The organism is Bacillus yunxiaonensis (assembly GCF_037104695.1).
Taxonomy (GTDB): Bacteria; Bacillota; Bacilli; order Bacillales; family Bacillaceae_G; genus Bacillus_A; species Bacillus_A yunxiaonensis.
Genome location: NZ_JBAWSV010000002.1, coordinates 458056 through 645869, shown reverse-complemented (window position 1 = coordinate 645869; position 187814 = coordinate 458056). Strand labels below are relative to the sequence as shown.

At 37.1% G+C, this 187814-nt stretch carries 184 protein-coding genes, 2 tRNA genes, 5 pseudogenes and 5 other annotated features; of the genes and pseudogenes, 135 read left to right on the top strand and 56 right to left on the bottom strand.

From position 1 onward, the window contains the following. Positions 1-128: 128 nt before the first annotated feature. On the bottom strand, positions 129-1244 hold the full coding sequence (locus tag WAX78_RS09395) for an aminopeptidase (RefSeq protein ID WP_098305477.1): 1116 nt from the start codon (positions 1242-1244) through the stop codon (positions 129-131). A 185-nt stretch (positions 1245-1429) separates the two neighbouring features. Between WAX78_RS09395 and WAX78_RS09390 the strand changes: the two genes are divergently transcribed. The 7 genes from WAX78_RS09390 (at position 1430) to WAX78_RS09360 (ending at position 6655) form a co-directional block, all read left to right on the top strand. Next, a complete protein-coding gene (locus tag WAX78_RS09390; RefSeq protein ID WP_336481996.1) occupies positions 1430-1933 on the top strand; it encodes a DUF948 domain-containing protein in 504 nt (167 codons plus the stop codon). 1 nt (position 1934) lies between these two features. After that, entirely contained in the window at positions 1935-2261 is a 327-nt protein-coding gene (ytxJ, locus tag WAX78_RS09385; RefSeq protein WP_336481995.1) for a bacillithiol system redox-active protein YtxJ, read from the top strand. Between the two features lie 225 nt (positions 2262-2486). Further along, positions 2487-3557, top strand: a complete 1071-nt coding sequence (locus WAX78_RS09380; RefSeq protein WP_336481994.1) for a bifunctional 3-deoxy-7-phosphoheptulonate synthase/chorismate mutase — start codon at positions 2487-2489, stop codon at positions 3555-3557. Between the two features lie 397 nt (positions 3558-3954). Continuing rightward, positions 3955-4953: a catabolite control protein A gene (gene ccpA, locus WAX78_RS09375; protein WP_336481993.1), complete on the top strand. Its 999-nt coding sequence runs from the start codon at positions 3955-3957 to the stop codon at positions 4951-4953. 192 nt (positions 4954-5145) lie between these two features. Beyond that, positions 5146-5418, top strand: coding sequence for a DUF3917 domain-containing protein (locus tag WAX78_RS09370; protein WP_336481992.1), 273 nt, complete (start codon positions 5146-5148; stop codon positions 5416-5418). A gap of 522 nt (positions 5419-5940) precedes the next feature. Continuing rightward, complete coding sequence (locus WAX78_RS09365) at positions 5941-6426, top strand: DUF2975 domain-containing protein (RefSeq protein WP_336481991.1); 486 nt, start codon at positions 5941-5943, stop codon at positions 6424-6426. A gap of 10 nt (positions 6427-6436) precedes the next feature. Next, the gene (locus WAX78_RS09360; protein WP_091175162.1) at positions 6437-6655 is read left to right on the top strand and encodes a helix-turn-helix domain-containing protein; all 219 of its coding nucleotides are present in this window, start codon (positions 6437-6439) and stop codon (positions 6653-6655) included. Positions 6656-6858: 203 nt separating this feature from the next. Here the strand turns inward: WAX78_RS09360 and mscL are convergent, their stop codons facing one another. Next, positions 6859-7257 carry a large conductance mechanosensitive channel protein MscL gene (gene mscL, locus WAX78_RS09355; protein ID WP_336481990.1) on the bottom strand — a complete coding sequence of 133 codons (399 nt, stop codon included), beginning with the start codon at positions 7255-7257 and terminating at the stop codon, positions 6859-6861. 852 nt (positions 7258-8109) lie between these two features. After that, positions 8110-8856 (bottom strand): C39 family peptidase, encoded by a 747-nt coding sequence (locus tag WAX78_RS09350; protein WP_336481989.1) that lies wholly within the window; start codon positions 8854-8856, stop codon positions 8110-8112. A 229-nt stretch (positions 8857-9085) separates the two neighbouring features. Between WAX78_RS09350 and WAX78_RS09345 the strand changes: the two genes are divergently transcribed. Further along, on the top strand, positions 9086-9874 hold the full coding sequence (locus WAX78_RS09345; protein WP_336481988.1) for an alpha/beta hydrolase: 789 nt from the start codon (positions 9086-9088) through the stop codon (positions 9872-9874). Between the two features lie 88 nt (positions 9875-9962). Here WAX78_RS09345 and WAX78_RS09340 read toward each other — a convergent pair whose 3' ends face one another. From WAX78_RS09340 to WAX78_RS09315, 6 genes are all read right to left on the bottom strand, one after another. Then, positions 9963-11378: an FMN-binding glutamate synthase family protein gene (locus WAX78_RS09340; RefSeq protein ID WP_336481987.1), complete on the bottom strand. Its 1416-nt coding sequence runs from the start codon at positions 11376-11378 to the stop codon at positions 9963-9965. A 203-nt stretch (positions 11379-11581) separates the two neighbouring features. Continuing rightward, on the bottom strand, positions 11582-12460 hold the full coding sequence (locus tag WAX78_RS09335) for an alpha/beta fold hydrolase (RefSeq protein WP_336481986.1): 879 nt from the start codon (positions 12458-12460) through the stop codon (positions 11582-11584). Between the two features lie 62 nt (positions 12461-12522). Further along, complete coding sequence (locus WAX78_RS09330; RefSeq protein ID WP_336482024.1) at positions 12523-13317, bottom strand: alpha/beta fold hydrolase; 795 nt, start codon at positions 13315-13317, stop codon at positions 12523-12525. A 105-nt stretch (positions 13318-13422) separates the two neighbouring features. Next, positions 13423-14589 (bottom strand): acetoin utilization protein AcuC, encoded by a 1167-nt coding sequence (locus tag WAX78_RS09325; protein ID WP_336481985.1) that lies wholly within the window; start codon positions 14587-14589, stop codon positions 13423-13425. Further along, the gene (locus tag WAX78_RS09320) at positions 14586-15230 is read right to left on the bottom strand and encodes an acetoin utilization AcuB family protein (RefSeq protein WP_336481984.1); all 645 of its coding nucleotides are present in this window, start codon (positions 15228-15230) and stop codon (positions 14586-14588) included. The genes WAX78_RS09325 and WAX78_RS09320 overlap by 4 nt, the downstream gene beginning before the upstream one ends. Positions 15231-15246: 16 nt before the next feature. Next, a complete protein-coding gene (locus tag WAX78_RS09315) occupies positions 15247-15879 on the bottom strand; it encodes a GNAT family N-acetyltransferase (RefSeq protein ID WP_336481983.1) in 633 nt (210 codons plus the stop codon). 185 nt (positions 15880-16064) lie between these two features. Between WAX78_RS09315 and acsA the strand changes: the two genes are divergently transcribed. The 9 genes from acsA to WAX78_RS09270 all read left to right on the top strand — a co-directional run bounded on the left by acsA (position 16065) and on the right by WAX78_RS09270 (position 23390). Continuing rightward, complete coding sequence (gene acsA / locus WAX78_RS09310; protein ID WP_336481982.1) at positions 16065-17783, top strand: acetate--CoA ligase; 1719 nt, start codon at positions 16065-16067, stop codon at positions 17781-17783. 264 nt (positions 17784-18047) lie between these two features. Next, a complete protein-coding gene (locus WAX78_RS09305; RefSeq protein WP_336481981.1) occupies positions 18048-18680 on the top strand; it encodes a LysE family translocator in 633 nt (210 codons plus the stop codon). A 172-nt stretch (positions 18681-18852) separates the two neighbouring features. Continuing rightward, a complete protein-coding gene (locus tag WAX78_RS09300; protein ID WP_336481980.1) occupies positions 18853-19410 on the top strand; it encodes a maltose acetyltransferase domain-containing protein in 558 nt (185 codons plus the stop codon). 212 nt (positions 19411-19622) lie between these two features. Then, the gene (locus WAX78_RS09295) at positions 19623-20081 is read left to right on the top strand and encodes a hypothetical protein (protein ID WP_336481979.1); all 459 of its coding nucleotides are present in this window, start codon (positions 19623-19625) and stop codon (positions 20079-20081) included. Continuing rightward, positions 20062-20607, top strand: coding sequence for an RNA polymerase sigma factor (locus WAX78_RS09290; RefSeq protein WP_336481978.1), 546 nt, complete (start codon positions 20062-20064; stop codon positions 20605-20607). The genes WAX78_RS09295 and WAX78_RS09290 overlap by 20 nt, the downstream gene beginning before the upstream one ends. Then, positions 20588-20833, top strand: a complete 246-nt coding sequence (locus tag WAX78_RS09285; RefSeq protein WP_336481977.1) for a hypothetical protein — start codon at positions 20588-20590, stop codon at positions 20831-20833. The genes WAX78_RS09290 and WAX78_RS09285 overlap by 20 nt, the downstream gene beginning before the upstream one ends. A 78-nt stretch (positions 20834-20911) precedes the next feature. Continuing rightward, positions 20912-21144 (top strand) — a binding site (T-box leader). A 64-nt stretch (positions 21145-21208) separates the two neighbouring features. After that, positions 21209-22465 (top strand): tyrosine--tRNA ligase, encoded by a 1257-nt coding sequence (gene tyrS / locus WAX78_RS09280; protein WP_098305443.1) that lies wholly within the window; start codon positions 21209-21211, stop codon positions 22463-22465. A 61-nt stretch (positions 22466-22526) separates the two neighbouring features. Beyond that, a complete protein-coding gene (locus tag WAX78_RS09275; RefSeq protein WP_336481976.1) occupies positions 22527-23093 on the top strand; it encodes a mechanosensitive ion channel family protein in 567 nt (188 codons plus the stop codon). Positions 23094-23237: 144 nt separating this feature from the next. Then, entirely contained in the window at positions 23238-23390 is a 153-nt protein-coding gene (locus tag WAX78_RS09270; protein WP_336481975.1) for a transporter, read from the top strand. 51 nt (positions 23391-23441) lie between these two features. Here WAX78_RS09270 and rpsD read toward each other — a convergent pair whose 3' ends face one another. After that, on the bottom strand, positions 23442-24044 hold the full coding sequence (gene rpsD, locus WAX78_RS09265) for a 30S ribosomal protein S4 (RefSeq protein ID WP_336481974.1): 603 nt from the start codon (positions 24042-24044) through the stop codon (positions 23442-23444). 350 nt (positions 24045-24394) lie between these two features. On the opposite strand from rpsD, the gene megL reads away from it, so the two are divergent. Then, positions 24395-25570 (top strand): methionine gamma-lyase, encoded by a 1176-nt coding sequence (gene megL / locus WAX78_RS09260; protein WP_336481973.1) that lies wholly within the window; start codon positions 24395-24397, stop codon positions 25568-25570. Between the two features lie 11 nt (positions 25571-25581). Here megL and WAX78_RS09255 read toward each other — a convergent pair whose 3' ends face one another. After that, positions 25582-26061, bottom strand: a complete 480-nt coding sequence (locus tag WAX78_RS09255; RefSeq protein WP_336481972.1) for a GAF domain-containing protein — start codon at positions 26059-26061, stop codon at positions 25582-25584. A gap of 232 nt (positions 26062-26293) precedes the next feature. Here WAX78_RS09255 and refZ point away from each other — a divergent pair, with 232 nt between their 5' ends. The 7 genes from refZ to WAX78_RS09220 all read left to right on the top strand — a co-directional run bounded on the left by refZ (position 26294) and on the right by WAX78_RS09220 (position 35637). Further along, the gene (gene refZ, locus WAX78_RS09250; RefSeq protein ID WP_336481971.1) at positions 26294-26932 is read left to right on the top strand and encodes a forespore capture DNA-binding protein RefZ; all 639 of its coding nucleotides are present in this window, start codon (positions 26294-26296) and stop codon (positions 26930-26932) included. A 389-nt stretch (positions 26933-27321) separates the two neighbouring features. Beyond that, complete coding sequence (gene ezrA / locus WAX78_RS09245; RefSeq protein ID WP_336481970.1) at positions 27322-29031, top strand: septation ring formation regulator EzrA; 1710 nt, start codon at positions 27322-27324, stop codon at positions 29029-29031. Between the two features lie 332 nt (positions 29032-29363). Then, entirely contained in the window at positions 29364-30506 is a 1143-nt protein-coding gene (locus tag WAX78_RS09240) for a cysteine desulfurase family protein (RefSeq protein ID WP_336481969.1), read from the top strand. A gap of 6 nt (positions 30507-30512) precedes the next feature. Beyond that, the gene (thiI, locus tag WAX78_RS09235) at positions 30513-31724 is read left to right on the top strand and encodes a tRNA uracil 4-sulfurtransferase ThiI (RefSeq protein ID WP_336481968.1); all 1212 of its coding nucleotides are present in this window, start codon (positions 30513-30515) and stop codon (positions 31722-31724) included. A gap of 79 nt (positions 31725-31803) precedes the next feature. Beyond that, positions 31804-31998 carry an alpha/beta-type small acid-soluble spore protein gene (locus WAX78_RS09230; RefSeq protein ID WP_336481967.1) on the top strand — a complete coding sequence of 65 codons (195 nt, stop codon included), beginning with the start codon at positions 31804-31806 and terminating at the stop codon, positions 31996-31998. Positions 31999-32253: 255 nt separating this feature from the next. Continuing rightward, positions 32254-33840, top strand: a complete 1587-nt coding sequence (mbcS, locus tag WAX78_RS09225) for an acyl-CoA synthetase MbcS (protein ID WP_336482023.1) — start codon at positions 32254-32256, stop codon at positions 33838-33840. 234 nt (positions 33841-34074) lie between these two features. Beyond that, positions 34075-35637, top strand: a complete 1563-nt coding sequence (locus WAX78_RS09220; protein ID WP_336481966.1) for an amidohydrolase — start codon at positions 34075-34077, stop codon at positions 35635-35637. Positions 35638-35662: 25 nt separating this feature from the next. On the opposite strand, the gene WAX78_RS09215 is transcribed toward WAX78_RS09220, so the two are convergent. Continuing rightward, entirely contained in the window at positions 35663-36466 is an 804-nt protein-coding gene (locus tag WAX78_RS09215) for an NAD kinase (RefSeq protein WP_336481965.1), read from the bottom strand. 156 nt (positions 36467-36622) lie between these two features. Between WAX78_RS09215 and WAX78_RS09210 the strand changes: the two genes are divergently transcribed. The 5 genes from WAX78_RS09210 (at position 36623) to WAX78_RS09190 (ending at position 40888) form a co-directional block, all read left to right on the top strand. Next, the gene (locus WAX78_RS09210) at positions 36623-37252 is read left to right on the top strand and encodes a DUF2953 domain-containing protein (RefSeq protein ID WP_336481964.1); all 630 of its coding nucleotides are present in this window, start codon (positions 36623-36625) and stop codon (positions 37250-37252) included. A 16-nt stretch (positions 37253-37268) separates the two neighbouring features. Next, positions 37269-37664, top strand: a complete 396-nt coding sequence (ytfJ, locus tag WAX78_RS09205) for a GerW family sporulation protein (RefSeq protein ID WP_336481963.1) — start codon at positions 37269-37271, stop codon at positions 37662-37664. A gap of 127 nt (positions 37665-37791) precedes the next feature. Next, positions 37792-38292: a thiol peroxidase gene (gene tpx / locus WAX78_RS09200; protein WP_336481962.1), complete on the top strand. Its 501-nt coding sequence runs from the start codon at positions 37792-37794 to the stop codon at positions 38290-38292. Positions 38293-38405: 113 nt separating this feature from the next. After that, a complete protein-coding gene (locus tag WAX78_RS09195) occupies positions 38406-39392 on the top strand; it encodes a class I SAM-dependent methyltransferase (RefSeq protein WP_336481961.1) in 987 nt (328 codons plus the stop codon). 302 nt (positions 39393-39694) lie between these two features. Next, entirely contained in the window at positions 39695-40888 is a 1194-nt protein-coding gene (locus tag WAX78_RS09190; protein ID WP_336481960.1) for an acetate kinase, read from the top strand. A gap of 41 nt (positions 40889-40929) precedes the next feature. Here the strand turns inward: WAX78_RS09190 and WAX78_RS09185 are convergent, their stop codons facing one another. Beyond that, positions 40930-41361 (bottom strand): NUDIX hydrolase, encoded by a 432-nt coding sequence (locus WAX78_RS09185; RefSeq protein ID WP_336481959.1) that lies wholly within the window; start codon positions 41359-41361, stop codon positions 40930-40932. Between the two features lie 125 nt (positions 41362-41486). On the opposite strand from WAX78_RS09185, the gene WAX78_RS09180 reads away from it, so the two are divergent. Beyond that, the gene (locus WAX78_RS09180; protein ID WP_336481958.1) at positions 41487-42317 is read left to right on the top strand and encodes an EcsC family protein; all 831 of its coding nucleotides are present in this window, start codon (positions 41487-41489) and stop codon (positions 42315-42317) included. 28 nt (positions 42318-42345) lie between these two features. Here the strand turns inward: WAX78_RS09180 and WAX78_RS09175 are convergent, their stop codons facing one another. Continuing rightward, entirely contained in the window at positions 42346-42996 is a 651-nt protein-coding gene (locus tag WAX78_RS09175; RefSeq protein WP_336481957.1) for a YitT family protein, read from the bottom strand. Positions 42997-43744: 748 nt separating this feature from the next. Between WAX78_RS09175 and WAX78_RS09170 the strand changes: the two genes are divergently transcribed. Next, on the top strand, positions 43745-43906 hold the full coding sequence (locus WAX78_RS09170; RefSeq protein WP_336481956.1) for an aspartyl-phosphate phosphatase Spo0E family protein: 162 nt from the start codon (positions 43745-43747) through the stop codon (positions 43904-43906). A gap of 519 nt (positions 43907-44425) precedes the next feature. Here the strand turns inward: WAX78_RS09170 and WAX78_RS09165 are convergent. Next, positions 44426-44743 carry a radical SAM protein gene (locus WAX78_RS09165; protein ID WP_336481955.1) on the bottom strand — a complete coding sequence of 106 codons (318 nt, stop codon included), beginning with the start codon at positions 44741-44743 and terminating at the stop codon, positions 44426-44428. A gap of 168 nt (positions 44744-44911) precedes the next feature. Here WAX78_RS09165 and WAX78_RS09160 point away from each other — a divergent pair, with 168 nt between their 5' ends. Together WAX78_RS09160 and argH are read left to right on the top strand one after the other, a co-directional pair. After that, on the top strand, positions 44912-46117 hold the full coding sequence (locus tag WAX78_RS09160; RefSeq protein WP_336481954.1) for an argininosuccinate synthase: 1206 nt from the start codon (positions 44912-44914) through the stop codon (positions 46115-46117). Beyond that, positions 46114-47502, top strand: a complete 1389-nt coding sequence (argH, locus tag WAX78_RS09155; RefSeq protein ID WP_336481953.1) for an argininosuccinate lyase — start codon at positions 46114-46116, stop codon at positions 47500-47502. Before WAX78_RS09160 ends, argH begins: the two co-directional genes overlap by 4 nt. Positions 47503-47527: 25 nt before the next feature. On the opposite strand, the gene WAX78_RS09150 is transcribed toward argH, so the two are convergent. From WAX78_RS09150 to WAX78_RS09140, 3 genes are all read right to left on the bottom strand, one after another. Further along, positions 47528-48154, bottom strand: a complete 627-nt coding sequence (locus WAX78_RS09150) for a hypothetical protein (RefSeq protein ID WP_336481952.1) — start codon at positions 48152-48154, stop codon at positions 47528-47530. A 59-nt stretch (positions 48155-48213) separates the two neighbouring features. Continuing rightward, a complete protein-coding gene (locus WAX78_RS09145; protein WP_336481951.1) occupies positions 48214-48405 on the bottom strand; it encodes a ProA domain protein in 192 nt (63 codons plus the stop codon). A gap of 188 nt (positions 48406-48593) precedes the next feature. Further along, positions 48594-49052 carry a universal stress protein gene (locus WAX78_RS09140; RefSeq protein ID WP_336481950.1) on the bottom strand — a complete coding sequence of 153 codons (459 nt, stop codon included), beginning with the start codon at positions 49050-49052 and terminating at the stop codon, positions 48594-48596. Between the two features lie 185 nt (positions 49053-49237). Here WAX78_RS09140 and WAX78_RS09135 point away from each other — a divergent pair, with 185 nt between their 5' ends. Then, positions 49238-50002: an SDR family oxidoreductase gene (locus WAX78_RS09135; protein ID WP_336481949.1), complete on the top strand. Its 765-nt coding sequence runs from the start codon at positions 49238-49240 to the stop codon at positions 50000-50002. Positions 50003-50147: 145 nt separating this feature from the next. After that, complete coding sequence (ald, locus tag WAX78_RS09130; RefSeq protein WP_336481948.1) at positions 50148-51281, top strand: alanine dehydrogenase; 1134 nt, start codon at positions 50148-50150, stop codon at positions 51279-51281. Positions 51282-51322: 41 nt separating this feature from the next. Here the strand turns inward: ald and WAX78_RS09125 are convergent, their stop codons facing one another. Together WAX78_RS09125 and WAX78_RS09120 are read right to left on the bottom strand one after the other, a co-directional pair. Further along, a complete protein-coding gene (locus WAX78_RS09125; RefSeq protein WP_336481947.1) occupies positions 51323-51793 on the bottom strand; it encodes a DUF4188 domain-containing protein in 471 nt (156 codons plus the stop codon). 17 nt (positions 51794-51810) lie between these two features. Continuing rightward, positions 51811-52443: a TetR/AcrR family transcriptional regulator gene (locus WAX78_RS09120; protein WP_336481946.1), complete on the bottom strand. Its 633-nt coding sequence runs from the start codon at positions 52441-52443 to the stop codon at positions 51811-51813. 232 nt (positions 52444-52675) lie between these two features. Between WAX78_RS09120 and WAX78_RS09115 the strand changes: the two genes are divergently transcribed. Beyond that, complete coding sequence (locus WAX78_RS09115) at positions 52676-52984, top strand: cupin domain-containing protein (protein WP_336482022.1); 309 nt, start codon at positions 52676-52678, stop codon at positions 52982-52984. 259 nt (positions 52985-53243) lie between these two features. Continuing rightward, positions 53244-55673 carry a bifunctional diguanylate cyclase/phosphodiesterase gene (locus WAX78_RS09110; protein ID WP_336481945.1) on the top strand — a complete coding sequence of 810 codons (2430 nt, stop codon included), beginning with the start codon at positions 53244-53246 and terminating at the stop codon, positions 55671-55673. Between the two features lie 245 nt (positions 55674-55918). Here the strand turns inward: WAX78_RS09110 and WAX78_RS09105 are convergent, their stop codons facing one another. Continuing rightward, complete coding sequence (locus WAX78_RS09105; RefSeq protein WP_336481944.1) at positions 55919-56359, bottom strand: Lrp/AsnC family transcriptional regulator; 441 nt, start codon at positions 56357-56359, stop codon at positions 55919-55921. A gap of 121 nt (positions 56360-56480) precedes the next feature. Between WAX78_RS09105 and WAX78_RS09100 the strand changes: the two genes are divergently transcribed. After that, a complete protein-coding gene (locus WAX78_RS09100; RefSeq protein ID WP_336481943.1) occupies positions 56481-56900 on the top strand; it encodes a carboxymuconolactone decarboxylase family protein in 420 nt (139 codons plus the stop codon). 68 nt (positions 56901-56968) lie between these two features. On the opposite strand, the gene pepQ is transcribed toward WAX78_RS09100, so the two are convergent. Continuing rightward, positions 56969-58066: a Xaa-Pro dipeptidase gene (pepQ, locus tag WAX78_RS09095; RefSeq protein WP_336481942.1), complete on the bottom strand. Its 1098-nt coding sequence runs from the start codon at positions 58064-58066 to the stop codon at positions 56969-56971. A gap of 149 nt (positions 58067-58215) precedes the next feature. Between pepQ and WAX78_RS09090 the strand changes: the two genes are divergently transcribed. Next, entirely contained in the window at positions 58216-58899 is a 684-nt protein-coding gene (locus WAX78_RS09090) for a metal-dependent hydrolase (protein ID WP_336481941.1), read from the top strand. Between the two features lie 40 nt (positions 58900-58939). Here the strand turns inward: WAX78_RS09090 and WAX78_RS09085 are convergent, their stop codons facing one another. Beyond that, the gene (locus tag WAX78_RS09085) at positions 58940-59104 is read right to left on the bottom strand and encodes a hypothetical protein (protein WP_336482026.1); all 165 of its coding nucleotides are present in this window, start codon (positions 59102-59104) and stop codon (positions 58940-58942) included. 232 nt (positions 59105-59336) lie between these two features. On the opposite strand from WAX78_RS09085, the gene WAX78_RS09080 reads away from it, so the two are divergent. Both WAX78_RS09080 and WAX78_RS09075 read left to right on the top strand, forming a co-directional pair. Further along, entirely contained in the window at positions 59337-60650 is a 1314-nt protein-coding gene (locus WAX78_RS09080) for a CBS domain-containing protein (RefSeq protein ID WP_336481940.1), read from the top strand. Positions 60651-60729: 79 nt separating this feature from the next. Next, positions 60730-60996, top strand: coding sequence for a DUF3949 domain-containing protein (locus WAX78_RS09075; protein WP_413789177.1), 267 nt, complete (start codon positions 60730-60732; stop codon positions 60994-60996). A gap of 273 nt (positions 60997-61269) precedes the next feature. Here WAX78_RS09075 and murI read toward each other — a convergent pair whose 3' ends face one another. The 3 genes from murI to WAX78_RS09060 all read right to left on the bottom strand — a co-directional run bounded on the left by murI (position 61270) and on the right by WAX78_RS09060 (position 63490). Continuing rightward, positions 61270-62061 carry a glutamate racemase gene (gene murI, locus WAX78_RS09070; RefSeq protein WP_336482020.1) on the bottom strand — a complete coding sequence of 264 codons (792 nt, stop codon included), beginning with the start codon at positions 62059-62061 and terminating at the stop codon, positions 61270-61272. 350 nt (positions 62062-62411) lie between these two features. Beyond that, positions 62412-63170, bottom strand: coding sequence for an arylamine N-acetyltransferase family protein (locus tag WAX78_RS09065; protein ID WP_336481939.1), 759 nt, complete (start codon positions 63168-63170; stop codon positions 62412-62414). 11 nt (positions 63171-63181) lie between these two features. Continuing rightward, the gene (locus tag WAX78_RS09060; RefSeq protein WP_336481938.1) at positions 63182-63490 is read right to left on the bottom strand and encodes a YtpI family protein; all 309 of its coding nucleotides are present in this window, start codon (positions 63488-63490) and stop codon (positions 63182-63184) included. 118 nt (positions 63491-63608) lie between these two features. Here WAX78_RS09060 and WAX78_RS09055 point away from each other — a divergent pair, with 118 nt between their 5' ends. Next, positions 63609-64541, top strand: coding sequence for a DHH family phosphoesterase (locus WAX78_RS09055; protein ID WP_336481937.1), 933 nt, complete (start codon positions 63609-63611; stop codon positions 64539-64541). A 20-nt stretch (positions 64542-64561) separates the two neighbouring features. Here the strand turns inward: WAX78_RS09055 and ytrI are convergent, their stop codons facing one another. Together ytrI and ytrH are read right to left on the bottom strand one after the other, a co-directional pair. Next, entirely contained in the window at positions 64562-65062 is a 501-nt protein-coding gene (gene ytrI, locus WAX78_RS09050; protein WP_336481936.1) for a sporulation membrane protein YtrI, read from the bottom strand. Further along, the gene (gene ytrH / locus WAX78_RS09045) at positions 65059-65400 is read right to left on the bottom strand and encodes a sporulation membrane protein YtrH (RefSeq protein WP_098305354.1); all 342 of its coding nucleotides are present in this window, start codon (positions 65398-65400) and stop codon (positions 65059-65061) included. Before ytrH ends, ytrI begins: the two co-directional genes overlap by 4 nt. Before the next feature lie 99 nt (positions 65401-65499). On the opposite strand from ytrH, the gene dnaE reads away from it, so the two are divergent. From dnaE to WAX78_RS09005, 8 genes are all read left to right on the top strand, one after another. Next, positions 65500-68829: a DNA polymerase III subunit alpha gene (gene dnaE / locus WAX78_RS09040; protein WP_336481935.1), complete on the top strand. Its 3330-nt coding sequence runs from the start codon at positions 65500-65502 to the stop codon at positions 68827-68829. 91 nt (positions 68830-68920) lie between these two features. After that, positions 68921-70177 carry an NADP-dependent malic enzyme gene (gene ystJ, locus WAX78_RS09035; protein WP_336481934.1) on the top strand — a complete coding sequence of 419 codons (1257 nt, stop codon included), beginning with the start codon at positions 68921-68923 and terminating at the stop codon, positions 70175-70177. A gap of 14 nt (positions 70178-70191) precedes the next feature. Then, positions 70192-70827, top strand: coding sequence for a FadR/GntR family transcriptional regulator (locus WAX78_RS09030; RefSeq protein ID WP_336481933.1), 636 nt, complete (start codon positions 70192-70194; stop codon positions 70825-70827). Positions 70828-71024: 197 nt separating this feature from the next. Next, a complete protein-coding gene (gene accD / locus WAX78_RS09025) occupies positions 71025-71894 on the top strand; it encodes an acetyl-CoA carboxylase, carboxyltransferase subunit beta (protein ID WP_336481932.1) in 870 nt (289 codons plus the stop codon). Then, positions 71882-72856 (top strand): acetyl-CoA carboxylase carboxyl transferase subunit alpha, encoded by a 975-nt coding sequence (gene accA / locus WAX78_RS09020; RefSeq protein WP_336481931.1) that lies wholly within the window; start codon positions 71882-71884, stop codon positions 72854-72856. The genes accD and accA overlap by 13 nt, the downstream gene beginning before the upstream one ends. Before the next feature lie 129 nt (positions 72857-72985). After that, entirely contained in the window at positions 72986-73945 is a 960-nt protein-coding gene (gene pfkA / locus WAX78_RS09015; protein ID WP_336481930.1) for a 6-phosphofructokinase, read from the top strand. Between the two features lie 54 nt (positions 73946-73999). Beyond that, positions 74000-75757 (top strand): pyruvate kinase, encoded by a 1758-nt coding sequence (gene pyk, locus WAX78_RS09010; RefSeq protein ID WP_336481929.1) that lies wholly within the window; start codon positions 74000-74002, stop codon positions 75755-75757. A gap of 72 nt (positions 75758-75829) precedes the next feature. Further along, positions 75830-76219, top strand: coding sequence for an FxsA family protein (locus tag WAX78_RS09005; protein WP_336481928.1), 390 nt, complete (start codon positions 75830-75832; stop codon positions 76217-76219). Positions 76220-76535: 316 nt separating this feature from the next. Here the strand turns inward: WAX78_RS09005 and ytvI are convergent, their stop codons facing one another. After that, on the bottom strand, positions 76536-77642 hold the full coding sequence (ytvI, locus tag WAX78_RS09000; protein ID WP_336481927.1) for a sporulation integral membrane protein YtvI: 1107 nt from the start codon (positions 77640-77642) through the stop codon (positions 76536-76538). A gap of 341 nt (positions 77643-77983) precedes the next feature. Here ytvI and WAX78_RS08995 point away from each other — a divergent pair, with 341 nt between their 5' ends. The 5 genes from WAX78_RS08995 to WAX78_RS08975 all read left to right on the top strand — a co-directional run bounded on the left by WAX78_RS08995 (position 77984) and on the right by WAX78_RS08975 (position 83055). After that, a complete protein-coding gene (locus WAX78_RS08995) occupies positions 77984-78445 on the top strand; it encodes a DUF441 domain-containing protein (RefSeq protein ID WP_336481926.1) in 462 nt (153 codons plus the stop codon). Between the two features lie 425 nt (positions 78446-78870). After that, positions 78871-79989 carry a citrate synthase gene (gene citZ, locus WAX78_RS08990; RefSeq protein ID WP_336481925.1) on the top strand — a complete coding sequence of 373 codons (1119 nt, stop codon included), beginning with the start codon at positions 78871-78873 and terminating at the stop codon, positions 79987-79989. Positions 79990-80122: 133 nt separating this feature from the next. Beyond that, entirely contained in the window at positions 80123-81415 is a 1293-nt protein-coding gene (gene icd, locus WAX78_RS08985; protein WP_336481924.1) for an NADP-dependent isocitrate dehydrogenase, read from the top strand. A gap of 20 nt (positions 81416-81435) precedes the next feature. Then, the gene (gene mdh / locus WAX78_RS08980) at positions 81436-82374 is read left to right on the top strand and encodes a malate dehydrogenase (protein ID WP_336481923.1); all 939 of its coding nucleotides are present in this window, start codon (positions 81436-81438) and stop codon (positions 82372-82374) included. Positions 82375-82581: 207 nt separating this feature from the next. Further along, the gene (locus WAX78_RS08975) at positions 82582-83055 is read left to right on the top strand and encodes a MaoC/PaaZ C-terminal domain-containing protein (protein ID WP_336481922.1); all 474 of its coding nucleotides are present in this window, start codon (positions 82582-82584) and stop codon (positions 83053-83055) included. 79 nt (positions 83056-83134) lie between these two features. Here WAX78_RS08975 and WAX78_RS08970 read toward each other — a convergent pair whose 3' ends face one another. Further along, complete coding sequence (locus WAX78_RS08970; protein WP_336481921.1) at positions 83135-83458, bottom strand: YnfA family protein; 324 nt, start codon at positions 83456-83458, stop codon at positions 83135-83137. A gap of 257 nt (positions 83459-83715) precedes the next feature. Here WAX78_RS08970 and WAX78_RS08965 point away from each other — a divergent pair, with 257 nt between their 5' ends. The 11 genes from WAX78_RS08965 (at position 83716) to dnaI (ending at position 97198) form a co-directional block, all read left to right on the top strand. Beyond that, on the top strand, positions 83716-84432 hold the full coding sequence (locus WAX78_RS08965) for a response regulator transcription factor (RefSeq protein ID WP_336481920.1): 717 nt from the start codon (positions 83716-83718) through the stop codon (positions 84430-84432). Then, entirely contained in the window at positions 84425-86185 is a 1761-nt protein-coding gene (gene pnpS / locus WAX78_RS08960) for a two-component system histidine kinase PnpS (RefSeq protein ID WP_336481919.1), read from the top strand. The genes WAX78_RS08965 and pnpS overlap by 8 nt, the downstream gene beginning before the upstream one ends. Before the next feature lie 372 nt (positions 86186-86557). Further along, entirely contained in the window at positions 86558-89191 is a 2634-nt protein-coding gene (polA, locus tag WAX78_RS08955; protein ID WP_336481918.1) for a DNA polymerase I, read from the top strand. 12 nt (positions 89192-89203) lie between these two features. Next, a complete protein-coding gene (mutM, locus tag WAX78_RS08950; RefSeq protein ID WP_336481917.1) occupies positions 89204-90034 on the top strand; it encodes a DNA-formamidopyrimidine glycosylase in 831 nt (276 codons plus the stop codon). A gap of 217 nt (positions 90035-90251) precedes the next feature. After that, complete coding sequence (gene ytaF, locus WAX78_RS08945; RefSeq protein ID WP_336481916.1) at positions 90252-90884, top strand: sporulation membrane protein YtaF; 633 nt, start codon at positions 90252-90254, stop codon at positions 90882-90884. Between the two features lie 344 nt (positions 90885-91228). Next, positions 91229-91831, top strand: coding sequence for a dephospho-CoA kinase (gene coaE, locus WAX78_RS08940; protein ID WP_336481915.1), 603 nt, complete (start codon positions 91229-91231; stop codon positions 91829-91831). A gap of 109 nt (positions 91832-91940) precedes the next feature. After that, the gene (locus tag WAX78_RS08935; protein ID WP_336481914.1) at positions 91941-92969 is read left to right on the top strand and encodes a glyceraldehyde-3-phosphate dehydrogenase; all 1029 of its coding nucleotides are present in this window, start codon (positions 91941-91943) and stop codon (positions 92967-92969) included. Positions 92970-93345: 376 nt separating this feature from the next. Continuing rightward, on the top strand, positions 93346-93729 hold the full coding sequence (gene speD / locus WAX78_RS08930) for an adenosylmethionine decarboxylase (protein ID WP_195933853.1): 384 nt from the start codon (positions 93346-93348) through the stop codon (positions 93727-93729). A gap of 257 nt (positions 93730-93986) precedes the next feature. Next, the gene (gene nrdR / locus WAX78_RS08925) at positions 93987-94448 is read left to right on the top strand and encodes a transcriptional regulator NrdR (RefSeq protein WP_336481913.1); all 462 of its coding nucleotides are present in this window, start codon (positions 93987-93989) and stop codon (positions 94446-94448) included. A 371-nt stretch (positions 94449-94819) separates the two neighbouring features. Then, the gene (locus WAX78_RS08920; RefSeq protein ID WP_336481912.1) at positions 94820-96226 is read left to right on the top strand and encodes a replication initiation and membrane attachment family protein; all 1407 of its coding nucleotides are present in this window, start codon (positions 94820-94822) and stop codon (positions 96224-96226) included. A gap of 33 nt (positions 96227-96259) precedes the next feature. After that, on the top strand, positions 96260-97198 hold the full coding sequence (gene dnaI / locus WAX78_RS08915) for a primosomal protein DnaI (protein WP_336481911.1): 939 nt from the start codon (positions 96260-96262) through the stop codon (positions 97196-97198). Between the two features lie 29 nt (positions 97199-97227). On the opposite strand, the gene WAX78_RS08910 is transcribed toward dnaI, so the two are convergent. After that, entirely contained in the window at positions 97228-97425 is a 198-nt protein-coding gene (locus WAX78_RS08910; RefSeq protein ID WP_336481910.1) for a DUF4177 domain-containing protein, read from the bottom strand. 149 nt (positions 97426-97574) lie between these two features. On the opposite strand from WAX78_RS08910, the gene ytxC reads away from it, so the two are divergent. The 8 genes from ytxC (at position 97575) to WAX78_RS08870 (ending at position 105454) form a co-directional block, all read left to right on the top strand. Further along, positions 97575-98456, top strand: coding sequence for a putative sporulation protein YtxC (ytxC, locus tag WAX78_RS08905; RefSeq protein WP_336481909.1), 882 nt, complete (start codon positions 97575-97577; stop codon positions 98454-98456). A 32-nt stretch (positions 98457-98488) separates the two neighbouring features. After that, positions 98489-98715, top strand: a binding site (T-box leader). A 50-nt stretch (positions 98716-98765) separates the two neighbouring features. Then, positions 98766-100697 (top strand): threonine--tRNA ligase, encoded by a 1932-nt coding sequence (gene thrS / locus WAX78_RS08900; protein ID WP_336481908.1) that lies wholly within the window; start codon positions 98766-98768, stop codon positions 100695-100697. Positions 100698-100896: 199 nt separating this feature from the next. Beyond that, positions 100897-101017: a sequence feature (ribosomal protein L20 leader region), on the top strand. 62 nt (positions 101018-101079) lie between these two features. Further along, positions 101080-101583 carry a translation initiation factor IF-3 gene (infC, locus tag WAX78_RS08895; protein ID WP_020060081.1) on the top strand — a complete coding sequence of 168 codons (504 nt, stop codon included), beginning with the start codon at positions 101080-101082 and terminating at the stop codon, positions 101581-101583. A gap of 21 nt (positions 101584-101604) precedes the next feature. After that, entirely contained in the window at positions 101605-101802 is a 198-nt protein-coding gene (rpmI, locus tag WAX78_RS08890; RefSeq protein WP_020060080.1) for a 50S ribosomal protein L35, read from the top strand. 40 nt (positions 101803-101842) lie between these two features. After that, positions 101843-102202, top strand: coding sequence for a 50S ribosomal protein L20 (rplT, locus tag WAX78_RS08885; protein WP_230573755.1), 360 nt, complete (start codon positions 101843-101845; stop codon positions 102200-102202). A 183-nt stretch (positions 102203-102385) separates the two neighbouring features. Further along, complete coding sequence (gene adhP / locus WAX78_RS08880) at positions 102386-103402, top strand: alcohol dehydrogenase AdhP (protein WP_336481907.1); 1017 nt, start codon at positions 102386-102388, stop codon at positions 103400-103402. A 403-nt stretch (positions 103403-103805) separates the two neighbouring features. Further along, positions 103806-104297 carry a dUTP diphosphatase gene (locus WAX78_RS08875; RefSeq protein ID WP_336481906.1) on the top strand — a complete coding sequence of 164 codons (492 nt, stop codon included), beginning with the start codon at positions 103806-103808 and terminating at the stop codon, positions 104295-104297. A 71-nt stretch (positions 104298-104368) separates the two neighbouring features. Then, positions 104369-105454 carry a M42 family metallopeptidase gene (locus WAX78_RS08870; RefSeq protein WP_336481905.1) on the top strand — a complete coding sequence of 362 codons (1086 nt, stop codon included), beginning with the start codon at positions 104369-104371 and terminating at the stop codon, positions 105452-105454. A gap of 38 nt (positions 105455-105492) precedes the next feature. Here WAX78_RS08870 and WAX78_RS08865 read toward each other — a convergent pair whose 3' ends face one another. After that, positions 105493-106113, bottom strand: a complete 621-nt coding sequence (locus tag WAX78_RS08865) for a TetR/AcrR family transcriptional regulator (RefSeq protein WP_336481904.1) — start codon at positions 106111-106113, stop codon at positions 105493-105495. Positions 106114-106398: 285 nt separating this feature from the next. On the opposite strand from WAX78_RS08865, the gene WAX78_RS08860 reads away from it, so the two are divergent. Beyond that, positions 106399-107052 carry an HlyD family secretion protein gene (locus WAX78_RS08860; RefSeq protein WP_336481903.1) on the top strand — a complete coding sequence of 218 codons (654 nt, stop codon included), beginning with the start codon at positions 106399-106401 and terminating at the stop codon, positions 107050-107052. 13 nt (positions 107053-107065) lie between these two features. Further along, positions 107066-108913 (top strand): DHA2 family efflux MFS transporter permease subunit, encoded by a 1848-nt coding sequence (locus WAX78_RS08855; RefSeq protein WP_336481902.1) that lies wholly within the window; start codon positions 107066-107068, stop codon positions 108911-108913. A gap of 144 nt (positions 108914-109057) precedes the next feature. Here the strand turns inward: WAX78_RS08855 and WAX78_RS08850 are convergent, their stop codons facing one another. The 3 genes from WAX78_RS08850 to WAX78_RS08840 all read right to left on the bottom strand — a co-directional run bounded on the left by WAX78_RS08850 (position 109058) and on the right by WAX78_RS08840 (position 110571). After that, complete coding sequence (locus WAX78_RS08850) at positions 109058-109639, bottom strand: HD domain-containing protein (protein WP_336481901.1); 582 nt, start codon at positions 109637-109639, stop codon at positions 109058-109060. Between the two features lie 129 nt (positions 109640-109768). After that, the gene (locus tag WAX78_RS08845; protein WP_336481900.1) at positions 109769-110182 is read right to left on the bottom strand and encodes a hypothetical protein; all 414 of its coding nucleotides are present in this window, start codon (positions 110180-110182) and stop codon (positions 109769-109771) included. A gap of 35 nt (positions 110183-110217) precedes the next feature. Then, entirely contained in the window at positions 110218-110571 is a 354-nt protein-coding gene (locus WAX78_RS08840) for an ammonia permease (RefSeq protein ID WP_336481899.1), read from the bottom strand. Between the two features lie 95 nt (positions 110572-110666). On the opposite strand from WAX78_RS08840, the pseudogene WAX78_RS08835 reads away from it, so the two are divergent. Then, positions 110667-111119 (top strand): annotated as a pseudogene (locus WAX78_RS08835) (DUF5643 domain-containing protein); the annotation flags it as partial. 124 nt (positions 111120-111243) lie between these two features. On the opposite strand, the gene WAX78_RS08830 reads toward WAX78_RS08835, so the two are convergent. Then, a complete protein-coding gene (locus tag WAX78_RS08830) occupies positions 111244-111960 on the bottom strand; it encodes a CPBP family intramembrane glutamic endopeptidase (protein ID WP_336481898.1) in 717 nt (238 codons plus the stop codon). 569 nt (positions 111961-112529) lie between these two features. Here WAX78_RS08830 and WAX78_RS08825 point away from each other — a divergent pair. Then, positions 112530-112868: a hypothetical protein gene (locus WAX78_RS08825; RefSeq protein ID WP_336481897.1), complete on the top strand. Its 339-nt coding sequence runs from the start codon at positions 112530-112532 to the stop codon at positions 112866-112868. A gap of 507 nt (positions 112869-113375) precedes the next feature. On the opposite strand, the gene sspI is transcribed toward WAX78_RS08825, so the two are convergent. Next, on the bottom strand, positions 113376-113585 hold the full coding sequence (gene sspI, locus WAX78_RS08820; RefSeq protein ID WP_336481896.1) for a small acid-soluble spore protein SspI: 210 nt from the start codon (positions 113583-113585) through the stop codon (positions 113376-113378). Positions 113586-113667: 82 nt separating this feature from the next. Between sspI and WAX78_RS08815 the strand changes: the two genes are divergently transcribed. The 3 genes from WAX78_RS08815 to pheT all read left to right on the top strand — a co-directional run bounded on the left by WAX78_RS08815 (position 113668) and on the right by pheT (position 118244). Next, complete coding sequence (locus WAX78_RS08815; RefSeq protein ID WP_336481895.1) at positions 113668-114465, top strand: TrmH family RNA methyltransferase; 798 nt, start codon at positions 113668-113670, stop codon at positions 114463-114465. Between the two features lie 32 nt (positions 114466-114497). Next, positions 114498-114726 (top strand) — a binding site (T-box leader). Between the two features lie 44 nt (positions 114727-114770). After that, on the top strand, positions 114771-115805 hold the full coding sequence (gene pheS, locus WAX78_RS08810; protein ID WP_336481894.1) for a phenylalanine--tRNA ligase subunit alpha: 1035 nt from the start codon (positions 114771-114773) through the stop codon (positions 115803-115805). An 18-nt stretch (positions 115806-115823) separates the two neighbouring features. Further along, on the top strand, positions 115824-118244 hold the full coding sequence (gene pheT / locus WAX78_RS08805) for a phenylalanine--tRNA ligase subunit beta (RefSeq protein ID WP_336481893.1): 2421 nt from the start codon (positions 115824-115826) through the stop codon (positions 118242-118244). Positions 118245-118395: 151 nt separating this feature from the next. Here the strand turns inward: pheT and WAX78_RS08800 are convergent, their stop codons facing one another. Continuing rightward, positions 118396-119109: a hypothetical protein gene (locus WAX78_RS08800; protein ID WP_336481892.1), complete on the bottom strand. Its 714-nt coding sequence runs from the start codon at positions 119107-119109 to the stop codon at positions 118396-118398. Between the two features lie 256 nt (positions 119110-119365). Continuing rightward, on the bottom strand, positions 119366-119935 hold the full coding sequence (locus WAX78_RS08795) for a hypothetical protein (protein WP_336481891.1): 570 nt from the start codon (positions 119933-119935) through the stop codon (positions 119366-119368). 253 nt (positions 119936-120188) lie between these two features. Then, positions 120189-120442, top strand: a binding site (T-box leader). Positions 120443-120492: 50 nt separating this feature from the next. On the opposite strand from WAX78_RS08795, the gene asnS reads away from it, so the two are divergent. After that, positions 120493-121884, top strand: a complete 1392-nt coding sequence (asnS, locus tag WAX78_RS08790; protein ID WP_336481890.1) for an asparagine--tRNA ligase — start codon at positions 120493-120495, stop codon at positions 121882-121884. A gap of 122 nt (positions 121885-122006) precedes the next feature. After that, positions 122007-122480: a hypothetical protein gene (locus tag WAX78_RS08785; RefSeq protein WP_336481889.1), complete on the top strand. Its 474-nt coding sequence runs from the start codon at positions 122007-122009 to the stop codon at positions 122478-122480. Positions 122481-122698: 218 nt separating this feature from the next. Here WAX78_RS08785 and rnhC read toward each other — a convergent pair whose 3' ends face one another. Further along, complete coding sequence (gene rnhC, locus WAX78_RS08780) at positions 122699-123637, bottom strand: ribonuclease HIII (protein ID WP_336482018.1); 939 nt, start codon at positions 123635-123637, stop codon at positions 122699-122701. A gap of 124 nt (positions 123638-123761) precedes the next feature. Between rnhC and zapA the strand changes: the two genes are divergently transcribed. The 6 genes from zapA to WAX78_RS08750 all read left to right on the top strand — a co-directional run bounded on the left by zapA (position 123762) and on the right by WAX78_RS08750 (position 131460). Continuing rightward, a complete protein-coding gene (gene zapA, locus WAX78_RS08775) occupies positions 123762-124031 on the top strand; it encodes a cell division protein ZapA (RefSeq protein ID WP_154709943.1) in 270 nt (89 codons plus the stop codon). Position 124032: 1 nt separating this feature from the next. Beyond that, positions 124033-124572 carry a CvpA family protein gene (locus WAX78_RS08770; RefSeq protein ID WP_336481888.1) on the top strand — a complete coding sequence of 180 codons (540 nt, stop codon included), beginning with the start codon at positions 124033-124035 and terminating at the stop codon, positions 124570-124572. Positions 124573-124625: 53 nt separating this feature from the next. Continuing rightward, complete coding sequence (gene polX, locus WAX78_RS08765; protein ID WP_336481887.1) at positions 124626-126344, top strand: DNA polymerase/3'-5' exonuclease PolX; 1719 nt, start codon at positions 124626-124628, stop codon at positions 126342-126344. 20 nt (positions 126345-126364) lie between these two features. Further along, on the top strand, positions 126365-128725 hold the full coding sequence (locus WAX78_RS08760) for an endonuclease MutS2 (protein ID WP_336481886.1): 2361 nt from the start codon (positions 126365-126367) through the stop codon (positions 128723-128725). A 243-nt stretch (positions 128726-128968) separates the two neighbouring features. Continuing rightward, positions 128969-130045, top strand: a complete 1077-nt coding sequence (locus WAX78_RS08755; protein WP_336481885.1) for a nitric oxide synthase oxygenase — start codon at positions 128969-128971, stop codon at positions 130043-130045. Positions 130046-130260: 215 nt separating this feature from the next. Then, entirely contained in the window at positions 130261-131460 is a 1200-nt protein-coding gene (locus WAX78_RS08750; protein WP_336481884.1) for a class I SAM-dependent rRNA methyltransferase, read from the top strand. 45 nt (positions 131461-131505) lie between these two features. On the opposite strand, the gene WAX78_RS08745 is transcribed toward WAX78_RS08750, so the two are convergent. The 3 genes from WAX78_RS08745 to WAX78_RS08735 form a co-directional block, all read right to left on the bottom strand. Beyond that, positions 131506-131700 (bottom strand): YwbE family protein, encoded by a 195-nt coding sequence (locus WAX78_RS08745; protein WP_230573779.1) that lies wholly within the window; start codon positions 131698-131700, stop codon positions 131506-131508. After that, the gene (locus tag WAX78_RS08740; protein ID WP_336481883.1) at positions 131701-131874 is read right to left on the bottom strand and encodes a hypothetical protein; all 174 of its coding nucleotides are present in this window, start codon (positions 131872-131874) and stop codon (positions 131701-131703) included. It lies immediately after the preceding gene. 277 nt (positions 131875-132151) lie between these two features. Then, positions 132152-132604, bottom strand: coding sequence for a hypothetical protein (locus WAX78_RS08735; protein WP_336481882.1), 453 nt, complete (start codon positions 132602-132604; stop codon positions 132152-132154). 689 nt (positions 132605-133293) lie between these two features. Here WAX78_RS08735 and WAX78_RS08730 point away from each other — a divergent pair. From WAX78_RS08730 to WAX78_RS08695, 8 genes and pseudogenes are all read left to right on the top strand, one after another. Beyond that, entirely contained in the window at positions 133294-134745 is a 1452-nt protein-coding gene (locus tag WAX78_RS08730; protein WP_336481881.1) for an RNA-guided endonuclease InsQ/TnpB family protein, read from the top strand. Between the two features lie 149 nt (positions 134746-134894). Continuing rightward, on the top strand, positions 134895-135590 hold the full coding sequence (locus WAX78_RS08725; protein ID WP_336481880.1) for a response regulator transcription factor: 696 nt from the start codon (positions 134895-134897) through the stop codon (positions 135588-135590). A 1-nt stretch (position 135591) separates the two neighbouring features. Further along, on the top strand, positions 135592-136527 hold the full coding sequence (locus tag WAX78_RS08720; RefSeq protein ID WP_336481879.1) for a HAMP domain-containing histidine kinase: 936 nt from the start codon (positions 135592-135594) through the stop codon (positions 136525-136527). Positions 136528-136651: 124 nt separating this feature from the next. Further along, positions 136652-137575, top strand: a complete 924-nt coding sequence (locus tag WAX78_RS08715; RefSeq protein WP_336481878.1) for an ABC transporter ATP-binding protein — start codon at positions 136652-136654, stop codon at positions 137573-137575. Next, entirely contained in the window at positions 137568-138236 is a 669-nt protein-coding gene (locus tag WAX78_RS08710; protein ID WP_336481877.1) for an ABC transporter permease, read from the top strand. Before WAX78_RS08715 ends, WAX78_RS08710 begins: the two co-directional genes overlap by 8 nt. 15 nt (positions 138237-138251) lie before the next feature. After that, positions 138252-138374 (top strand): annotated as a pseudogene (locus WAX78_RS08705) (ABC transporter ATP-binding protein); the annotation flags it as partial. Continuing rightward, a complete protein-coding gene (locus WAX78_RS08700) occupies positions 138367-139053 on the top strand; it encodes an ABC transporter permease (protein WP_336481876.1) in 687 nt (228 codons plus the stop codon). The pseudogene WAX78_RS08705 and the gene WAX78_RS08700, both read left to right, overlap by 8 nt. Before the next feature lie 28 nt (positions 139054-139081). After that, positions 139082-139774, top strand: a complete 693-nt coding sequence (locus tag WAX78_RS08695) for an ABC transporter permease (RefSeq protein ID WP_336481875.1) — start codon at positions 139082-139084, stop codon at positions 139772-139774. 105 nt (positions 139775-139879) lie between these two features. On the opposite strand, the gene WAX78_RS08690 is transcribed toward WAX78_RS08695, so the two are convergent. Together WAX78_RS08690 and WAX78_RS08685 are read right to left on the bottom strand one after the other, a co-directional pair. After that, positions 139880-140338, bottom strand: coding sequence for an NUDIX hydrolase (locus WAX78_RS08690; protein ID WP_336481874.1), 459 nt, complete (start codon positions 140336-140338; stop codon positions 139880-139882). 144 nt (positions 140339-140482) lie between these two features. Further along, positions 140483-140986, bottom strand: a complete 504-nt coding sequence (locus WAX78_RS08685; protein WP_336481873.1) for a DinB family protein — start codon at positions 140984-140986, stop codon at positions 140483-140485. Between the two features lie 107 nt (positions 140987-141093). Between WAX78_RS08685 and WAX78_RS08680 the strand changes: the two genes are divergently transcribed. The 8 genes from WAX78_RS08680 (at position 141094) to uvrC (ending at position 149305) form a co-directional block, all read left to right on the top strand. After that, on the top strand, positions 141094-141327 hold the full coding sequence (locus WAX78_RS08680) for an AzlD domain-containing protein (RefSeq protein ID WP_336481872.1): 234 nt from the start codon (positions 141094-141096) through the stop codon (positions 141325-141327). 177 nt (positions 141328-141504) lie between these two features. Next, positions 141505-143190, top strand: a complete 1686-nt coding sequence (locus WAX78_RS08675) for a long-chain-fatty-acid--CoA ligase (RefSeq protein WP_336481871.1) — start codon at positions 141505-141507, stop codon at positions 143188-143190. 109 nt (positions 143191-143299) lie between these two features. Beyond that, positions 143300-143887, top strand: coding sequence for a TetR/AcrR family transcriptional regulator (locus WAX78_RS08670; protein ID WP_429706457.1), 588 nt, complete (start codon positions 143300-143302; stop codon positions 143885-143887). A gap of 16 nt (positions 143888-143903) precedes the next feature. After that, positions 143904-144677 (top strand): enoyl-CoA hydratase, encoded by a 774-nt coding sequence (locus WAX78_RS08665; protein WP_336481870.1) that lies wholly within the window; start codon positions 143904-143906, stop codon positions 144675-144677. Positions 144678-144756: 79 nt separating this feature from the next. Continuing rightward, complete coding sequence (gene etfB / locus WAX78_RS08660) at positions 144757-145530, top strand: electron transfer flavoprotein subunit beta (RefSeq protein WP_336481869.1); 774 nt, start codon at positions 144757-144759, stop codon at positions 145528-145530. 31 nt (positions 145531-145561) lie between these two features. Then, the gene (locus WAX78_RS08655) at positions 145562-146539 is read left to right on the top strand and encodes an electron transfer flavoprotein subunit alpha/FixB family protein (RefSeq protein WP_336481868.1); all 978 of its coding nucleotides are present in this window, start codon (positions 145562-145564) and stop codon (positions 146537-146539) included. Between the two features lie 222 nt (positions 146540-146761). Continuing rightward, the gene (gene trxA / locus WAX78_RS08650) at positions 146762-147076 is read left to right on the top strand and encodes a thioredoxin (protein ID WP_336481867.1); all 315 of its coding nucleotides are present in this window, start codon (positions 146762-146764) and stop codon (positions 147074-147076) included. Between the two features lie 447 nt (positions 147077-147523). Then, positions 147524-149305 carry an excinuclease ABC subunit UvrC gene (gene uvrC / locus WAX78_RS08645; RefSeq protein WP_336481866.1) on the top strand — a complete coding sequence of 594 codons (1782 nt, stop codon included), beginning with the start codon at positions 147524-147526 and terminating at the stop codon, positions 149303-149305. Between the two features lie 109 nt (positions 149306-149414). On the opposite strand, the gene WAX78_RS08640 is transcribed toward uvrC, so the two are convergent. Next, on the bottom strand, positions 149415-149819 hold the full coding sequence (locus tag WAX78_RS08640; RefSeq protein WP_413789180.1) for a YslB family protein: 405 nt from the start codon (positions 149817-149819) through the stop codon (positions 149415-149417). 348 nt (positions 149820-150167) lie between these two features. Here WAX78_RS08640 and WAX78_RS08635 point away from each other — a divergent pair, with 348 nt between their 5' ends. The 4 genes from WAX78_RS08635 to WAX78_RS08620 all read left to right on the top strand — a co-directional run bounded on the left by WAX78_RS08635 (position 150168) and on the right by WAX78_RS08620 (position 153983). After that, positions 150168-150794: a succinate dehydrogenase cytochrome b558 subunit gene (locus WAX78_RS08635; RefSeq protein WP_336481864.1), complete on the top strand. Its 627-nt coding sequence runs from the start codon at positions 150168-150170 to the stop codon at positions 150792-150794. Positions 150795-150807: 13 nt separating this feature from the next. Further along, positions 150808-152601, top strand: coding sequence for a succinate dehydrogenase flavoprotein subunit (gene sdhA / locus WAX78_RS08630; protein ID WP_336481863.1), 1794 nt, complete (start codon positions 150808-150810; stop codon positions 152599-152601). Continuing rightward, positions 152594-153355 (top strand): succinate dehydrogenase iron-sulfur subunit, encoded by a 762-nt coding sequence (sdhB, locus tag WAX78_RS08625; RefSeq protein WP_336481862.1) that lies wholly within the window; start codon positions 152594-152596, stop codon positions 153353-153355. The genes sdhA and sdhB overlap by 8 nt, the downstream gene beginning before the upstream one ends. Before the next feature lie 181 nt (positions 153356-153536). After that, positions 153537-153983, top strand: coding sequence for an acyl-CoA thioesterase (locus tag WAX78_RS08620; protein WP_336481861.1), 447 nt, complete (start codon positions 153537-153539; stop codon positions 153981-153983). Positions 153984-154006: 23 nt separating this feature from the next. Here the strand turns inward: WAX78_RS08620 and WAX78_RS08615 are convergent, their stop codons facing one another. Next, on the bottom strand, positions 154007-154789 hold the full coding sequence (locus WAX78_RS08615; RefSeq protein ID WP_336482017.1) for a M15 family metallopeptidase: 783 nt from the start codon (positions 154787-154789) through the stop codon (positions 154007-154009). Positions 154790-155085: 296 nt separating this feature from the next. Here WAX78_RS08615 and motA point away from each other — a divergent pair, with 296 nt between their 5' ends. Both motA and motB read left to right on the top strand, forming a co-directional pair. Beyond that, the gene (motA, locus tag WAX78_RS08610; RefSeq protein ID WP_336481860.1) at positions 155086-155877 is read left to right on the top strand and encodes a flagellar motor stator protein MotA; all 792 of its coding nucleotides are present in this window, start codon (positions 155086-155088) and stop codon (positions 155875-155877) included. Beyond that, positions 155870-156631: a flagellar motor protein MotB gene (motB, locus tag WAX78_RS08605; RefSeq protein ID WP_336481859.1), complete on the top strand. Its 762-nt coding sequence runs from the start codon at positions 155870-155872 to the stop codon at positions 156629-156631. The genes motA and motB overlap by 8 nt, the downstream gene beginning before the upstream one ends. A 21-nt stretch (positions 156632-156652) precedes the next feature. Here the strand turns inward: motB and WAX78_RS08600 are convergent, their stop codons facing one another. Beyond that, a complete protein-coding gene (locus WAX78_RS08600; RefSeq protein WP_336481858.1) occupies positions 156653-157486 on the bottom strand; it encodes a 5'-nucleotidase, lipoprotein e(P4) family in 834 nt (277 codons plus the stop codon). A 193-nt stretch (positions 157487-157679) separates the two neighbouring features. On the opposite strand from WAX78_RS08600, the gene WAX78_RS08595 reads away from it, so the two are divergent. From WAX78_RS08595 to WAX78_RS08585, 3 genes are all read left to right on the top strand, one after another. Then, positions 157680-158564, top strand: a complete 885-nt coding sequence (locus WAX78_RS08595; protein ID WP_336481857.1) for an ABC transporter ATP-binding protein — start codon at positions 157680-157682, stop codon at positions 158562-158564. A 2-nt stretch (positions 158565-158566) separates the two neighbouring features. Continuing rightward, positions 158567-159793, top strand: a complete 1227-nt coding sequence (locus tag WAX78_RS08590; RefSeq protein ID WP_336481856.1) for an ABC transporter permease — start codon at positions 158567-158569, stop codon at positions 159791-159793. 324 nt (positions 159794-160117) lie between these two features. Beyond that, the gene (locus tag WAX78_RS08585) at positions 160118-160549 is read left to right on the top strand and encodes an Rrf2 family transcriptional regulator (RefSeq protein ID WP_336481855.1); all 432 of its coding nucleotides are present in this window, start codon (positions 160118-160120) and stop codon (positions 160547-160549) included. Between the two features lie 122 nt (positions 160550-160671). Here the strand turns inward: WAX78_RS08585 and WAX78_RS08580 are convergent, their stop codons facing one another. Next, the gene (locus tag WAX78_RS08580; protein WP_336481854.1) at positions 160672-161307 is read right to left on the bottom strand and encodes an NAD(P)-dependent oxidoreductase; all 636 of its coding nucleotides are present in this window, start codon (positions 161305-161307) and stop codon (positions 160672-160674) included. Positions 161308-161483: 176 nt separating this feature from the next. Then, positions 161484-162449, bottom strand: coding sequence for a DMT family transporter (locus tag WAX78_RS08575; protein WP_336481853.1), 966 nt, complete (start codon positions 162447-162449; stop codon positions 161484-161486). Between the two features lie 93 nt (positions 162450-162542). Here WAX78_RS08575 and WAX78_RS08570 point away from each other — a divergent pair, with 93 nt between their 5' ends. Further along, a complete protein-coding gene (locus tag WAX78_RS08570; protein ID WP_336481852.1) occupies positions 162543-163118 on the top strand; it encodes a helix-turn-helix domain-containing protein in 576 nt (191 codons plus the stop codon). 33 nt (positions 163119-163151) lie between these two features. On the opposite strand, the gene WAX78_RS08565 is transcribed toward WAX78_RS08570, so the two are convergent. Together WAX78_RS08565 and WAX78_RS08560 are read right to left on the bottom strand one after the other, a co-directional pair. Then, a complete protein-coding gene (locus WAX78_RS08565) occupies positions 163152-163340 on the bottom strand; it encodes a PspC domain-containing protein (protein WP_336481851.1) in 189 nt (62 codons plus the stop codon). Positions 163341-163669: 329 nt separating this feature from the next. Then, a complete protein-coding gene (locus WAX78_RS08560) occupies positions 163670-165493 on the bottom strand; it encodes an APC family permease (RefSeq protein WP_336481850.1) in 1824 nt (607 codons plus the stop codon). A 297-nt stretch (positions 165494-165790) separates the two neighbouring features. Between WAX78_RS08560 and gerE the strand changes: the two genes are divergently transcribed. Beyond that, the gene (gene gerE, locus WAX78_RS08555) at positions 165791-166015 is read left to right on the top strand and encodes a spore germination transcription factor GerE (protein WP_020060005.1); all 225 of its coding nucleotides are present in this window, start codon (positions 165791-165793) and stop codon (positions 166013-166015) included. 135 nt (positions 166016-166150) lie between these two features. Continuing rightward, positions 166151-167008: a glutamate racemase gene (gene racE / locus WAX78_RS08550; protein ID WP_413789176.1), complete on the top strand. Its 858-nt coding sequence runs from the start codon at positions 166151-166153 to the stop codon at positions 167006-167008. A 398-nt stretch (positions 167009-167406) separates the two neighbouring features. On the opposite strand, the pseudogene WAX78_RS08545 reads toward racE, so the two are convergent. Further along, positions 167407-167685, bottom strand: a pseudogene (locus WAX78_RS08545) (NAD(P)-dependent oxidoreductase); the annotation flags it as partial. Positions 167686-168159: 474 nt separating this feature from the next. On the opposite strand from WAX78_RS08545, the gene WAX78_RS08540 reads away from it, so the two are divergent. From WAX78_RS08540 to WAX78_RS08495, 10 genes and pseudogenes are all read left to right on the top strand, one after another. Beyond that, a complete protein-coding gene (locus WAX78_RS08540; protein ID WP_336481849.1) occupies positions 168160-169200 on the top strand; it encodes a GerMN domain-containing protein in 1041 nt (346 codons plus the stop codon). Between the two features lie 222 nt (positions 169201-169422). Next, the gene (locus tag WAX78_RS08535; RefSeq protein WP_336481848.1) at positions 169423-170547 is read left to right on the top strand and encodes an RNA-guided endonuclease InsQ/TnpB family protein; all 1125 of its coding nucleotides are present in this window, start codon (positions 169423-169425) and stop codon (positions 170545-170547) included. Positions 170548-170830: 283 nt separating this feature from the next. Next, a complete protein-coding gene (gene rph / locus WAX78_RS08530; RefSeq protein WP_336481847.1) occupies positions 170831-171568 on the top strand; it encodes a ribonuclease PH in 738 nt (245 codons plus the stop codon). Between the two features lie 11 nt (positions 171569-171579). Beyond that, entirely contained in the window at positions 171580-172194 is a 615-nt protein-coding gene (locus WAX78_RS08525) for an XTP/dITP diphosphatase (protein ID WP_336481846.1), read from the top strand. Between the two features lie 13 nt (positions 172195-172207). Then, positions 172208-172714 carry a metallophosphoesterase gene (locus WAX78_RS08520; protein ID WP_336481845.1) on the top strand — a complete coding sequence of 169 codons (507 nt, stop codon included), beginning with the start codon at positions 172208-172210 and terminating at the stop codon, positions 172712-172714. Positions 172715-172815: 101 nt separating this feature from the next. Then, a tRNA-Gly gene (locus tag WAX78_RS08515) sits at positions 172816-172889 on the top strand. A gap of 1 nt (position 172890) precedes the next feature. Then, positions 172891-172964 (top strand) — tRNA-Arg (locus WAX78_RS08510). Positions 172965-173088: 124 nt separating this feature from the next. After that, positions 173089-173658, top strand: a complete 570-nt coding sequence (locus WAX78_RS08505; protein ID WP_336481844.1) for a hypothetical protein — start codon at positions 173089-173091, stop codon at positions 173656-173658. Positions 173659-173974: 316 nt separating this feature from the next. Continuing rightward, a pseudogene (locus tag WAX78_RS25160) lies at positions 173975-174769 on the top strand (COG4705 family protein); the annotation flags it as partial. Positions 174770-175317: 548 nt separating this feature from the next. Then, positions 175318-175476 (top strand): annotated as a pseudogene (locus tag WAX78_RS08495) (hypothetical protein); the annotation flags it as partial. Positions 175477-175728: 252 nt separating this feature from the next. On the opposite strand, the gene WAX78_RS08490 reads toward WAX78_RS08495, so the two are convergent. Next, positions 175729-176343, bottom strand: a complete 615-nt coding sequence (locus WAX78_RS08490; protein ID WP_336481842.1) for a PH domain-containing protein — start codon at positions 176341-176343, stop codon at positions 175729-175731. Between the two features lie 302 nt (positions 176344-176645). Here WAX78_RS08490 and WAX78_RS08485 point away from each other — a divergent pair, with 302 nt between their 5' ends. The 7 genes from WAX78_RS08485 to ysxC all read left to right on the top strand — a co-directional run bounded on the left by WAX78_RS08485 (position 176646) and on the right by ysxC (position 186379). Beyond that, positions 176646-176894: a hypothetical protein gene (locus tag WAX78_RS08485; protein ID WP_336481841.1), complete on the top strand. Its 249-nt coding sequence runs from the start codon at positions 176646-176648 to the stop codon at positions 176892-176894. Between the two features lie 230 nt (positions 176895-177124). Further along, positions 177125-178129 (top strand): hypothetical protein, encoded by a 1005-nt coding sequence (locus tag WAX78_RS08480; protein ID WP_336481840.1) that lies wholly within the window; start codon positions 177125-177127, stop codon positions 178127-178129. Positions 178130-178457: 328 nt separating this feature from the next. Then, on the top strand, positions 178458-179741 hold the full coding sequence (gene tig, locus WAX78_RS08475) for a trigger factor (RefSeq protein WP_336481839.1): 1284 nt from the start codon (positions 178458-178460) through the stop codon (positions 179739-179741). A gap of 272 nt (positions 179742-180013) precedes the next feature. Continuing rightward, positions 180014-181279 carry an ATP-dependent protease ATP-binding subunit ClpX gene (gene clpX, locus WAX78_RS08470; RefSeq protein WP_230573826.1) on the top strand — a complete coding sequence of 422 codons (1266 nt, stop codon included), beginning with the start codon at positions 180014-180016 and terminating at the stop codon, positions 181277-181279. 247 nt (positions 181280-181526) lie between these two features. Then, a complete protein-coding gene (gene lonB / locus WAX78_RS08465; protein WP_336481838.1) occupies positions 181527-183197 on the top strand; it encodes an ATP-dependent protease LonB in 1671 nt (556 codons plus the stop codon). Positions 183198-183455: 258 nt separating this feature from the next. Further along, positions 183456-185786, top strand: coding sequence for an endopeptidase La (gene lon, locus WAX78_RS08460; protein ID WP_336481837.1), 2331 nt, complete (start codon positions 183456-183458; stop codon positions 185784-185786). Continuing rightward, positions 185783-186379, top strand: coding sequence for a ribosome biogenesis GTP-binding protein YsxC (gene ysxC / locus WAX78_RS08455; protein ID WP_336481836.1), 597 nt, complete (start codon positions 185783-185785; stop codon positions 186377-186379). The genes lon and ysxC overlap by 4 nt, the downstream gene beginning before the upstream one ends. Before the next feature lie 22 nt (positions 186380-186401). Here ysxC and WAX78_RS08450 read toward each other — a convergent pair whose 3' ends face one another. Both WAX78_RS08450 and WAX78_RS08445 read right to left on the bottom strand, forming a co-directional pair. Further along, positions 186402-186818 carry an organic hydroperoxide resistance protein gene (locus tag WAX78_RS08450; RefSeq protein ID WP_336481835.1) on the bottom strand — a complete coding sequence of 139 codons (417 nt, stop codon included), beginning with the start codon at positions 186816-186818 and terminating at the stop codon, positions 186402-186404. A gap of 2 nt (positions 186819-186820) precedes the next feature. Further along, positions 186821-187273, bottom strand: coding sequence for a MarR family winged helix-turn-helix transcriptional regulator (locus WAX78_RS08445; RefSeq protein WP_336481834.1), 453 nt, complete (start codon positions 187271-187273; stop codon positions 186821-186823). Between the last annotated feature and the right edge of the window lie 541 nt (positions 187274-187814).

Sequence of the window (187814 nt, the reverse complement as noted above, 5' to 3'; positions counted from 1 at the left end):
AAACGGGATAGAGGGGTTAGGCGTGAAACAGCTCGCTAGTGTGTTAACTCCACTGACGTTAATCGTCCGTTAGGTCGAAACGTTAGAAACCCCCACTTCAAGCTTTGCTAAGTGGGGGAGTATTCATCTTATTTTAAGTTCTCTGGATTTAACGCTTCTAGTTCAGGTACAACGAAGCGGCCGTCTTTACGGATTAATACATCATCGAAATAAATTTCTCCGCCGCCGTATTCAGGGCGTTGGATGCATACTAAATCCCAGTGGATGTTAGAGTTGTTGCCATTCCATGCATCTTCGTATGCTTGTCCTGGTGTGAAGTGGAAGCTGCCATCGATTTTCTCATCGAATAGAATATCGCCCATTGGATGTAAAATGTATGGGTTTACGCCAATTGCGAATTCACCAACGTAGCGTGCGCCTTCATCTGTATCGAAAATTTTGTTAATGCGTTCTGTATCGTTTGCAGTTGCTTCAACGATTTGACCGTCTTTAAATGTAAGTTTTACATTTTCGAACATGTAACCGTTGTACGGAGATGGTGTGTTGTAAGAAACTGTACCGTTAACAGAATCGCGAACAGGCGCAGAGTATACTTCGCCGTCTGGAATATTTAAGTGACCAGCACATTTAATTGCTGGAATGTCTTTAATTGAGAATGTTAAGTCAGTTCCAGGTCCAACAAGACGTACTTTGTCTGTTTTGTTCATTAATTCAACAAGATTGTCCATCGCTTTATCCATTTTAGCGTAGTCTAAGTTACATACGTCAAAGTAGAAGTCTTCAAAGCCTTCTGTGCTCATTTTTGCAAGCTGTGCCATAGAAGCGTTTGGATAACGAAGTACAACCCATCTTGTTTTTGGAACACGAATGTCTCTATGTACTTTTTTACCTACTGTGTTTCCATAAATTTTCATACGCTCACTTGGAACGTCAGCTTGTTCATTTACGTTATCACCAGAGCGAAGGCCGATATAAGCATCCATATCTTTCATTACGCTTGCTTCATACGCAGCGATTTGCTCAAAGTGTTCTTCAGTTGCGCCCATCATTAAAGAGCGGTCTACTTGATGATCTTTTAATAGTACGAATGGATAACCACCAGCTTCATATGCAGCTTTTACAAGTGCTGTTACAAGCTCTTTTTGTAAGCCGAAGTTTTCGATTAATACTTTCTCGCCTTTTTGTAAACGAATAGAGTAATTAATTAAATTTTTTGCTAATGTTTCAATACGTGGGTCTTTCATATGTAAAGCCTCCCTTATATATGTATCCTTCCTTATTGTAACCTACTTATCCGAATTTGTTTAATAATTTATGTTGTATTTGCCAAACAAATATGAAAATTAACACGAAATATGGAACAATTAGAATGAAACGGAAAATGATTGTATAATAGGAGTAAGCATAAAAAGATAAAGGAGTGATTCGTATGCAAATTCTTTTATACGTCAGTGTAGCCATTATCGCAATTGCGTTTGCCGTATTAGTTGTGTATGTATGTAGAACATTAGTATCTGTACAAAAAACGTTAGAAAATGTAGCAAGTACGATGGAAGGTCTTGAAAAACAAATGCAGGGGATTACAGTGGAGACAGAGCAGCTTCTTCATAAAACAAATGCATTAGCAGAAGATATTCAAAAGAAATCACAGTCGTTAAATACAGTTGTAGAAGGTGTAGAGGGAATTGGTACAACGATTCATTCTTTAAACACAAGATTACGCGGCGTTTCTGATTCTGTTGCACATCAAGTAGAAAATAATGCAGATAAAGTAGCACAAGTGGTGCAATGGAGTAATGCAGTTATTGATGTGTACAATCGCTTTCGTGCCAAAAAGAAAGAGGATGCAGTAGAGCAGCTTGAAAAGCCAGAGCAAAAAACGAAGAAGGAAAAGAAATTACCGCGACTTCCGGTTCGAATGAGAGGCGAATGAAATGAGCATGACGAAGATTGAAACAATGGAGCAATTTGAAGAATTAACAGCAAGTAAAGAGCCATATATCTTGTTTAAACATAGTACAACATGTCCAATTAGCCACGGTGCTTTCACGGCATTTCAAGAATACCGCAGTAAGGAACAAGCTGTACCGGCATATTATTTATATGTGCAAGAGGCACGTCCTGTTTCCAATAAGATTGCTGAGCATTTTGAAATTAGACATGAATCACCGCAAGTATTATACATAAAATATGGTAAAGTGCTATGGCATGCATCACATTGGAACATTACAGAGCAGGCTTTACAAGAGAATATTAAATAAGGAAAAGCAAGCGAATATGCTTGCTTTTTTAATTTTTTGAAAATTTTATTGACGCGCTGTGCGTTTTACGATTAAATTAAGAAAAAATAACGATTCCATACGCAGTCTAATGCAAAGTGTATGAAGTGACATCTGCATATGTATCATATATAATAAATTATCTTATTAACAATAATTATACTTTTGATTAGTATACATATAAATTTTGAAAGAGGTGGCGTGACTATGGCATCACAGGAGTTAGATCGTTTACGTTCTCAAATTGATGAAAAGAACTTACAAATTTTAAAATTGTTAAATGAGCGCGGTCGTCTTGTACAAGAAGTTGGCAAATTAAAAGAAGTACAAGGTGTGAAACGTTTTGATCCAGTACGGGAGCGCAAAATGCTTGATTTAATTTCAGAAAACAATGATGGGCCATTTGAAACATCAACGCTTCAACATTTGTTTAAACAAATTTTTAAAACAGGTTTAGAACTGCAAGAAGATGATCATCGTAAAGCGCTTCTCGTATCACGTAAGAAAAAGTCGGATGATACAATTGTCGATATTAAGGGTGAAAAAATCGGTGATGGCAATGCTCATTTTATTATGGGACCATGTGCAGTTGAGAGCTATGAGCAAGTTCGTCAAGTAGCGGAAGCCATGAAAGAACAAGGATTAAAACTAATGCGCGGCGGAGCGTTTAAACCGCGTACATCACCATATGATTTCCAAGGTCTTGGTGTTGAAGGGCTGAAAATCTTACGCCAAGTAGCAGATGAGTATGATTTAGCTGTAATTAGTGAAATTTTAAATCCAAATGATATTGAAATGGCGCTTGATTACGTAGATGTAATTCAAATTGGCGCGCGCAATATGCAAAACTTTGAGCTGTTAAAAGCAGCTGGCTCTGTCAACAAGCCGGTATTATTAAAACGGGGATTATCCGCAACGATTGAAGAGTTTATGTATGCGGCAGAATATATTATTGCACAAGGGAACGGCGATATTATTTTATGTGAGCGAGGCATTCGTACGTACGAGAAAGCAACGCGCAATACATTAGATATTTCTGCTGTACCAATTTTAAAGAAAGAAACGCACTTGCCGGTTGTTGTTGATGTAACACATTCAACAGGACGCCGCGATTTATTATTGCCAACTGCAAAAGCAGCGATGGCAATTGGCGCAGATGCGATTATGGCAGAAGTGCATCCGGACCCAGCTGTAGCACTTTCAGATTCAGCACAACAAATGGATATTCCAGAATTTAATGCATTTATGAACGAATTGAAAGCATTTCGTATGAGATAAAGTGAAACTTCCTTTTGGAGTGCTCTTCTCCAAAAGGTTAGTTGAACCAATCGGGCTTTTATGGGCAGTTATCCTCCACCTATCTTTTTCGCTTTTGGGGGTCTTACTGCCCGTTAATGCGGGATAAGAATGGCTTCAAAATCTATGCAGCTGAATGCTGCATAGATTTTTTTCTGGAAAATAAGTATTTTTCTATCTAAAATATGAAAATATAAGAAAAGGAATGATTTTTTTCGAAACTTTTTCGGGAAAATATTGTCTCAATCCTTATTTGTATCGTATCATTAGTAAAAGGGCTCGGGAGTGACATCTTCAAGTAGAGTTGATGTCTTTTTTTTCATTCAAGTTAACTTGTACATATTATATAGATGAATTTTATAAAGGAGTGTGTGAAAAGATGAACGTAACAATATATGATGTAGCACGCGAAGCAAATGTCTCGATGGCAACAGTATCACGTGTTGTGAACGGCAATCCAAATGTAAAACCGACAACAAGAAAGAAAGTACTAGAAGCAATTGAGCGTCTTGGCTACCGTCCAAATGCAGTAGCACGCGGATTAGCAAGTAAGAAAACAACAACAGTAGGGGTTATTATTCCAGATATCTCTAACACGTTTTATGCAGAACTTGCACGCGGTATTGAAGATATCGCAACAATGTACAAATATAATATTATTTTAAGTAACTCTGACCAAAACAAAGAGAAAGAGTTCCATTTATTGAATACAATGCTTGGGAAGCAAGTAGACGGCATCGTATTTATGGGAGAAGATATTACAGACACTCATGTAGAAGAATTTAAAAAATCTCCTGTTCCAATCGTACTTGCAGCATCGTTTGATGAGCAAAATATAACACCATCTGTAAATATTGATTACACACAAGCAGCGTATGATGCAATGAAGCATTTCTTAGGGCAAGGTCATACACGCATTGGTTTTGTATCTGGTCCTTATGTTGATAAAGCAGGCAGTGCAAAAAAATTACAAGGATATAAACAAGCATTAGAAGAAGCAGGTATTGCTTACGACGAAGAGCTTGTTGTAGACGGCGATTACACATACGATTCAGGTATGGAAGCATTAGATAAGCTATGGGAACTTGCTGAAAAGCCAACAGCAGTATTCGTATCCTCTGATGAAATGGCATTAGGCGTAATTCATGCAGCTCAAGATAAAGGTCTAAATGTACCAAATGATTTAGAAGTACTTGGTTTTGACAATACACGTCTTGCACTTATGGTACGTCCGCAGCTTTCAACAGTTGTACAGCCGATGTATGACATTGGAGCAGTTGCAATGCGTTTATTAACAAAATATATGAACAAAGAAACAGTGGAAGATCATACTGTAATCTTACCGCACCGTATTCAGTTTAGAGACTCAACAAAGTAATAAGAAGAAAACTCGTGGAAGTATAACCACGAGTTTTTTATTTTGGAAAGAGTACAATAGTCATTGTAACATTTGTTTTTAGAGGGAAATTTCGCTTTACCACTATTTCTAATGTATAATGAGTATAAAGTAAAACTTCCATCAGTGGGAGACCATGCTGTTCGTTAATAAACTATGTGAGGGGGAGATGAAATGATAGTTCTTTGGGGGATTACGCTTTGTATGACGGCTATATTCGCTTATATGACGTTAAAGCAGAGTGGTATGAGACGCTTTATTCCCGGTAGTGTTTTGGCAGGGATAGCCCTAATCACATACGTTACTTCGATTTTTTTAGAAAGCGCTGGACAACAAATACATGAGAGCTTTGTGTTTTTTTCCATTACATTATTTGTAGGTGCTATTATTATTTTACTTGTCGCAGTTATTATTTTGTTTATTCATACAAATTCAGAAACTCTATAAAAAAGAGAGCAGGTATTATGCTAACGGGTTCTCTTTTGGGGTGCAAAAATCAATTTCAAAATACATTTTTAACGTGAATTCACACATGAATTCACGTTTTTTAGTTCCTTGATATTACTACACTCCTTGATGTTTTTATTAAAATTCAAGCAGGATTTGGCATTCCAATTCTCGAATATGGAAATAATTATTGTACAGTGTGAATTTAACTGTGAATTATCATGTGATTTTTACTGCGAATTATGAAAGAGGAACAGATATGGAGTTTTTTAAACCCAAGAAAACCTAAAGTAGTGGAAATCCGCAGAAGGAATTATTTGGAAATTTTGTAGAACAAGTTGTAAATTTAACATTTTAAAGTAAGAGCATTTCTTTGTAATGAGAAATGCTTTTTATTTTTGTCAAAATTAAAAAGATATTTCAATAACAATAATAATATAATAAAAAACAATACAAATTTATTGTGAAACGATAAATAATATACTAAAATTATGTTGTCATTAAATAAGTGAGGTGTTTTAAATGAATGTTAAACGAGGTTCAACCACTTTCTTAAAGGTAATTATTTTTCTGGCTGGAATTGCAGTGCTTGCTTTATGTATATTTTTAGTGCCCCATATGGCGAATTTCGCAGCAAAATTGTATCCAAATATTGCCCCAATGAAATATCTCGTTTTCATCGTGATGTATGGAGCAGCTGTGTCTTTTTACTTTGCTCTCTATCAGGCTTTCAAGCTTTTACGGTACATTGACGAGAACACAGCGTTCTCGGAATTATCTGTAAAGGCGTTAAAGAACATAAAGTGCTGTGCGATTATAATCAGTGGTTTGTATGTATTAGGTTTGCCACTCTTTCATTTTATAGCGAGGAAAGTTGACCCTCCTATTGGATTAATGGGACTCATCATCATTTTTGCTTCGTTGGTTATAGCCGTTTTTGCCGCTATCCTCCAACGGCTTCTACAAGAAGCGATTAACATAAAATCAGAAAATGATTTGACGGTCTGAGGTGGAGGATATGACAATTATTATTAATATTGATGTGATGTTAGCAAAACGAAAAATGAGCGTAACGGAGCTTTCGGAGAGGGTTGGAATTACTATGGCGAATCTTTCTATTCTGAAAAATGGGAAAGCAAAAGCGGTTCGTTTTTCAACATTAGAAGCGATATGTAAGACTTTGGATTGTCAGCCAGGTGATATTTTGGAGTACAAAAGCGACGAAGACACTCAATAAAAACAGACAACAAATTTATTTAACGGGAGTCGATAGAGAATTTAAGGGATAGCCATTAAGCTATCCCTTCTTTGCGTTTATTGATGTTATTTACTCAGAGAATTCATTGATATTAGTGACAAAAAATATGATGTGATTTGCAATGTTTACACCTCAAAAGGGAACCCGTTAGTATTATGTCCGCTCTCTTTTTGTCTATTTTATTATGCATTGTCTCTTGATGCGTTTTGCTGTTTCAATAAATCACGAATTTCTGTAAGAAGCACTTCTTCTTTTGTTGGTGCTGGTACTTCCTCTTTCTTCTCTTCTTCTTTTTTGAATGATAGTTTATTGAATAATTTAATGAATAAGAAGATAGAGAATGAAACGATTAAGAAGTCAAAGACTGTTTGGATGAATTTTCCGTACTCTAAAGAAGCCTTACCAACTTTAAGGCTTAGTCCTGTAAAGTCAACGCCTCCAATTAGTATTCCAAGTAAAGGTGTCATGATGTTCTTTACTAAAGAATCAACGATTTTTCCAAACGCAGCACCGATAATTACACCGACAGCTAAATCAATTACATTCCCTTTTAAAGCAAACTTTTTAAATTCGTTTAACATGTAATTAGTTCATTCCTTTCTATGATTATATATAAAATTATGAGTTCTATCCCATACATTGTATATAGATTTAAGGTAGAAATAAAGAGTAAAAGGGAATGAAAGTAAATTCAGGAAACTGAATGCGTTTTCCTTTTTTGTGAGCTTCTGGAAAGATAACAAATACAAAAAAGAATGTGTTTTTAAAGATAAGTGGTTCCGATAACGTGGAGAAAAAGACAAATAACAGGGTAAATGGCGTATGTTTTAGCGACATAATTAACAGGTTAAACAACAATATAATTAGCAAAGTCAAAACCACTTGGAATAATCCAAGTGGTTTTGACTTTGATGTGTAAACTTGTTTAACTAAAGCCCCGTTAAACAAGGATTATTTCTTTTTAGAACCAAAAATAATAAGAATAATAGCAATAAATACTGCGAACCATATATACCAATCCATATGATATCCTCCTTAACTGACGAAACATCAAAATGATAATTCGTTAAATAGCAGCAAGGTTGCGGAACACAGCCATATACTAAGAGTTATGCTCTTTACACCAGAATATTCCTTATTCTTTTAGTTTACATAAAATTGCAATTTTCATTATGTTTTTTAAAATGAAACTTAGAAATAACATAGCAATTAACAATAGAATTAACACCATATTTCACAGAATGACAATAGTTATTGTCACATTGTTAATTCCTATGCTTATTTACACATACTTTTACTAAAAGTGTTGTTATATCAACGAAAGAGCAAACCAATTGTTATGTTAATTGGTTTGCTAATTTGTATGCTATTTATAATGTTTCTCCATGAAAATGGAACTACTTATTTTAAAGAGCACATCCTTTTTGTATTTGTTAACGATACGACAAAGCCTGCTTCTCTAATGCATCCCAAGATTGAATAAACGTTTCTTTGTTTACCTTCAGTGCTTTTTTCTCAGTTAAAGGATCATTAATATAAACGTATCCATTTTCAAAACCTACGAGTACAACAGCGTGTAGATCTAGAGGAGCTGTAATGTTTTCGTTTCCATGTTTCCAAGACGCCCATTTGTCAGGTAGTTTGTAATCCCCTGTTGTCCAAACTACGACAGGTTTACCCGTGCTGACTTGAGTTAGCACATCATCAAAAGATTTTCCTGTTAAATTTACTGTGCGATTTGGAAGGTAATGTTCCATTAATTGTTGCAATGGTTCAACGTAAACAGCATATCCAATAGTTTTCCCTGTTATATCTCCAACGAATCCTTCTTTAGGGTCTCCCCATTGAAGAATGTCCCCATCTTTGCTGATAGACAACGAATCATTGTCTTTTTTAATATTGTTTGCTAATTGCATTTTATCGACTTTTACGCCAGCGTGTTGCAGTACCATCGCTAAGCTCGTCACTTCACAGCCGAATTTTAGCTCGGGTTTTTGAGGTATGAGCGGTACATCTAAAATAACCTTTTCTTGTTTTGGAGGCGGTGAATATTTCACATTTTTCGTTAATTCAGCTTCTTCATGTTTGGAATGAGATGCATGCTTTTCGGTGGAAGTTTGTTTAGTAGAATAGCCTGTTATAAATGAAAATAGGGCATACAAAATTAGAAATCTTTTCATAGCGTTCACCTTCTTTATGTAGTGCCATACATGGTGTAATGATAGCGTTTTTATTAAGTTCTTTCATTTCTCATGAAAATATTCAAAAGATAAAGGATTCGGTTGAAGGATACAAAAAGAGACTTTTTCATCAGTGGAAGGGTGAAGAATCTTTCCAATGATAGAAATGAATGAAAATGATGATAAATTGTATGTAAGAAAATAAATAAAGTGAAAGGAAGGGATCATTGTGCTAGAAATATTTCCTGTATATATAAACTCATTTAAACAAGAAAGACTCATTAGAGTATACTTACCGAAAAATTATAATGAGGGAGACAGAGGTTATCCCGTATTATATATGCACGATGGACAAAATGTCTTTCGAGATGCAGATGCCATTGGTGGTATATCTTTAGGACTTGAAGACTTCTTGGATGAAAATAAATTAGAAGTTATTGTTGTCGGAATCGACCAAAATAGTGAAGAGCGAATAAATGAATATTGTCCTTGGATAAACGGAGAATACAGCAAGAAAATATTAGGTCAGGCGAGTTCATCTGGTGGAAAAGGGAAACAGTATGTAGACTTCATTGTAAATGAATTGAAACCGTACATAGACAATACATACCGCACACTAAAAGATTGTACAGCTATGGTGGGGATTTCATTAGGAGGACTCATTTCCACTTACGCTGCTTGCTGTTATCCACAAGTTTTCCGAAACGTGGCCATTTTATCTTCTGCTTTTTACCGGAACCAGGAAGAAATAGAAAAATTATTACAAGATTCCGATTTGTCATTGATTGAAAGCTTTTACTTAGACTGCGGAAATAAGGAAGCTGGAGATGAAGATATAATAAGTAAGGAATTTTTAGCCTCAAATAAAGCACTTTATGAAATCTTAAGGAAGAAAGTACCCAATACAAAATTTGAAGTTATTAACGATGCGGAACATCACTATATGTTTTTTAGAAAAAGAGTTCCTGATATATTTTCTTTTTTCTTATCAGTAAGCATTGAATCGGATGTGTGCTAATTAACATAAGAAAAAGAGGTGCTACATGCACCTCTTTTTCCCTCTCATTTGGGGTGTTCTGGGTGTGTTTTATAATTGATTATCGTACTTAGTTTTGCATTTGCTTGTCTTCCAAAGGTTCAAATGAAAACGGAATTCCAACCATTTTCGCAGTCAACTCATCGTATGATACTAAATCTTTTTTTGACAATTCTTTTAATGAGCGTTTTCCCATAGCTCTTAATGCCATTTTCATTTCTTCTACACTTGCAGTTAAGAACTTTTCAGCAGATTTTACTCCATCTTCGACATTAAATTGATCCTTAAATTTCCCGTTATACCAAATAGCTTGTGTCGGCGGCTCGAAAGGAAGTGCATTAAAGGATTGAGTATGTGAGAGAGAAAATAACATTGCCGAGCCAAGATACACGGCATCAGCGCCGAGTGCGAGCACCTTTAAAAAGTGTCCAGGGACTAAAAGTCCTCCGGAGACAATTAAACTTATTTCCCCTTTTTTATTTCTTTTTTCTAAATGATTCACAGCACGAACGACCGCATGTAATGTTGGAATACCAAAATCATCACATAAAATAGGCGGAGCCTCTTTCATCGCTGCTTGTCCTCCGTCAATTGTGATAAAATCAACACCTTGGTCAATTAAATAATCAATATCTTCTTCAATTTTTCCACCCGCACCGATTTTCGCGCCAATGGGGACACCACCAGATAAACTTCTTAGTTCCTCAACTAGTTCTTTTATGTCCTTTAATGTTTGATTTTCAAAAAAATGTTCAAAAATTACGGCATCCTCATTTTCCTTAAGTCCCATCACCTCGCGAGCACGACCTGTTAAATCTTTAGGCTCAATTTTCTTGCCCATCCCGGCTAGTGCCCCTTGACCAAGTTTAATTTCGATCATGTCGGCACGCTTAATCACTTCTTTTTCCTTTGCCCATGCTGTTTTCGAAAACTGTAAAATATACTTTCCAGCTGTGTTTAGCTCTTCAGGTAAGATTCCGCCTTCACCAGAATTAATCGCTGTTCCTGCATTTTTAGCTGCTTCCGCTAATGAAAGCCTTGCTTGTTCACTAAGACCTATTCCATAGCCCATACCACTGATCATTAGGGGGATTTGAATTTCTAGTGGTTTTTTTGCTTTTGGTCCAATCGTTATTTTTACATCGACTTCTTCTTCACCATCAACTGGAAATGGTGTCGTTTGTGCAGGAATAAAAGTTATCGGATCCAAATGCGGCCACTTTTTTGAAGAACCAGCAAGTGGTCGCTGAAGGACGCTGCCTGTTTCTGCACGTAAGCTATTTTCTATCATATTTTGGATGCCCATATGCCTTAGACCTGGCATCAATTCTATAATATTTTCTTGATAACTATCGGTTAAAATGATTTTTCCGTACTTTTTCACCATTCGTTTTATGATCCAACGCCAACCAATAAGTAGGAATAATGATAGAACAAATATAATGGATAGCATTGCAAACGCTGCATAAATAAAAATGTTTGGCATATTCACTTCTCCGCTATAAATAAAATAGTTGTTATTACTATTATTCCTCAAAGAGAGATAATTATCATTTGAGATGAAATCACTCTTAGCTACATCAGAGAAAGGGGTATCTGGTAAGAAGAGAAATGGCAGGGATTTTCATAAAGTGAAAATTCCATCAGTGAGGGGCTTCATCTCCTACTGATGGTTAGTGCGGGATACATCTATAGAAGAAACTCTTTAATGGTCATCGCATAAATTTCTCTTTCTTCAATATCTGGAAAATGAGCGCTATGTTCAAAGAGTGCAAGGGCAGCATTTGGCATATTACCAGCAAGCTCTTTCGTCATTTCCATTCCTGTATTACGATCGTGTTTTCCAACGAGGAAGAGGGATGGAGCGGCGATTTGAGACGTACGCTCTTTCAATGGAATTGAAGGAGAAGACTGAAATAAAGCTTTCGCCATCAATCCTGTGTTGGTTAATCCACTTTCTTCCCAAAGTGAACGATTGTGTTTTGCGTATTTCTCATCATGAAAAAGTAAACGATCTACTGTTTCTACATCAACAATCTGCCATACCATATCGTACTTTTCTTTTAAGGATATCGGAAGCTGCTGAACGTGCTGAATCTGTTGTTTTATTTCTTTAGGAGCAACTTTTTCAAATCCAGCAAGTTGAATATGATACGTGTGTTCATAGTCACCGGAAGAAGGAGCTTGCAGAAGTAAAGTGTCTACTCGGTTTGGATAAGCTAACGTATATTCCAAACTAAGTTGTCCGCCAAAGGAATAGCCAAGTAGATGGAATTTCGGAATCTGCAGAGCTTCCCTTAGTTTTTCAAGATCATCGACTAGAATAGCGATAGAGTAATCTTCTTCATTTTTGGGAGCATCAGAACGCCCGCACCCGCGTTGTTCATAATAAATAATAGTTGCAAATGCTTCTAGTTTTGGTCCAATTGTTCGCTCAAATACGTAATGATTTCCTCCTGGTCCACCATGAACAACAACAATTGGTGTTGTCCTATGTTCTGCACCAGCAACTTGGCACCAATGGCGAACGTTGTTAATTGTTATATAAGTAATTCCATTTTGAAGCATTATAGATGTTCACTGCCTTCCTCCAAAGAATGATAGAACGCTGTAATAACAGATGAAAATTTCTATTTCTCTTCTAAAAAGGGATAATGATTGCTGTGTTCAAAAGGAATAAAAGAAGAGTTTCGACTACCTTGATGTATTTGTAGGGACGATGCAATAGGACATTGAACATCGTGTTTTCCACAAATGATTAACGTTTTTGTTGTTACGCTAGCAAGTTGTTTTCTTAAATCAAAGCTACGAAATTCTTTTGAAAAATAGTTCATACGGCTTGCGGCCATCGTCTTATGAATCGGTTTTGAAAAGTATGTTTCATATTGTTCTGGATGGTATAAAGATAATTTCGTACGTTTGATTGATAAAGTACGTCTTTCTTTTTTCGTAAGATGCGGCAGTTTTAAATCTTCAATGAGTTGCTGCATATATGCAAACTGAGGATGATGTGGATGGTAAATGCAATCTTTCGTTTTTGTGTAATCACTAGCAGCAGCGCCAACTACTACTAAAGATTGTAATGATTGCGGATAGTTTATAGCGTACATTAGCCCAAGCATGCCGCCGGTAGAGTGCCCTGCAAAATGCCATGATGAAATGTTCAGTGCTTCTCGAATTGCTTCTAGGTCTTCAGCTGTTTCTTCCATGCTTAATTCTTCTTCTTTACAAGCAGTTACTGAATTGCCTGCTTCTTTTAAGTTAATTAATATAACTTTATGTAAGGATGTGAAGCTATCAGCAAAATAATCACCTGTTTCATTAAACTGTGAGTAAAGGTGTGTCACGCAAAGAGGCTCTCCGTGTCCTTTCGTAAATAGTTCAAATGTTCCCCGCTCTGTATATATAAGTTGTTGCTTCCACATGAAAGCATCTTCTTTGTCTGCTAATTGAATCGTTACTTCCATGATCTACACTCCTTGAGATTGTTACTAAATTTAGAATGGGAAGAATTCCTCCCATTCTAAAATTTAATACAATACCTTTTTCATATTATTCCGAATTATTTCTAGACATTTTGCTACAGTTAATTCGTTTTTTTCTTCAATCTCTTGTTTGCGTGGAATTGGTTTATACATGTTGTCTGGGTCTTCCCAGGTGAGCGGGAGAGTTGTTTGAGCTTGTCCTTTCCAAGCTTCAATCCATTCTGGAGGGAGATAACCTGAGATGTTTTGGATGTTATTCATTTCGAGCCAAATGAGTGCCCAAGCTCTTGGAACGACACGCCACATATCATAGCCGCCGCCACCGACTGCAATCCAGCGACCGTTGCAATATTCATGAGCAATTTCATGAGCAAGTCTTGGGATTTCGCGGTAAATTTGTATCGTTGAACAAAGATGTGTTAGAGGGTCATAATAATGAGCATCAGCTCCGTTTTGCGTTAAGATAATATCTGGTTTGAAATAATCAGCGACTTCACGAATAACAGTGCGATATGCATGTATAAATGATTCATCTTCTGTAAAAGCATCAAGGGGAACGTTAAAAGAATAGCTGTATCCATTCCCTTGACCACGTTCGTTTACAGCACCTGTTCCTGGAAATAAGTAACGCCCTGTTTCATGCAAGGAAATTGTGCATACGTTAGGATCATCATAAAAGGACCACTGCACACCATCACCATGATGAGCGTCTGTATCAATGTATAAAACACGAAGACCGTATTTTTGCTGCATATATTTAATGGCAATTGAGCTGTCATTATAAATACAAAAGCCAGATGCTTTGCCGCGAAAGCCGTGATGTAAGCCGCCTCCTAAATTTAGAGCATGTTCTGCTTTTCCTTCAAGGATTGCATCGACCGCAGTTAATGTCCCTCCAACAAGAAGGGCGCTTGCTTCATGCATATTTGCAAACATTGGCGTATCTTCTGTTCCAAGGCCGTAGGACATTGCGATTGATTTTTCCAGCGTTCCTTCTCCAGCACGTTTTACCGCATTTATGTACTCCTCTGTATGAATTAAAGCAATTTCTTCATCTGTTGCGATTCGAGGTGGAATGACTTGTGAAGGCTGTATGAATCCTCCTTTTTGGAGCAAATCATACGTCAGCTTTACGCGAAGCTGATTAAAAGGGTGATCAGGACTAAAGGAATAGCCCTGATAATCTTCGGAGTAAATGAATACATTTTTCATGTTCCCATCCCCGCGATATTCGGCCATAACACATGGTAGCCTTTTTGTTCTAGCTCTTCAATTGCTTTAAGAGGATTCATTGTTTGAATGCGGAAAACAAGAACTTTGTCGCTCTCTTCTTTTGCTGGATAGACGAGAACGCTCACAATGTTAATCTTCAGTTCACTAAAAACAGCAACAACTTTTCCAAGAATACCAGGTTCATTTTTTATTTGAATTTCAACTTGTGAACTTGGTTGATGAGCACCTGTTAATTTAACAAGCGTATGCAGTACGGTCGATTCTGAAATAATACCGACAAGCTTACCGCTTTTTGTAACAGGAAGGCAGCCAATTTTATTTTCAAAAAATAAAGTGGCAATTTCTTCAACGAAGTCAAGAGGGTGACATGTCATAACGGGATGCTTCATAATACGTTCAATCGGCTCTTTAAGAGCATCCTTTGAAACGTGTTCATCAAGAATAGATGGACTTGCATCTCGAACGTCACGGTCAGAAATAATCCCAACGACTTCATATTTTTCATTTACAACTGGAATGTGACGGATACTTTTTGCTGCCAATGTTCTTAGAGCTGTTTCAATCGTGTCAGTTGGGCGCAGCGCTGTTACATTTTGATTCATAATTTCTTCAACAATCATGATGTAATCCTCCCTTTTAGTACATGAAACGATTCTGGAAGCGTAAGCGATCAAACTTTTGAATGGATTGTGGATCAATGCGTTTTCCGATGCGAACCATTAAGCAGTTTGCCGGATGCGAACAAATTTCAGGATCATCTGTTGCCATCCATTCAAGCCCGCCAGCATTCATCATTTTTTCCATTACTTTTCGATATTCCCAAACATTTAAGCCGGTTTGTTTTAAATCCCAGTGCCAATAATACTCAGTTGTTAAAATAATATAATCTTCCATATGATCATCCATCATAGAAACTTCTAATAAGTTCTTTCCAACAGCACATCCGCGAAAATCTGATGCGACTTCAATGGCACCAAGTTCGATTAAATCGTCCATTTTCCCTTCAGACCATCTCTCAAGCGGATCAGGATATAAATAGGTTACATAGCCAATAATTATTTGTTCATGACGAGCGATAATGATGCGAGCTTCAGGTAACTTGGAAATTTCGACAATTGCTTTATATTGCTGATCGGCAGGTCGAAAGGCAACTAAATCAGGATGAAACTCATACATTTCTAAATTATGCGTTTTGACAGGACCTTCAATAATTAAAGTTCCTTTCGGCGTTTTCAAGTTTCTTACGTTGTATACTTTACTATGAATCAATTTTAGGCTCACCACCTTCAGAGCTTTGTGAATCTACTATCTATTTTCATACTACTGTACTCAGTATGCGATGTGAATCGAAATTTGTCAGTAAAAATTTGTGCGAAATTTGTAAAAAATACTGAAAATTATAAAAAATGTATTTATAATAAATACATAGAGTACATAGAAGGGGGATGTAAAGAATGAAAGTAGAAACGCTTCCAGTAATTAAAGGTGAAAATAATTTGTTAAATTATGATGAAGCATATCAAAATTTTAATTGGGAAGAAGTAAATCAAAACTTTTCTTGGCATGAAACTGGGCGAGTAAATATGGCTTACGAAGCAATTGATCGACATGCTAAATCCCACCGGAAAAATAAAGTAGCATTGTATTATCAAGATGGCGAGAGAAAAGAGAAGTATACATTTAAAGAAATGATGGAGTTGTCGAATAAAGCAGGAAATGTCTTAAAGAATTATGGTGATGTCGAAAAAGGCGATCGCGTCTTTATTTTTATGCCTCGTTCACCGGAATTATATTTCACTTTACTTGGTGCAGTAAAACTTGGAGCAATCGTAGGACCGCTATTTGAAGCTTTCATGGAAGCGGCTGTATGCGACCGTTTAGTGGATAGTGAAGCAAAGGTGCTTGTAACAACGCCAGAATTGTTAGAGCGTATACCTTTTAATGATTTACCAGCATTAAAAACGGTATTTGTCGTTGGTGAAAATGTAGAAGAAGGCGGTAAAATTACAGCGTTTAATCCACTTTTTGAACAAGCTTCGAATAAATTAAATATTGAATGGCTTGGAAGAGAAGATGGACTTATTTTACATTATACGTCTGGTTCAACAGGGAAACCAAAAGGTGTGCTGCACGTTCAAAATGCAATGGTGCAGCAGCATCAAACAGCAAAATGGGTACTAGACTTAAAAGAAGATGATGTGTATTGGTGCACAGCGGATCCAGGCTGGGTAACAGGAACAGCATACGGTATTTTTGCGCCTTGGCTAGTTGGGGCTTCTAACGTAGTTTTAGGTGGACGCTTTAGCCCGGATGCTTGGTACGAAACGCTTCAAAATTATGGTGTAACCGTTTGGTATAGCGCTCCGACAGCATTCCGTATGTTAATGGGTGCTGGTGACGATACGCTTAAAAAATATGATCTATCAGCACTTCGTCATATTTTGAGTGTTGGTGAGCCGTTAAATCCAGAAGTTATTCGCTGGGCGATGAAAGTGTTCCATCTTCGCATTCATGATACATGGTGGATGACAGAAACAGGAGGACAAGTTATCTGTAACTATCCTTGTATGGAAATTCGTCCAGGATCAATGGGAAAACCAATTCCGGGCGTGAAGGCAGCAATCGTTGATAATGAAGGAAATGAAGTGCCGCCATATACAATGGGGAACTTAGCAATTGGAAAAGGCTGGCCATCGATGATGCGTGCTGTTTGGAATAACCCGCAAAAATATGAGTCTTATTTTATGCCAGGAGACTGGTATGTGTCAGGTGACTCTGCGTATATGGATGAAGATGGATACTTCTGGTTCCAAGGGCGTATTGATGATGTTATTATGACGTCAGGCGAGCGCGTTGGTCCATTTGAAGTGGAAAGTAAATTAATCGAGCACGCAGCAGTTGCGGAAGCTGGTGTTATCGGAATCCCAGACCCAGTGCGCGGCGAGATTATTAAAGCATTTATTGCACTGCGCACAGGTTATGAACCATCTGAAGAGTTAAAAGAAGATATTCGCCAATTTGTGAAAAAAGGATTGGCTGCTCATGCGGCACCTCGTCAAATTGAGTTCCGTGATAAATTACCGAAAACGAGAAGCGGTAAAATTATGCGCCGTGTATTAAAGGCGTGGGAGTTAAACTTACCAACAGGAGACTTATCTACGATGGAAGATTAAGTAAGAAAGGTCTGAACTACACTTGGTTCAGGCCTTTCTTGTTTAGGGTATAGTGAAATTGTGTTCAAATTGTTCAGCGTTACATATAACTTATTGTAATATGTAAAATGAGGATGCAAGAAGGTTGATACAATGGGATAAAGTGAAACTTCCATCAGTGGGGGCTTCATCCCCACCTATCTTCTTTGTTCTATCAAAATCTTGAGGTGGGAGTCTTACTGCCCGTAAGTAGCGGGATAAAGAAAAGATGTAACCTGTGGAGGGATGTTAGTGACGCAATATTATCTTTTTGTTGCTATGTCAATTTTTCTTATTATTTTGCCAGGACCTGATACAGGATTAGTAACTCAGAATACAATACTGCAGGGAAAACAAGGCGGAATGAAAACTGTTTTTGGTATTCTATGTGGTTTAAGTATTCATACGTTAGCAGCTGTACTTGGGATTTCTGCAATTCTTGTTAAATCGGCATTTTTATTTTCTATTTTTAAGTATATTGGTGCTATTTATCTTATTTATTTAGGATGCGTATCATTATGGTCTATACGGAAGAAAGGAAAACAAACAGAGGATATTACAGTTGAAAATAAGTATCAGGGCGCTCCTTGCTTCCGGCAAGGTTTTCTTACTAATTTGTTAAATCCAAAAGTAGCTATTTTCTTTTTAACATTTTTACCACAATTTATACAGCATGATGGAAATACGTTTTTTCAACTTTTTATTATGGGAATGACATATACAGTTTTAACCTTTCTATGGTTTATACTCTATATTTATTTAATCAATGCAATTCGAACATGGATGAAAAAGCCGTCTACAGAGCGGGCTATTCAAGGGATAAGCGGTTTTGTACTTTTGGCATTTGGGATTAAATTAGCGCTGGAAAAACGACCGTAGTCATTTTCATAAGTAAAGCTCATTTCTCACTTATGGTTAGCCTAGCTAATCTAATCGATGGAAGATTAAATAAGCAAGTTCTGAATCAAGTATAGTTCAGAACTTGCTTATTTTAAGTATGTTAGTATAAAAACGAAAGAACTTATATGTACGTGTTTAAGGGGATGGTATTGTGAGAACGGAAAAAGAAAAGATGATATGTGGTGAAATGTATGTAGCCGCTGATCCAGTACTAGTACAAGAACGAGAGTATGCCCGAACATTAACAAGAAAGTTGAATGAAATACCAGAAACAAAACATGAGGAGCGACGAGTAATCATAAAAGAGCTATTTGGTTCAACTGGCGATAACGTTCATATTGAATCTTCCTTTAAATGTGATTATGGCTACAACATTCATGTCGGAGAAAATTTTTATGCGAATTTTGATTGTGTGATTTTAGATGTGTGTCCAGTAGTAGTAGGGGATAATTGCTTAATGGCTCCAGGTGTCCATATTTACACAGCGACGCATCCTCTTAATCCAATTGAACGAGCAAGCGGCGTAGAATTTGGTAAACCTGTTACAATTGGCAATAACGTATGGATTGGTGGAAGAGCTGTCATTAATCCGGGTGTCACAATTGGAGATAATGTAGTGATTGCATCTGGTGCAGTTGTAACGAAGGATATACGGGATAATGTGGTAGTAGGAGGCAACCCTGCAAGAGTAATTAAAGAAATAAAGTAAAACTTCTCTCAGTTAGGGGCTTCATCCACCACTATCCTAATTGGACACATGCCAGCAGTTATCCCTCATCTATTCTCTTCGCTTTCTTTGAATCGTGAGGCTGGGGACTTACTATCCAAAAGTAGCGGGATAAAAAAATAAAATAATTTTTGAACCATGTGCCTCCAGTATTTGTATAAGTTTATGACATGATAGATTAGGAGGCGGTTTATATGCAGAATAGATGGATGATGCTTTCATTAGTTGTAATAAGTATTATCGCCGTGTTTACTGTAGGTCTGTTTTTGCCAATGGCGATAGGGTTTAAAGTTTCAATGATTACACTGGCAAGTACAATGATTGTTATGTTCTTAATCCTTATACCGTTTGACAAGAAATATATTGTGCGGAAAGCTGGGCATAAAATCGATTTTACAAAAACAAAAGTATACTTTCGTTGGAATGTATTTGATACAATATCTGTCTGCGTTGCAGTGTACGCTTGTATATGTGTACAGGTGTTAAATTTCCTAGTTTCAAGCGGATTAACAGTTCAAAATCCGTATGTACAATTTTTTACGAATCAAGCGCAGGTTTGGACATTAGTCGCAAGCATTTATTTAATTAGCCGAATCTCTTTAACGTTAAAGGGGATAAAGGAGATTAAAAAATATGGCGCAGATTGGGATTGAGGAGGAATTAATGCTTGCGTATCAAAATGGGGATAAGCTAGCAGGAGAAAGATTATATCTCTTAATCAAACCAGCGTTATATACGTTTTTATATCGTTTTAGCCGTGATGAACAGCTGAGCATAGACCTCGTTCAAGATACGTTTTTGACATTAGAACGTAAGAAACATATGTATGAGATTGAAAAAGGAAAGATTAAAACGTATTTGTTTCAAATTGGTTATCGGCTTATGATTAATAAACTGAATCGAAGAAAGAAATGGCGTTCACTTATACCATTTCTTGTACCGATTCAAGAGCAAGAATTTCCGCAAGAAGACCGGCTTACAGTGAGAGAGGCGGTTTTGAAAGTTCCAGAAGACCAACGAGCGGTTCTTATTCTTTTTTATTATCATGATATGCGGCATAAGGAAATCGCAGAGGTACTTGATATTCCTGTAGGAACGGTGAAATCGCGGCTTCATAATGGCATTAAGAAATTGAAACAATTGCTGGAGGTGGATGAAATTGAACGAAAATCCCTTTGATAAAGAATATAGATTAAAACAGCATTTAGATAGCGATCATGTGGAAGTTCCTGATTTTCCGCAAAAAGTGAATATGGGAGATCGTTTTTTACGTTTTCTTGCGTCTCCAGCAAAAGATCCTGTGGAAGCGACGATTGGAAATGAGTTATCAATTGTGCTTCATGTATCATTATTAGCGGGTGTTCCGATTCTTTCTTTGATTACGATATTCATTGCGAGTTTGTAAGGTAATTGGACGCTGAGAAACTTCCAGCTCTATTTGACATGTCTATATAAATGATGGTATAAAGAAAAGTATATAAATAATTGAGCGTGGAAAGGGAACAGTAGTGATCATTTCCCTGTTTTAGAGAGCTGATGGTCGGTGGAAATCAGCACATAAATGATCGCGAATTACACCTCTGGAGCATCTTTCTTCGATTGGATTGAATCCGAATCTAAAAGGGGAAAGACGGTGATGAACCGTTATGTGAATGAAGTGGCAGGTTTTTTTCCTGCAACTAGGGTGGTAACGCGATGAGTAAAATCGTCCCTTATTGAAGGGGCGATTTTTTTATGTTTTAAATTCCGCGCACAAACTATTTCTAAAGGAGTGAATCTGATGAACATTTTACAAGATCTTGAGTTCCGTGGTCTGATTAACCAACAAACGGATGCAGAAGGTTTACAAGAGTTGTTAGAGAAAGAAAGTGTGAAATTATACTGTGGCTTTGATCCAACAGCTGACAGTTTACATATTGGTCATATGCTGCCAATTTTAATACTACGTCGCTTCCAACAAGCAGGGCATCAACCAATCGCACTTGTTGGCGGAGGTACAGGTTTAATCGGTGACCCAAGTGGTAAAAAAGCAGAACGTACATTAAATGAAAAAGAAACAGTTGCCTTTTTCAGTGAGCGTATTAAAGAGCAGCTTTCTAGTTTCTTGGACTTTGAAAAAGCAGGAAATCCAGCGATTATCGCAAACAACTATGATTGGATTGGTTCTTTAGACTTAATCACATTCTTACGTGATATCGGTAAAAACTTTGGTTTAAACTACATGTTAGCGAAAGATACAGTTGCATCTCGTTTAGAGACAGGTATCTCATTTACAGAGTTTAGTTACATGATTTTACAATCATACGATTTCTTAAACTTATACCAAACATACGGCTGTAAATTACAAATTGGTGGTAGTGACCAATGGGGTAACATCACAGCTGGTCTTGAATTAATCCGTAAATCAGAAGAAGATGCGAAGGCATTTGGTTTAACTGTACCGCTTGTAACGAAGTCTGATGGTACGAAGTTTGGTAAAACAGAAGGCGGAGCAGTTTGGTTAGACCCAGAAAAAACAACACCTTACGAGTTCTACCAATTCTGGATTAATACAGATGACCGCGATGTTGTTAAATACTTAAAATACTTTACATTCTTATCTCATGAAGAGATTCTTGAGTTAGAAAAACAAGTAGCGGAAGCACCAGAAAAACGTGAAGCACAAAAAGCATTAGCTTCTGAAATGACAAAACTTGTTCACGGTGAAGCAGCATTAGAGCAAGCGATTAAAATTTCAGCAGCGCTATTTAGCGGTTCTGTTGCAGAATTAACAGCAGCGGAAATCGAGCAAGGCTTTAAGGATGTACCATCTGTGGAACGTAATACAGAAGATGCATTACTAGTGGATGTACTTGTAGAAAGTAAAATTTCACCATCAAAACGTCAAGCGCGTGAAGACATTACAAATGGCGCGGTTTATGTGAATGGTGAGCGTACACAAGAGTTAGACTACACTGTAACAGAAAAAGACCGCATTGAAGGTAAGTTTACAATTATTCGCCGCGGTAAGAAAAAATATTTCTTAATTCGTTACTAATGTGCGAAAAAGCGTAAGAATCCTTACGCTTTTTGCATTTTACAGGAGAGGAGTTAATCTTATGGATATTCAGAAAATTTTAGAAGATTATGTTTTAAACCCAGAAAAATTAATGAGCTTTGGGGGAACAATCCTAAGAATAATTATTATTTTTATTGCTGCAAAAGTGATTATTCGCGTAGCTTGTGTAGGAATTGAACAAATTTTTAAGATGAGCAGCAAAGCTCCTGTGCGTACGAATGAAAGACGTGAGGCGACATTAACGAAGCTTTGTCAAAATATTGTTCATTATGTTGTGTATTTTATGGTAATTATGACGGTTTTAGATACAGTAGGAATCGATATTAAAGCACTTCTTGCTGGGGTGAGTGTTGCTGGTTTAGCAATTGGTTTTGGTGCACAAAACTTAGTAAAAGACGTTGTAACAGGATTCTTTATTATTTTTGAAGATCAATTTTCAGTTGGCGATAAAGTGAAAATTAATGATATCGATGGCATCATCGAAGAAGTAGGGCTTCGTACGACGCAGCTAGTTGCAGAAAACGGGGAGATTTACTTCATTGCAAACAGCTCAATTACAAAAGTTGCGAACTACTCTTTAGGGGAAAAGCGTAAAGAAATAGCGTAAGAGAATATAGATGAATAAAAGACTTCGGTGTGTATTGCCGGAGTCTTTTTTTGTTCAAAACTTTTCCGTATGTTCACTTCAAGTTCATAACAAGCTTGTATGATGTATGTATCATAAGTGATAGAAAAAAAGGAGCTTAACTATATGTCACTAGAAGCATTAATTATTTTTTCGTTACTGAACGCAGGACAGCTAGCAGAAAATGAAAAAACTCACTTACAAAAAAATCATAGTGAACCATATGTTTGTGTCGAGAAACATGAACAGGATAAAACGATGAATATAAAGCTAAAATAAATATTTTTATTCAAAGAAAAAAGCCAATCCAAAAGGATTGGCTTTTCGTCATTAACGAGAGTAGAACTCTACGATTAACGCTTCGTTGATTTCAGCAGCTAACTCAGCGCGCTCTGGTAAGCGAGTGAAAGTAGCTTCTAATTTGTCAGCATCGAAAGTTAAGTACTCAGGTACGAAGTTGTTAACTTCAACTGCTTCTTTAACAACAGCTAGGTTTTGAGATTTTTCGCGAACGCTGATTGTTTGGCCTGGTTTAACGCGGTAAGATGGGATATCAACGCGAGCGCCATCTACCATGATGTGGCCGTGGTTTACTAATTGACGAGCAGCGCGACGAGTGCGAGTTAAGCCCATGCGGTAAACTAGGTTATCAAGGCGAGCTTCAAGAAGGATCATGAAGTTTTCACCGTGTTTACCTTTCATTTTACCAGCTTGGTCAAATGTGCGACGGAATTGACGCTCAGTCATGCCGTACATGTGACGAAGTTTTTGTTTCTCTTGTAATTGTAAACCGTATTCTGAAAGTTTCTTACGTTGGTTAGGACCGTGTGGACCTGGTGCGTAAGGGCGTTTTTCTAATTCTTTACCTGTGCCGCTTAGAGAGATTCCAAGACGACGAGAAAGTTTCCAAGATGGACCTGTATAACGAGCCATGAATGACTCCTCCTTTAAATGTTTTTATTTTTGTAAAATAAAAACAGACGTAATTGACATTTATGCGCATTTCATTTTCATGTATCCTCGCTCCAGCAGCAGGGAGTTACACGATACACCTCTTCATGAGGAACAAAATACAAACAATAAACTCACATTACAAGGCTGCCTTTTTATTTTACACAAAGGCTATTATATCTGTTTATTAGGAGGGAGTCAAGAATATCAAATTTCATTTTATACATATAAATTTTGGAAAAATGCAAGAAGGAATTTTATGAATGCTCATGGAAAGGATAGCAACAGATAGAAAACGCTTACATAATATGGAGTATAAGGGGGATGTTTGTATGAAAAAGAAACATATCGAAACGACATTAGTCCATCACGGGTATGATGCTGCGCAGTATAAAGGGAGTTTAACACCGCCGTTATTTCAAACATCTACGTATACATTTGAAACAGCTGAGCAAGGAGAAGCGAGCTTTGCTGGATATGATTCAGCTTACATTTATTCTAGACTTGGCAACCCAACAGTCGAGTTATTTGAAGAAAGAATGGCAGCTTTAGAAGAAGGGGAAGCTGCGCTTGCGTTTGGTTCTGGAATGGCAGCTATTTCAGGGACGCTTTTAGCCTTTTTAAAAGCGGGAGATCATATTGTTTGTTCTAACGGATTATACGGTTGTACGTATGGATTTTTAGAAGTGCTAGAGGAGAAATTTGCAATTACGCATACATTATGTGAGATGGAAACAGAAGCAGAGATTACAAATAGTATTCAACCGAATACGAAGATCATTTTTGTAGAAACACCAATTAATCCAACGATGAAACTTATTGATTTAGAACTTGTTGTAAAAGTAGCAAAGCAGCATGGACTTCTCGTTATTGTTGATAATACGTTTTGTTCACCATATTTACAAAGACCGCTTACATTAGGATGCGATGTTGTTTTGCACAGTGCGACAAAATATATTGGCGGTCATGGTGATGTTGTCGCGGGTGTTACGATTTGTAAAACAAAAGAGCTTGCAGAAAAAATTCGTCCGATTCGCAAAGATGTTGGAGGGATTATGTCACCATTTGATGCATGGCTGCTTTTGCGCGGTTTAAAAACATTAGCAGTGCGGATGGATCGCCACTCTGAAAATGCAGAAAAAATTGCTGCTTTTCTGCGAAATCATGAATTAGTAGAAGATGTTTGGTATCCAGGAGGAATGCTTGCGAATAAACAAATGAAGCGCGGCGGTGGTGTGCTTTCGTTTACAGTAAAAGGTGGAAAAGAAGAGGCACAAGCTTTGATGGATAACTTAAAGTTAATTGCAATTGCAGTTAGCCTTGGTGATACAGAAACGTTAATTCAGCATCCAGCAACGATGACACATGCGGTTATTCCAAAACATATTCGTGAGCAGATGGGTATTTATGATAATTTACTGCGCTTATCCGCAGGACTTGAAGCGTGGGACGATATCGTAGTAGATTTATCACAAGCGCTGCAAAAAGAAAAAACGGCTCTATCTTAAGAGCCGTTTTTTTATATATGGTTTAATAAAGTTTCTACAAATTTCTCTAAATATGTTTGATCGATTTCATCAAAACGACCTTTATTGGGGCTGTCGATGTCGAGTACGCCGATGACTTCACCGTTTTTGATAAGTGGTACAACAATTTCTGAATTAGAAGCTGCATCACAGGCGATATGTCCAGGGAACTGATGAACATCAGCGACAAGTTGCGTCGTTTTTGTTTCCGCTGCTACGCCGCATACACCACGGCCAAATGGGATACGAACGCAAGCTGGTAGTCCTTGAAATGGTCCAAGTACAAGCTGATTCCCTTCCGTTACATAAAAGCCCACCCAGTTAATATCTTGTAAAAACACATTGAGTAAAGCAGATGCATTTGCTAAGTTAGCCACTACATTTGACTCACCTGTTAATAATGCATCGAGTTGTTTGATTACTGTTTCGTATTGTTCCTCACGTGTACCTGTATATCCTTCTGCTGTAAACATAAAAACGCCGTCCTTTCCCTAAAAAAATGTAAAATCGTCGCAAAATAAGCTATAATTCGCACGACTTTGTCGATAGAAAATTAAAGGAATTTGTCTTAAAAGTCAAGAAATTTACATAAAAGTGAAACTTCCATCAGTAGAGGGGGCATCCTTGGTTGATGGTTAGTTGAACTAGCCGAGTTCTTACTGCTTGTTAAAGGATAAAAGCTGTTCGATGAAAGGGAGTGAGTGCGTGACACAGGTGAGACAGAAGATTATCGACGCGGCAATTTCGCTATTTTATGCGAAAGGATATGATGGTACATCGGTGCGTGATATAGCAAAACAAGCAAATGTCAATGCAGCAAATATTTCATATTATTTTGCCGGAAAACGAGGATTGCTGGAACAGTTGGTGTCAGACTTTTTAGAGGGGTACTTACGTGTAATTGAAATAACATTTGAACGGCGGAATTTTTTATCTTCAAAAGAAATATTATTTCAGATAGTGCGCAATATTCTACAATATCAATTTGAGCGAAGAGAGCTTACTCGTTTCTTTTACAGAGAACTTTCATTAGATAGCACATTAATTCGAGAAGTAATGACGATTTACTTTTCAAAAGAGAGATATTATGTGGAACAACTTATTAGACAAGGTCAGGAAAATAAAGAGTTTCAAAAAGTATCTTTCACGATGTTTATGACCCAGCTAAAGGGAATGATTAGTATGCCGTATTTATATCCGCAATATATATCAGAAGTGCTGCATTCATTTCCGTCAGAAGTGTTTTTTATTGAAATGTATATGAAGGAAGTAGAGCAGTGGATGGAGCAAACTCTTTGTATAGAGCGTTCACATTATCCCCTGCCGAGAGCGGCTTATGTATAAAGAAAATCGAAAAACATAAAAACAGCTTGTTACCAGTATGTATGGAAACGAGCTGTTTTTTGTTTGCTGCCTTCCTTCCTATGAGATAGTATCTTCTCTTTTTAATCACTATATAGTAGTATATAAATTAAGTGGTGATAGCATTTACGAAAAGAAATACTGTTTTTTAACAATTATGACTTTTGGTTAGAGATGTATCCATAATGGATTTGGAAGGAGTAAATTCTTTCGCGAAATTTTTCTAAAAACTAGGCCAAAAACATATAATTACATGGTATGATTAGTACATTGAAAGTTGTTAAATATAGGGGATTTTCCTTTTCTTACATAACGCCTTCCATTTCAAAAAACGGAACGGACAAAAAACAAGATAAATAGGAGGCTTTTGAATGGATTCAATTTTAACGATCGTTATCATCATAGTGAGCGCTATTTTGCTCTTTCTTATAGTAGAGCTCGTGATGAGAAATCGTTTATATAAAGATATTGAGGCATTGCAGCAATGGCAGCAAGAAATTAAGGACAAGCCTGTTGCAGATGAATTAAAGAGAGTAAAAGAATTAAATATGACCGGACAAACGGAAGAACTGTTTGGAAAATGGCGAAATGAATGGGATGAAATTATTGCTAATATTCTTCCGAAAGCAGAAAAAGAATTAGAAAGCGCTCAAAAACTTGCAGCGCAATTTTCCTTCCGAAAAGCAAAGCATATAATGAATGAATCCATTAGCGGTTTAGATGAAGCGGATCATCGAATTACTGATATTTTAAATGAATTGCAAGAGTTGCTAGAAAGCTATGAGAAAAACAACTCAGAAATTGAACATTTACGCGATACATATCGGAATATGAAAAAGAGCGTGCTTGCTCATCGACATATGTTTGGCTCAGCAGAACAGAAAATAGAAGAGTCACTTGATGTGGAATCGAAGAAATTTCAAACGTTTGAAGAAGCCACTCAAAATGGGGATTATTTAAAAGCGCGTGAAATTGTTATAAGTTTAGAAGAAGGACTATCAAATTTAGAACTGATTGTGCATGAAGTGCCTGATTTATTAGTAGAATGCCAGGCGACCTTACCAGTACAATTAGAAGACTTAACACAAGGTCACGACGATATGAAAAAGCAAGGCTATGTATTAAATCATTTGGAAATCCCAAAAGAAGTAAGAGAAATGAACAAACAACTGCAAACATGTCTTGCGGATTTAGAATATCTACATGTGCTAGAAGCAAAAGAAAAAATCGACGTTTTAAAAACACAGCTCGATACGTTATACGAACAATTGGAATTAGAAGTGAGAGCGAAATATTATGTTGAACAGCAGACAGTAGCTGTATACGAAGATTTAGAAACAATTCGCGAGCAGGCACTGGAAACAAAAGCAGAAACACAATTTGTGAAGCAAAGTTATCAGCTGCAAGATAAAGATATTGAATCACAAAAAGTGATTGAAAAACAAATGCATATTTTGATGAAGCGTTTCGAAGTATTACAACTTCGTATTGCAGAGCAAGATATCGCATTCTCTGTGATTCGAGAAGACTTAGAGGAAATTTACGAGCAATGTGAAACATTGAAAGTACTTCACGCTGAGTACAAAGATATGTTGCAAACAATGCGTAAAGATGAATTTGAAGCACGTGAAGCGTTACAAGAAATGCGTCATACACTGATGGAATCAAAACGTATGATGCAAAAATCAAATTTACCAGGCTTGCCAGATAGCATCATGGCTGATCTGCAAAACGGTCAACAAGCGATGCAAAGTGTGTATGAGCAGCTAGAATTAAAACCGCTGAATATGGGCGCGGTAACCAGTACGTTAGAAGAAGCGGTAGCTATTGTAAATGGTGTATATGAAGCAACGCAAGAATTAATTGAGCAAGCATATTTAGTAGAGAAATTAATTCAGTATGGTAACCGTTATCGCAGTCATGATGATATGCTGGCACAAAGTTTAGATAATGCAGAGCGATTATTCCGTGAATATGAATATGATGCAGCACTAGAACAAGCAGCTTCTGTATTAGAACAAATTGAGCCAGGTGTTGTCCAAAAGATTGCTGAATTTGTTGACTTAGAACAAACCCCTTAATATGTATTAAGGGGTTTGTTTTTTTGTTCAGACAACTTTTGTATGCATGAGGATGTAATATTGCTATAATGAATAGCGGAATATGGATCGTTTTTAGCTACAGCAGAAAAGCATACTTCCGCTGTAATGATGGAAACTATAGCGTAAACGCATGAACTTATCTCGCTATTTGCGGGCAGTCAGACCCCCGCATCAAGATTGTGAGGGTACTGCTGGTATGCGCCCAATTGGTGAGGGCTGATAATCAGTGGGGATGAAGAAAACACCCACTGATTAAAGTTTCACTTTATGATATGATTGTGTGATGCGATATCGCTGAAAGGGGAAGAACGATGATCTATTTTGATAATAGTGCGACGACAAAACCATACCCGGAAGCCTTGCAATCTTATGTAACAGTTGCAGGAAAATATTTTGGGAATCCTTCTTCTATTCATTCCCTTGGAGGAGAATCAGAGCGGTTATTAACGCAATCACGTGCGATTGCAGCGCAGCTTCTTCATGTAAAGCCTTCAGAAATTATCTTTACGTCTGGAGGAACAGAAGGGAATAACCTTGCAATTAAGGGGATTGCGATGAGAAATCGCTCCCGCGGCAAGCATATGATTACAACAAATATTGAACACGCTTCTGTGTCTGAGGCATATAAACAGCTAGAAAACCTTGGTTTTGACGTTACATATTTACCTGTAAATAAAAACGGTGTTGTATCGGTAGAAGATGTAAAACGTGCTCTTCGAGAGGATACAATTCTTGTTTCCATGATTCACGTTAATAACGAAACAGGAGCGATTCAGCCTGTTGGTGAAATTGGGAAGTTATTAGCAGATTATCCGAAAGTACGATTTCATGTGGATCATGTGCAAGGAATTGGAAAAGTCCCGCTTGATTTGTATGAAAATCATATTGACCTTTGCACGATTTCTGGGCATAAGTTCCATAGTGTAAAAGGTACAGGGCTTTTATATGTTCGCGATGGCGTTAGACTTGATCCAGTTTTATCAGGTGGTGGACAAGAGTTGCGTTACCGTTCTGGTACAGAAAACTTGCCGGGCATTGTTGCAATGATAAAAGCTTTGCGAATGACATTAGAAAAGCAATCAGAGAATATCATGCATCTTCAAACATTAAAAGAAGAACTCATTCATGTTTTTAAAGATATGGAAGATGTTACAATTAATACGCCGAATGAACATACGGCACCGCATATTTTAAACGTATCATTTGTAGGATTAAAGCCAGAGGTTGTTGTACATGCTCTAGAAGAACGTGATGTGTATGTATCGACAAAGTCTGCTTGCTCTTCCAAAGCAAACGAAGTCAGCCACGTTTTACTGGCGATGGGCTTGCCGCACGCAGTAGCAGCAAGTGCAATTCGCGTGAGTCTAGCGCCGGAAAATACGATGGAAGAAGTAAAACAATTCGAAGGAATTGTAAAAGAAACATTGCCAAAATTATATGAAGTGATGAGGTAAGGAAAGATGATGACATACGAATATATTTTAGTTCGTTACGGCGAAATGACAACAAAAGGAAAGAACCGTTCTAAGTTTGTAAGTACATTGAAAGACAACGTAAAACATAAGTTGAAGAAATTTACAAACTTAAAAATTGATGCAACGCATGACCGCATGTATATTCAGTTAAATGGTGAAGATCATGAAGCGGTTGCGGAGAAGTTAAAAGATGTGTTTGGTATTCATAAATTTAATTTAGCAATGAAAGTGCCAACAGATTTAGAAGAAATTAAGAAAGGTGCACTTGCTGCTTTCTTGCAAGTAAAGCGTGAAGTGAAAACATTTAAAATTACGGTTCATCGTTCTTATAAGCACTTCCCGATGCAAACGATGGAATTGCTTCCAGAAATCGGTGGGCATGTTTTACAAAATACAGAGGATATTACAGTAGATGTTCATAATCCAGATGTAAATATCCGTGTTGAAATTAGAAGCGGTTATAGCTATATTATGTGCGATGAGCGCATGGGAGCTGGCGGTCTTCCAGTTGGTGTTGGCGGAAAAGTCATGCTTCTTCTTTCCGGCGGTATTGATAGCCCAGTTGCTGCTTACTTAACAATGAAACGCGGCGTATCAGTGGAAGCTGTTCATTTCCATAGTCCGCCATTTACAAGTGAGCGCGCGAAGCAAAAAGTAATTGACTTAACACAAGAGTTAACGAAGTATTGTAAACGTGTAACACTTCATCTTGTACCGTTTACAGAAGTGCAAAAAACAATTAATAAAGAAATTCCATCTAGCTATTCAATGACAATTATGCGCCGTATGATGATGCGTATTGCAGAGCGTATTGCAGAAGAGCGTAACGCACTTGCTCTTACGACAGGGGAAAGCCTTGGACAAGTAGCGAGCCAAACATTAGATAGTATGCATACGATTAATGAAGTGACAAATTATCCAATTATCCGTCCGCTTATTGCAATGGATAAGCTAGAAATTATTAAAATCGCAAACGAAATCGGCACGTATGACATTTCAATTCGTCCGTATGAAGATTGTTGTACAGTATTTACTCCAGCGAGTCCAACAACAAAACCAAAACGTGAAAAAGCGAATAAATTTGAATCATACTATGATTTTACGCCGCTTATTGAAGAAGCGGTTGCCAATACAGAGAAAATGGTATTGCAAACAGTAGAAGTAGCAGAAGAAGAACAATTCGAAGATTTATTCTAAAACCATAAATTACCATCAAAAGATATGTATGAAGCCATATGATTTATCACACTCTATACTCACAAGGAGGTGATACCATATGGCAAACACAAATCAATTAGCAGTTGCTGGTGCGCAAGCTGCTTTAGATCAAATGAAATATGAAATCGCTCAAGAGTTTGGTGTACAACTTGGGCCAGATTCAACATCTCGTGCTAACGGATCTGTTGGTGGCGAAATTACAAAACGTCTAGTTTCAATGGCTGAACAACAATTAGGCGGTTTCCAAAGATAATAACCATATATAATGGCTTAGAGAGAGCGGGATTCCCCGCTCTTTCTTTTTGTTGTTGTTTTCTGTCAAAAAATAAGAGAAAACATCTACTATTGTAGCCAACTAGTCAAAATATAAACCGATTTGTCAAAAGAAGATAGTTTTAAATTGACAGAAAATTCTTTACTATAGACAAAAAACTCTTTATTATTGACAGAAAATTCTTTATTATTAAAAGGAAGTCGTATATTGTAAAGGGGGAAGAGTATGAGACATGTGAGCCGTGAAGAATTATTAGCACCGCCAACGTATAACTTAGTAGAAGAGATGGAGCGTTATGCAAAACAACCAAATAAACTTGCGCTTATTTGGCAAGATGATCAAGGCAATAAAAAGAAAGTGACATATGGGGAATTGTTACAAGGGGCGAACAAAATTGGAAACGCTTTTATAAAAAGTGGTCTGCAACAAGGGGACAAGCTTCTCATTATGATGCCTCGTCTTATTGAAACATATATGACGTATATTGCCGCAATTAAAGCGGGATTTGTTGTCATTCCAAGTTCAGAAATGCTACGTAAAAAAGATATTGAATACCGCATTGCCCATGGAGAAGTAAAAGCGATTGTAAGTTATGAGCCGTATGTTAGACAATTCGACGGAATCGAAGCGATGAATTCACTTTGTAAATTTGTATTAAGTGAAGAACCGCTAGACGGTTGGAACAATATAAGGGAAGCGCTTGAAACAGAGAGTGACATACTAGAAGTGGCAAAGACAAACTGTGATGATATGGTCTTTTTATCCTATACATCTGGCACGACAGGCAATCCAAAAGGTGTTGTACATACACATGCTTGGGCGTATGCTCACCTTCGTACGAGCGCTGCAAATTGGTTAGCAATCGAAGAAAATGATGTTGTGTGGGCAACAGCAAGTCCAGGATGGCAAAAGTGGGTTTGGAGTCCTTTTCTTGCAACACTTGGTTCAGGTGCAACGGGATTTGTGTATCACGGGAAATTTGACCCGGCAACATATTTACAATTATTAAGTGATAATAAAGTAAATGTATTGTGCTGTACGCCGACTGAATATCGTTTAATGGCAAAAATAGAAAACTTGCAGCAATATGACTTGTCTTCCCTGCATAGTGCTGTTTCAGCGGGAGAGCCATTGAACAGAGAGGTTATTGATACATTCCGAAATTATTTTCATGTAACGGTTCGCGATGGTTATGGCCAAACAGAAAATACATTACTTGTTGGTGTATTAAAAGGAATGGAAACAAAGCCTGGTTCGATGGGGAAACCAACACCAGGTAATCAAGTTGACATTGTTGATGAAGATGGCAAACCAGTTCTTCCGGGAGAAGTAGGAGATATTGCGGTGCACATCAAAACACCGGCATTATTTAAGCAGTACTATAAAGACCCGGAACGTACAACTATGCAATTTCGCGGTGATTATTATATTACAGGTGATCAGGCGAAAAAGGATGAAGATGGCTACTTCTGGTTTGAAGGGCGAGGCGACGATATTATTATTAGTTCTGGTTATACAATTGGGCCGTTTGAAGTGGAAGATGCACTTGTGAAGCATCCATACGTAAGAGAATGTGCTGTTGTGGCAAGTCCAGACGAAATAAGAGGGAATGTCGTAAAAGCCTTTATTGTGTTAAAAGAAAATGTCGATGAGCAAGACAGTGCGCTAATTCCACTTCTGCAAGATCATGTAAAAGAATTAACAGCACCTTACAAATACCCGCGTAAAATTGAATTTGTGAAAGAATTGCCAAAAACAATTTCCGGTAAAATTCGCCGCGTAGAATTGCGAAAACGTGAAATGGAATTAGCTTCGAGGTAAAGTGAAACTTCCGTCAGTGGTTCCGCTGATGGAAAGCCTGCTCGCTTGGGCTTTTACGGGCAGTTCCCCCTTTTCGGTTTTCTCCGAATTTTAAGGTGGGGTCTTACTGCCCGTTAATAGCGGAGTAAAGAAGAATTGTAAGTACGAAAGAATCGTAGGCAGAGAAATCTGTCTGCTTTTTTTCTTGTTGACAATTTCGTACACTAAAAAGTAAGAAGCAAAGGGGGATAAAAAATGGGAGAACTTTGGTATGGCGGAAAGATTTATACGATGGAAGAAGAAGGAACGACTGTAGAAGCTATTTACGTAGAAAATGGTAAGATTATTGCCGTTGGAACGAAAGAAGAGTTAGAAGCTCGTTATCGTCCGAAGCAGTTATTTGATGTAGAAGGCAAAACAATGCTCCCTGGTCTTGTCGATAGTCATATGCATCTTATTGGACATGGAGAACGATTGCTTCGCTTAGATTTATCGACATGTACATCCTATCAAGAAGTGCTGCATCTTGTTGCTGAGCGAATAAAAACAGCTAAACAAGGAGAATGGATTATTGGAGAGGGCTGGAATGAAAATAATTTTACAGATCGAAAAGACATACATAAACGTGATTTAGATGTTTTGTCACTTCATCATCCTATTTTATTGAAACGCGTCTGTCGTCATGTGACTTGGGTAAATTCTTATGTTCTTGAGAAAGCAGAGATTGTGCAAGGGGTAGAAGATCCGAAAGGCGGGAAAATTGGGCGTGATAAAACTGGTGAATTTACCGGTTTATTGTATGAACAAGCGCAGGATTTAATTGCTCATATTCAACCAGAAATTGATGCAGCGTATGTAACCAACGCACTGAAAACAGCCGTTCAAGATTGTTGGAAATACGGATTAGTTGGTGGACATACAGAAGACTTAAACTATTACGGTGGTTTTCAAAAAACATACAATGCCTTTGCAGAAGTGATTCGAGATATGCCGTTTAAAGCACACCTTCTAGTTCATCATGAGGTGGCACATGAACGGGAGCGTTATGAGAGTACACATTATATTGAGTTTGGAGCAATGAAAATCTTTTCAGATGGTTCCTTTGGCGGACGGACAGCGCTGCTTAGTGAACCATATGAAGACGCAAAGGAAACAAATGGAGTTGCCATCTTTTCACGCGATGAACTTGCGCTACTTGTAAAACAAGCGAGAGATTTCCATATGCCTGTTGCGATTCATACGATTGGTGATTTATCACTTGAATATGTGATAGATGCGCTCGAAATGTATCCACCAAAAGAAGGGCAGCGTGATCGCATTATTCACTGTCAACTTGTACGCGAAGAGTTAATCGATCGTATGAAGAAGCTTCCTGCAATTTTAGATCTTCAACCTGTCTTCGTTTCCTCCGACTTTCCATCTGTTATTGAAAAACTAGGGGAGCATCGCCTTCGCTACGCATATGCATGGAAAACGCTCCTTCATGCTGGCTTACACTGCGCGGGTGGTTCGGATGCACCAATCGAGCAGGTGAACCCGCTTTTAGGGATATACAGCGCCGCAACAAGAAAAAGCTTTGTGGATGGAAACTGTTACATACCAGAAGAAAAGTTAACGGTATTTGAAGCTGTTTCGCTATTCACAACAGGAAGCGCATATGCGATTGGAAAAGAAGAAGGCCGCGGGAAAATTGCTGCAGGGTATGAAGCCGATTTTACTGTGCTAGACAGAGATATATTTGACATTCAGGAAGAGGAAATAAAAGAGATAGACGTTGTGATGACAGTTGTCGATGGTGAAATTGTATATAAAAAATAGAGGCGGCATATGCCGCCTTTATTTTTTATAAAAACGTTCTTTGTACTTTTTCCCAGAACGAATTATTTTTCAGTTTTACTGTTTTAATTTGCTTATCGCTTAAACGAACAACTGCTTTTTCGACTTGTTTAATACTTAATGCTTCGTTATCCATGCCCATGACAGGATAGTCGTTGCCGCTTGGAGCTAATTTTAGTGTTAATGTACGATCATTGTTTAAGATAAATGGAGAACCAAGTGTACGGTATGTATTGTTATTTAACGAAGCGAGTTCACTCACTTGGAAACATGGGATTAATGGATCCACAACAGCTCCGTGTAGTGATTTATTATATGCTGTGCTTCCTGTTGGTGTAGAAACGACTAATCCATCGCCTCTGAATGTTTCAAAGTATAAGTCATCAACATACACATCTAGCACAAATGTTTTAATAACGCTAGAGCGCAGTGAAAATTCATTTAGGCAATAAAAAGATGTATCATGATCAACTGTTACTTGAATTGTTGGATATCTTCTTACTTCAATTTCATTTTTTGTGATTTCTTGAAGGGCGCTATCGACATGGTCAATGTGGAAGTCACAGTAAAAGGAAATATCATCTGTTGTCGAAACCCCTGCGTATAAACAATCTTCACGAAATCCTGTTTTTCTGACAGCTTGCAAGAATGTACTGTCGTCGCCAACACTAACGATAGCATTTGCGTGTTTTGGATGGTCTAATATTGTAAATCCATGTTCTTCTAAAATGTCGTATACTGGTTTCATTTTTTCGACAAGCGCTGTTTTATCATCACCGTAAAAGAAAAATAAATTGCGACGATCTGCCATTTTGTATCCCTCCATGCAGTAAATAATATGTTCAAATACTATATTTCGATAAAAAATATCAAAAATCCTCCTATTTTTAGAAAAATCTATATTTTCAATTTCGTTTATTCTTTTCATATTGTGTCGATAATGGATACGGAATGAAAGGATGGTACGATGAAGTGGCTTGCGATTGGAATTGGAATACTTATTTTGTTCGTCTTGCTTATTTTGTTATCGAAATTATCGCTGAAAATCAGTTTGTTATATACAGAAACAGAAAAACAATGTTTATTTCAAGTGAAAATATGGATGCTTCATTATACGTTTGATGTGCTTGAGCGGATAGAAAAACAACAAAAGAAGACAGGTCAAAAAATTGAAAAAGCAGGGGAGGAAGGCGGAACAGAGGACAAGTTTGTAGCGACGCTTGACAGCATAGCTGAGATTATAAAAAGGATGCAAGAAATCCATACTATGTTTAAAGGTTTTCTTCAAAGAGTAAAAATCAAAAATTGGAGATGGCGTTCGCAAATTGGAACAGGTGATGCAGCGAGCACAGGGATTGTAACAGGTTATGTATGGTCAGTAAAAGGGATGATTGTTGGAATTACTGGACATTATATGGACATTATCGGTACACCGCAGCTTGAAGTTACTCCAATTTTTCAAGGGAAAACTGTGGCATCACATTGTGAATTAACAGCCTCATTTCGAATATACCGTGCAGTGAAAACAGCAATTCGCTTGTTTATATTATTGAAAAAACAAGGGGTTATTGCTACAGATAATGCTATGCAACAATGAACATAGGGGGGATTATGTGGAACATCCAATTCAAGGATTAATGACAACAGCGATGCAACATTTAAATCATATGATTGATGTAAACACTATTATCGGTGATCCAATTCAATCACCAGATGGAAGTGTTATCTTAACGGTTTCTAAAGTAAGTTTCGGCTTTGCGGCAGGCGGTAGTGAATTTGGAAAACTTGACAACAATAATCATCATCCATTTGGCGGCGGTAGTGGCGGCGGAGCTTCCATTAATCCGATTGCTTTTCTTGTTGTAAATAGTGAAGGTGTGAAAGTACTTCACTTAGATAAACAGACGCACATACTTGACAAGATAATGGAATTAGCACCGCAAGCAGTCGATAAAGTGAAAGAAATGATGAACAAACAAAAAGATGAACAGCCGGAGTATGAAATATAAAAAAAGAAGCTAATCGATTGATTAGCTTCTTTTTTTATAAAACAGAGCGATTCATTTGCATTCTGTTTGCTGAACATCTATCATTTACACTGTACATATTTTGTTTTAGAAAAGGGAGGATTTTCACATGGCAAACGTAACGTTTAAAGGAAACCCAATCACTTTAGTTGGAACAGAAGTTAAAGTAGGTGACCAAGCGCCTAACTTTCAAGTATTAGCAAATGATCTATCTCCAGTAACTTTAGAAACATATAAAGGTGCAGTGAAATTAATTAGTGTTGTACCATCTATCGATACAGGTGTATGTGATGCACAAACTCGTCGTTTTAACGAAGATGCAGCTGGTATTGCAAACGCAAAAGTATTAACAATTAGCGTTGACTTACCATTCGCTCAAAAACGCTGGTGTGCAGCTAACGGTTTAGAAAATGTTGTAACACTTTCTGATCACCGTGACCTTTCTTTTGGTGAAGCATACGGTGTTGTAATGAAAGAACTTCGTTTACTTGCACGTGCGGTATTCGTAGTAGATAGCAACGACAAAGTTGTTTACGTAGAATATGTAAGCGAAGGTACAAGCCATCCAAATTACGAAGCAGCATTAGAAGCAGCAAAAGCTGCAAAGTAATGTGAAGAGCAAAAAGCGATCTCTTGTGAAAGGGATCGCTTTTTCTTTTGGAAAGGATTTAGAGTGTGGTATGATATAAGTTATGTGTATTTTAGTTTTAAGGAGGAATTTTCGTGAGTTCAACAGTAGAAACATTATTTTCTATCTTTGATTCTTCTGCCGTAATTTTACGTAAAGAATTAGACATAACCTATTTAGAAGCGCTTGTAGAGACAGGTGATAATTTATTTGAAGGAACAATTTTACAAGAAGGATTAGAAAAGCCAACAATTGAACGACTAGAGCGTGAATATAGCAAGTTTAATGAAGAAAACTATAAAGGCGAAGAGATTCGCAAGGCGTTCCAACTTGCCATCTTAAAAGGGATGAAAGACGGCATACAAGCAAATCATGAAATGACGCCAGATGCAGTTGGTATGTTTATGAGCTATTTGTTCCATAAATTTATGAAGGATCAAAAGGAAATGACTGTTTTAGATCCTGCAGTTGGAACGGGAAATTTATTGACGACAATCTTTAATGGTTGCCCAGAAGGTACAAATGTGAATGGATTTGGGGTAGATGTAGATGATTTGCTTGTTAAGCTTGCTTTAGTCAATGCAAATTTACAAAAACAAGCAGTTGAGTTTTTTAATCAAGATGGACTAGCTCCACTTTATATTGATCCAGTTGATGCAGTTGTGTGCGATTTACCAGTCGGCTATTATCCAAATGAAATTGGTGCAAGTGAATATACTTTACAAGCAGATGAAGGTATGTCTTATGCTCACCATCTTTTTATTGAACAAAGTGTAAAGCATACAAAAGAAGGCGGTTATTTATTTTTCTTAGTGCCAAACTTCATTTTTGAAAGCGATCAAGCGCCAAAGCTTCATGCCTTTATTAAAGAAACATGTTTTGTTCAAGGATTATTACAGCTACCTGTTTCCATGTTTAAAAATGAAAAAAATGCAAAAAGTATATTTGTTCTCCAAAAGAAAGGGCAAACCATACAAATGCCAAAACAAGCATTATTAGTAGAATTACCAAAATTCTCTAATATGCAAGCGATGGAGAACATCATGAATCAAATTAATGGTTGGTTCGCTGAGCAAAAATAACCATTGTTCCTGTGTAACAGGGGTGTATGCATATATAATACAGTTTTATCTTGTGTACAATATTTAGTAACGTATACAAGATGGCAATAGAAAAATACCAAATCTGTAATATAAAAAAAATCTTTGTGTTACAATTTTTTCACTTGAAATATATGTCGTACGATGTTTAAATTAAAATCGTGAGTTTAAATTTTTTTTCAGTGAAACGGTTATGTTGGCTGACAAAAGTTAAAGACATAAAATTGAGCGGTTTGTGGAAAGATTCCACACGGCTAACAAGAGAAAAAGGGGCGAAAGACTAGATGTCAAAAATCATCGCGATTAATGCAGGAAGCTCTTCCTTGAAATTCCAATTATTTGAAATGCCAAGTGAAACAGTATTAACAAAAGGTTTAGTAGAACGTATCGGTTTAGAGGATAGCGTATTTACAATTACTGTGAACGGTGAGAAACAAACAGAAGTAACAAATATCCCAGATCATGCAGTTGCAGTTAATATGCTTCTAAATAAATTAACTGAAACAGGTATTATTAAATCTCTTGATGAGATTAGCGGTACAGGTCACCGTGTTGTACACGGCGGTGAAACATTCCCAGATTCTGTTCTAATTGACGACAAAGTATTAGCAGATATCGAAGCTTTAAGTGAATTAGCACCACTTCATAACCCAGCAAACGCTGTTGGTATTAAAGCATTCCGAGAAGTACTTCCGAACGTACCTGCAGTAGCGGTATTCGATACAGCATTCCACCAAACAATGCCGGAAGAATCTTTCTTATACAGCTTACCTTACGAATACTATGAGAAATACGGCATCCGTAAATACGGTTTCCACGGTACTTCTCATAAGTACGTAACAGAGCGTGCAGCTGAATTATTAGGTCGTCCACTTGAAAGCCTACGTTTACTTTCTTGTCACTTAGGTAACGGTGCAAGTATCGCAGCTGTTGAAGGCGGAAAATCAATCGATACGTCTATGGGCTTCACACCACTTGCTGGTGTAACAATGGGTACACGTTCTGGTAACCTTGACCCTGCGTTAATTCCATACATTATGGAAAAAACAGGACAATCTGTAGACGAAGTCCTTAACGTATTAAACAAGAAAAGTGGTATGTTAGGTCTTTCTGGATTCTCAAGTGACTTACGTGATATTGAGCAAGCTGAAGAAGAAGGAAACCATCGTGCAGAAGTAGCACTAGAGATATTTATTGGCCGTATTCATAAATATATCGGTTCTTATGCAGCTCGTATGAAAGGTGTAGATGCAATCATCTTTACAGCTGGTATTGGTGAGAACAGTGCATTAATTCGTGAGCGTGTATTAGAAGGCCTTGAGTTCATGGGTGTATACTTTGATGCGAAACGCAACAATTTCCGCGGTGAAGAAGCATTCATTAGCTTCCCGCACTCTCCAGTAAAAGTAATCGTAATTCCAACAGACGAAGAAGTTATGATTGCTCGTGACGTAATACGTCTTGGAAATATTGGTTAATATATGATGAAAAGACGGGATAATTCCCGTCTTTTTTTGTATTATTTTTTTGAAAGTAGTTCGGTTAATCCGTTTGGGTATAATGTTTTTTCTACTTGCAAAAATGTTTCAATGGGAACCCATACACCGTAGGAGATGTTCTGTCCTTCTGTTATTGTGAATCGATCCTTTTTATAAAGCGCTTTGTTTGAAAAGCAGACGAAATACAATTGAATTAGTTCATGCCCAATTGTATTTTCTATTTGAAAGATGTTTTCTAAACAGCCCAAATATGCAACGATTTCCACAGCGACTCCAAGTTCTTCTTGAAATTCCCGAATAATTGTCTCCGTGGAATGCTCTCCAAGTTCAATAGTTCCTCCAAGTGGTCTATAATAATAGCCCTCACCAGTTTCGTGTTTTCCTTTGTATTCTTCAACAAGAATACAATTGTTGTATTCAATAATACCTAAGGCTTTCGCACGTGGATGCATAACATACCTCCCATTTTTTACTATGAGGCATTTAAAGTTAACATATTTTTCAGAAAAAAGCAGGCGTTCTTTCTCTCCTAGCAAATATGTTACAATGTAGAAAAATAATCCAAGGGGTTGTTTGTATGCTGTCAAAGCGAGAAGAACGAATTTTATATGATTTGAAAAGCTGGGAACAGCAATTAGTGCAACAAGAATCAACGGACTTTCAGAGAATGTTTGATAAGTGGTTGAACGGTACATTTTCTAAGTTACCGGAAAAAAAGCGAAATGAATTTTTTTCGAAAGCAGATGGATGGCTCTTTCATCTTCATGCACTTATTCAAAGCTCACAGTCGCAACTTGATGCACGGGGACGTATTTTAGGAACGGCGCGTTTATTCGATGGTTCCATTGAACATGTTGAGGACATGAAAGTATTATCGATTGACCAATTAACATACATAGCAGAACAGCAAACAGCTCGTCATCGTTTATATTCTTTCGTACAAGGAGGAGTAACAGGAGTTGGTGGCTTTTTATTATTAAGTGCAGACTTACCAGTATTGGTTGCTTTAAATGTGAAAGCGGTACAGCTAATCGCCACATCATTTGGTCATGATGTGAATAAACCGTATGAAATGATGCTAGCGTTAAAAGTATTCCATGCAGCCATATTGCCAGCGCATTTGCAGCAGTATGCTTGGTACAACTTACTGCAAGAGTTAGAACAAGAAGAAGCGGCTCCATTCTTCTATGAGGGAGAAGAGGAAGTACTAAATCCAGCATCTGTACAAGTACTACTAAAACAAATTTTGAAAACGTTCATTATTTATTCACTGCGCCGCAAGTTGTTTCAAGGTGTACCAGTACTTGGGATTGTGGTTGGATCAACGGCAAATTATCGGTTAACACGGAGCATAACAGAATTTGCGAATCGATTTTATCAAATGCGTTATTTACGCCAAAAAATATAAAAAGCGAAAGGCATCCGCCTTTCGCTTTTTAGTTTGTTGCATGTTGTTTTGATAATGGAATTGCGACTGGTTTCTTTGCCTTTGCTGGATAGTAAATGAAATCTAGTACTTTTGCCTGCACAGCAAGGGAAAGAATCGTAAAAGCAATTTCAGTCCATGTTAAATAATATAATGAAAGTGCAATGACAATTGCGTCAAAAACGAAGAAAATTTGCCCAATTGTAAAGCGTGTTTTTTTGCTTAATACAATGGTCAAAATATCGTCTCCGCCTGTTGCACCACCGAATCGTAAAATAAAACCAAGGCCAACTCCAGCTAACGCTCCGCCGATTACTGCAGCTACAAATAAATGATTTGATAAATCCACCGTGAATGGAGAATAGTTTTCCATTAAAGAATAAAATACTCCGAATGAAATAGAACCAACAAATGAATAACCGACCATTTTTCTGCCTAAAAATGTAGCACATAGTAAAATAACAGGAATATCCATTAAAACAGTTGAAATTGACGGTGAAATGTCAAAAAAGTTTTGTAAAAACAGTGCGATTCCTACAAATCCACCTTCTGTTAAGTGATTCTGAAACTGAATGTGGTATAGTGCGATAGCCAAAATAAATGAACCAAGTAAAACCATAAGAATTTCTTTAATAATTTGTCGACTTTGGATGTTCTCCATCGTTATTCCTTCTCTCCGTAGTTAGTAGTTTTTTGTTTTTTCATAAACTAACTACGCCTATATAGCAGCAGTTAGTTTACATACGTCTAACTACGCTATATATCACTGAAGAAATAACGAATAATCCTCTCGTCCATCAATTCTCCCTACTTTCGTTTTAGTTTAGGTCTGAAATAGACTAAACAAAACTTAGAGTAGAATTTTTCATTTAGCAATCCTGCTCTCTTTTATGTTTTGTTTAGCGAATATGAAACAACCTAAACAAAACGCTACGTGTAAGAAGAGTCTTTTCGTTGCCAAATTATCCTTCGGGCAATCATAATTTCCCCACTCTCGTATTTTTTTCGCTAGACAAAGTATCTAAGCAAAAAAATACGCTACGTGTAAGATTCGTCTTTTCGATGCCACATGCTCCTTCGAGCGATCATGATATCTAAATCCTTTCTATAAAAGATTATATACTATTATATCATACTTTTTTTAAATGTATGTTCTTGGAAACCGACAATGGGCAACGAAAAAACTACATACTTCGTAAATATGGAAGCGTTAGGTGAAATTCATGTAAATTTTGCTGAAAAATGGTGCATTCAGAAAATATTTGCTGTCGAAAGGTTTTCTGAATGCAAAATTAAATTTCATTTGCTATCTGTTAAAACGTACTTTAATTAGTTACAAAATATTCAATTTAGATGAAACATTTCCTATAATTCAAATTATATCATCTATGGTAACTGGAGAGATTCGTATGAAAACGATAGAGATACAGGCAAGCATAGAAGAAAAAAGGGAGGAATTGATTGAACTTATAAGAAAGTATGGTGTTAATCATCATAGAGTGATTACATGTAGTCAAGAATTAGATATTTTATTATATCGTTTGATGGAAAGTATTACATGCACAGAGTAGGTGTTTTATATCCATGAAAAGAAAAATACGATTACCACTACACATTCAACGGAATAGAAAAGAGTACGTTTTTCGCTATTATAATATCGAAATATATTAACTGATTAATTTTAAAATCTACCAGACAAGCCGTCATTATTGTTTACCTAATATTGAAAACGCTTGCAATAACTTCCGATGTTTTTGTGCATGTTTGATGAAGGAAACCTCCACTGCTGGAGGTTTCACTTTATAAAAATTTTTAAGTCGTTGAGAAAATATTCTCAACGACTTTTTTATCCTGCTATTTGCGGACGGTAAGATCTCCACCTCAAGATTCAGAGAAAAGCAAAGAAGATAGGTGGGGGATAAAAAACCACTGATGGGAGTTTCACTTTATGAATCATCTTCTTAATTCGTCTTTTTATCTTTAAAAAAGGCTTCCCAACTAATGACACTAAGAAAAGTAAGTATGATAATGAATAAAGCTTTCATAAGGAACATACTCCTTTCTCAAAACTTCTATATGGAAGCTTCACTTTACTGATGTGCTTTCCCTTCAGACACATTTTGAGTTAGACGATACCAAAGCCAAAGGTCGTTAATAATGGAAGCGTGATTCGCGATTTCTGTATTGAGTCTACAAGAAATTTCAAAGTTTTCTTCGTTATTTAAGCGGTGTTGTTTCGTGTTAATGATATGTTCAAGTTCTTTAATCCGATCTGGTATTTTCCCGCGAATTTGTTCCCACTTTAATAAAATTGCATGTTGTACTGTTTTAGGAATATCCTCCCATTCTTCTTGGAAATCAGGTAGCTTAATCCCCAGATGTTCATCATATGTGAAATATTGTTCCATATATCGTCCCCTCCATTTATTGTCTTCATTGTATCGAAAAAGAGAAAGAACTTCGATGAAATTGTTTTGAAAATATTTATGAATATCCCTTGCAACATTGTGGAAAAGGTGATAAATTATGAATTAATATTAATAATAATGAATAATTATTCTTTAGGGGGATATAAAATGGAGAACAAAAAAGTTGTATTAGCATATTCCGGAGGTCTTGATACTTCTGTTGCGATTAAATGGTTACAAGAAAAAGGATACGATATTATTGCACTTTGTTTAGATTTAGGGGAAGGAAAAGATTTAGAGTTTGTAAAAGAAAAAGCATTGTCCGTCGGAGCAATTAAATCTTATATGATTGATGTACAAGAAGAGTTTGCGAATGAATATGCATTAAAAGCACTGCAAGCTCACACGTTATATGAAGGGAAATATCCACTTGTATCTGCATTATCTCGTCCGTTAATTGCTAAAAAATTAGTAGAGATTGCAGAGATGGAAGGTGCAAGTGCAGTTGCACATGGATGTACAGGAAAAGGAAATGACCAAGTCCGTTTTGAAGTTTCTATTCAAGCGTTAAATCCATATTTAGAAGTGATTGCACCGGTGCGTGAATGGAAATGGTCACGTGAAGAGGAAATTGCATATGCGAAAGAAAATGATGTACCAATTCCGATTAACTTAGACAGCCCGTTTTCAATTGATCAAAATTTATGGGGACGCAGCAACGAATGTGGAATCTTAGAAGATCCATGGGCAGCACCGCCAGAAGATGCATATGAAATGACGTTAGCGTTAGAAGATACACCAAACACACCTGAATTTGTAGAAATTGGTTTTGAAGCAGGGGTGCCAACGACATTAAACGGCGTATCATATTCACTTTCAGAGTTAATTAAAGCGTTAAACTCTCTTGCTGGTAAGCACGGGGTTGGCCGCATCGATCATGTAGAAAATCGTCTTGTTGGTATTAAGTCACGTGAAGTGTATGAATGCCCAGCGGCGATGACGTTGATTACTGCACATAAGGAATTAGAAGATTTAACACTTGTAAAAGAAGTAGCACATTTTAAACCTATGATTGAACAAAAATTAACAGAGTTAATTTATAACGGTTTATGGTTCTCGCCTTTAAAAGATGCTCTTGTTGCCTTTTTACAAGAAACGCAAAAGAATGTAACAGGTACAGTACGTGTGAAACTGTTTAAAGGACATGCGATTGTAGAAGGACGTAAATCAGAGTATTCTCTATACGATGAAAAATTAGCGACGTATACAGTAGATGATGAATTTAATCATGATGCAGCGATTGGATTTATTTCATTATTTGGTTTACCAACAAAAGTATACAGCCAAGTGAATCAAAAGAAGGTGGAGGCATGAGCAAACTTTGGGGCGGCCGTTTTACGGAACAGGCTGAACAGTGGGTTGAGGAGTTTGGAGCTTCCATCTCCTTTGACCAGCAATTAGCAGTAGAAGATATACAAGGAAGTATGGCACACGTTACGATGCTTGCGAAATGCGGTATCGTAACGGCTGAAGAAGGAGAGACAATTAAAAACGGCTTGCAGTATTTACTTGAAAAGGCAAAGAAGCAAGAGCTTACGTTTTCTGTTGAAGCAGAAGATATTCACTTAAACATTGAAAAGATGTTAATTCAGCATATTGGTGAAGTTGGCGGTAAGCTGCATACAGGAAGAAGTCGTAATGACCAAGTAGCAACGGATATGCATTTGTATTTGCGAAATGAAGTGCAAGGCATTATCGAGGCAGTGAAACAAGTGCAAATTGTACTTGCAGAACAAGCTGAAAAACATATCGAAACAATTATGCCGGGGTATACGCATTTGCAGCGTGCACAGCCGATTTCTTTTGCACACCATCTCCTTGCATACTTTTGGATGTTAGAGCGCGATGCGAATCGTTTGAAAGATTCGTTAAAACGTATTAACATTTCTCCGCTTGGAGCCGGGGCACTTGCTGGGACAACATTCCCGATTGATCGCGAGTATAGTGCGCAGTTGCTCGGTTTTGATGGAATATATGAAAATAGCTTAGATGCAGTAAGCGACCGTGACTTCATTCTTGAATTTTTAAGTAATGCTTCGATATTAATGATGCATTTATCACGTTTTTGTGAAGAACTTATTTTATGGAGCAGTCAAGAATTTCAGTTTATTGAAATGAGCGACAGCTATGCAACGGGTAGCAGCATTATGCCGCAAAAGAAAAATCCGGATATGGCAGAGCTTATTCGTGGGAAAACAGGAAGAGTATACGGCAACTTGTTTAGCTTATTAACAGTTATGAAAGGATTGCCGCTTGCTTACAATAAAGATTTGCAAGAAGATAAGGAAGGCATGTTCGATACGGTAAATACAGTAAAGGGTTGTTTACATGTAATGGCAGGCATGCTTGAGACGATGACGGTGAAAAAAGATAAAATGGCACAGGCTGTCACGCAAGATTTTTCAAATGCGACAGAGATTGCAGATTATTTAGCGAGTAAAGGGTTACCGTTTCGTCAGGCACATGAAATTGTAGGGAAGCTTGTCCTTCATTGTATTAACGAAGGTGTTTATTTGTTAGATTTACCGTTAACAACCTACCAAGAGATGAGCTCATTATTTGAGGAAGACTTATATGAAGTGCTTTCACCATACGCAGCAGTAAAACGAAGAAACAGTGCAGGTGGTACAGGGTTCGAACAAATTGAACAGGCACTTCAAAAAGCAAAAGAGATAGTGGAAAAACCCGTGAACATGTAATGTTTCACGGGTTTTTTCATGATTGTTACATATATTCAATTAATGTACTTTCTAATGCACTCGATCTTTGCAGGGATGTTGTTTTTCGTTTACGGCTTGTAGCAGTTCCAAACATAATATTCTCAGGGTCTAGGCTATGCGTTCGATAAGAGTTTCTATCTGGATTTTTTCCTTGTAGTTTTCGGTGGGAGTAGAATAAGATATGTCCGAGTTCGTGCGCAAGTGTATTTTCTAGTGAAGACTTTGTGAGGATAATATGGTTGAAACGGCTTTTCGTCATTAAGGAAGAGAACGTTCGTCCTGTCGTGTTACTCGAGAGGTGCCTTGCATTTGTATAGAATATTGAAATACTATTTGGATTTGGAAAGAGATACTTTCTTTCACGAAATAATCGCTGTATATTTTTGCTTTGTCTTTTACGAAATGAAGTATCATTCGTTTGAACAGAAAAATTTTTCAGCGTTGTGATACTTGTGATAATAAAGTCTATGTTCCATATTTTGGTTGCTAACGCAACTTGCTGCTTAATTTGTTTTTCTGTTACATTGCAGCCGGGAAGAGTAAATATACATAAGTTCATAATCGGAGTAGCGGATTTGCTTTTTCTTTTATTCTCATCACTCAAAAACATCACACCTTTATGCTTGGACATATATAAATAATGTATGCATAAAGAAAAAGGTTGCTTGTACGATGCAAGCAACCAGGCGCCTATATTTTTTCCTGTTCGTATTTATGTTTTCCTTCTGTAATGCGAATATATTCTATGTCCATTAAATCACGAAAAAGTGCACCGTGACTTAACTCCACACCATGTTTTTCTTTGAAGTGGGCACAAATTTTTTCTACCATATCAATTTCTTGTCCGTTTAAATCTAGTATGATACGTTCATGACTTTCCATGCCGTTTCCCTCATTTCCTTTTTTCTTAGCATAACCTTACAGAATCATCTTATCCTGCTGTTTTAGGGCAGCAAGACGATTAAGAGGAAAGCGAAGAAGATAGGTGGGCCCCCACTGATGGAAGTTTAAGTAAATAAAAAAGCACCAAGCTCGTAAAATAGAGGCTTGGTGCTGCTTCATTATAGGTATTAAATTTCCCCTTGTTCTTCTTCACCGCGAACAACAAGGACATCGCATTTTGCATAGCGAATAATATGTTCAGAGACGCTGCCGATTAAGAAACGCTCTACTGCGTTTAAACCAGTTGCACCGCACATAATTAAATCAACGTGGTGCTTCGGTGCGATATCTTTTGAGATTTTGGATTTTGGATTACCGAATTCTAGTACAGTTTCTATTTTTGTAAGACCTGCTTCTAGTGCAGTCTTTTTGTAGTCTTCTAATAGATCTTCTGCAAATAAATTTGCACGTTCTGCAATAGCACGGCTATATGCTTCGACTGCAGAGTAAGCTTTGACGTCAACGATATGAGCGATTGTTAATGTAGCGTTGTTACGCTTTGCTACTTGAATTGCTTTTTTGAATGCTTTTTCAGCTTCTTTAGAGCCATCGACAGCAATTAAAATGTTTGTATATGTAGTATTCATGAACGATTCCTCCCAATTGTATAAGTGTTATAACTCTTTACACTTTTATTATAAAGTAAATTATGGAAAAAAGTATGTCAGAAACGTTACAGAATTTTGAAAAATTTGTTCAAACATTTTAGTTGTAATTGTGCGAAGAAGTTGTTACATATGAAATATAGCAAGAAAAAAGGAGGCTTATTTTTGTGAGACATGCGCTCATTACAGCCGGTACAAAAGGTTTAGGGAAGCAAGTAACAGAGAAATTATTACATAAAGGATATTCGGTAACAGTAACGTATCGCAGCGATGTACAAGCGATGGAAACGTTACAACAGCAATATAAAGATCTTGCGCATCGTATGCAATTTGTGCAAGCAGATGTAACGAAACAAGAAGATTTACATAAAGTAGTAACAAAAGCGATGGAGCGTTTTGGTCGTATTGATTTTCTGATTAATAATGCAGGTCCTTACGTATTTGAACGTAAAAATTTAGTTGAGTATAAAGATGATGAATGGAATGAAATGATTCATGGTAACTTAACGGCAGTTTTTCATTTATTAAAGCTCGTTGTACCAATTATGCGGCAGCAGAAATTTGGCCGCATTGTGAATTATGGATTTCAAGGAGCAGATAGTGCGCCGGGATGGATGTATCGTTCTGCATTTGCAGCTGCAAAAGTCGGACTAGTTTCACTCACTAAAACGATTGCCTATGAAGAAGCGGAATATGGTATTACATCAAATATGATATGTCCGGGTGACATTATTGGTGATATGAAAGAGGCAACAATTGCTAAGGCACGTGCAGTACCTGATGATCGTACACCGATTGGACGTTCAGGCACAGGGGAAGACATCGCTCGTACAATTTCCTTTTTATGTGAGGAAGATTCGGACATGATTACGGGAACAATTATAGAAGTAACTGGAGCAGTTGACGTTATTCATCGATATCGTCAAAACTAGACAAATTCTATCGGACAACTTGCGTTGTTTTTGTCAAAAATTGCGAGATTATGGTAAAATGTAAGAGAATAGAAAACGCTTTATGAAAAGCGTATATGCTATGGCTATTCAGGGGTAATTTTATAATCTCAAGGGGGAATTTCCAATGCGTATCGGTGTACCAACAGAAATTAAAAACAATGAAAATCGTGTGGCAATGACGCCAGCTGGTGTTGTTCATTTAATTCACAATGGTCATGAAGTTTTTGTTCAAAAGGGTGCTGGTTTAGGATCTGGTTTTACAGATGAAGCATATGTAGAAGCAGGAGCAACAATTGTAGAAACAGCACAAGAAGCTTGGAATCAAGAGATGGTTATGAAAGTAAAAGAGCCAATCGCAAGCGAATACGGCTATTTCCGCGAAGGCTTAATTTTATTCACGTACTTACACTTAGCTCCAGAACCAGAATTAACAAAAGCATTAATTGAAAATAAAGTAGTCGCAATTGCGTATGAAACAGTTCAATTAGACAACCGTTCTTTACCACTACTTGCACCTATGAGTGAAGTAGCTGGTCGTATGTCTGCACAAATTGGTGCACAGTTCCTTGAGAAAAACAAAGGCGGCAAAGGCATTTTACTTGCAGGCGTTCCAGGGGTAAAACGCGGTAAAGTAACAATTATCGGCGGTGGTCAAGCTGGTACAAACGCAGCGAAAATTGCTGTTGGTTTAGGTGCAGATGTAACAATTATCGACCTAAGTCCAGATCGTCTTCGTCAATTAGACGATATCTTCGGTAACCAAGTAGCGACATTAATGTCTAACCCGTATAACATTGCAGAAGCTGTAAAAGAGTCTGATCTTGTTATCGGTGCAGTATTAATTCCAGGTGCAAAAGCGCCAAAACTTGTAACAGAAGAAATGATTAAATCTATGGAACCAGGTTCTGTTGTAGTCGACATCGCAATCGACCAAGGCGGTATTTTTGAAACAACTGACCGTATTACAACACACGACAACCCAACTTACGAAAAACACGGCGTAGTTCACTATGCAGTTGCAAATATGCCTGGTGCAGTTCCACGTACGTCAACTCTTGCGTTAACAAACGTAACAGTACCATACGCAGTACAAATCGCAAACAAAGGCTATAAAAAAGCTTGCTTAGATAACAGTGCCTTATTAAAAGGTATTAATACATTAGATGGTTACGTAACATTCGAAGCAGTTGCAGAAGCACATGGTTTACAATATGCAGATGCGAAAGAGCTTCTTGAAAAAGCTCCTGCTTTATCATAAGAAAGACTACAAAGCGGTTACCCATTGGGTAGCCGCTTTTATTATGGTTTCATGCGTGCTCGTGCAGTTTCTCGTTGACTACTTATAGGAAGAGAAGTACCTGCTTTGGCTAAACCGAATAGGGGCATATTTGCATATAAACTCTCGTATTGACCTTTCTCAACAACAAATGTTTCATGGAAAATTCCAACTGCTTCAGTTTTGGAAGCTTTTTGGTTAAAATTTTTCCATGCTTCTAAATGTAAGGAAGCATGGCGTGCATAGTGTTCAAGGGCTTCAAATGATCTCCAATATTGAATTTGTACAATTGTGCGGCCGTTGAAGAAAGATTCTGTGCCGAGAAAACCGAGTTTTTTATTTTCATATAGTTCTTTTAGCATTCCACCCATTGCCAGAGCTACAGGTAACCACTTTGAAACAGCGAAAAATTTATTAATTCGCATACCAATCACAAATACTACAAAGGAATCATCCATCTGTGCAGTATAACGTCCAGATATTACAGACTTCATTATTCATCCCTCTTTTACTATGGATTTAATATGTTTAAATGAAGATCATACATTTCCATTACATTTTGAGTTTGAAAGACATGAGCTGTTAAGTAGGCGCCGTAAAAAATAGAGTGTAGTAGTTTTACAATATGTGAAGTGTCCATCTTGGTTGTAATTTCTCCTGCAGCTTTTCCTTCTTCCACGCAGTTTGCAAATACTTCATTCAAATTTGGAATGAGCTTTCGAACTTGTTCTTCTTTTTCGGGATATAATAGATGAATTTCTGCATCGGTTAAATGAGGCATACAAGGATGCATTTTTTCTTCAGAGAGAAATGCAATCAAACTTAGCATCAATCCAGGTTTTTCTTTTGCATATTCTGAAACTCCTTCAAAAATATGACGGAGTGCGGTCATTCCCTTTTTGTTTGTTTCTTTCAGTTCCAACATACGATCCGTTAACCATAACCTCATGAAATAAATAAGAATGTCTTCTTTTCGAGAGAACATTTTAAAAAATGTCACCTTCGAAATTTCTACTCGTTCACATAATTCTTCAACGTATACTTCTCGAAATGATTTTTCTCCAATGATGTCTAATGCAGTGTGAAATAGCTTGATTTTTGTTCGTGCTTTTTTGATTTCTCGTAGTGGTAACTTCTCTTTCATTACTATGCTCCTTATTAATAAAAGTTAAATCTTATTAATAAATTAACACGGGTTAACTTTTAAATCTATAATTAAATTCTAATTTTTCTAATTATTTATCTGATAAGTCGGGAAAATGTTTGATATGATGAACTTAGAAGAGATTGTTATATATCACCTGAATAATGGAGAGATAAATGTGGAGAGAAAACTTACAAAAGAATTAAATCTAGAAAAAATCAATTTATTAGAGATGACAAGAAATATTACAGAGAAACATAAAAATTTTGTCGTTTCAAATGTAAATAATCATTGTTTGCGGATTGCTGTATTCACCGGAGAATATGATTGGCATTTCCACTCGAATTCTGATGAGTTATTTATGGTGTTAGAAGGAGAGCTGCTGATTGATTTTCAAGATCAAGAAACAATTATCTTAAAGCCAAATGATACGTTATCTATTCCAGCAGGGACGATTCATCGGACAAGAGCATTGAAGCGTACTGTAAATCTTTGTTTTGAAGACATAGATGCCGATACAGTTATCGTGGAGAATGTATGAAAAGTTTAATGAAAAAATAGAAAAGGTGTAAGTGTAAAAACTTGCGTCGTTTCTGTTTTTTCATTATGATACGCTGAAAAGAAGAATTATACGTAAACAATCGTAGATATTTCGTATATAATAATAAAAAGACTTCTTTACATTAAGAGACTTTTTACTAGAAAAGAAAAATCCAGCAGTGAAAGCAGTGTATTATGATATTTTTATGTTTACATAAACGATATTTCTTTATATTAGGATATAGAAGGAGAAAAAGTGGATGCAACAATTAATCGGTTTTTATAATAATTGGTTCGTATCGCTGTCAGTAGTAATTTCGGTTTTTGTATCATATGCTGCTTTAGATCTTGTAGGACGGACTGCACATTCGGATGAAAAACGAAGGAAGTTATGGTTATTTTTTGGTTCTATTACAATGGGAGTTGGGATTTGGTCTATGCATTTTATTGGCATGCTAGCCTTTCAGCTTCCAATATCTATTAAATACGACCTAAAGCTTGTCCTGTTTTCTATGTTTGTTTCATGTATTGCTTCTTTAATCGGATTGTATAGTGTAAGTTATCTACAAGTAAAGTGGATTCATTTTGTACTAGGCGGCAGTTTGATGGGGATAGCAATTGGTGCTATGCATTATATTGGGATGAAAGCGATGGTGTTAGTAGATATTGAATATGATCCATTTTTATTAATATTATCAATATTAATTGCGATTGTAGCTTCTATAGCAACTTTAAAAATTTCATTTGAATTGTCTAAATATAAAAATTCTGTAAGAGCCACTATATATAAACTTATAAGTGCTATCGCTATGGGAGTTGCGATAGCGGGTATGCATTATACAGAAATGGCTGCCACATCTTTTGGCTTACCTTCTGTTTTAACAGTGCCGTCTGGAATGAATCGTTACACACTTGTAATTATAATCGGTGTTACGACGATAATGATTCAGTTTTTTTTAGTATTTGGTGCTGTTACAGATCGGCGTTTTCGATTTCAAGCGATAGAGTTGCTTGAAAATGAAAAGAGGTATCGCTCACTTGTTAGTCACAATTTAGATGCTGTTTTTTCAATATCGTATGATGGGCGGTTATTAAGCATGAATCCTGCGGGGGAGGAAATGCTTGGTTATAGAGAAAGCGAATTGCAAAATAAAAAAATGATACATGTGTTAACAAGAGAAGAAAAGCAGAAAGTTAAATTATATTTCTATCAAACGATTCATGCCAAGAAAGCACATAACTTTAATACGAAAATTAAATTAGAGGATGATTCGGTTTTAGATTTGAATATTACATTAGTCCCAGTTTATATGGAAGAACGATTGGATTGTATATATGGAATTGCAAGGGATATTACAGAGCAGTTAGAAAATGAAGAAAATATATATCGATTAGCTTATTATGATAATCTCACAGAATTGCCAAACAGGCGCAATTTTATGGAAAAGTTGGAAGCCAATTTGAAGGATAGTGTAGGAAATAATGAAAAGTGTGCTGTATTCTTTCTGGATTTAAATCGTTTTAAAGTAATTAATGATGCCCTAGGACATAATGTAGGAGATATATTATTAAAACAAGTAGCAGACAAGTTAGCAATGAAAATTGGAAAGAGAGGGACAATTGCACGCTTAGGCGGCGATGCATTTACAATTTTACTTCCTAATATTCAATCGAAACAAGAGCCGATTCAATTGGCAAAGCAAATTATACATACATTTGAGGAACCTTTTGTGATAGAGGAGAATCATTTATATTGCACTGTTAGTATTGGAATTGCTGTAGCACCCCGGGATGGAGTGGAAGTAGAAACAATCATGGGCCGTGCAGATATCGCCATGTATACGGCGAAGGAAAGTAGAAAGAGTAGCTATCGTCTTTATTCTTCGGCAATTGGAGAACTTTCAGAGAAGCAATTAGTAGAAGAACAGCAACTCCGGAAAGCGATTGAGAACGATGAATTTACTCTCTATTATCAACCACAAGTTCATTGTGAAACAGGAGAGGTTGTTGGAGTAGAAGCGCTTGTACGTTGGCAGTTACGAGATGGTACAATGCGCTCACCATTAAAATTTATTTCGTTGGCAGAGGAAACGGGTTTAATTATTCCGCTTGGGAAGTTAGTATTGGAGAAAGCGTGCAGGCAAGCGAAAGCTTGGGATGATAGAGGATACTCAATTCGTGTGTCTGTTAATTTATCACCAAGGCAATTTCAGGCTGAGGATATTGTAAAAACTGTTGCGGACTTATTACGGAAATATAAGTTATCTCCTAATTTATTAGAGCTAGAAGTAACAGAAAGTATGACTATGACAAATGTAGAGCGATCGAAAAGGCTGTTATGGGCTTTTCGTAATTTAGGAGTAACGATTAGTATTGACGATTTTGGAACCGGTCATAGTTCATTAAGTTATTTGAAAGACTATCCAATTCAAAAATTGAAAATTGATCGCTCTTTTATTAAAGATATCCATGAAGATGTACGAACGAAGCGAATCACTGCAGCTATCATCGCGATGGGGCGACATATTGGTCTTGAAATTACAGCAGAAGGTGTAGAAACAGAGGAACAACTAGCCTTTTTAAGGGAGCATAATTGTTCTTACATACAAGGATATTATTTTAGTAAGCCACTGCCGGCTTGTGAGTTTGAAGAGTTATTTTTACATACTTATAAAGACAAGGTGGTTTAAAACGAGTTGTTTTAAAGAGGTAGAGGAAACTAGCGTTTACAAGATTGAAAGCACATCAAGTTTTGATGTGCTTTTTTTGTTTCATTTGTATACGTTTTATATGTTTAGACGTTAAGTATATAGAAAGTAGCGAGTAATGAATTATGACATATACGAATTAATGTTATTAGAAAAATGGAGTGCAACATATCGATATCTCTTCAGCTTCTTATGGAATATATTCCGTTAGATAATTACGGAACAGCTTAATCTGAATCCATTTTTAAACTCGTTTGGACTTGAGAAAAGATAAAATGTGTAACAGTGGATGCGTATGGATTTACAACGTCGATAAACTCTTCTGCTTTAGAAAAGTTCTCAAAGTGCATTTTAAGCATATAACAAGCATTTCCAGCTATACGGTAACAAAAATCCACATTAGGAAGACTTTCAATGTAATTTTTAAAATTTTTATACCCTCCGTTTTTAACTGTCGCTTCTATTATGCATTGGATAGGAAGTCCTAATTTTTCATAATCAATTTCTAAAGTGTATTTTTTTATTATTCCAAATGACTCCATTTGTCTTACTCGTTCAGTGACAGAGGGAGAAGATAAATTAATCCTTCTTCCAAGTTCACTCATTGATAGACGACTATTATTGGATAACTCAACTATTATTTTTTTATCAATATCATCTATTTTCATTTTTAAAGTAATTCCTCTTTTTTTATTAGTTATTTAAATGATTATTTAATAATAGATTTCTAATTTAATGTAATCTGCAGATTTTATTCTGTATGCTTAATATAACAAGGAGGTGTTGTAAATGGCAAGAATCAATGAATCAAATTTCGGAGAAACGCCTTTTCAAAAACTTTTAGGACACAATAAAAAAGTTATGGAGGCGTGGTCTTATTTAGGAGAAGTATTAGAAAAGGATGGGCTATTATCATCAAAATTAAAAGAACAGGTTAGAAGGACATTAGCACAAAGCAATGGTTGTGAGTATTGCAAAGCAAAAGGAAAGCCTGAGCCTCATATATTTGATGAAAAAATATCTGTTGCAGTTGGATTTGCAGAAGTCTTTTTAAAAGAACAAAAAGGAAACATTTCAAATTCTTCTTTTCAAATATTAAAAGAGTATTTTTCAGAAGCTGAAATAAGTGAGCTTTGTGCATTCATTTCTTTTACTACTGCTCAACATTATTTTGGTGGAATGATGAAGTTAGAAGCTAATGGATTTTAACTTTGAAGTTTTGCAGATAAATGCAAAAAAAACGCTTGGATCGTAATGATTTCCAAGCGTTTTTTTGCTTATTTTACAAACTGTAATTCTTTCGGGAATTTCGTTAAAATTTCCACGCCATCTTTCGTGATGTAAACATCATCTTCAATACGAACGCCGCCTACGTTTGGTACGTAAATACCAGGTTCAATTGTGAAGACCATTCCTTCTCGTAATGGAGAGTTGTTGCCTTCTTTTACATCTGGATATTCGTGGACGCTAATGCCAAGTCCATGACCAAGGCGGTGCGGGAAGAAGTCGCCGTAGCCAGCATCTGCGATAATAGAACGAGCAGCACGATCGATTTCACTAAATGTTGCGCCTGGTTTACATGATTCAACTGCATGTAATTGTCCTTTTAATACAGTGTCATAAATGCGTTTTTGTTCGTCTGAAATTTCGCCAAAAGCAACTGTACGCGTAATGTCAGAGCAATAACCGTCGATAATAACACCTAAGTCAAATAGGACGAAATCACCGCGCTGCATTTTGTTTGCACCAGGAACGCCGTGCGGAAGTGCAGAGTTTGCACCTGTTAATACCATTGTGTCAAAGGACATTTTATGAATGCCTTTTTTCTTTAATTCATGCTCAATTGTTGCAAGTACTTCAAGTTCACTGCGGTTCTCTTGAATTGCATTTACCCCAACTTCAACTGCATAATCAGCCATAGCAGCAGCTTGGCGTAAAATCGCAAGTTCTTTTTCATCTTTAATTAAGCGAAGTTCACGTACTTTTTCTTCAGCAGGTTTGAAAGATGCTTTTGGGAATAATTGTGAGATGTGCTCGTAGCGTTCTACATTTAAATGTTCTTTTTCGATTGCTACTGCATTTGCATCAATGCCGCGTGCTTTGATTGCTTTTGCAATCATATCCCATGGATTGTCTGTATCTGTATATCCGATAATTTCATGAGTCCAGCCAGCGCCTCTCGCATGTCCTTCTTCCATCTTCGGACAAATTAACATTGGTTCTTTTTCTTGGAATACAAATAGACCGAGTAGTCTTTCATGCGGTTCGCAGTGGAAGTTCGTCATATAGAAGACGCTCGGTGTAGAAGTTAAGAATGCAGCTTCTGTATTTTTTTCTTGTAACCATTGCATTAATTTTTCTAATCTAGTATTCATAGATCTGCACCTCCGAAATTTCAATTACATGTATAACTTTACATCGAACGAAAGCGTTATGACAAGCAAATCGATGTTTGAAAAGACAGGAAATTGCGAAATCGTGTAGAATAGAAGGTGTGAATATGAATAAGGGAGGTAATGAAAAGATGAAAGTATCTTATCACGGTCATTCAGTTGTAAAGATTGAAACGAACGGAAAGGTTATTTTAATTGATCCATTTATTACAGGTAATCCGAAAACAGATTTAAAAGTAGAAGAGGTAACAGTTGATGCAATTATCCTTTCTCATGGACATGGTGATCACGTTGGGGATACAGTAGAATTAGCAAAAAAACATAATGCAGTTGTCATTGCGCCGTTTGAGCTTGCGACATTTTTAGGTTGGAAAGGTGTAAATACACATCCGATGCATATTGGAGGTTCTCATGCATTTGAATTTGGAACAGTGAAGTTTACACAAGCATTTCATGGTTCTAGCTATGTTGATGAAGAAAATCAAACGATTACATATACAGGTATGCCAGCAGGGATTGTATTTACTGCAGAAGAAAAAACAATTTATCATGCCGGAGATACAGCGTTGTTCTCGGATATGAAATTAATTGGTTCTCGCCATACAATTGATGTTGCATTTTTACCAATTGGAGATAACTTTACAATGGGTCCAGGGGATGCCGCGTTAGCTGCAGAATGGATTGGAGCAAAAATTGTTGTGCCAATGCACTATAATACATTCCCAGTTATCGAACAAGATCCGTATCAATTTGTAGGAAAATTAACCGGTAGTGTAGGGAAAGTGTTAGAAGCTGGGGAAGGTATTGAGTTATAAAAAAAGGAAACCTTCATTTTGCGCGGCAAAGTGAAGGTTTCTATATGTGAGAAGGGTATAATGTGAATGTTGTATTTGTTATATCATTCTTAGATTGTGGTGTGCCTGTTTCTATTTCTGCTGTTTCGTTTAATGCTATCGCTACTTTCTTTCCGTCCACGAATGCTAACAATACCGCACTAATTATTTTTAAAGCTTTTTTCATATCATATCGCTCCTTTTCTCTTATTTCTTATTTTCATTGTACGATAAGGAAATGAAACAAACCATCGAATGAGGTGACAAGCAAATTACATTATTGTAAGAAACTTGTATAGACTTGTTATAAAAAAAATAGTACAGATATAGAAAGATGCAGTGTAACAGTTTTTGAAATATAGTATACTAAAAAGATAACGCGTGAAGAATTTAGGGAAAAGAAAGTATGGTGAAACTTTTTGGCTACGAAACACAACCAAATTTTAGAATATATCAACAGTTTGCCAATTGGGCATAAAATTTCTGTGCGCCAAATCGCAAAAGAGTTGAGCGTAAGTGAAGGAACGGCATATCGTGCGATTAAAGATGCAGAAAATAAAGGATATGTAAGTACAATTGAACGGGTCGGGACAATTCGTATTGAACAAAAAAAGAAAGAAAATATTGAAAAGCTAACATTTGCAGAAGTTGTTAACATTGTAGATGGTCAAGTACTTGGCGGAAGAGAAGGTTTACATAAAACGTTAAACAAGTTTGTAATAGGGGCAATGAAACTTGAAGCAATGATGCGCTATACGGAAGCTGGGAATTTACTTATTATCGGAAACCGTACACAGGCACATCAATTAGCGCTTGAAGAAGGAGCAGCTGTACTCATTACAGGTGGATTTGATACAGAAGAGCATGTGAAGAAATTGGCAGATGAATTAAAGCTGCCGATTATTTCGAGCAGTTATGATACATTTACAGTAGCAACGCTTATTAACCGCGCTATTTATGATCAGCTTATTAAAAAAGAAATCGTTCTTGTTGAAGATATTTTAACACCAATTGAAGAGACGGTATATTTAAAGCCAAGTGATACAGTGGAAAAGTGGCATAGATATAATGAAGAAACGATGCATGGCCGTTATCCGATTGTAGATGAAGCAAATAAAGTGCTTGGCATTGTAACGTCCAAAGATATGATTGGTGTAGTAAAAGAAACACCAATTGAAAAAGTAATGACAAAACAGCCGATTACTGTCAACGGAAAAATGTCTGTTGCAGCAGCGGCACGTATGATGGTGTGGGAAGGAATTGAGCTTCTTCCAGTTGTTGATGATAGCAATACATTGCAAGGGATTATTAGTCGTCAAGATGTGCTGCAAGCGCTCCAAATGATTCAGCGTCAGCCGCAAGTTGGGGAAACGATTGATGATATTGTAACGAATCAATTTATGAATCCGAAAGAAGCAAAACAAGATTCTGCTTATCATTTTTCTGTCACACCACAAATGACAAATTCAATAGGGACTTTGTCATATGGCGTCTTTACAACAATTGTGACAGAAGCAACAAATCGTGTGCTTCGTGCCCAGAAAAAAGGTGACGTCATTGTTGAGAATTTAACGATTTACTTTGTAAAACCGGTTCAAATTGATAACGTGGTGTCCGTCCATCCAAAGGTGCTAGAAATTGGACGTAAATTTGGTAAAGTTGAAGTAGAAGTACGACATGAAGGAAACGTTGTTGGAAAAGCATTGCTGATGGTTCAATTGATTGATCGTTAAGGAGGAAAAGCTGCCTGAAAGGGTAGTTTTTTTGTATAAATAAATATCTGAATTTTCGTTCGATGTATTATTATGGAAAATGAAGGGAGTAGTGTATGTGTTATCTGCTAGTATCTTTTTCGGGAGTATTGCTATCCTTTACTTTCTAATCATGATTCCAATCCAATACTCTTATATATCTGGCTTAAAAGAAAGAATGAGGAAGACTAGGCTTACACAAAGTGAGTTATACGAAAAGATGTCATTTGAAGAAGAACAAACGCATTTCAGTTTGCAAGGGAATTTGTTTAATTTACCGTCGGCTATTGTTGCGAGTCTGATATATAAACTGCGCCATCGTAAATAGGAACAGTTCAAATGTAAGATTAGGTAGTTCTGATAATGTAGAACAATATAATGAATAGTGTGGGAAATCGAGTATAAAATCACATTGGCTTTATACTTGTTTTTTATCCCTTGTTAACGGGCGGTATGACCCTTCTATCAGTTTCGCTATTGCTGAAAAGGAGGCAATAGCGAAACTGATAGAGGGAGACCAGATAGCTGTGCTTTTAGAAATTGCAGAACAAGTTTCAAAAACACAGCTATCTGCGCCTCTTGATTTACCGCTCATATGGAATTATTTTGTGAGTGAGCTTTCCTTATCTAACAGTGCTAATAATTTTTTATAATTAGATAAAGTAGTTTCATCTTCAACTTTATCACCAGATTTAAAAAATGAAATATTTCCTGTTCCATTGTTCATTTGGTTATTTTCTTCGAGAATTCGCTTTAAATTTTTAGCAGTTCCAACACTTCCGTCAATAATGTCTACATCTTCGCCCAAAAGTTTCTGTAGACTGGATTTAAAATATGGAAAATGAGTACAACCGAGAACGACTGTTCCAAATTGTTTTAAATCAAATATAGATAATTGCTGTCTTAAGTAGGGTAAAACTTTCTCTTCACTGAATTCGAATTCCTCAGCAAATTGTACAAGACCAGGAAGAGGTAGACTTTCAACAATATCGTGATTATCTATGCTTTTTACTAAATTTTGAAATTTTTCCTCTTTAAGAGTTAGTTTAGTTGCTAACACTAAAACTTTTTTTCGCTTTTCTTCACTATTTTGAACAGCTGGTTTTACAGCTGGCTCAATCCCCAAGATAGGAAAATCGTACTTTTTACGTAAATCTTCCACAGCAATACTCGTTGCCGTATTACAAGCAATGACTAATGCTTTCACATCTTGATCCGCAATAAAATCAACAGCATTAAAAATATATTGTTTTACCTCTTCCTTTGGTTTTTCACCATATGGAACATGTAAAGTATCAGCATAAAAAATATAATCTTCATTTGGTAAGATCTTTAACGCTTGATGAAGTACAGTAATTCCACCGATACCAGAGTCTAAAAATCCTATTCTCACTGCTTTCACTTTCTTTCTTTTATAATCAATTCAATTGTATTCTATCATTTATATTTTTTTAGTACCATTTTTACTATGAATTAACTTACTCTCAATTTTAAAATTGAAAACGGTCATCCCTTCATGAAAGGATGACCGCTTTTTTATGTCTTCAATGAATCTTACAGAAAAAATACAGTTATTAGATAAAGTGAAACTTCCATCAGTGGGGGTTTTTTCATTCCCCACTGATGGTTAGTTGAACCAATCGGGCTCTTACGGGCAGTTATCTCCCACCTATCTTCTTTGTTTTTTCAGAACCTTGGGGTGGGAGTCATACTGCCCGTTAGTGCGGGATAAAGAAATGACCCCTATTTAACCGCAATACCAAATTCACTCAAAGCAAGCGTTTGAAAAGTTTGTATATCAATCGTTTGTTTAGATTTATGATTCCCTTTCGTTATGGTATAGGTTTTGTCTGTCAGTGTAATGTGACCATCGTCTGTTAGTTTTGCGAGAAGCGGTGATTTATTAAATGGTGATTGTTCATGGTGGGTAATGATTTGTTGTGCGTTTTGTAAAACTGTTTCATCAATTGGCGATGTGAAGAAGTCATAGCCAATTTCTAGAGTGCCATTTTTATATTTTTCAAATGCGTATTCTCCTAAATCTGTTTTTTTCTGTTGAATACGGTATTCACCAGTTGAAGATTTCACTGTTTCTCCTGTAAGCGGAATAGGTTGCAGAGCATGGTGTGAACCGAAACCAACATCGATTAGGTATGGCTGATTATTATGATGTAGAATCGTTGCAAAGTGCGTTTCAATTAGCCGGATTTCTCCATCGTTAAATACAGTGCCGGATATCATATGGACTTGAAATCCTAGTTCTTTTAAAGCGTAGTAAAATAACGGATTCAGCTCATAGCAAACACCGCCGCGCTGGTTGGCTATAATCTTTCTTTTTAAGTTTTCAAAGGTAATTTCAATGTTTTCATTTTGTATAATACTAATATTTTCAAATGGCACATGTTTAGCAAATTGTGATTGTAACACACGAATATCTTTAAATGTTACATCTTGCTTTTCATATTGAATACGGTTAAAAAAATCGTTTAGAAAGGTGTTCATTTCATCTCACCTCAAGATTGTTTTTGTAACTGCTCTGCTTCCTCAATCGCAAGCGGTAAGAAATGTTTATATTGGCGAATTCCATTGTAGATGCTAGCTCCGCCAACAATTACAAATAAAGCGCCAACGATTATACGAGCCGTTGAAAGATCCAAGAAAAATTGGTTCAGGCCAAATGATGCAACAAATAATCCGAGTGCAATCGCTGATTTTCCAGCAAGCCATCCTTTCTCCATGGAACGGTTTGTGCGAAAATATTTCGTTTTGTAGAAGAGATACAACATAAATGTAACGATAATACAAAAGACTAATACTGGCATGACCCCAATCCCCCATCTATTTGTATGTTATTTATTTTATTGTAAATCAATTATCGTCCTGTATGAAGTGTTTTGGGTTATAATGGGTATAAATTGGTGAAAAAGGAGACTTTTACATATGCATGAGAAGATTTTAGAAGCAATTAAGCAATTTGATACGATTGTTATTCACCGTCATGTACGTCCGGATCCAGATGCATTAGGTTCGCAGTGTGGACTTGGTACAATGCTGCAAGAGTCGTTTCCAGAGAAAAAGATCTATATGGTAGGATACAACGAACCATCTTTAGCATATTTACGCGTAATGGATGAAATTGATGATGCTACATATGAAGAGGCGCTTGTTATCGTTTGTGATACAGCAAACCAAGAGCGCGTTTGCGATCAGCGTTACACAAAAGGAAAGCAATTAATTAAAATTGATCATCATCCAAATGAAGACCCGTACGGAGATATTGTTTGGGTAGATACAACTTCTAGTTCTACAAGTGAACTTATTTATGAATTTTATTTATATGGTAAAGACAAAGGATTAACTTTATCCAAAGAAGCAGCGCGTCTTATTTTAGCGGGTATCGTTGGTGATACAGGACGTTTCTTATTCCCGAGTACATCTGCAAAAACACTTCGTTATGCATCTGAACTTGTAGACATGGGAGTTGAATTCCCTGCATTATATGATGAAATGTATAAAACAAATGAGCGCATTGCACGTTTAAATGGTTACATTTTACAAAACTTCACAATGACAGAAGAAGGAGCAGCTTATATTAAGTTGACAAAAGAAGTATTAGAGCAATTTGATGTACTTCCGTCTCAGGCATCAGGAGTTGTTGGAGCACTTGGAAATATTGAAGGCTTAAAAGCATGGGTTCTATTTCTAGAGGAAGAAGATGTAATTCGTGTTCGACTTCGTTCAAAAGGGCCGGTAATTAATACATTAGCAATGCAATATAACGGCGGAGGACATCCAATGGCTTCCGGTGCAAAAGCTTTTTCTTGGGAAGAAGCGGACCGTATTTTTGCAGACTTACGCGAATTGTGTAAATAAGAAGAAAGGTAGAGAGAGCTCTACCTTTCTTGTTTTATCTTTACGCTAATTTCAAGTGTAGTGTCAAATGAAACTGTTTCGATTTCAAATCGATAGACACGGTCGTAATATTTATATACTTTATTTTCAATGACCTTTTTCAGTAGTTCTTTATTATTTGCGACGCTTTGTACATTTTGGGTAAGCAAGTGGCGGAGATCGTCGCGAATCGAGGTTTTTAATGCTTCAACAGTGAGAGAGTCTACATTATATTTATCATGATTGACAATCTCAATTTCAATTTCTTGAATCGTTAACATTTTTTTATTTTTTTCATTTTCTTTATTTTGATCTTCAATGATTACATGTAAGTCATCTGTTAATTTCTTTATTTTTGCTTCTTGTTGTTCTAGTGTTTTTGTTTGTACTTCTTGAAATACACCATATATGTACAAAAAAATAATCCAGCTTAAAATACCGCCAACAGCAGCGCCACCTAAAAAAAGCTTCCATCGATTGGAGAGTGAGCTTGGAACTCTCATACATGCTCCTGTGTAATCCAATTAATAATAATAAATCCTGTTTGCATACCGCCTGTGGCAAAGAAAATAAGTAGAATTTGTTTCACAATATCTTTTGTATCTCCTCCAAAGAAGCTGCGTTCAAAGCTGTAAAATGTATCAAAAGTCCCGCCAATAGCAGCGACAAGTGCCCAAATTCGTAAATTTTCTGCAAACTGCGTAATCATTGTGAGGGGTGGTTTCCCAACTAAAAAAGCACCGACCCCGCCGATTAACGATCCACCAATCATAACACCAAGGGCAATAAAATAACTTGTAACGAGAAGAGAGAAAAAGCTTTGATTCACTTCCATCATCATTCTCCTTTCTTTTTCATGTATATGGACAAAGAAGGGGAAGTATGTTTTGATTTCACGTATAATAGGAAGTAGTCAAATAGATAAAGAGAGGGCATAAAAGTGAAGTTTGTGCATTTACAATGTCAAACCGTTTATAGTTTATTGAAAAGTGCATGTAAAATAGATGAGCTTGTTCATCAAGCGAAAGAACTTGGTTTTACAGCATTAGCGATTACAGATGAAAATGTGATGTATGGTGTTGTTCCATTTTATAAAGCATGTAAAAAAGCGGGCATTCAGCCTATTATCGGTTTAACAGCTTCGATATGGAATGAAGAAGAAGAGCGATCTTATCCACTTGTTTTGTTGGCTGAAAACGAAACTGGGTATCGGAATTTACTTAAAATCTCTAGCAGCATAATGACAAAGTCAAAAGACGGTATTCCAAAGAAATGGCTTGCGCACTACGCAGGCGGATTAATTGCGATTTCTCCAGGGAAAGACGGCGAAATTGAACAACTTGTATTACAGGGCAAACATGAGGTTGCTGAAGAAGTAGCAAATACGTATAAAAGTATATTTGCGAGCTTTTATATAAGCTTGCAGCACCATGCTATTCAAGAAGAATTATTGCTGCAGGAAGAGCTTCTGCCATTTGCAAAGCAGCTTGGAATCCCGCTTGTTGCGACGAATGATATTCGTTATGTCAAACAAGGTGATGCGATTGTACAGGAGTGTTTACTATCTGTTCATAGCGGGACAAAAATGACAGATTCAGAAAGGCCGCGTTTACAAACTGATCAATATTATATGAAATCGCCTTCTGAGATGGAAGCGTTATTCTCTGCTATGCCAGAAGCGATTCAAAACACTGCATTCATTGCAGAGCGCTGTCATGTAGAGATTTCGTTTCATACAAATCAATTGCCGAAGTTTCCAGTATCAACAAATGAGTCATCTGATGATTTTTTACGCCGCATTTGTGAAGAAGGACTGAAGAAGCGTTATGAAACAGTGACAGATGTGCATAAGGCACGTCTAGCGCACGAGTTAGGCGTTATTTCTCGTATGGGATTTAGTGATTATTTTCTTATTGTATGGGACTTTATGACATACGCTCATGAACGCCGCATTTTAACAGGACCAGGGCGTGGTTCAGCAGCTGGATCACTTGTGTCTTACGTACTGGGAATTACTGATATCGATCCAATTCAGTATGATTTACTGTTTGAACGATTCTTAAATCCAGAACGTGTTACACTTCCTGATATTGATATTGATTTTCCAGATATTCGCCGCGATGAAATGATTCGTTATGTGAAAGATAAGTACGGGGATCTACGTGTTGCTCAAATTGTAACATTTGGAACACTTGCAGCAAAAGCAGCGATTCGCGACATTGCAAGAGTAATGGGGCTGCCGCCAAATGAAATTGATATTTTTTCAAAGCATATTCCATCCAAGGTTGGGATTACATTAGAGGAAGCTTATACAGAATCGCAAAGACTGCAAAATTATATACAAAGTAACCTTATATTTCAAAGGGTATTTGATATTGCGAAACGTGTGGAAGGCTTGCCTCGTCATACGTCTATTCATGCAGCCGGGGTAATTATGAGCGAAGAGCCGCTGACAAATAGCGTTGCCATTCAAGATGGACATGATGGTGTATATGTTACACAATATCCTGCAGAAGTATTAGAGGAACTTGGATTGTTAAAGATGGACTTTCTTGGTCTTCGTAATTTAACATTGCTTGAAAATATTCGTACCTTTGTTGCACAAACAACTGGGACAAATATAGATATAAAGAAATTACCTCTTCAGGATGCGAAAACATTCGCACTGCTCGGACGGGGAGATACGACTGGGATTTTCCAGCTTGAATCAAGCGGAATGCGAAATGTTTTGCGTTCGTTACAACCAAATGAGTTTGAAGATATTGTTGCGGTTAACGCGCTATATCGACCAGGACCAATGGAGCAAATTCCGGTGTTTATTGAATCAAAACATGGGAAACGTGCGATACATTATCTTCATCCTGATTTGAAACCAATTTTAGAAAATACGTACGGAGTTATCGTTTATCAAGAACAAATTATGCAAATTGCCTCTCGTTTAGCAGGATTTTCTCTTGGTGAGGCTGACTTATTACGCCGCGCCGTAAGTAAGAAAAATCGTGATATTTTAGACGAAGAGCGTACTCACTTTGTGAAAGGCTGTTTGCAAAATGGGTATGATGAAGAAACTGCCCAGAAAATTTATGATTTAATTGTGCAATTTGCGAATTATGGATTTAATAGAAGTCATGCAGTTGCTTATAGTATGATTGGATATCAGCTTGCCTATTTAAAAGCAAATTATCCGCTGCAGTTTATGACAGCACTATTATCAAGCGCAGTCGGAAATGAAGAGAAGATTGTACAATATGTTCGGGAAACGAAGCGAAAAGGATTTCATGTTTTACCTCCATCTCTTCATAAGAGCAGTTATGATTTTCTTGTGGAAGGGAATGCAATTCGGTATAGCTTACTTGCGATTCGTAATGTAGGGATGGCGACAGTAAATGCTTTAATGGAAGAAAGAAACAAAAAACCATTTCAAGATTTATTTGAGTTTTGTTTGCGCATGCCGGCGAAGTTTGTAACAGAACGCAATTTAGAAACGATGATTTGGGCTGGTTGTTTTGATGACTTTGAGGTTTCACGTCCATCGTTGTTTAACAGTATTAAAGGTGCGTTAGAATATGCGAACTTAGCACGTGAAATCGGCGAGGAGCTTGTGCCGAAGTCAGAGTATGCACAAGAGGCAGAGCTATCCTTTATTGAACAATTAAATAAAGAGAAAGAAGCGCTGGGCTTTTATTTATCAAGTTATCCAACTGCACAGTACGAACAGCTTGTTAAACAATTGGAAATTCCAACACTTGCACAAGCGATGAAGCAGCAAAGAAAAGTGCAGCGGGCAATTGTGTATTTGACAAATATAAAAGTCATTCGGACAAAAAAATTACAAAAGATGGCGTTTGTTACATTTTGTGATCAAAACAATGAGATGGAAGCGGTTGTATTTCCTGAAACGTATATTCATTTTGCAGAGAGGTTACAAGAAGGTGAAATTGTTTTAATAGAAGGTACAATTGAACAACGAAATCATAAGCTGCAATGGATTATAAATGGGGTATATCCGTTAGAACAAATGGATACTTACGATAAAATGAAGGACGCTTCTATTTACGTGAAAATACCATCACAGTATGAAAAAAAGCTGTTAAACAATATAACAAAAATATTGTTTCACTATTCAGGTTTTGTGAAAGTACTAATTTATTATGAAAAAGAGCATAAGATGATACAATTATCTCGTAGTTTATCCATTCATCCAAGTGAAGAATGTCTACAAGCACTTTATGAGGTAGTCGGGAAGGAAAATGTCGTTGTAAAAATATAATGGACAATTTCCCTCTATTTCGATTATAGTAGTAATAGCGTTCGTGGTCAGACCACCTTGGAGAATGAATAACGCTATGCAGTAAGAACATATGAGGAGAGTGGATCGTTTGTCAACACTTCGTGAAGAAGCACTTCACATGCATAGAGTGCATCAAGGAAAATTAGAAACAGTATCAAAAGTAAAGGTAGAAAATGCAAAAGATTTAAGTCTTGCGTATTCTCCAGGGGTTGCAGAACCATGTAAAGTTATTTATGACGATAAAAGCAAGGTATACGAATATACAATGAAGGGCAATATGGTAGCAGTTGTAACGGATGGAACGGCTGTATTAGGTCTTGGAAATATTGGACCGGAAGCATCACTTCCTGTTATGGAAGGTAAAGCTGTATTATTTAAGAGCTTTGCTGGTGTAGATGCATTTCCAATTGCTTTAAATACAAATGATGTAGATAAGATTGTTGAAACTGTAAAATTAATGGAGCCAACTTTTGGCGGCGTAAACTTAGAAGATATTGCAGCGCCAAACTGCTTTATTATTGAAGAGCGTTTAAAGAAAGAAACAAATATTCCTGTATTCCACGATGATCAGCACGGTACAGCAATTGTAACAGTAGCAGGTCTTGTGAATGCATTAAAGCTAGTTGGAAAGAAAATGTCGGATATTAAAGTTGTTGCAAATGGTGCCGGGGCAGCTGGTATTGCGATTATTAAACTTTTATATCGCTACGGTGTACGCGATATTATTATGTGTGATACGAAAGGTGCGATTTTTGAAGGTCGTCCTGTTGGTATGAACCCTGTGAAAAATGAAGTTGCAAAATATACAAATAAAAATCGTGTAGAAGGCTCATTAGCAAACGTAATTCAAGGTGCAGATGTCTTCATCGGTGTATCTGCAGAAGGTGCATTAACAGAAGAAATGGTGCGCTCTATGAATGAAGATGCAATTATCTTTGCAATGGCGAATCCAAATCCAGAAATTATGCCGGAAATTGCAAAAGCAGCTGGAGCAGCTGTTGTAGGTACAGGTCGTTCGGACTTCCCGAACCAAGTAAATAACGTACTAGCTTTTCCTGGTATTTTCCGCGGTGCTCTTGACGTACATGCAACGCAAATTAATGAAGAAATGAAGATTGCAGCAGTACAAGCAATTGCTGAGCTTGTATCAGCTGAAGAATTGAATGCGGATTATATTATTCCAGCTCCATTCGATGCACGCGTAGCACCGCAAGTGGCAGCATATGTAGCGAAAGCTGCAATGGAGACAGGTGTTGCTCGCCGTCAAGTAGATCCGAATGAAATAGCTGAGAAAACAAGAAAACTAGCAATTATCGGTAAAGAATAAGCGAGGAGTGTCCATTGACATCATCACAAACAAAAGTATACCTGGAAATAGTGAAAAAAATCCGCTCTATTATAAAAGAGGACGGATTAGAAGCAGGTAATCGCCTGCCATCCGAACGAGAGCTAAGCGCACGTTTAAATGTTGGTCGTTCCTCTGTTCGTGAAGCGCTCAGAGCGCTGGAATTGGTCGGCTTAATTGAAACGCGGCGCGGTGAAGGGACGTTCATTCGAAATTTTTATGAAAATGGTCTTGTGCAATTAATTGCACCGTTCGTATTACAAGATGAAAAAACACGGCAAGATTTGTTACAAATGAAAGAATTGCTTGAGAAGGATGCGATTCGTGTCCTATGTCAAATGCAGACAGAAGGCTGCTTAGAGCCGCTTAAGGCAACTTTTTCTGATGAACAGACATCTATCGCTGTATTTCATCAAACCTTTTTAAAAACGCTTGTAGAGCAAGTAGATAATTTTTTAATGTATCGTGTTTGGATGATTGTACATGACTACGCTTCGACGCTTTCTTGCGATGTTCATTTAAACGCGAGAGAGTTGCATGAAAAGCTATATAAAGCCTTAGAGAATAAGCAGGAACAAACAGCAATAAAGCTTTATGATGCAATCAAAGAGAACATACAGTTTCATTTGTAATTCTATACAAAATTTGTCGAAATGACCATGACACGTTCTGACAAACATTCTGCCAGACAACGTTTAAAGTTAAACGTAAAGAGATGGGTTATAAGGCAAATTGAGAAAACAAGGCTAACACTTATTGAAGTAGGTGTTAGCCACATTTTCTTACTCGTTAACCTTAGCTCTTTTATCACCTAAAGGAGGGTCAAACTTTGCTACGAGATTTATTCCAAAAGAAGAAAAAATATGCTGCAATTCCTTCAGAGCAAGTAAGAAGAGATGTACCGGACGGTGTCATGACAAAATGTCCGAAATGCAAAAAAATCATGTATACGAAAGAACTTCTGAAGAATTTAAAAGTATGTGTTAACTGTGGGTATCATCATCCGATGAACGCATGGGAGCGTCTTGAAAGTTTGTTAGATGAAAATTCATTTCGTGAATATGACAAAGAAATGATTTCGGCAAACCCGCTTCACTTCCCTGATTACGAGCAGAAACTTGAGGGCGATCGTAAAAAAACTGGATTAAACGAAGCAGTTGTGACAGGAGAAGGAACAATCGAGAATATGCTCGTTGTTGTTGCGGTTATGGATTCAAGGTTTCGAATGGGAAGCATGGGCTCTGTTGTAGGTGAAAAAATTGCGCGTGCTGCTGAAAAAGCATATGAAATGAAAGTACCGTTTCTTATTTTTACTGCATCAGGCGGAGCTCGTATGCAAGAGGGTATTTTAAGTTTAATGCAAATGGCGAAGACGAGTGTTGCTTTGAAAAAACATAGCAATGCTGGTGGTTTATTCATTTCTATTATGACGCATCCAACGACGGGCGGAGTTTCCGCGAGCTTTGCTTCACTTGGTGACTACAATTTAGCGGAACCAGGTGCATTGATTGGATTTGCAGGTCGTCGTGTAATTGAACAGACTGTTCGTGAAAAATTGCCGGAGGACTTCCAAACGGCAGAGTTCTTACTGGAACATGGACAATTAGATGCAGTCGTACACCGTAATGATATGAGAGATACACTCCGCAAGATTTTAGAAGTTCATCAAGGGGAGGAAGTGGCGTCATGGCAGAATTAGAATTTGAAAAGCCAATTGTTGAGCTAAGAAATAAGATTCGTGAATTAAAAGAGTATACGAAAAATAGCCAGATGGACTTCAGTGAAGAAATCCGTATTTTAGAAGACAAGTTAGAGCATTTAGAAGAAGAAATATACGGCAATATGAAAGTATGGGACCGCGTTCAAATTGCTCGTCATGCCGAAAGACCGACAACGCTTGATTATATTGAGCACTTATTTACTGATTTTTTTGAATGTCATGGAGATCGTCTGTTTGGTGATGATGCAGCGATTGTCGGCGGTATTGCGAAATATAATGGAATGCCTATAACGGTAATTGGCCATCAACGCGGAAAAGATACAAAAGAAAATATTCGTCGAAATTTCGGAATGCCTCACCCAGAAGGCTACCGCAAAGCATTGCGCCTTATGAAACAAGCAGAGAAATTTAATCGTCCTATCATTTGTTTTATTGATACAAAAGGTGCATATCCTGGAAAAGCAGGTGAAGAACGTGGACAAAGTGAAGCGATTGCACGTAATTTATTTGAAATGGCAGGACTCACTGTACCGGTTATATGCATTGTAATTGGTGAAGGCGGCAGTGGCGGTGCGTTAGGACTTGGTATTGGGAATTATGTCCACATGTTAGAAAACTCCACGTATTCAGTTATTTCTCCCGAAGGAGCAGCAGCAATTCTTTGGAAAGATGCTACGAAAGCAAAAGAAGCTGCTGAAGCGATGAAAATTACGGCGTCTGATTTGAAAGAATTGGGTGTAATTGATGAAATGATTCCAGAAGCTCGCGGCGGTGCACATCGCAACGTTAAAGAACAAGCGGAATATATAAACCGTACCTTACAAAAAACATTCCAACAATTGGAAGGTGTTTCGAAAGAGGAATTGGTTGAAAATCGTTATACAAAATATATGAAAATTGGACAAGTTTCGTTTTCAAACGCTTCCATTGGGGTAAAATAGAAAAAGCGTGCGTTCCATCTCGCGAATGCACGTTTTTCTTATGAAAAAGACACATCTTCTCCATTGTCATTTTATCTTTCTTCATGTTATTTTAATATAAGGCAAATAATCTTTATGAGGTGAGTACTAATGAAACGTATTGGTGTGTTAACAAGTGGTGGAGATTCCCCAGGTATGAACGCTGCCATTCGTGCGGTTGTACGTAAAGCAATGTACCATGATCTAGAAGTGTATGGTATCTATCATGGATACGCAGGGTTGATTTCTGGTCATATAGAAAAATTAGAGTTAGGTTCTGTAGGCGATATTATCCACCGTGGTGGAACGAAATTATATACAGCGAGATGCCCTGAGTTCAAAGAACTAGAAGGGCAATTAAAAGGAATTGAACAATTAAAGAAATTTGGTATTGAAGGACTTGTTGTTATTGGTGGAGATGGTTCTTACCAAGGCGCGAAAAAATTAACAGAGCATGGTTTTCCATGTGTTGGTGTACCTGGCACAATTGATAATGATATTCCTGGAACTGATTTTACAATTGGTTTTGATACAGCTTTAAACACTGTTATTGATGCAATTGATAAAATTCGTGATACAGCTACATCTCATGAACGTACATATGTAATTGAAGTAATGGGTCGTCATGCGGGAGATATTGCGTTATGGGCTGGTTTAGCAGACGGTGCAGAAACAATTTTAATTCCGGAAGCAGACTATGATATGAATGATGTAATTGCTCGTCTAAAACGCGGTAGTGAACGCGGTAAGAAACATAGTATAATCGTTGTAGCTGAAGGTGTTGGCAGCGCGATTGAAATCGGTAAACAAATTGAAGAAGCAACACAATTTGATACACGTGTTACAGTATTAGGTCACGTACAGCGCGGAGGATCTCCAAGTGCGATGGACCGTGTATTAGCAAGTCGTCTTGGTGCAAGAGCAGTTGAGCTTCTATTAGAAGGAAAAGGCGGCCGCTGTGTAGGTATTCAAAACAATCAACTTGTTGATCACGATATTATTGAAGCGTTAGCACAAAAACATCAACTTGATTTAGATGTGTATCAATTATCAAAAGAGTTATCCATCTAATTGGCGTAGTGTCGGATTAATGGTAACGTTTTCATAAATATTTGGAGGTGCGTTATGCGCAAAACTAAAATCGTATGTACAATTGGTCCTGCTAGTGAAAGCATTGAAAAATTAGAACAATTAATCGGAGCAGGTATGAACGTTTGTCGTTTAAACTTCTCTCATGGTAGCCATGAAGAGCACGGAGTACGTATTAAAAGCATTCGTGAAGCTGCGAAGAAAACTGGTAAAACTATAGCAATCTTACTTGATACAAAAGGTCCAGAAATTCGTACACATGATTTTGTAGATGGACAAGCTGAACTAAAAACAGGTGCAGAAGTTGTTATTTCTACAGAACAAGTATTAGGAACTGCTGAAAAATTCTCTGTAACTTATGCGGGACTTTATGACGATGTAGATACAGGTTCTCGCATTTTAATCGATGATGGTCTTATTGAGTTAGAGGTAATCGGAAAAGCAAACGGCGATATCCGCACAAAAGTATTAAATAGCGGTACTGTAAAAAATAAGAAAGGTGTAAACGTACCAAACGTAAGCATCAAGCTTCCTGGTATTACAGAAAAAGACATTCAAGATATCGTCTTCGGTATCGAGCAAAATGTTGACTTTATCGCAGCTTCTTTCGTACGCAAAGCATCTGACGTATTAGAAATTCGTGAATTATTAGAAGCGCACGGAGCACAACATATTCAAATCATTCCAAAAATCGAAAACCAAGAAGGTATTGATAACATCGACTCTATTCTTGAAGTTTCTGACGGTTTAATGGTAGCGCGCGGTGACATGGGTGTAGAAATTCCACCAGAAGAAGTACCGTTAGTGCAAAAGCGTCTAATCAAAAAATGTAACGTATTAGGTAAACCAGTTATTACTGCAACGCAAATGTTAGATTCTATGCAACGTAACCCTCGTCCAACACGCGCGGAAGCAAGTGATGTAGCAAACGCTATTTTCGATGGCACGGATGCAATCATGCTTTCTGGTGAAACAGCAGCAGGTTTATATCCACTTGAAGCGGTACAAATGATGGCAAACATCGCAATTCGTGTTGAGAAATCATTGCAATATGAAGACATGTTCAAAAAACGTCTTAAAGAACAATCTTGTACAATTACAGATGCAATTAGTCAATCTGTTGCACATACAGCAATTGCACTTGATGTAGCGGCAATCGTAGCTCCTACAGAAAGCGGCCATACTGCGAAAATGATTTCTAAATATCGTCCAAAATCTCCAATCGTAGCAGTAACATCTAATGAACAAGTATGCCGTCGTCTTGCACTTGCTTGGGGTGTACAAGCGTATATGGCAGAGGAAAAGGCAAAATCTACAGACGAAATGTTAGAAACTGCTATTGAAACAGCTATGGATGCAGGTATGATTGGCGTTGGTGATACAGTTGTTATTACTGCTGGTGTACCAATTGCTGAAACTGGCACAACAAATTTAATGAAAATTCATGTTGTTGGCGAAGAAATCGCTAAAGGACAAGGAATTGGCCGTAAAACAGCAAAAGGTAAAGTTGTTGTAGCGAAAACAGCTCAAGAAGCATTAGCAAACGTAACAGAAGGTTCTATCCTTGTTACAACAAGCACTGACAAAGATATGATTCCTGCAATTGAAAAAGCTGCGGCTCTTGTTGTAGAAGAAGGCGGCTTAACAAGCCATGCAGCGGTTGTTGGTGTAACAATCGGTATTCCAGTTATCGTTGGTGTAGAAACTGCGACTGCTATCCTAAAAAATGGTCAAGAAGTAACAGTTGATGCAGCGCGTGGAATTGTATATAATGGACATGCGGAAGTGCTATAAGAAGTAATATGTAGGGAAGGATGGAGATCCTTCTCTTTTTTTTACTCAATTTGAAAACATGAGGTGAGAGGAATGAAGATATTTCTCTTTTTGTTTATTTTAATTCCAGCGTTAGAAGTTACAGTGTTAATTGGATCGAGTCAGTGGATTGGGCTGTGGCCGACGTTTTGTGTGATTGTAGCAATGAGTATCATGGGAGCATATATAGCGAAACGGCAAGGAGTAGCAGTTTGGAGAGAGATTCAGTATCGGTTAAGTAGAGGTGAAATTCCCGGTGATGCTGTATTAGATGCGATTTGCATTTTTGCAGGCGGTATACTTCTGTTAATCCCAGGGTATATAACCGATTGTATAGGATTGTTTTTATTGATTCCGATAGCGAGAAAACCGATGAAATATATGATAATCAAATGGATGGAACGAAAAATAAACCGAAATAACAATATTATTGTGCAAAAGTAACACTTGAAAGAGGAAACTCTTCAAGTGTTACTTTTTTGTCGAAAATACAAATGAATAAATATGCATTTGTTGAAAAAGAGGGAAAAGAATTGTATTTTTATTCATCATAGTAAATAAAAAAACAAGGAGAGATTTCTCCTTGTTTTTAGTTGATTTTTCTATTGGTGAAAATTTATTTTATACCAATCGTTAGAGCTTTACTCCGCTTAACGGACGCTACATTTTCGGCAATTCACGGTGGAAAAGCGTTCGTAAGAGCCCGATTGGCTCAACTAATCCTCAGCAAGGGCAAATAATTGCTGAGGAAAGTTTCGCTTTACCCTTTTATAAACTTCCAAAGATCTTTAAATACATTTGCTTTATGTAATGTATTTAATAACACGAGTGTTACAGGACCGATAATCAGTCCTAAAAAACCAAATAATTTAAATCCGATAAATAAAGAAAATAATGTTGGAAGTGGATCAAGTCCAATGTTGGATGATAATACTTTTGGTTCCATTAATTGTCGTTGTACAATAACAACGATATATAAAATGAGTAAACCAAGTGCGAAAGCAGTGTCTCCTGTAAAGAATACGTATATAATCCATGGAACGAAAACAGTTCCTGTTCCTAAGTATGGAAGTAAATCAACAACTCCTGTAATAAGGGCGATAGTAATTGCGTACGGTACACGCAAAATTAATAGGCCGACTAGAACGATGATAGTCGTCATTGATATAAGTGTAAATTGTGCTTTTACAAATCCAAATAAAGCTTTTCGCAAATCAACAAAAATTGTTTTTCCATAACCGTGTAACCGATTTGGCAATAATTTCTCAATTTTACGAGCAAGACGGTGCCAATCAAAGCTAATAAAGAAAGTGGCTAATAAGACGAATACAAGAACAGTTAACATAGTCGGAAGAGCACTGATGAAATTTGTTAATCCGCTTATTATGGCTGTCAAAATAGTTTTCATTTGCTGCGTTGCTTCTGTACCAAGGTTTTGAATGTTTGTTGTAATCGTACTTTGTTGTGTTGCCCCAAGGTGATTGAATTTTGCAATTAAATCGTTATAGAGCGGCATAATGTTAGTGAGTGCAAATTCTTGCAGATACTGAACAATAGCCGGAAATTTATCTGGTACTATTTGTAATAAGTAAGTTGTTGCAGAAATCGCTTCTGTTACAAGATACGTAACGAGTCCAACGATGGCTCCAAATACAAGGATAAGGCTGATAAATACAGACAAAGCACGAGGGAATCGTAGTTTTTGATCGAGAAAGTTTACAACTGGATTGATCATATATGCAATTGCAAAAGCGATAATAAATGGGTATACAAGACCTGCTATATACACGAGTGCGTATACTCCCAAGATAGCTGCTGCAATGACAAATAGAAGTCGAAGTGCCATATAAAGTGAATGTCGATTCAAAGGTCTTTCCCCCTTTGCAAAATATGTTTCGTAAGAGCTAAGGTTGTGTAAGTATTCACTTATCAAATGATGAGATGCTTTGATGCATCTTCTGTAAATGGTATGATATTGTATGGGTTTTTCTCTTTTTATTTTACCTTTTTCTTGTAAGAAAGAAAAGGGAAGCAACTTCTTTTTGGGCGTAAGTGGAAACGATTCTCTATTCGCTGAATGAATTCCTCTTTTTTCAGAGAAAGCAAAGAAAATAGGTGGAGATGAAAAAACTCCACTGATGGAAGTTGCGCTTTATTAAAGGGATATGTTCGAGAGCACTTCATTATTTTCAGAAAGGATGAGGCATCATGATTAGTCAATCAACTTTATTTTTATTCATACTTCTTCTCATTGGATTTATCGCAAAAAATCAATCTTTAACAGTAGCGGTTGGCGTTTTGCTATTGATGAAATGGACGTTCTTAGGAGATAAACTGTTCCCTTATCTTCAAACGAAAGGAATTAACCTTGGGGTTACCATTATAACGATTGCGGTTCTTGTGCCGATTGCGACAGGAGAAATTGGTTTTAAGCAACTTGTAGAGGCAACAAAATCTTATTATGCTTGGATTGCTCTTGCTTCTGGTATTGCTGTAGCGCTTCTTGCGAAAGGCGGTGTACAACTTTTAGCGAGTGATCCGTATATTACGACAGCTCTTGTGTTTGGAACAATTATTTCGGTAGCACTATTTAATGGAGTAGCGGTGGGACCGTTAATTGGAGCTGGAATTGCATATGCTGCGATGAGTATTATACAGCTATTTAAATAAAAAAATTTATTGTAATATAAATTTTTTGAATTCTTTCCATTCACAAAAGTCAGATAATTGTTTATAATAGATTTATGGAACTTCTTCGAGTTACATAACAGCATAGACCTACACCAGATAAAATAAAAACAACATAAAATAATTTGGCTAATATTGTTTTATGTTGTTTTTATATATAAGCTCTCCGAAATTATATTTCCTCACTATGTATCGTTTGTAGCGTGGGGAGGCGGGGAGAATCTCACGTCTATGCTAAAAAAGCATGGAACGATAGATGTAAATGCAGAAGTGATCGTGCTAGGGTGTATTTCGCTTGTTTCAGAGGTGAACGGGTGCTCATTCATTTCCGTGAACAGCGGAAAGTACATTTTATTGAGACAAAGTATAAGGTTGGGGAGAAATTTCGTGGAAAAGGAGAGATTATAATGACTGTTATTCGAGGTTTAGAAGGGGTAGTAGCAACAACATCATCTGTAAGTTCTATTATTGATGATACATTAACATATGTGGGATACGATATTGATGATTTAGCTGAAAATGCTACATTTGAAGAAGTTGTATACTTATTGTGGCATCGCAAGCTTCCGAATGAAATGGAATTAGAAGAATTAAAAACACAATTATCCCAGCATGCAGGAGTGCCAGGGGATATTTTAGAATATTTGAAAAACACAAACTTGAAAACAACACATCCAATGTCTGTTTTACGTACAGCAATTTCCATGCTATCATTATACGATGAAGACGCTGAATTAATGAATGCAGAGTCCAATTATTTGAAAGCGGTTAAATTACAGGCGCAAGTTTCAACTCTTGTTGCGGCATTTGCAAGAATCCGCAAGGGGTTAGATGTTGTTGAGCCTCGTAAAGATTTATCATTAGCTGCAAACTTTTTATATATGTTAAATAATCGTGAGCCAAATGAAGTTGAAATTGAAGCGTTTGATAAGGCGCTTGTACTTCATGCGGACCATGAATTAAATGCATCTACTTTTACAGCGCGTGTTTGTGTAGCTACACTTTCCGATGTGTATTCCGGTATTACAGCAGCAATTGGTGCTTTAAAAGGACCACTTCATGGCGGGGCAAATGAAAATGTAATGAAGATGCTAATGGAAATCGGTGAAGAAGAAAATGTAGAATCATATATTGATAATGCATTTGCGAATAAAGTGAAAATTATGGGCTTTGGACATCGCGTATACCGCAATGGTGATCCACGCGCAAAACACTTACGTGAAATGTCTAAGCGTTTATGCGTGCTAACAGGGCAAGATAAGTGGTATAATATGTCCATTAAAATTGAGGAGCTTGTAACTTCAGCAAAACAGCTTCCGCCAAATGTAGATTTTTATTCTGCATCTGTGTACCATTGCTTAGGAATTGATCATGATTTATTTACACCAATCTTTGCAATCAGCCGTATGTCTGGTTGGTTAGCTCATATTCTAGAACAATATGAAAATAACCGTCTCATTCGTCCGCGTGCAGATTATAATGGTCCGATTAACCAACGTTATGTACCAATCGGTCAAAGAGCGTAATGCGCTTTCAAGAATCTGACTTTTTCGCAAAGATATAATGATTGGAATATTTAAACTTTAATTTATGGTTTGAACTGAGGGGGTTATCCCTCAGTTTCATACATATGAAATTTCAAACATGGGGGTAATCGCAGTGACTACAGGAGAAAAAATTACCGTAACTAATGGTGTTATGAATGTACCAAACAACCCAATCATTCCTTTTATTGAAGGAGATGGCATTGGACCAGACATTTGGGCAGCAGCATCCCGCGTATTAGAGGCGGCTGTTGAAAAAGCATATAATGGTGAAAAGAAAATTGTTTGGAAAGAAGTGCTTGCTGGGGAAAAAGCATTTAATCAAACAGGTGAGTGGTTACCAGAAGAAACGTTAGAATTGATTCGCGAATATTTAATCGCAATTAAGGGGCCATTAACAACTCCTGTTGGTGGTGGTATTCGTTCTTTAAACGTAGCGCTTCGTCAAGAACTAGACTTATACGTATGTTTACGTCCTGTTCGCTACTTTGATGGTGTTCCTTCTCCTATCAAGCGTCCGGAAGATACTGATATGGTTATTTTCCGTGAGAATACAGAGGACATCTACGCTGGTATTGAATATGCACAAGGTTCTGAAGAAGTTCAAAAGCTTCTTGCGTTTTTACAAAATGAAATGGGCGTGAAGAAAATCCGTTTCCCAGAAACTTCTGGACTTGGAATTAAGCCAATTTCTGAAGAAGGTACAAAGCGTCTTGTTCGCGCTGCGATTCAATATGCAATTAATGAAAAACGTTCTTCTGTTACATTAGTTCATAAAGGTAACATTATGAAGTTTACAGAAGGTGCATTCAAAAACTGGGGTTATGAAGTAGCAGAAAAAGAATTTGGCGACAAAGTATTTACTTGGGCTGAATATGACCGTATTGTTGAGAAAGAAGGAAAAGATGCTGCGAATAAAGCGATGTCAGACGCAGAAGCGGCTGGAAAGATCATCGTAAAAGATTCAATTGCAGATATTTTCTTACAACAAATCTTGACGCGTCCACGCGAGTTCGACGTTGTAGCAACAATGAACTTAAATGGCGATTATATTTCTGATGCTCTTGCAGCGCAAGTTGGCGGCATCGGTATTGCACCTGGTGCTAACATTAACTATGTTACTGGACATGCTATTTTTGAAGCGACACATGGTACAGCTCCGAAATATGCAGGTTTAGATAAAGTAAATCCATCTTCAGTTCTTCTTTCAGGGGTATTGATGTTAGAACATTTAGGATGGAATGAAGCAGCGAATTTAATTACTAACTCTGTAGAAAAAACGATTGCTTCAAAAGTGGTAACATATGACTTCGCACGCCTTATGGAAGGTGCAACTGAAGTGAAATGTTCCGAATTTGCTGACGCCCTTATTAACAATATGGACGTAGCGGTTATTAAAAACGCATAATTCAAAGTGGGGGAGAAATTATGACAATCAAACGCAAAAAGGTTTCAGTCATCGGTGCGGGATTTACAGGGGCAACAACAGCATTCTTATTAGCGCAAAAAGAATTAGCAGACGTTGTATTAGTGGACATTCCACAACTTGAAAATCCAACAAGAGGGAAAGCGTTAGATATGTTAGAAGCAAGCCCTGTACAAGGTTTCGATGCTAACATCATCGGCACATCTGATTACGCAGATACAGCTGATTCTGATGTTGTAATTATTACGGCAGGTATTGCTCGTAAGCCAGGTATGAGCCGTGATGATTTAGTGGCAACAAACTCTAAAATTATGAAAAGTATAACAAGAGAAATTGCGAAATATTCTCCGAATACAATTATTGTTGTATTAACAAATCCTGTTGATGCAATGACATATTCAGTATTTAAAGAAGCTGGATTCCCGAAAGAGCGCGTTATCGGTCAATCTGGTGTATTAGATACAGCTCGTTTCCGTACATTTATTGCACAAGAATTAAATCTATCTGTGAAAGATATTACAGGATTTGTTCTTGGCGGACACGGTGATGAAATGGTACCGCTTGTTCGTTATTCTTACGCAGGTGGTATTCCGCTTGAAACATTAATTCCGAAAGAACGCTTAGATGCAATTGTTGAACGCACTCGTAAAGGCGGCGGTGAAATTGTAAATCTATTAGGAAACGGTAGTGCATACTACGCACCAGCTGCTTCTTTAGTAGAGATGACGGAAGCTATCTTAAAAGACCAACGCCGCGTATTGCCAGCTATTGCATACCTTGAAGGTGAATATGGCTATAGCGATCTTTACTTAGGTGTTCCAGTTATCCTTGGCGGTAACGGAATTGAAAAGATTATTGAATTAGATCTTCTTCCAGAAGAAAAAGAAGGATTAGATCGTTCTGTAGAATCTGTACGCAGCGTAATGAAAGTGCTTGCATAAGAAAAGAAAGAAAAAGATTCGGGGCTCCCGAATCTTTTTCCACTATTAGAGGATTATTTTTGTAAAATAATTTGAAAGCGTTATCAAATAGGTATCCTACAATGTAAAATGTAGATTTGTAGTGAATGTGCTCTCATTGTTATAAAGATTCGTATAATATACCACTTCGAGTAGGATAATTTAAATATCGATCGGAGGGATTGTATCATGTTAAAAAAGAAAAGCAAATTAGGTCGTAAAATGGATGAAATTACAGTAGGAGAAAAGTTATCCGTTACAGAGAAAATAGAAGACAAAGATTTGTTATTATATTTAGGATTAACGAATGATTCAAATCCGTTATATATTCAGCATGATTATGCATCCCAAACTCCGTATGAAAAACCAATTGTACCAAGTATTATGTTAACGGGGATTGTTACAACTGCAGTTACAAAATACTTACCTGGTCCAGGAAGTCATGTCGTAAGACAAGAAATTGAATTTTTAAAGCCTGTATACCATTATGCAACGTTGCAAATTCATTTTGAAGTTGTTTCCGTTTACAAAGAAGATCATTTAATTGAAATGCAAATGTTTGCGTACAATGAGAAAGAAGAAGAAGTGATGAAAGGTTTACTAACAGTAACACCGCCGCATCATTTAACAACAATATTTGAAAGAGCACTTGATAATTTCTGATAAAAAAACAGGTGATGTGATGTCACCTGTTTTTCTTATTCATCTTAAATAGGTAATGTTATTTAGAGAAACAAGTATCTTATCCGCGTGGCCATAACATAATAAACACGCCAACGATACAAATCAAGGCTCCGCCCCAATCGAATAGGTCGGGTGTTTTTTTATCTATCCACCAGCCCCATAATATACTCATTACAATAAATACGCCGCCATAAGCTGCATATACTCTTCCAAAGCTTGAGAATACTTGGAATGTAGCGATGACCCCATATAAAAATAGAATCACTCCTCCGATGATGCCGATTCCAATAGAACCGCCTTCGCGCAGCCATTTCCAAATGAGATAACCACCGCTAATTTCAGCTAGACCTGCAAGGAAAAAGATAATAAATGCTTTTAACATAAGGGCCCTTTCTGTAAAAATGTATTTTGTTGTATAAAGGTAACATAAAGTGGAGCGTAAGTCAGTGGGGGGGCTTCATTTCCTACTGATGGTTAGTTAAACCAATCGGAGTCTTACAGGCCGTTAATGCGGGATAAACTCTTATTTTTCAAAGAACAATTTTATTGAGAGGGGTTTTGTTTTCTAGTATGATGGAAATGTCGGGGAAGAATACTAGGGTGAAGAATGTTTAAGAGTCTATAACCTGGAGGAAAAGAATGAGTAATCGAATTTTAGTCGTAGACGATGAGGAGTTTATCTTAACTTTAATCGAATTTAATCTGCAGCAAGCAGGGTTTGAAGTCATAACGGCGATGGATGGAGAAACAGCGCTGCATAAAGCGCAGACGGAACGCCCGGATCTGATTATATTAGATTTAATGCTTCCAAAAATGGATGGAATGGAAGTTTGTAAAGAACTGCGCCTGCAGCGTATTATGACACCTATTTTAATGTTAACAGCAAAAGATGATGAATTTGATAAAGTGTTAGGCCTTGAACTTGGAGCGGATGATTATATGACAAAGCCGTTCAGCCCAAGAGAAGTAGTTGCGCGTGTAAAGGCTATTTTGCGCCGTACGAAACTCAACGATGAACAAGTGCCGGAAGTAGAAGATGAAAATAGTATTATAATTGCTGAATTAAAAATTTTACCGGATTTTTATGAAGCATATTTCCAAGGGGAAAAGTTAGAACTTACACCAAAAGAATTTGAATTACTTGTATATTTAGCGAAACATAAAAGCCGCGTGTTAACTCGTGATCAGCTGCTAAGTGCTGTGTGGAATTATGATTTTGCTGGGGATACGCGTATTGTTGATGTTCATATTAGTCACTTGCGAGATAAAATCGAAAAAAATACAAAAAAACCAACTTACATTAAAACAATCCGCGGATTAGGTTATAAATTGGAGGAGCCAAAAGGGGATGAATAAATTTCGCTCAAGGCTTCTCTTTACGTTTATTTCTCTAATTGTTCTTATTTTTGTAGGGACAGGATTATTGCTTGAAAAAGTATTGGAAGGATTTTATGTCAATCACTTCCATGAGAGGTTGGAGAAAGAAATACAGTACGTTGCTTCTGTTGTCGAGACGGAAGGAATTGATAATGTCCTTAAGAAACCAAATGTATTTTTGAAATTTGAAGAGCAGTTTGGTGCATATGTAACGTTTGTAAATGAACAAAAACAAATTCAATATGAGACTGTAAACCAACAGGCGGTATCACGCAAAGAAGTGATAGAAGAACTTCTTCCAGAAGCAAGAAAACAAACGCATACAGTTGTGATGAAGGAGACAAAGGATGAACACCCATATTACTATGCTATGTTTATCCAAGATGCACAGGGGAAGAAAGGGTATATCCTTATTAATGCTTCTACTGATTCCTTGAAAACTGTGCATCAAAAAACTTGGGGTATAGTAATTCTTGGTTTTATCACTTCTTTCTTTATTATTCTATTTCTTGTTATGAGAATTACAGGACAGTATATTAGACCGATTGAGTCTGTTACAAAAGTAGCGATTGAACTGGCGAAAGGAAATTATAAAGCACGTGCTTATGAAAGTCATTCAGATGAGACGGGAATGCTCAGCAAGGCAATTAATATTTTAGCACGTAATTTACAAGAGATGACGTTAGAGCAAGAAATGCAGCAAGATCGTCTGCATACACTCATTGAAAATATGGGAAGCGGTATGATTTTAATTGATAGCCGCGGCCATGTTAGTCTTGTCAATCGTTCTTATAAAGAGACTTTTCATGTAACAGATGAGGAGTATTTACATCGTTTATATTATGAGGCATTTACGCACAAAGAAATTGTCGAACTTGTAGAAGAAATTTTTATGACAGAGGTCAAAGTACGGAAGCAAATGTTGTTGCCTCTTGAAATTGAAAGAAAACACTTTGAAGTGTATGGTGCTCCAATTATTGGAACAAACCATGAATGGAAAGGGATTGTACTTGTCTTTCATGATATTACGGAGCTTAAGAAACTTGAGCAAATGCGTAAAGATTTCTTGGCAAATGTGTCACATGAACTAAAAACGCCCATTACTTCTATTAAAGGATTTTCAGAAACATTGCTTGATGGAGCGATGGAAAATCAGCAATTTCTTGAGCATTTCTTACATATTATTTTGAAAGAAAGCGACCGAATGCAAATGTTAATTGAAGACTTACTAGATTTATCGAAAATTGAACAACAAGGATTTCGGTTAAATATGGGAGTTGTCGACTTAAAAGGGTTATTAGAAGAAGTCGGTATGATATTAGAAAATAAAGCAAGTGATAAAGACATTCGTTTACGTGTCGATGTGAATGAACATATCTCTGTCGTAGGAGATGCAGAACGATTGAAACAAGTCTTTATTAATTTAATGAATAATGCAATTTTATATACACCAGCAGGCGGGACTGTTTCTGTTAGGCTTTCGTATGATAGTCAAAACGTATATATAAAGGTATCTGACACAGGCATTGGAATAGAAAAAGAAGAAATCCCTCGTATTTTTGAGCGTTTTTACCGCGTTGATAAAGCGCGCAGTCGTAATACAGGTGGCACGGGACTTGGATTGTCTATTGTGAAACATTTAGTTGAAGCACATCATGGGATGATCACTGTAGAAAGTGCAATTGGGGTTGGAACGACTTTTACTGTTACCCTTGAAAAGTACAGTAAGTAGATATTTACATTATATTAACAATAGCTTCATTTTATATTAATAAAGGTCTGTTACTATAATACATGAAAACCCCTTCATCCAAGGAGTAGTTTTGGACGAGAATAAGGAGACTTATTCTCGTCACTTCCCTTTTTGTAATGATAGTTCTTTTTTTGAAATGTTTTCATGCGTGCTATGTTATACCGATATATATATGCTGTTATATTTCAAGAGTAAGAATGAATTCCACCTATATGATGCTGAATATAATTATGAGGAAAGCCGTTGTTTTTCTTCTCTCTTCTAGTCGTGGTAATATAGAGAGAAGAAAAGGAACGGTTTTTTCTATGTATTGAGAAATCGTTTTAATTTTTTACGGGGAGGTTTTTCAAATTGGAAAAGAAAGTCGTTTTAGTTGATGGAAATAATATTGCATATCGCGCCTTCTTTGCGTTGCCGCTTTTAAACAACGACAAAGGTATACATACAAATGCCATTTATGGTTTTACGATGATGTTAATGAGAATTCTAGAAGAAGAAAAGCCAACGCATATGCTCGTTGCGTTTGATGCGGGGAAAACAACGTTTCGTCATAAAACATATAGTGAGTATAAGGGTGGCCGTCAAAAAACACCACCAGAACTATCAGAGCAATTTTCGTTCATCCGTGAAATGTTAGATGCATTTCATGTGCCTCGTTACGAATTAGAGAACTACGAAGCAGATGACATTATGGGAACATTGGCAAAAGAAGCGAGTGAGCAAGGAGTTTCAGTAAAAGTCATTTCCGGAGATAAAGATTTGCTTCAGCTCGTTTCAGACAATACCTGCGTTTGTATTCCGCGTAAAGGAATTACAGAAGTGGACGAGTATACAAAAGAAACATTATTTGAAAAATATAGTTTATCTCCAAAGCAAATTATTGATATGAAAGGGCTGATGGGAGATCAATCAGATAATATCCCAGGTGTCCCAGGTGTCGGTGAGAAGACGGCAATTAAATTGTTAACACAATTTGAAACAGTAGAAGCTGTATATGAAAACTTAGACAAAGTGAGCGGTAAGAAATTAAAAGAAAAGCTTGAAGAAAATAAAGAGCAAGCGTTGATGAGTAAAGAGTTAGCAACAATTATTACTGATGCTCCAATTACGGTTCATTTGGATGATATTGCTTATAACGGATATGATAATAGCGATATTATCCCAGTATTTGAGAACTTAGGGTTTCATTCTTTATTAACCAAGTTAGGAGCGCCGATTGCAGAAACGCCTGCAGCTGAGCTAGATGATATCTCGTTTGAAATCGTAGAAGAAGTAACGGAAGAAATGTTGCAGCAAGATAGTGCGCTTATTGTAGAAGTACAAGAAGACAATTATCACGGAGCCGATATTCAAGGATTTGGTATTCAAAATGAAAACGGATGTTACTTTGTCAAGGCTGATATCGCTCTCCAATCACAACCTTTTACGAGCTGGTTAGCGAATCCAGAGATGAAGAAGTATACATTTGACGCTAAGCGTGCAATTGTTGCGTTAAAGTGGAAAGGCTATGAAATAAAGGGAATCGATTTTGATTTATTAATTGCAGCTTACTTACTTGATCCAGCAGAAACCGATAAAGATTTTCGTGCCGTTGCGAAAATGAAAGAAACGCATGCTGTGCAATCAGATGAAGAGGTATATGGAAAAGGTGCAAAACGAGCTGTACCAGAGCAGGCAGTTGTAGCAGAACACGTAGCGCGAAAAGTACATGTGTTATACGATGTACAGCAATCATTTGCTGAAGAACTGAAAAAGAATGAGCAGTATGAATTATTTACAGAGCTGGAAATGCCGCTTTGCCGCGTATTAGCTGAAATGGAATGTAAAGGCGTTGCAGTTGATACAAATCGTCTCCGTAATATGGGGGATGAATTGGCTGTGCAGCTTAAGAAAATGGAAGAAGAAATTTATGAGCTTGCAGGAACGGAATTCAATATTAATTCACCGAAACAACTTGGTGTAATCTTATTTGAAAACTTAAATTTACCGGTTATAAAAAAGACAAAAACGGGTTATTCTACATCAGCTGATGTGCTTGAAAAATTAATGGAGCATCATGAAATTATTCCGAAAATCTTACACTATCGTCAGCTGGGAAAATTAAATTCTACGTACATTGAAGGTTTACTGAAAGTTGTTTATACAGATTCGTCCAAAATTCATACACGTTTTAATCAAGTATTAACACAAACAGGACGTTTAAGTTCAACAGATCCAAACTTACAAAACATTCCGATTCGTTTAGAAGAAGGGAGAAAAATACGTCAAGCGTTTATTCCGTCAGAAAAAGATTGGGTTATGTTTGCGGCGGATTATTCTCAAATCGAATTACGTGTATTAGCACATATTTCGAAAGATAATGGCTTGATTGAGGCATTCCAACATGATATGGATATTCATACAAAAACAGCGATGGATGTGTTTGGAGTTGAAAAAGAGGGGGTAACCTCTAATATGAGACGACAAGCGAAAGCTGTAAATTTCGGAATTGTGTACGGCATTAGTGATTATGGTTTATCGCAAAACCTTGGCATTACAAGAAAAGCAGCAGCTGATTTCATTCAAAAGTATTTAGAGAGTTTTCCGGGAGTAAAAGAATATATGAATGATATTGTGCAAGATACGAAGCAAAAAGGATATGTATCTACATTACTGAATCGTCGCCGTTACATCCCAGAAATTACGAGCCGTAATTTTAATTTGCGCAGCTTTGCAGAACGCACGGCAATGAATACACCTATTCAAGGAAGTGCTGCGGACATTATTAAGAAAGCGATGATTATTATGGCGGATCGACTAGAAGAAGAAGGATTACAAGCTCGTCTTCTTCTGCAAGTGCACGATGAACTTATTTTTGAAGTGCCTCAAGAGGAAGTAGAGAAGCTAGAGAAGCTTGTACCTGAAGTAATGGAGCATGCGATTGAGCTTTCTGTTCCATTAAAGGTTGATTACTCATATGGTCCAACATGGTACGACGCAAAATAAGGAAGTGATAGTATGCCAGAACTACCAGAGGTTGAAAATGTAAGACGAACGCTAGAGAAGCTCGTCAAAGGAAAGACGATTGAAGAAGTTATTGTAACATATCCAAAATTGGTGAAAGAACCAGACGATGCTGAACTTTTCAAAGAGATGCTGCGCGGAGAAACGATTGAAGAGGTTGGACGCCGCGGCAAGTTTCTTCTTATATATGTAACCCGTTACGTCATTGTTTCTCATTTACGAATGGAAGGGAAATATATGCTGCACGAAGCAAATGATCCAGTCGATAAACATACACACGTCCGTTTTCGTTTTACAGACGGTACGGAACTTCGTTATAAAGATGTACGTAAATTTGGTACGATGCATCTTTTCGAAAAAGGAACGGAGCTTACAATTATACCGCTGGCAGATTTAGGGCCAGAGCCTTTTTCGGATGAATTAACACCGGGGTATTTACGAGAAAGAATGCAAAAAACCGCTCGAAAAGTAAAAGTTGTTTTGCTAGATCAACGCATTGTAGTTGGTCTTGGCAATATATATGTAGATGAAGTATTATTCCGTTCACGTATTCATCCAGAGCGAGAAGCGTCTTCTTTAACGAATGAGGAATTTGAAACGTTGTATAAAGAAATTGTTGCAACATTAACAGAAGCGGTCGAGCGTGGTGGAAGTACAATTCGTACGTATATGAATTCGCAAGGACAAATTGGTTCATTTCAAGAACGATTTTACGTATATGGAAAAAAAGGTGAACCATGTGTAACATGTGGCACTGCACTTGAAAAAACAGTTGTTGGTGGACGAGGTACACATTATTGCCCTGTTTGTCAGTTGAAAAGTTAAGCAAACAAAACATTAGTAAAAATACCTATTGATGACAGCATCATTTCATCCCGCTATTCGCGGGCAGTAAGTCCCCCCCGCCCTAAGGTGCAGAGAGAAGCCAGAAAGATGGGTGGGGGATAACTGTTGGAAGTTTCATATTTTTTTTTGTAATAACATCGGATAGGCTTCTGTCATATATATACAGCAAAGCTATGTATAGGGAAGGAGCTTATCGATGTATCATTATTTCTCTCTTATTTTATTAGCTTTTACGCTAAGTTTAGACAGCTGCAGTGTGGGGCTTACATACGGGCTCCGCAATGTCCGAATTCCATTGAAGTCTATTATTGTAATCGGTATTTGTTCAGCTGTTGTGATGATATTATCAATGGGAATCGGGCATATGATTGCACAAATTTTTTCGCCGGTGCTTGCGGCAAGAATTGGTGGATTGGTTCTCGTGGCAATCGGTGCGTGGGTGTTGTATCAATTTTTTCAAAGTGATAAAAAAGAGGAAGCGCCGCAAGAAGAAAAAGTATGGAACTTAGAAATTGCTTCTCTTGGTCTTGTCATTCAAATTTTACGAAAACCGACTGTTGCTGATTTTGATAAATCTGGGATAATTTCGGGCATGGAAGCGCTTCTTCTTGGCATGGCGCTTTCATTAGATTCATTTGGAGCAGGTATTGGGGCGTCTTTACTTGGATATTCCCCATTTATGATGGCGGGATTAGTTGCAGTAATGAGCTCGTTATTTTTATTTATTGGAATGAAAACAGGAACAGTATTATCGAATATGCGATGGCTACAAAAGTTCACGTTTTTGCCGGGTATATTACTTATTATTATTGGAATTTGGAAAATGTAAGAGGAGACGTGAAACGATGTTTCACGTCTTTATTTTTAAACAATAAGAATTTATCCCGCTATTCGCGAGCGGTAAGCCCCCGCCTCAAGATGCAAGGAGAAGCGTTGTCCAGCCCTAGCGGCTAGAATCTCCGGTCGTTTCACCCCCTCGGACGAGGCAAAAAGCGTCTCTCTGCCTTAGGCGCGGGCGTCCTGCGATTCTGAGCGAGCCGCTTCCGCTTTTCTAAAGAAGATAGGTGGGAGATAACTGCTGGAAGTTTCACTTTATAAAAATTGGAGATGTCTGGCTTCAGCGCTTGTTTTTACGAAACAGGACGCTTAAGCTTTTCTTAAGGGGGAATTATGATGACAGTTGTAATTGGATTAACAGGCGGCATTGCAAGTGGAAAAAGTACAGTATCACAAATGTTTCAAGGTTTTCACGTTCCAGTTATTGATGCAGATGTTATTGCGAGGGAAGTTGTAGAACCAGGGAAGGAAGCGTATAACGAAATTGTAGCAGCATTTGGGAAAGAAGTGCTGGGGGAAAATGGAGAACTAGATCGTCCGAAGCTTGGCAGCATTGTGTTCCATAATGAAGAAAAACTTTTGCTGTTAAATGGCATTGTTCACCCTGCTGTGCGAGAAGAAATGAATGCACAAAAGGATATGTACATAAGAGAAAAGGCGCAAGCGGTTGTGCTTGATATTCCACTATTATTTGAGAGTAAATTAACAGGTCTTGTAGATGAAATTTTGCTCGTTTATGTTGACAGTGAGACGCAGCTTACAAGATTAATGGAGCGCAATAATTTTACGGAAGAAGAGGCAAAAGCACGTATTGCTTCGCAAATGCCGCTAGAAGATAAAATCACATTAGCAGATAAAGTGATTAATAATAATGGCACAATGGAAGAAACGAAAGCACAATTAAGTCGCATTTTAAAAGAATGGAACATTATTAAATAAAAAAATTTAAAAATGATGAAATTGTTTAGTGACATATCGCCTTTTTGTGTTATACTATTATTGGGATTGGAGATAAATAGTATAACGCAATCAAGGGGGATAACATATTATGATTCGTGTGGCAATTAATGGTTTTGGACGTATTGGGAGAATGGTGTTTCGCCAGGCTATAAAAGAAAGCGCATTCGAAATTGTAGCGATCAATGCGAGCTACCCATCTGAAACGTTAGCACATTTAATTAAATATGATACAGTTCATGGTAAATTTGATGGTACAGTAGAAGCGTTTGAAGATCATTTATTAGTAGATGGCAAAATGATTCGCCTTTTAAACAACCGCGATCCAAGAGAATTGCCTTGGAAAGAATTAGGAGTAGACGTTGTAATTGAAGCAACGGGTAAATTTAACTCCAAAGAAAAAGCAAGTCTTCACGTAGAAGCTGGTGCGAAAAATGTTATTTTAACTGCACCAGGAAAAAATGAAGATATAACAGTTGTTGTTGGTGTAAACGATGAACAACTTGATATTACAAAACATAGCGTTATTTCAAATGCATCTTGTACAACAAACTGTTTAGCACCTGTTGTAAAGGTGTTAGATGAGCAGTTTGGAATTGAAAACGGTTTAATGACAACAGTTCATGCTTATACAAATGACCAAAAAAATATTGATAATCCACATAAAGATTTACGCAGAGCACGTGCATGCGGCCAGTCTATCATTCCGACAACGACAGGTGCTGCGAAAGCGTTAGCAAAAGTTCTTCCGCACTTAAATGGAAAACTTCATGGTATGGCACTTCGTGTTCCAACACCAAACGTATCTCTTGTTGACTTAGTTGTGGATGTAAAGCGCGATGTAACAGTGGAAGAAATTAATGAAGCGTTTATGACAGCAGCTAATGGTGCATTAAAAGGAATTGTAGCATTTAGTGATGAGCCGCTTGTTTCAATAGATTTCAATACAAATACACATTCCGCAATCATTGATGGTTTATCTACAATGGTAATGGGTGAGCGTAAAGTGAAAGTACTTGCTTGGTACGATAACGAGTGGGGTTATTCTCGTCGTGTTGTAGATCTTGTAAAGCTTGTTGTAGACCAATTTGCGAAACAAGAAAACGTACAACATATTTAATAGATGAGAAAAAGGCAAGCGTTAGCTAGCCTTTTTCTTTTTTTTTATGAAAGGAAAAGAATACATATGCTTTTTCTTTGTAAATCACCTAAAAGGGCTATAATTACTGTAATCTGGAGTCTTTTCTTCTTTTTTCGGAGAAAAGTAAAAGAGAAAGTGTCACCGAAAAGTAAAAAACTGTTGTTGCAAAATGAAAATAAACAAAGTATACTAACATTCGTAAACTTAAGAGCTGAGGTGGTAGTCACTGCTTAAAGGGTTAGGACCTCTCTGGACTAACTTTCCCCCGTGGTAGTGGAGCAAACCAAATTGCAAATTAGTTTTCAATTCGAACAGTTGTATTAAATTTATAAGGGGGAACTGTAGAATGGATACTATGGATACTATGGGTCGTCACGTAATCGCGGAACTTTGGGATTGCGATTTCGACAAGCTTAATGATATGCCTTTTATTGAAAAATTATTTGTGGATGCAGCACTTCGAGCAGGCGCTGAAGTACGTGAGGTTGCTTTCCATAAATTTGCACCACAAGGTGTAAGTGGAGTTGTAATCATTTCTGAATCTCACTTAACAATCCACAGCTTCCCAGAACATGGTTATGCAAGTATTGATGTATACACTTGTGGTGATCGCATTGATCCAAATGTTGCTGCGGACTATATCGCTGAAGGTTTGGAAGCGAAAACGAGAGAGAGCATTGAGCTTCCTCGTGGTACAGGTAGCTTCGAAATTAAACAAAGAGAAACAAAAGCTCTTTAAAAAAGAAGATAAGTGATTTAAAATGTAAAGAGGTGTATAATACACCTCTTTTTAATTTACCCGCTATTCGGGGACGGTAAGATCCATACTGCTGGAAGTTTCACTTTATACAAGGGTAAATTAATTGTTAGAAAGATAAAAAAGAATAACGTACATAAGTATATTTAATTAAGGCTTTATAATATAGAAGAGAAAATTCTTGTTTATAACGTTTTGGTTTTGTTAAGATAAAATTAAATTGTAAAGGAGTGAATGGATTGCGTTGTCCATCCTGTTTTCACAATGGTACGAGAGTATTGGATTCGCGTCCAGTTGATGAAGGGCGATCAATTCGCAGGAGAAGAGAGTGCGAAAGTTGCCTCAATCGCTTTACAACATTTGAACGTGTTGAGGAGCCGCCGCTAATTGTTGTAAAGAAAGAAGGAATGCGAGAAGAGTTTAACAAAGAGAAAATTTTGCGCGGTTTAATTAAAGCGTGTGAAAAACGACCTGTATCTTTAAAACAATTAGAAGAAATTACGCAACATGTAGAACGTGAATTGCGTAACTCAGGAATGTCAGAAGTAAAAAGCGATATGATTGGTGAAATGGTCATGGAAGAGCTTCGTGACATTGATGATGTTGCATATGTACGTTTTGCATCTGTTTATCGACAATTTAAAGATTTGAACGTATTTATTGAAGAGTTAAAAGATATACTTCAAAAAGAACGAAAATAAAAGAGCTAGAAGCGTAAGCTATTAGCTCTTTTTTTCACTAATAAGTAATATAAATCACATGTATCCCGCTATTCGCGGGCCGTAAGATCTTCATCTCGAAATTCTGAGAAAAGCGTTGTCCAGCTCTAGCGGCTAGAATCTCCGGTCGTTTCGCCCCCTCGGACGGGGCAAAAAGCGCCTCTCTGTCGGGTGCTCCAACGTCCTGCGATTCTGGGCGAGCCGCTTCCGCTTTTCTACAGAAGAGAGGTGGAGATAACTTTTGGTATCCGCCCGATTGGTGAGGGCTTTCCCTCAGTGGGGGATGAAAAACCCCACCACTGTTGGAAGTTTCACTTTATGATAAGAATGGATAACAGAAAGGATTTGCAAGGATGGAAAGACAGTCATGGATGGAGTTACTGCCAATTGACCGTTATAAAGTAAGCGCAAGAGGACTGCTCAGTAATTATGACCGTAAAGTGCTTACGATGCTATATCAACCGCTAATCGGTAGTAAAGCTTTTAGTTTATATATGACATTGTGGGGAGAATTGGAGCAGGATCGTTTATTTGGAAGAGAAAATACACACCATTCTATTATGGTAACGATGCAAATGCAGCTCCCAGATATTTATGAAGAACGTATGAAATTAGAGGCAATTGGGCTTTTAAATGTGTATATGAAAAAAGAAAAAGACATTCGCATGTTTATTTATGAGTTGCAGCCACCGCTCATGCCGAAGCAATTTTTTGATGATGTTGTATTAAGTATTTTTTTATATAACCGCTTAAGCAAGGCAAAATACAATCAAGTAAAGCAATATTTTTTAGAAGAAGAATTTGACTTCGCTTCTTATGAAAATATGACACGATCCTTTAATGATGTGTTTGGTTCGTTTAATCCAGGACAAGTTGAGTATGCCAAGGAAGAATTGCTTATACCAAATACAACTGTGATGCCGAGCAGAGTGCAGGGGAATGCACCTCAACTTTGGAATGATTTCTTTGATTTTTCATTATTTGTAGAAGGATTATCAGCGCTCGTTCCGCGTAAAGCCATTACAGAACAGATGCGCGAATGTGTGATGACATTAGCATACGTATACGGAATTGATCCGCTATCCATGCAAAATGTTGTTCTTGGTGCTGTTACAGAACATCATACAATTGATATGGAACGATTGCGAAAAGGTGCGCGTGATTGGTATCAATTTGAGAATGGGCAAGCACTCCCGGTGTTTAGTGAACGAACGCAGCCATTGCATGCGCGGACGATGAAAGAAAAAGAACCGACAACACAAGAAGAAATGCTCATTAAGCAGTTAGAAGAAATTTCGCCAAGAGAGTTATTAAAAGAAATTTCGGGCGGGGCTGAGCCGACGAAAGCTGATTTGCAAATTATTGAAGAAGTGATGTTGAATCAGAAGCTCACACCAGGCGTTGTAAATGTGCTTATTTATTATGTGATGCTGCGCTCTGATATGAAACTGGCGAAATCGTATGTAGAAAAGATCGCCGGGCATTGGGCAAGGAAGAAGGTAGGCACAGTGTCAGAAGCGATGGCTTTAGCAAAAGAAGAGAATCGCCAATATCAAGAATGGGCTGAGACGAAGAAAAAAGGCCGTACATCGAAGAAACTAGTACGGAAAGAAATGGTGCCGGATTGGCTTAAGGAAGAAGCGAAAGAAGAATCTAAAGAACAATCGCAAGATCGTGCAAGTTCAAAAGAAAATCCAAGCAAGCTAGAAGAAGAACGAAAGAGACTGGAAGAAGTACTAAAAAAATATAAGCGTGATTAGTAGAGGAGAATGAACGCTCTTTGAGGTGAAAAAATGGAGCATATTCAAAATTCATTTGCAAAATTGATGCAAAACGAAAATTTTAAAAATAGATATGAAGTGTTAAAAGCAGAAGTTATGGCACATCCCCGTGTGAAAGAATTTGTGGAAGAACATAAAGGGGAAGTAACGACTTCTATGATAGAACGAAGTCTTGTGAAACTGTATGAATATATTGAGCAAAGTGTTGGATGCACAGATTGTCCGAACTTAGAATCATGTAAAAATATGATTCAAGGATATGAGCCAAAATTGATTATTCAAGGTAAGATGATTGATATTCAGTATGATCGTTGTGTGAGAAAAGTAGCTTATGATGAGAGAAAGAAATATGAAAAATTAGTGCAGAGTGTCTATATGCCAAGTGATATTTTGAAGGCTTCTATGGAAAATTTAGACCCATCGGATTTAGATGCGCGTATTGATGCGATTGATGCAGCGAATGGATTTTTAAGTGCGTATGAACCGGGGAAAAAAGTACAGGGTTTATATCTCTATGGTAAATTTGGTGTAGGAAAAACGTATCTCTTAGGAGCGATTGCAAATGAATTAGCCTTAAAAAAGGTAAGTTCAATGATTGTATACTTACCAGAATTTTTACGGGAAATTAAAAGTTCACTGCAAGATAACACGATAGGTGAAAAGATTGATGCTGTGAAGCGTGTACAAGTCTTAATGTTAGATGATATTGGGGCAGAAGCAATGTCCAGCTTTGTACGTGATGATGTCCTCGGTGCCATCTTACAATTTCGCATGTTGGAAAATTTACCGACGTTCTTTACATCAAATTTTGATTTTAAAGAGTTAGAACATCATCTAACATATACGCAGCGTGGAGAAGCAGAAGAAATGAAAGCGGCCCGTATTATGGAGCGTATTAAATATTTAGCGAAGCCGATTCCTATTGGTGGGAAAAATCGTCGGCATACGTAAAGAGCAAGCAGTGAGCTTGCTCTTTTTTATTATATAGTTTGTTTTCGTTCGAAAATAAGTTCGAAATATGCAGTTGATCCAGTTCCTGCTGTACTAGGAGCGAAAATTTGTACGAAGCGCCAACCTTCTTTAGCGTGTTCTGTAATAATTGTTTGATAATCTTCTTTTGGTTTAGATGCCATTAGACCGGATTTTAGTTCGATTTTTACAAATTTGTATTCGTACATATTGTATCGCTCTTTTTAAAATCTTTTTAGTAAAATTATACAGTAAAAATGGCTTATGAATATAAAAAATTCATATTAGCTTGTATCATTTTTTGTACATTCCCCTAATATATATGGAAATAGCAAGGATTATAAAAGGGGGGACAAAAGTGATTGAAATTTGCTTCGAAGAAAAAAATGATGCCATTGTTATATATAAAGAGCTGAAAAAACGGACAGATGATATAAATGCAGAAATAAGTATTTATTTGTACGAACAAATGGTGATTGTTCATATACCAATACAAAAATCAGGCTATATTGATCGAGTGGTTATTCCAGTACTTGTTCAATATATTATAAATACAAAACAAGATGAATGGATAAGTGCTATTTTAAAAGAGAAGTTTTACTATGAAGAGCGAGAAGAGAGAATTCAAATTTTACATATGGCCCATTCTATTTTGAATGGAAAACGTAAAGGGCTAACAGATGCGCTTTCTAAACAAAGAGGGAAAGAATTGGTGGTGTCTTCCTTGCGAGGATGGATGCGCGATACGATGTCTTTTTCGTTTGAAGCATATATCCGTTTTCGCTTAAGAAAGTACAGTGAATTTTTATATCGAACTGCGGAGATGGCGATAGACGAATATAAATTAGAACAAGAGTATCAAATGTTTGTGGAAACGCTTAGGCAGCAAGTAAGCAGTCGAAAGTCGCGTTTGTCATCCTTGCATCTTGTGTTTGATGACAGTTTTATTTTTTATGATGAAAAGGGAGCTCGTTTAAAACAAGATAAACTTGTTCAGTATATAGAAGAAGGATTACTCTCTCAAAAAGATTTATATATTGATCCGAATATCATGGCGCCGCTTCTTTCAATTGCGCCTAAAAAAATTCATCTGTATACAAAAGAGCAAGATCATAATATGATCGTGACAATTCAAAATGTGTTTCAAGAGAGAGTGCAACTATATGCGCTTCATGAATTTGAAAAGAATGTGAAAAATTATAAAAATAAAGGGAACGCCCTTGATTTTCTAAATTTTTGAGCATATAATTACGTACATACATGAAAATACATTGAAATGTTACGATGAGGACATGAGTGATTATCTACGATTCTCAGAGAGGGAAGCCTTAGGCTGTGAGCTTCTTAATACGAGATTATTACTTACCACCTCTGAACTTCAGCAGTGAACGAAATTCTAGTAATTGCTGACGGTAAATGCCGTTATAATGAACTTGAGCAGTTAACAATGCGTTAGCTGGAACAAGGGTGGAACCACGAATTCAACACTCGTCCCTTTTTATAGGGACGGGTGTTTTTTATTTTGACTATAAAAAAGGAGTGACCAAAGATGGCAGATGTAGTAAAAATTACATTCCCAGACGGAGCTGTGAAGGAGTTTCCAAAAGGAACAACAACAGAAGACATTGCTGCTTCTATTAGCCCTGGCTTAAAGAAAAAAGCGATCGCAGGGAAATTAAATGAGGAAATGGTAGACTTACGTACACCGATTGAGCAAGATGGTACAATTTCTATCGTTACATTAGATTCTGAAGATGGTTTGTACATTTTACGCCATTCAACAGCCCACCTATTAGCACAAGCATTAAAGCGTTTATATAAAGATGTGAAGCTAGGAATTGGTCCAGTAATCGAAAATGGCTTCTACTACGATATCGATATGGAAGAAGCAATTACAGTTGAGGACTTCCCAAAAATTGAAAAAGAAATGCAAAAGATTGTGAACGAGAACTTAGAAATCGTTCGTCATGAAGTACCACGTGCTGAAGCACTTCGTCGCTATGAAGAAATCGGCGATGAGCTAAAATTAGAATTAATTAACGATCTTCCAGAAGATGCGGTTATTTCAATTTATGAACAAGGCGAATTCTTCGACCTTTGCCGCGGTATTCACCTTCCATCTACAGGGAAGATTAAAGTATTTAAATTATTAAGCGTGGCAGGTGCTTACTGGCGCGGTGATAGCAACAACAAAATGTTGCAACGTATTTACGGTACTGCATTCGTGAAAAAAGCAGAATTAGATGAGCATCTACGTATGCTTGAAGAAGCGAAAGAGCGTGATCACCGTAAATTAGGTAAAGAGTTAAAACTATTTACAAATAGCCAAAAAGTAGGACAAGGTTTACCACTTTGGTTACCAAAAGGTGCAACAATCCGCCGTATTATCGAGCGTTACATTGTTGATAAAGAGGCAAGTTTAGGCTATGACCACGTATATACTCCGGTACTAGGAAGCCGAGAGCTTTATGAAACTTCTGGTCACTGGAATCACTACCGAGATGGCATGTTCCCATCAATGGAAATGGATAATGAAGAATTAGTACTTCGTCCAATGAACTGCCCTCACCATATGATGGTTTATAAAAATGATATCCATAGCTATCGTGAATTACCAATCCGTATTGCGGAGCTTGGAACAATGCACCGCTATGAAATGTCTGGTGCACTATCTGGATTACAGCGTGTACGCGGGATGACTTTAAATGATGCGCACATTTTCGTTCGTCCAGACCAAATTAAAGAAGAATTAAAACGCGTTGTAAACTTAACTTTAGAAGTATACAAAGACTTCGGTTTAGAAAATTATTCATTCCGCTTATCTTATCGTGATCCAGAGGATACTAAAAAGTATTACGATGACGATGAAATGTGGGAAAGAGCACAAGGCATGTTAAAAGAAGCTATGGATGAAATGGGTCTTGAGTACTATGAAGCTGAAGGTGAAGCGGCGTTCTATGGTCCGAAACTTGACGTGCAAGTTCGTACTGCGCTTGGAAAAGACGAAACACTTTCAACTGTACAATTAGACTTCTTACTTCCAGAACGCTTTGAATTAACTTACATCGGTGAAGACGGTAAGCATCATCGTCCAGTTGTTATCCACCGCGGTGTTGTATCAACTATGGAACGCTTTGTTGCCTTCTTAATCGAAGAATACAAAGGTGCATTCCCAACTTGGTTGGCACCAGTTCAAGTGCAAGTAATTCCAGTTTCTCCGCAAGTACATTTAGACTATGCGAAGAAAGTACAAGAAGAATTACAACGTGCTGGCATTCGTGTTGAAGTGGATACTCGTGACGAGAAAATCGGTTACAAAATCCGCGAAGCACAAATGCAAAAAATCCCGTATATGCTTGTAGTAGGTGACAATGAAGTTGCTGAAACTGGTGTAAACGTACGTAAATACGGCGAACAAAAATCAGAAACAATCTCATTAGATGCTTTCGTTGACTTAATTAAAGCTGAAGGAAAACGATAAGAAAAAGTCGCGGTTCGTCCGCGGCTTTTTTTATATTTTTGTTTGGTAATAAGAACCAAAGTTCGCTTTGTATAAAAAAATGTTGCATGTATTCGTTTTGTTTGTTACAATATTTTTTGTTGCTACTTAAGAAGCTCGACTTCTTGACACGCATCACGTCCTATGATAGAATCATCAAGGATAATAGAATACGGATTTGTGGAACAAGTAGAAGCACCCGCTTCTCACCTGATTGACGCGAAAGCAGTTACCGGGTAAATGTATTTCTTACTTAAGATATTACAAGTGTGGGTGTCATATGCCCGCACTTTTTTGTTTGGGTTCTGCCTTCCCAAAACGTATTCCCATAAAACCTTGGAGGTGGCTTACTATTAGCAAGGACATGATGATTAACGAGCAAATTCGTGCACGTGAAGTACGTTTAGTTGGTGCAAATGGTGATCAACTTGGAATTAAGTCTCGTCAAGAAGCATTAGATATGGCTGCAAACGTAAATCTTGATCTAGTATTAGTTGCTCCAAATGCGAAACCACCAGTATGCCGTATTATGGACTACGGAAAATTCCGCTTTGAGCAACAAAAGAAAGAAAAAGAGCAGCGCAAAAATCAAAAAATCATTAGCATGAAAGAAGTTCGTTTAAGTCCAACAATCGATGAACATGACTTTAACACAAAACTTCGTAATGCTATTAAATTCTTGGAGAAAGGCGACAAAGTTAAAGCGTCTATTCGCTTTAAAGGTCGTGCTATTACTCATAAAGAAATCGGTCAACGTGTTTTAGATCGCTTCTCTGAAGCTTGTGCTGAAGTTAGTACAATTGAATCTAAGCCAAAAATGGAAGGACGTAGTATGTTCTTAGTTTTAGCACCGAAAAATGATAAGTAATAAATAGAGGAGGAAATCACTATGCCTAAACAGAAAACTCACCGCGGCGCTGCAAAGCGTTTCAAAAAAACAGGATCTGGTAAACTAAAGCGTTCTCACGCTTACACAAGCCACTTATTCGCTAACAAATCTACAAAAGCTAAACGTAAATTACGTAAAGCTGGTGTAGTAAGCGCTGGTGACTTCAAACGTATTCGTCAAATGCTTGACAACATGTAATTAATATTTTGTTCAGATAGATATCTAGGAGGGAAATAATATGCCAAGAGTAAAAGGTGGTACGGTTACTCGTAAACGTCGTAAAAAAATTATTAAATTAGCAAAAGGTTACTACGGTTCTAAACATACATTATACAAAGTTGCTAACCAACAAGTAATGAAATCTTTAATGTATGCGTTCCGTGACCGTCGTCAAAAGAAACGTGACTTCCGTAAATTATGGATCACTCGTATTAACGCAGCTGCTCGTATGAACGGTCTTTCTTACAGCCGTTTAATGAACGGTCTTAAGCTTGCTGGTATCGAAGTAAACCGCAAAATGCTTGCTGACCTAGCTGTTTATGACGAAAAAGCTTTCGCTGAATTAGCAACAGCTGCTAAAACTGCTTTAAACAAGTAATTGATAATAAATCCTTAGGACATTGCTCCTAAGGATTTTTTTAATGTTTATTATCAAAGAATAAATCCTAATATTCATAAAAAATTCAAAAAATATCCAAAAAAGTTCCTCTTTGGTAAATAGAAATGCTTTAATATGTAAATGAAAACTTTTTCCAAAAAGCGGGTTGAAGGAGGAATTCATTTGAAAGCAGCTGTTGTAAACCAATTTAAAGAACAATTAGAGGTAAAGGACGTGCCGAAACCGAAAGCAGGTCCAAATCAAGTACTTGTACATATTCACGCTTGCGGCGTTTGTCATACGGACTTGCATGCAGCACACGGTGATTGGCCAGTAAAGCCGAAGCTGCCATTAATTCCAGGACATGAAGGTGTTGGTGTAATTGAAGAAGTCGGCGAAGGTGTTACGCATTTAAAAGTTGGTGATCGTGTTGGGATCCCATGGTTATATTCAGCATGTGGTCATTGTGAATACTGTTTAACAGGAAGAGAAACGCTTTGCTTGGATCAACATAACGCCGGCTATTCTGTTGATGGCGGTTATGCCGAATATTGCGTTGCGGCAGCGGATTACGTAATGCAAGTGCCTGAGAACTTAAGTTTTATTGACGCAGCACCGCTGTTTTGTGCAGGTGTTACAACATATAAAGCGTTAAAAGTATCTGAAGCAAAACCTGGACAGTGGGTTGCTATCTTTGGGATTGGTGGACTTGGACACCTAGCAGTACAATATGCAAAGGCAATGGGCTTACACGTTGTAGCTGTGGATACATTTGATGAAAAACTTGAACTCGCAAAAGAATTGGGTGCAGATTTAGTCGTGAATCCATTAAAAGAGGATGCAGCACTTTGGATTCATGAACAAGTAAATGGTGTGCATGCTTCCATTTGTACAGCTGTGTCGAAGCCGGCATTTGACCAAGCCTACCGTGCAGTGCGCCGCGGCGGATCATGCGTTGCAGTCGGTTTACCACCAGAGATGATGGAAGTGCCAATTTTTGATACTGTATTAAATGCTGTAAAAATCGTTGGCTCTATCGTTGGAACACGTAAAGATTTACAAGAAGCACTGCAATTTGCCGCAGAAGGAAAAGTAAAAGTAATTATTGAAACACGTCATCTTCATGAAATTAATGATATTTTTTCTGAAATGGAAGAAGGAAAGATTAATGGACGTGTTGTTTTAGATATGACAAAGTAGGCATAAAAGATACAATAATATAGAAGAATAAACATAAAAGTCGGAGGTATTTCTCGGGCTTTTTATGTTTATCCTTCTATTCGCGGGTAGTAAGACCCCACCCATAAGATTATGAGGAGTCCGAAGAAGATAGATGGAGGATAACTGCTGGCATGCGCCCGATTGGTGAGAGCTTTCCATTTTCCATTAGTGGGGATGAAGAAAACTTCCACTGATGAAAGTTTCACTTTATTTGAATGAAATATGCTGTGAAAAGGAAGCTTGACTTCAGACAATCTTGTCTTTCCACGCGAAACTGACACTGTTATAATGTAAGAATATGACTTGCTTATTTTCTTACATTTACCATTAGAATGGAACAATATCGGATAATGTTTATTTGATATTGAAGGAGGAGTACGTTTTGGATTTACTACAACTATTTAAATTACAAAAAGAGTTAGACGACCGTATTGCGAGAGAACATAATTTAGAGCCGAAAAAGCTCTTAAAAGAAAAAATGCTAGCGCTTCTTGTAGAAATTGGTGAACTGGCAAATGAAACACGCTGCTTTAAATATTGGAGCAACAAGCCAGCATCTGAGTGTGAGATTGTACTAGAAGAGTATGTAGATGGCTTACATTTTATTTTATCTATCGGGATTGACTTAGGCGTTGATAAAAATTTCTTGTTTTATAAGTGTGCAACAACAAATAAAACGCAGGTAGAAATTTTCTTAGATGCATATGCAAAAGCAATCCGTTTTAACGAACAGCCGTCTATTACAAATTATATTGAATTGTTTACGAGCTATCTTCGCCTAGGACAAGCACTTGATTTTGATCAAGAAGAGATTGAGAAAGCATATTTAGATAAAAACGAAGTGAATCATCAGCGTCAAACAGAAGGGTATTGATGAAATTTTTTGAACATTCTTTCCCCCTCTTGTATAATTGAAGGGATGAAGAAAAAGGAGGTCATTGTCCAATGACAAAATTAGATGCGACATTGACAATGTTAAAAGAACTAACGGATGCACGCGGGATTGCAGGAAATGAACGTGAGCCTCGTGAAGTAATGAAAAAATATATTGCACCGTTTGCTGATGAAGTATCAACAGATAATTTAGGAAGCTTAGTTGCGAAAAAAATCGGTGACGGTAACGGCCCAAAAATTATGGTAGCGGGTCACTTAGATGAAGTTGGTTTTATGATTACGCAAATTACTGATAAAGGTTTCTTACGCTTCCAAACAGTTGGCGGCTGGTGGTCACAAGTTATGTTAGCACAGCGTGTAACTATTGTTACGAGCAACGGTGATGTAACGGGGGTCATTGGTTCAAAACCACCTCACGTTTTACCAGTAGAAGCTCGTAAAAAACCAGTGGATATTAAAGATATGTTTATTGATATTGGTGCTTCTAGTAAAGAAGAGGCAATGGAGTGGGGCGTACGTCCAGGAGATCAAGTTGTACCATATTTTGAATTCCAAGTGATGAAAAATGAGAAAATGTTACTTGCGAAAGCATGGGACAACCGCATTGGCTGTGCAATCGCAATTGATGTCCTAAAACAATTAAAAGATGAAAAACATCCAAATATCGTATACGGTGTTGGAACTGTACAAGAAGAAGTAGGTCTTCGCGGGGCGAAAACATCTGCAAATTATATTCAACCTGATATCGCATTTGCAGTCGATGTTGGTATTGCTGGTGATACACCAGGTATAAGCGAAAAAGAAGCACAAGGCAAAATGGGTGATGGCCCGCAAATTATTTTATATGATGCATCTATCGTTGGACATAAAGGTCTTCGTGACTTCGTTGTTGGCGTAGCAGATGAATTAAATATTCCATATCAATACGATGCACTGCCAGGCGGCGGAACGGATGCAGGTGCAATTCATGTTTCTGTAGATGGTATTCCAGCGATGGCAATTACAATTGCAACTCGCTATATTCATTCTCATGCTGCAATGTTACATCGTGATGACTATGAAAACACAGTGAAGTTAATTGTAGAAGTTGTGAAACGTCTTGATGCTGAGGCTGTACATAACATTACATTTGATTGATATAAGAAAGAGCGAAAGGATATTCTTTTCGCTCTTTTTCATTTAAATGGTGATTCTAATCCAGCGGCTGCATACGGACCTAAAATGATTAAACGAGATAGCTGCAAGGCCATGTAATGGGGCGTATACGGCATGTTTCGTTTTAACCAAGAAAGAATCATACCTAAATGTGCACCTGTAATATAACTAGCGAGAATATCACGAGGCACAATCAATTCTTCTTCATTTGGTTGTGAAAGAGAAAGGGCGATAAGCAGATTCGCTTGAATCGCTTTCATCATTTGCAAGGAAAACTTCGGAATCCCGTTATCTCCGAGCATCACTTGATAAAAGAAAGCATGTTCAGCAATATGGCTAAACAAAGATAAAAAGATAGGATGGGGCGTATCAAAGGTAAGTTCAAACTCCTTCTTATCTAATTTCTTCGACTTGAGAATATCCGCTAATGTTGTTAACATTTCTTCAATGCTTTTGTCTAATAAATCATATTTGTCGTGATAATGACTATAGAAGGTTGCGCGATTTACAGTTGCCTTTTCAGCAATATCTTGAACCGTAATGCTATCAAAACCCTTTTCATGTATTAAAGATATAAGAGCATCATGGATCGCTTGCCTCGTTCGTTTTACGCGTGGATCATTTGAATTTTTAATAGACATTTTCGTTCTCCTTGCTTTGTTTTTCATACTTTTTCAACACATATATAGGCGAATGTCGGAAAAACAACATATCGAAATAAATTGACGGTTGTCGTTCGTAATAAATTATTTATAATTATAAACGATATTCTTTTTCTTAGCACAAAATAAGGAGAGTATTTTGTGCCAGAAAAAGGGTTCTTTTTTTTGATTAGTCCTTAATAATATGAATGGTCAATATTATTAACTAAAAAAGAAAGGGCTTATTAGAAAACAAACTAAAATTAAAAATAAGGAGAGAACACAATGAGTCAATTACGAAGAATGGTTGTCATCAACATTATTACATTGATTGTGTTAGTTGGTGGAGGATTTGCTGGCTATTATTATTATAATCAATCAACAAATTATTTAAAAACAGACAATGCTAAAATTGATGGGAAAGTAGTACCTATTGCATCTCCAGTTTCTGGGAAATTAACAAGCTGGACAGCTGAAGTAGGAAAAAATTATAATGCTGGCGATAAAGTAGGTTCTGTAACGAGTAACGCTGGCAATACAGCGCAAGAAGTAGATGTTACAGTTCCAACAAATGCAACGCTTGTTCAATCGAATGCAACGCAAGATTCTTACATTGCGCCGGGAACACCACTTGCATATGCGTATAATATGAGCGACTTATGGGTAACGGCAAACATTAAAGAAACAGATATCGACGATGTTCAAAAAGGGCAAGATGTAGATGTATATGTAGATGCATATCCTTCTACAACATTAACAGGAAAAGTAGAACAAATTGGTTTAACAACAGCAAATACATTCTCTATGCTGCCATCTAGCAATGCAACAGCAAACTATACGAAAGTAACACAAGTTATTCCGGTTAAAATCTCACTAGACCATAATAAATCATTAAATATTGTCCCGGGCATGAATGTCACAGTTCGAATTCATAAGTAAGGGGGAATGAAATATGTCCTCGATTTTTATTGCAGGGTACGCTCTTTTATGTATTGGCGTGTTCATCGTTGTAAATCGTGTCTTTAGGAAAAAAGAAAAGGGGCTAGAAGAACCAGTTCAAGCGGTTTTTGAAGATACAAAAGAGGCAGTAATAAGACAAGAAACATCTGAAGCTACTGAAGAAAGAACTGGAAAACAAGCGATTGTAGAAGAATCAATTGTAAAACAAGAAGAACCAGCCCAAGAACAAAAAATCGTAAAACAAGAAGAACCAGTTCAAGAACAAAAAGCAGAAGGTACAGAACAGAAATCTTCTCGTTCTCAAACGATGCTTCCTGATTTTAACGTAAAAGCAGTCTTGGGTGTTCTTATTTTCGGGATGTTCATTTCGATTTTGAATCAAACATTAATTAACGTGGCTTTGCCAGCATTAATGAATGAATTTAATGTATCAACATCTACAGCGCAGTGGCTTACAACGGGTTTTATGCTTGTGAACGGGGTATTAGTACCGATTAGTGCATTTTTAGTTTCTCGATTTACGTATCGAAACTTATTTCTATCGGCTATGCTGTTCTTTACAGTAGGTTCGCTTATTTGTGCGCTATCTGGAAGTTTTACGATGATGATGACAGGACGTGTCATTCAAGCTGTTGGTGCTGGTATTTTAATGCCTGTCGGAATGAATATTTTTATGACAATCTTCCCGCCGCATAAACGCGGGGCCGCGATGGGACTACTTGGTATTGCGATGATTTTAGGACCTGCCGTTGGACCAACAATTACAGGGTGGGTTATTCAAAACTATACATGGAATGTTATGTTCTATGCGATGTTTATTATTGGTGTACTCATTATTGCATTAGCACTAAAATATTTCACACTGAAACAGCCTGTATCAAAGGCAACGCTAGATACGTTTGGTGTGATCGCTTCTAGTATCGGACTTGGAAGCTTACTATATGGTTTTAGTGAAGCGGGAAATAACGGTTGGAGCAGTGCAGAAGTTATCATTGCAATTGTAATTGGTATCATTGGACTAAGTTTATTCATATGGAGACAGTTAACGGCTGACAATAAAATGTTAGATCTGCGCGTATTCCGCTATTCTGCATTTACTTCGACGCTTTTAATCAATGCAATTGTTACAATGGCATTATATGGCGGCATGATATTGCTTCCTGTATATTTACAAAATATCCGTGGATTTACACCGATTGATTCCGGATTACTCCTTCTTCCAGGATCTTTAATCATGGGATTGATGGGGCCGTTTGCCGGGAAATTATTTGATAAATATGGAATTCGCCCACTTGCTATTTTTGGATTACTTCTTACAACGTACGCAACATATCAATTTACACATTTAACATTAGACACACCTTATTTTGAAATTATGAGAGATTATATTATTCGTTCGTTTGGGATGTCCTTTATCATGATGCCAATCATGACAGCGGGGATGAATGCTCTACCAATGAGACTCATTTCTCATGGAACGGCAACGCAAAATACATCAAGACAAGTTGCTGGTTCAATCGGGACTGCGCTCTTAATTACAATTATGACGCAGCAAACGACAAATCATATGGCAGACTATGCAAATGCAATAACAACAACGAATCCAATTATTGTAGACAAACTAGCTCAAATGGGGCAAAGTGTTGCTGCATTGACTGGGTCAGCTCAGGCAGGAAACGCGTTAGGTTCGCAAATGCTATTTGGGCAAGTTTCGAAGTTGTCCGTTATTAACGGAATTAATGATGCGTTTTGGATTGCGACGCTCTTAACAGCCATTGCCTTAGTCTTATCGTTTTTCTTACAACCAGGAAATAAGGCGAACAAAAAAGCAGAGAGATAATCTCTGCTTTTTTTATTTGTAAGTTTGTTATTCATGTATTTTCAGTTATCCCGCTATTTTGGGCGGTAAGAGCCCGATTGGGTGAGCCTTCCATCAGTGGGGGATGAAGAAAATCCCCCATTGATGGAAGTTTCACTTTTTATGTTAATGCTGTACAAGTTTTGTTTGTTCTTTTCCTTTATTTGCAGGAATATGCAAACAGGATGGTGGATTTGTTTGTAATTCGCGATCTACCATCTGATCTAATCGCTTGATCGCTTGCAGTGCTTTTTCATAAGAGATTGTTCGATAGTGATGTGTTCCCCCTGGTTCTTCATCTGCTTCATCTGCCCATTTAATAATATTTTGCAGAGACGTTCTTTCAAGTGTTTGCTCTAGTAGAAAAGAATCAGTGTGCAGGAGAATGGCAACAGAAATTTCCTTTGCTTGATTAGGGTGTTCTCCTAATCGGATTAGCAATTTATGAGCTCTTTCCGCTCCTTTAATAGCGTGTATATCATTCTCTTTATACAATTCATAGTCCCATTCCCCATTGCGATACCATGTGTGATGTCCGATATCATGAAGAAAGCCAGCCTTTGTTGCCGCATCGACTGAGGCGTGATGCTTTTTGGCTAAGTGGAACGCGTGATAAGCGACAGCAATCGCATGAACCATTCCAGAACGGTTTACATATTTTTGGGTGATGGGATGCTGAAAAATTTGTTCAAGTGTAACACGGCGCATAAAACATTCACTCCTTTCATTCAGTGCAGTATATTTTAGAGAAAAACAATAGCTATAAATATATTTTGAACATTTTACTACATCATTGTTATGTTAGTAAAGTAATTAATGATGTAATAGAAAAAAAATTTATTCTACTTTTACTTGAAAGATATACCCCACATCGCCTTGCTCCCAAAAAACGCCGATATGATATATGTATGTTCCAGGTTCACTTGGAAGAGGAATTGTATTGTTTTTATTTAAAACAACAGGAACAGCGGCTCCGTTACGAAGCATCGTAACATCAATTGATTTCTGTTTCCTTTTTGATTTGACAGAGAAGGCAGCTTCACTTCCTTTTCGTACAACAGCGGGTGTATGTTTGGTGGCTATTTGCTCAGGACCAATCTTATCCACACATTTTGTATCCCAGCAATAACTTCCCTGATATACTTCTAAAGGTTTCTCGTTTACTTTTACACTCATTTTTGGAAGCGATTCTTGTTCTTGGTGGCAACTTGCTAAAAATAAGAAGCAAAAAAACAAGAAGGATTTTTTCAAGTTATGTTCTCCTTTCAAGATAATAAAGAAGAGTATTACATCATTTCATAAAAAAACATCCCTACTACAACAAGAGAAAATACAGTAATCCCTACATGTTTAATGCTAGTTATTTGATTGCGCGCCCCGCTAATTCCTGCTAATAAACTAGCGATAGCTAACATACCCCAGTACATAGACGTCGAAAGTAGGAGAGACTGTTCTGCATCCCTTCCTATCCCTGCAAAAATAAGAGGCAGGAGAACGAGTGAAAAACAAACGATTCCCATTAGAAGAATAAACCATTTTTTATGTATTGCTCCTCTTATAATGAAAAATAGTCCCCCGCCAATGCCGCATAGTACAAGAACGGGTACGAAAAATATCCAGAGTAAGCTAAAGATTGGCATATGTAAGAAAACCTCCTATGTAATAAGTTATATTTTATAACAAGCGGTTTATTTTGGATATTATGAAAAAATGTGGATTTTTGATAGAAATGGATGATACACAAGTTGTATATCGAGATATCAGATTGATGAGCCATAAATCTTCTGTTAAAGGAGAATGGGGATTTTCTTTTAAAGCGTCTGGCGATAAGTTAAAAATAGAGACAAAGACAATACCGATTCATAAGCATTTTACATTGCAAAACGGTCAAAGGATAGAAGTTGAAGATTTAAAAATCACGCCAGCATCTACGAAATTGAACTATAAAATGCTAAACGGAACAGAGCTAGATGTAACTTTTTCTGCGAAAGATCAAAATGGTAATGACTTAAAGCCTGTGTCAGGACATACATTACTTAAAGACAGTTATTCGTGTTTTGAAACACTGGACGATAGTGTTTCAAAAATTACGTTTACTCCTACAGTAACATCTGGTGAAGAAGGAGAAAAGAAAACGGATTATCGAAAAGTGCTAAAAGAGGAAGCATTTGAAGTTGTTGTAAAATAGGAAAAGAGGTATCGCTTTGTAGTGATACCTCTTTTCATCCCGCTACTTTTGGGCAGTAAGACCCCGAGTGGGTGGGCTCTCCATCAGTGGGGGATGAAGCCCCCCAACTGATGGAAGTTTCACTTTATAATAAAAACGCCAGTGTGTTATTTATCATATGGAATAACATAGCTGGAATAATGGAGTTCGTTTTTTTACATAATACAGCCATAAACATGCCCATGATAAAAGCACTAACCATAATACCTAGAGAATATGTATGAGCGATTCCAAAGATGAAGCTTGATCCGATTGATGCCAGCCAAAATGGAAAACGCTGCTGGAAAAATTGAAGAATGATTCCGCGGAAAATAAGTTCTTCAAAAATAGGAATGAATATGGCAGATCCAATTATTAATAGAATTTTATATTGTTTTAAAGTTTCTAAATGTAAAGCATTAGATTGTTGCTGCGGTGCATCAGGAAATAAAGATGCAAGGAAGAACTGATTGATAAGGATACTAAGTCCCAAGAAAAGAAATAAGTATATATATGTACGAACTTTCTTGAGTACTTGAAAGTTGAAAATAGGAAATAATAATCTTTTAATCGGTTCGAATTTATAAATGAATAACAATAAAACTAATAATTGTAAAAGAGTGTTTCCAGTATTTCCGATTGATTCATATAGGGCAATTTGTTTTTTGTCAGTAAGACCATGGGTGTAAATGATAGCAGGGAGTACTACAAATAAGCCGCTTATGAGTCCTGTTCCAAAATAAGCGAATAACAAAGAACCAATGAATTTTCCCCATGATAAAGAATGTTTTTGATCATATGTAAGTTGTACAGAATGCTGCATATATCCAATCCTCTCTATTATGTATATTTAAAATTATACATATTTGGATAAAATGTTCTATAGTCAAATATTACATAATAGTTAAAAATTTCATAATTAAAATAAAAACCACCCCAGCATTTGCTAAGGTGATTTTTATTCCGCTATTCGTGGACAGTAATACCCTCACCTCAAGATTCAGAGAGAAGCGTTGTCCAGCTCTAGCAGCTAGAATCTCCGGTCGTTTCGCCCCCTCGGACGAGGCAAAAAGCGCCTCTCTGGCGTCCTGCGATTCTGGGCGGCCGCTTTCGCTTTTCTACAGAAGATAGGTGTGGGGATTACTGCTGGCATGCGCCAGATTGGTGAGAGCTTTCCATCGGTGGAGGATGAAGAAAACCCCCACTGATGGAAGTTTCGCTTTATTTTGGATAGAAAAAGAGAATCTAGTATTTGCTGGAGAAGGCCATGTCGTTATGATTGATAGAAGAGATAAAAAATTATTAACCATGATATAGAGCAAGGTATCAAAAATCTTACTAATACAGAAATCACGCCTAATTTTGGGAATATTTTAACAAAATGATCGAAAGTTGTCCAAATGTCTATTTCGCAGAGCCATATTCGGTCATATAAATATAAGTAACCTCATAAAGAAAGGAATTGATTTTATGGCACTTTTAACTAACTGTCAAACTTGCACTCCTCCTGCAGGTTCAACATCTATTCTCACTGTAAACGTACCTGGTGGACTTGCTATTAACCTATTGGGAATTCATATTGAAGTTTGCCCAGTCTGTATTACAGTATTTACTGGTGGTGGTACACTAACAGCTCAACAACAAAATATTGCAAACAACCTTCTTCAGTCTATTCGCACCTTCGTCCCAAATATTCCGGATATTCCATCTATTTCGGATACTCAAGCATAAATAAATTAATAAGTGTATAGGTATATGAATTAGCCTTCGGTTTTCTCCGCAAGGCTTTTTTATATAATGCATTTTTCTTTTTTGAGGAGCAATACTGAGCGATAGTCATTTCGCAATCATTGCTTTCAATTTTACTGAGTTGGTGTCGTTACGAAAACAGTTAAAACATTTGTTGTTCGGATGAACGCGATTATAAATACCATTTTAGGCCCGTTATTCAATGGAATTATGGAGGATATCAACAATTAAGCCTATTAAACGCTGTTGCGGCGACTATTGAAATAATCAACAGCTATTTTTCGGGGCATTAAAATGTCAACCTTATCTTTGGGTAAAGAGCTTAAAATGTTCCATAGTTACATACTATGTAATCATTTGAAATTCCATAATCAAAATAGAAATCACCTCAGCAAATGCTGAGGTGATTTCTATCATTCTTACTCCGTTATTTTTATAAAGCAAAATTTCTTTACCTTAAGAGTCAAGGATAGGTGAGGAAGAAATTCTTTATTTTTTTAAGCCTTGCTCCAACGTCGTTAACATCTCATGTTTTTCATTTTCATCAGCATTTTTCCAAATGACTTCAAACAAAACGCCAAGTCCTGGAAGCATTTTTTCTTCCCCGCTTTGAATCGCATCGATAATTGTTTCTTGTAATTGGTCTTGCGTATTTCCTGATACGTTCGCTAATACAGCACCGCGTAAATTAAAGTTCATCACTTTCACCTCTTTTTAGGAATGGAAACTGACATTAGTTTTTGTTCTTTTTTATGTAAATATGTATGAAAAATAGGCTATAATGAGAAGACAAGAAGAGAGGGAAATACATATTATGAAAAACATTGATTCAGTACAAAATCCGCGCGTAAAGCAGTGGAAAAAGCTGCAGACGAAAAAAGAGCGCGATAAAAAAGGACTATTTTTTGTAGAAGGATTCCATTTAGTGGAGGAAGCTTTAAAAGCAGGAGTTGTAACAGAACTTATCGTTTCAGATCAAACAGATCTTCCGAAAGATTGGACGGTTGCTGATGTCGAAATGTATATTGTGCCTGAAGTAATTGTAAAGGTACTTCGTGAAACAGAAACAACACAAGGCGTATTTGCGGTTTGTGAAAAACAAGAAAAAGAAGTGAATTTGACAGATGGAAAATTCCTATTACTTGACGGTCTGCAAGATCCAGGTAACTTAGGAACAATTATTCGTACAGCAGATGCAGCTGGTATTCATGCCGTTGTGCTTGGAGAAGGATGCGTTGATATTTATAACAGTAAAGTACTGCGTTCTACACAAGGCTCTGTATTCCATTTACCGATTGTAAAAGGAAGCTTAGAAGAATGGGTAGACAAATTAAAAGAAAAGAACGTTCCTGTATACGGAACAGCTCTTGAAAACGGGGTTCCGTACGGTGAAGTTACACCGGCGGGAAGTTTCGCACTAATTGTAGGGAACGAAGGAAATGGTGTACGCCAAGAGATTCTTACTAAATGTAATCAAAACTTATACATCCCGATTTATGGAGGAGCAGAATCATTAAATGTTGCGGTTGCAGCAGGGATTTTAACGTATTATTTACAAACTCCGGTTGCGAATCGATAAAAAACTTCTTATAATAGATGGAAGTAAAATAGTTAAAAACGTTGATAGAGAAGAGTAACTTGCAAAATCGCCATATAGGGAGAGAATTCCGTAGACTGAAAGTATTCTCATGGTAGACGTAAGTGAATTCACCTCTGGAGTTGACGCCAGGACCATGTAAATGTAAAGGCGTTCCGGCTTAAAAAGCCGTTATAACGAATTGAGTGGGCAGACTTGTTCTGTCAATTTAGGGTGGTACCGCGAATTTACCTCGTCCCTTTTTAGGGAGCGAGGTTTTTTTATTTTTAAAATTAGGAGGGTTCCAAATGGAAGCACGTTTAAAAGAGCTAAAGCAAGAAGCGTTAGAGCTTATTGAAAAAGCGAAGGAGCTAAAGGGCTTAAACGATGTACGCATAGCGTATTTAGGAAAAAAAGGTCCGATTACAGAAGTACTGCGCGGCATGGGGAAATTATCTCCAGAAGAGCGTCCGCGTATGGGAGCGTTAGTAAATGAAGTGCGTGAAGCAATTCAAACACGTTTAGAAGAAAAAATTAATCATTTAGAAAAAGCGGTAATTGAAGCAAAATTATCATCTGAAACAATTGATGTAACATTACCAGGCCGTCCTGTAAATACAGGCTGTCACCATCCGTTAACAGCAGTTGTTGAGCAAATTGAAGATTTATTCATCGGTATGGGGTATGAAGTTGCTGAAGGTCCAGAAGTAGAAAAAGACTATTACAACTTCGAAGCGTTAAACTTACCGAAAGATCACCCAGCACGCGATATGCAAGATTCTTTCTACATTACAGAAGAAATGTTGCTTCGTACACATACATCTTCTGTACAAGCAAGAACGATGGAAAAGAATACAGAAAAAGGCCCAATTAAAATTATTTGCCCTGGTAAAGTATATCGCCGTGATGATGATGATGCAACGCACTCTCACCAGTTCATGCAAATCGAAGGTCTTGTAATCGACAAAAACATTCGTATGAGTGATTTAAAAGGTACATTACAAGCATTTGCGAAGAAGATGTTCGGTGAAGACCGTGAAATTCGCCTTCGCCCAAGTTTCTTCCCATTCACAGAGCCATCTGTTGAAATGGATATTTCTTGTATGATGTGTCATGGAAAAGGTTGCGGCACATGTAAAGGAACTGGCTGGATTGAAATTTTAGGTGCAGGTATGGTTCATCCGAACGTTCTTGAAATGGCTGGCTATGATTCAAAAGAATATCAAGGCTTCGCATTCGGTATGGGTGCAGAGCGTATTGCGATGTTAAAGTACGGCATTGATGACATTCGTCATTTCTATACAAACGATGTACGTTTCTTACAACAATTCAAACGAGCGTAAGGGAAGGAGAGATAAAGAATGTTCGTATCATATCGTTGGTTACAAGAGTATGTAGATATTAAAGATGTAACAGCACAAGAATTAGCTGATAAAATTACGAAAAGCGGTATCGAAGTAGAAGGCGTTGAAGTATTAAATAAAGGCGTAAAAGGTGTTGTAGTTGGTCACGTATTAGAGTGCGAAAAACACCCGGAAGCTGATAAGTTAAGCAAATGCTTAATCGACATCGGTGAGGAAGAGCCAGTTCAAATTATTTGCGGAGCTCCTAACATTGCGAAAGGTTTAAAAGTTCCAGTTGCAAAAGTTGGTGCTGTTCTTCCTGGCAACTTCAAAATTAAAAAGGCAAAACTACGCGGCGAAGCATCTCATGGTATGGTTTGTTCTTTACAAGAGCTTGGCATTGATGGGAAATTAGTTGCAAAAGATTATGCAGAAGGTATTTTCATCTTCCCAAGTGATGCAGAAGTTGGCGCAGATGCATTAGAAATCTTAAACCTACATGATGAAGTACTTGAACTAGGTTTAACACCGAACCGCGCAGATTGCTTAAACATGTTAGGTGTTGCATACGAAGTAGCAGCAATTTACGGTCGTGAAGTGAAACTTCCAGCAGCAGACTTACAAGAAGCAGCAGAAAAAACATCTGATTACATTTCTGTAAGTGTAGAAGCAACAGAGCAAAACCCACTATACATTGCAAAAATGGTGAAAAACGTAAAAGTTGGTCCATCACCAATCTGGATGCAAACGCGCCTAATGGCAGCGGGTATTCGTCCGATTAGCAACGTAGTTGATATTACAAACTATATCTTAATTGAATACGGTCAACCGTTACATGCGTTTGACTATGATAAATTAGGATCAAAAGAAATCGTTGTTCGTCTTGCACAAGAAGGCGAGAAAATGACAACATTAGACGATCAAGAACGTACATTACAAGCTCACCACCTTGTCATTACAAATGGTACAAAAGCATTAGCTGTTGCCGGTGTAATGGGCGGAGCAAACTCTGAAGTAGATAACGATACAGTAAACGTATTAATCGAGTCTGCATATTTCGCAGGTCAAACAGTACGCCGCACATCAAAAGACTTAGGTCTTCGCAGCGAATCAAGTGCTCGTTTTGAAAAAGGCATCGACCCAACACGTACATTCGAAGCGATTCAACACGCAGCGGCATTAATGGCAAAATATGCTGGCGGCGAAGCGTTAGAAGGCGTTGTAGAAGTTGATAACTTACAAGTAGAAGAGCGTACAGTATCTGTTACAGTTGAAAAAATTAATCGTGTATTAGGTACAGACATTTCTGCTAATCAAGTGAGCACAATCTTTACAAACTTAAAGTTCCCATTCACAGAAGTGGAAGGAACATTCCATGTGAACGTACCAGCACGTCGTCCTGATATTACAATTTCAGAGGATTTAGTAGAAGAAGTAGGTCGCTTATACGGATACGACCATATTCCTTCAACATTACCAACTGGTACAATCACGCGCGGTAAATTAACAGCGGCGCAAACAAAGCGTCGTAAAGTACGCCGTTATTTAGAAGGCGCTGGTTTATATGAAGCGATTACGTATTCATTAACAAGTGCTGAAAAAGCAAAACAATATATGGTTGAGTCAAACGAAAAGACACCTGTGAACCTTGCACTTCCAATGAGTGAGGAGCGCAGTCAGCTTCGTTTAAGCCTAGTACCGCAATTATTGGAAGCAGTAGCTTATAACAACGCTCGTAAAGTAGATAACGTTGCGTTATACGAAGTAGGTTCTGTATTCTTACCAACAGTAGAAGGCGAACTTCCTAAAGAAGAACAACATCTTGCTGGTGTTATGACAGGGCTAGCTCTTCATCATCAATGGCAAGGTGAGAAGAAGGCTGTTGACTTCTTCGTTATGAAAGGTGTATTAGAAGGCTTATTTGACGTACTTGGCGTTGCGAAGAGCATCACATATGTACCGGCAAAACGTGAAGGCATGCATCCAGGACGTACAGCTGATATTGTACTAGACGGCGAAAATATTGGTTTCATCGGTCAATTACACCCAGAAGCGCAAAAACAATTAGATGTAAAAGAAACGTACGTATTCGAATTATCTCTTGCGAAAGTATTCGCAGCAGAGGCAGAAGAAACGTACTACACAACAATCCCGCGCTTCCCATCTATGACACGCGATATGGCTGTTGTAGTAGCGAAAGAAGTAAAAGCTGGTGAAATGAAGCAAACAATTGCTGAAGCAGGCGGAGAGCTTCTAAAAGAAGTAACATTATTCGACTTATACGAAGGCGAAAAAATGGAAGAAGGCAAGAAATCACTTGCATTCTCTATGAACTACTTCGACCCAGAACGTACATTAACAGATGAAGAAGTAACAGAAGCACATAGCCGTGTATTAGCAGCGGTAGAAGAGAAATTTGGTGCAGAGTTACGTAAATAATAAAAAAGCAGCCTTGTGGCTGCTTTTTATTGTTTTTTGTGTAATTTATCCCGCTATTCGGGGGCAGTTAAACTGATGAAAGTCTTTGTTAATAACCGAATTGATATGAAAGGTGAATCCCATTATCATTAGAAATAGAAGCTTCATTTGATTATGCATAAGGTGAAAGAGCGGTTACTTCTTTGGAAAAAGGGACTCCATTTACAGTACCTGAAGCTGTAAGAGTTATATCTCCAGGTCCAAAAACAGTGACAGTAGTGTTAAAGAACCCGTCTTTTTCTGTAAAAACCATGTTTGGAGAAACAGTTGCTGAACCTGCTACTGTGAAAAACACTGGTATTCCTGCAAATCCGATACCATTGACTAATAAACGATCTTGCTCAGAAGCGTTATCATCTTCATTTGTCAAATTGAATCCAAGATCTACGTCTATACTAGTAATTGCTAATCTTTTAACACAAACCTTGACGATCTCTTTTTCTTTGAATGTAAACGCAACCCGCTGTCCATTTATAACTCCAAAGTTTTGTTCTTGGGCAGAAACTTCGCTAAAAATGGCTACGCCAGTCACCTCAAAAATGTCACCCTCATTGGCATCTTCGCGGTTAACGACACATTGAAATGGGATATCGTCTACAACTTGAAAACCTGGCACTAGAGTCCCATCTTCTAAAACAGCTGTATAAGTAAGAGTTGTATGGATGGCTCCGTAAATAGAAACTCTTTCTGGGAGTACCTTTTCAATATTTGCTTCAACTGTTTTCGTGAAGGTAACGGTATTTTCGAGTGCTGGGGGGACAAGTTGCGCTGTGTGTTCAACAGCAACCTGGCAACAAGTTGTTGGATTAGTAAGAGGATAAGCCATTAAGTATTCCTCCTTGGTTTTATAGGATATATTCTCTTCAGACGGGTTGGGATTTTTATATTCTTATTCGTTGGTAATAAGACTTTCACTGTATTCCTCGAATGAATTGTCTGAATAGAATGGGATGCTTCTTCTATAAGTTATGAAATATATATGGAGCTTGTATGGGAGAATGTCGGGGGGGATTACTATTTTTAATAAATAAGTTTATTCGTCCATCACAAATATAAAAATGAGCCCATTTTATATTTGTTTGCTAAGTAATCATTTGTATGGAAACTTTTATAATATCTTTTTCTGTAAAATTGAAAGCAAGAATTGGCTCATATAATTGAGAATCATTTGATTTTCCAAAGTTAGCTTCATAGGAGAAAATTTCACTGAGTATTTTTTGCTCGATGATGCTAAATTGATGGTTTTCTTTTATATCCATTGATTCTATAAGACCTTGGAAGGGAACATCATCTTGGATACTATGGTTTGGAATCTCTTTGTCATGCATTACTGCTGTATAAGTAATAGTTTTACGGATAAAGCCAACGACGACAACGACCTCTGAACACACCTTTTCAATCGTAGTAAATATTTGTTTATCAACTTCGATGGTTCCTCTTTTTGCAGGGGGAACTAATGGGATTTTGTGTTCTACAATTTGTCTGCAGCACATAGTTTTTGGTTCAGGAGATTTCGATAATTGTATCGGTTTTTGGATTGTTGGAGATGTTGGTAATTTTACAGATTTTTGAATTGCATGAAGTTCTGGTAGAACGATATAAGGAAAAAAAGGTGTGCTTGTAACGAAATTTTTTTTAAAATCTGGACTCATTTACGTTTCCTCGCTTTTTCATTAAGGTATAGTGTAGAATATGTTTTTTTTATTGCGGATGCTTTTTGTTAATAATGAATTGAAAAAACGAGCTATTGTCATACGTAGACAAACTAAGATGATTTTGTTTTTTCCTAAGCTGCTTTTCAGAACATACATTATTGGATGGAACGATAATAAAAAGGTTTTTTGCTTTGAAGGACAACTTGCATCTTTCCATTGAATGTAGTACATTAATTTTAGTTTAAAAAAATGAAAGACGATGATAAGGAAAAGTAGTATATACTATAATCCAAAGCGAGTCAGGGACGGTGCGAGCCTGATGAGGCGGTATATGTGAAGAACACCTTGGAGTTGCTAACCGAAATTGAAACGTGTGTTCAAGAGTAGACTTAGACGGGAATCCGGCCTGTTACAAACCGGGAAGTATGTGTAATACATACGAGTTAGAGCTGGTCTTTATGACAAATTGGGTGGTACCGCGAAGTTTAACCTTTCGTCCCTTTATGGATGGAAGGTTTTTTTGTATTTAAATATAAGTAAAGGAGAATTTCAATATGGAAAACACATTAGTAAAAAGTTTGTATAGAGAAATTGATAAGTATGTAGATCAAAAAATACAAGTATCAGGTTGGATCCGTAACTTACGTGATTCAAAAGTATTTGGTTTTATCGAATTAAACGATGGTAGCTTCTTTAAAAGTGTTCAAATCGTTTTCGATACAGAACTAGATAATTTTAACGAAATTGCGAAGCTTCCGTTAAGCTCTTCTATTAAAGTAGAAGGAACGCTAATCGCAACTCCAACTGCAAAGCAGCCGTTTGAAATTAAAGCGGACAAAATCGAAATCGAGGGATTATCAGCTTCTGATTACCCATTACAAAAGAAACGTCACACATTTGAATACTTACGTACAATCGCTCATTTACGCCCAAGAACAAATGCGTTCTCGGCAACGTTCCGCGTGCGTTCAATTGCAGCTTATGCAATTCATAAGTTCTTCCAAGATCGCAATTTTGTACATGTTCATACACCAATTATTACAGGTAGTGATACTGAAGGTGCAGGTGAAATGTTCCGCGTTACAACGCAGGATATGAACAACTTGCCAAAAGGTGAAGATGGAAAAGTTGATGATTCAAAAGACTTCTTCGGCAGAGAAACGAACTTAACAGTAAGTGGACAATTGAATGCTGAAGCGTATGCATTAGCGTTCCGCGATGTATATACATTTGGCCCAACGTTCCGCGCTGAAAACTCTAACACAACTCGCCATGCTGCTGAATTCTGGATGGTTGAGCCTGAGATTGCATTCGCTGAATTAGAAGATGTAATGGATCTTACAGAAGATATGCTGAAATATGCAATGAAATACGTATTAGAGCATGCACCAGAAGAAATGGAATTCTTCAACAGCTTCGTTGATAAAACAGTTCTTGAGCGCATGAATAACGTAATCAACTCTGACTTTGGTCGCATCACATATACAGAAGCAATTAAAGTGCTTCAAGAATCAGGTGCAGACTTCAAATACCCAGTAGAATGGGGTATTGACTTACAAACAGAGCACGAAAGATACTTATCAGAACAAATCTTTAAACGCCCTGTATTCGTAACAGACTATCCAAAAGATATTAAAGCATTCTACATGCGTATGAACGATGACGGTAAAACAGTAGCTGCAACAGACTTACTTGTTCCTGGCATCGGCGAATTAATCGGCGGAAGTCAACGTGAAGAAAGAATGGATGTTTTAGTAGACAGAATTAAAGAACTAGGCATGAACGAAGAAGACTACTGGTGGTACTTAGAGCTTAGAAAATACGGCGGTACAAAACACGCTGGGTTCGGTCTTGGTTTCGAGCGTTTCTTAATGTACATCACTGGTATGGCTAACATTCGTGACGTAATTCCATTCCCAAGAACACCAGGTTCTGCGGAGTTTTAAGATTGAAAAAAGGTATATCAACGGCAATTAAGCTGTTTGATATACCTTTTTATTTTTCTTTTGAGCAGGGAGAGGTGTTGGATAAGGAGAAACAATACGTAAAGTAGAAAGGAGCTGAATTTGTGAAAAAAAGAATAGTATGTTTCTTAGCGATCATGCTAATCAGCTTAAGTGCATGCGGAAATGAAAAAGAAAAACAAGAAAAAGTAGTTCCTACATCACAAGAGGCAAAGGTTGTTACGTTTCAAGGAAAAGAAATAAAGGAAATTCAGTTAACATCTACGAAAACGAAAGGTACGAAAGTATTGAAAAAAGAAAATGATATAAAACAACTTGTATCTGCGATGGAGCAAGTTGGATTGGCGGAAAACGGGGATGAACCGAAAACACTATCACTAGATGAAGAGGCTAAATCCTCTATTAGTTACAATATGTCTATTGATTATGGTGATGGATTGATTGAAAACTACTTTGTTTGGATAGAAGATGACGGGGAAATTGTAATTGGACATAAAGATACGCCAGAGAAAGAACGTGTTGAGTTTTATGATTTGAAAGAAGCTTCAAAACAAATTACGAATTTGTTTAAAGAATAAAGTGAAATTCCCATCAGTGGTGGATCCTCACTGATGGAAAGCCACCAATCGGGCGCATGACAGCAGTTGCCACCCCACCTATCCTCCTCGTTTCTCTTTAAATCTTGAGATGGGGGGCTTACTGCCCGCGAATGGTGGGATAAAAACAAGAAGACACGAGCTAATCATTCGTGTCTTCTTGTTTATTCATTTCGTATCCTGCCCATACTGAAGAATAGCTATTTATTCAACAATCGAAACGCCTTTTCCGTATTTGCAAAATGTAATTTCACAAACTCAGGTAATCTGTCTTTTCCAAGCCTTTGAATCAATTTCGCAGCTGCAATATCGACTTGATTCCCGGCGCCTTTCGGAAGTGCCATACCCGCTTTTTTGCTCAGTTCATCAAACTGTTTTACAAAGGAATAACGGGCCAAAATGGAAGCTGCTGCAACGGCGATATGTACACTTTCGCCTTTTGTAGCGAAATATACGTTTTCGCGTTGAACGTTTTTTTGTTTGGCTAAATATTTATAATATGTAGCTGGCTGTGTGAACTGATCAATTAATATGCCTTCTGGTTTCGTTGGTGCCATCTTAGCCAATAAGTTTGTAATGGCTTTATTATGAAGCATTGCCTTTAGTTGTCCTTGATTATAGCCTTTTTCAAACATTTCGTTATATTTTTCGTTGTGAAGAACAAGGGAACTGTAAGGGACAACCGCCAGTAGTTGTTTCGCAATTTCACAAATTTGTGTATCATTTAAGTTTTTTGAGTCTTTGACGCCGAGTTCTTTTAATAATGGAATTTGTGTTGCATCGACATATACTGCAACAACTGTCATCGGTCCAAAATAATCTCCTGTTCCGACTTCATCTGAGCCGAGAATAGACATCGTAGCGATGGAAGCCGGCGGTGCATAGGAATGGTCATTTACACTTTTCTTTACAGAAGCTTTCGGCGCAGCGGCATTTGCCTGCCAACGGCTAGATTCTTCAGTCGCGCGTCCACCTTGAAACATTACTTTTCCTGATTTATAGGCTGTAATTGTGCAGGATGGAACCTTTGCCATGAAGATACCGCCTTGGGGAATTTTTGGCTGCAATGCTTGTGCGTATTTTGTTTTCATGTCCTCTATAACAGTGGAACTTACTTGAATAACAATAGAATTTGACAAAATGATTGCTCCTTTTTCATTATTTATGTTTTTATCATATCGAATTGTTGTTTCTGTTTCCATATCATGTTTTTTCATGGTATGATAATCTGTAGGATTCTGTACGGGATTGGAGGACAGTAAGTTGTCACAACAAAAAGGAAATCGAAGTAAAATTAATGTAGAAATTTACGGTCAACAATATTCAGTTGTTGGCGATGAAAGTACAAGTCATATACGCATAGTCGCGGCGATTGTGGATGATAAAATGCGCGAACTAAATGCTAAGAATCCTTCGCTTGACACAAATCGATTGGCGGTGTTGACGGCAGTCAATGTCGTGCATGATTACATAAAATTAAAAGAAGAAAATGAAAAATTGAAAGAAAGAATGAAACAAAAAGGAATGGAATAACATGGTTGATATTATAATCATTGTATTGCTTGTTATGGGGTTTCTTCTTGGTCTTAGAAGAGGGCTTGTACTGCAGCTTGTAAAGTTAGCAAGCTTTATTATTGCCTATCTTGTGGCATATTGGTATTGCAAAGATTTAGCGCCTGCGCTGCAAAAGATCATTCCGTATCCATTTAAGCCAGAAACAAATGTGCCGAATTGGATTAATGCAAATAATATGGAAACAGTTTTTTATCAAGCAATTGCGTTTATCGCATTATTTATCATTACAAAAATCGCGTTAACGTTACTGGGACAGCTTTTGAATATGTTTACAGAAATCCCTGTTTTGAAACAGATTAACGCATTAGGCGGAGCCATCTTAGGTTTTTTAGAGGTGTATATTATATTGTTCGTATTAATTGTGATTGGTACGATACTTCCAGTTGGACAAGTGCAAACGTCGCTAAATACATCAACAATAAGCAAAGTAATTGTAAATGATACACCAATTCTTTCTGAAAAAGTTAAGGAATTATGGCAGACAGGTGGCAAGGTATAACTTCTCTTTTTCGAAAGAGAAGTTTTTTTCTATGATGGGAAGGCGGGAGAAGAATGAAAGTAAATAAAAAGCAAGTGATTAAATTACTTGAGACGATTGCACTTTTTATGGAGCTAAAAGGTGAAAATCCCTTTAAAATATCAGCATTTCGTAAAGCAGCAGCGGCGCTAGAAAGTGATGATCGCAGCCTTTCAGAGATTGAAGATTTTACGAAAATACCAGGCATCGGAAAAGGAACAGCAGCCGTGATTACAGAATATATTGAAGTTGGAACGTCAGAAGTGCTTGCGGAGCTGGAAAATGAAGTGCCGAGCAGCTTATTGCCGCTTTTAAAATTGCCAGGTCTTGGCGGTAAAAAAGTAGCGAAGCTATATAAAGAACTTGGCGTTGTAGATATGGAAACATTAAAGAAAGCTTGTGAGGAGAATCAAATTCAAGCGCTTGCTGGATTCGGTAAGAAAACAGAAGAGAAAATACTAGAAGCAATCGCTCAAGTTGGTTCTCGTCCAGAGCGTCTTCCGGTGGCGATGGTGATTCCTATTGCCGGGGAAATAGAACGGAAATTGTCGAATGTGCCAGAAATTATTCGGTATTCCCGTGCTGGTAGTTTGCGCCGTGTTCGCGAAACAGTGAAAGATTTAGACTTTATTATTGCAACTACAGAACCAGAAAAGGTGCGGGATCATTTATTGCAGTTTGATAATATGATTGAAGTTATTGCAAGCGGAGATACAAAAGTTTCTGTACGTCTTCAGTATGAGTACGATATTTCTATTGATTTCCGTCTTGTTAAGCCGGAAGAATTTATTACAACTCTTCATCATTTCACAGGTTCAAAAGACCATAATGTAAGAATGCGCCAAATTGCGAAAGATAAGGGTGAAAAAATTAGTGAATACGGTGTTGAAAACTTAGAAACGGGTGAAGTGAAGACATTTGAAACAGAAGAAGCCTTTTTTGCTCATTTTGGGTTACCGTTTATTCCGCCAGAAGTGCGTGAAGATGGCAAAGAAATTGACCTAATTGAACAGTATCCGAATCTGATTCAGTTTTCTCATATTCAAGGTGATTTACACATGCATACGACGTGGAGTGATGGTGCTTTTTCTATTGAAGAAATGGTACAAGCATGCCGCGCTCGAGGATATAAGTACATGGCGATTACCGACCATTCCCAATATTTAAAGGTAGCGAATGGTTTAACGAAAGAGCGTCTTCGTGAGCAAGGAAAAGAAATTGAACGCATCAATGAAAAGTATCCGGATATCACCATTTTACGTGGTATTGAAATGGACATTTTACCGGATGCAACGCTTGATTTTGATGATGAAGTATTAGAGGAGCTTGATTATGTCATCGGTGCTATTCATTCTAGCTTCTCACAAGATCGTGAAACAATTATGAAGCGCCTTCGCACGGCAATTGAAAATCATCATGTGACAATGATTGCACATCCAACGGGCCGCTTAATTGGTCGACGCGAAGGATATGATGTCGATACAGATTTATTAATTGAGCTTGCGAAAGAAACAAATACTGTACTTGAATTAAATGCAAATCCAAATCGTTTAGATTTAAGTGCCAAACTGTTAAAACAAGCGCAAGATGCAGGCGTGAAAATCGCAATTAACACAGATGCTCATACGCTTGAAATGCTAGAGGACATGGAAATTGGTGTTGCTGCCGCGCGAAAAGGTTGGATTCAAAAAGATACAGTTATTAATACGTGGGATATTGAACGTTTATTAGATTATATTAAGCGTAATAAGTAACACAAGGGGGACAAGCAACTATGTTAGAACGAACGTTGCGGGTATTAGAATATGACAAAATAAAAGAACAATTGCTTGAGCACGTTGCTTCTTCACTTGGCCGTGATAAAGTGAAAGGGCTTATGCCAAGTACGAATTATGAAGAAGTGGTAGAACTTCAAGAAACAACAGATGAAGCAGCAAAAGTAATCCGTTTAAAAGGGCATGTGCCGCTTGGCGGAATTTTTGATATTCGTCCAAATGTAAAGCGTGCGAAAATTGGCAGTATGTTAAGTCCGCATGAACTGCTCGATATTGCAAGTACGATGTACGGCAGCCGTCAAATAAAACGATTTATTGAAGATATGATTGAAAACGGCGTTGAACTTCCAATTTTAGAAACGTATGTAGCACGCATTATATCTTTATATGATTTAGAAAAGAAAATTACGAACTGCATTAGTGATGGCGGAGAAGTAGTTGATAGCGCGAGTGAAAAACTACGAGGTATTCGTCAGCAAATTCGCACAGCGGAAAGTCGCATTCGTGAGAAACTTGAAAATATGACGCGTTCTTCTAACGCACAGAAGATGTTATCAGATGCGATTGTAACGATTCGTAACGATCGCTATGTAATTCCTGTTAAACAAGAATATCGCGGTGTATACGGTGGTATCGTTCATGATCAGTCTGCTTCAGGACAAACATTATTTATCGAGCCGCAAGTGATTGTTGAATTGAATAATACACTGCAAGAAGCACGAGTAAAAGAAAAACAAGAAGTAGAACGCATTTTAATGATGTTAACAGAAGAAGTTGCTGCTGAGGCTGATGTTGTTTTAGAGAACGTTGATATTGTGGCAGAGTTAGATTTCATTTTCGCAAAAGCTTTCTATGCGAAACGATTAAAAGCAACGAAACCAATTTTGAACAATGAGCGTTATATGAATTTACGCCAAGCGCGCCATCCGCTTATTGATCCTAAAGTCGTTGTACCAAACGATATTGTGCTTGGAAAAGACTTTACAACAATCGTTATAACTGGACCGAATACAGGTGGTAAAACCGTTACATTAAAAACGGTAGGGATTTGTATATTAATGGCGCAATCTGGTCTGCAAATTCCTGTTCTTGATGAATCAGAAATTTGTGTGTTTAAACATGTTTTTGCTGATATTGGAGATGAGCAATCTATTGAACAAAGCTTAAGTACATTCTCATCTCACATGGTGAACATTGTTGATATTTTAGAGCAAGCTGATTTTGAAAGTTTAGTCCTGTTTGATGAATTAGGAGCAGGAACAGATCCGCAAGAAGGAGCTGCGCTTGCAATTTCAATTTTAGATGAAGTGTATAACCGCGGTGCGCGCGTTGTCGCAACGACGCACTATCCAGAGTTAAAAGCATACGGATATAATCGTGAACAAGTAATTAACGCAAGTGTTGAGTTTGATGTAAATACATTAAGCCCAACTTACAAATTATTAATTGGTGTACCAGGACGAAGTAACGCTTTTGAAATTTCAAAACGTCTTGGTTTATCTGACCGTGTAATTGACCGTGCTCGTGGTCATATTAGTACAGAGTCAAATAAAGTAGAAAATATGATTGCTAAGCTGGAAGAAAGTCAAAAGAATGCTGAGCGTGAATGGAATGAAGCAGAAGAGCTTCGCAAGCAATCTGAAAAACTTCATAAAGAATTGCAGCGTCAAATTATTGAATTTAACGAAGAACGTGATGAAAGATTATTAAAAGCACAAAAAGAAGGCGAAGAAAAAGTTGAAGCTGCTAAGAAAGAAGCAGAAGAAATTATTCGTGAACTGCGGCAATTGCGAAAAGCAAAGCTTGCTGATATTAAAGACCATGAGCTAATTGAGGCAAAAAGCCGTTTAGCGGGAGCTGCACCAGAGCTTGTGAAAAAACAAAAAATCAATGTAAAAAACACAGCACCAAAACAAGTGCTGCAACCAGGCGACGAAGTGAAGGTATTAACGTTCGGTCAAAAAGGTCAGCTTCTTAAAAAAGTAAGCGACAACGAATGGAACGTCCAAATTGGAATTCTGAAAATGAAAGTAAAAGAGTCCGATATGGAATATATTAATACACCAGCCCCTGTGGAGAAAAAGGCAGTGACAGCAGTAAAAGGAAGAGACTATCACGTTTCTTTAGAGCTTGATCTTCGCGGCGAACGCTTTGAAGACGCGATGGCTCGTGTTGAAAAATATTTAGATGATGCACAGCTCGCAAGCTATCCACGTGTTTCCATTATTCATGGAAAAGGAACAGGAGCACTGCGCCAAGGCGTACAAGATTACTTGAAAAACCATCGCGGCGTGAAAAGCTTCCGTTATGGTGATATGGGCGAGGGAGGCCTTGGTGTTACAGTTGTAGAACTGAAGTAGGAAAACAAGCAAAGGGGAAACGGCTATGTTTATGGACAAACTTGCAAAAGTATTGTTAGCTTGTTGTGGAACGTTCTTTATTATTGGGGTTATATATTTGCTGTTTTTTGCGAAATAAAGGAGAGAACACCGTTTTTGGTGTTCTTTTTCATTGCATGTTTTTCAGTGAATATTAGAGTATGTGCATGAGTGGAAGTTGTTATGTATAATAGAGAATGTTATACAGGAATAGAAGGAGACGCTATGATTAAAACGAAAAAACTGTTAGAGGAAGCAACTAATTTTATTACAGATTGCTACAATGAGCTAGAAAAACCTCATGAAATACAAGATAGATTATCACAAATTGAAGCTGAAATACAAAATACAGGAACGTATGAACATACTTTTGAAGAACTTGTTCACGGAGCGCGAATGGCGTGGAGAAATAGTAATCGCTGCATCGGTCGTCTTTTTTGGAATAAGCTTCATGTATTAGACGCGCGCGATGTAAATGATGCAGAAGGTATATATGAGGCATTGCTTCATCATATTCAATATGCTACCAATGACGGGAAAATCCTACCTACAATTACTGTTTTTAAACAATATCAAGGTGAGCATAATCAAATTCAAATTTATAATCACCAGTTGATTCGTTATGCGGGATATGAAACTGAGCAAGGTATTATCGGTGATTCTCATTCCCTATCATTTTCGAAAGTTTGTCAGGAGCTTGGCTGGAGTGGTAAGGGGACACATTTTGATGTGTTGCCGCTTGTATTTTCAATTGATGGAAACAAACCAGTGTATATGCCAATCCCAGAAGAATATGTAAAAGAAGTGCCGTTAGAACATCCAGAGTATCCTTTCTCCTCTTTGGAAGCAAAGTGGTACGGCGTTCCGATGATTTCTGATATGCGTTTAGAAATTGGCGGTATTTCTTACACAGCCGCGCCCTTTAATGGCTGGTATATGGGAACTGAAATAGGTGCACGCAACTTAGCTGATCAGGATCGTTATAACCTTCTGCCCGCTATCGCTGAGATGATGGGATTAGATACATCAAGAAACAGTACACTTTGGAAAGACAAAGCATTAATAGAATTAAATGTAGCAGTTTTACATTCTTTCAAAAAACAAGGGGTAACCATTGTAGATCACCATACAGCCGCTCAGCAATTTAGTCAATTTGAGAAGCAAGAAGCAGCATGCGGCCGTCTTGTAACAGGGAATTGGGTATGGTTAATCCCGCCTGTATCTCCTGCAGCAACACATATTTATCATAAGCCTTATCCAAATCAAATACTGACGCCTAATTTTTTTCATAAAAAGGGGTAAGAGCTTGTTATGTGGATAAAAGAATAACATGGTATAGTTAGAAGGGACTGTTTATGGGAGATACTTATATAAACAGCCCTATTTCATTTTGTGAATATATATGCTTCTAATATAGAGTGGTTTCATACATAAGATAAGTTGTGATCAAGCTTCTGACTTCGTATAAGCCTTTCTGAATAGCTAGAAAGCATTGGAATTGAAAGGTAGGATATGTGATGAAAACAGAAGTTATTTTAAAAGTTAAGACGAAATACGCAAACGAATTAAAAAGTGGTTATCCACTTATTTTGAAAGAAGCAATTATAAATTTACACGATGTAAATGTAGAAGGTACAATCGTAAAACTTGTAGACGACAAAAATAAGTTTATCGGTACAGGATATTATGGTAAGCAAAATAAAGGATATGGCTGGGTTTTAACAAGAAAAGAACAAGAACAAATTGACCAAGCCTTCTTTGAAAATAAGATTAAATCCGCTTTAAGTAAACGTAAAGGCTTTTATGAAGATGCTGATACAACAGCATTTCGCGTGTTCAACGGTGAAGGTGATGGAATTGGCGGCTTAATCATTGATTATTATGATGGGTATTACGTTATTAGCTGGTACAGCGAGGGAATTTATCAATTTAGTAAAGAGATTATCGAGTCCTTACAGAATGTGACTGAATTTAAAGCGATCTATCAGAAAAAGCGCTTTGATACGAAAGGTCAATATATTGAAGAAGACGATTTCGTAACAGGAGAACGTGGAGAGTTTCCGATTATCGTCAAAGAGAATGGTGTAAACTTTGCGGTGTATTTAAACGACGGGGCAATGGTCGGTGTATTTTTAGATCAACGTAATGTTAGAAAGCAAATTCGCGACAAATATGCAAATGGCAAGACAGTCTTGAATATGTTCTCCTACACAGGTGCGTTTTCTGTTTTTGCAGCACTTGGAGGAGCGGCAAAGACGACAAGTGTTGACCTTGCGAACCGTAGCTTAAGTAAAACAATTGAACAATTTAGCGTGAACGGTGTTGATTACGAGGCGCAAGATATTATCGTAGAAGACGTATTTCACTATTTCAAATATGCAGTAAAGAAAGCGTTGAAGTTTGATATGGTCATTCTAGATCCGCCAAGCTTTGCACGTTCAAAAAAATATACATTTAGTGCTGCAAAAGATTATAAAAACTTATTAAAAGAGGCAATTGCGATTACAGAAAATAACGGTATTATTGTAGCCTCTACAAATTGCAGTGCCTTCGGTATGAAAAAGTTTAAAGGCTTCATTGATACAGCATTTAAAGAAATGAATGGCAAGTATAAAGTACTAGAAGAACATTCGTTGCCAGAGGACTTCCGTACAATTTCACAGTTTCCGGAAGGTGACTACTTAAAAGTTGTGTTTGTTAAGAAGATTAAAGGATAAATTTATAAGAAAAGGAGCTCATTATTCAAAAATGAGCTCCTTTTCTTATGAAATAATATTTTTCACACGACCAACTTGTCCATCTTGAAGGCGGACTTTAATGCCATGTGGATGTGAAGGAGAATTTGTTAAAATATCCTTCACAATACCTCTTGTTAATTTCCCTGTACGCTGATCTTGCTTTAATACAATATCAACTTCAAGTCCAGGTGAAATATTTGCTCGCTGTTGTCCGTTCATTTAAACACCTGTACGTCTGCGTTGATTGTTTGGTTTCTTCGTTTGTTGATTTTGCAACTTTTTCGTTGATTGGCTTTGATTTTTAGCAGTTGCTCCGTTTCCATTTCCTTGCTTTTTCTTCGCAAGTTGCTCACGCATTAAATCCGCTAGGCTTACTTTTTTATTTTCTGACATATGAAATCTCCTTTTATATACAGTGAATTGTAAACATTCATAGTGAACTCAATCATATCATTGTTGAGGGAAGAAATGAAGCTGGATTATGGAGAAATAAGAAGCTTGGGATATGAGAGTGGAAAAGTTGTCGTAAAGGACTTCTTTTGGAAATGCGTTAAAACGAATCGATAGTTCATGTATCAATTTACTTAACAAAGAGCCCCTCCAGTGTATGAACTGAAGGGGCTTTTTACTCATATTTCCTAAATTGTGGATGATATAATAATCTGTTCTCTTATGGAGTGATAAAGCTAAGCGGAGCGTAAGGATAATTTGGGAGAAGATGTGAAATGGCAGGAGTAGGTGAAAATTGATGATGCAAGATTGTATTTCCATCTTGCGGAACACCCGCAGTATTGACTCCAAATGTGTTCGTGATGACACATTTGGCAGGTCCATATTGAGGAGTCACAAGTACTTCGTAGCAAGGACTTGGTTGCTGAACAGGATTTGGGAGAAATGCGTGAATCACGAGAAGATTGCGAGGAGGAATTGTAAATGTAAGCGGTGTGAGAATCGGTTGAACGTTGTCAGGCGGAACGATGTTGCTTTGCTGAGGTTGAATCGCTTGTGCCGTGTTTAAAGGTGGATTGACGACTTGCCCACATGAAAATACAAACTTGGCAACCTCGGCTGGATTACACGTATTTTGCCAATCTAACACGGATACGGTGACGGTTTGGGGCATGTTGTAATCCTCATTTGAAAGCGTGACGATCACGATTTCGGTATTGGGGTTTCTACATATAGATCCTGTCGTAAATACAGCTGGTTCTCCTGGACATTTTGGAGCCGGGCACCAATAAGAATTAAAGTGTTTGTCTGACAAGAATAATAAAACTCCTTTCTTTTAAAATATAATTCAATTATATGGAATTGTATCCCTTTTGCTTGTATACTTGTCCGACCAATGAACTTATTGAGTATTTCGTTTTTTTTTGGAAATAAAAGCTGTTTGAATGTATTGTATTCATATATGAGGAATTGAAATGAGGAACTATGCTACATGCTAGTTGGGATAAAGTGAAACTTTAATCAGTGGGGGGGGTTCTTCATCCCCCACTGATTATTAGTTGAACCAATCGGGCATTTACGGGCAGTTTATCTCCCACCTAACTTCTTTGCTTTCACCGAATTTTGAGGTGGGAGTATTACTGCTCGTTACTGCGGGATAAAAGAATGATAGGAACATGATTATATTTATCAGAAAATGGGCAAGAAAACCCCCATCTTCAAAACGTGCAGGGCATAGCCTGGTTTAAGGTGGGGATGAATTGCCTTTGGATTTATAAAAAATTTCCTGACTCAATGCGAATGTATGTTCTTTTTGATTGTTTTGTATTATCATGAAGGTAAGAAGAGTGGGAGATGAAAATGATGACGAAAGAAAAAGAATATGCAACTTATCAAATTTGGATTAAGAAAGGTCACAAGTTGCACGCCTACTTCATGGAAATGTGTCAAAATGCAAAAAATCTCTACAATACAACGAATTTCTATATTCGCCAAGTGTATACGGCCTTACGTACAGATCAACCATTACAGCCACTTCAACAAGAAGTCCTCCATACATTACAAGCATATATTGAAATCATGAATGAAAATCAACTTCGTTCGTATCAAAAACGTGTGCAAAAGCAGAAAGAAAAGCCGGCAGAAGAACGGAAAGAAATCAAGTGTAATCTGTTTACGTTACCGACAAAAGAGAAATCATTCCTATCGTATCATTTCTTAGATTGCTTGTTTAAAACAATGAAGCAACAAGATTATATGAACTTGCCAGCGCAAACGAATCAGGGTGTCATGAAAAAACTCTATCAAAACTGGAAATCATTTTTTGCTTCTATCAAGGCATTCAAGAAACATCCTTCCACCTTTACCGGCAGGCCTCGCATTCCAAAGTATATCAAGTCGTCTGTGAAAGAAATTGTATTCACGAATCAAGTATGTAAACTCCAAGATAAGTACATTCGTTTTCCAAAAACAAGCATGAAATTAAATATTGGAAAATTGTTCGGGCGTATCGAAAATCTTAAAGAGGTACGTGTTTCTCCTGCTTACGGAAAGTTTAAAGTTGAAATTGTGACAGAACACTCTGAGCCAGCGCCTAAGCACGTAGACAATAATCGTTATATGAGTATCGATTTAGGGATTCATAACATTGCAACTATCACAACGAATACAGGAACCATACCTGTGTTAGTAAAGGGCAATGTGATCAAAAGCATCAATCAATACTACAACAAGCAAAAAGCTTATTTACTGGGTATTCTTCGTCATGGAAAAGAACCAAAAGAAGGACTACACACATCAAACCGTTTAGAAAGGCTTCATGAAAAACGGTTTCTTAAAATAAAAGATATCTTCCACAAAATGAGTCACTACATTGTTCAGATGGCGATTCAACAGGAAATCTCTATGATTGTGATTGGGAAAAATACATCATGGAAACAAAACAGTGAAATGGGGAAACAACAGAATCAATCGTTCTGCTATATCCCGCATAATCTACTCATTGAAATGATCGCCTATAAGGCAAAACGAAAAGGTATTCCTGTACAAGTAGTGGAAGAATCGTATACAAGCAAGGCCTCCTTTCTAGACAATGATGATATTCCTACTTATGGTGAGGAAGACATTCCTATATTCAGTGGGAAACGTATCAAACGTGGTTTGTATCGTACGAAAAAGAATATCTTACTCAATGCGGATGTGAATGGTTCCTATAACATCTTAAAAAAAGCAGTTCCAAAGGCGTTTGCCGATGGAATAGAGGGGTTGTGCCATCAGGCAGCTGTGTCAACTCCACTCGTGTTAAGCATCTCTTGAAGGTGATACACGAGAAACCCCCACTTCAAGATCCGCAGGAGATAAGTGGAGGGAGTTTTCATATGTGATCCACTCCGTATATTGTATTTACCAAATTCAACCATCGTATTACAATATAATTATAAATTTTCAAGAAAACGGGTGATGGTGTGACGTATAAAATTTTATTGGTAGAAGACGATATATCGATTCAAGAAATGGTGAAGGGGTATTTAACAAAAGAGGGTTTTATTGTAACGACAGCTTGTGACGGAGAAGAAGGGCTTGCTAAGTTTTTACAAGATCAGTTTGATTTAATCATTCTTGATATTATGATGCCTAAAATAGATGGCTTAGAAGTGATGAATATGATTCGAAAAAAGAGTTCTGTACCAATTTTAATTATGTCAGCAAAAGACACCGATGTTGATAAAGCATTAGGGCTTGGACTTGGCGCAGATGATTATATTTGTAAGCCGTTTTCTATGATTGAATTGTCTGCACGGGTGAAGGCAGGTATTCGTCGTTCGACGAAATATTCCACTCCGCAACAAAAACAAGATGAGATGATTGTGATCGGGAATTTGAAAATTGATACGGCTAACTTTACCGTTCAAAAAAACAACGAAGTTATTAAACTCACTTCTAAAGAATTTGAGCTTCTAAAGTTATTTGCGACAAATCGAAATCGCGTGTTTACAAAGGCGCAAATTTATAGCTTAATTTGGAATGAAGAATATTACGGTGATGAGAATGTCATTAATGTTCATATGAGAAGGCTGCGAGAGAAAATTGAGGACGATCCATCTCAGCCGCAGTACATTAAGACACTATGGGGCATCGGTTATAAGTTGGAAGTGATATAAAATGGTTTTATTTTTAACGGCTATTATTTTTATATTAATTGGTATTATTTATTTTCAATATCGCACGGGGAAAAATCGAAGTGCGAATTTACGTTATACATATGAAAAGTTGCAGGCTATTGTGGAAAAGCAAACGAGTGAAAATTTATTAGTAGTAACAGATGATAAAGAATTGAAATCATTATTAGTGGCAATTAATTATTTGCTAGATGAAAAGAAAAAAACAATTGCCGAGCATTCGAAGCTGGAAATTTCAATGAGAAAGATGCTTTCTAACATTTCACATGATTTAAAGACACCGCTTACTGTGATTCTCGGTTATGTCGAAATGTTAAATGTAGATGAAACGATAAATGAAGAAGAGAGAAAGGTATTACTAGAAAAAGTTCATACGAAAACGTTAGAAGTACTAGAGCTTATTCATAAATTTTTCGATCTAGCAAAACTAGAATCCGGCGATAAAGATATTGCAATGACACGGATTCATATGAATGAAATTTGTCAGGAACATATGTTATCGTTTTATGATTTATTAACAACGCAAGGATTTAATGTTCATATTGATATACCAGAAACACCAATATATGCACATGGAAATACAGAAATCATCGGAAGGATTATGAATAACCTAATTTCAAACGCAATTGCCTATGGAGGAGATGGAAAAACATTAGGGATTACATTACGAAGCGATGATAAGTTTGTGTATGTGGACATATGGGATAAAGGAAAAGGAATCTCTGAATCTCATATTGATAAAGTATTTGAACGTATGTACACATTAGAAGATTCACGAAATCGTTTGTATCAAGGCAGCGGACTTGGACTTACAATTACGAAGCGCCTTGTAGAAGCGTTAGGGGGAGAAATTCATCTGTCTAGTACGCCATATGAGAAAACAGTGTTTACGGTTATGTTAAGAAGAATCAATTTTTAGCTTGTAGAAGGAGAAATTCTACAAGCTTTTTTTCAACTTAAGAAATTTGTAAGAATGCAGTAAGAAAAAAGAGAATTTCATTTCTTACTATATAAATATGGAGCAGTGCGAAAGGGGAATGAAAATGACATATATATTGAAAACGAATCAATTAATGAAAGTGTTTCATGGTAAAGAAGTTATTTCTAATGTAAATATGCATGTGAAACAAGGTGAAATATATGGGTTTTTAGGACCAAATGGTGCTGGTAAAACAACAATTATGAAAATGATAACGAATTTAATCAAACCAACGAGCGGTGAAATTGAAATTTTCGGTGAGAAATTAACAGATACTTCATATGAAGTGCTAAAGCGAATGGGGACAATTATTGAATATCCAATCTTTTATGAAAAACTAACAGCAAGAGAGAATTTGTATTTACACTGTGAGTATATGGGCTATTATGACAAGAAAGCGATTGACCGAGCGTTAGACCTTGTAAACTTACACAATGTCGACGACAAGCGAGTAAAAGATTTTTCACTTGGGATGAAACAGCGACTAGGGATTGCAAGAGCAATTACGACAAAACCAGAGCTGTTAATTTTAGATGAACCAATTAACGGCTTAGATCCAATCGGCATTAAAGAACTAAGAGAATTATTTAAAATACTTTGTAAAGAATATGGAATTACGCTGTTAGTTTCCAGTCACATTTTGGGTGAAATGGAACAAATGGCAGATACAATTGGTGTCATTCAAAATGGGAAGCTAATAAAAGAAGTTTCGATGAAAAGTATTAATGGACAACAAACGGAATATATTGAGGTTACGGTTCAGGATGTGAAAAAAGCAGTTTATATTTTAGAAAATAAATTACGTCTCACAAACTTTAAAGTGATGAATGAAACTATGATTCGAATTTATGAAATGACGATAACACAGCAAGAAATTTCAAAAACGCTCATTATGAATGATGTGATAATGGAAGGGATTCATAAGAAGCATAGCTCTCTAGAAGATTATTTCTTAAACCTTATGACCGGAGAGGGAATCCATGCTTAATTTAATAAGGTTAGAGCTTGTCAAATTTACATTATGGCCAGTCATTAAAGGCGCCTTCATTGCGCTTCTTGTTATGTTAGGGTTTGTTACAGTACTTGAATTTACAAGTTACGATGACGCTTTCCAGTTTATTGATATTCTTGTGAAAGCAACATTTATGATATTTGGGGCAAGTTTAATTTCCAAATTTATTATTCAGGAATTTCAAGAGAAGACAATAACAGTGATGTTTATGTATCCGATTAATCGTAAAAAAATGATGATTGCAAAACTGTTCATTATTATGACCTTTACATTTCTTTCTATTGTCATTTCTGAAATTGTAATCTTTAGTTTCTTTTATATATTAAATGTATATGATTCAGTTATAACAGAACCATTAACAATGACAATGATTTTACAAAATGCATCTAAATTATTAATGAATGCCATCGCAGCGACTGGAATTAGCTTAATCCCCTTATATTTTGGCATGAAAAAGTATTCAGAGAGGACAACGATAGTATCTGCAGTTATTATTATGTCCCTACTAACATCAGGCTTAAAAGGTCACTTTTCGTTGTACGATATTATTTTGATTCCTATTATATTAGCTTGTGCAGGGGTGTTGATTGCTTATGTGGTGGTAAGAAAAATAGAGCAAGTGGATTTGTTTAAGTAAAATATGACAGCGATGCAGCAAGCGATTTCTAAAACGTTAATCATGAATGATGCGGCAATTGAAGGTATAAGCAAAAAACATAGTTCGTTAGAAGATTATTTCTTAAATATCGTGAATGGAGAGGAAATCTATGTTTAATTTAATGAGACTCGAGCTTATGAAATTTAAGATGTGGCCTGTTATTAGAGGAGCACTCATTGCAATATGTGTTCTTTCTATATTTATTCCGTTAGCATTATGGGATGACAAAGCAGGAATGAATGGATATAATCAAGCGTTTGCAATAATTGACACTTTTTCACGAGCAGTGTTCATAATTTTTGGAGCAAGTCTAATTTCCAAATTTATTATTCAAGAGTTTCAAGAAAAGACGATGACATTGTTATTTATGTATCCAATCAATCGTAAAAAGATAATGTTTGCAAAAATATGTATTATCATTTTTTTTACATTTTGTTTTATTCTGATTTCAGATATTATCATTTTTAGCGTTGTTTATGTATTTAATTTGTATCATCCAATTATTACAGGAACATTAACCGTATCAATCTTAAGCCAAAATGCATTAAAACTATTCATGAATGCATTAGCAGCAACGGGAATCAGTTTAATTCCAATATACTTTGGAATGAAAAAATATTCTGTGCGGACAACGATTGTATCAGCGATAGTGGTTGTAGCTCTATTAAGTTCAGGTGGGGGGACTGAAGGGACAATGTTTAACTTTATTGCTATTCCAATTATACTAGCTTGTACTGGGCTATTTATTTCTTATATGACGGTAAGAAAAATAGAGCAAGTGGATTTGTTTAAGTAAAATAGATGAAATAAGGAGAGAGGCCATTATGCTGCAGCTCATGAAGCTAGAAATGAAAAAATTTAAATTTGGCTGGTATGTAAAAGGAGCGTTAATTGCCAACGTTATTATTACGGCCTTATTCATTTTCCTTAACTATATACAAAAAATAGAAGGAAACGTATTTATTGAAAGTTCCGAGGAAGCTTTTCTATTTATAGGTGCAATGGTGCGGGGAACGTTTATCGTGTTTGCGGCTGTATTAATTGCACAATTAGTTATTGAAGAATATAAAAATAAGACAATATTAATCATGTTCTCCTATCCGGTCGATCGGAAGAAAATTATTGCTAGTAAATTGTTCATTGTAGCTATACTCACGTTCATAACAATTTGGCTATCTAACATAGTTGTTGCAGGCGCTGTCTTTGCTTTACACAGTTACTTTTCATTTATATCATACTCCATAACAATTACTGACTGGATGCAACAAGCGATTAACATGGTGCCATTTGCAGTCGCTGCTGCTGGCACAAGTTTAATTCCGCTATATTTCGGGATGCGTAAGCGTTCTGTCCCTATCACAATTTTATCATCGCTGTTTGTCGTTTCATTCGCTTGTTCTTATAATCCAACATTCTCAATGGTCGCGATTATTCCAGTTCAGTTCGCTCTTGCAGCTGTTGGAATTATGATTGCCTACTTAGCAATTCGGAACATTGAGAAAGAGGATGCGATTTAATTTTATAAAATAGATTATTTGTAGTAAAAAGACAAGATTCTTACCTGTCTTGTCTTTTTCATTATTGAGATTTAGTTCGTATAAATCTAATTCTAATAGGAAAAATTAATTCTTTATTTTCATAAACTCCAACAAATCTTCAAAAGCTGATTGTTGGTCACTCCATAATTCAGGCAATTCGTCTAAGGAGAAAAATTTTAGCTGTAAGCTTTCTTCGGTATGAGTATGTAAATTTCCGTGGAAATCTCTACAAATATAAGCTAACTTCACTAAGGCAAGTTGATCCCCGTTGGATAGCGTTTTTTCGTATTCTTTCCCAGAATACACATTAAAGAATTCAAGTTTTCCTAAGTTCAAACCGGTTTCTTCTAAGACTTCCCTTCTTACTGTATCTTCAACAGTCTCACCAATTTCCATAAATCCGCCAGGGTGTCCCCATTTTCCATTATCAGAGCGCAGCTGAAGAAGTACTTCATTTTTTTCATTACATATAAAACAACCTGCGGCCACCATGATTACTTTTTCATGTCCCACCATATTTCTTAAATAGCTTATATAATCCATCCGTTTTAGCTCCAATACTATCTATGTGCATTTTAAATTATTATAACTGGATACATTTCCCCATTAAAGGAGAGATGTGATATATATTCAAAAAACAAGGTTCCTCAAAAAAGGGGAACCTTGTTTTTATTTAGAAAGCAAATACTACATCTGCGGAGCTTCCATTCCAGCTAGAGCCCATTCTTCTTTTGCAGGGCCGTAAATACCAGGAACTTTTAATCCAGCTTGACGCATGAGTACCGTCATTTGACCGCGATGATGGTTTTGATGGTTGATGACAGTCATTAAAAATATTGAATTTGGCATTGGTTTTCCGAAAAAGTCATTTATCGTTGCTAAATCTTTATCTGTCCATTGTGTTTTTATTGCTTGAGTAAATGCCTCATTCATTTGACGGTAGCTGTCTGCGATATGCTGAGCTGACGTTGGAACAGGGTAATCTTTCGTTTCTCCTTCAAACTTTAATCCTGTACGGGATGTAATGACAGGAATAGCAGTGACAATATGCCATGCAATACGGCCTAACGTCCAGTTTTCCGGTGTGATTGCTTGTTTTAACGATTCATCAGTAAGAGCATCTAATACCTTTTGTGTAGATTCTGCTTCGTATTTCCATGATGTTAAAAAGCCTTCAATTGTTTGGAACATAGAACAAACCTCCTATGATTGGATTCAAATGGTAAATTCGTGAAAGTTTTATAGTTTCCTTCTATGTAAAAAGAAAAATAAAGGATTTTCATTGTCATTAGATTACTATGTCAATCCTTCTTCACAACATTATAACAAAACAAAAGAATAACTCAGAACATTTTGCTTCGTTAACAATCCCACTTGTTCTGTTTCATATGCAAGGAGGGAGCTGGAGTTCTGAGTATATAGTTGCGGGTATTGTGGCATTTGGTATAGGGATATGGAAAAGGCAAGTTGTGTTTTCATTATTAACTGGAGTAATTACACTCGTTTGCTGGAGAATGCTTGTGGGATGGTAATAGTTATAAAATAGTCTGAATATTATGATTGTAACGTGATAATCCCTATAATATAATAAAAATAAGCAACATGAATACACATTCAGTTTTCCTTGTTTTAGAGGAAAGCAGACCGTTAGTTAGGAGAATGATACGCTGATGGTAGTTTTATCAATGTAGAGAAGGGGGAGTTTTAATATGGAAAGGCCCTGGCTAAACAGTTATCCAAAGGAAATTCCGCATACAATTTCCTACGATATGCAGCCTCTTCATGTGTATTTACAGCAAACAGCTTCACAATATCCAGATAAGAAAGCGCTTCATTTTCTTGGGAAAGATATTACATTTTCAGAACTAGATCGTAAAGTTAGGCAATTCGCCAACTATCTTCGTAAACTGGGGATAGAAAAAGGGGATCGAGTTGCAATTATGCTGCCAAACTGCCCGCAAAGTGTTATCGGTTATTATGGAACACTATTAGCTGGCGGTATTGTTGTGCAAACGAATCCGCTTTATACAGAAAGAGAGCTTGAATATCAGCTTCATGATTCAGGGGCGAAAGTCATTCTGTGCCTCGATTTAGTGTTTCCGAAAGTCAGCAATGTGCAGTCCTCAACCGATATTGAGCATGTCATCGTAACGCGTATCGCAGATTTTTTACCATTTCCAAAAAATTTATTATATCCATTTGTGCAAAAGAAACAAACGAACCTTGTGGTGAATGTAAGAGAAAGTGAGAATATCCACGTTTGGAATTCCATTGAACATGCAGGGGATGAAGCGCTAGACATTTCGTGTGATCCTGAAGAAGATGTAGCACTTCTGCAATATACAGGCGGGACGACAGGGTTCCCAAAGGGTGTAATGCTCACGCATAAAAATCTTGTATCAAATACAATTATGGGTATGCATTGGTTGTATAATTGTAGAAAAGGAGAAGAAGTCATTCTTGGTGTACTTCCATTTTTTCATGTATATGGTATGACGGCAGTAATGAATTTATCAATTATGCAAGCGTATAAGATGGTGCTCGTTCCGAAATTTGATATTAAAATGATGCTAGAGGCGATTAAAAAACATCGTGTTACGTTATTTCCTGGAGCCCCGACTATGTATATTGCGCTATTAAACTATCCTGAGCTTCATAAATATGATATTTCTTCCATTAGCGCATGTATTAGTGGTTCCGCCCCGCTTCCGGTTGAAGTGCAAGAACAATTTGAAAGTGTAACGGGAGGAAAGCTTGTAGAAGGATATGGCTTAACGGAATCATCCCCGGTTACACATGGTAACTTTTTATGGGCAAGACGGGTGCCGGGAAGTATTGGTGTGCCATGGCCAGATACGGATGCGTGCATTATTTCGCTGGAGACAGGTGAAGCATTGCCGATAGGAGAGATTGGAGAAATCGTTGTGAAGGGCCCGCAAGTGATGAAGGGCTATTGGAATAAACCAGAGGAAACAGCAGCAGTTTTGCAAGATGGCTGGCTTCATACGGGTGATGTTGGATATATGGATGAAAATGGCTTTTTTTATGTGAAAGATCGTAAGAAAGACATGATTGTTGCTAGTGGATTTAACGTATATCCGCGCGAAGTAGAAGAAGTATTGTATGAGTACGAAAAGGTGCAAGAAGTTGTCGTTCTAGGTGTGCCTGATCCGTACCGCGGTGAAACAGTAAAGGCTTTCGTTGTTATTAAAGATGGTCTAACATGTTCAGAAGAAGAATTAAATGAGTTTGCTCGTAAATATTTAGCGGCATACAAAGTTCCTAAAATATATGAGTTTCGGAAAGAGTTGCCGAAAACAACTGTCGGAAAAATTTTACGTCGTGTGCTTGTTGAGGAAGAGTTGCGAAAACAAGAAGATGAGCAGACGGGCTAAACGCCCTTTCTTTTTTTGAAAGAGCAGTGTTGACAATATTTTAAATAGTCAGTATTATTAAAATGTGAATGAATCATCATTCAGTCATCTTCTTGAAGGGGATAGTACTGTGAAAAAGAATCGACCAAAATATAACCAAATTATTGATGCAGCGGTGATTGTCATCGCGGAAAATGGATATCACCAAGCGCAAGTTTCTAAAATAGCAAAACAAGCTGGTGTTGCCGATGGAACTATTTATTTATATTTCAAAAATAAAGAAGATATATTGATATCTCTATTTCAGGAGAAGATGGGAGAATTTATTGAAACAATTCGGCAAAAAACAGCAGGAATTGAAAGCGCTGTAGAGAAGTTATTTATGTTGGTAGAAACGCATTTCTCTTTACTGTCGAAAAATGATCCTCTTGCTATCGTTACGCAACTAGAACTTCGCCAATCGAACCAAGAATTACGTCTCAAAATTAATGAAGTGCTGAAAGGGTACTTGCAAGTCATGGATGAAATTTTAGAAACGGGCATACAACAGGGAGAATTTCGCACGGATTTAAATGTACGCGTGGCGAGACAAATGATCTTCGGAACAGTAGATGAAGTTGTGACCAACTGGGTAATGAGCGATCATAAATATGATTTGGTCGCAATTTCAAAAACGGTGCATGAGCTATTAGTAGCAGCTTGTGGTTACCGCAATTAATGGGGAGGGAGTACATTTGAATTTCCTATCTGTAACGGTGGAAGATTACGTAGCAATTGTAAAAATTAATCATCCACCAGCAAATGCGATGTCTTCACAAGTCATTAGTGAAGTTGGTGAACTTCTTGATGTAGTGGAAAAGGACAAGAATGTGCGCGTTGTACTTGTTCATGGAGAAGGTCGCTTTTTTTCAGCGGGAGCGGATATTAAAGAATTCACTTCTGTTGAAGAAGCAAGAGAGGCGACGAAATTATCACAACATGGGCAAGTGATTTTTGAACGTGTTGAAAAGTTTTCAAAGCCAATTATTGCAGCTATTCATGGTGCAGCGCTTGGCGGCGGGTTAGAATTTGCAATGTCTTGTCATATGCGTTTTGTAAGTGAAACTGCGAAAATCGGTTTGCCGGAGCTAACGCTAGGACTAATCCCAGGTTTTGCAGGGACGCAGCGCTTACCCCGTTATGTGGGGAAAGCAAAAGCTTGTGAAATGATGCTAACAAGCGATCCGATTTCAGGTGTGGAAGCAGCTGAATATGGGCTTGCAAATCGAGCATTCCCTGAAGAAGCATTACTAGAAGAGACGCTAAAGCTAGCGAAAAAGATTGCAGGAAAAAGTGCAGCATCTGTTCGCTCAGTGCTTGAGCTATTGCAAACAACAAAATCTTCTTCTTATTATGAAGGCGTGCAACGCGAGGCACAGTTATTTGGTGAAGTGTTTACAAGTGGGGATGGGAGAGAAGGCGTTGCTGCTTTCTTAGAAAAACGTAAACCTTCTTTTAGTGGCAGGTAGTTCTATATTTTTTTAATACAAATTAACAGAATATTGTAATTAACCAAATTTTTTTATAAAAAACAAGGGGGTAAATAGAATGAACATCTACGTACTCATGAAACGAACATTTGATACTGAAGAAAAAATCGCAATTAAGAATGGTGCAATTTACGATGGCGAAGCGGAATTCATCATCAACCCTTACGATGAATATGCGATTGAAGAAGCAATTCAAGTAAGAGATGCACAAGGCGGTGAAATTACAGTCGTTACAGTTGGCGGTGAAGATGGTGAAAAAGAACTTCGCACGGCACTAGCGATGGGCTGTGATAAAGCGGTATTAATTAATATTGAAGACGATGTTGAAAATGGAGATCAATATACAACAGCAAAAATACTTACTGAATACTTAAAAGAGAAGGATGTCGATTTAATTTTAGCTGGTAACGTAGCGATTGACGGTGCATCTGGCCAAGTTGGCCCACGTGTAGCTGAAGCGCTTAATATCCCGTATGTAACAACAATTACAAAGCTTGAAATTGACGGTACAAACGTGAAAATCGAGCGTGATGTTGAAGGGGATACAGAAGTAATTGAAACGACATTACCACTTTTAGTAACAGCACAGCAAGGTTTAAATGAACCGCGTTATCCATCGCTTCCAGGTATTATGAAAGCGAAGAAAAAACCGCTGGAAACTTTAGAATTAGATGATTTAGATTTAGATGAAGATGATGTAGAAGCGAAAACAAAAACAATTGAAATCTATTTACCTCCTAAGAAAGATGCTGGAAAAGTGTTACAAGGCGAACTGCAAGATCAAGTAAAAGAACTTGTATCGTTGTTGCATACAGAAGCGAAAGTAGTTTAAAAAATACTAGGATATCCAGGAGGGAAAACATATGGCTCGTAAAGTATTAGTAATGGGAGAAGTTCGTGACGGATCTTTACGTAACGTTTCATTTGAGGCAGTAGCAGCAGCAAAAACAATTGCAGAGGGCGGTGAAGTTGTCGGTCTTTTACTAGGTGAAAGCGTCGCTTCATTTGCGAAAGAACTGATTCATTACGGTGCAGATCGCGTTGTGACAGTTGAAAGCGATAAGTTAAGCTCATATACATCTGATGGATATGCACAAGCATTTCTAGCAGTGTATGAAGAAGAAAAGCCAGAAGGAATTGTCTTTGGACATACGGCGCTTGGGAAAGATTTATCACCAAAACTTGCAGCGAAATTACATGCAGGTCTTGTTTCTGACGTGACAGCGTTAGAAGTGGCTGGTGGAAACGTTGTGTTCACACGCCCGATTTACTCTGGTAAAGCATTTGAGAAAAAGATTGTAACAGACGGTGTATTATTTGCGACAATTCGTCCAAATAACATTGCGCCGCTTGAAAAAGATGAAGCACGTGAAGGCGATGTTTCTTCTATGACAGTGGACGTAAAAGATTTGCGTACAGTGATTAAAGAAGTTGTTCGAAAAACAGCAGAAGGTGTAGACCTTTCTGAGGCAAAAGTCATTATCGCAGGCGGACGCGGTGTGAAGAGTGAAGAAGGTTTCAAGCCGTTAAAAGAATTAGCAGATGTGCTTGGCGGAGCAGTTGGTGCTTCTCGTGGAGCTTGTGATGCAGAGTACTGCGACTATTCACTGCAAATTGGACAAACAGGTAAAGTTGTAACACCAGATTTATATATCGCATGTGGTATTTCTGGTGCGATTCAACATTTAGCTGGTATGTCTAACTCAAAGATTATTGTAGCAATTAATAAAGATCCTGAAGCAAACATTTTTAAAGTAGCTGACTATGGCATCGTTGGCGACTTATTTGAAGTGTTACCGCTTCTAACAGAAGAATTCAAAAAGTTAAAAGTACATTCTTGAGTCTTACGTTACGCATAATGGGTTCCCATTAAGTAATTACCCCTATATAAATAAAGGAAGGCGAGAGGTCCCCTGCTTCTCGCTTTTTCGTATGAAAAGTAATACTTTCTTATAGTATAAAGGCATGATTATTTGATACAATACTTAACGATACATATTATTCGCCACGTATATAAGATAATGATATACTTTGGTTAGAAAGCTTATAAAGGAGGAAATAAAATGGCAATTGTAAACGCAACTGACCAAACTTTCGCAGCTGAAACAAGCGAAGGTGTTGTATTAGTAGATTTCTGGGCACCTTGGTGTGGCCCTTGTAAAATGATCGCTCCTGTATTAGAAGAAATCGATGCAGAATTAGGCGATAAAGTAAAGGTAGTAAAAGTAGATGTTGATGAAAACCAAGAAACAGCTCGTAAATTCGAAGTAATGAGCATTCCATCTCTTTTCGTAGTAAAAGATGGTAAAGTGGTTGATCAAGCATTAGGTTACAAACCGAAAGAAGCGTTAGTTGAATTAGTATCTAAACACTTCTAATATGAAAAAAGCTGCTGCGAGGCAGCTTTTTTTATGTACAAAAAATATGGTTAACTTCGTAAAGGAATTTTATATCTTCTTTAGCGATTGCTATGTATAATGTTTTCATTTTTTCTACTTTCCGTTACAATAAAAGAACGTATGTTGGGGAAATGGTTTGTTGTATTTTTTCTAGGTGAAACAAGAATGATAAAGTGAAACTTTAATTAGTGGGGGGGCTTCATCCCCACTGATTATCAGCCCCTACCAATCGGGCGCATGCCAGCAGTTTATCTCCCACCTAACTTCTTTAGAAAAGCGGAAGCGGCTCGCTCAGAATCGCAGGGCGCCCGCGTCCGAGGGGGCGAAACGACCGGAGATTCTAGCCACTGGAGCTGGACAATGCTTTCACCGAATTTTGAGGCCCGCGCATAGCGGGATAAACATGCAAGAAACGGAGGAATACGAGTGCACGAGCATTTAAAAGAGAAGTTAGCGATTTTACCAGATCAACCGGGCTGTTATTTAATGAAAGATAAGCAAGGAACAGTTATATATGTTGGGAAGGCAAAGGTGTTAAAAAATCGTGTGCGCTCGTATTTTACCGGATCACACGATGGGAAAACATTACGTCTTGTCGGAGAAATCGTTGACTTTGAGTATATTGTGACCTCTTCGAATCTGGAGGCACTCATTTTAGAATTAAATTTAATCAAAAAATATGATCCAAAATATAACATCCAATTAAAAGATGATAAAACATACCCATTTATTAAAATTACAGCTGAAAAACAGCCGCGTTTGCTCATCACGAGAAATGTGAAAAAGGATAAAGGAAAATATTTTGGCCCGTATCCAAATTCGCAGTCGGCTCATGAAACAAAAAAATTGTTAGATCGTATGTATCCACTTCGGAAATGTACAAATATACCAGATAAAGTTTGTTTATATTATCATATGGGACAATGTTTAGCTCCTTGTGTGAAAGAAGTAACGGATGAACAAAATAAAGAAATTGTAGATGGGATTATTAAGTTTTTAAATGGTGGACATAAAGAAGTTCGTTCGGAATTGGAAGCGAAAATGTATGAAGCATCGGAAAAATTAGAGTTCGAACGAGCGAAAGAATTACGAGATCAAATTGCTCATATAGATGCGATCATGGAAAAACAGAAGATGATTATGAGTGACTTAGTCGACCGCGATGTGTTTGGTTATGCGGTAGATAAAGGCTGGATGTGTGTGCAAGTTTTCTTTGTTCGAAAAGGAAAGTTAATCGAGCGAGATGTTTCGATGTTTCCCATTTATGATGATCCAGAAGAAGGTTTCTTGACATTTATCGGGCAATTTTATGAACAAAATAATCATTTTAAACCGAAAGAAATTGTTGTACCAAGCAGCATTGATAATGAACTGATCGAAAAGTTTTTAGAAGTAGAAGCGACGCAGCCAAAACGCGGCAAGAAAAAAGAACTCGTCGACTTAGCGAGTAAGAATGCTAAAATTGCGCTGCATGAAAAATTTTATTTAATTGAACGCGATGAAGAACGTTCAATTAAGGCTGTAGAAAACTTAGGAGAACATCTTGGGATTGAAACACCGCACAGAATTGAAGCGTTTGATAACTCTAACATTCAAGGGGTAAACCCAGTTTCCGCTATGATTGTCTTTATTGATGGAAAACCTGCAAAAAAAGAGTATCGAAAATATAAAATTAAAACAGTGCAAGGACCGGATGATTATGAATCGATGCGCGAAGTTGTGCGCCGCCGTTACACACGTGCTTTAAAAGAAAACTTGCCTCTCCCTGATTTAATTGTAATTGACGGCGGAAAAGGTCATTTAGCTGCGGTATGTGATGTGTTAGAAAATGAACTCGGTCTTTTTATTCCAACAGCAGGACTCGTGAAAGATGATAAACATCGCACGTCACATTTAATAATCGGTGAACCGCCTGAACCTGTTATGTTAGAGCGTAATAGTCAAGAGTTTTACTTATTGCAGCGTATTCAAGATGAAGTGCACCGTTTTGCTATTACATTCCATCGTCAAATTCACGGGAAATCTGTGATTCAATCGGCATTGGATGATATACCGGGAGTAGGAGAAAAGCGGAAGAAAGCACTTTTAAAATATTTTGGTTCTCTTAAGAAAATGAAAGAAGCGTCTGTTACAGACATTATAGAAGCAGGAATGCCGCAAAAAATAGCAGAGACCATTCATTCGTATTTAACAGGGAAGACATTGTAATTTACAGTGTCTTCTATTTTTTTAGTGATAGCTCAGGAATATAAAAATATATATAGATAAAAAAAGTCAACTGGACATTGTTATGTCTAGTTGACTTTATAGAATGACATTATACTTCGACAGGATCTTTTACATCCCATTGTACAAGAAACATAATAGAGTCAGAACGCTTTTTTTGTTCCTCATAAGATTCAGCAATCACACCACGCTGTTTTTGAATTTGTTCTGCAATAAAACCAGCTTCTAATTGGTAAGAAGAGTGTCTATTTTGTTGTTGGCGTTCCTTAATAAGATCACCAGTTAGTTTAAATTGCATTTCACGGCGTTTATGTTCAATGATGGTTAAGTCACCCCATCCAGCTTTTACGAAAAATTGAATCACTTCATCAATTGTTTCTAATGGATATTTTCGTGCTAAGTTTCTGCCAGCCCAATATAGAATAGCATCTAATTCTTTCCCTATTAAGTCAGGGAGTAATTCTTCACGAAGCAATTCGTAGGCAAAAGCATTCATTGAAATATTTTGTAAAGATTCGCTCTCAATTTTTTTTGTACTCACAATATTCCCCACTTTCTATACTGCCAATATTATATACCATTTTATATAGATAGACACAGCTATTTCTTAGGAAAAAATCTGATGTAGAGAATGAAAAAAAGAATATAAAAATTATATACAGATTATGTATACGTTTTCTTGACGCTTCGACAAAAATAGGAGTAAAATGAACTTGGTATCAAATTATGCTGAAATATTGCGAATAATTTTTTCAGTTTTTCTTATAGCAATAGTGGAAAAATGCTATTGTTATAAAGTAACGTGACAAACAGTAGTCAAACATTCAAGGGGGGTAAAGGGGACATGAAAGGCCGCGAGTATACGTTTCGCAAGTGGCACTCATTAATGGGTGTCATTCCAATCGGTGTCTTTGTGACACAACATTTAGTAGTAAACCACTTTGCAACACAAGGAGCAGAGGCTTTCAATAATGCTGCTCATTTTATGGAAATGCTTCCATTCCGGTACGCATTGGAAATCTTTGTGATTTTCTTACCATTGTTGTACCATGCTGTATACGGTTTATATATCGCATTTACAGCAAAGAACAATGCGACATCTTACAGCTACTTCCGTAACTGGATGTTCGTTCTGCAACGATTCACAGGAGTATTTACGCTGATTTTCTTAGCTTGGCACGTTTGGGAAACGCGCATTCAAGCTGCATTGGGACAAACGGTAAACTATGATATGATGGCAAATCTTTTAAGCAATCCATTTATGTTCGGTTTCTATCTGGTAGGGGTTGTATCGGCTATTTTCCACTTTGCAAATGGATTATGGACATTCTGCATTAGCTGGGGTATCACGGTGTCACCACGTTCGCAGCGTATTTCTACGTATGTAACATTAGTAATTTTCTTAGCGTTATCTTACGTAGGAGTGAGCGCATTACTTGCGTTCATTAATCCGAGTCTAGCAAACTTGTAAGGAGTGGGAGAGCATGAAAGGGAAACTTATTGTAGTTGGCGGTGGATTAGCCGGCTTAATGGCAACGATTAAAGCAGCGGAAGCAGGCGTGAATGTAGAACTATTCTCTTTAGTACCAGTGAAACGTTCTCACTCTGTATGTGCACAAGGCGGCATTAACGGTGCTGTAAATACAAAAGGTGAAGGGGATTCTCCGTGGATTCACTTTGACGATACAATTTATGGAGGGGACTTCTTAGCGAACCAACCTCCTGTAAAAGCAATGTGCGATGCAGCGCCTGGTATTATTCATTTAATGGATCGCATGGGTGTTATGTTTAACCGTACGGAAGAAGGTTTACTAGATTTCCGTCGCTTTGGTGGAACGCAGCATCACCGCACAGCATTTGCTGGTGCAACAACAGGACAGCAATTATTATATGCATTAGATGAGCAAGTGCGCCGTCATGAAGTAGCAGGTCTTGTTACGAAATATGAGGGCTGGGATTTCTTACGCGCTGTTGTGGATGACGAAGGCGTATGCCGCGGGATCGTAGCGCAAGACTTAAAATCTATGGAGATTAAAAGTTTTCCAGCTGATGCTGTAATTATGGCAACAGGTGGTCCTGGTATCATCTTTGGAAAATCTACGAACTCTATTATTAATACAGGTACAGCAGCATCTGCTGTGTATCAGCAAGGTGCATATTATGCAAACGGTGAGTTTATTCAAATTCACCCAACAGCAATTCCAGGCGATGATAAATTACGCCTAATGAGTGAATCTGCACGTGGTGAAGGTGGCCGCGTTTGGACATATAAAGACGGTAAGCCTTGGTATTTCCTTGAAGAGAAATATCCAGCATACGGAAACCTTGTACCTCGTGATATTGCAACGCGTGAAATTTTCGATGTATGTGTTGAGCAAAAGCTTGGTATTAACGGTGAAAACATGGTATATCTTGATCTTTCTCATAAAGATCCGAAAGAGCTTGATATTAAACTAGGTGGTATTATTGAAATCTATGAAAAATTCATGGGTGATGATCCACGTAAAGTACCAATGAAAATCTTCCCAGCTGTTCACTACTCAATGGGCGGACTATGGGTTGACTATAAACAAATGACAAATATTCCAGGGTTATTTGCAGCGGGTGAGTGTGACTACTCTATGCACGGTGGTAACCGACTAGGTGCTAACTCATTATTATCAGCGATTTACGGCGGTATGGTAGCGGGACCAAATGCAATTGAATATATGAAAGGTCTTGGAAAATCATCTGATGCAGTATCATCTTCTGTATATGAGCAAAATGAATTAATCGAAACAGAAAAATTCAACAATATTTTAACGTTAGATGGTAATGAAAATGCATATGTTCTTCATAAAGAGCTTGGAGAATGGATGACAGATAACGTAACAGTAGTTCGTGAAAATAAAAAATTATTAGACACAGATGCGAAAATCCAAGAGTTAATGGAGCGTTATAAACGCATTAACATTAACGATACGGCGAAATGGAGTAACCAAGGTGCTTCGTTTACACGTCAACTAGCAAATATGCTTGAATTAGCTCGTGTTATTACAATTGGTGCATATAACCGTAATGAAAGCCGCGGTGCACATTATAAACCAGAATTCCCAGATCGTGATGATGAGAACTTCTTAAAAACAACAATGGCGAAGTTTGAGGGAGCAGGAAATGCACCAGCATTCCATTACGAAGACGTTGATATTTCATTAATCGAACCACGTAAGCGCGACTATTCTTCAAAGCATGAAGTAGCTGCTAAGGGAGAAGAGAAGGGGGATAAGCAACATGTCTGAGAAAACAATCCGCCTTATTATTACAAGACAAGATGGTCCGAACTCTCAGGAGTATGATCAAGAATTTGAAATTCCATATCGCCCAAATATGAATATCATTTCGGCACTAATGGAAATTCGTCGTAATCCTGTTGATGCGAAAGGGAATCATACAACACCTATTGCTTGGGATATGAACTGCTTAGAAGAAGTGTGTGGAGCATGTTCGATGGTGATTAACGGAAAACCACGTCAATCATGTACAGCACTTATTGATCAACTTGAACAACCGATTCGCTTAAAACCGATGAAAACATTCCCGGTTATTCGTGACTTGCAAGTGGATCGCAGCCGTATGTTTAATGCATTAAAGCGTGTTAAAGCATGGATTCCGATTGATGGCACGTATGACTTAGGTCCAGGGCCAAGAATGCCAGAGAAAAAACGTCAGTGGGCATATGAGCTATCAAAATGTATGACTTGTGGTGTATGTTTAGAATCATGTCCGAACGTAAATGATAAATCTGACTTTATCGGTCCAGCACCACTATCACAAGCTCGTTTATTCAATGCACATCCAACAGGTGAAATGCATAAAGCGGATCGATTACGTGCAATCATGGGTGATGGGGGACTTGCAAACTGCGGTAACTCACAAAACTGTGTACAATCTTGTCCAAAAGGAATTCCATTAACGACATCGATTGCGGCTTTAAACCGTGATACAACGATTCAATCATTTAAAGACTTCTTTGGTAGTGACAATAACTATTAATCTATATTGCCTCTTCAGTTTGAAGAGGCAATATTTATATTATTTTTATTTAAGTTACTTAATTATATTTTTACATTGGAGTGTACTTATTCTTACCTTAATAAATTGTAATTTTGTAGGTTTTTAATTCAGAAAAGTCAAATAATATATAGAAAGAGGAATTCTAAAGGAGCTGAATAGTGTGAAGAAGATTCATTATATTGAAGATTTTAAGCAATGGGAAAGTACATTTTCATTCTATATTCCTATAAAAGTTCGTTTTTCTGAAACGGATATGTTTGGGCATATGAATAACGGCGTTGCGTTTACTTATTTTGAAGAAGCACGTATTGAATTTTTTAAAGAGCTTGGTTTTATGCAAGAGTGGGTACATGAAGCATCGGAAACAATGATTGTAGTGGCTGATTTGCAATGTAATTTTTTAAAGCAAGTGTTCTTTGATGAGAATTTAAAAGTGTACGTAAAAGCAGGAAATATCGGGAATTCATCTTTAGATTTAAACTATATGGTGAAGAACGAAGCGGGAGAGATCTGCTTAGTAGGAAGAGGAGCGATGGTACAGGCTTCTAAACAAACAGGAAAAGGAGTACCTTGGCCAGCAGAATGGAAACAACGGTTATTAGATTAAAAAAATAGAGAGCGTATCGCTCTCTATTTTTTGTCTTCCATTGCTTCTTCTAATGTCAGGTGATGCTTATATAAATATGTAGCCTGCGGATTGCCGACAAAACGAAGATGCCACGGTTCATAATCATATCCTGTAATGTCTGTTTTATCTTCTGGATAGCGAATAATAAATCCGAATTCGTGAGCATGCTCTGCTACCCACTTTCCTTCAGGTGTTTCTCCGAATACAGGCTCCAATTGAAAGTTTGCTGATTTAGAGCTAATATCCATGGCAAGTCCAGTTTGGTGTTCGCTTGTCCCTGGAATAGCACTTAACGCATCAGCAGCTTCTTTTCCTTGACGCTTTACATATGTATTATGCAATGACTCTTGTCGTTTGTAAGAGCGAAATCCAGATACTGCAGTAAGTTCAATCCCTTGTTGTTTTGCAGCTTTAAACATTTCTTCTAGGGCATCCGCTGCTGGTTTACGAAGTAATGTTTTTTCTTTATCTTCCAGACTTAAAAATGGAACATTTGGTTTTGTTAAATCGTGTGGTGTGTAGGAATCTGGGAGTTTGCGATGTTTGTTTACTAAAACGAGTGATGAATCAAGGTTATTTACAAGTGAAAATTGTTCATCGATTTTTTTCGCTGTTACACTTGCTTTTGGGAATGGAGGAATCTCCTCTTTTGGATGCTTAGCATGCTGGGTTGCTCCAACTGCTTCTGCTTGATTATGTATATTTCCTGTAAAAGTTTTGGAACCAAAATTTATTAAAGAAATAATAATGAGAATCGTAATTGAAATTAAAACTGTTCTTTTTATAATTGTTTTTTTCATAATTTTTAACCGATTTATTCCTTTCTAACATACTTGTACTCTATTATCTTTTACATTATAAATCTATCGTATGTAAAAAGAAATAAAGGAGCCCTTATGTAACGAAATTGAAAAAAATTTGTAAAAAAAAGTCGATTTCCTCATGATTTTTTAAAAAATGACACATTGCAATCTTTCAAGAATTCTATTTTTTATGTAATATATATTTATAGAACGATGTAACGATTAAAGTGTGATATGTAGCTTCTTACTTGTATCGAATAATCTAGGAGGGAACAACGATGGATTTGGCATCAATCATTGGCATTATCCTTGGGATAGTTGCCGTTGTATTAGGAATGTTTTTGAAAGGAGCTTCACTTAACGCTTTGTTAAATCCCGCTGCGTTTATGATTATTTTTATTGGGACAATGGCAGCGGTCTGTATTGCCTTTCCAATGAATCAATTGAAAAGAGTTCCTAAATTATTCAAAGTCATTTTTGGCAGTAACAAAAAAGAAATGACATACGAAGAAATGTTGGAACTATTTGTTCATTGGACATCAGAAAGTAGAAAATATGGTGTTTTATCTTTGGAACAACAATTAGATGAAGTGGAAGATGAATTTCTGATGAGAGGCTTGAAATTTGTTATTGATGGTGTATCGGCAGAAGATCTTGAGCAAATATTAGAATCAGAAATTGAAGCGATAGAAGAGCGGCATGCCAAAGGAGCTGCTATTTTCTCGCAGGCTGGTACATATGCACCGACACTTGGTGTTTTAGGGGCTGTTATCGGGCTTGTAGCTGCATTAGGGAATTTAGCAGATATGGATAAGCTAGGTCATGCAATTTCTAGTGCATTTATTGCAACGATTTTTGGTATTTTTTCTGGTTATATTCTGTGGCATCCATTTGCGAATAAATTAAAGCAAAAGTCTGCACAAGAACTTGAGAAGAAGCGTTTAATGGTTGAATGTTTATTAATGCTTCAAGCTGGTACTTATCCATTTGTTATGAAGAATCGTATTTTAGGTGCACTCTCTGAAACTGAGCGTAAAAAGTTAGAACAGGGAGAGGAAAAAGATGCGTAGTAGAAAGAAGAAGAAAAAAAAGCATGAAGAACATATCGATGAAACATGGCTAATCCCATATTCAGACATGCTAACCTTGTTGTTTGCACTATTTATCGTTCTGTTTGCAATGAGTAGTCTTAATGCTGAAAAGTTTAAAGAAATGGCGGTTGCTTTTAAATCAGAGCTCACAGGTGGAACAGGGCATAAAAAGTTTTTAAGTGATCAAAGACCAACATATGAGAAAGAATTAACTGAGGCTGAAAAGCAGAAACAAGCTGAGGCAGAAGTGAAACTGCAAGAAATGAATGAATTAAAAGAAGTACAAAAAGGAATTGATACATACATCCAAGGGAAAGGACTTACATCTTCGTTTAAAACAGAACTTACTGAACGTGGATTAATGGTAACAATTTTAGATAACGCATTCTTTGATTCTGGACAAGCTACTGTAAAGCCAGAGTCACTGAATATGGCACAAGAGATGGCATCATTATTAGTAGCAGCATCTCCTCGAGAAATTACTGTATCAGGGCATACGGATAATGTTCCAATCTCTAACGCAAATTTTGCTTCTAACTGGGAGTTAAGTACGCAGCGCGCTGTTAATTTCATGCAAGTATTGCTTCAAAATAAACAATTGCTTCCGGAAAAATTTAGTGCAATTGGCTACGGAGAATATCGGCCTGTCGCAACGAATGATACACCGGAAGGAAGAGCGAAAAATAGACGAGTAGAAGTATTTATTTTACCTCTTACAAAAGATAAAAAATAAAGGGTGGCATAGCGCCACCCTTTATTTTTTATCTTCAAATGATTTTAAGTTATCCCTGCGGATTTTATCTTTTTCTGCATCAGATTTTTTAAAGTTATAGTCATACAAGGCACCTTCCCAGTCACCATACATTGGATTAGGGAAAACGATGTATTTATCACCAAATTGCGCTTTTGTTTCTTCTACTTTCTTATTACGATCTTGCACGGATAATCCATCAAACCCAGTGAAATCTGATAAATTATCACCAAATAATAAAACGATGTCATGTGTTGATGAAACGAGTTCACGGCGCTTTTCTTTTCCTTGTTCTTTCGGTTCTTGTAGTAAAATGTGCTCTTTTGTTGCTTGTGGAGCACCGATATGTTCTAAATTTTTAGTAGTTGCATCTAGTTGGTTTGTTTTACGATTTGAAATGTAGTAAATGTCTACACCTTTAGAGTCTGCATATTTTAAGAAATCAATTGCACCAGGAAGCGCTTCTGCTTCTGCTTTGTTAATCCAGTCATCCCATTTATAAGGATAGCCTTTTCCTGTTTTAACCGTCATTACTTGGTACGGACTATTATCTAAAACGGTTTCGTCTAAGTCTAGTACAACAGCTGGCTTCTTGCTTGTCCCCTTAGCAAGAGCTGCATCTAACTTTTGTGTACCGATGTTGTAGCCTTGATGGTATAATGCTTTTACTTCGCCAGCAGTTTGATACCATAAGTCAGCCATTAATTGTTGATCCGTTAGTTGGACCTTTGTTTCTTTTGCTGTTGCTGTTGTTTTTTCTGCCGCCATGTTACATGCTGTTAAAGATGTAGATAATAATGCAACAGATAACAGTGTTGTTAATTTTCTTTTCTTCATATTACCCTCCAAATATGTATAAACTCAATTCTCAATTATATCACAATAATGTAATAATAAACGGATGCAATTTTGCATATTGATTTTTATTATATGAATAGTATGCGCAATGTTATAATAAAAATATGGTAAAAATATGCTCTTCATATATATTGTTAAATATTCATAATTTGATTTAAGAGGAGAGAAATTTATGACATTACAAATTCAGCAATTAACCAAACAGTTTGGTGAAAATATTGCTGTGAATAAGTTGAATCTTGTATTGCCAAAAGGCGAAGTGCTGGGATTGCTCGGAAGAAATGGTGCAGGGAAAACAACGACTATTAAAATGTTGTTAGGTTTATTAGCACCAAATCAAGGAAGTATTACGTGGGATAACAAAGAGATTTCAAAGAGCGGTGTAACAATTGGTTATCTTCCTGAAGAGAGAGGTCTATATACGAAAAGTCGAGTCATTGATCAGCTTCGCTATTTTGGGAGACTAGAAGGAATGACAAAAAAAGAAGTGGATACAGCAATTGATTTTTGGTTAGGCAAATTATTTATCCCTGAATATAAATATAAGCGTGCAGGAGAGTTGTCTAAAGGGAATCAACAAAAAATCCAATTAATTGCAGCGCTTCTGCACAATCCAGATTTACTTATTTTAGATGAGCCGTTTAGTGGATTAGATCCTGTGAACGCTGCTATGTTAGCAAATATTATTGAAGAACAAATTCAAAGAGGAAAAACAATTATTTTATCGAGTCATCGTATGGAGCAAGTTGAAGCGTTTTGTCAGCATGTGTGTATTTTAAAGCAAGGTACAGCGGTTGTAGAAGGTTATTTAAATGATATAAAAAAGGAATATGGATTCCGAAACTTAACAATTGAAGATAACGAAGAAAATGAAAAGGCATTGCAAACATTACAGATTATGTATGAGAAACGTCTTGGTTCTCTTTATATTCAAGTTCAGGAAGATACAGAAGCCCTATCAATCTTGCAAAAATTACAAGAAAAAGGTTTACATTTACGTCAATTTAAAATGTTAGAACCAACTTTAAATGAAATTTTTGTAGAAAGGGCGAAATAAAGATGCGTAAATTTTATCATGTGTTTTCATTTTATTTTAGAGAATCATTTCTCTCCAAAAAATCACTTATTACAAGTGGGATTTTATTTTTAATAGTGTTTGGTATTTTTGCTTTTAATCATTTTACCTCTGCTAAAGATAAAAATAAAGATAAAGATAAGGTGGCAATAGTAATAGATAGTTCGACGTATAAAGTAAAAGAAGATGAATTACAGAAAATCCTTCCATCAGCTCAAATACAAGTAGCAGAGAAAAGTCAGTTAGAGAAGCTTCGTAAACAAGTAGAAAAAGAGGATTTAAATGGCCTTTTTTACGTTACAGAAAAAAATGGAGTTCCTGAAATAACTTATATGTATAATGGTTTTCCGAGTCAAGAGATGTCTGCAATTATATCAAACTATTTTAAACAGCAATATACACAAATAGTCCTTTTAAAAAATAAGATCTCATCTGATGTAGCGCAGCAATTGCAAACTGATATTTCAGTGAAGGAAGAAGCGATAAAAGATCGTTCCGCTTCTTTTGGGATTGCATATATTTTTATTTTTGTATTGTATATGTTTATTATGGCTTTTGGAAATACCATTGCAATGAATATTGCATCGGAAAAATCTTCTCGTGTTATGGAGGTTATGCTTTCAAAAGTGAAACCGCTGCAAATGATGTATGCTAAAATTCTTGCTGTTGTTTCAACCGCGTTATTGCAAATTGCTATACTTGCATGTGGTTTTTTTGTTCCCGTTTTAATCGGGTGGATAAAATGGGAAGATGCAACTTTATTTGGGATGCCAATTGATTTTGCGAAGCTAGATGCAAAAGTTATTAGTCTGTTTATTGTATTTTTTATTACAGGGTATCTATTATATGCGATGATGTATGCAGCAGCAGGAGCTGTCGTATCCAAAACAGAAGACTTACAATCAGTTTCGTTTCCAGTCGCAATTTTAATTATGGCAGCATTTTTCATTAGTATTAAATCATTGACAGACCCAAATAGTACAATTGTTGTTATTGGTTCATATATTCCATTCTTTACGCCAATGGTCACATTCTCACGTGTTGTAGCTGGAGAAGCAGGAGCTTTAGAAATTAGTATTACGTTATCGTTATTACTTGTGACTATCTTCCTTTTAAACTTTATTACAAGTCGCATTTATGTAAACGGTGTGATGAACTATTCTGATAAAGTGAAGTTTAAAGATCTTGCTAAATTTATAAGACGTTATTAATACAGGAAAAAGCCTGATTTCTTCATAAGCAAATCGGGCTTTTTTCTGCATTCATGAATAGTAATGTATAACCTTAAGACACAGCGAACTAAAGATTTCTGACATGTTTCTTTATTGCAATGTTTTTTTACTTTATCTCGCTACTTTTGGGCAGTAAGACTCCTGCCTCAAGATTCAGATAAAGCGAAGAAGATAGGTGGAAGATGAAGAAAACCCCTACCGATGGAAGTTTCCCTTTATGTGATGAAGGAAAATAGTATATAATAAAAGATACGTTATTTTTAAATAAATGAGAGAGAATGAACATAAAGGAGGGGGATACAAGTGGGGATTAGTAGTCGTTTTACAGTAGCTGTTCATATGTTAACATTGTTAGAAATCGATAAAAAATCTCGATGTACATCTGAATGGATTGCTGGCAGTGTCAATACAAACCCAGTCGTTATTCGCCGAATTACAGGAATGTTAAAAAAAGCGGGATTAGTTGATGTACAAGCTGGAAAAGGCGGTACTTCTTTAGCTCGAGATTTAGACGAAGTTACGTTACTTGATGTATATAAAGCGGTTGAAGTTGTAGAAGAAGGGCATTTATTTTCTTTTCACGATAATCCAAATGTGGAATGCCCAGTTGGAGCTAATATTCAAACTGTATTAGAAATTATATTGTTGCAAGCACAAGACGCGATGGAAAATGTTCTTGCAAATGTAAAGGTAAAACAGCTTGTTACAAATCTAGAAGAGAAAATACAACAATAAAAGAACCTAGCCTTGTATGATGGAAGGCTAGGTTCTTTTTTATCACAGTAAGCTCCCCACCTCAAGATTCAGAGAGAAGCAAAGAAGAGAGGCGGGGAATAACTGCTGGAAGTTTCACTTTATTAGGCGTTACGTACTGTAAAACGTTGACGAGAAAATTGTGCGTTTTCTACTTCATCTAATAAAGCAACAGCGTAGTTTGGAATTGTAATGCGGCTCTCACCGTTTTCGTCTGTTAATAGTTGATCTGTGCCAGTTACATATTTGCCTGTGCGCTCACCTGGTTCGATCATTGCAGCAGGACTTAAATTCGTCCAGTTAAAGTCAGATTGTTTATATACTTCTAGAGCATCGCGGTGTGCTATTGCGATTGATTTCCATTCTGCTGGGAAGTCTGGTGTATCAACAACTTGTAAGCCAGGTGCTACTTCTAAGCTGCCTGCGCCTCCGACAGATACAAGACGAGAAACACCAGCTTGTTTTGCTGCTTGTAATAAAGAGTGTGTTGCTTCTACAAGTTTCTCATCTTCACCGTGCTTAGGACCAAATGCACTAATTAGAACATCATGATTCGCAGCCTCTTTTGCAATACTATCTACATTAAAAATATCACCTGTTACAACATGTAAATTTTCATGTGCTGTTTCTACGCGAGATGCGTCACGAACGATAGCAGTTACTTCATGTCCGCGTGTTAAAGCTTCCTCAATAATTTGTTTTCCAATGTTACCAGTTGCGCCTACTACTGCAAGTTTCATAATCATTCTCCTTTTTTACTTTGTTTTATATAGAAATGTATTTACTTTTATTTTTGTTGTAATCAACTTTGTTACAACTTTATGTAACTATTATAGTTACATCTATAATTCTTTGTCAACATAAAAAAACAAGTTTCTTTTCATATGGAGTAAAAAGAAACTTGCGGAAAGGAGAATTATGCTGTTTTCTTTTGTTTTGTAACAGGAACAGAGCGGTTTAAAATACTGTTTGCTACCATTCCAAGCATGATAATAATCATCCCAATTAAAGATAATCCAACAGGCCAAGAACCGTTTAAAAATAAAACTTCACCTAGAATGGTAAATATCATTGTTCCTGCTTGTGTCGCCTCTACTGCTCCTAGTAAGGAAAGATTACTTTTTGCTAAGTCAGTAGCAAAGAAGAATGTCATTGTGGCAATAACGCCAGAACATAGTGCCAATAAGAAGCCTTGCATCATTTGCCCAGATGTTGGTATGCCAGTTGTCGCCCATCCGTAAATTGCCAATATAATACTGACAGGAAGACTGCTGATTGCCATACCTAACACACGTTGAAATGTATCTAAGCGTCCCCCGACAACTTCCATCATTTTTCTGTTACCGAATGGATATAGGAATGCAGCGATAACTACGGGTAAGAAACCGGATAAAAATTGAGAAATAGTAATATGCCCAGCTTCTGTTGCTTGCATGCAAATGACACCTACTAAAATAAATAAGGAAATGAGCAAGCTTTGTATTGGGATTTTACCGCGAACTCGTTTTGTTCCTGATTTCGTTTCAACTGTAATAAAAAATAGCGGAGACAATAATAAGCCAGCAAGGATTGTCATTTGCCATGTACCTGCAACGAGCCATGCAGGACTAAATACAGCGGCGAAGCTTAATAAGGAATAAAATCCAACGCCGGCTAATGTGCCGAAACTAATCCATGCCAAAGGATGTCTTCGCATTTCTGTCCATAATGGACGAAGGTTTTTGCGAAATAAGACGATAAAGAATAAAATAGGTAAAGCGAATAAAAATCGGAAAGAAGCAGTCCAAGCCCAGCTTGTGCCTGATACGTTCATAGCCCGATTTATAATAAATGTAGCGGAAAAAAAGGCAGATGATAAAATGCCTAATAATATAGCGCGCATTACGTTCGCCCCTTTTTATAAAATATGTATACTATAATATACTTTATTTAAATAAAAGTAAACTATAATGTATTAGGTGGTGTAGGGATACATATGCGAGAACAAGAAGATGTACAGACGAAAGAAGTTATTCAGCAAGTTGGACAGTTGTTGAGACAAATACGAAATGAACAAAAAATAAGTTTAGAAGAGTTAGCGAAGAAAACGGGTGTTAGTAAATTAACATTAGGAAAAATTGAAAGAGGAGAAACGAATCCTACATTAGGCGTGATTTGGAAGATTACAAAGGGATTATCGATTCCGTTGTCACGGCTTATGGTTGTGGGAGATACAATAAATGTTTCACGTTGTGGAGAAGGGTTTACTGTAACGGAAGAAAATCAAACGTGGCGATTAGAGACTATATTTCGCTATACAAAAGAAACCGGGATGGAAATGCATCGTGCTTGTTTGCAGCCGAATAGTATATACGAAACAGATCCCCATCATGAAGGGGCTATTGAATTTGTAACAGTAATGAAAGGGAAAGTTTCCATTCAAGTTGAACAAGAAGTATATAAATTAAACGAATTTGATTCTATTCAATTTGAAGCAAATCGAAAGCATAGCTATGAAAATAAGGAAAATGAAGTAGCAGTTCTACATTTAACAATGAAATATTCATCGTAAAATAATAAAAAGGCACCGGTGGAACCGGTGCCTTTATTCAGAAGATTGCGGCATAATCAACATAAGAATGAAATAAGCCAAAAATCCTGTTCCGAAAAATAAGATTGCGATTAGCCAAAGAATACGAATCATATTTGTGTCCACACCGAAATATTCCCCTAAGCCACCACAAATACCGATAAACACTTTATCTGTTGAAGATTTGCATAATTTTTTATCCATGATGAAATCCTCTCCTTTTAATTATTCATCTTTTTTTATGTAGAAGTGAATGCTTTATCCTATATGGAAAAAGTAGGGGCTATCGAATTATATTATGGTTTTTAGGAGAAGATTACAGTTTTATCCCGCATTAACTGGCAGTAAGACTTTCACCTCAAGATTGGGAGAAGCGAAGAAGATAGATGGGGGATAACTGCTGGAAGTTTCACTTTATATGGTTAATGTTTTTTCTTATTTCGTGCGTTTGCATGGGAAATATAAATAATAAACCAAAAGCAATGACCTATTTTTAATCATTGCTCTTGGTTTTCTATAAGGAGAAAGCATCTTTATTTTTTAAATCGATACGGGACAGTTGAAACAATAACATTCTTTTTATACAAAAGATATACCCTTAGTAAAACACTTGATTGGTTATGCAAAAAGTTATGCCAATTCTTTTTCGTAATAAATTGCGGAATGAGAACGGTAACTGCATAATGTTCCTCTTGTGCTTTATCTTGAATTGTAGTTACTAATTTTTTTATGGGTCTCATTAAGCTTCGATAAGAAGAAACTACTGAAACAAGACGAATGTTGGGTTTCCACGCCTTCCATTTCTCCTGCATTTTAATCTCGCTTTCTTTGTCGAAGGCCACGTAAACAGCGATGACAGTATCTCCAATGGATTCAGCATAATTGAGCGATTGTTCGACTACCTTTGTAATTCCAGCAATAGGTACGATGATGACGTTTCCCTCAATTTTTTGAGGTAATTCATTAGGATTTATGCGTAGTTGCTCACCCACTGCGTCATAATGTTTATAAATACGATGGAAGATCAATACAATAATCGGTAGAAATATAAGAATAGCCCAAACTTGCATAAATTTTGTTACAAAGAAAATGAGCAGTACGGTTAAGGAAATCAGTGCTCCTAATAAGTTAATGAGTAATTTTGGTAACCACCCTTCTGGTTTTTTCCGAATCCATTTTATAATCATACCCGTTTGTGACAAGGTGAAAGGGAGGAATACACCAACTGCGTACAATGGAATTAAATGTTCGGTTTTTCCGTGAAACGTAATAATTAAAATAATAGAAGCAAAACTGAGTGTGATAATACCGTTTGAGTACCCTAGGCGATCACCACGCATCAAATACATGCGAGGCATATATTTATCTGATGCTAAGTTGTAAGCTAATAACGGAAATGCTGAGAATCCTGTATTGGCAGCTAACACTAAAATAAGAGCGGTTGCTCCTTGAATAAAGTAGTAAACAAAGTTTCTTCCGAATACATTGGAAGCGATTTGAGAAACGACAGTCTCAGCATGTTTAGGGGCAATGCCGTACCAATATGCTAAAAAGGTAATGCCAGTGAATAAAACAGCAAGAATCGCTCCCATCATGACTAATGTGTTGGCAGCATTTTTTGCAGCTGGTTCTTTAAAATTTGGAATGGCGTTGGAAATGGCTTCGACACCTGTTAATGCAGAACACCCGGATGAGAATGCCTTTAATAAGAAGAATAATGTAATTCCAGGTACTACTGTACCAATAGGTGTATGCAAAGTGGCCGGTGCTTGTCCAGATGTAATTTTAAACATTCCAGCAATAATTAAAATAACGAGTGCTAGCACAAAGAGATAGACAGGATAAGCTAATACAGAAGCAGATTCCGTTACTCCTCTAAGGTTGAGAATGGTAATAAGAATAACGAGTATAACAGCGATAGGAACGGTGTACCGATGTAAAGTTGGAAACGCAGATGTAATGGCATCTGTTCCTGCTGATACACTTACTGCTACGGTAAGAATATAATCTACCAACAATGATCCACCGGCGATGAGGCCTGCATTTACGCCTAGATTTGTTTTAGAAACAACGTAAGCTCCGCCCCCGTGTGGGTAAGAATAGATAATCTGTCGGTATGATAAAATAAGTGCTGTCAATAGAACTAAAACACCGACAGCAATGGGAATGGAGTACCAAAATGCAACTGCTCCAATTGTTGCAAGAACAATTAATATTTGTTCTGTTCCGTATGCAACAGATGAAAGCGCATCAGAAGACAGGATAGCCAGCGCTTTTAATTTATTTAACTTTTGCTCTCCTAATGCTGTTGATTTTAACGGTCTCCCAATTAGAAATCTTTTGACTGTTGAAAACATACTCACACCACCAATATGCAAAATTTCCAGGAATAGATACTATGTAGTATGAGCGTCTTGTAGCCAAATATTTAGTAAGAAAAGAGGTAATAAATGGGGAGTTCTTATATAATGAAACATTGCGTAAAACATAGAAAAACAAAAATGAAATACAAACAACTTTTTTATAATTAATACATGGAATTTCTCTTTGTTTTTATTCACCACCACATGCCTCTATTCATACAATATCATGACTAAATAAACACCCATCTTACACATATACAGCTCTGGCTTAAGCAGGGAGGGTTATACCAATTGAAGGAAAAAGAATATCAATCCAAACCGTTGCTCACAAAAAGAGAAAGAGAAGTGTTTGAGTTACTTGTTCAAGATAAAACAACAAAAGAAATTGCAAGTGAACTTTTTATTAGTGAAAAAACCGTACGTAACCATATTTCAAATGCAATGCAAAAGCTAGGGGTTAAGGGACGCTCGCAAGCGGTTGTTGAGCTTCTTCGCATGGGAGAGCTTGAACTATAAAGAATGAAGCCGGCTTTTATATAAGGAAAAGCCGGTTATTTTTGTATCTTGCAAATTACTAGAAAAAGGAGGAGAATAAAAAGGTCTAACATGTACATAAAGTGAACCTTCTATTAGTCTATGTATGTTGTTCTGATGAGGAGTGCACGATTTGGGAATGTACGCTTAGATTATGAAAGAGAAAACGGGGCGATTGTTTTGAATAGAGCGATTGGTGTAATTGATTCAGGTGTTGGCGGATTAACAGTAGCGAAAGAGTTAATTCGGCAATTACCGAAAGAGCGAATTATATACTTAGGAGATACAGTACGTTGCCCGTATGGTCCGCGATCGCGTGAAGAAGTAAGACAATTTACATGGGAAATGACAGAGTATTTATTGGCGCAGGATATTAAAATGCTTGTCATTGCTTGTAATACTGCAACAGCAGTTGTGCTTGAAGAAATGCAAAAGAAATTGTCTATTCCAGTGGTAGGGGTAATCCACCCAGGCGCGCGCACGGCACTTAAAATGACAAATACGTACCATGTTGGTGTAATAGGCACGATTGGAACAGTGAAAAGTGGCGCGTACGAAGAGGCGCTAAAATCGATTAATAACCGCGTATTTGTAGAAAGTTTAGCTTGCCCGCCGTTCGTTGAGCTTGTAGAAAGCGGGAATTTTGAGAGTGAAATAGCGTATGAAGTGGTAAGAGAAACACTGCAACCGCTGAAGCAAACTGAAATCGATACGCTGATTTTAGGATGTACGCATTATCCGATTTTAGGCCCAGTTATTAAACAGGTCATGGGCGATTCCGTGCAATTGATTAGTTCAGGCGATGAAACAGCTCGTGAAGTGAGCACTATTTTATATCATAGTAAGATGCTGTATGGTAGAGAAGAGCAAAGTGATCATCTTTTTTTAACAACAGGAGAAATCGATTTGTTTAGAGAAATTGCTTCCAAATGGTTTGGACAACCAATTGAGAATGTGAAGCATATTGTTTTATAAAGAGGCTGTTTTCATAGTTATTAAATTAAGAGAATAATATAAAAAGACCATCCTTATTCAGTGCTTATCTGAAAATGAAAGGATGGTCTTTGATTTTACTGAATTGTACACCGAATAGTAGTCACTTTAAGGGAAAGCTCATTACTTGAGCTGTAGAGTAGTTTAAGGATGAATGAAAGTTACTGCCCGTAAGAGTCTAGTTGGTTCAACTAATCAACAGTAGGGATGAAGAAAACTCCTTACTGTTGGAAGTTTCACTTTATCCCGCATTAACGGGCAGTAAGCCCCCACCTCTAGATTGAGAGAGAAGCGAAGAAGCTAGGTAGGGGATAACTGCCCGTAAAAGCCCGATTGGTTCAACTAACCATAAGTAGGAAACCCGCCTACTTATGGAAGTTTCACTTTATAAGTTGTGAAAGTACAGTTGTTAGTTCTTGTTTGATTTGTTTTGCAAATGCTGGATCTTTACCTGAAGTGGATATACTTACAATATATTCGTTATCTCGAATAACAGCAGGCGTGTGAAAAGATGATTGCGTGCCAGCACTTACGATATTAACCCACTGAAAATCATGTGCTGCTTGCTTGACCATCATATTTACATCATGATGATTTGTTGCAGCATAAATGAGATGAGCATCTTTTATATCTTCCTCTGTAAATGCTTTTTGTTTCCATTCCCGATCATGACTAAACGTGTTTTCATATTCATTTCCCTTCTTTTTGTGAAATATTTAACAAACTTTTATATTAGTATTATAGAATTTTTGGAAAATGAGGAGATGTGATATTTATCACAGTTTTGGAGGATTCATAAATTGTTCAAATTTGCACATAATTTGCTGTAATCTCCTTTTATATTTGATAATTTTATCTTACTAGTCGTAGGTAGTAAGACCCTATTTCAAGATTCAGAGAAGGGGGGATGAAGCCTTAACTGATGAAGGTTTCACTTTATCGTGAAAGAATAATACGGAGACGTTAGTAAAGAGACTGAAAATATTCCAATAGAGGCAAGGGGAAGTTTTTCACCATAATATAAAACTTTGTGCAGGTGTTTTTAGAAAAGATAAGTTGTCATTGCTTGTTCTAAAGTGAGAATCAAGCTCGTATACATATAGTACAAACTTAGATTTTTAGGAGGAAAGCGTATGCCTAAATCGACTTTCAAATGGCTTGTTTGTGCTACATTAAGTACGGTTTTATTAGCAGGATGCGGTTTGTTTAGTAAGGAAAAAGCGACAGAGCAAATTGATCCACCTAAGAAAGTAACGTATACAGACGGTGAGAAGAAAGAAACCGCGAAACAAGGGAAAACGAAAAAACTAGATTTATATCTTGTAGATAAAAATGGTTATGTTGTGCCGCAAACGGTGCAGCTACCTGCTCCGAAAGATAACGCGGTGATTAAGCAGTCATTACAATATTTAGTGAAAGACGGGCCGGTAACAAACTTATTGCCAAATGGATTTCAAGCTGTGCTCCCAGCGGACACAGAAATGACAGTTGCTGTGAAAAAAGACGGGACTGCAGTTGTTGATTTTTCAAAAGAACTGAAAAGTTATAAAAAAGAAGAAGAACGTCGCATTGTAGAAGCGGTTACTTGGACATTAACACAGTTTAAAGAAGTAAAGAATGTGAAGTTCAGCATGAATGGGCAAGAATTAGCGAAAATGCCTGTTGCTGGTACTCCGATTGGTAATGGATTAAGCCGAGCAAATGGCATTAACTTTGATGATGAACAAGTTGCTGATATTACAAATACAAAACCAGTTACGCTGTATTTCTTAGCGCAAAATAATAAACAAAATTATTATGTGCCAGTAACGCGCCGCGTTGCAGAAGGAAAAGAAAATGAAGTTGCGACAATTGTAAAAGAACTTGTAAAAGGACCAGCGCATCAATCGTCGTTAACATACGACTTTAATCCAGATGTAAAGCTAATCAATGATCCGAAACTTGAAAAAGGAACGGTTACGCTAAACTTTAATGAAAATATTTATGCGAATAAAGGTAAAAGTATGATTTCTGACTACGTACTTCAGTCTCTTGTATTAACTTTAACGGAAAAACAAGGAATAGAAAATGTGTTAATTCAAGTGAATGGAAAAGCGAATCTTGTTACAGAAAAAGGCGCTAAATTAATAAAACCAGTCGATCGTCCGCAAAACGTGAACACAGGTAGTTTTTAACATACTTCCAAAAGAATTCCCCTTCCTCAAAGAATGAAAAGGAAGGGGAATTCTTTTGGTTGGCGTAAGCCCAAGGAATGAAAAAGGAATTTCCTCAAATGAGACAGAAATTATAGAAAGAATACTTTTGATCTCAAAGTTATTGTTTGCTGACTGTAGGCAGTGCACCATTAGAAATTCTAAAACAATACCGAAGCACAAGGACAAAACGAATGGGAGGTGATGACAATGTTGTTGAATCAAAGATATGAAATCTTTCCAACAGAAGCGCAAAAAGAAGTGTTAGACCGCTGGCTACAATATTGTCGTCAAACCTACAATTCTGCCTTGCTAGACAAAGAACGGAAATATAAGCAAAATAAAGAAAATTACAATCGTTATGATATGCAAAGACAACTTACATTGGACAAGAATATGTATCCTTTTCTAAAAGAAATGCCTTCTCAGCCTTTGCAAGAAGTTTTTGTGCGTCTGAAAAAAGCATTTGATCATTTCTTTCGTAAAGAGGCAAAGTATCCAAAACAGAAAAAGTATAAAGACTACACGAGTATGACATTTCCGCAATTTGGGTTCAAACGAAATGGAAAGCATCGCTATGCCATGTCTTTTTCTGATAATGGTAAATTATATAATACAAAGCTGGGAGAAATAGATATCATCCTTCACAGACCACTCGAAGGAACAATCAAGCAACTGATTCTCAAACGTCAAGGGAAAAGATGGTACGCTATTTTCTGTGTCGAAAGACAAGTGGTACCATCTGATATCGATACCAATCGTGCGATAGGAATTGACGTGGGATTACATAAGTATGCCGTTCTTTCTAATGGTTCAGAGTTTGAAAACCCTAGATTTCTCCGCGAAAAAGAAAAACAGCTACAGAAAGCACAGCGAAAACTTTCTAAGAAGAAAAAAGGTTCTGCTAACTTCATAAAACAAGTCGAGCGTGTTCGCAAGCTACATGAAAAAGTAGCGAACCAGCGCAGGGATTTTCTTCATAAACTCAGTTACAATCTAGCGAAAGATTATTCCGTTATCGTTGTAGAAAATCTGAACATTGGAAACATGGTTAGAAACAGAAAATTATCAAAGTCTATTTCTGATGCAGGGTGGGGAATGTTTCGAAACATGCTTGCTTACAAATGTGAAAATCATGGCGGTGTACTCATCAAAGTAGAACCAAAGTATACTTCACAAGACTGTTCTTTTTGTGGGAATCGTGTGAAGAAGTCTCTCTCTATTCGTACTCACATTTGTACAAAGTGTGGAACGGTATTGGATAGAGACTATAACGCGAGTCGGAACATCTTACAAAAAGGATTAGAAGAATTGTTTGCCACAAACTAAAGTCTGCAAACTGTAGGGCAAGGTTATGTCCGAACAGTATAATCTACGCCTGTGGAAACTGTGTAAGACGCAGTGGGACACCCCACTATGCAACGGTCTATGAAACAGGAAGCCTCTTCTTCAATCGACCGGAAGGTGGATAAGGAGGGGTTATTCACACGGGAATAATTTGATATACTTAATTTATGAAAAGAAGGGGAATTCCCCTTCTTTTATTGTCATACATAACAAAATTTTTAAATGGGCTATACTAACATGTAGCAGTTACAAGGGGGTTATTTTTATGCGAGTAGATGGTAGACAAGCATCAGATTTGCGCCGTGTACATATTCATACGAATTATTTAAAACATCCAGAAGGATCAGTGTTAATTGAAGTTGGTGATACGAAAGTTATTTGTACAGCAACGATTGAAGAAAGGGTTCCGCCGTTTATGAGAGGCGAAGGAAAAGGATGGGTTACAGCTGAGTATTCCATGATTCCTCGTGCAACAGAACAGCGTACAATTCGTGAATCGAGTAAAGGAAAAGTAACGGGGCGCACAATGGAAATTCAACGTTTAATAGGACGAGCACTACGTGCTGTTGTTGATTTAGAAGCGCTCGGTGAAAAGACGATTTGGATTGACTGTGATGTCATTCAAGCTGATGGTGGAACGAGAACAGCTTCTATTACCGGTGCATATGTTGCAATGGTATTAGCGTTTGAGAAGCTTGTAGCAGCAGGAAAAGTATCAAAAATTCCAGTAAAAGATTACTTGGCAGCAACGTCTGTTGGAATCGTTGATGAGCATGGTGTTGTGTTAGATTTAAATTATGCAGAAGATTCTAAGGCGAATGTCGATATGAACGTCATTATGACAGGAAAAGGGCATTTTGTTGAAGTACAAGGTACAGGAGAAGAAGCGACATTTAGCCGTAGTGAATTGAATGAATTGCTAGATGCGGCGGAACATGGAATTTTACAGCTTATTGAAATGCAAAAAGAAGCGTTGGGCGATATTGTAACTCATATGGAATAGAGGTGAAAATTATGAAACAAGTTGTAGTAGCAACAAAAAATGCAGGAAAAGTACGTGAATTTGCGGAGCTATTTGAAAAGTTTGATTTAGAAGTAAAATCACTTTATGATTTTCCTCATATTGAAGAAGTAGAAGAAACTGGTGAAACGTTTGAAGAGAATGCCATTTTAAAAGCGGAACATCTTTGTAAACAGTTAGATGAAATTGTCATTGCGGATGATTCGGGTTTAATTGTAGATGCTCTGCAGGGAAAACCAGGAGTTCGCTCTGCTCGTTATGCAGGAGAGGAGAAGGATGATCAAGCTAACATTCAAAAGGTTCTAGAAGAATTAAAGGGTATTCCAATGGAGAAACGGACAGCACGTTTTTATTGCGCATTAGCCGTTGCGTTTCCACAAGAAGATAAAAAACCATTGATTGTAAACGGAACGTGTGAAGGGAAGATTTTAGAACAACAGCGCGGGGAAAATGGCTTTGGTTATGATCCAATCTTTTATGTAGAAGAATACAAAAGCGCAATGGCAGAATTGTCATCTGATGAAAAAAATAAAATTAGTCATCGCGGACGTGCTCTTCGTAAATTGGAAGAAAAAATTCCAGTATGGTTTTTAGGAGAAAAACAATAAGGGAGCGAAACCGATGAAGGTGTTAATTGTGAGCGACAGTCACGGTTCTGTGAAAGAGCTAAAGCAATTAAAAGAGCACTATGAGGGAAATGTAGATGTGATGATTCATTGCGGTGATTCTGAATTAACATCTCAGCATTCTGAACTAGAAGGGTTTCATGTGGTGAAAGGAAATTGTGATTTTGTTGGTGATTTTCCAAATGACATCATCACAGATGTACAAAGCACCCGCTTTCTTGTAACGCATGGCCATTTATACAATATTAAAATGACGCTGCAAACACTTTTATATCGTGCTAAGGAAGCTGAGGCAAATGTTGTTTGCTTCGGTCATTCACATATATTGGGAGTAGAAATCATAGACGATATATTGTTTATCAATCCAGGAAGTATTCTCTTGCCGCGCTCGCGCAGAGAAAAAACATTTGCTTTACTTGAAATACAAGAAAGCGAAATAGAGATTCGTTTTCTTACATTAGATGGTTCAATTGTAGCGGAAAAAACGTTTCAAATAGGGTGAAGAATTTTTCTTCACCCTATTTGAAAAAAATGTTGACTTTAATTGTTGATAATAATATAATGAAAACTGTCGATGAGACATTAGAAAAAATTTCATATCATGCGGGTGTAGTTTAGTGGTAAAACAAGAGCCTTCCAAGCTCTGGTCGAGAGTTCGATTCTCTTCACCCGCTCCATGTCCCAGTAGCTCAGCAGGATAGAGCAACGGCCTTCTAAGCCGTCGGTCGGGAGTTCGAATCTCTCCTGGGACGCTAAAAAAACCTTGTTATCTTTTGATAACAAGGTTTTTTGTTTGGTTTAAATGTATTCTTTTTTGCTTGATCCAATAAAATGGTAGTAATCCGAGTGTAGGAATGGTTAAAAGGGGGATTTGAAATGAAACGATTTATAATGCTTTTAGGCTTTATATCGCTTTTGACTCTTTTGACAGCTTGCTCGTCTAAACCATCTTTAGAACTTGTAAATGCAAAAGTTGATATAGTTACCGATAAAAATAAGGTTGGTGCTATAGGCATAACAGAAGGTGATAAGAAAGGGCAGGAGCTTGTACCAACGGCATTATATTATGAGTTTAAAATTAAAAATAATGGGAAGCAAAAAATTGGAGGATTTGGCGATAAAGGTTTACAAGTGAAAATTGAACCTAATGATAAATTAGTGAATACTTCCAAAGAAATAGTTGGCTTTAATATTTTTGACCCCTCTGCATATGAAGGATCGGGTGTGGGTTTTGGAAGTTCCTTTGGCGGAGAAATCAAACCTGGTAAAAGTAGGGAATATATTCTAACTTTTGATTTAGGTGTAAGTGAAGAAAACTCGCAAGTTCCACTAAGAGTTCCAGCAAAAGAAGCGTTGGAAAAACTTGAGAGTAACGCTTTAGATGCTTTACTATTAGTGATGTTAGATGGTAAAGAAATAGCTCGATTTGATTTAAATAAGAAATAGTAATTGTAATTATTTAATATGATAAAAAAGTAAAGCATCGGTGATAAAACCGATGCTTTTTTTGTTAAATGATTGTTATTTTATTTGTTTTTTTACTCCCCCAGAAGAGAACTTATTATAAAGAATGCTTTCCTCGCTTATGATGCTGCATTAATTTTTAATAAATTTCTCATATAAATCTAATTAGATTTTCAGATGAATTTCATTAAAAGTTAGTAAAGTAGAGACTAGTTCTTGTAGTAATCATCAAATGAATAAACGAGAATCATGAAATGTTTTAAGTTATTCATTATCGGCTAAAATACAATAAAAGGAGATGAGTTCATTGGCAAAAGATCTATTCGTTTCCGATGAAGTCGCTGCCGCCTCGTCACTAGGCCGGCAGATGTTGAATAAGGTTCCGCAAGTTACGATCTTCTTCTGGATAATCAAAATTTTATGCACAACTGTTGGTGAAACATTTGCTGATTTCCTAAATTTCAACCTTGGATTTGGTTTAACTCTCACTACCATAATTATGGGAATAGCGTTTTTCGTTGTATTGTATCTTCAATTCAGAGCAACTAAATATGTTCCAGGCATTTATTGGTTAACTGTTGTTCTTATAAGCGTATTTGGAACGTTGGTAACTGATAATTTGACAGACAATATGGGAGTACCTCTTGAGGTTAGTACGGTAGTTTTCTCCGTGCTGCTAGGTTTAACTTTTCTTTTTTGGTATCTCAGTGAAAAAACACTCTCAATACACTCGATTTTTACAAGAAAAAGAGAAGTTTTCTATTGGCTGACCATTCTTTTCACATTTGCACTTGGAACAGCAGTCGGAGATTTATATTCCGAACAACTCGGACTTGGTTATCTTTACACAGGAATACTAGTCGTTATTATAATTGGTTGTGTATTTTTAGCATGGAAGTTTTTGAAACTTGATGGGGTATTAGCGTTTTGGATTGCGTATATTCTTACTCGTCCACTCGGAGCATCAATAGGAGATTACCTATCTCAACCAAAAAATAATGGCGGGTTAGGTTTGGGGACAACAATTACTAGTGTAATTTTTCTAATAGCTATTTTAGCGATAATCGTTTTTCTTGCTGTTACAAAAGTTGATACAAAGGTAAAAAGTGATACAGCAGAAACAAAACAAGCAAATGGAAACAAGAAAAATGTTTTGACACAAACCATTGTGGTACTATGCATGTTCTTAGTTGGTGGTATAGGCGGTTATGTTTGGTGCAGTAATCATATAGCACCGCCAACCGATTCTGCGCAAACTACATTATCTGGACAGTTAACAGATTTTGTTAAAATTGAAAGTGATATGCTAAACCATGTAAACTCAAATGACTTTACTTCGGCGAAAAAAGGGGCAGACAATTTGGAACATGAATGGGACACAGCGGAGCCTAAACTTAGGAAAATAGATGGCACAACGTGGACTAAAATTGATGGAACGATTGACAGTGTATTAGCAGCAGTTCGTTCATCAAACCCTGATGTCAACAAGTGCAAATCTGCACTTAACAATTCGCTTAGTGTCATAAACGGAGCAAATAAATAAAAATTTTAGGAATCGCAAATCGCGGTTCCTTTTTTGCGTTAAAGATAAGGTCTTATTATCGAGCTTTATTCAAATAAAGTGGTTGATACATAAAGGTTTTCGGTGATTACTTGTCGCAGCCTCACGATGAAGGTGGTCTTGGTTTAGGTACCATAGAAACTAGCGCGATCTTTCTTGTAACGATTTTGAGTTTGGTCATATATTTGACCAAAACGAGAAGAGACGAGATCTTGGATTTGAGTTCAGCTGAGGAGTAGGGAAAAGAGGGGTGCTTCAAGTGGGGTCAGTGAGTACTCGTAAGACGATTAGTGAATACATTGTCTGTTTTCTTAAACTAAATCTTCGTTAATAAATTATGCTTGAACATAAATACTGAAAAAACAGCCAATCTTTCATTGAGTATCCATGGAAGGATGGCTGTTTTACTAGTTTAAGGGCTTAAAATTAAGCACATTATTGTAAATACATATGAAAGAGATAAGAACTGTTTCTTTTTATATGAGTTTAGGTTAATTGTTAATAAACTTCTCAAACACAAACCCGAAATCTTTTACATTATATTGTTTCTTCGTATCCACAAGCCAGTTAAACGCTATTTGATTAATTTCTTTAAACTGCGCTGCTACATCTAGCTCGGCATTTCTCACATTGCTTAATGTAGAAGAGGCCATTTCTAAGCTCTTATGTGCGTATTGCGTTACGATATCATTTTCATGAGTGATTTCCGCGATTTTCAGAAGCGCTTTATATAAATCTTTTACCTCTTCAATATGTTTTTTATGTACGTCGATGGAGTAATGCTCTCCGCCCATATTAAATTTAATCTCAATATCTAAGTCTACTGTCCCTGCTGTTTCAAGCAGAACGTTAGAAATTTTATGAGTGTTGTAATTATAACGGCGAAGTGTACGTTTCTTACTTATCGCACTTGTTCCGTCAACATGAATAAGAGCTGTATTTGTAAAGCAATACTCATCTGTTTTTGATTTGATTAAAAAATAAATTTTTTCGTTTTCTTCATGCATGACATAATCATCAGCATCTACTTTATCATAATCAGCAGGGGTAATAACGGACCCAATGTCACTTAAACCAAGCATATCAGCTGCTACTTTTTTAAACATTGTAGTATCGTCCTTTCGTTTTGAAATTTCTGAATTATTTCGAATTTATTATAACATAAGAGAAGTCTTTTTTGAGAAATCTTACAATTCTGTAAGGTACATGTAAGAAAATTCGATGGTAACTATTTCTAAAAAATTTATACTAAAGATAACAAAGACGAAGCGAGGAGGAGAAATAATGAAAGGTTTAGCTGTCGCAGCTTTATCGATTGCTTTTGGAGTTGTTGCTTATGACAAACTGATGGGCATGATTAATGTTATAAAACACTTAATTGCATAAATAAGATTTAAGGGGACAAGGAATGGAATGGTTATTAGGAATTATTGGGATTTGTAGTGTTGTTTTATTATTTCTGTTTCCAATTGGAGCATTAAGTTCAAGCGTAAGTGTATTTTTTATGTGTTCAATCATCGGTACGATGATAATTATTATGGTATTAATGAAACGTAGTAAGCCCATTTTCTTTTTTGGCATCATCGTGATGACAATTATTGTTCTTCAAATGATAACCCTCTTTGTATATCCTACTATTATAAAAGCCTTTCATTAGAACTCTCCGCATCGGTAGCTGAGAGTTTTTGTTTTCCCTCCTCCCATAGGATAATCCCTTGCTTATAAAAATTCTACTTTCGTATTTCCGGTCAGTATATTCTATTTTTGTATAGTAGAAATCTGTATTTTCCTAGTAAAAACGAACAGATTCCAAATATTGTGTTCCGAACTATCATTTGTTATATTAACTTTAAAGTGTATTGAAAATCTAGAAAAAGAGGCGAGCGTATGGATAAAAAAGAAAGTACGGTCGTATTGTTTCCGCAGTTGTCAGCGCGATTTATCGACGAAGGATTTATTGCATTGCGTGAACGTCGGTTTGAAGAAGCTTTAACATGCTTCGAAATGTTGCGCCAGTACGGAGCACAGACAGAACAATCAGAATTGGCTTCAGTTATTTGTTTACTAGAATTAAAGGAAATGAAAGAAGCGAAAGAGCGATGCGAGGAATTGCTTGAAACAGGGGAACTCTTATTTCAGGATATTCTCGAAACATATGTTACGATTTTAGTACAAACAAATGATTATGAAGGCATTATTGAAACGGTACAGTCCGTTTTACAAACGAAAGAAATAACAGAAGAGCAAAAAGAGAAATTAGCACAACTTGCATTGTTTGCAAAGAGTATGTTAGATGGTGAAGAAGTAGTAGAAATAGACAATGACGTATTTTTTGATGAACCTGCGTTTGCAGATGCTTTGCTTAAAGGTGATTATGGGAAGCAACTGCGGGCGATAAATCGTCTTCCGAATAGAAATGTCGGAAGTGCGTTGCCAGCGCTGCGTAAATTTTTACTAGATGAAACGAAGCACCCTTATATTAAAACTTCTATCTTACACGTATTAATGGAAAATCAAATACAAGAAAGCGTAGATGTGGAGAAATTCGGTGAGACAATAACGGTTATACCGGCTAATTTATCTTATAATCCATATGATACAGAAAAAGTGTTACATATATTGTCTGATCGCTTAGAGCATGATAATCCAACGATGTATGAGGCGATTATTACATATTGGAAAGAAATGCAAACAAGTATCTTTCCGTTTCCTTTATTAATAGAGAAAGACAAGTTATGGGCAGCTGTTTTAGAGAGAGTTGGAAGAAAACGCTTTGGAATGCCAATTCGTGAGGAACAGCTTCTTCGTGAATATGATATTACACTTGAAGAATATCATGTTGCATATCAGTGGTTTTTACGTATTGAGAAAGAAGGATTTATGCCAGTATAATGAAAAAGAATGTTTCGGTTATTGAAACGAGAGTATTCTATGTTATAATGTAAGGGTTGCAAAAGGCTGAAATCTGCCTTTTTATAAGAGAATAGAAACAAATATTCTCTTACTTATATGTTTCATATTATTCTCGAACAAAATATACCGTATTTGTCTTTTGGGCAAATAGTAGATTGAGAATGATGCGTCCGAGGTTTTTATAACGGATGTAAAAGCTGAATACATCAGCTTTACAGAGTGTTTGTTGTTTCTTTATCAGAGACGATAAATGCCTCGATCTCTAGAGGTATGTGCATACATTATTATAGTTGGAGGGAAAGAATAAATGGCTGCAAAATGGGAAAAATTAGAAGGTAACGTTGGCGTTTTAACAATTGAAGTTGATGTGAAAGAAGTAAACAACTCTTTAGACGCTGCGTTCAAAAAAGTTGTAAAAACAATTAATGTACCAGGCTTCCGTAAAGGAAAAATGCCTCGTCCACTATTCGAACAACGCTTCGGTGTAGAATCTTTATACCAAGATGCTTTAGATATCATCTTACCAAAAGCATACGGAGAAGCAATTGATGAAACTGGTATCTTCCCAGTTGCTCACCCTGAAATCGACATCGAGAAATTCGAAAAAGGCGAAAACTTAATTTTCACTGCAAAAGTTACTGTAAAACCTGAAGTGAAATTAGGCGAGTACAAAGGCTTAACAGTAGAAAAAGTTGATGCTACTGTAACTGATGAAGATGTAGAGAATGAATTAAAATCTTTACAAGAGCGTCAAGCTGAGCTTGTAGTTAAAGAAGACGGCACTGTAGAAAACGGTGCTACAGCTGTAATCGACTTCGAAGGTTTCGTTGATGGCGAAGCATTTGAAGGCGGAAAAGGCGAGAACTACTCTTTAGAAATCGGTTCTGGTACATTCATCCCAGGATTTGAAGAGCAATTAGTTGGTCTAAAAGCTGGCGAACAAAAAGACGTGGAAGTATCATTCCCAGAAGAATACCATGCAGCAGAACTAGCTGGTAAACCAGCAACATTTAAAGTAACAGTTCATGAAATTAAAGTGAAAGAACTTCCTGCTTTAGATGATGAGTTCGCGAAAGATGCAAACGAAGAAGTAGCAACTCTTGATGAGTTAAAAGCAAAACTTCGTGAAAACTTAGAAGAGAACAAAAAACATGAAGCTGAGAACAAACTTCGTGACGAAGTAGTAGAAAAAGCTGCTGCAAATGCAGAAATTGAAATTCCAGAAGCAATGATCGAAACTGAGTTAGATCGTATGGTTCGTGAATTCGAGCAACGCTTAAGCTACCAAGGCATGAACTTAGAGCTTTACTACCAATTCACAGGTACTGATGAAGCAAAATTAAAAGAACAAATGAAAGAAGACGCAGCAAAACGCGTAACAACTAACCTTGTTCTTGAAGCAATCATCAAAGCTGAAAACATTGAAGTAACAGAAGAAGAAGTAAATGCAGAAGTTGAAAAAATGGCTGAAATGTACAACATGCCAGTAGACGCTGTGAAACAAGCTCTTGGTAACGTTGAAGGTGTAAAAGAAGAGCTTCAAATTCGTAAAGCAGTAGATTTCTTAGTAGATAACAGCAAGGCTGCATAATAAAATAACAAGGCGCGACATTGCTCGTGCCTTGTTTTATAAATATAAATATAAATATATTTGTAAAACATTTTTTATTATGAAGAAGGAAATGATTCTTCGAAAGTCGAATATACATATTTCAAAAGTTTCAAAAAATTTTTATTTGTACATAACTAACCATATTATTTGTATTTCTCGCCACGTAGTGACATAATATGTATTTACATACGATACATTTATCGTGTACATACGAAGGCAAGGTTTTAGCACTTTGTAAGGGGTGTGAAAATATGTTTAAATTTAATGATGAAAAAGGGCAATTAAAATGTTCTTTCTGTGGTAAAACACAAACGCAAGTTCGAAAGCTTGTTGCAGGTCCTGGTGTCTACATTTGTGATGAATGTATTGAACTTTGCACAGAAATCGTGCAAGAGGAGCTTGCAAAAGATGAAGAAGTAGAATTCAAAGATGTACCGAAACCAGTAGAAATTCGTGAGATTTTGGATGAGTATGTAATCGGACAAGATCAAGCGAAGAAGGCTTTAGCGGTAGCGGTATATAACCATTACAAGCGCATTAATTCTAACAGCAAAATTGATGATGTAGAATTAGCGAAAAGTAATATTGCTTTAATTGGACCAACTGGTAGCGGTAAAACGTTACTGGCGCAAACATTAGCACGTATTTTAAATGTTCCATTTGCAATTGCTGACGCAACATCTTTAACAGAAGCTGGATACGTTGGGGAAGATGTAGAAAACATCCTACTAAAACTTATTCAAGCAGCTGATTATGATGTAGAGAAAGCGGAAAAAGGAATCATTTATATTGACGAGATTGATAAAGTGGCGCGTAAGTCAGAAAATCCGTCAATTACACGTGATGTATCTGGTGAGGGTGTGCAACAGGCACTTCTTAAAATTTTAGAAGGTACTGTAGCAAGCGTTCCCCCGCAGGGCGGTCGTAAGCATCCACATCAAGAGTTTATTCAAATTGATACAACAAACATTTTATTCATTTGTGGCGGTGCATTTGATGGCATTGAACCAATTATTAAACGCCGTCTTGGTGAAAAAGTGATTGGTTTCGGTTCTGAGAAGAAAAATGCTGATGTAACAGAAAAGCATGTTTTATCGCATGTATTACCAGAAGATTTATTAAAATTTGGATTAATTCCAGAATTTATTGGTCGTCTTCCGGTTATTGCGAATTTAGAGCCGCTTGATGAAGGTGCTCTAGTTGACATCTTAACAAAGCCAAAAAATGCGCTTGTGAAGCAGTTCCAAAAGTTATTGGAACTTGATGATGTTGAATTAGAGTTTGAAGAGGGTGCCCTTGTTGAAATTGCGAAAAAAGCAATTGAACGTAAAACGGGTGCACGTGGACTTCGTTCAATCATTGAAGGCCTTATGCTTGATGTGATGTTCGAACTTCCGTCTCGTAAGGATATTGAGAAATGTGTGATTTCAAAAGAAACAGTAGCAGAAAATGCTACACCAAAATTAGTGCTTCAAGATGGTACTGTACTTGAACAAGATACAAAAACATCTGCATAAAGTGAAGCCTTAATCAGTGGGGAATTCTCCCTGCTGATTATGAGTGGAACAAATCGGGCACATACCAGTAATTAATCCCCACCTCGCTTTTTGCTTGTGCTGAATTTTGAGGTGGGGATATTACTGTCCGTGAATAGCAGCATAAACGATAAGAAACAGCAATTGTATAATTGCTGTTTCTTATTATGTTTAGCGTGTTTCCTCCCAGGGGATACTGATAAGTAAAACATAGCGGGAGGAAATGAGTATGAGCTGGACAAATATTTTTTTAATCGTTCAACTTGTCTTTGGTGTAATTGTCGGATTATATTTTTGGCATTTACTCAAAAACCAGCGAACACAAAAGGTTTCAATTGATAGAGAGTCAAAGAAAGAGCTAGAGCAACTTCGAAAAATGCGGGAAATTTCTTTAACAGAACCCCTTGCTGAAAAAGTTCGCCCAGCGTCTTTTGCTGATATTGTTGGACAAGAAGATGGTATTAAATCATTAAAGGCTGCGCTATGCGGGCCAAATCCGCAACATGTCATAATATATGGACCGCCAGGAGTTGGGAAAACAGCAGCGGCTCGGCTCGTATTAGAAGAAGCAAAGAAAAATTCGAAATCTCCATTTCGAATGACTGCAACATTTATTGAGCTGGATGCCACAACGGCTCGGTTTGATGAACGGGGGATTGCTGATCCGTTAATTGGTTCTGTTCATGATCCAATTTATCAAGGTGCCGGAGCAATGGGGCAGGCTGGTATTCCGCAACCGAAAAAAGGAGCGGTCACAGATGCACATGGAGGTATTTTATTTATTGATGAGATTGGGGAATTGCATCCAATCCAAATGAATAAGATGTTAAAAGTGCTTGAGGATCGTAAAGTATTTTTGGAAAGTGCATATTATAGTGAAGAGAATTCTCTCATTCCAACGTATATTCATGATATTTTCCAAAAGGGATTACCAGCTGATTTTCGCCTTGTTGGCGCAACAACACGTTCTCCGGATGAAATTCCTCCTGCTATTCGATCACGTTGTTTAGAAGTCTTTTTTCGTGAGCTAGATACAGAAGAAATTGAAGCAGTAGCCAAAAATGCTGCTGAAAAGGTGGATATGGAGCTAGGTGAACATGGTATAGAAATGATTGGAATGTACGCACGGAATGGAAGAGAAGCCATTAATCTTGTGCAAATCTCCGCTGGAATGGCAATTAACGAAGGACGATCTTTTATAAAGGATGAGGATATTGAATGGGTTATTCATTCAAGTCAACTAACGCCGAAATATGAAAAGCGGGTATATCCAATTCCAAAAATTGGTCTTGTAAATGGCCTGGCTGTATATGGACCCAATACAGGGGCACTACTTGAAATAGAAGTAACAGCAATTCCAGCAAAAGAGAATGGATCCGTTGTGGTAACAGGGATTGTAGAAGAAGAAAGTATCGGTAATCAAACGAAATCAATTCGCCGTAAAAGTATGGCGAAAGGTTCTGTTGATAATGTTGTGACTGTCCTTCGTTCGTTAGATCTATTACCAGAAGGATATGATATACATATTAACTTTCCAGGCGGTATTCCAATTGATGGACCATCTGCCGGCATTGCCATTGCAACGGGTGTATATTCTGCTGTTCATCGCATGTATATCAATAATGAAGTAGCGATGACTGGAGAAATTAGTATTCACGGAGAAGTAAAACCAGTTGGTGGTGTTTATGCGAAAGTAAAAGCAGCGAAAAAGGCTGGGGCAAAGAAAGTGCTAATCCCAGCAGAAAATATGCAGCCTTTCCTTTACACAATCAAAGGTATTGAAATCGTTCCTGTGCGAAAATTAAAAGAAGTATTTGCATTAGTATTTGTAAAAGAAAAAATTGAGCGAACAGGCGATACATTGCTTTCTTTAGATGAAGGTGACGTGCAATCGATATAAAGTGAAACTTCCATCAGTGGGGGCTTCATCCCCAACTGATGGAAAGCTTTTACCAATCGGGCTCATATGGACAAGCGTTATACGAGAGATGAGACGCTAACTTTATTACCCCGATGTATCCTAGACTTCGTTTAAGTTGTTATATACTTAAGCGAAGTCCCTTTTTCTTTCATGAGCAATAGAGTATCGAGTCTCTGCGATTGCATAAGGCTTTATTGTAATATAAAATAGGGAAACAAAGATATTTATGGAGGTGCTATGTCTAATATGAATGCGAACGAAAGAATCGTGCCCCTCCTACCATTAAGAGGCGTTCTCGTATATCCGACGATGGTTCTGCATCTTGATGTAGGACGTGATAAATCGATACAAGCGCTTGAGCAGGCGGCTGTAGATGAAAATATAATTTTTTTAGCGATGCAAAAAGACGTGAATATCGATGATCCGAAAGAAGAAGATGTTTATAAAGTAGGTACGTTAGCAAAAATTAAGCAAATGCTCAAATTGCCAAACGGGACAATGCGTATCCTTGTGGAAGGTTTACATAGAGTAGAAATGACAGAGTTCATCGAAGAAGATGATGTAATTACAGCAAATGTCCGTACGTTAATGGAAGAAGAAGAGGGCGATTTAGAAGAAAAAGCGCTGATGCGTACATTAACTGAGTATTTTGAGCAATATATTAAGTTGTCTAAGAAGGTTTCAGATGAAACTTTTGTAACAGTTGTTGATGTTGATGAACCAGGTCGATTAGCCGATCTCATAGCATCTCATTTGCCGCTCAAAATGAAGCAAAAGCAACAGATTTTAGAAATCGCTGCGGTAAAAGAACGATTACATACACTTATTTCTTTTATTCAAGATGAAAAAGAGTTATTGAACTTAGAAAAGAAAATTGGTCAGCAAGTGAAGCGTTCTATGGAGCGTACACAAAAAGAGTACTTCTTACGTGAGCAAATGAAAGCTATTCAAAAAGAACTTGGTGATAAAGAAGGAAAAGGCGGCGAAGTAGAAGAGCTTCGTGAAAAGATTGAAGAATCGGGAATGCCAGAAGAAACGCAGCAGGCAGCTTTAAAAGAGCTAGATCGTTATGAGAAATTGCCGGCAAGTTCAGCAGAGAGCGGTGTGATTCGCAATTATATTGATTGGTTATTATCTCTTCCTTGGACTGAGGCAACAGAAGATCGTATAGATCTTCCGCGTGCTGAAAAAATTTTAAATGAAGAGCATTATGGGCTTGAAAAAGTAAAAGAACGAGTACTTGAATATTTAGCAGTGCAAAAGCTCACGAATTCATTAAAGGGGCCTATTCTTTGTTTAGTCGGTCCACCTGGAGTTGGAAAAACATCGTTAGCTAAATCAATTGCGACATCATTGAATCGTAATTTTGTTCGTGTCTCACTTGGCGGTGTACGTGATGAATCTGAAATCCGTGGCCATCGTCGTACGTATGTTGGTGCGATGCCGGGCCGTATTATTCAAGGAATGAAAAAGGCAAAGACAATCAATCCAGTCTTTTTATTAGATGAGATTGATAAAATGTCGAATGATTTTCGAGGAGACCCTTCAGCAGCATTATTAGAGGTGTTAGATCCAGAGCAAAATCATAACTTCAGTGATCATTACATTGAAGAGCCATACGATTTATCGAAAGTTATGTTTATTGCAACAGCTAATACGTTGGCAAGCATTCCAGGACCGCTTCTTGATCGCATGGAGATTATTTCAATTGCTGGTTATACAGAACTTGAAAAAGTACATATTGCCCGTGAGCATTTGCTTCCGAAACAATTAAAGGAACATGGCTTGAAAAAAGGAAATTTACAAGTACGTGATGAAGCGCTTCTTGAAATTATCCGTTACTATACACGTGAAGCGGGTGTTCGTACGTTAGAGCGTCAGCTTGCGAAGCTTTGCCGAAAAGCAGCGAAGATCGTTGTAATAGAAGAGCGTAAGCGCATTGTTGTAACGGAAAAGAATATTACAGAGTTGCTTGGAAAGCGTGTATATCGTTATGGTCAAGCTGAAACGAAAGATCAAGTAGGTATGGCAACAGGTTTAGCGTATACATCAGCTGGAGGAGATACGCTCGCAATAGAGGTATCAGTATCTCCGGGTAAAGGGAAGTTAATTTTAACAGGGAAACTTGGGGATGTAATGAAGGAATCTGCACAAGCGGCATTTAGTTATATTCGTTCGCGTGCAGAAGAATTGCATATTGACCCTAATTTTCATGAAAAACATGATATCCATATTCATGTTCCCGAAGGTGCTGTACCGAAAGACGGACCATCAGCGGGCATTACGATAGCGACGGCTCTTATTTCAGCATTAACAGGAATTCCTGTTAGTAAAGAAGTAGGAATGACAGGTGAAATTACACTTCGTGGCCGTGTGTTACCAATTGGTGGATTGAAAGAGAAAACGTTAAGTGCGCATCGTGCAGGATTAACGAAAATTATTTTACCTGCAGAAAATGAGAGAGATTTAGACGATATTCCAGAAAGCGTAAAGGAAAACCTTACGTTTGTGCCAGTTTCTCATTTAGACGAGGTACTAGAGCACGCATTAGTAGGAGTGAAAAAATGAAAGTAACAAAAGCGGAGATTGTCATTAGTGCAGTCAAACCAGAACAATACCCTGAGGGTGATTTACCAGAAATCGCATTAGCAGGTCGTTCCAATGTTGGAAAGTCATCCTTTATTAATAAAATTTTAAACCGAAAAAAATTAGTGCGCATTTCCTCTAAACCAGGAAAAACGCAAACACTAAACTTTTTCATTATTAATGACATGATGCATTTTGTGGATGTACCAGGTTATGGATATGCGAAGGTATCGAAGTCAGAACGAGCAGCATGGGGCAAGATGATTGAAACGTATTTCACAACAAGAAAACAGCTAGATGCAGCTGTTCTTGTTATTGATTTACGTCACAAGCCGACAAATGATGATGTGATGATGTATGATTTCTTAAAGCATTATGAAATTCCAACAATCATTATCGCAACAAAAGCCGATAAAATTCCAAAAGGAAAATGGCAAAAGCATTTAAAAGTTGTGAAAGAAACGCTTGATGTAGAACCAGGAGATGAGGTTGTACTATTCTCTTCAGAAACAGGTCTTGGGAAAGAAGAAGCGTGGAAAGCGATTCATAAGTTTACAAAAACAAAAAACGTGTGACGGGTGTCACACGTTTTTTGTTTTATAGTACGTTTAATGTAACTTCAATATTTCCTCTTGTTGCTTTAGAGTATGGACATACCCCGTGTGCAGCTTCTACTAATTGTTTTGCTTCTTCGTGAGATACGCCAGCTACACGTACATCTAATATGACAGCTAATCCGAATCCCCCATCTGTATCTTTGCCAATTGATACGTGAGCCGTTACTTCCGTACTTTCTACTTTTACGCGTTTCGTACGAATTACAAGCTGCAGCGCACTATCAAAACAAGCGGCATAACCTGCTGCGAATAATTGTTCGGGGTTTGTTGCTTCGCCTCCCATGCCACCTAATGCTTTTGGCATTTTTACATCAAGATTTAATACACCATCCTCAGAAATTACTTTTCCATTTCGTCCACCTGTTGCTGTTACTGTAGCAGTATATAATTTTTCCATGTCTATTCCTCTTTTCTATTATTTATTGTTTTCATTGTTTCAATTAGCTTATTTAATTGAAGTAATAAATTTTTATAATCGTCTGCTGTAATTCCTAAATGCGATGCCATTGTTTGGGGTAAAGAACAGGCCTTTTCCTTTAAAGCACATCCTTTCTCTGTTAGTTTAATACATACTTTGCGCTCATCTTCTTTTGAGCGAACACGCTTAACAAGCTGTAGCCCTTCCATTCTTTTTAACATGGGTGTTAATGTTCCGGAGTCTAAAAATAATCGTTCTCCGATTTCTTTTACCGTTAATCCATCTCTTTCCCATAATACTAACAAGGTAATGTATTGAGGATAGGTAATCTCCATTTCTTCTAAATAAGGGCGATAAAAGCGTGTTACTTCTCTAGAACAAGCATAAATAGAAAAACAAAGCTGATTGTCTAGATGTAAAGGATTCTCATGCATGAGTATCTCTCCTTTTTAATTGTGCACAATTAAATTTTGTAAAATCAATATAAAATAAAATAAATGATATGTCAAACAAAAAGAAAATCTATCGTTTGGAATAATCATACATATTTTCTTTCAATTGAAAGAAGCTAGTAAAAGATAGTCTTTCAGCATGTATGGAATAGTTTCCATTACTTGATTCCAACAATTTTTTTTGATAACGTACAGATAGAGTTATTATCTTATAATTATTATAAAGTGAAACTTCCCTTTCAGGAGTGTCTTTCACCTGAAAGGGTTAGTTGAACCAATCGGGCTCTTAGGGACAGTATCTTCTTTGAATAAGCGTTTTTTTACTGTCCCTTTGAGCGGGGTAAAGTGAAACTTCCCTTTCAGGAGTGTCTTTCACCTGAAAGGGTTAGTTGAACCAATCGGGCTCTTAGGGACAGTATCTTCTTTGAATAAGCGTTTTTTTTACTGTCCCTTTGAGCGGGGTAAAGTGAAACTTCCCTTTCAGGAGTGTCTTTCACCTGAAAGGGTTAGTTGTATGCATCGA

Bases quoted from the DNA above. Each gene is read 5' to 3' on its own strand.
- acsA (WP_336481982.1), top strand. From the start codon at position 16,065: ATGAAAGTAGAAACGCTTCCAGTAATTAAAGGTGAAAATAATTTGTTA.
- sspI (WP_336481896.1), bottom strand. From the start codon at position 113,585: ATGAACTTTAATTTACGCGGTGCTGTATTAGCGAACGTATCAGGAAAT.
- WAX78_RS08830 (WP_336481898.1), bottom strand. From the start codon at position 111,960: ATGCAGCATTCTGTACAACTTACATATGATCAAAAACATTCTTTATCA.
- polX (WP_336481887.1), top strand. From the start codon at position 124,626: ATGAAAGTAAATAAAAAGCAAGTGATTAAATTACTTGAGACGATTGCA.
- WAX78_RS08745 (WP_230573779.1), bottom strand. From the start codon at position 131,700: ATGAACGGACAACAGCGAGCAAATATTTCACCTGGACTTGAAGTTGAT.
- WAX78_RS09175 (WP_336481957.1), bottom strand. From the start codon at position 42,996: ATGGAGAACATCCAAAGTCGACAAATTATTAAAGAAATTCTTATGGTT.
- rpmI (WP_020060080.1), top strand. From the start codon at position 101,605: ATGCCTAAACAGAAAACTCACCGCGGCGCTGCAAAGCGTTTCAAAAAA.
- WAX78_RS08770 (WP_336481888.1), top strand. From the start codon at position 124,033: ATGGTTGATATTATAATCATTGTATTGCTTGTTATGGGGTTTCTTCTT.
- argH (WP_336481953.1), top strand. From the start codon at position 46,114: ATGAGCAAACTTTGGGGCGGCCGTTTTACGGAACAGGCTGAACAGTGG.
- rplT (WP_230573755.1), top strand. From the start codon at position 101,843: ATGCCAAGAGTAAAAGGTGGTACGGTTACTCGTAAACGTCGTAAAAAA.
- WAX78_RS09255 (WP_336481972.1), bottom strand. From the start codon at position 26,061: ATGTTTACAGCAGAAGGATATACAGGTACACGTGAGGAACAATACGAA.
- WAX78_RS08590 (WP_336481856.1), top strand. From the start codon at position 158,567: ATGCGTAAATTTTATCATGTGTTTTCATTTTATTTTAGAGAATCATTT.
- WAX78_RS09215 (WP_336481965.1), bottom strand. From the start codon at position 36,466: ATGGCAGATCGTCGCAATTTATTTTTCTTTTACGGTGATGATAAAACA.
- WAX78_RS08600 (WP_336481858.1), bottom strand. From the start codon at position 157,486: ATGAAGAAAAGAAAATTAACAACACTGTTATCTGTTGCATTATTATCT.
- WAX78_RS09380 (WP_336481994.1), top strand. From the start codon at position 2,487: ATGGCATCACAGGAGTTAGATCGTTTACGTTCTCAAATTGATGAAAAG.
- WAX78_RS09055 (WP_336481937.1), top strand. From the start codon at position 63,609: ATGCATGAGAAGATTTTAGAAGCAATTAAGCAATTTGATACGATTGTT.
- WAX78_RS08935 (WP_336481914.1), top strand. From the start codon at position 91,941: ATGATTCGTGTGGCAATTAATGGTTTTGGACGTATTGGGAGAATGGTG.
- WAX78_RS09125 (WP_336481947.1), bottom strand. From the start codon at position 51,793: ATGAAGTCTGTAATATCTGGACGTTATACTGCACAGATGGATGATTCC.
- pnpS (WP_336481919.1), top strand. From the start codon at position 84,425: ATGAATAAATTTCGCTCAAGGCTTCTCTTTACGTTTATTTCTCTAATT.
- ccpA (WP_336481993.1), top strand. From the start codon at position 3,955: ATGAACGTAACAATATATGATGTAGCACGCGAAGCAAATGTCTCGATG.
- WAX78_RS09275 (WP_336481976.1), top strand. From the start codon at position 22,527: ATGGATATTCAGAAAATTTTAGAAGATTATGTTTTAAACCCAGAAAAA.
- ezrA (WP_336481970.1), top strand. From the start codon at position 27,322: ATGGATTCAATTTTAACGATCGTTATCATCATAGTGAGCGCTATTTTG.
- WAX78_RS09230 (WP_336481967.1), top strand. From the start codon at position 31,804: ATGGCAAACACAAATCAATTAGCAGTTGCTGGTGCGCAAGCTGCTTTA.
- tpx (WP_336481962.1), top strand. From the start codon at position 37,792: ATGGCAAACGTAACGTTTAAAGGAAACCCAATCACTTTAGTTGGAACA.
- WAX78_RS09065 (WP_336481939.1), bottom strand. From the start codon at position 63,170: ATGAACACCTTTCTAAACGATTTTTTTAACCGTATTCAATATGAAAAG.
- WAX78_RS08485 (WP_336481841.1), top strand. From the start codon at position 176,646: ATGGAATGGTTATTAGGAATTATTGGGATTTGTAGTGTTGTTTTATTA.
- clpX (WP_230573826.1), top strand. From the start codon at position 180,014: ATGTTTAAATTTAATGATGAAAAAGGGCAATTAAAATGTTCTTTCTGT.
- WAX78_RS08730 (WP_336481881.1), top strand. From the start codon at position 133,294: ATGACGAAAGAAAAAGAATATGCAACTTATCAAATTTGGATTAAGAAA.
- pfkA (WP_336481930.1), top strand. From the start codon at position 72,986: ATGAAACGTATTGGTGTGTTAACAAGTGGTGGAGATTCCCCAGGTATG.
- WAX78_RS08740 (WP_336481883.1), bottom strand. From the start codon at position 131,874: ATGTCAGAAAATAAAAAAGTAAGCCTAGCGGATTTAATGCGTGAGCAA.
- WAX78_RS09115 (WP_336482022.1), top strand. From the start codon at position 52,676: ATGACAAGAAATATTACAGAGAAACATAAAAATTTTGTCGTTTCAAAT.
- WAX78_RS09005 (WP_336481928.1), top strand. From the start codon at position 75,830: ATGAAGATATTTCTCTTTTTGTTTATTTTAATTCCAGCGTTAGAAGTT.
- WAX78_RS09160 (WP_336481954.1), top strand. From the start codon at position 44,912: ATGGAGAACAAAAAAGTTGTATTAGCATATTCCGGAGGTCTTGATACT.
- WAX78_RS09170 (WP_336481956.1), top strand. From the start codon at position 43,745: ATGAAAACGATAGAGATACAGGCAAGCATAGAAGAAAAAAGGGAGGAA.
- thiI (WP_336481968.1), top strand. From the start codon at position 30,513: ATGATGACATACGAATATATTTTAGTTCGTTACGGCGAAATGACAACA.
- WAX78_RS09335 (WP_336481986.1), bottom strand. From the start codon at position 12,460: ATGCTTCAAAATGGAATTACTTATATAACAATTAACAACGTTCGCCAT.
- WAX78_RS09270 (WP_336481975.1), top strand. From the start codon at position 23,238: ATGTCACTAGAAGCATTAATTATTTTTTCGTTACTGAACGCAGGACAG.
- WAX78_RS09295 (WP_336481979.1), top strand. From the start codon at position 19,623: ATGCAGAATAGATGGATGATGCTTTCATTAGTTGTAATAAGTATTATC.
- WAX78_RS09220 (WP_336481966.1), top strand. From the start codon at position 34,075: ATGGGAGAACTTTGGTATGGCGGAAAGATTTATACGATGGAAGAAGAA.
- WAX78_RS08640 (WP_413789180.1), bottom strand. From the start codon at position 149,819: ATGAATGCTTTTGCCTACGAATTGCTTCGTGAAGAATTACTCCCTGAC.
- WAX78_RS08840 (WP_336481899.1), bottom strand. From the start codon at position 110,571: ATGCCAATCTTTAGCTTACTCTGGATATTTTTCGTACCCGTTCTTGTA.
- WAX78_RS09190 (WP_336481960.1), top strand. From the start codon at position 39,695: ATGTCAAAAATCATCGCGATTAATGCAGGAAGCTCTTCCTTGAAATTC.
- WAX78_RS09100 (WP_336481943.1), top strand. From the start codon at position 56,481: ATGGCAAGAATCAATGAATCAAATTTCGGAGAAACGCCTTTTCAAAAA.
- WAX78_RS08720 (WP_336481879.1), top strand. From the start codon at position 135,592: ATGGTTTTATTTTTAACGGCTATTATTTTTATATTAATTGGTATTATT.
- WAX78_RS09360 (WP_091175162.1), top strand. From the start codon at position 6,437: ATGACAATTATTATTAATATTGATGTGATGTTAGCAAAACGAAAAATG.
- tig (WP_336481839.1), top strand. From the start codon at position 178,458: ATGGCTGCAAAATGGGAAAAATTAGAAGGTAACGTTGGCGTTTTAACA.
- WAX78_RS08865 (WP_336481904.1), bottom strand. From the start codon at position 106,113: ATGTCTATTAAAAATTCAAATGATCCACGCGTAAAACGAACGAGGCAA.
- WAX78_RS08695 (WP_336481875.1), top strand. From the start codon at position 139,082: ATGCTGCAGCTCATGAAGCTAGAAATGAAAAAATTTAAATTTGGCTGG.
- WAX78_RS08490 (WP_336481842.1), bottom strand. From the start codon at position 176,343: ATGTTTAAAAAAGTAGCAGCTGATATGCTTGGTTTAAGTGACATTGGG.
- WAX78_RS08710 (WP_336481877.1), top strand. From the start codon at position 137,568: ATGCTTAATTTAATAAGGTTAGAGCTTGTCAAATTTACATTATGGCCA.
- WAX78_RS09060 (WP_336481938.1), bottom strand. From the start codon at position 63,490: ATGCCAGTATTAGTCTTTTGTATTATCGTTACATTTATGTTGTATCTC.
- WAX78_RS08755 (WP_336481885.1), top strand. From the start codon at position 128,969: ATGATTAAAACGAAAAAACTGTTAGAGGAAGCAACTAATTTTATTACA.
- WAX78_RS09110 (WP_336481945.1), top strand. From the start codon at position 53,244: ATGCAACAATTAATCGGTTTTTATAATAATTGGTTCGTATCGCTGTCA.
- ystJ (WP_336481934.1), top strand. From the start codon at position 68,921: ATGAGGAGAGTGGATCGTTTGTCAACACTTCGTGAAGAAGCACTTCAC.
- WAX78_RS09340 (WP_336481987.1), bottom strand. From the start codon at position 11,378: ATGCCAAACATTTTTATTTATGCAGCGTTTGCAATGCTATCCATTATA.
- pheS (WP_336481894.1), top strand. From the start codon at position 114,771: ATGGAAGCACGTTTAAAAGAGCTAAAGCAAGAAGCGTTAGAGCTTATT.
- WAX78_RS09395 (WP_098305477.1), bottom strand. From the start codon at position 1,244: ATGAAAGACCCACGTATTGAAACATTAGCAAAAAATTTAATTAATTAC.
- WAX78_RS09370 (WP_336481992.1), top strand. From the start codon at position 5,146: ATGATAGTTCTTTGGGGGATTACGCTTTGTATGACGGCTATATTCGCT.
- trxA (WP_336481867.1), top strand. From the start codon at position 146,762: ATGGCAATTGTAAACGCAACTGACCAAACTTTCGCAGCTGAAACAAGC.
- WAX78_RS08920 (WP_336481912.1), top strand. From the start codon at position 94,820: ATGGAAAGACAGTCATGGATGGAGTTACTGCCAATTGACCGTTATAAA.
- WAX78_RS08870 (WP_336481905.1), top strand. From the start codon at position 104,369: ATGACAAAATTAGATGCGACATTGACAATGTTAAAAGAACTAACGGAT.
- WAX78_RS08910 (WP_336481910.1), bottom strand. From the start codon at position 97,425: ATGTACGAATACAAATTTGTAAAAATCGAACTAAAATCCGGTCTAATG.
- ytxJ (WP_336481995.1), top strand. From the start codon at position 1,935: ATGAGCATGACGAAGATTGAAACAATGGAGCAATTTGAAGAATTAACA.
- WAX78_RS08735 (WP_336481882.1), bottom strand. From the start codon at position 132,604: ATGCCCCAAACCGTCACCGTATCCGTGTTAGATTGGCAAAATACGTGT.
- WAX78_RS08580 (WP_336481854.1), bottom strand. From the start codon at position 161,307: ATGAAACTTGCAGTAGTAGGCGCAACTGGTAACATTGGAAAACAAATT.
- WAX78_RS08675 (WP_336481871.1), top strand. From the start codon at position 141,505: ATGGAAAGGCCCTGGCTAAACAGTTATCCAAAGGAAATTCCGCATACA.
- WAX78_RS08795 (WP_336481891.1), bottom strand. From the start codon at position 119,935: ATGAGTCCAGATTTTAAAAAAAATTTCGTTACAAGCACACCTTTTTTT.
- WAX78_RS09290 (WP_336481978.1), top strand. From the start codon at position 20,062: ATGGCGCAGATTGGGATTGAGGAGGAATTAATGCTTGCGTATCAAAAT.
- WAX78_RS09150 (WP_336481952.1), bottom strand. From the start codon at position 48,154: ATGTCCAAGCATAAAGGTGTGATGTTTTTGAGTGATGAGAATAAAAGA.
- WAX78_RS08575 (WP_336481853.1), bottom strand. From the start codon at position 162,449: ATGCGCGCTATATTATTAGGCATTTTATCATCTGCCTTTTTTTCCGCT.
- WAX78_RS09105 (WP_336481944.1), bottom strand. From the start codon at position 56,359: ATGAAAATAGATGATATTGATAAAAAAATAATAGTTGAGTTATCCAAT.
- WAX78_RS08995 (WP_336481926.1), top strand. From the start codon at position 77,984: ATGATTAGTCAATCAACTTTATTTTTATTCATACTTCTTCTCATTGGA.
- rpsD (WP_336481974.1), bottom strand. From the start codon at position 24,044: ATGGCTCGTTATACAGGTCCATCTTGGAAACTTTCTCGTCGTCTTGGA.
- WAX78_RS08680 (WP_336481872.1), top strand. From the start codon at position 141,094: ATGTCAATCCTTCTTCACAACATTATAACAAAACAAAAGAATAACTCA.
- lon (WP_336481837.1), top strand. From the start codon at position 183,456: ATGTCTAATATGAATGCGAACGAAAGAATCGTGCCCCTCCTACCATTA.
- ytaF (WP_336481916.1), top strand. From the start codon at position 90,252: ATGTATCATTATTTCTCTCTTATTTTATTAGCTTTTACGCTAAGTTTA.
- WAX78_RS09145 (WP_336481951.1), bottom strand. From the start codon at position 48,405: ATGGAAAGTCATGAACGTATCATACTAGATTTAAACGGACAAGAAATT.
- WAX78_RS09325 (WP_336481985.1), bottom strand. From the start codon at position 14,589: ATGAAAAATGTATTCATTTACTCCGAAGATTATCAGGGCTATTCCTTT.
- WAX78_RS08855 (WP_336481902.1), top strand. From the start codon at position 107,066: ATGTCCTCGATTTTTATTGCAGGGTACGCTCTTTTATGTATTGGCGTG.
- megL (WP_336481973.1), top strand. From the start codon at position 24,395: ATGAAAAAGAAACATATCGAAACGACATTAGTCCATCACGGGTATGAT.
- WAX78_RS08860 (WP_336481903.1), top strand. From the start codon at position 106,399: ATGAGTCAATTACGAAGAATGGTTGTCATCAACATTATTACATTGATT.
- WAX78_RS09140 (WP_336481950.1), bottom strand. From the start codon at position 49,052: ATGAATACTACATATACAAACATTTTAATTGCTGTCGATGGCTCTAAA.
- pheT (WP_336481893.1), top strand. From the start codon at position 115,824: ATGTTCGTATCATATCGTTGGTTACAAGAGTATGTAGATATTAAAGAT.
- WAX78_RS08815 (WP_336481895.1), top strand. From the start codon at position 113,668: ATGAGAAGACAAGAAGAGAGGGAAATACATATTATGAAAAACATTGAT.
- thrS (WP_336481908.1), top strand. From the start codon at position 98,766: ATGGCAGATGTAGTAAAAATTACATTCCCAGACGGAGCTGTGAAGGAG.
- racE (WP_413789176.1), top strand. From the start codon at position 166,151: ATGAGGAGTGCACGATTTGGGAATGTACGCTTAGATTATGAAAGAGAA.
- WAX78_RS08975 (WP_336481922.1), top strand. From the start codon at position 82,582: ATGTTAAAAAAGAAAAGCAAATTAGGTCGTAAAATGGATGAAATTACA.
- WAX78_RS09240 (WP_336481969.1), top strand. From the start codon at position 29,364: ATGATCTATTTTGATAATAGTGCGACGACAAAACCATACCCGGAAGCC.
- motB (WP_336481859.1), top strand. From the start codon at position 155,870: ATGCGTAGTAGAAAGAAGAAGAAAAAAAAGCATGAAGAACATATCGAT.
- lonB (WP_336481838.1), top strand. From the start codon at position 181,527: ATGAGCTGGACAAATATTTTTTTAATCGTTCAACTTGTCTTTGGTGTA.
- coaE (WP_336481915.1), top strand. From the start codon at position 91,229: ATGACAGTTGTAATTGGATTAACAGGCGGCATTGCAAGTGGAAAAAGT.
- WAX78_RS08540 (WP_336481849.1), top strand. From the start codon at position 168,160: ATGCCTAAATCGACTTTCAAATGGCTTGTTTGTGCTACATTAAGTACG.
- WAX78_RS08635 (WP_336481864.1), top strand. From the start codon at position 150,168: ATGAAAGGCCGCGAGTATACGTTTCGCAAGTGGCACTCATTAATGGGT.
- WAX78_RS08445 (WP_336481834.1), bottom strand. From the start codon at position 187,273: ATGCATGAGAATCCTTTACATCTAGACAATCAGCTTTGTTTTTCTATT.
- speD (WP_195933853.1), top strand. From the start codon at position 93,346: ATGGATACTATGGGTCGTCACGTAATCGCGGAACTTTGGGATTGCGAT.
- motA (WP_336481860.1), top strand. From the start codon at position 155,086: ATGGATTTGGCATCAATCATTGGCATTATCCTTGGGATAGTTGCCGTT.
- WAX78_RS09090 (WP_336481941.1), top strand. From the start codon at position 58,216: ATGAAAGTATCTTATCACGGTCATTCAGTTGTAAAGATTGAAACGAAC.
- WAX78_RS08520 (WP_336481845.1), top strand. From the start codon at position 172,208: ATGAAGGTGTTAATTGTGAGCGACAGTCACGGTTCTGTGAAAGAGCTA.
- WAX78_RS09210 (WP_336481964.1), top strand. From the start codon at position 36,623: ATGAAGTGGCTTGCGATTGGAATTGGAATACTTATTTTGTTCGTCTTG.
- WAX78_RS09180 (WP_336481958.1), top strand. From the start codon at position 41,487: ATGCTGTCAAAGCGAGAAGAACGAATTTTATATGATTTGAAAAGCTGG.
- WAX78_RS08970 (WP_336481921.1), bottom strand. From the start codon at position 83,458: ATGTTAAAAGCATTTATTATCTTTTTCCTTGCAGGTCTAGCTGAAATT.
- mscL (WP_336481990.1), bottom strand. From the start codon at position 7,257: ATGTTAAACGAATTTAAAAAGTTTGCTTTAAAAGGGAATGTAATTGAT.
- pepQ (WP_336481942.1), bottom strand. From the start codon at position 58,066: ATGAATACTAGATTAGAAAAATTAATGCAATGGTTACAAGAAAAAAAT.
- WAX78_RS08655 (WP_336481868.1), top strand. From the start codon at position 145,562: ATGGCTCGTAAAGTATTAGTAATGGGAGAAGTTCGTGACGGATCTTTA.
- WAX78_RS08560 (WP_336481850.1), bottom strand. From the start codon at position 165,493: ATGTTTTCAACAGTCAAAAGATTTCTAATTGGGAGACCGTTAAAATCA.
- WAX78_RS09350 (WP_336481989.1), bottom strand. From the start codon at position 8,856: ATGAAAAGATTTCTAATTTTGTATGCCCTATTTTCATTTATAACAGGC.
- WAX78_RS09390 (WP_336481996.1), top strand. From the start codon at position 1,430: ATGCAAATTCTTTTATACGTCAGTGTAGCCATTATCGCAATTGCGTTT.
- rph (WP_336481847.1), top strand. From the start codon at position 170,831: ATGCGAGTAGATGGTAGACAAGCATCAGATTTGCGCCGTGTACATATT.
- WAX78_RS08700 (WP_336481876.1), top strand. From the start codon at position 138,367: ATGTTTAATTTAATGAGACTCGAGCTTATGAAATTTAAGATGTGGCCT.
- tyrS (WP_098305443.1), top strand. From the start codon at position 21,209: ATGAACATTTTACAAGATCTTGAGTTCCGTGGTCTGATTAACCAACAA.
- dnaI (WP_336481911.1), top strand. From the start codon at position 96,260: ATGGAGCATATTCAAAATTCATTTGCAAAATTGATGCAAAACGAAAAT.
- WAX78_RS08525 (WP_336481846.1), top strand. From the start codon at position 171,580: ATGAAACAAGTTGTAGTAGCAACAAAAAATGCAGGAAAAGTACGTGAA.
- WAX78_RS08715 (WP_336481878.1), top strand. From the start codon at position 136,652: ATGACATATATATTGAAAACGAATCAATTAATGAAAGTGTTTCATGGT.
- mutM (WP_336481917.1), top strand. From the start codon at position 89,204: ATGCCAGAACTACCAGAGGTTGAAAATGTAAGACGAACGCTAGAGAAG.
- WAX78_RS09085 (WP_336482026.1), bottom strand. From the start codon at position 59,104: ATGAAAAAAGCTTTAAAAATAATTAGTGCGGTATTGTTAGCATTCGTG.
- WAX78_RS08750 (WP_336481884.1), top strand. From the start codon at position 130,261: ATGAAAACAGAAGTTATTTTAAAAGTTAAGACGAAATACGCAAACGAA.
- WAX78_RS08800 (WP_336481892.1), bottom strand. From the start codon at position 119,109: ATGGCTTATCCTCTTACTAATCCAACAACTTGTTGCCAGGTTGCTGTT.
- WAX78_RS09330 (WP_336482024.1), bottom strand. From the start codon at position 13,317: ATGTGGAAGCAACAACTTATATATACAGAGCGGGGAACATTTGAACTA.
- WAX78_RS09320 (WP_336481984.1), bottom strand. From the start codon at position 15,230: ATGATTGTTGAAGAAATTATGAATCAAAATGTAACAGCGCTGCGCCCA.
- etfB (WP_336481869.1), top strand. From the start codon at position 144,757: ATGAACATCTACGTACTCATGAAACGAACATTTGATACTGAAGAAAAA.
- WAX78_RS09165 (WP_336481955.1), bottom strand. From the start codon at position 44,743: ATGGAACAATATTTCACATATGATGAACATCTGGGGATTAAGCTACCT.
- WAX78_RS08570 (WP_336481852.1), top strand. From the start codon at position 162,543: ATGCGAGAACAAGAAGATGTACAGACGAAAGAAGTTATTCAGCAAGTT.
- asnS (WP_336481890.1), top strand. From the start codon at position 120,493: ATGGAAAACACATTAGTAAAAAGTTTGTATAGAGAAATTGATAAGTAT.
- sdhA (WP_336481863.1), top strand. From the start codon at position 150,808: ATGAAAGGGAAACTTATTGTAGTTGGCGGTGGATTAGCCGGCTTAATG.
- WAX78_RS09305 (WP_336481981.1), top strand. From the start codon at position 18,048: ATGTTAGTGACGCAATATTATCTTTTTGTTGCTATGTCAATTTTTCTT.
- WAX78_RS08565 (WP_336481851.1), bottom strand. From the start codon at position 163,340: ATGGATAAAAAATTATGCAAATCTTCAACAGATAAAGTGTTTATCGGT.
- pyk (WP_336481929.1), top strand. From the start codon at position 74,000: ATGCGCAAAACTAAAATCGTATGTACAATTGGTCCTGCTAGTGAAAGC.
- ytrH (WP_098305354.1), bottom strand. From the start codon at position 65,400: ATGATGATGGAAGTGAATCAAAGCTTTTTCTCTCTTCTCGTTACAAGT.
- WAX78_RS08535 (WP_336481848.1), top strand. From the start codon at position 169,423: ATGACAATGTTGTTGAATCAAAGATATGAAATCTTTCCAACAGAAGCG.
- ytrI (WP_336481936.1), bottom strand. From the start codon at position 65,062: ATGAGAGTTCCAAGCTCACTCTCCAATCGATGGAAGCTTTTTTTAGGT.
- ysxC (WP_336481836.1), top strand. From the start codon at position 185,783: ATGAAAGTAACAAAAGCGGAGATTGTCATTAGTGCAGTCAAACCAGAA.
- WAX78_RS08685 (WP_336481873.1), bottom strand. From the start codon at position 140,986: ATGTTCCAAACAATTGAAGGCTTTTTAACATCATGGAAATACGAAGCA.
- WAX78_RS08595 (WP_336481857.1), top strand. From the start codon at position 157,680: ATGACATTACAAATTCAGCAATTAACCAAACAGTTTGGTGAAAATATT.
- accA (WP_336481931.1), top strand. From the start codon at position 71,882: ATGGCAGAATTAGAATTTGAAAAGCCAATTGTTGAGCTAAGAAATAAG.
- WAX78_RS09120 (WP_336481946.1), bottom strand. From the start codon at position 52,443: ATGAAAGAGAAGTTACCACTACGAGAAATCAAAAAAGCACGAACAAAA.
- WAX78_RS09185 (WP_336481959.1), bottom strand. From the start codon at position 41,361: ATGCATCCACGTGCGAAAGCCTTAGGTATTATTGAATACAACAATTGT.
- WAX78_RS08965 (WP_336481920.1), top strand. From the start codon at position 83,716: ATGAGTAATCGAATTTTAGTCGTAGACGATGAGGAGTTTATCTTAACT.
- citZ (WP_336481925.1), top strand. From the start codon at position 78,871: ATGACTGTTATTCGAGGTTTAGAAGGGGTAGTAGCAACAACATCATCT.
- WAX78_RS09365 (WP_336481991.1), top strand. From the start codon at position 5,941: ATGAATGTTAAACGAGGTTCAACCACTTTCTTAAAGGTAATTATTTTT.
- ald (WP_336481948.1), top strand. From the start codon at position 50,148: ATGCGTATCGGTGTACCAACAGAAATTAAAAACAATGAAAATCGTGTG.
- mdh (WP_336481923.1), top strand. From the start codon at position 81,436: ATGACAATCAAACGCAAAAAGGTTTCAGTCATCGGTGCGGGATTTACA.
- WAX78_RS08480 (WP_336481840.1), top strand. From the start codon at position 177,125: ATGGATAAAAAAGAAAGTACGGTCGTATTGTTTCCGCAGTTGTCAGCG.
- WAX78_RS08690 (WP_336481874.1), bottom strand. From the start codon at position 140,338: ATGGATTATATAAGCTATTTAAGAAATATGGTGGGACATGAAAAAGTA.
- WAX78_RS08505 (WP_336481844.1), top strand. From the start codon at position 173,089: ATGAAACGATTTATAATGCTTTTAGGCTTTATATCGCTTTTGACTCTT.
- WAX78_RS08450 (WP_336481835.1), bottom strand. From the start codon at position 186,818: ATGGAAAAATTATATACTGCTACAGTAACAGCAACAGGTGGACGAAAT.
- infC (WP_020060081.1), top strand. From the start codon at position 101,080: ATGATGATTAACGAGCAAATTCGTGCACGTGAAGTACGTTTAGTTGGT.
- WAX78_RS09075 (WP_413789177.1), top strand. From the start codon at position 60,730: ATGAAGGGAGTAGTGTATGTGTTATCTGCTAGTATCTTTTTCGGGAGT.
- sdhB (WP_336481862.1), top strand. From the start codon at position 152,594: ATGTCTGAGAAAACAATCCGCCTTATTATTACAAGACAAGATGGTCCG.
- WAX78_RS08760 (WP_336481886.1), top strand. From the start codon at position 126,365: ATGTTAGAACGAACGTTGCGGGTATTAGAATATGACAAAATAAAAGAA.
- WAX78_RS08850 (WP_336481901.1), bottom strand. From the start codon at position 109,639: ATGCGCCGTGTTACACTTGAACAAATTTTTCAGCATCCCATCACCCAA.